At 61.0% G+C, this 225,417-nt stretch carries 226 protein-coding genes, 8 tRNA genes and 1 pseudogene (1 of these 235 only partly in view); 109 read left to right on the top strand and 126 right to left on the bottom strand.

Annotated elements, in window-relative coordinates; all coding sequences use genetic code 11:
* From B0G83_RS38585 to B0G83_RS12345, 3 genes and pseudogenes are all read left to right on the top strand, one after another.
* Positions 1-291 (top strand): annotated as a pseudogene (locus B0G83_RS38585) (hypothetical protein); the annotation flags it as partial.
* 268 nt (positions 292-559) lie between these two features.
* Entirely contained in the window at positions 560-901 is a 342-nt protein-coding gene (locus tag B0G83_RS12340; protein WP_105507718.1) for a GrlR family regulatory protein, read from the top strand.
* A gap of 671 nt (positions 902-1,572) precedes the next feature.
* The gene (locus B0G83_RS12345; RefSeq protein ID WP_105507719.1) at positions 1,573-2,310 is read left to right on the top strand and encodes a hypothetical protein; all 738 of its coding nucleotides are present in this window, start codon (positions 1,573-1,575) and stop codon (positions 2,308-2,310) included.
* A gap of 318 nt (positions 2,311-2,628) precedes the next feature.
* Here the strand turns inward: B0G83_RS12345 and B0G83_RS38100 are convergent, their stop codons facing one another.
* The 3 genes from B0G83_RS38100 to B0G83_RS12350 are packed head-to-tail and all read right to left on the bottom strand — an operon-like array spanning position 2,629 to position 5,061.
* Positions 2,629-3,282 carry a hypothetical protein gene (locus B0G83_RS38100; protein ID WP_146120203.1) on the bottom strand — a complete coding sequence of 218 codons (654 nt, stop codon included), beginning with the start codon at positions 3,280-3,282 and terminating at the stop codon, positions 2,629-2,631.
* Positions 3,283-3,334: 52 nt separating this feature from the next.
* On the bottom strand, positions 3,335-3,562 hold the full coding sequence (locus B0G83_RS38105) for a hypothetical protein (RefSeq protein ID WP_146120204.1): 228 nt from the start codon (positions 3,560-3,562) through the stop codon (positions 3,335-3,337).
* A gap of 41 nt (positions 3,563-3,603) precedes the next feature.
* The gene (locus tag B0G83_RS12350; RefSeq protein ID WP_146120205.1) at positions 3,604-5,061 is read right to left on the bottom strand and encodes a hypothetical protein; all 1,458 of its coding nucleotides are present in this window, start codon (positions 5,059-5,061) and stop codon (positions 3,604-3,606) included.
* A 622-nt stretch (positions 5,062-5,683) separates the two neighbouring features.
* On the opposite strand from B0G83_RS12350, the gene B0G83_RS38110 reads away from it, so the two are divergent.
* From B0G83_RS38110 to B0G83_RS38115, 9 genes are all read left to right on the top strand, one after another.
* Complete coding sequence (locus B0G83_RS38110) at positions 5,684-6,223, top strand: hypothetical protein (RefSeq protein WP_146120206.1); 540 nt, start codon at positions 5,684-5,686, stop codon at positions 6,221-6,223.
* 82 nt (positions 6,224-6,305) lie between these two features.
* Positions 6,306-6,506: an AlpA family transcriptional regulator gene (locus B0G83_RS12360; RefSeq protein WP_105507722.1), complete on the top strand. Its 201-nt coding sequence runs from the start codon at positions 6,306-6,308 to the stop codon at positions 6,504-6,506.
* 7 nt (positions 6,507-6,513) lie between these two features.
* Complete coding sequence (locus B0G83_RS12365) at positions 6,514-6,921, top strand: helix-turn-helix domain-containing protein (RefSeq protein WP_105508085.1); 408 nt, start codon at positions 6,514-6,516, stop codon at positions 6,919-6,921.
* A 200-nt stretch (positions 6,922-7,121) separates the two neighbouring features.
* The gene (locus B0G83_RS38590) at positions 7,122-8,084 is read left to right on the top strand and encodes a hypothetical protein (protein ID WP_181156828.1); all 963 of its coding nucleotides are present in this window, start codon (positions 7,122-7,124) and stop codon (positions 8,082-8,084) included.
* 121 nt (positions 8,085-8,205) lie between these two features.
* A complete protein-coding gene (locus B0G83_RS12370; RefSeq protein ID WP_105507723.1) occupies positions 8,206-8,427 on the top strand; it encodes a hypothetical protein in 222 nt (73 codons plus the stop codon).
* A gap of 62 nt (positions 8,428-8,489) precedes the next feature.
* On the top strand, positions 8,490-11,177 hold the full coding sequence (locus B0G83_RS12375) for a hypothetical protein (protein WP_105507724.1): 2,688 nt from the start codon (positions 8,490-8,492) through the stop codon (positions 11,175-11,177).
* Between the two features lie 237 nt (positions 11,178-11,414).
* Entirely contained in the window at positions 11,415-12,218 is an 804-nt protein-coding gene (locus tag B0G83_RS12380) for a hypothetical protein (protein ID WP_105507725.1), read from the top strand.
* Positions 12,219-12,533: 315 nt separating this feature from the next.
* Positions 12,534-13,289: an HNH endonuclease gene (locus B0G83_RS12385; protein ID WP_105507726.1), complete on the top strand. Its 756-nt coding sequence runs from the start codon at positions 12,534-12,536 to the stop codon at positions 13,287-13,289.
* A 173-nt stretch (positions 13,290-13,462) separates the two neighbouring features.
* Positions 13,463-14,125 carry a hypothetical protein gene (locus tag B0G83_RS38115; protein WP_146120207.1) on the top strand — a complete coding sequence of 221 codons (663 nt, stop codon included), beginning with the start codon at positions 13,463-13,465 and terminating at the stop codon, positions 14,123-14,125.
* Positions 14,126-14,781: 656 nt separating this feature from the next.
* Here B0G83_RS38115 and B0G83_RS12400 read toward each other — a convergent pair.
* Positions 14,782-15,024: an Arc family DNA-binding protein gene (locus B0G83_RS12400; RefSeq protein WP_105507729.1), complete on the bottom strand. Its 243-nt coding sequence runs from the start codon at positions 15,022-15,024 to the stop codon at positions 14,782-14,784.
* A gap of 120 nt (positions 15,025-15,144) precedes the next feature.
* On the opposite strand from B0G83_RS12400, the gene B0G83_RS12405 reads away from it, so the two are divergent.
* From B0G83_RS12405 to B0G83_RS12430, 6 genes are all read left to right on the top strand, one after another.
* On the top strand, positions 15,145-15,438 hold the full coding sequence (locus tag B0G83_RS12405; RefSeq protein ID WP_105507730.1) for a hypothetical protein: 294 nt from the start codon (positions 15,145-15,147) through the stop codon (positions 15,436-15,438).
* A gap of 186 nt (positions 15,439-15,624) precedes the next feature.
* Positions 15,625-15,870, top strand: coding sequence for a hypothetical protein (locus tag B0G83_RS38120; protein WP_146120208.1), 246 nt, complete (start codon positions 15,625-15,627; stop codon positions 15,868-15,870).
* Positions 15,867-16,115: a hypothetical protein gene (locus B0G83_RS12415; protein ID WP_105507732.1), complete on the top strand. Its 249-nt coding sequence runs from the start codon at positions 15,867-15,869 to the stop codon at positions 16,113-16,115. The genes B0G83_RS38120 and B0G83_RS12415 overlap by 4 nt, the downstream gene beginning before the upstream one ends.
* A 93-nt stretch (positions 16,116-16,208) precedes the next feature.
* Positions 16,209-16,649 (top strand): hypothetical protein, encoded by a 441-nt coding sequence (locus B0G83_RS12420; protein WP_105507733.1) that lies wholly within the window; start codon positions 16,209-16,211, stop codon positions 16,647-16,649.
* On the top strand, positions 16,642-17,121 hold the full coding sequence (locus B0G83_RS12425) for a hypothetical protein (RefSeq protein WP_105507734.1): 480 nt from the start codon (positions 16,642-16,644) through the stop codon (positions 17,119-17,121). The genes B0G83_RS12420 and B0G83_RS12425 overlap by 8 nt, the downstream gene beginning before the upstream one ends.
* 11 nt (positions 17,122-17,132) lie before the next feature.
* Positions 17,133-17,600, top strand: a complete 468-nt coding sequence (locus B0G83_RS12430) for a hypothetical protein (RefSeq protein ID WP_105507735.1) — start codon at positions 17,133-17,135, stop codon at positions 17,598-17,600.
* A gap of 48 nt (positions 17,601-17,648) precedes the next feature.
* On the opposite strand, the gene B0G83_RS12435 is transcribed toward B0G83_RS12430, so the two are convergent.
* The 4 genes from B0G83_RS12435 to B0G83_RS38125 form a co-directional block, all read right to left on the bottom strand.
* Entirely contained in the window at positions 17,649-18,437 is a 789-nt protein-coding gene (locus B0G83_RS12435) for a hypothetical protein (protein WP_146120209.1), read from the bottom strand.
* A gap of 260 nt (positions 18,438-18,697) precedes the next feature.
* A tRNA-Arg gene (locus B0G83_RS12440) sits at positions 18,698-18,774 on the bottom strand.
* Positions 18,775-19,062: 288 nt separating this feature from the next.
* A complete protein-coding gene (locus B0G83_RS12445) occupies positions 19,063-19,893 on the bottom strand; it encodes an undecaprenyl-diphosphate phosphatase (protein ID WP_105507737.1) in 831 nt (276 codons plus the stop codon).
* A 235-nt stretch (positions 19,894-20,128) separates the two neighbouring features.
* Positions 20,129-20,404 (bottom strand): hypothetical protein, encoded by a 276-nt coding sequence (locus B0G83_RS38125; RefSeq protein ID WP_146120210.1) that lies wholly within the window; start codon positions 20,402-20,404, stop codon positions 20,129-20,131.
* 58 nt (positions 20,405-20,462) lie between these two features.
* Here B0G83_RS38125 and B0G83_RS12450 point away from each other — a divergent pair, with 58 nt between their 5' ends.
* The 3 genes from B0G83_RS12450 to B0G83_RS12460 all read left to right on the top strand — a co-directional run bounded on the left by B0G83_RS12450 (position 20,463) and on the right by B0G83_RS12460 (position 22,686).
* Positions 20,463-21,371 carry an aldose epimerase gene (locus B0G83_RS12450; RefSeq protein ID WP_105507738.1) on the top strand — a complete coding sequence of 303 codons (909 nt, stop codon included), beginning with the start codon at positions 20,463-20,465 and terminating at the stop codon, positions 21,369-21,371.
* A 150-nt stretch (positions 21,372-21,521) separates the two neighbouring features.
* On the top strand, positions 21,522-22,235 hold the full coding sequence (locus tag B0G83_RS12455; protein ID WP_105507739.1) for a peptidoglycan DD-metalloendopeptidase family protein: 714 nt from the start codon (positions 21,522-21,524) through the stop codon (positions 22,233-22,235).
* 124 nt (positions 22,236-22,359) lie between these two features.
* Complete coding sequence (locus tag B0G83_RS12460; RefSeq protein WP_105507740.1) at positions 22,360-22,686, top strand: hypothetical protein; 327 nt, start codon at positions 22,360-22,362, stop codon at positions 22,684-22,686.
* A gap of 669 nt (positions 22,687-23,355) precedes the next feature.
* On the opposite strand, the gene B0G83_RS12465 is transcribed toward B0G83_RS12460, so the two are convergent.
* Complete coding sequence (locus B0G83_RS12465; RefSeq protein ID WP_105507741.1) at positions 23,356-24,102, bottom strand: pentapeptide repeat-containing protein; 747 nt, start codon at positions 24,100-24,102, stop codon at positions 23,356-23,358.
* Positions 24,103-24,211: 109 nt separating this feature from the next.
* Between B0G83_RS12465 and B0G83_RS12470 the strand changes: the two genes are divergently transcribed.
* Positions 24,212-24,520: a DUF2288 domain-containing protein gene (locus tag B0G83_RS12470; RefSeq protein WP_105507742.1), complete on the top strand. Its 309-nt coding sequence runs from the start codon at positions 24,212-24,214 to the stop codon at positions 24,518-24,520.
* A 104-nt stretch (positions 24,521-24,624) separates the two neighbouring features.
* A complete protein-coding gene (locus B0G83_RS12475) occupies positions 24,625-25,980 on the top strand; it encodes an MATE family efflux transporter (protein ID WP_105508086.1) in 1,356 nt (451 codons plus the stop codon).
* A 181-nt stretch (positions 25,981-26,161) separates the two neighbouring features.
* Here the strand turns inward: B0G83_RS12475 and B0G83_RS38595 are convergent, their stop codons facing one another.
* Positions 26,162-26,392, bottom strand: a complete 231-nt coding sequence (locus B0G83_RS38595; RefSeq protein WP_219849020.1) for a hypothetical protein — start codon at positions 26,390-26,392, stop codon at positions 26,162-26,164.
* A 134-nt stretch (positions 26,393-26,526) separates the two neighbouring features.
* Here B0G83_RS38595 and B0G83_RS38600 point away from each other — a divergent pair, with 134 nt between their 5' ends.
* From B0G83_RS38600 to B0G83_RS12485, 3 genes are all read left to right on the top strand, one after another.
* Entirely contained in the window at positions 26,527-26,703 is a 177-nt protein-coding gene (locus B0G83_RS38600; protein WP_181156834.1) for a hypothetical protein, read from the top strand.
* A 242-nt stretch (positions 26,704-26,945) separates the two neighbouring features.
* A complete protein-coding gene (locus B0G83_RS12480; RefSeq protein WP_035547187.1) occupies positions 26,946-27,104 on the top strand; it encodes a DUF3309 family protein in 159 nt (52 codons plus the stop codon).
* A 94-nt stretch (positions 27,105-27,198) separates the two neighbouring features.
* A tRNA-Pro gene (locus B0G83_RS12485) sits at positions 27,199-27,275 on the top strand.
* A 116-nt stretch (positions 27,276-27,391) separates the two neighbouring features.
* On the opposite strand, the gene B0G83_RS12490 is transcribed toward B0G83_RS12485, so the two are convergent.
* Genes B0G83_RS12490 through B0G83_RS12500 form a run of 4 tightly spaced genes read right to left on the bottom strand, consistent with a single transcriptional unit; the run spans position 27,392 to position 29,056 of the window.
* Positions 27,392-28,483: a tyrosine-type recombinase/integrase gene (locus B0G83_RS12490; RefSeq protein WP_105507743.1), complete on the bottom strand. Its 1,092-nt coding sequence runs from the start codon at positions 28,481-28,483 to the stop codon at positions 27,392-27,394.
* A gap of 8 nt (positions 28,484-28,491) precedes the next feature.
* Positions 28,492-28,722, bottom strand: a complete 231-nt coding sequence (locus B0G83_RS12495; RefSeq protein ID WP_105507744.1) for a DUF4224 domain-containing protein — start codon at positions 28,720-28,722, stop codon at positions 28,492-28,494.
* Positions 28,719-28,841: a hypothetical protein gene (locus tag B0G83_RS39100; RefSeq protein ID WP_258167875.1), complete on the bottom strand. Its 123-nt coding sequence runs from the start codon at positions 28,839-28,841 to the stop codon at positions 28,719-28,721. Before B0G83_RS39100 ends, B0G83_RS12495 begins: the two co-directional genes overlap by 4 nt.
* Positions 28,838-29,056 (bottom strand): VRR-NUC domain-containing protein, encoded by a 219-nt coding sequence (locus tag B0G83_RS12500; protein WP_258167876.1) that lies wholly within the window; start codon positions 29,054-29,056, stop codon positions 28,838-28,840. The genes B0G83_RS39100 and B0G83_RS12500 overlap by 4 nt, the downstream gene beginning before the upstream one ends.
* Here B0G83_RS12500 and B0G83_RS12505 point away from each other — a divergent pair.
* Positions 29,049-29,315 (top strand): hypothetical protein, encoded by a 267-nt coding sequence (locus B0G83_RS12505; protein WP_181156870.1) that lies wholly within the window; start codon positions 29,049-29,051, stop codon positions 29,313-29,315. The two genes, B0G83_RS12500 and B0G83_RS12505, sit on opposite strands and share 8 nt — an antisense overlap.
* A 43-nt stretch (positions 29,316-29,358) precedes the next feature.
* Here B0G83_RS12505 and B0G83_RS12510 read toward each other — a convergent pair whose 3' ends face one another.
* From B0G83_RS12510 to B0G83_RS12565, 13 genes are all read right to left on the bottom strand, one after another.
* Complete coding sequence (locus tag B0G83_RS12510) at positions 29,359-31,512, bottom strand: DNA polymerase I (RefSeq protein WP_105507747.1); 2,154 nt, start codon at positions 31,510-31,512, stop codon at positions 29,359-29,361.
* A complete protein-coding gene (locus B0G83_RS12515; protein ID WP_105507748.1) occupies positions 31,509-31,724 on the bottom strand; it encodes a hypothetical protein in 216 nt (71 codons plus the stop codon). The genes B0G83_RS12510 and B0G83_RS12515 overlap by 4 nt, the downstream gene beginning before the upstream one ends.
* Positions 31,721-32,209 carry an HNH endonuclease signature motif containing protein gene (locus tag B0G83_RS12520; RefSeq protein WP_219849016.1) on the bottom strand — a complete coding sequence of 163 codons (489 nt, stop codon included), beginning with the start codon at positions 32,207-32,209 and terminating at the stop codon, positions 31,721-31,723. The genes B0G83_RS12515 and B0G83_RS12520 overlap by 4 nt, the downstream gene beginning before the upstream one ends.
* Positions 32,210-32,365: 156 nt before the next feature.
* A complete protein-coding gene (locus B0G83_RS38605; protein ID WP_181156836.1) occupies positions 32,366-32,521 on the bottom strand; it encodes a hypothetical protein in 156 nt (51 codons plus the stop codon).
* Between the two features lie 310 nt (positions 32,522-32,831).
* Positions 32,832-33,806, bottom strand: a complete 975-nt coding sequence (locus B0G83_RS12525) for a hypothetical protein (RefSeq protein ID WP_105507749.1) — start codon at positions 33,804-33,806, stop codon at positions 32,832-32,834.
* Between the two features lie 64 nt (positions 33,807-33,870).
* The gene (locus B0G83_RS12530; RefSeq protein WP_105507750.1) at positions 33,871-34,485 is read right to left on the bottom strand and encodes an ssDNA-binding protein; all 615 of its coding nucleotides are present in this window, start codon (positions 34,483-34,485) and stop codon (positions 33,871-33,873) included.
* Between the two features lie 5 nt (positions 34,486-34,490).
* Positions 34,491-34,679: a hypothetical protein gene (locus tag B0G83_RS12535; RefSeq protein ID WP_105507751.1), complete on the bottom strand. Its 189-nt coding sequence runs from the start codon at positions 34,677-34,679 to the stop codon at positions 34,491-34,493.
* The gene (locus B0G83_RS12540) at positions 34,676-34,876 is read right to left on the bottom strand and encodes a hypothetical protein (protein ID WP_105507752.1); all 201 of its coding nucleotides are present in this window, start codon (positions 34,874-34,876) and stop codon (positions 34,676-34,678) included. Before B0G83_RS12540 ends, B0G83_RS12535 begins: the two co-directional genes overlap by 4 nt.
* Positions 34,873-35,124 carry a hypothetical protein gene (locus B0G83_RS12545; RefSeq protein ID WP_105507753.1) on the bottom strand — a complete coding sequence of 84 codons (252 nt, stop codon included), beginning with the start codon at positions 35,122-35,124 and terminating at the stop codon, positions 34,873-34,875. Before B0G83_RS12545 ends, B0G83_RS12540 begins: the two co-directional genes overlap by 4 nt.
* Positions 35,121-36,428, bottom strand: a complete 1,308-nt coding sequence (locus B0G83_RS12550) for a DUF2800 domain-containing protein (protein WP_105507754.1) — start codon at positions 36,426-36,428, stop codon at positions 35,121-35,123. Before B0G83_RS12550 ends, B0G83_RS12545 begins: the two co-directional genes overlap by 4 nt.
* On the bottom strand, positions 36,425-37,381 hold the full coding sequence (locus B0G83_RS12555; protein ID WP_146120211.1) for a polymer-forming cytoskeletal protein: 957 nt from the start codon (positions 37,379-37,381) through the stop codon (positions 36,425-36,427). The genes B0G83_RS12550 and B0G83_RS12555 overlap by 4 nt, the downstream gene beginning before the upstream one ends.
* A gap of 6 nt (positions 37,382-37,387) precedes the next feature.
* On the bottom strand, positions 37,388-38,011 hold the full coding sequence (locus tag B0G83_RS12560) for a hypothetical protein (protein WP_105507755.1): 624 nt from the start codon (positions 38,009-38,011) through the stop codon (positions 37,388-37,390).
* 272 nt (positions 38,012-38,283) lie between these two features.
* A complete protein-coding gene (locus tag B0G83_RS12565) occupies positions 38,284-38,967 on the bottom strand; it encodes a LexA family transcriptional regulator (protein WP_105507756.1) in 684 nt (227 codons plus the stop codon).
* An 86-nt stretch (positions 38,968-39,053) separates the two neighbouring features.
* On the opposite strand from B0G83_RS12565, the gene B0G83_RS12570 reads away from it, so the two are divergent.
* The 28 genes from B0G83_RS12570 (at position 39,054) to B0G83_RS12710 (ending at position 68,757) form a co-directional block, all read left to right on the top strand.
* Positions 39,054-39,290 (top strand): YdaS family helix-turn-helix protein, encoded by a 237-nt coding sequence (locus tag B0G83_RS12570; protein ID WP_105507757.1) that lies wholly within the window; start codon positions 39,054-39,056, stop codon positions 39,288-39,290.
* A 104-nt stretch (positions 39,291-39,394) separates the two neighbouring features.
* Positions 39,395-40,168 (top strand): DNA cytosine methyltransferase, encoded by a 774-nt coding sequence (locus B0G83_RS12575; protein ID WP_105507758.1) that lies wholly within the window; start codon positions 39,395-39,397, stop codon positions 40,166-40,168.
* An 18-nt stretch (positions 40,169-40,186) separates the two neighbouring features.
* On the top strand, positions 40,187-42,628 hold the full coding sequence (locus tag B0G83_RS12580) for a phage/plasmid primase, P4 family (protein WP_105507759.1): 2,442 nt from the start codon (positions 40,187-40,189) through the stop codon (positions 42,626-42,628).
* 182 nt (positions 42,629-42,810) lie between these two features.
* Positions 42,811-43,038 (top strand): hypothetical protein, encoded by a 228-nt coding sequence (locus B0G83_RS12585; protein WP_105507760.1) that lies wholly within the window; start codon positions 42,811-42,813, stop codon positions 43,036-43,038.
* Positions 43,039-43,079: 41 nt separating this feature from the next.
* Complete coding sequence (locus tag B0G83_RS12590) at positions 43,080-43,559, top strand: terminase (protein ID WP_105507761.1); 480 nt, start codon at positions 43,080-43,082, stop codon at positions 43,557-43,559.
* Positions 43,556-45,112 carry a terminase family protein gene (locus B0G83_RS12595; RefSeq protein WP_105507762.1) on the top strand — a complete coding sequence of 519 codons (1,557 nt, stop codon included), beginning with the start codon at positions 43,556-43,558 and terminating at the stop codon, positions 45,110-45,112. Before B0G83_RS12590 ends, B0G83_RS12595 begins: the two co-directional genes overlap by 4 nt.
* A 6-nt stretch (positions 45,113-45,118) precedes the next feature.
* The gene (locus tag B0G83_RS12600; protein ID WP_105507763.1) at positions 45,119-45,577 is read left to right on the top strand and encodes a GNAT family N-acetyltransferase; all 459 of its coding nucleotides are present in this window, start codon (positions 45,119-45,121) and stop codon (positions 45,575-45,577) included.
* A complete protein-coding gene (locus B0G83_RS12605) occupies positions 45,574-46,029 on the top strand; it encodes a hypothetical protein (RefSeq protein WP_258167877.1) in 456 nt (151 codons plus the stop codon). Before B0G83_RS12600 ends, B0G83_RS12605 begins: the two co-directional genes overlap by 4 nt.
* Positions 46,026-46,340 carry a hypothetical protein gene (locus tag B0G83_RS12610; protein ID WP_105507764.1) on the top strand — a complete coding sequence of 105 codons (315 nt, stop codon included), beginning with the start codon at positions 46,026-46,028 and terminating at the stop codon, positions 46,338-46,340. Before B0G83_RS12605 ends, B0G83_RS12610 begins: the two co-directional genes overlap by 4 nt.
* A 184-nt stretch (positions 46,341-46,524) precedes the next feature.
* Positions 46,525-48,351, top strand: a complete 1,827-nt coding sequence (locus tag B0G83_RS12615; RefSeq protein WP_105507765.1) for a portal protein — start codon at positions 46,525-46,527, stop codon at positions 48,349-48,351.
* 98 nt (positions 48,352-48,449) lie between these two features.
* Positions 48,450-48,767, top strand: coding sequence for a capsid staple protein (gene gp10 / locus B0G83_RS12620; RefSeq protein WP_258167878.1), 318 nt, complete (start codon positions 48,450-48,452; stop codon positions 48,765-48,767).
* 42 nt (positions 48,768-48,809) lie between these two features.
* Positions 48,810-49,145: an endopeptidase gene (locus tag B0G83_RS12625; RefSeq protein ID WP_105507767.1), complete on the top strand. Its 336-nt coding sequence runs from the start codon at positions 48,810-48,812 to the stop codon at positions 49,143-49,145.
* Entirely contained in the window at positions 49,138-49,812 is a 675-nt protein-coding gene (locus B0G83_RS12630) for a peptidase (protein WP_105507768.1), read from the top strand. Before B0G83_RS12625 ends, B0G83_RS12630 begins: the two co-directional genes overlap by 8 nt.
* 12 nt (positions 49,813-49,824) lie before the next feature.
* Positions 49,825-50,844, top strand: coding sequence for a major capsid protein (locus tag B0G83_RS12635; protein WP_105507769.1), 1,020 nt, complete (start codon positions 49,825-49,827; stop codon positions 50,842-50,844).
* Between the two features lie 63 nt (positions 50,845-50,907).
* Positions 50,908-51,357, top strand: a complete 450-nt coding sequence (locus tag B0G83_RS12640; protein ID WP_146120212.1) for a Bbp16 family capsid cement protein — start codon at positions 50,908-50,910, stop codon at positions 51,355-51,357.
* 51 nt (positions 51,358-51,408) lie between these two features.
* Positions 51,409-51,633 carry a hypothetical protein gene (locus B0G83_RS12645; protein WP_105507771.1) on the top strand — a complete coding sequence of 75 codons (225 nt, stop codon included), beginning with the start codon at positions 51,409-51,411 and terminating at the stop codon, positions 51,631-51,633.
* 67 nt (positions 51,634-51,700) lie between these two features.
* Positions 51,701-52,366, top strand: a complete 666-nt coding sequence (locus tag B0G83_RS12650) for a hypothetical protein (RefSeq protein ID WP_105507772.1) — start codon at positions 51,701-51,703, stop codon at positions 52,364-52,366.
* A complete protein-coding gene (locus B0G83_RS12655; protein ID WP_105507773.1) occupies positions 52,366-54,432 on the top strand; it encodes a hypothetical protein in 2,067 nt (688 codons plus the stop codon). The genes B0G83_RS12650 and B0G83_RS12655 overlap by 1 nt, the downstream gene beginning before the upstream one ends.
* Positions 54,433-54,448: 16 nt before the next feature.
* A complete protein-coding gene (locus B0G83_RS12660) occupies positions 54,449-54,892 on the top strand; it encodes a hypothetical protein (RefSeq protein ID WP_146120213.1) in 444 nt (147 codons plus the stop codon).
* Complete coding sequence (locus B0G83_RS12665) at positions 54,892-55,515, top strand: hypothetical protein (RefSeq protein WP_105507775.1); 624 nt, start codon at positions 54,892-54,894, stop codon at positions 55,513-55,515. Before B0G83_RS12660 ends, B0G83_RS12665 begins: the two co-directional genes overlap by 1 nt.
* Positions 55,516-57,708 (top strand): hypothetical protein, encoded by a 2,193-nt coding sequence (locus tag B0G83_RS12670; RefSeq protein WP_105507776.1) that lies wholly within the window; start codon positions 55,516-55,518, stop codon positions 57,706-57,708. It begins immediately after the preceding gene.
* Positions 57,708-63,347 carry a hypothetical protein gene (locus tag B0G83_RS12675; protein ID WP_105507777.1) on the top strand — a complete coding sequence of 1,880 codons (5,640 nt, stop codon included), beginning with the start codon at positions 57,708-57,710 and terminating at the stop codon, positions 63,345-63,347. The genes B0G83_RS12670 and B0G83_RS12675 overlap by 1 nt, the downstream gene beginning before the upstream one ends.
* Before the next feature lie 208 nt (positions 63,348-63,555).
* The gene (locus B0G83_RS12680; protein ID WP_146120214.1) at positions 63,556-65,835 is read left to right on the top strand and encodes a hypothetical protein; all 2,280 of its coding nucleotides are present in this window, start codon (positions 63,556-63,558) and stop codon (positions 65,833-65,835) included.
* 3 nt (positions 65,836-65,838) lie between these two features.
* A complete protein-coding gene (locus tag B0G83_RS12685) occupies positions 65,839-66,171 on the top strand; it encodes a hypothetical protein (protein WP_105507779.1) in 333 nt (110 codons plus the stop codon).
* A complete protein-coding gene (locus tag B0G83_RS12690; protein WP_105507780.1) occupies positions 66,168-66,407 on the top strand; it encodes a hypothetical protein in 240 nt (79 codons plus the stop codon). The genes B0G83_RS12685 and B0G83_RS12690 overlap by 4 nt, the downstream gene beginning before the upstream one ends.
* Positions 66,407-66,853 (top strand): glycoside hydrolase family protein, encoded by a 447-nt coding sequence (locus B0G83_RS12695; protein ID WP_105507781.1) that lies wholly within the window; start codon positions 66,407-66,409, stop codon positions 66,851-66,853. The genes B0G83_RS12690 and B0G83_RS12695 overlap by 1 nt, the downstream gene beginning before the upstream one ends.
* A gap of 2 nt (positions 66,854-66,855) precedes the next feature.
* Positions 66,856-67,158: a hypothetical protein gene (locus B0G83_RS12700; protein WP_105507782.1), complete on the top strand. Its 303-nt coding sequence runs from the start codon at positions 66,856-66,858 to the stop codon at positions 67,156-67,158.
* Positions 67,159-67,368: 210 nt separating this feature from the next.
* Positions 67,369-68,757 (top strand): hypothetical protein, encoded by a 1,389-nt coding sequence (locus B0G83_RS12710; RefSeq protein ID WP_105507784.1) that lies wholly within the window; start codon positions 67,369-67,371, stop codon positions 68,755-68,757.
* Here the strand turns inward: B0G83_RS12710 and B0G83_RS12715 are convergent.
* The 5 genes from B0G83_RS12715 to B0G83_RS12735 form a co-directional block, all read right to left on the bottom strand.
* Positions 68,750-69,997, bottom strand: a complete 1,248-nt coding sequence (locus tag B0G83_RS12715) for an acyltransferase (protein WP_105507785.1) — start codon at positions 69,995-69,997, stop codon at positions 68,750-68,752. The two genes, B0G83_RS12710 and B0G83_RS12715, sit on opposite strands and share 8 nt — an antisense overlap.
* 30 nt (positions 69,998-70,027) lie before the next feature.
* A complete protein-coding gene (locus B0G83_RS12720) occupies positions 70,028-71,470 on the bottom strand; it encodes a DEAD/DEAH box helicase (RefSeq protein ID WP_258167879.1) in 1,443 nt (480 codons plus the stop codon).
* 533 nt (positions 71,471-72,003) lie between these two features.
* Positions 72,004-72,903, bottom strand: a complete 900-nt coding sequence (locus tag B0G83_RS12725) for a plasmid partitioning protein RepB C-terminal domain-containing protein (RefSeq protein WP_105507787.1) — start codon at positions 72,901-72,903, stop codon at positions 72,004-72,006.
* A complete protein-coding gene (locus B0G83_RS12730; RefSeq protein WP_105507788.1) occupies positions 72,900-73,814 on the bottom strand; it encodes a ParB/RepB/Spo0J family partition protein in 915 nt (304 codons plus the stop codon). Before B0G83_RS12730 ends, B0G83_RS12725 begins: the two co-directional genes overlap by 4 nt.
* Positions 73,807-75,306 carry a recombinase family protein gene (locus B0G83_RS12735; protein WP_105508089.1) on the bottom strand — a complete coding sequence of 500 codons (1,500 nt, stop codon included), beginning with the start codon at positions 75,304-75,306 and terminating at the stop codon, positions 73,807-73,809. Before B0G83_RS12735 ends, B0G83_RS12730 begins: the two co-directional genes overlap by 8 nt.
* A 189-nt stretch (positions 75,307-75,495) precedes the next feature.
* On the opposite strand from B0G83_RS12735, the gene B0G83_RS12740 reads away from it, so the two are divergent.
* Positions 75,496-75,843: a hypothetical protein gene (locus B0G83_RS12740; protein WP_181156839.1), complete on the top strand. Its 348-nt coding sequence runs from the start codon at positions 75,496-75,498 to the stop codon at positions 75,841-75,843.
* A 453-nt stretch (positions 75,844-76,296) separates the two neighbouring features.
* On the opposite strand, the gene B0G83_RS12745 is transcribed toward B0G83_RS12740, so the two are convergent.
* The 4 genes from B0G83_RS12745 to B0G83_RS39105 all read right to left on the bottom strand — a co-directional run bounded on the left by B0G83_RS12745 (position 76,297) and on the right by B0G83_RS39105 (position 80,756).
* On the bottom strand, positions 76,297-77,088 hold the full coding sequence (locus tag B0G83_RS12745) for a hypothetical protein (protein ID WP_105507789.1): 792 nt from the start codon (positions 77,086-77,088) through the stop codon (positions 76,297-76,299).
* A 440-nt stretch (positions 77,089-77,528) separates the two neighbouring features.
* On the bottom strand, positions 77,529-78,176 hold the full coding sequence (locus B0G83_RS12750; RefSeq protein WP_105507790.1) for a hypothetical protein: 648 nt from the start codon (positions 78,174-78,176) through the stop codon (positions 77,529-77,531).
* A gap of 173 nt (positions 78,177-78,349) precedes the next feature.
* Positions 78,350-78,949 (bottom strand): recombinase family protein, encoded by a 600-nt coding sequence (locus B0G83_RS12755; protein ID WP_105507791.1) that lies wholly within the window; start codon positions 78,947-78,949, stop codon positions 78,350-78,352.
* A gap of 331 nt (positions 78,950-79,280) precedes the next feature.
* Entirely contained in the window at positions 79,281-80,756 is a 1,476-nt protein-coding gene (locus B0G83_RS39105; RefSeq protein WP_258167881.1) for a hypothetical protein, read from the bottom strand.
* Positions 80,757-81,003: 247 nt separating this feature from the next.
* Between B0G83_RS39105 and B0G83_RS12765 the strand changes: the two genes are divergently transcribed.
* From B0G83_RS12765 to B0G83_RS12815, 11 genes are all read left to right on the top strand, one after another.
* Complete coding sequence (locus B0G83_RS12765) at positions 81,004-83,514, top strand: type VI secretion system Vgr family protein (RefSeq protein ID WP_105507792.1); 2,511 nt, start codon at positions 81,004-81,006, stop codon at positions 83,512-83,514.
* A 52-nt stretch (positions 83,515-83,566) separates the two neighbouring features.
* Positions 83,567-86,407 (top strand): EF-hand domain-containing protein, encoded by a 2,841-nt coding sequence (locus B0G83_RS12770; protein ID WP_258167882.1) that lies wholly within the window; start codon positions 83,567-83,569, stop codon positions 86,405-86,407.
* Positions 86,408-86,414: 7 nt separating this feature from the next.
* Positions 86,415-87,104: a hypothetical protein gene (locus B0G83_RS12775; protein ID WP_258167883.1), complete on the top strand. Its 690-nt coding sequence runs from the start codon at positions 86,415-86,417 to the stop codon at positions 87,102-87,104.
* Positions 87,105-87,132: 28 nt separating this feature from the next.
* A complete protein-coding gene (locus B0G83_RS12780) occupies positions 87,133-87,384 on the top strand; it encodes a PAAR domain-containing protein (protein ID WP_105507793.1) in 252 nt (83 codons plus the stop codon).
* A gap of 236 nt (positions 87,385-87,620) precedes the next feature.
* Positions 87,621-87,998 carry a DUF4087 domain-containing protein gene (locus B0G83_RS39570; protein ID WP_105507794.1) on the top strand — a complete coding sequence of 126 codons (378 nt, stop codon included), beginning with the start codon at positions 87,621-87,623 and terminating at the stop codon, positions 87,996-87,998.
* 124 nt (positions 87,999-88,122) lie between these two features.
* The gene (locus tag B0G83_RS12790; protein WP_181156842.1) at positions 88,123-88,566 is read left to right on the top strand and encodes a hypothetical protein; all 444 of its coding nucleotides are present in this window, start codon (positions 88,123-88,125) and stop codon (positions 88,564-88,566) included.
* A 429-nt stretch (positions 88,567-88,995) separates the two neighbouring features.
* Positions 88,996-90,372, top strand: coding sequence for an ATP-binding protein (locus tag B0G83_RS12795; RefSeq protein WP_258167884.1), 1,377 nt, complete (start codon positions 88,996-88,998; stop codon positions 90,370-90,372).
* A 16-nt stretch (positions 90,373-90,388) separates the two neighbouring features.
* Complete coding sequence (locus B0G83_RS12800) at positions 90,389-91,516, top strand: YaaC family protein (protein WP_181156844.1); 1,128 nt, start codon at positions 90,389-90,391, stop codon at positions 91,514-91,516.
* Positions 91,517-91,588: 72 nt separating this feature from the next.
* The gene (locus tag B0G83_RS12805) at positions 91,589-92,320 is read left to right on the top strand and encodes an FRG domain-containing protein (RefSeq protein WP_105507797.1); all 732 of its coding nucleotides are present in this window, start codon (positions 91,589-91,591) and stop codon (positions 92,318-92,320) included.
* A gap of 432 nt (positions 92,321-92,752) precedes the next feature.
* Positions 92,753-93,475: a hypothetical protein gene (locus tag B0G83_RS12810; RefSeq protein ID WP_105507798.1), complete on the top strand. Its 723-nt coding sequence runs from the start codon at positions 92,753-92,755 to the stop codon at positions 93,473-93,475.
* Positions 93,476-93,609: 134 nt separating this feature from the next.
* On the top strand, positions 93,610-94,362 hold the full coding sequence (locus B0G83_RS12815) for an HNH endonuclease (RefSeq protein ID WP_105507799.1): 753 nt from the start codon (positions 93,610-93,612) through the stop codon (positions 94,360-94,362).
* A 410-nt stretch (positions 94,363-94,772) separates the two neighbouring features.
* On the opposite strand, the gene B0G83_RS12820 is transcribed toward B0G83_RS12815, so the two are convergent.
* From B0G83_RS12820 to B0G83_RS12830, 3 genes are all read right to left on the bottom strand, one after another.
* Complete coding sequence (locus B0G83_RS12820; RefSeq protein ID WP_105507800.1) at positions 94,773-95,354, bottom strand: acyltransferase; 582 nt, start codon at positions 95,352-95,354, stop codon at positions 94,773-94,775.
* 144 nt (positions 95,355-95,498) lie between these two features.
* A complete protein-coding gene (locus tag B0G83_RS12825; RefSeq protein WP_146120215.1) occupies positions 95,499-96,182 on the bottom strand; it encodes a hypothetical protein in 684 nt (227 codons plus the stop codon).
* 14 nt (positions 96,183-96,196) lie between these two features.
* Positions 96,197-97,069, bottom strand: coding sequence for a hypothetical protein (locus B0G83_RS12830; RefSeq protein ID WP_181156845.1), 873 nt, complete (start codon positions 97,067-97,069; stop codon positions 96,197-96,199).
* A gap of 227 nt (positions 97,070-97,296) precedes the next feature.
* On the opposite strand from B0G83_RS12830, the gene B0G83_RS12835 reads away from it, so the two are divergent.
* A complete protein-coding gene (locus tag B0G83_RS12835; protein WP_374954909.1) occupies positions 97,297-97,617 on the top strand; it encodes a helix-turn-helix transcriptional regulator in 321 nt (106 codons plus the stop codon).
* A gap of 75 nt (positions 97,618-97,692) precedes the next feature.
* Here B0G83_RS12835 and B0G83_RS12840 read toward each other — a convergent pair whose 3' ends face one another.
* The 6 genes from B0G83_RS12840 to B0G83_RS12860 all read right to left on the bottom strand — a co-directional run bounded on the left by B0G83_RS12840 (position 97,693) and on the right by B0G83_RS12860 (position 101,445).
* Positions 97,693-98,331, bottom strand: coding sequence for a hypothetical protein (locus B0G83_RS12840; RefSeq protein WP_105507804.1), 639 nt, complete (start codon positions 98,329-98,331; stop codon positions 97,693-97,695).
* Between the two features lies 1 nt (position 98,332).
* Positions 98,333-98,641 (bottom strand): hypothetical protein, encoded by a 309-nt coding sequence (locus B0G83_RS12845; RefSeq protein WP_105507805.1) that lies wholly within the window; start codon positions 98,639-98,641, stop codon positions 98,333-98,335.
* 721 nt (positions 98,642-99,362) lie between these two features.
* Positions 99,363-99,671, bottom strand: coding sequence for a hypothetical protein (locus tag B0G83_RS12850; protein WP_105507806.1), 309 nt, complete (start codon positions 99,669-99,671; stop codon positions 99,363-99,365).
* A gap of 36 nt (positions 99,672-99,707) precedes the next feature.
* A complete protein-coding gene (locus B0G83_RS39110) occupies positions 99,708-99,842 on the bottom strand; it encodes a hypothetical protein (protein ID WP_258167885.1) in 135 nt (44 codons plus the stop codon).
* Between the two features lie 664 nt (positions 99,843-100,506).
* Positions 100,507-100,599 carry an alpha/beta hydrolase gene (locus B0G83_RS12855; RefSeq protein WP_105508092.1) on the bottom strand — a complete coding sequence of 31 codons (93 nt, stop codon included), beginning with the start codon at positions 100,597-100,599 and terminating at the stop codon, positions 100,507-100,509.
* A gap of 18 nt (positions 100,600-100,617) precedes the next feature.
* Entirely contained in the window at positions 100,618-101,445 is an 828-nt protein-coding gene (locus tag B0G83_RS12860) for an SDR family oxidoreductase (protein ID WP_105507807.1), read from the bottom strand.
* A gap of 99 nt (positions 101,446-101,544) precedes the next feature.
* Between B0G83_RS12860 and B0G83_RS12865 the strand changes: the two genes are divergently transcribed.
* Complete coding sequence (locus B0G83_RS12865; protein WP_105507808.1) at positions 101,545-101,922, top strand: heavy metal-responsive transcriptional regulator; 378 nt, start codon at positions 101,545-101,547, stop codon at positions 101,920-101,922.
* Between the two features lie 188 nt (positions 101,923-102,110).
* Here B0G83_RS12865 and B0G83_RS12870 read toward each other — a convergent pair whose 3' ends face one another.
* The 3 genes from B0G83_RS12870 to B0G83_RS12880 all read right to left on the bottom strand — a co-directional run bounded on the left by B0G83_RS12870 (position 102,111) and on the right by B0G83_RS12880 (position 105,531).
* The gene (locus B0G83_RS12870; RefSeq protein ID WP_146120216.1) at positions 102,111-103,421 is read right to left on the bottom strand and encodes an IS630 family transposase; all 1,311 of its coding nucleotides are present in this window, start codon (positions 103,419-103,421) and stop codon (positions 102,111-102,113) included.
* A 161-nt stretch (positions 103,422-103,582) separates the two neighbouring features.
* Positions 103,583-104,536, bottom strand: a complete 954-nt coding sequence (locus B0G83_RS38130) for a hypothetical protein (RefSeq protein ID WP_146120217.1) — start codon at positions 104,534-104,536, stop codon at positions 103,583-103,585.
* A gap of 248 nt (positions 104,537-104,784) precedes the next feature.
* A complete protein-coding gene (locus B0G83_RS12880) occupies positions 104,785-105,531 on the bottom strand; it encodes a hypothetical protein (protein WP_105507810.1) in 747 nt (248 codons plus the stop codon).
* A 212-nt stretch (positions 105,532-105,743) separates the two neighbouring features.
* On the opposite strand from B0G83_RS12880, the gene B0G83_RS38135 reads away from it, so the two are divergent.
* A complete protein-coding gene (locus tag B0G83_RS38135; protein ID WP_146120218.1) occupies positions 105,744-106,172 on the top strand; it encodes a hypothetical protein in 429 nt (142 codons plus the stop codon).
* 23 nt (positions 106,173-106,195) lie between these two features.
* Here the strand turns inward: B0G83_RS38135 and B0G83_RS38140 are convergent, their stop codons facing one another.
* Both B0G83_RS38140 and B0G83_RS12885 read right to left on the bottom strand, forming a co-directional pair.
* Positions 106,196-106,384 (bottom strand): 3'-5' exonuclease, encoded by a 189-nt coding sequence (locus B0G83_RS38140; protein WP_146120219.1) that lies wholly within the window; start codon positions 106,382-106,384, stop codon positions 106,196-106,198.
* Positions 106,385-106,387: 3 nt separating this feature from the next.
* On the bottom strand, positions 106,388-107,596 hold the full coding sequence (locus B0G83_RS12885) for a hypothetical protein (protein ID WP_146120220.1): 1,209 nt from the start codon (positions 107,594-107,596) through the stop codon (positions 106,388-106,390).
* A 2-nt stretch (positions 107,597-107,598) separates the two neighbouring features.
* Here B0G83_RS12885 and B0G83_RS38145 point away from each other — a divergent pair, with 2 nt between their 5' ends.
* On the top strand, positions 107,599-107,985 hold the full coding sequence (locus B0G83_RS38145) for a hypothetical protein (protein ID WP_146120221.1): 387 nt from the start codon (positions 107,599-107,601) through the stop codon (positions 107,983-107,985).
* Positions 107,986-108,148: 163 nt separating this feature from the next.
* Here B0G83_RS38145 and B0G83_RS12890 read toward each other — a convergent pair whose 3' ends face one another.
* Together B0G83_RS12890 and B0G83_RS12895 are read right to left on the bottom strand one after the other, a co-directional pair.
* Positions 108,149-109,237 (bottom strand): hypothetical protein, encoded by a 1,089-nt coding sequence (locus tag B0G83_RS12890; RefSeq protein WP_146120222.1) that lies wholly within the window; start codon positions 109,235-109,237, stop codon positions 108,149-108,151.
* A 61-nt stretch (positions 109,238-109,298) separates the two neighbouring features.
* Entirely contained in the window at positions 109,299-109,559 is a 261-nt protein-coding gene (locus B0G83_RS12895) for an AlpA family transcriptional regulator (RefSeq protein WP_105507813.1), read from the bottom strand.
* A gap of 178 nt (positions 109,560-109,737) precedes the next feature.
* Here B0G83_RS12895 and B0G83_RS12900 point away from each other — a divergent pair, with 178 nt between their 5' ends.
* On the top strand, positions 109,738-110,502 hold the full coding sequence (locus tag B0G83_RS12900) for a hypothetical protein (RefSeq protein WP_105507814.1): 765 nt from the start codon (positions 109,738-109,740) through the stop codon (positions 110,500-110,502).
* Positions 110,503-110,556: 54 nt separating this feature from the next.
* Here the strand turns inward: B0G83_RS12900 and B0G83_RS12905 are convergent, their stop codons facing one another.
* Positions 110,557-111,930, bottom strand: coding sequence for a site-specific integrase (locus tag B0G83_RS12905; RefSeq protein ID WP_105507815.1), 1,374 nt, complete (start codon positions 111,928-111,930; stop codon positions 110,557-110,559).
* A gap of 112 nt (positions 111,931-112,042) precedes the next feature.
* Positions 112,043-112,300, bottom strand: coding sequence for a hypothetical protein (locus tag B0G83_RS38150; RefSeq protein WP_146120223.1), 258 nt, complete (start codon positions 112,298-112,300; stop codon positions 112,043-112,045).
* 143 nt (positions 112,301-112,443) lie between these two features.
* Between B0G83_RS38150 and sixA the strand changes: the two genes are divergently transcribed.
* Positions 112,444-112,902 (top strand): phosphohistidine phosphatase SixA, encoded by a 459-nt coding sequence (gene sixA / locus B0G83_RS12910; protein WP_105507816.1) that lies wholly within the window; start codon positions 112,444-112,446, stop codon positions 112,900-112,902.
* A 348-nt stretch (positions 112,903-113,250) separates the two neighbouring features.
* A complete protein-coding gene (locus B0G83_RS12915) occupies positions 113,251-114,063 on the top strand; it encodes a GNAT family N-acetyltransferase (RefSeq protein WP_105507817.1) in 813 nt (270 codons plus the stop codon).
* A 93-nt stretch (positions 114,064-114,156) separates the two neighbouring features.
* On the opposite strand, the gene ppx is transcribed toward B0G83_RS12915, so the two are convergent.
* Entirely contained in the window at positions 114,157-115,782 is a 1,626-nt protein-coding gene (ppx, locus tag B0G83_RS12920) for an exopolyphosphatase (RefSeq protein WP_105507818.1), read from the bottom strand.
* Between the two features lie 202 nt (positions 115,783-115,984).
* Here ppx and ppk1 point away from each other — a divergent pair, with 202 nt between their 5' ends.
* Positions 115,985-118,048: a polyphosphate kinase 1 gene (gene ppk1 / locus B0G83_RS12925; protein WP_105507819.1), complete on the top strand. Its 2,064-nt coding sequence runs from the start codon at positions 115,985-115,987 to the stop codon at positions 118,046-118,048.
* 89 nt (positions 118,049-118,137) lie between these two features.
* Here the strand turns inward: ppk1 and phoR are convergent, their stop codons facing one another.
* From phoR to B0G83_RS12985, 11 genes are all read right to left on the bottom strand, one after another.
* Complete coding sequence (gene phoR / locus B0G83_RS12930) at positions 118,138-119,451, bottom strand: phosphate regulon sensor histidine kinase PhoR (protein WP_105507820.1); 1,314 nt, start codon at positions 119,449-119,451, stop codon at positions 118,138-118,140.
* A 157-nt stretch (positions 119,452-119,608) separates the two neighbouring features.
* A complete protein-coding gene (phoB, locus tag B0G83_RS12935; protein ID WP_028199153.1) occupies positions 119,609-120,310 on the bottom strand; it encodes a phosphate regulon transcriptional regulator PhoB in 702 nt (233 codons plus the stop codon).
* A 26-nt stretch (positions 120,311-120,336) separates the two neighbouring features.
* Complete coding sequence (phoU, locus tag B0G83_RS12940; RefSeq protein WP_105507821.1) at positions 120,337-121,041, bottom strand: phosphate signaling complex protein PhoU; 705 nt, start codon at positions 121,039-121,041, stop codon at positions 120,337-120,339.
* A gap of 29 nt (positions 121,042-121,070) precedes the next feature.
* Positions 121,071-121,919: a phosphate ABC transporter ATP-binding protein PstB gene (gene pstB, locus B0G83_RS12945; protein WP_105507822.1), complete on the bottom strand. Its 849-nt coding sequence runs from the start codon at positions 121,917-121,919 to the stop codon at positions 121,071-121,073.
* Between the two features lie 17 nt (positions 121,920-121,936).
* A complete protein-coding gene (gene pstA / locus B0G83_RS12950; protein WP_105507823.1) occupies positions 121,937-122,833 on the bottom strand; it encodes a phosphate ABC transporter permease PstA in 897 nt (298 codons plus the stop codon).
* Positions 122,830-123,831 (bottom strand): phosphate ABC transporter permease PstC, encoded by a 1,002-nt coding sequence (gene pstC / locus B0G83_RS12955; protein WP_105508094.1) that lies wholly within the window; start codon positions 123,829-123,831, stop codon positions 122,830-122,832. Before pstC ends, pstA begins: the two co-directional genes overlap by 4 nt.
* A gap of 151 nt (positions 123,832-123,982) precedes the next feature.
* Positions 123,983-125,014: a phosphate ABC transporter substrate-binding protein PstS gene (pstS, locus tag B0G83_RS12960; RefSeq protein WP_105507824.1), complete on the bottom strand. Its 1,032-nt coding sequence runs from the start codon at positions 125,012-125,014 to the stop codon at positions 123,983-123,985.
* A gap of 323 nt (positions 125,015-125,337) precedes the next feature.
* A complete protein-coding gene (gene glmM / locus B0G83_RS12970) occupies positions 125,338-126,696 on the bottom strand; it encodes a phosphoglucosamine mutase (RefSeq protein ID WP_105507825.1) in 1,359 nt (452 codons plus the stop codon).
* 24 nt (positions 126,697-126,720) lie between these two features.
* Positions 126,721-127,536: a dihydropteroate synthase gene (gene folP / locus B0G83_RS12975; RefSeq protein ID WP_374954912.1), complete on the bottom strand. Its 816-nt coding sequence runs from the start codon at positions 127,534-127,536 to the stop codon at positions 126,721-126,723.
* Between the two features lie 181 nt (positions 127,537-127,717).
* On the bottom strand, positions 127,718-129,607 hold the full coding sequence (gene ftsH / locus B0G83_RS12980) for an ATP-dependent zinc metalloprotease FtsH (protein WP_105507826.1): 1,890 nt from the start codon (positions 129,605-129,607) through the stop codon (positions 127,718-127,720).
* A gap of 188 nt (positions 129,608-129,795) precedes the next feature.
* Positions 129,796-130,458 (bottom strand): RlmE family RNA methyltransferase, encoded by a 663-nt coding sequence (locus B0G83_RS12985; RefSeq protein WP_105507827.1) that lies wholly within the window; start codon positions 130,456-130,458, stop codon positions 129,796-129,798.
* Positions 130,459-130,657: 199 nt separating this feature from the next.
* On the opposite strand from B0G83_RS12985, the gene B0G83_RS12990 reads away from it, so the two are divergent.
* The gene (locus B0G83_RS12990) at positions 130,658-131,188 is read left to right on the top strand and encodes a YhbY family RNA-binding protein (RefSeq protein ID WP_105507828.1); all 531 of its coding nucleotides are present in this window, start codon (positions 130,658-130,660) and stop codon (positions 131,186-131,188) included.
* Positions 131,189-131,434: 246 nt separating this feature from the next.
* Here B0G83_RS12990 and B0G83_RS12995 read toward each other — a convergent pair whose 3' ends face one another.
* From B0G83_RS12995 to gloB, 7 genes are all read right to left on the bottom strand, one after another.
* Positions 131,435-131,950 carry a DUF4149 domain-containing protein gene (locus B0G83_RS12995; protein WP_105507829.1) on the bottom strand — a complete coding sequence of 172 codons (516 nt, stop codon included), beginning with the start codon at positions 131,948-131,950 and terminating at the stop codon, positions 131,435-131,437.
* Positions 131,951-131,970: 20 nt separating this feature from the next.
* A complete protein-coding gene (gene greA / locus B0G83_RS13000) occupies positions 131,971-132,447 on the bottom strand; it encodes a transcription elongation factor GreA (RefSeq protein WP_105507830.1) in 477 nt (158 codons plus the stop codon).
* Positions 132,448-132,598: 151 nt separating this feature from the next.
* Positions 132,599-135,853, bottom strand: a complete 3,255-nt coding sequence (gene carB, locus B0G83_RS13005) for a carbamoyl-phosphate synthase large subunit (RefSeq protein ID WP_105508096.1) — start codon at positions 135,851-135,853, stop codon at positions 132,599-132,601.
* A gap of 148 nt (positions 135,854-136,001) precedes the next feature.
* A complete protein-coding gene (gene carA / locus B0G83_RS13010) occupies positions 136,002-137,156 on the bottom strand; it encodes a glutamine-hydrolyzing carbamoyl-phosphate synthase small subunit (protein ID WP_105507831.1) in 1,155 nt (384 codons plus the stop codon).
* 440 nt (positions 137,157-137,596) lie between these two features.
* Positions 137,597-138,838, bottom strand: a complete 1,242-nt coding sequence (locus tag B0G83_RS13015) for a nitrate/nitrite transporter (RefSeq protein WP_105507832.1) — start codon at positions 138,836-138,838, stop codon at positions 137,597-137,599.
* Positions 138,839-139,040: 202 nt separating this feature from the next.
* Positions 139,041-140,735 carry a transglycosylase SLT domain-containing protein gene (locus tag B0G83_RS13020; RefSeq protein WP_105508097.1) on the bottom strand — a complete coding sequence of 565 codons (1,695 nt, stop codon included), beginning with the start codon at positions 140,733-140,735 and terminating at the stop codon, positions 139,041-139,043.
* A gap of 156 nt (positions 140,736-140,891) precedes the next feature.
* Positions 140,892-141,683: a hydroxyacylglutathione hydrolase gene (gloB, locus tag B0G83_RS13025; RefSeq protein ID WP_105507833.1), complete on the bottom strand. Its 792-nt coding sequence runs from the start codon at positions 141,681-141,683 to the stop codon at positions 140,892-140,894.
* Positions 141,684-141,702: 19 nt separating this feature from the next.
* Between gloB and B0G83_RS13030 the strand changes: the two genes are divergently transcribed.
* The 5 genes from B0G83_RS13030 (at position 141,703) to B0G83_RS13050 (ending at position 146,343) form a co-directional block, all read left to right on the top strand.
* Positions 141,703-142,584: a class I SAM-dependent methyltransferase gene (locus tag B0G83_RS13030; RefSeq protein WP_105507834.1), complete on the top strand. Its 882-nt coding sequence runs from the start codon at positions 141,703-141,705 to the stop codon at positions 142,582-142,584.
* Positions 142,581-143,027, top strand: coding sequence for a ribonuclease HI (gene rnhA, locus B0G83_RS13035; RefSeq protein ID WP_105507835.1), 447 nt, complete (start codon positions 142,581-142,583; stop codon positions 143,025-143,027). Before B0G83_RS13030 ends, rnhA begins: the two co-directional genes overlap by 4 nt.
* Before the next feature lie 99 nt (positions 143,028-143,126).
* Positions 143,127-143,861: a DNA polymerase III subunit epsilon gene (gene dnaQ / locus B0G83_RS13040; RefSeq protein WP_105507836.1), complete on the top strand. Its 735-nt coding sequence runs from the start codon at positions 143,127-143,129 to the stop codon at positions 143,859-143,861.
* Between the two features lie 48 nt (positions 143,862-143,909).
* Positions 143,910-143,984 (top strand) — tRNA-Val (locus B0G83_RS13045).
* Between the two features lie 481 nt (positions 143,985-144,465).
* Positions 144,466-146,343 (top strand): ABC transporter ATP-binding protein, encoded by a 1,878-nt coding sequence (locus B0G83_RS13050; protein WP_105507837.1) that lies wholly within the window; start codon positions 144,466-144,468, stop codon positions 146,341-146,343.
* 102 nt (positions 146,344-146,445) lie between these two features.
* Here B0G83_RS13050 and B0G83_RS13055 read toward each other — a convergent pair whose 3' ends face one another.
* The 3 genes from B0G83_RS13055 to B0G83_RS13065 form a co-directional block, all read right to left on the bottom strand.
* A complete protein-coding gene (locus B0G83_RS13055; RefSeq protein ID WP_105507838.1) occupies positions 146,446-146,910 on the bottom strand; it encodes a DUF2214 family protein in 465 nt (154 codons plus the stop codon).
* Positions 146,911-147,061: 151 nt separating this feature from the next.
* On the bottom strand, positions 147,062-147,913 hold the full coding sequence (locus tag B0G83_RS13060; protein ID WP_105508098.1) for a hypothetical protein: 852 nt from the start codon (positions 147,911-147,913) through the stop codon (positions 147,062-147,064).
* Between the two features lie 224 nt (positions 147,914-148,137).
* Positions 148,138-149,202: a glycosyltransferase family 4 protein gene (locus B0G83_RS13065; protein ID WP_105507839.1), complete on the bottom strand. Its 1,065-nt coding sequence runs from the start codon at positions 149,200-149,202 to the stop codon at positions 148,138-148,140.
* Positions 149,203-149,894: 692 nt separating this feature from the next.
* Here B0G83_RS13065 and B0G83_RS13070 point away from each other — a divergent pair.
* Entirely contained in the window at positions 149,895-151,730 is a 1,836-nt protein-coding gene (locus tag B0G83_RS13070; RefSeq protein ID WP_105507840.1) for an ABC transporter ATP-binding protein, read from the top strand.
* Positions 151,731-151,874: 144 nt separating this feature from the next.
* Here the strand turns inward: B0G83_RS13070 and otsA are convergent, their stop codons facing one another.
* Both otsA and otsB read right to left on the bottom strand, forming a co-directional pair.
* Entirely contained in the window at positions 151,875-153,332 is a 1,458-nt protein-coding gene (gene otsA, locus B0G83_RS13075) for an alpha,alpha-trehalose-phosphate synthase (UDP-forming) (RefSeq protein WP_105507841.1), read from the bottom strand.
* Between the two features lie 55 nt (positions 153,333-153,387).
* Entirely contained in the window at positions 153,388-154,137 is a 750-nt protein-coding gene (otsB, locus tag B0G83_RS13080; RefSeq protein WP_105508099.1) for a trehalose-phosphatase, read from the bottom strand.
* A 408-nt stretch (positions 154,138-154,545) separates the two neighbouring features.
* Here otsB and B0G83_RS13085 point away from each other — a divergent pair, with 408 nt between their 5' ends.
* The 3 genes from B0G83_RS13085 to B0G83_RS13095 are packed head-to-tail and all read left to right on the top strand — an operon-like array spanning position 154,546 to position 156,630.
* Entirely contained in the window at positions 154,546-155,247 is a 702-nt protein-coding gene (locus B0G83_RS13085) for an SCO family protein (protein WP_374954910.1), read from the top strand.
* A gap of 18 nt (positions 155,248-155,265) precedes the next feature.
* Positions 155,266-155,733, top strand: coding sequence for a copper chaperone PCu(A)C (locus tag B0G83_RS13090; RefSeq protein ID WP_105507842.1), 468 nt, complete (start codon positions 155,266-155,268; stop codon positions 155,731-155,733).
* A gap of 9 nt (positions 155,734-155,742) precedes the next feature.
* A complete protein-coding gene (locus B0G83_RS13095) occupies positions 155,743-156,630 on the top strand; it encodes a cytochrome c oxidase assembly protein (RefSeq protein WP_105507843.1) in 888 nt (295 codons plus the stop codon).
* Between the two features lie 102 nt (positions 156,631-156,732).
* On the opposite strand, the gene B0G83_RS13100 is transcribed toward B0G83_RS13095, so the two are convergent.
* From B0G83_RS13100 to uvrC, 13 genes are all read right to left on the bottom strand, one after another.
* Positions 156,733-157,230 (bottom strand): GNAT family N-acetyltransferase, encoded by a 498-nt coding sequence (locus tag B0G83_RS13100; protein ID WP_105507844.1) that lies wholly within the window; start codon positions 157,228-157,230, stop codon positions 156,733-156,735.
* Between the two features lie 86 nt (positions 157,231-157,316).
* Complete coding sequence (locus tag B0G83_RS13105) at positions 157,317-158,300, bottom strand: sensor domain-containing diguanylate cyclase (protein WP_105507845.1); 984 nt, start codon at positions 158,298-158,300, stop codon at positions 157,317-157,319.
* A gap of 195 nt (positions 158,301-158,495) precedes the next feature.
* Positions 158,496-159,254 (bottom strand): TraB/GumN family protein, encoded by a 759-nt coding sequence (locus tag B0G83_RS13110; RefSeq protein WP_105507846.1) that lies wholly within the window; start codon positions 159,252-159,254, stop codon positions 158,496-158,498.
* Positions 159,255-159,301: 47 nt separating this feature from the next.
* The gene (locus B0G83_RS13115) at positions 159,302-159,700 is read right to left on the bottom strand and encodes a hypothetical protein (protein ID WP_105507847.1); all 399 of its coding nucleotides are present in this window, start codon (positions 159,698-159,700) and stop codon (positions 159,302-159,304) included.
* A gap of 87 nt (positions 159,701-159,787) precedes the next feature.
* Complete coding sequence (locus B0G83_RS13120; RefSeq protein ID WP_105507848.1) at positions 159,788-160,894, bottom strand: hypothetical protein; 1,107 nt, start codon at positions 160,892-160,894, stop codon at positions 159,788-159,790.
* A complete protein-coding gene (locus B0G83_RS13125; RefSeq protein WP_181156846.1) occupies positions 160,891-162,141 on the bottom strand; it encodes an AAA family ATPase in 1,251 nt (416 codons plus the stop codon). The genes B0G83_RS13120 and B0G83_RS13125 overlap by 4 nt, the downstream gene beginning before the upstream one ends.
* Entirely contained in the window at positions 162,141-162,923 is a 783-nt protein-coding gene (locus tag B0G83_RS13130; protein ID WP_105507849.1) for a hypothetical protein, read from the bottom strand. Before B0G83_RS13130 ends, B0G83_RS13125 begins: the two co-directional genes overlap by 1 nt.
* A 323-nt stretch (positions 162,924-163,246) precedes the next feature.
* The gene (locus B0G83_RS13135) at positions 163,247-163,825 is read right to left on the bottom strand and encodes a hypothetical protein (protein WP_146120224.1); all 579 of its coding nucleotides are present in this window, start codon (positions 163,823-163,825) and stop codon (positions 163,247-163,249) included.
* 307 nt (positions 163,826-164,132) lie between these two features.
* A tRNA-Cys gene (locus B0G83_RS13140) sits at positions 164,133-164,206 on the bottom strand.
* A gap of 121 nt (positions 164,207-164,327) precedes the next feature.
* Positions 164,328-164,403 (bottom strand) — tRNA-Gly (locus tag B0G83_RS13145).
* Positions 164,404-164,467: 64 nt separating this feature from the next.
* Positions 164,468-164,543 (bottom strand) — tRNA-Gly (locus tag B0G83_RS13150).
* Between the two features lie 162 nt (positions 164,544-164,705).
* Positions 164,706-165,299, bottom strand: coding sequence for a CDP-diacylglycerol--glycerol-3-phosphate 3-phosphatidyltransferase (gene pgsA, locus B0G83_RS13155; protein WP_105507851.1), 594 nt, complete (start codon positions 165,297-165,299; stop codon positions 164,706-164,708).
* Positions 165,300-165,452: 153 nt separating this feature from the next.
* Positions 165,453-167,690, bottom strand: a complete 2,238-nt coding sequence (gene uvrC, locus B0G83_RS13160; RefSeq protein ID WP_105507852.1) for an excinuclease ABC subunit UvrC — start codon at positions 167,688-167,690, stop codon at positions 165,453-165,455.
* 195 nt (positions 167,691-167,885) lie between these two features.
* Here uvrC and earP point away from each other — a divergent pair, with 195 nt between their 5' ends.
* Positions 167,886-169,079: an elongation factor P maturation arginine rhamnosyltransferase EarP gene (gene earP / locus B0G83_RS13165; RefSeq protein ID WP_105507853.1), complete on the top strand. Its 1,194-nt coding sequence runs from the start codon at positions 167,886-167,888 to the stop codon at positions 169,077-169,079.
* Between the two features lie 326 nt (positions 169,080-169,405).
* Positions 169,406-169,963, top strand: coding sequence for an elongation factor P (gene efp, locus B0G83_RS13170; protein ID WP_105507854.1), 558 nt, complete (start codon positions 169,406-169,408; stop codon positions 169,961-169,963).
* Between the two features lie 100 nt (positions 169,964-170,063).
* Here efp and B0G83_RS13175 read toward each other — a convergent pair whose 3' ends face one another.
* Positions 170,064-171,422, bottom strand: coding sequence for an SGNH/GDSL hydrolase family protein (locus B0G83_RS13175; RefSeq protein WP_105507855.1), 1,359 nt, complete (start codon positions 171,420-171,422; stop codon positions 170,064-170,066).
* 357 nt (positions 171,423-171,779) lie between these two features.
* Between B0G83_RS13175 and B0G83_RS13180 the strand changes: the two genes are divergently transcribed.
* Together B0G83_RS13180 and B0G83_RS13185 are read left to right on the top strand one after the other, a co-directional pair.
* Entirely contained in the window at positions 171,780-171,986 is a 207-nt protein-coding gene (locus tag B0G83_RS13180; protein WP_035547320.1) for a CsbD family protein, read from the top strand.
* 376 nt (positions 171,987-172,362) lie between these two features.
* Positions 172,363-173,745: a sigma-54 dependent transcriptional regulator gene (locus B0G83_RS13185; RefSeq protein WP_105507856.1), complete on the top strand. Its 1,383-nt coding sequence runs from the start codon at positions 172,363-172,365 to the stop codon at positions 173,743-173,745.
* Between the two features lie 150 nt (positions 173,746-173,895).
* On the opposite strand, the gene nagZ is transcribed toward B0G83_RS13185, so the two are convergent.
* The 22 genes from nagZ to B0G83_RS13300 all read right to left on the bottom strand — a co-directional run bounded on the left by nagZ (position 173,896) and on the right by B0G83_RS13300 (position 194,189).
* Positions 173,896-174,933 (bottom strand): beta-N-acetylhexosaminidase, encoded by a 1,038-nt coding sequence (nagZ, locus tag B0G83_RS13190; protein WP_105507857.1) that lies wholly within the window; start codon positions 174,931-174,933, stop codon positions 173,896-173,898.
* 71 nt (positions 174,934-175,004) lie between these two features.
* Positions 175,005-175,475: a holo-ACP synthase gene (gene acpS / locus B0G83_RS13195; protein WP_258167886.1), complete on the bottom strand. Its 471-nt coding sequence runs from the start codon at positions 175,473-175,475 to the stop codon at positions 175,005-175,007.
* 28 nt (positions 175,476-175,503) lie between these two features.
* Positions 175,504-176,268: a pyridoxine 5'-phosphate synthase gene (pdxJ, locus tag B0G83_RS13200; RefSeq protein ID WP_105507858.1), complete on the bottom strand. Its 765-nt coding sequence runs from the start codon at positions 176,266-176,268 to the stop codon at positions 175,504-175,506.
* The gene (recO, locus tag B0G83_RS13205; protein ID WP_105507859.1) at positions 176,265-177,167 is read right to left on the bottom strand and encodes a DNA repair protein RecO; all 903 of its coding nucleotides are present in this window, start codon (positions 177,165-177,167) and stop codon (positions 176,265-176,267) included. The genes pdxJ and recO overlap by 4 nt, the downstream gene beginning before the upstream one ends.
* Positions 177,154-178,053 (bottom strand): GTPase Era, encoded by a 900-nt coding sequence (gene era, locus B0G83_RS13210; RefSeq protein ID WP_105507860.1) that lies wholly within the window; start codon positions 178,051-178,053, stop codon positions 177,154-177,156. The genes recO and era overlap by 14 nt, the downstream gene beginning before the upstream one ends.
* Positions 178,054-178,107: 54 nt before the next feature.
* Entirely contained in the window at positions 178,108-179,235 is a 1,128-nt protein-coding gene (gene rnc, locus B0G83_RS13215) for a ribonuclease III (RefSeq protein ID WP_105507861.1), read from the bottom strand.
* Between the two features lie 175 nt (positions 179,236-179,410).
* The gene (lepB, locus tag B0G83_RS13220) at positions 179,411-180,304 is read right to left on the bottom strand and encodes a signal peptidase I (protein WP_105507862.1); all 894 of its coding nucleotides are present in this window, start codon (positions 180,302-180,304) and stop codon (positions 179,411-179,413) included.
* Between the two features lie 18 nt (positions 180,305-180,322).
* Positions 180,323-182,116, bottom strand: coding sequence for a translation elongation factor 4 (lepA, locus tag B0G83_RS13225; RefSeq protein WP_105507863.1), 1,794 nt, complete (start codon positions 182,114-182,116; stop codon positions 180,323-180,325).
* A 258-nt stretch (positions 182,117-182,374) separates the two neighbouring features.
* On the bottom strand, positions 182,375-182,647 hold the full coding sequence (locus B0G83_RS13230; protein ID WP_105507864.1) for a glutaredoxin family protein: 273 nt from the start codon (positions 182,645-182,647) through the stop codon (positions 182,375-182,377).
* Positions 182,644-184,164: a DegQ family serine endoprotease gene (locus B0G83_RS13235; protein WP_105507865.1), complete on the bottom strand. Its 1,521-nt coding sequence runs from the start codon at positions 184,162-184,164 to the stop codon at positions 182,644-182,646. The genes B0G83_RS13230 and B0G83_RS13235 overlap by 4 nt, the downstream gene beginning before the upstream one ends.
* A 35-nt stretch (positions 184,165-184,199) precedes the next feature.
* The gene (locus B0G83_RS13240; protein ID WP_105508102.1) at positions 184,200-185,243 is read right to left on the bottom strand and encodes a MucB/RseB C-terminal domain-containing protein; all 1,044 of its coding nucleotides are present in this window, start codon (positions 185,241-185,243) and stop codon (positions 184,200-184,202) included.
* A gap of 4 nt (positions 185,244-185,247) precedes the next feature.
* Complete coding sequence (locus B0G83_RS13245) at positions 185,248-185,880, bottom strand: sigma-E factor negative regulatory protein (protein WP_105507866.1); 633 nt, start codon at positions 185,878-185,880, stop codon at positions 185,248-185,250.
* Between the two features lie 82 nt (positions 185,881-185,962).
* On the bottom strand, positions 185,963-186,562 hold the full coding sequence (rpoE, locus tag B0G83_RS13250) for an RNA polymerase sigma factor RpoE (protein ID WP_006051939.1): 600 nt from the start codon (positions 186,560-186,562) through the stop codon (positions 185,963-185,965).
* Between the two features lie 102 nt (positions 186,563-186,664).
* A complete protein-coding gene (locus B0G83_RS13255) occupies positions 186,665-187,066 on the bottom strand; it encodes a protein YgfX (RefSeq protein ID WP_308701422.1) in 402 nt (133 codons plus the stop codon).
* A gap of 99 nt (positions 187,067-187,165) precedes the next feature.
* Positions 187,166-188,404 carry a beta-ketoacyl-ACP synthase II gene (gene fabF, locus B0G83_RS13260; protein WP_035547354.1) on the bottom strand — a complete coding sequence of 413 codons (1,239 nt, stop codon included), beginning with the start codon at positions 188,402-188,404 and terminating at the stop codon, positions 187,166-187,168.
* 299 nt (positions 188,405-188,703) lie between these two features.
* Positions 188,704-188,943 (bottom strand): acyl carrier protein, encoded by a 240-nt coding sequence (gene acpP / locus B0G83_RS13265; RefSeq protein WP_004197638.1) that lies wholly within the window; start codon positions 188,941-188,943, stop codon positions 188,704-188,706.
* Positions 188,944-189,094: 151 nt separating this feature from the next.
* Entirely contained in the window at positions 189,095-189,844 is a 750-nt protein-coding gene (gene fabG, locus B0G83_RS13270; protein ID WP_105507868.1) for a 3-oxoacyl-ACP reductase FabG, read from the bottom strand.
* Positions 189,845-189,946: 102 nt separating this feature from the next.
* Complete coding sequence (gene fabD / locus B0G83_RS13275; RefSeq protein WP_105507869.1) at positions 189,947-190,882, bottom strand: ACP S-malonyltransferase; 936 nt, start codon at positions 190,880-190,882, stop codon at positions 189,947-189,949.
* Between the two features lie 113 nt (positions 190,883-190,995).
* Positions 190,996-191,985, bottom strand: a complete 990-nt coding sequence (locus B0G83_RS13280) for a beta-ketoacyl-ACP synthase III (protein WP_035547362.1) — start codon at positions 191,983-191,985, stop codon at positions 190,996-190,998.
* On the bottom strand, positions 191,985-193,091 hold the full coding sequence (plsX, locus tag B0G83_RS13285; protein ID WP_035547365.1) for a phosphate acyltransferase PlsX: 1,107 nt from the start codon (positions 193,089-193,091) through the stop codon (positions 191,985-191,987). The genes B0G83_RS13280 and plsX overlap by 1 nt, the downstream gene beginning before the upstream one ends.
* Positions 193,092-193,263: 172 nt before the next feature.
* A complete protein-coding gene (gene rpmF, locus B0G83_RS13295; protein WP_006051932.1) occupies positions 193,264-193,443 on the bottom strand; it encodes a 50S ribosomal protein L32 in 180 nt (59 codons plus the stop codon).
* A gap of 101 nt (positions 193,444-193,544) precedes the next feature.
* Entirely contained in the window at positions 193,545-194,189 is a 645-nt protein-coding gene (locus B0G83_RS13300) for a DUF177 domain-containing protein (protein ID WP_105507870.1), read from the bottom strand.
* A 235-nt stretch (positions 194,190-194,424) separates the two neighbouring features.
* Here B0G83_RS13300 and B0G83_RS13305 point away from each other — a divergent pair, with 235 nt between their 5' ends.
* The gene (locus tag B0G83_RS13305; protein ID WP_105507871.1) at positions 194,425-195,039 is read left to right on the top strand and encodes a Maf-like protein; all 615 of its coding nucleotides are present in this window, start codon (positions 194,425-194,427) and stop codon (positions 195,037-195,039) included.
* Positions 195,040-195,759, top strand: a complete 720-nt coding sequence (locus B0G83_RS13310; protein ID WP_105507872.1) for an SAM-dependent methyltransferase — start codon at positions 195,040-195,042, stop codon at positions 195,757-195,759.
* Positions 195,760-195,902: 143 nt separating this feature from the next.
* On the opposite strand, the gene B0G83_RS13315 is transcribed toward B0G83_RS13310, so the two are convergent.
* The 4 genes from B0G83_RS13315 to B0G83_RS13330 are packed head-to-tail and all read right to left on the bottom strand — an operon-like array spanning position 195,903 to position 199,019.
* Complete coding sequence (locus B0G83_RS13315; protein ID WP_105507873.1) at positions 195,903-196,907, bottom strand: S49 family peptidase; 1,005 nt, start codon at positions 196,905-196,907, stop codon at positions 195,903-195,905.
* A 30-nt stretch (positions 196,908-196,937) separates the two neighbouring features.
* Positions 196,938-197,345, bottom strand: coding sequence for a Rieske 2Fe-2S domain-containing protein (locus B0G83_RS13320; RefSeq protein WP_105507874.1), 408 nt, complete (start codon positions 197,343-197,345; stop codon positions 196,938-196,940).
* Positions 197,342-198,001: an HAD-IIIA family hydrolase gene (locus B0G83_RS13325; RefSeq protein ID WP_105507875.1), complete on the bottom strand. Its 660-nt coding sequence runs from the start codon at positions 197,999-198,001 to the stop codon at positions 197,342-197,344. The genes B0G83_RS13320 and B0G83_RS13325 overlap by 4 nt, the downstream gene beginning before the upstream one ends.
* Positions 197,994-199,019 carry an RluA family pseudouridine synthase gene (locus B0G83_RS13330; protein ID WP_105507876.1) on the bottom strand — a complete coding sequence of 342 codons (1,026 nt, stop codon included), beginning with the start codon at positions 199,017-199,019 and terminating at the stop codon, positions 197,994-197,996. The genes B0G83_RS13325 and B0G83_RS13330 overlap by 8 nt, the downstream gene beginning before the upstream one ends.
* A 732-nt stretch (positions 199,020-199,751) precedes the next feature.
* On the opposite strand from B0G83_RS13330, the gene B0G83_RS13335 reads away from it, so the two are divergent.
* The 6 genes from B0G83_RS13335 to B0G83_RS13360 all read left to right on the top strand — a co-directional run bounded on the left by B0G83_RS13335 (position 199,752) and on the right by B0G83_RS13360 (position 207,243).
* Positions 199,752-203,063 carry an Rne/Rng family ribonuclease gene (locus B0G83_RS13335; RefSeq protein ID WP_105507877.1) on the top strand — a complete coding sequence of 1,104 codons (3,312 nt, stop codon included), beginning with the start codon at positions 199,752-199,754 and terminating at the stop codon, positions 203,061-203,063.
* 199 nt (positions 203,064-203,262) lie between these two features.
* Positions 203,263-204,372 (top strand): GTP 3',8-cyclase MoaA, encoded by a 1,110-nt coding sequence (gene moaA, locus B0G83_RS13340; RefSeq protein ID WP_105507878.1) that lies wholly within the window; start codon positions 203,263-203,265, stop codon positions 204,370-204,372.
* 19 nt (positions 204,373-204,391) lie between these two features.
* Positions 204,392-205,015 carry a molybdenum cofactor guanylyltransferase MobA gene (gene mobA, locus B0G83_RS13345; RefSeq protein WP_105507879.1) on the top strand — a complete coding sequence of 208 codons (624 nt, stop codon included), beginning with the start codon at positions 204,392-204,394 and terminating at the stop codon, positions 205,013-205,015.
* An 83-nt stretch (positions 205,016-205,098) separates the two neighbouring features.
* On the top strand, positions 205,099-206,400 hold the full coding sequence (glp, locus tag B0G83_RS13350; protein ID WP_105507880.1) for a gephyrin-like molybdotransferase Glp: 1,302 nt from the start codon (positions 205,099-205,101) through the stop codon (positions 206,398-206,400).
* A gap of 79 nt (positions 206,401-206,479) precedes the next feature.
* Positions 206,480-206,755 (top strand): hypothetical protein, encoded by a 276-nt coding sequence (locus B0G83_RS13355; protein WP_105507881.1) that lies wholly within the window; start codon positions 206,480-206,482, stop codon positions 206,753-206,755.
* On the top strand, positions 206,755-207,243 hold the full coding sequence (locus B0G83_RS13360) for a GNAT family N-acetyltransferase (protein ID WP_105507882.1): 489 nt from the start codon (positions 206,755-206,757) through the stop codon (positions 207,241-207,243). Before B0G83_RS13355 ends, B0G83_RS13360 begins: the two co-directional genes overlap by 1 nt.
* 17 nt (positions 207,244-207,260) lie before the next feature.
* On the opposite strand, the gene B0G83_RS13365 is transcribed toward B0G83_RS13360, so the two are convergent.
* From B0G83_RS13365 to pncB, 5 genes are all read right to left on the bottom strand, one after another.
* Positions 207,261-208,718: a DNA recombination protein RmuC gene (locus B0G83_RS13365; RefSeq protein ID WP_105507883.1), complete on the bottom strand. Its 1,458-nt coding sequence runs from the start codon at positions 208,716-208,718 to the stop codon at positions 207,261-207,263.
* On the bottom strand, positions 208,715-209,704 hold the full coding sequence (locus B0G83_RS13370) for a D-glycerate dehydrogenase (RefSeq protein WP_105508104.1): 990 nt from the start codon (positions 209,702-209,704) through the stop codon (positions 208,715-208,717). The genes B0G83_RS13365 and B0G83_RS13370 overlap by 4 nt, the downstream gene beginning before the upstream one ends.
* Before the next feature lie 74 nt (positions 209,705-209,778).
* A complete protein-coding gene (locus B0G83_RS13375) occupies positions 209,779-211,212 on the bottom strand; it encodes a sodium:proton antiporter (protein WP_105507884.1) in 1,434 nt (477 codons plus the stop codon).
* 62 nt (positions 211,213-211,274) lie between these two features.
* Positions 211,275-211,937 (bottom strand): lactate utilization protein C, encoded by a 663-nt coding sequence (locus B0G83_RS13380; RefSeq protein ID WP_105507885.1) that lies wholly within the window; start codon positions 211,935-211,937, stop codon positions 211,275-211,277.
* Between the two features lie 161 nt (positions 211,938-212,098).
* Positions 212,099-213,295, bottom strand: coding sequence for a nicotinate phosphoribosyltransferase (gene pncB, locus B0G83_RS13385; RefSeq protein WP_105507886.1), 1,197 nt, complete (start codon positions 213,293-213,295; stop codon positions 212,099-212,101).
* A gap of 267 nt (positions 213,296-213,562) precedes the next feature.
* Between pncB and fdxA the strand changes: the two genes are divergently transcribed.
* The 8 genes from fdxA (at position 213,563) to B0G83_RS13425 (ending at position 218,322) form a co-directional block, all read left to right on the top strand.
* Positions 213,563-213,886: a ferredoxin FdxA gene (gene fdxA, locus B0G83_RS13390; RefSeq protein WP_035547417.1), complete on the top strand. Its 324-nt coding sequence runs from the start codon at positions 213,563-213,565 to the stop codon at positions 213,884-213,886.
* 126 nt (positions 213,887-214,012) lie between these two features.
* Positions 214,013-214,088, top strand: a tRNA-Asn gene (locus B0G83_RS13395).
* A 62-nt stretch (positions 214,089-214,150) separates the two neighbouring features.
* Positions 214,151-214,226, top strand: a tRNA-Asn gene (locus B0G83_RS13400).
* Positions 214,227-214,468: 242 nt separating this feature from the next.
* Positions 214,469-214,945 (top strand): CreA family protein, encoded by a 477-nt coding sequence (locus B0G83_RS13405; RefSeq protein WP_105507887.1) that lies wholly within the window; start codon positions 214,469-214,471, stop codon positions 214,943-214,945.
* A gap of 100 nt (positions 214,946-215,045) precedes the next feature.
* Entirely contained in the window at positions 215,046-215,876 is an 831-nt protein-coding gene (locus B0G83_RS13410; protein WP_105507888.1) for an AraC family transcriptional regulator, read from the top strand.
* A gap of 193 nt (positions 215,877-216,069) precedes the next feature.
* Positions 216,070-216,822, top strand: a complete 753-nt coding sequence (locus B0G83_RS13415; protein WP_105507889.1) for an AzlC family ABC transporter permease — start codon at positions 216,070-216,072, stop codon at positions 216,820-216,822.
* Positions 216,819-217,142 carry an AzlD domain-containing protein gene (locus tag B0G83_RS13420; protein ID WP_035547428.1) on the top strand — a complete coding sequence of 108 codons (324 nt, stop codon included), beginning with the start codon at positions 216,819-216,821 and terminating at the stop codon, positions 217,140-217,142. The genes B0G83_RS13415 and B0G83_RS13420 overlap by 4 nt, the downstream gene beginning before the upstream one ends.
* 412 nt (positions 217,143-217,554) lie before the next feature.
* A complete protein-coding gene (locus B0G83_RS13425; RefSeq protein WP_105507890.1) occupies positions 217,555-218,322 on the top strand; it encodes a DUF4088 family protein in 768 nt (255 codons plus the stop codon).
* A 69-nt stretch (positions 218,323-218,391) separates the two neighbouring features.
* Here the strand turns inward: B0G83_RS13425 and B0G83_RS13430 are convergent, their stop codons facing one another.
* The 3 genes from B0G83_RS13430 to B0G83_RS13440 form a co-directional block, all read right to left on the bottom strand.
* Entirely contained in the window at positions 218,392-220,611 is a 2,220-nt protein-coding gene (locus B0G83_RS13430) for an ATP-dependent helicase (RefSeq protein WP_105507891.1), read from the bottom strand.
* A 63-nt stretch (positions 220,612-220,674) separates the two neighbouring features.
* A complete protein-coding gene (locus B0G83_RS13435) occupies positions 220,675-220,947 on the bottom strand; it encodes a hypothetical protein (protein ID WP_105507892.1) in 273 nt (90 codons plus the stop codon).
* Positions 220,948-220,962: 15 nt separating this feature from the next.
* A complete protein-coding gene (locus B0G83_RS13440; RefSeq protein WP_105507893.1) occupies positions 220,963-221,397 on the bottom strand; it encodes a hypothetical protein in 435 nt (144 codons plus the stop codon).
* 327 nt (positions 221,398-221,724) lie between these two features.
* Here B0G83_RS13440 and B0G83_RS13445 point away from each other — a divergent pair, with 327 nt between their 5' ends.
* The 4 genes from B0G83_RS13445 to B0G83_RS13460 all read left to right on the top strand — a co-directional run.
* The gene (locus B0G83_RS13445; RefSeq protein WP_035547440.1) at positions 221,725-221,943 is read left to right on the top strand and encodes an RNA-binding S4 domain-containing protein; all 219 of its coding nucleotides are present in this window, start codon (positions 221,725-221,727) and stop codon (positions 221,941-221,943) included.
* A gap of 250 nt (positions 221,944-222,193) precedes the next feature.
* On the top strand, positions 222,194-223,603 hold the full coding sequence (locus tag B0G83_RS13450) for an MATE family efflux transporter (protein WP_105507894.1): 1,410 nt from the start codon (positions 222,194-222,196) through the stop codon (positions 223,601-223,603).
* A gap of 110 nt (positions 223,604-223,713) precedes the next feature.
* On the top strand, positions 223,714-224,673 hold the full coding sequence (locus B0G83_RS13455; RefSeq protein WP_105507895.1) for a bile acid:sodium symporter family protein: 960 nt from the start codon (positions 223,714-223,716) through the stop codon (positions 224,671-224,673).
* A gap of 190 nt (positions 224,674-224,863) precedes the next feature.
* Positions 224,864-225,417, top strand: the start of a protein-coding gene (locus B0G83_RS13460) for a phospholipase D family protein (RefSeq protein ID WP_258167887.1). Its footprint extends 1,072 nt past the window's final position; only the first 554 of its 1,626 coding nucleotides appear in the window; it begins with the start codon at positions 224,864-224,866; the stop codon falls past the right edge of the window.

Raw genomic sequence — 225,417 nt, forward strand, 5'->3', positions numbered from 1 at the left:
GTTTCGATCCTGCTGCCTTTGACCTCCAGAGCGTCAACGAACGCCTCTTCGAGATCAAATTCTGATCGTCAAGACGGCCGTCAAATGTCGCTTACGAACAACGCGCATCAGCAGCAGGTGAATAACGGTACCGCGCCGCCCTCTCGCACACGTGAAGAAGACGGCAAGCAGACGAACGAACTTTTGGAGCATAAGGATGGCGAACGGTTGGACTACGGAGCGCAAAGCGAAGCAGGCCGAGGCAATCAGGCGGTGGAAGCCTTGGGAGCGGTCAACCGGTCCGACGACTGAGGAGGGCAAAGCTGGCGCGTCGCAGAATGCGCTGAAGCACGGGTTGCGCTCGGCGGAATGGCTGGAATATCGGAGGCGTTTTAACGGACTGCTGCGAGAGTGCCGGGAGCGACTGAAGAGGGCTTGACTTAAACAATTTGCCGATCCACTCGAAGCCCAAACAATCCTTCAATTTGCGCCATTCCGCCCCTGCTTTTTTTCTTGCCGCGAAGCTTTCAACTGTATAACACCGTGTCGCCGCAATTCATGCGGGATATGAGGAGGCTAGATGGCTGCAGACGGGTTTTACAGCGTCGATTTCAGTGCGCTAACTAAAGGGGCTCGCGGTGTCGTAATCCTCGAGGACGGCAGGATTCATGGTGGGGACGATCAGTATCTTTATTCTGGTCAAGTCAGCGGGCCGGACGACCGTTTAGAGGTGATGCTTATGGTCAAGGCGTACGTACAAGGCGCTATCAGTGCCTTTGGTTCGCATGGCGGCAAATTCGCCTTGAGCCTAACAGGTAACGTGATTGGGAAGGATATGCAGTTTTCCGGCCCCTCGCCAGTCCCTGGATCCCCCGGCATTACAGTGCGGGCGACTTATCTGTCCGACCTTGATCTTTCCTGAGAATAGCTATCAACAACGGAGGCTCCAGAGCTATTTCGCCTGTGGGGCTTTCCGTTTTAGATACTTCTATACGGAGGGCGACGCCGAAGTACAGTGAGTCTGGCCCCTCACGTTTGTCGCTCTTTACGGTCGCAACTTATGGTGAGGAACGCGCCAGTCAGTTAGATGCGGTTGCGTCGCTCGCCCTGATCCTCCCACATGCTAAACGAATAACCATTATCGGATGTCCCACTCCTCCACGTGACTTTGACTTTGCAATGTAGTCGATAATGGCCGTCGCCATCCCTCACCTCGTCAAAATCTCAATTTACATTTTCTTGCCCTTTACCAAACAACGGCCGTGATGGTTCGGAGCGGGTCAGCCTGCGGTATCATCGGCTCAATAAAAAGTTACGCCAGCCACGCAGCATGCTGGAATAAAACGAGTTCATAAATGACCAGAAGGGGAACCCATGAAAAGCATAATGGGCGGGGCGAGTTGTATTTTCGCGGCTGTCTTGATTCTGTCGGGATGCGGAAAGGATAACGGAAGCCAGTCTCAAACGACGTCCCAGTCAGCGTCCGCGGCTCTGGCCGCTACGCCTCCGGCCGTGGCTTCCAACCCAGCGCCGCCACCGGAGCCAGTTACGCCACCGCCACCGCCACCGCCACCGCCGAGCCATAACTATGCGATGGTCGACAACGGCACCTATGGGTATGAGCCTGCCCTGAGCGAAAACGATGTTCGCAACGGAACGGCGACAAAACCTCTCATCATGGTGCGCTACGTCGGCATCAAGAATGGCGCGTACATCATCATCATTTTGGGGCAAGACGCTAACGACACTACCGTAACGAACCGTGTGAGCTGCCAGACGTCCTGCGAGTTTGCGAAGTCTGAGACCATGGCTGGCGATACGGTCGTCAAAACAGAGACAATTCACGTCAAGCCTGGTTCTTTAATCGGAGCGATGCTCGAAGATGCAATATCAGGCCAACTCACTCCATACGGGCAGATCGTCTCCAACCGAACGATGCCAACGCCGGCTGCCACTACTGCCACTGCGCAATTTCCCGCGGTTGTCTCAGCGGCAACGTCTGATACTTCGACAACGACACCTCAGCAGTCGCAAGACACGAACACTCAGTTGCAGCAAACTAGCTTTGACTGCAATCAGGCAGGGTCAATCCCACAGTATTTGATTTGCCACGATGCGGATCTGGCCGCCTCTGACCGTTCGCTTGAGCAACTAGTGCAACAAGCTCGCACCGCGGTCCAGGATCAGAGTGCTTTCTCGGAGAGAATAAAAAAACAGTGGAATTTTCGAGAGAGAAATTGCAAGGACAAGGCTTGCTTGGCATCTTGGTATGCGTATGAGGCAGGTGTTCTTACCAAGATTGCGCAGTCGGGGAATGCATCAGCAAACTGAGCGGCACCGCGCGGATATCCGCGCGGCTAAATCCGAAGGGGGCGGGCAATATTAAGGCGCATCTTTCGAATAACTCGTGTGGGGTCGCACTCCGGTTCACCGGGGATGTGCTGGTTGCAAAATGCGAGGTGTCCACAGAAAGGAGGGTTGCCGGCTGCACATTACTTTGTATTCGATCACTCTCAACGCAACCAAAACAATAGTGGTATCAAAGATGAGCGCCCAGAGCTATTGAATCCATTAACGAGTGCCGGGGTGTTACCGCGGTGCCCGTGGTGAACTGGGCAGCCTCGGAAATATTGTTGCAAGCATCGCCTTTTATTTCACGGGCAAGCCGACTAAGCATGTGCCTCGACTACTGGACACCTGTAATGGAATCGCTTCTGCCATCGCCGTGGGTGTTTGCACGTCGTGGCATGAATTGCCGTCCCAGTTGCGCTGAGCTGTGATTGTCGTGATCGCACCCGGTGCACACGTCAACGAAGAAGGTGAAAATGTATCTGTGTGGACACCGCATGCATCTTGCGCGGCGATGAATTGCACCGTGTTGCCTGCGGGGGCGTCTGCGGCACATCGGATCTCAAACGATAGTTTCACGTGGACACCCGCCGCCGCTGGTGCTGGAGCAACTGGAAGCGGCAGCTGAGTGATCGGGGACGGGGCGCCAATATTTTGTATGACGGCCACGGACGTAATTTTTGGTATTGGATAAATGGCTGCAGTTGTTGTCACTGAGCCGTCCTGGAACGGGTCTTCGAGTTGGACATGCGCAACTCTATTTGCGAAGGTGACGGCCGCATTGACGGTGTGGGTAACTTGCCCGGAACTGTAAAACGTGTTGTCTTCAATAGTCGTTGCACCATTGCATTGCGTGGGAAGTGCCGCATTAACGACCGATGGCGGGGCAGAAGTTGTGCAACCTTCGACCGTTAGAGTCGCTAGAGTCGCGACGATATGGATGATGTGCTTCATGGATACACCTCCATCGGCAAAGCCTGAGACAGCAAAAATGCGATGACTGCGATTACTGTGGATCGCAATTGATGACGTAACCGCCGCTTGGGAGCTGTTGTGCGTGACAGAGATTCGTCACGTCCGGCGCAGCGGCAGCGATGTCGCGCGCAGCAAGCGCGCCGGGTGCCGCCGCGGTAGTTGGCTCAAGATGCAGGGAAACAATTCTATAACCGTTCAACCCAGCTTTTGCTAATCCCGAGTAAACGGCCTTCAGCTGAACATCGGTCAGTGCATTCATGTTGGTCTCCAGGTCTAAATGAACGAAATGCTCGCGTTGCGTTATGGGACGTTAGTCACCTGCAAGGTAGTAGGCGAATTTGAAGGTGCTGTCATCAACTGTTGTAGGGAATGCAACAATGCGAAGAGCTTCTTTGTGTGGGTGGCGTCTCCAGGGACGCAATACGTTTGGCTACGGTAGAGCACTGATGCAAAACAGTCAGCAGGGCTGTCACCCGACTGGGAGAACTTATGGACGTTGATTATTCCGCCGTATCCGGAATGGTCTGGTTTGACTAGATTCTTAATGTCTCCGTTTCGAATCAGGCCACCGATAAAGTCGTAAACACCATAGGTGGAGCGCATAAAAACTTGAAAATGCCTGTCGGCGGGTGCACTCTTGAGCGTCAACAAATATGCGATTGTCGGCTGTTCGGGCTTTGGCTTCGCGGCATTAGCTTCCAATGGCTGGGAGCTCGGTTTCCCGAGACTACCCGTCTTGTCTAATGGCACTCGCGTAATTCTGTTCGCGTTAGCGTTGAATATCCAAAGAGCGCCATCGGGAGCGACAATGAGCGCCGTCGACTGTGGGTTACTGACAGCCAGACCGGTTCCCTGGTTTGATCCTTGGCCCTGCCCCGCACCTCCTTGCATCGAACCCGTGTTCGTCGAAATCTTAGTCTGAACCCAGCCCTCGTTCACGTTGCAGTTGTCCAGACTTGCAAGCGCTTTCTCCGTCGTTGCTTCAGCGGCGGACGCGGCTTCCGGGGCAGCGGTTTCACGTGGAAGTTTGACTCCACTCAACGCGACCATGCCTCTTTTTGCACCACCGAGGATATCGGCTGCAAACGCAGGTTTGGCTATATGCGCATCGAAGCATAGCTTGCTCGGGGGAAACGTTTTGCCAGCGGCAATGGATGTGATGTCGGTTTGGGCGGTCAACCCTCCGACTAGCAACGAAGCCATGAAGCCCACAAACTTGGCGAATGCCTTGGGGTCGTCCGGATCATTTCTCCATTCATCGACGACTGATTCAACTACGGTAGAGTCCTTTACTAACTTAACCTCACGTACCCTGCTCACGGTCAGGAAGAACATCAACTCGCGTGAATAATCTTGATCTATGAACAGTGCCACCAGTCCCGGATTCAGTGGCGTGAGAAGAGCTTCGAAAGACTGCGGGTCGTCGACCACGCTCACGTGGAAAGTGTTCGAGTTAGTGCGTGATGTGGAGTTTGGTCCGACGACATAGTTCTTGGGGGATGTTGCAGCATGGGGCCCGAAAATGATCGAAGGAATGCCCAACGTTCCCGTGGCCGACTCTGTACCGTCGAGACCCGTAATGGTTATGAAAGTTAACGGCTCCGATAGTTCGGATCTGGCAACATTCAGCAACAGGGCGTTGTTGGAGTATTGCGTCGCATTCCGATTGACCTCTTCACCCGTTTGATTGTAGGGGCTGAATGCAGTGCATGCCGAACAAGAAATTATCGTAAGGAAAACTGAATATTTGTTTCGCATTCGCCTGCTCCTTGAGAGTCTGGCTAGACCAAGGGGGCTTCCTAATTTCGCGAAGTCTGCCTCACACGGGATCGACGTTTTTCTGGTCGGAGTGTGGGGGAAATACAATTGCGACGAGCACTTGCTGGAAATATTCTTTGTCGATTACGTCCCATATTTCAAGGGGTAGGGCCTCGTCTAGGCATACACGTAAACCCATCCGTCAGTAGCATGTAGCAGGGGCGGCGGGATGTTCACTGTTAGGGGCTAATACGCCCCGCGCCTACATGCTGTCCCTCCCGATGGCGGCAACTATCATTTGCAAAGTCGACGACCAAAATAATTTAGAATTTACTCTCTAAAATTGATCCGTGTTAATCAACATATATCTACTTTATAGAATTCCAATCCATCGTTAATCGTTTTATTTGTCCATTCCCCACCATTCGCAGATTATCCGAAGAATCCCTATAATGGGTTCCAGCAATAACAAATGACCTAAGCCCGATCCGGAAGGCTCTGCTCGAAACAACGAGCAACCCCGGGGGCAATCAGCGAAGGTACTAGCCCATAAATGCCAATTTCTCTGCGGGGAAGTTGCGCGTCGAAAATCACTGCGTATCCGCATTTCACAAGGATTGGCATGAACAGACTCTATGGCTCGCGCCGCCGAGAGGCACGCGCTATTAATTCCCGAAACCTGTCATGGAGCGAAACTGATTGTTCAGATGTCGATTATCTGGCGGCGCGTGCAATGTCGGGTTCGCCATTGGGTTCAATTCTCGAACGGCTTAAATTTGGCGGGGACGCGAGCGTCTACGGCGCATGTGCAGACTTGCTTTCGGAGAAGTTCTCAAGACGCACAAAACGCTCGGCGCGCAAGAGCTTGGTCCATGCCGCCCTGCATGAATACCTCGACGATCGATGTGTCGTGTGTACAGGTCGGTCTGCGGAACCGGAAGCAATCGACGCGGTGAGTGGGTGCGTGATTTGTAAAGGAACTGGCTTCCGCCCGTATGGAACTGCGGAACGCGCTCACATGGCGAGCATCGCAGTCGACTCATGGCGCAGATATGAGGCCGATTATCTGACCTTGCTGGATTGCCTGCGTAGCGCCGCCGACAGTCACCGGCGAGGAATGGATGCGGCGCTGGCCGATCCTGCTGATAGCAAGGCCTCTTAAGCGTATCACCCGAGCAGCATTACCCAATAGCCCGACTGGCTTCCCCGCCGTCGGGCTTTTTTATTTTTTAAGGAGCAAAGCGATGAGCGTTCAACGTTTTTTTACGACCAAAGAAGTAGCCGGACTGATGCGGGTCGCGGCTACGACTGTGCACAAGCGGCACTGTGCCGTTGGCAATTTTTGGGGCGTGCTTCCGGTGAAGACGCCTAACGGCAAGCTTCTGTGGCCGGCGGATGCCATCGAGGCGCTGCTTGAAAAACACGAAGCGGGACAGACGGTGTGAGGTGACCATGACGAGAAAAAGAAACGCCCGCGGCCAGGCGGGCGTCCCCACGACTCCAATGATCAGCGGCAGGGAATCGCCGGCTACCATTAAGCGAAAGATCGAAGCGCATTTTAAGGCATTGCGTCTTTATTGGAAACGCCTCGGTATCGAAGTCGATACCACGGAAAGCGAAGCTCAATTGATCCGGCTCGGTGCAATTCTTCGTGCTCAGGGCAGTCATGGTCTCGGCTCGATCGAGGGCCGCGCGTCTGGGGGTTTTGTTCAGTTACCTACCCGCATCTTCGATCTTAAAGAGCGCGGCTGGGATATCGCATCCGTGCGTGAAGGTGCGTGGGGTGGCGATGGCCTTTGGCACGTGGGCACGGTTCGGTATTTCCTGATCAAAGAACCATCTGCCGGCAACGAGTCCTAGGTCCCTCATCTTCATTTCGGCATCCAATCAACCTCGTTCCCACCAAGCTTGTCTTCCACGGCTGTTCACGCTAACCCCCATCCAGAAATCAGCGATCTTCTTCGCCTCGATTTCGTTTCGGTATTGCGGACATCCGAAATACACGGCCTATCTCTGAACAACTCGGCCGTCGGGTTCCGCTGACTTCTTGAAGAAAAAACATGCCAAAGTTCATCTTTACGAACAACGTTGATACGACGTTGGCGGGGGCAATCTCGCCCTCTGCAACTTCGCTCGCGCTGTCTAGCGCAACGCACTTACCAAATTCGATCCCCGCCGGCCAGGTGCTGGTCATCACACTGAATGATCAGGCAACGCGACAGAATTTCGAAATCATCTACGCGACCGAAGTATCCGGTGCAACGCTAAGCGGTTTGAGTCGCGGGCAGGAAGGAACGGCGGCGCTTGCGTGGTCGGTCGGCGACTTCGCCTGGTCGGGACCGACGGCGGGTCAGATGGCCAATTTCCAGCCCGGGCGGCTTCTGAACGTTCAGTACATCACAGCTACGAGCACTTATACGCCGACGCCAGGCACGGCAAACGCTATTGTCGAGGGCGCGGGAGGCGGAGGCGCAGGCGCAGGTTTCCCCAATCCGGGAAGTGGTTCAGCTGCCGCTGGTGGAGGCGGGGCAGCGGGTGCATTTGGGAAAATGGTGCTCAGCAATCCGGTCGCTACAAGCGTCGTCATAGGTGCAGGCGGCAACGGCGTATCCGGCACGGCCGGAACCAACGGCGGCACGACGTCTTTCGGCTCTCTGCTTGTCCTTCCAGGTGGCGGAGGCGCTCCACTGGCAAACATCGCATCCATCGCTTCATTTACTGGGGTCGATGGACAACCATCCGCACCGCCGACTGTAGTTGGTGGGATTGGATCGGTAGGCTATCAGGGCCAGCAAGGGATGATTCTTTCTGCCAGTTCCGGTCAAGGTGGCGCGGGGGGAAATTCCCCTTACGGATCTGGTGGTCTGATTGCGTCAACGAACACTATCGGCTCTGCATTCCCGGGAAATTCAGCCAATGGATTTGGCGCCGGTGGCGGCGGAGCTGTGGGTCTGGGAAATTCCGCTACCGAAGCTGGCGGCAATGGCACACCCGGAATCATCATTGTCTGGGAGTACACCTGACTGAGCTACCGCCTCCATGCAATTCGCCCCTCTTCCGAGGGACAAACGGCTAGCACCGATCGCTTCGTCACCCGAACCCGCATTCTGCGGGTTTTTTCATTTCTGGCACCGGAAAAAACCAATGCAATTGACTGACCTCCCCAACCCGTTGAGCGGGTCCGAACACGTTTCGATCCAGCAGACGCAGAACGGGCATACGACCACTTGCACCATTGCTCTCTCCGATCTGTTGAACCAGATCAATGCCGCCGCGCCAGCGTGGTGGGTGGCGAGTCTGCCTACTACCCTGCCATCGAGAGTGGGCGTGCTCTGGAACAACAACGGAAGTCTCGCCATCTCGTAACCGCTATTCAGCCCCACGAACGCAAGCCGCCATTGAGCGGCTTTTTTTATGGAAATTCCAGAATGAAAAAACTTGCACTTGTGGCGCTTCTTGCGCCCGCGATCGCATTCGGGCAAATCTATCCATCCCCTACATTCCAGAATCTCACAGTTCTTGGAACGTCAACGGTCCCGTATTCACTCACCGTCAATAACCCAAGCGCAACGACTGTCGCAGGCAAGCTCAATCAGATCGTCAATCTGACCGACTTCAACCCGGCCTGCAACGGCACGACGAACGATGACGCCGCAGTCAGCAATGCCGTCACGGCTATCGGCTCGACGCCAACCACTTTGATTGTTTCGTGCCCCGTCAAAATCGCGGCGAATCATACGTTTGCACAGGGCACACAACTCGACTTTGAGGCGAACGGACGCATCATCGGCACCACCGGTGCCGAAAACGTTCAGGTGCAACAGCAGATACTGGCTGGTCGCACGCAGATTTTCAGCAACGTTGCGGCACAGGCCGACGTCGGCATGACCGTCGAACCCGAATGGTTTGGCGCCCAGCTAAACAATTCGGGCATTGATAGCGGTCCCGCATTTAATACGGCGTTCTCGTTTCTGAGAAACACCGGCGGCACCATCGAGATGGCTGCTGGCACCTACACGACCGCCACCACGATCACCAACAACTGGAGTCATATTCGCCTGGTCGGGCAGGGGTTGAACATCACCACGATTGCCATGACCTCGGCCACGCTGGACGGGATCGACAACTTCGGCGCGTCTGGTACGCCGCTCGCAAACGACACGTTCGAGGACTTCTCGATCATCTGCTCTGCGGCCGGATCATCGACCGGATCGTTTGGCATCAACCTTCAATACAACGCGTTCACCCATCTGCGCAACATGCAGGTGCAGGAGTTTCTGTATGGCGTGAATCTGTTGAGGGCGACGAACACCGAAATTGATTTTGTCGGTGCCAGCTATGTCAACGGCTCTACGAACGGCTTCACCGGCTTCAACTTTAATGGCGGTGGCACAGGCACTGCGGGGAATGCATCAACCAATCTCCGCGATACCTTCGTCAGCGGCAACAACACCCTGACGGGATCTGTTGGTTACAAGTTTGGCGGTGCCTACATGTCGGATCTGTACTTCGACAATGCATCCACCGCCGGGACGAACTACGGCTACTACTTCGATTACTCGACCGCCTCCTACGTCGAGGACGTGATAATCAACCAGCCAATCGTCGACCAGTTCACGGCGCAGGGCATATTCGTCAACAACATGCCGAGCGGCGGCCAACTGACGATTTCCGGCGGTTGGATCAACCCGAAGGCAGGATCGAATAACAATACATCGGACGTCTACATCAGCGGAAGCTCTGGGGTCATCACGCTGATCGGATCGCAGATCGTGTCTGACAACGATACCGTGAACGATACCGGGTTGAACATCATCAACTCGAAGTACGTGAATGCTATCGGCAATCAGTTCAAGAATAACAACGTCTCAGTCCTGATGTCGGGAAGTGGGTACAACACTATCTCCGGGAACATCTTTAAGAACGATGCAATCACCGCGCTTGCTTACGTAAAGGCAACCGGCGACACCGGTTCGACGGTCGCTAACAACGTTTTTTCGGGGTACGCCACCACTGCGATCAGCTTCGATGCAACGTCGTCAGGCTCCAGTGCAATCAATAACACGATCAACACCGCCAACATCACGACACCAGTCCAGAACAGTGGATCGAATCCGATTGGTGGTGGGTGGACGGGAACGGGGTTGGGAGTGTTGGCGAACTCGCCGACGATCAACGGGGCGAACTTTACAGGGGCGACGGGACTTGCCTATTCGGGAGCGACATTCTTTCTCAACGATACGTCCGGTAGCGGGCAGTCCGCGATCAATTTTGATGCGAGCGGGACCGTACGGTGGCAGCTGTTTGGGCAGAGCACGACTGGAGCAAATTTCGGTGTAAGTCGATTTGTCAGCGGCACTTTCACCGATATTCCGTTTTCGATTTCCAACTCAACTGGCGCCGTCACGATGGTGGACGGCATCACCAGCACTCCGATCAGTGGTAGCTCGGGCTCGTTCACCACCCTCTCCGCAAGCAGCACAGTAAGCGGTATTCCAGGGCGTCTGCTCAACATTCAGGTCTTCTCGTCGAGTGGCACATATACGCCTACGACTGGAACCGCGAAGGTCATCGTTGAGGTACAGGCGCCAGGCGGTGGCGGCGGGGGTGTAGCGGCGACGTCGGCGTCCCAGAATGCGATTGCTCAGGCCGGCAGCGGAGGGAGTTACGCAAGCTCGCTAATTACATCGGGGTTTAGTGGAGCGACGGTGACAATCGGCAGCGTGGGGACTGGCGGAGCAGCTGGGGCAAATGCGGGCACCTCGGGCGGCACCACTAGCTTCGGCTCTATCATCTCGTGTCCGGGTGGCGTAGGCGGGGTCGGCGCAGCCGGTCAGGCAACCGGCTTTACCCAAAGCGGGGCAGCCGCTCCCTCTGGTTGTACCGTGTCGGGAGCTACTACGCTTTATAGCGTCTCGGGGACCTCCGCAGCGCCCGTTTCCAACCTGTCATCCACGGCGGCTTATTTTGTCCCTGGCGGTGCGTCGCACATGGGTTCCAATTCAAACAGCGGAAATGGAGTTGGCGGGAATGGTGCCGCCATTCCGGCAAGTACGTCTGCCACTGCGGGTTCAAACGGTACAGGCGGCAAGGTGATCGTGTACGAATACGATTGACGTTCCTCGAGGTCGTGGCGTTCGTCAAAGAGAATAGAAGCTCCGCAATTTTCGATTCCAGGCAGACGTTGCATTGGCGGGGCTGTCATTTTGCGCCGCTGATGCATTTTCTGGTCTGCTATTTCGGCAAAGGCTCGAATTGCGGATGCAATTGATAGTGGTCGGATGTCCTTGGCAACGCCAAGCAACGCGTTTCTCTAGTAGCCTTCCTCTTATCGCACCCAAGGGGAATGAGCAATGACGCTGTCGTACGTAACGGTCTATCCCGCATCGTTCGATCTGCCAGACGAACAGTGGCAGTCCGTCAATCTTTTGGTTAAATACATGCAAGACGGCCTTGCCGATATGGCCATCGCGCTCAAGTGCTATCAACAGGCGCGAGAAAGCATTGCCCACGATCGCGATCGAGATGTTGCGAGGTCTAAAGAGGAGGCACTAGCGCAAGGCCAGCGACAAAGCGATTTCGAGCGTGAAGTCGCAGCAAAGCATGGCATCCTCCGCCGCGACGAAATGGATGCCCTGGAGCGCGACGAACGCCGCAAAGCAGCGGTCGCGCTCGATATTGCGGTGGTTCAAGAGCGGGCAGCCCTCGGGCACGTACCGATTGAGTTCATACACAGGGCACCGCACGCCCACGCACTGTCATTTCTAGGTGCTGCAGATCGATTCCGAAAATGCCTGAAGGCCTTGGCGGCACTACGCGCCGAAATCAAACCGGTTTATGATGCCTTCGCTACGGAGTTTCGTGGTTTAAAGGGCGTGCGGGATAGCGCACAACATATCGACGACCGCGCCCAGTGGTTGGGGCGCGACAACCGAGGGCGTAAAAAACCTCTCGACATAGGGGCTTTGTCGCTCGAGAACCTTGATGGCGACGAACTGATATCGACCGACGAGCGCGGGAAACTTGCCTCGTTTTCCGTGTCCTCAGACGTCATTCGCCGATTCGGCGAAATCTTACAAGCAGCGATCGATGCGCTGCCAGCACGCGGAGGGCGACGTACGGTTCGACCTATGTTCGGCCCGTTTCCTTGGCGGTAGCGACAGCTGCTTCAATGCCAAGCCGCCGGCAACTACTTCGGGACACGTCTTGAACACTGGATGGCAAGCCCCCCATGTGACCAATTATTTGGTTGCGTTGGCAGAGGCCCTTAGATATCCGGGATTTCGGTGATTTAATCCGAGCCAGTCGCGGCGATGTTGTCTGGTAGTGTGCAATCGCATCATCGCGATACAGTAGCGGACGAAGCGTGCTCCAGCCTTGGAGCCTTCACGACGTTCCTGCTATAGATGTAAGGCGTTAGGCCCATCCGGAAATGCGATTTGCATAATTTCTTTCAGGTCCTCGGGGGTAGTATGGACTTCGTCACCGTCTCAGCAACTGAGCTTCTTGAGATCTTGCGGTCTCTAGGCGGACCGGCCGTCATAACAAAGAACAAACATCCTGAATCAGAGGAGAATTTCCGAGAACACCTAGACCATCCGGGGCAAATGCTGGACGGGTACTGGCCTGGCAAACCGACGCGCGTCACGGCTGATAACGGTTTTGCAATTCACTTTGTCGAACGGCACAAACGAATCTGGTTGGGTGACTATCTGGGCGCGGAAGGATGGGACGGTCGTGCAGGCTTCTATTCACTCATCCTCGGCGATGTGCAATGTTTGGAAGTTCCGGACATGAACCTTGTCGATGAGCGTCAGCGTGAACTATCCGAGATCCTCAAACAGCCTGGGGCCGTGATTTATTCCTATTTCGAACCTGATGTGGCAACCGAAGTGGATGATCGCACGGATGGCGGCCCGACATTCCGGCTCGCACAAATCAAGCAGCGACTTCAGCAAAAAGCATTCAGGAAAGCTGTCTTCGGATTTCTGGGAGCGCGATGTGTGGTCACAGGCTGCACTGCTGAGGCTCTTCTCGAAGCGGCGCATCTAAAAGGACGGCGCTGGGAAACTGGCGACAATTCCGAACGTGACGGAATCCCGTTACGCGCAGACGTCCACCGGGCATATGACGCAGGATTGATTGGCCTAGACAGGAACCACAGGTTGATCAAGATCGATCCTAGCCTCATGGCTGAATATGGGCAGTATCTGCAACCGCGGGGGTGAGTATCAGCTTCCGCAAGCAATTGGTCGCCTATGGGGTAGTGGGTCGTCGTACGGAGCAATACACACCGTTTCATTAAGAGATCAAATCACTCCGCTGTGCGTCTGTGGTCGGTTTGGTTTGTTGTCCAATGCGTGATCCACGTCACAAGGTGCCAGCAAATACTGGTTGAAAGTTGGAACTACCGGACACGTACATTTACCCGTTGTATTTTTTTGGTGCTGGCAATATAACGCTAGGCGAAGCGTGCGCCAGCGCGCACAACAACAACGATACTGAGTACAAGATGGCTGAAAGCGGTCGTGCTGCAGGTCGCAATGCGGGGAAGATCGTCCGCCGGTGGACCTACGGCGTGGCGTGTTTGTTGTTCATCGGAACAACCTTGGTATTTCGCGCGTTGCATTGTGATCCATCCAATGATTTTCGACCATGGATCGAGCTTTTAAACGGGGCCACATGGCCGGAAGGCGCTCCTTTATTGTGCCGGAACAGTGAATGGTGGTTTAGTTTGGCGGTTGCAGCCCGAACGACACTTAACTTGGGCGCGGTCCTTGCTTTAATTATTGTGCCGATAGAGATCTATGCGTTCCGGAGGAAGAAGATCATGGATGTTCAATATTTGCTGAAGAGCCGGGAACTTGCGGCCTTGCAGGCATTAGAAATGATGTTTCAGTCGGAACCTGAGACGGTCGCTGCAATAAAAAAGGCTGTGGCTGCGGCAGGCAAGCACTGGGACAATGAATATTTGCCTGGCATTTTGGGCGAGGATGACGCGATCAGTGTCCTAACAATGCCCGTCCACGAAGATAGACGCGTAACGAAGGGTATGAGGCCATGAAGGGCCTGCCTGGCGGGACTGCGACCTGTGCTACCGACAAGTTTCTCCAAGATATTCTGTCCGATGCGAGAGGGATGAGCGATTGCTATCATCGCCGTGTCGAGGCCATTTACGGGCGATGGAAATTTTTACGCGATCTTTTTGGTTCTCCACCAGCGCCAGCGGAGCGGGAAGTGAAAGAGTTCATTGATCGATACTTAAATAAAAAAGACTGCGAATGTCACGGTGTGTGTCCAGGCATATCTCTGAGCCGTGGCTGATGTTGCGCATCAAACATCTCTTCCCCAGTTTTGCGCGAGTTGCGTGGTTCATCGACCGGGCTACGTAGCGGCAAAGTACAAATTTTATTTAACGGAAGTCATCGACCGCCTGGAACCAGCGCTGCTCCCGGATGGACAGTCTGTCCTTTTTCAAATGTCGCCGCGGATTGCCGCACATCCAGCAACTGCAAGGCGTCGGAGTGTCGATCAAACGTCCAAGCTGGACATCCGATTTCTGCTCGTTGCTGAGCCACCAGAACACCCTTCTCTTTATTAATCGCGCCCGGTTCGCCCGGCGCTGCGCTGTACCTGCCATTTCACACCTCGATTTCAAATGTCGAATGTGCGAAAGCCCGCTCACGGCGGGCTGATGGCAAAACTGGCTTACGGGGAAGTCTAGACCTTCTTTCGCCGCTTGTCTCGCTCGTCCAGCACCTGGCCGACCTTCTCGGCGAACAGGTCGAGCGTGTGCTCGTCTAGCGGCGGCGCACTGGCACCTTTCTCTGAGTCGAAGCTTTCCTCCAGACGAGCCACTACCTCGGCGGTCAGGGAGCGCTTGTTTCGGGCGGAAGCCTCGTCCAGCAGATCCTTAAGATTCGCTGGGATTCGTAAATTCACTTGGGGTTCGTCGCGGGCCATAACGAATATTAATGCAGCACGGTGCTTGCAATCAATAAAGCACGGTGCTACATTTCAATCAAGGTCAACGCGCAACCATGTCGATGAGCGTTGCCGACTTCCCCTCTCAAGGAGCGAATCATGATCAGCCAAGCCAGCACTACCAAGACCGCCGCCGGCGCTCGCCGTCAGAATCTGCGTTGCCAACGCGACAACCTTGCAATTTTGACGAACCGGTTTGGCACGCGGGTGGTGCGCATCGTGGGACGCGCTGCCGATCTCTACTACGACTGGAAGGTCGAGGTGCTTGGCTCGCCGATCTGGTGTATCGACGCTCGCAGTGACGCGCCGGCCTTCACCAACCTCGGCTACGCAATGGACGGGCAACTGTTCCCGCTCGCGGAAACCGACGAAGTCGAACTGGCAATTGCGTGAGCGCATCATGTCCAGACATATCCAAAGGCAACCAGTCGCAGACCCGATCCACAGCATGGTCCAGGATGCGTTACGCGCCGCCGTGCACGCTCGTAGCGAACGGGAGGGCTTCGATCTGCTAGCAGATGCTCTGCGCAAGGTGTCCGATCTTGCCGGCACGATTTCGGCGGCGCGGAGGATACGGCAATGAGCCCACAAGCTGAAGGAGCGTCTACGCCTAACGCTCACGACGGCGAAATGGCTGCCGTAGATGCATTGCTGATCGTCAGCGCGCTACGTTGGTTGCACAACAACTTCGATGTCAGTGCTGATCGTGAAGACATAGACGGCGATCAACCGCTGGTCGAACTGGGTCTCAACGCGCTAGGAAAGCAGATCGAGACGACTCAAAGAGCACTATCGATTTGCCGATCAGAACAGGCCGCGGCATGAATACTTCACCCCTGATTCGTGAGACAACCACCGCCGTGCATGCCGATCTGACCGTCGAGGACGTCGACCGACTGCATTACCTGCTCGGCGCGCTCCGAGCATCATTGATGCTTTGCGAAGACGGCGACGTTGGCGCGTTCACTAGCAACCTACGTGCTGCCTTTTTCGCGAACCTCGCGACTATGGCGACGTCGGCACATGCAATCGTGTCGCATATCACGGTGTCGGGCGGAGCGGGGGAATGATCGACAACGCAAATCCGAAATGCATGCCTCGCTAAGGCGTACTGTGGGAGTCGCGCCGATATTGGCGCATATCGAAACTTACAGGAGTCCGAAATGTCTATCAAAGCCCTCGCTCTCCCTGAGCCACCCAGCGACAACACCTCGGCACCCATCGATACTGTCGAATCGCTGCTCGCGGGCGAGCGCCGCATCGCATTGTCCCTGTGGACCATTCTGCATGAAATGCGTCTGCACAAGCAGCTTCCCGATTGGGTCATGAAGATGGACGGCCCGGTCGGCTCGCACGCGCAGTGGGATATTCTCGACAATATCCGCCGCAAAACCGACGTGGCGCTCTCCGGGCTGCAGCCCGAATATGAATACCTTGTGTGGGACGAAAAGCGCAACACGCTTGCCGGCGGCTTCCCATCAATTCGCGAGGCCAACAAGGCGGCGGATAATCTGCGGTCCGAGTACCCCACTGCGCGCGTGGTCCGGTTGCACCGCCTCGACGAAGGTCAATTCACGATCTCGAGGAGAACGTACCATGTCTAATCTCCGCTTCCAAATCGGTGACCGCGTCAGGACACCCAAAGGCGACCGCGGCCGCATTGTGGCACCGGCCGGTTTCAACGGTCCGGACTGGTGGGAAATTGAGCCGATCGACAAGTTCTGGCTTGCACCTGACGGGAAGCGCCATGGAAGCCGCATCAGGGTAGCCCAGATTTTTGCCACGGATTCCTCGCTTGCACCATGCGATGACTTCTCGCCGCCCAAGGCCGCTACTGGCGAATACTACGCCGTTGCACCGAGCGGGCTCGTCTACGGGCCGGCGATGAGCATGGATGAAGCGAAGAGCCTCATCGCCCGGCGCTCTAACGAACGCGACGAACTTGTCTGGCACATCTTCACCGAAGACGAACTTCCCGAGGCGCTCGCCCGATTCGACGCCGAGCTGGAGGAGCGTTATCAGCAGCGTATCGAGCAGAACGACCGGGAGCCGGTAGAAAAACTCGGCGTCAGTTAAGGGGCTTCAACGTGCAAGAAGAACAACATCTCATCCGCGACCGTGCCTATGGTGTCTGGCACCGGTCGCGATCGATCGGGCGTTTTATCGGCCATCGTAAAGCTCAATCACTGACGATGGCTGACCTCGATAGCGTGTTGTTCGTCGAGTACGGCTATGACGGCAAGCTACCGCTTGCGCTGGTCGAGGTGGCACAGGACATAGGACAGGAGAAGCCGACGGGGGTTATCCGTGAGCTTGCGAAGATGGCCAACCTGCCCGCATTCGTCGCTCTCTATACGCCCGCAACTCGTGCCAATCCAGCAAGCCGCGCGTGGCACGACATCGACCGGTTTCGGATCAAGCGCGTGTGGCCGACCCCGGAGCCCGATTGGCGAACGTTGTCGCCCGGTGAGTGGGCCAACGCCCTGCTGCAGATCCGGGATTGGCAGTTGCGGCGCTTCGTATCCCGGCCGGCTAGCAACGACGCCAGCTATTGAAGAGTTCCAAGATCTGCGGCACATCTGGGAGGCAGTCGCTCGTTCTTTTCACGACGACCATTTCGGCGCCAGCTTCAGTTCGGGCCTCAGAGCCTCAATTTCGGTCCATGACACACCATCGCGGATTTCAACGAACTTACGGATGTCCTGTGGGCTCGGCTGATGGCCACCGATGAGGCGGGGCTTGATTGAGCGGTAAAAGTCGAGCTTTCTCTGCAGATGGTGCAGCGTCGTATCTTGTGCGCCCATCATGTCGCGATCGACAAAACGCGGGAAGTAGCCGATAGAACGCGTCAGAAACTCGGCAAGTTCACCAAATTTCTGTTCACGCGCCGCGTAGAAGCCCGCGAATTTAACTTCGCGCGAGGGCGGCTCAGCGCCTGCCTCTTTCAGGCGCAAATCGCGCTCGCTGGGCGCGAGAACACTCGCACGCCCCTCTTCGTCCAAGGCGTCGAAAGCTCTTTCGAAAATGTCCCAAGCTTCGAGCGCCTCAAGCACAAAATCCCCGTCCGCCTTGACGCTTTGTTTTGGCGCATACAGGGATCCCATGCGCTGATCTGCGATCCACGTATGTCCCGATTTAAAGCCCGCAACAATCGCATTGATGTCCGAAATTGGCGCGCCGATCTTCTCGAACAAGGGTTGCATCAGAGCGATTATCGTACGCTCGCCATCGGTGAACACCCTTTCACTGGGATCGCCGCCACCGAGGCTGCGCTCGATCAAGGTTCTGATTGCCATTGCGCGAGATGCGCCCGACATGTGACGATCTCGCCAAGCGTCAATCCTTCCGGCGAAATCTTCTTCGAGACGCATCTCAAAACGATCCGTTTTCATTTTACCCTCTGTCCGTAATTTGTACGTATGAGTACGTCAAAAACCGTACATCATCAAATTATCACGTAGAGGGGGTCGTGTCCAATCAGCGTATGGCGAGCGCGAGCGATGGGCGAACGGCAAAAAAGGAAGGCTGGCTAGACGCAGTCATGGGCAATCGCGACAGTCATGATTCCGCCTAAAAACCTACACAGCGCCTACATAGACGCAGGAACGCAAAAAGCCCACTTACATCAGTCGGGCCAAGTGTTTGATTTGATTGGTACGGCAGGAGGGACTCGAACCCCCCACCCTCGGCTTAGAAGGCCGATGCTCTATCCAGCTGAGCTACTGCCGTAATGAAGAGAGGCGATGCTACATCAACATACCGCTGGCATCGCCTGCAATGACAACCCGTTGTCGGGTTCTGGAACCTGCGCTGAACTTCGCCGCAGGGTTCGTGGACAACCGAAATTCTAACTGACGGGACCAAAGACCGGAAATCTCACGCCGCGCGCCGGAATGAGCCGGAAAGCGCCCTCACGCCATAAAAACCAACGAGCCCGGCAGCAAGCGCGACCGGGCCCGGATTATAACCGATCGGTCCCCACTCGCCAGCACGCGGCGGCAGGCACCACGAACACCATCAAACCGGTTGCGGATGCAACAGGAACCAGCCAAGGAACAGCGCGCCGGCAATCACGCAATACACGCCGAACGAAGCCAGACGTCCGCGACCTTCGAAATAGCGCATCAGGAAACGCACGCTCAGATACGCGGCGATCGCGGTCAGCACGCCGCCCAGCAGCGCGTCCGCGAGTTGATCCGGTGCATGGAACAGCTTCGGCAATTCGAGCACGCCGGCCGCGAAGATGATTGGCGTGCCGAGCAGGAACGAGAACTCGGCGGATTTCTCGGCGGTCAAGCCAGCCGCGTTGCCGGCAATCATCGTCAGGCCGCTGCGCGAGAAGCCCGGAATCAACGCGCCGATCTGCGCAAGGCCGACAAAAAACGCCTGGCGGAACGTCAGCTTCTCTGGCGCGAGATGCGCACGCGAACGCTGCAGACGGTCGCCGAACCACAGCAGCACGCCGTTGACCATCAATGCGATCGCCACGATCCGCAGGTCGTGAAAAATCCGCTCAAGGTGTTTTTCCAGCAGCAGCCCGACCAGACCCGCCGGAATCGTGCCGATGATAAGCGCCCACATCATGTGCGCGTCGTCGTTGCGGCGCCCGCCGAACGAGGCGAAGAAACCGCGCACCAGCGCGCACCAGCGCTTACGGAAATACCACAGGAGCGCGAACGCCGTCCCGAGGTGCAACGCGACGAGGAACGGCAGCAACTGCGGCGCGTGCTTGTCGATATGCATACCGAACAATGCAGGCACGAGCAGCGTATGGCCGAGGCTGCTCACCGGAAACAGTTCGGTGACGCCTTGCAGCACGCTCAGGAAAATCAGAAACGACAGGTTCACGCGGCGGTCCTTGTAAGGAAAAAGTCAGGGACAGCGCGCCGCTCAACGAGAAAAGCCGGCGCGTCAGAAGCGCACCGATTATGCCTGGCTGCAATGGCAGCGCCAAGCGTTTGCACCGCTTTCGGGGAAAGATTGACGCACCGCGTCACAACTGGAAACCGTTGTTACGCGACGGCAAAAGAAACGGGCAACGCGCAGCGGCGGCCCGGTGAATCGGGAATCGTGTGACGCCAGCCTAGCGCTCGATCTTATAGAAGAAATAGACCGTGCTCGCCGCGAACATGCCGAACAGCGCCACACCCATTGCCATTGCGAGATCCATCGTGCCTCCTGAGCAGGTCGGGTCCGGCGGACAAAAGTGACCGGACAGTTCGGCGATTATCGGCAAGGATGGCCCTTGCGCGACACCCGCAATTTCCCGAGAAGGGTTTCCCCGTAGCGCAAAGCAGCGCAAAATCATCCTCTCGCGTGGCGCCGCAAAGCGATTTCCATGCTTATCGCGTACGAGCACGGCGCAATTCCGCCGCGCTCGGTCTGCCCTCAACCTTTTACCGAACCTGCCATCGACCATGCCTCTTTCCCCACAGCAGGACATTCTCGAGATCGCTCAGGACGCCTCCGTGCTCCGCTTCGCGCCGCAAGCCGGCGGCCGTCTGATGTCGTGGACCGTCGACGGTGAAGCCGTGATTCACTGGCCCGAGCACGCCGACTGGGGCCAGCCGGCGAGAATTCGCGGCGGCAATCCGCTGCTGTTTCCGTTCCTCGGACGGCATCGGGTGGACGGCAAGATCGGTTATTGGCGCGACGCGGAAGGCACGGTCCGCGAACTGCCCATGCACGGCTTCGCCCGCGACCTGCCGTTCGAGGCACATGCCGACGTACATGGCGCCGGCCTGCGCATGATCCTCGCCGACAGCGCGGCGACGCGCGGCGGCTATCCGTTCGGCTTCCGTTTCGAAGCCGCGTATACCCTCGTGGACGCGCACACGCTAGAGGTGACGTTCACCACCACCAATACCGGCGACGCCCGTCTGCCCTACTACGCCGGTCATCACTTCTATTTCACGCTGCCGCACACGCAACGCGGCGAGACCTCGCTGGAATTGCCGCGCACCCAACGCTGCCATCAGCAGGACGATGGCTCGATCAGCGCGTTCGAGCCGGGCGACGCCCGCTACACGCTCGACGAAGCGCGCATTCTCGACCGCTTCCATTGTCTGGACGGCACGCCGGATCGACCGGTGCGACTCGTCGCGCCGGGCCTGAACCGCGTCGTTACGATCGACCTGAAGCGGCCGGGTTCGGTGCCCTGGTACGCGGTGACCACGTGGACCGAAGCCGCGGACTCGGATTTCTACTGCGTCGAACCGTGGCTCGGGCTGCCGGACGCGATTCACAACGGCATGGGTTTGCGCTGGCTTGAGCCCGCTCAGACCGAAGTTGCGACGCTGCGCATCAGCGTCGGCAAGCTGCGCTGATCGGCTCGGCCACTGTCTCGTGTCGCGCTGCCCATGCCGTCGCGCCAGCCGTTTTTCGGATGGTGCAGCGCAGAACCGTTAGAATCGGACGCTTTGTATCCACCTGCCACGTGATCGGGATCGGCGCGCGGCAGCGCTTTGCGAGGTCCAATGCTGGGAACAACAAGAATGATGAAACGACTCGCCTGCGCGTCGTTGCTGGCGCTAGTCACCGCCTGCGGGTCGGCGCCGGTGGCGCCGGGCTTTTACCGGGTCGAACGGGGCGATACGCTGTCGAAAATCGCGCGCAGTAACCGGCAATCGGTGCAAAGCATCGTGCGCTGGAACAACCTGAATAACCCGGACAGCATCGAAGTCGGCCAGGTGCTGCGCGTCGTGCCGCCAGGCGGCGCGTCCACGAGCGGCGCCATCCGCAGCGGCGGCGGTGCGTCGGCCACGCCGCGCTCCGCGCCGGCTGCGGCCGCGACGGATAGCGTGCCCTCGGCGGCGCCGGCCTCGAACATCTCGCTCATCTGGCCGGCCGACGGCACGGTGATCCGGCGCTTCGACGGCAATAACTCGAAGGGCATCGATATTTCGGCGGCGGCGGGCACGCCGGTGGTGGCCGCGGCGGCCGGCACTGTGGTCTATGCCGGCAACGGCTTGCGCGGTTACGGCAACCTGCTGATCCTCAAACACAACGCCGAATACCTGACCGCCTACGCGCACAATCGGGCGCTAATGGTGAAGGAAGGTCAGTCGGTTACGCGCGGCGAGAAGATCGCCGAGATGGGCGACACCGACACCGACCGCGTGATGCTGCACTTCGAACTGCGCTACCAGGGTCGATCGATCGACCCGTCGCGCTCGTTGCCGCCTCGCTAGACGCGCGATCAGGCACGTTATCTGCAACCGGGTTCAGGGAACCCGGCGCGCTTTAAGGCGCCCAATTCCACACACGACGTGGCCTTGCGCCACGTCCTCCTCCGCTATCTGTAAGGAATTTGCCATGAAGAGCGCATTGGCGTCCGTCACGACGGCCGCGGCGATCGGTCTCGGCCTGCTGACCCTCGGTGGCCTCGGCGGCTGCTCGAGCACCACCACCATGACCTATCTGCCGAGCGGCGAGACCGGCTTCGCAATCAACTGCAGCGGCAGCGACGCAAGCTCCAGCTGGGCCGAGTGCTACAAGCGCGCGGGTGAAGTCTGCGGCAACTATGGCTACGACGTGGTCTCGAAAGATGTCGACAACGGCGCCACCTCGGGTGGCACGGTCGGCGGGATTTTCGGCGCCAATGTAAAAAACCGGTCGATGGTGGTTCGCTGCAAGCAGTAAGCTATTTGAATGGCGGCGCGTTTAAATCCGCTCGGGTTCGAATGAATCCGGTTAAAAAAAAGCCCGGCACGAGGCCGGGCTAACGGGGGTTCGGCGCATATCGGCAAAGGACCGGTTCACCATGCGCCAGAACGAAATCTAACAACCCGTCTTTACTAGTGCAATCTATTAATTTCGTCGTCAATGTGACACGACGCACGGATTCCGCATTACGTGAAGCCTAAATGTCGGAAATAAACAGGATCATTTCGCCTTCAACCACGGCGCAAAATGACTTGAAGATTACGCATCTAAATCCGCGAACTGGCCGCCCGGCAACGCGCGACAGGATTCTGCCTGAATCGCGCGAAAAAGCCTGAGGAAAGGCGGCTGTCCGATTCCAGCTAATGCACCGGGTCCAATGCCGCCATGCCGCGCGCCGTTTGGCTTTAGTGCGCCAGCGCACCATTCCAACGTATTAACCGATATTTAACCCGTTCGAATAAAGCGAATTTAATTCATCACAGGAAAATTCGCGAATAGCGAAATCATTAAATAACTTTAAATCCCCCGACGAATTGCAACTTGAAAATCGGCTGACATTACCGGTTGATTCAGTGCAATGATATGCAGAGATACGCAATCCTTCAAGCTGGCCGAATGGCTAATCCGACCGGCTTGAAAGCGCGCTCACAACACCCGCAAACCGAGCTCCGTGATCAGCACGGCAGCCTGGCGATGCGAAATCGTCGCGCCTTTGAACAGCGCCGCGTCGACCAGACGCACGCCGCTCAGGTCCGCCTCGCGCAGATCCGCGCCGTCAAAACGCGCGCCCTTCAGATTCGCGTCCCGCAAACTGCCGCCGTCGAAAATCGCCTCGCGGAAATCGACGCCGGCCAGATCGGCGTCGGAAAAGTCCAGCTGCTGCAACGTGGCCTTGCGAAACGACAGGCCACGCAAGTGTGCGCCGACCAGCAAGGTTTCGACGAAGCTCAAACCCAGCGCCGCGCACGCCTCGAAATTGGCGCCGGTCAGCTTGCAGCCGCGAAACGACGCGGACGCGAGCTTCGCGCGCCGCCAACTGGTGTTGTTCAGATCACTCGACTGGAACGTGGCGTCGACCAGATCGGTGGATCCGAAATCGGCCTGGCGGCCGCGGCAACGGATCCAGCGGGTATGCGACAGCGCAGCGCCGAAGAACGACGTCTCGACGATCGTGCAGCGCTCGAATTCGGCGCCGCGCAGATCGAGTCGCGAGAGATCGGCACCTTCGAAATCGCAGTCGGCGAAACGCAGCGGCGCGCGGCTTCCGGCGGCGTCGGCGGCTTGATGGGACGCGATTAGTCGTGCCACTTCGGCACGCGTCAGCGTGGCGTCGCTCACTGTTTGCGCTTGCGTTTGCGCGCCCATTGCCGGCGCCGTTGAGTCCAGTGACATGAATGTTCAGAATCGGTTTCGAGAAACCCAAAGCGTACCGGAACGCGTGCCGCCCTGGCGGCCAACGCCGATGGTTTATAGTGACGACCCCGTCAAACCCCGCCTGACCATGACTTCCAACGACGCCACCCACAGCCCGCTCTACGCCACGCTGCTCGCCGAAACCGCCAAAATCGGCTGGTCCGAACTCGAACGCTTTTTTGCGCGCGGCATCCTGCTGCGCGTCGCGCGCGACCTCGATCTGGTGAGCGTCGCCGAGGCGATTGCGAGCGACGACACCAAGCAGGTCACGCAATGGTTGTCCGCCGGGCTCGTCGAGCGCGTGCAGGCGGAAACCGCCGCCGATTTCGCCTCGCGCGACCCGGATCTGTGGGCTGTGGTTGTCTCGCCCTGGGTGTGCGTGCAGGAACGCAGTTGAGCGACCGCGCGAAGCAGGAGCCCGCGGCGCGCGGCGCGGCGACAGCCTCCTTGGGACCTGATCCGGCGGCGCCCTGCGTCGCGGCTACGTCGCACGAAATCCCCCTGCCGCCTTCCGCAAGCGCCCCGACGGCCGCCGTGCCGGTCCACTGGCATCGTCGCGTGCTGACCCTGGCGTTTCCGATCGCGCTCGCCAATCTGACGCAACCGATACTCGGCGCGGTCGACACCGCTGTCGCCGGCCACCTCGACGGCGCCTCCTACCTGGGCGGCGTCGCGCTCGGCGGGCTGTTTTTCAGCTTCGTGTTCTGGGGCTTCGGCTTTTTGCGGATGGGCACCACCGGCCTCGTCGCGCAAGCGCACGGCGCGGGCGATCCGGCCGCGCTGCGCAACGACGTGGTCCGCGCGCTGTTGCTGGCGGCCGCGATCGGCGCCCTAGTGCTGCTGCAAGCGCCGCTGATCGACTACGCGTTGCGCGCGCTCGGCGGCAGCGACGCCGTGCAGCGCCACGCGCGAATCTACTGCCACGCGCGCATCTGGGCCGCGCCGCTCGCGCTCGGCAACTATGTGGTGCTCGGCTGGCTGCTCGGTACGCAACGGGTGCGGCTTGCGTTGCTGTCGCAGGTGTTTATCAATAGCGTGAACATCGGCGCGGTGCTGTTGTATGTGTACGGATTCGGCTGGGGTGTGGCCGGGATCGGCGCAGCCACCGCGACCGCGGACGCGCTCGGTTTCGTCCTCGGCGCGGCGCTGCTGTGGCACGGCAGGCCGCGCGGCCTGCCCGCGTTGAACCGCATCGCGCTGTTCGATGCGGCGGCAATCAAACGGCTGGTGGTGCTCAATCGCGATATTTTCGTGCGCACACTGTGCCTGTTGTCGTCATTCGGCTGGTTCGCGCATCTGGGCGCGGCTCAAGGCGACGCCACGCTTGCCGCCAACGCGCTGCTGCTCAATTTTCAGACCTTCATGGCGTATGGACTCGACGGCTTTGCGCATGCGGCAGAAGCGCTGGTCGGCGCGGCGATCGGTGCGCGCGACCGGCAGGCTGTCGCACAGGCGATCAAGGTGACGGCGCTCTGGTCGGCGCTCGGTGCGCTCGGTTTTTCGCTGGTGTACTGGGGCGCTGGGACGTGGATCGTCGAACGTCTGACCGATCAGGCCTCGGTGCGCGCGGCCGCGGAAACGTATCTGCCGTGGGCCGCGCTCATGCCGGTGATTTCGGTGTGGGGCTTTCTGCTCGACGGCGTGTTCATCGGCGCGACCCGCACGCGGGCGCTGATGATGTCGATGGTGGTGTCGTTCACGGTGTTCGTGGCCGCTTCCTGGGCGCTGCTGGCCTGGCACGGCAACCACGGCTTGTGGGCCGCGATGTCGATCTTCATGGCGGCACGCGGTATCACGCTGGCGCGGTATCTGCCTGAGATGCTGCGAAGCGTACAGTCGCATCACGTTACGGCTTGAAACAAGCGCACACCTATCCCGCGCCGGGCTCGGCCTGGCATCATCGCAGCCCGCGCGCTTCGCGCGAACAGTCTGCGCGGGTCAGAAGCGCCGGCGTGCCCGCGCCGGTGCTTCGTCTTTCCTTTACTGACCGATCACATCTGAAGAACAGGACGCACCAGGAGGCGCGCCTGAATGCCGCTCAAGGCGCGAGCATCGCGGGCGGCCGGTTGTCGGTCGGCACGCCGTGATAGTCCGCCGGATCCTGCGGCGGCGGGCCGCCGTGATGGCCGGACGGATCGTTCGCGCAGCCGGCGAGGCCCGCTATCAGTAGCAATGCAATCATCGGAACGCGGATCATGGGGGCGGTAGTCTCTCGAATCGGAATGAAGTAACGGCAACGGGCAACCCGGCCAGCGACGACGACGACCATGAGGCCGCCATCCGGCGCGCCGAGAGTCTACCCGCAAAGCGGCTTCGACGACGCCGCAACGCGCGCGCCAGCCCTCCCATTTTGCGATGCGTGACCTACTATAAAGACACGGCCGCATGTCATAGGAGACTGCCATGGACGCTGAATCGATCGCGGGTCTGGTCGGACTCGCAATAGGCCTGCTCGTGCTGCTCGCCCTGTCCATTTTCGAATCGAGAACCTATCGGCGCGAACACGACGGCGAAGGCATGGTGCATCACTGGGCTCATGCGCACGCGCATAGACCGCACTGGATGCGGCGCCGGCATTGAGATGCTGGTTGCGCTGTCTGACTGCCGCGTTGACGCACTGACGGCCGCGACTGTGTCGCGGCGGGTGCGCCGCGTCCCTCTTTGTCCGCCCTGCTGGAACATCAGACGCATTGGGCACATGCCTTGCTGAGTTGCTCCCTGCAAGAGACGCGCACGACGCGTCGATTGTCCCGGCGCAGATGCGCCGAACCATCCGGACTATACGGCCCAGCCATCCCACGGGCCCGACAGGGAGAACTCGAATGACCATCGGAACCATCCTGCTTATCGTGCTCATCCTGCTGCTGATCGGTGCGTTGCCGAGCTGGCCGTACAGCAGTGGCTGGGGCTATCGGCCAACCGGCCTGCTCGGCGTCGTGCTGATCATCGTGATCGTCTTGCTGTTGATGGGACGCATATAAGGCCGGGGCTTTGGCTCCTTTGCACGTTCGTTTCAGCCCGGCGCAATTGGGCATTGACTCTGACACCCAATGCCACTTAGAATCCTGCCTTCGTCGGAGCGTAGCGCAGCCTGGTAGCGCATCTGATTTGGGATCAGAGGGTCGAAGGTTCGAATCCTTTCGCTCCGACCAACGAACACAAGGCTTTCAGCGGGGTAGAAAAACTGCTGTCTAATGCCAAGTCTAACTACTGTCTAATAAATTGCTGACTTCTAAAGCGCCAACGGTAACCCGCTGGCGCTTTTTCTTTATGCCGACTTCGCCACCGGCACGCGCAGCCGAACGTCCGCGACCGGCACGTTGCGCTGCTTGATGTAGTCTTCCGTCATTTCCTTCGTGGTGTGCGCGCCGGCGATCTGCAGCGCCTCAATGCTGTAGCCGTCACGCACGCCGTCGGTCAGCGCCTTCGCGCGGATATCCTTCACCGTGTACTTCAGCTCGAGCAGGTTCGCGCGTTCGGCCGCAACCTTCCACGCTTTCAGCACCGTGTTGGCGGCGTAGGCTTTACCCTTCTGCGTGTGGATGACCGGCTTATCACCGATGCTCGGGCGCCCGTCGATCGCCTGGATGCGCGCGAGCACGGCTTCGATCTCGGGCGTGATCCTGAAGTCGACGCGCACGCCGCTGCTATCTTCCGTCTTCGACGGCACGAAGTGGATCACACCGGCCTTGCGGTCAATGTCCGACCACTTCAGTTCGCGGATCTCAGTCGAGCGCTGCGCCGTCAGGTAGCACAGATCAACCATGCACTGCATCATCGGGCCGGTGGGCACTTCGGCGGTGACCAGCTTGCCGGCGCGCTCGTACGTCGTTTCGAGCATCGCCGCACGGATCGCGGCGAAGTGCTCGTCGGTAATGTAGACCGTGCGAACCTTGGCTTTTGCGAGCCAGCCCTTCAGTTCAAGACACGGGTTCCGAGTTATGTGGCGTTCTTCTATGCACCATTTGAAAAAGCCGGACAGAAACGCGCGCATGACGCGTTGCATCGCCAGTTTGCCTTTCCAATGCTTCAGGACATCCATCACGTCGGCCGCGTCCACATCCGCGATATCGTGGTTACGAAGTGCGTTGCCGGCGTACTTGCCGTAAGACGGCCACGCCTTTTCCTTGTGCTCGGCTTTCTTTTCCGTGACGTATTTGTCGATCAACGGGCGCACGTTACCGGAACCGTCGGGCCGCTCGAATCGCTTACGTTCCTGCGCGAGGCGCTCCAGCAATTTCGATTCAGGTTCGGTCTGAGCACACAACCAGGTCCATTTGCCAGTGCGCGGCTCGACCCAATACCATGCGCCGTGCTTCGGATAGACGCGTGAATATTTCGCTTTTTTCCTCGGGGGCATCGGCTCGCCTACGCGAAAGGTGAACACACCGTCGCACGAACCCGGGCGCCGTCACCGGCCACGCCCGCTTTCTTCGCGGCCAGTGCTTCGTACGTTGCCCAGGTCATGACCAGTTTGCCGTCGGCGTTGCGCGTGACGCTGATACCGAACTCGGCCTTGAACCAGTCGGCCTGCTTCGAGTAGCGCTTCTTGCCAGTGACATGCACCAGGTCTTCGTCGGACATCAGTCGGGCGTTCATAGCAACCCCATCAGGTGGCCCGCGACCAGCAAGCCAAGGATAACGCAACCCAGCGCCGTGCGAACGTACAGCACGAAGCGGTCGGCGTTGAGGATCAGGTCGATCGACTCGGTGTTCACGGTGCGACCTCATTAAAAAAAGCGTCAACGGCTTCGAGCGTATCGAGCACGCGCACGTCGGCGCCGATCCGGCGCAGCCGCGTATGCTCGCGCAGTTGGTGCGGTTCGGCTTCGCCGCCCGGTCGCTTCAGTTCAATAAAGAACACGCGGCCGTACGGCAGTACGAGCAACCGGTCGGGCGCGCCCTTCCGGCCGATGTAGGTGAGCTTGCGCACTTCGCCGCCGCGCGCGCTGGCGCAGTCGACGAAGTGCTGCTCGACCTTTGCCTCAAGCATGGCGGCGTGCCGCGATGTCGAGGTTCAGCAGTTCGAGCCGAAGGTTATTCGACTGGCGGACGCAGAACGTTTCGGTGCGGTCGAGCATGGCGCGCTCGCGCTGAATGGCTTCGAGGTGCGCCGCTGTGCGCGCAAGGCGGCCTTTGATGACCAGACGACGGAAAAGCGTTTCATGACCAGTCTCGCAAAGAGTTGTTAGGTGTTACTGTACACAACAAATCAATGTCAGGCAAGACCGAACATCAGTCTTTGCGGTAGCGGTAACCCTGAAAACCCCCGGCACTGAGGGGCAGGCCTTCCGCCCAATCGGGGACGGTCGAGATCAGCGCCGACAGCTGGTCGTCGTTATAGTCTTCCGTGTCGGGCGCTTCGGTCAGCAACTCGTCGTGAATCGAAAGCACGATCTCGTAGCCCGCAGCCTCGACCCTTGGCATGTTGGCGAACAGAATGTCGCGCGCGCTCGCCTGGCACAGGTTCTCGAAGATCTTTCCGCCGTACGTTTTCACGCGCTGCCATTTGCGTGTGTACTGGTTCACGCCCATGTAGGAAATCTGGCCGTTGTCGTCGACGCGCGGCGCGATGTAGCAGAGCTGCCGACCGCTGGGCATCTGGACGCGCAGCCAGTTACCATCGCGGCGCATGATGATCCGCCGCGCACGCACGGTCGTGCCGGGCGAACATATCGCCTGCGTGGCCGCGTCTTTCAGTTCCGGCCAGTAGCACGACGTTTTCGGGTGTGCGCGGCGCCACAGACGTTTCAGGATGTCGCATGCGATATAGACGTCCTTCTCAAGCCCCAGCGTGCGTTTCTGTTTGGTCGCCCACTCCCACGCGTTACGTGCCTCGCGCACGACTTCGGGATCGATCACGTCGAGTGTCGCGAACACCGCCGCGCGAATGTCGTCCAGGTCCATCTTGTAGGTCATCGTGAACGTGACGAACGCGCCGACGCCGCCTTCGTACCCGAGTGCCAGTTCCTGCACCTTGCCGAGCTGGCGACGGTCCTTCGTGACGTCGGCCGGTGGCACGCCGAACGAGCGCGCGTACGCGAGGACGTACAGGTCGTCGCCCTTGCGGATCTCCTTGCCCTTCTCGTCAACACCGAGAATCGTGTCGTAGTCCCGGAATGCCTGCAGCTTCCATTCTTCACCGGATAGCCACGCGGCTTTGCGGCCTTCAATGTTGGACAGGTCGGACACCACCAGCTTCTTACCTTCCGGCACGATGATTGAGCCGCGCACGACGTTGGCCGTGAGCCCCATCACGTTCGAGAAAATCAGGTCCGCGCTATCGGTCTTCAGCGCATCGATGCCGAGTTCGGTGTAGCGCTCGGTGGTGTCGTCACCGAGCTTCGCGACGCCCATCTCTTTCGCGATCAGGCCGACATCGGGCCGCGGCATGTTGCCCGGCTGGAAAAGGCGGTGCGCGACGCGGCCGGTGCGGTTCGCGCCGCAGAACTGCATCAGCCCGCGCAGCCGGCCGTCGCTCGATACGCCGCGCAACAGCGTTTTGTATTTCGACGAGCTGGTCATCGTGGCTTCCAGCCGGATCGCCAGCAGCTCGCGCAATGGGTCGGGGAGATCCGGGTCGTTGATGCGGCGCTCAAGCGTGGACTTCTTCAGGTCCGGCAGATCGATATCGTACTCGGCGAGCAGGTGTTTCAGCAGCCTGTCGCGCTGCGTGGCCTTCTGGACTTCGCCGTCGGTGAGTTCCTGCGTGCGTGCGGCGTGGCCCTTCTGAGCACGGTCGATCGCGCGCACCGCGGCGCGTGCGAGTTCGGTGTCCATCTGCATGCCGCGCTGGTTAATGCGCATATCCAGATGCGACAGCGCCATTTCCGACCGGTTATTCGGGTAGTTCCACTTCGGCATTTTCGCGTGTACCGCGCGCATCGCCGTAATGTCTCCACCCGCGTACGCGAGAAAGCGCGCCCACTCGGCCGGGTGCGTCTCGCGCGTCGCTCGCGTACCGTCGCGGCGCGGTTTGCAGAACAGTTGAATCAGCGCGCTACCGTCCTTGTGCTTGGCCTGTTCTTGCGGCACGTGGAATATCTGGCACAGCAGGTCGAGCGCGCCCGGCAGGCTGTGTTCGTACGCCTGCACCATCGTATCGCGCCACTTCGTCAGCGGCATGCGCGCGAGCGTTTCGGGCATCGCGTGGCGCATGACGGTGTAATCGAACATCTTCCCGTTCTGCCACCAGTACTCGTCGGCCTCGTCGATCGCGAAGTCGAGGTCATCAGGCATGCGCGTGCCGGCCGTACGGTCCCACGTGCCGACCGGACCATCGTCGACCGCGTACGTCCAGATCATGATCTCGGCCGGCTCGGCGTAGATGTGCGTGCCCGACTTGAGCGGCGTCGGGCTGTAGGTTTCGGTGTCAAGCCAGAGTTTCATAGCAGGTCTAGCCCCGCGTCGAATGCGACGTCGGTTTCAAACTCTGCTTCACGCTCTGCCGTGACAAAACGCCCCCGCTTTTCGACGCGCCAAATCTCAAACTTGCCGCCACCAAAGGCCGTCGCGTTCTGCAGGAGCCATTTAGCGGCCTGATAGAAGTCGCGCGCGCGCGTCAAAGGCAAATCACTGCCGGGTTTTTGGACGTGGATCACAAAAGCTCCAGTTGTTCAAACGGCATATCAGGCCAAGTACCCCAGCCCTTCTTCGAGTTCTCCAGCCAGTGCAGCACGCGCATATTCCAGGGCACGTGAAGGCCGCACACGAGCTTCCCGTCCAGTGGCACGATGTGGTCAACGACCCATAACTCGCCGCGGGCTTCGGTCAGCGCTTCAGCAAGCAGGTACAGCTTCCGTATCTCCAGCTTCTGCGCAGGTGTCAGCCATCGCGGCGTCGCGCGCTTCTCGCGTCGCCTGCGTCGCTTGCCACCCAAAGTGCCACCATGAATCACGGGGGCGCGTCGCTTCTGAACAATAAAGAGCGGGCCAACGTGGTAGCCCATCGTGAGGGCAAGCGTAAATTGCACGGGGTGAGCCGTTACGGTTGAAATAGCACTCGGGCGACCCACGACGGTGTTTGAGGCATTCGAAACGCCCGGTGCTGCCGGGCCATAACAGACCGCCGCACGTACAGTCGACATGACCGGAATCCTTGATGATGTTCCTGATGACCCTGAATCGCGTGCCGCCGCAACCTTTGCATTTGCGTGACCGCGCGTACTCGTCGGGGTGTTTGGTGAAGACGTCACGCAGCTTGCATTTCTCTTTGCTGCAGCGCACGTGCCAGCGTTTCATGCTCAGGCAAACACCAGCACCGCGACCAGCGAAACGGCCATGCCGGTGATCGCGCCGAGCGCGGCTGTCAGCACATTGGGGTTTTCAGCGAGAAATACGAACAGCAGGCAACCGGCGATCGGTGCGAGAAGGGCAAGGATAAGCAGATACAGCAACATGGCAATCTCCTGTTAGGACAACTAAACCGGCAATTCCCTGGCTTTCCGCTGTCTGGTTTAAGCGTTCACGGTTTGCGCATGCTGGTCCCGTGAGTCGTCATCCGCGCGGGCGAAACCAGTTAGCGAGCCAGGGCGTAGCGCTACGGTGCCGGCCGCAGCTTGGAGGAACGAACGCCCCGCTTTACTCTTTGCGATGAACGGTTGGATTTGAACCAACGACCTCGACGAGATTGCCCGGGATCCGCCGCGCGGTGACCTGACTCCGCTACGTTCATCGCAAAGAGCCCCGCCCGAAGGCGGGACGTGCTGCTTAGGCCGCAGCTTCGACGTCGATCTGCGAACGCACCTGATCGAAGAACGCGTCGGCCGCGTGCTTCAGGCTGTCGGTCAGCTTCACGATCATCATGATTTGATACAGCGTGTCGCTTTCGAGCTGGTCGGCCACGATGTGCTTGCTGCGTGCATCGAGCGTCGCGCCGTTACCGGCCGTCGGACCGCCCGTCGGGTTTCCGGTTACCGAATCGGTGACGGGCGGCGTGATCGGGTTGAGCGTGGTGGGGTCAGCCGTTGTCGTAGCTTCGGTAGCCGCAGCGCTCGCAACGCCATCCGGTTCGGCCGAAGTCGTCACGGAAGAAACGCCAGCGATGGCTGCACTCTCGACGTTTCCCACGTCAGCGCTCGATTCGGATGCTTGCGGGTTCGATGCGCCTGCGCCGGATGCGTCCGTGCTCGTCGAGCCATTGGTACTCGACTGCGCATCCGTAGATTGCGAGGTCGAGAGCGAGGCGTTTCCCACGTCAGTGCCATCCGACGACGTGCTCGTCGAAGACGGTGAACTGCTTGCATCCACAGTCGCAGCAGTCGTATTGATAACCGACGTAGCGGCAGGCGTCAGGCCCAGCGACGTACCAGAATCCGTGCCGGTCTGAGAAACGTTTCCCGCTTCACCTTGGGCCGACGCTGCGGTGCCATCCGTCGTACTGGCCGCGTCGGTGGTGTTCGGGGTCGACGTGGGCGCCGAACTCGTTGCCGGGTCCGCGCTGGTTTGGGTCGACGTCAGATCCGAAGACGGGGTACCGGAGAGTGTGCCGGTCGTACCAGATGCAGCCGGTTGGACAGGGGCCGATGCAGACGTACCGGACTCCCCCGCTGCACCCGCCGCGACGGGCGGCTCGGCGGTAATCGGCGTCGAATCGTCGACGACGGTGAAGTCGGCTTCGTTCGCGAAGTCACGGGCCGGTGCTTCAAACACGTCGCCGGTGAGGTTGTTCTTGATGCGTGCCATGATGGTGTTACCTCAAAGAGTTACGAAGATAGAGCGTCCGGCGCAGCGCGCCGGGTATGCGTACTTACGACAGGTCGTCCATCGCTTCTTCGGGCGCTTCAACTGCCTCGAAGTCGTCTTCCTTGCCGCGGCTCGCGCCACTGAAGCTGTCACCGTCGCGATAAAACTGGACGCCCATCAAACCGCAACGCATCCCCCCGTTCGCACCAGCTTGCGCATAGATTTCAATGGTCGCGTTGACGTAGCAACCGGCGTAGATGCGGCCCTCCTTGCCCGGTACCCACTTACCCGCAGCGTCCAGCAAGCGGGCCGGTTTGCCGGTTTCCGGGTCAGCGATCGAATCCAACAGCAACGCGCGCCCATCGTTTTGCTTGCGGTGCGCCGCGACGTACATCATCCCTTCGAAGCCGTCGTAGTCCTTCAGATCGCCTTTCTGGTAGCAGAACTTGTTCGTGTTGCCGCGAATCGATTCCAACGTTGCCACGGCCTTCTTTTGCCACACAGTTGCAGCTTCGGCCTGAATCGCCGCCTCGATCTTTTTATGGTTTTCGCTGGCAGGGTCGATAAGAAAGGTCGCGCTGTAGCGGAACTTGCCGTCGCCCGGCTCGTATTCTTTGGCCGTGATCAGGGCGTCGAGGAAGGCCGCGCGGACGTTGGTCAATTTAACTTTGGTGCCCATGATGTTTAGTCCTTGAAGTAATTTGGGTACTGGAGCTTCACGCGAGCGATTGCGGCTTCCATGTGCATCTCGCGTGCAAACTGGTCGTTGATGCTGGCTGCTTCGCTTGCCGCCCGTGCAAGTGCGGTTCGCGCGTCGGGCGGCAATAACGCGCTGAGCACATGTGGAAACTTGGACGCGGGATTGGTTGTCATTTCGCCTGTTCCTTTTCGATTGCTTTCGCAACACGAGCGAGGAGCTTTTCGTAGTCCGCCTTGTCGATTTCCAGAATTGCGATGTCTTCCGCGTATTCCTCGACATCGGGACAAGTCGCAATCCGGTTGTGAACTTCCGCGAGTGCGTCTATGAGCCCGGCTTGTACCAAGCGCAGGTTTTTTCCGGTGAATATCATTTGTCGATCTCCGCGATCAGGATGTCGGCGTGTTGAAGCGCCTGGCGCACGATCTCTTCGGGCGTTACGAGACGGCCGTTGCAGAGAATTCCTTGCAAGGCGTGCTTGGCGATGTCTTCGCGGCGCCCCGTTTCCTCGCGCAGTTGGGCGCGCACCGATTCGTCGTGCTCCCGCAGCGCCTTGATCGCAGCCATCTGACTGATTCCGGCGCCACCCATGATTGCGCGAATGATGTCGAGGCGGGTCATAGCAGGTCGTCCCCGTCTTCGGTTACCACTTCGAAGTCATCAGCGGGCGGCGCGATGACCAGCGCCGGGCGTTTGTCGCTCTCGGGCGCCACCGACGGCGAGCCGTCGCGCTGGGTAATGAGCGCTTCGGCTTTCTTCCAGCGCCGCGGCGATTCGGTCTTGAGCAGCTTCTCGGCCTGGGTCGGGCTAATGACCTTGAAGTTGTACATCTGCTCCTGCTTGAGCCGCATCGACTTAAGCAGTGTTTCGGCTTCTTCCGTGCTGGACCACTGGCGTGCACCGCGACGACCCTGCACGAGCTTCACGCCCGGTACCGCGTTGCCGTTCAGCAGCTCGTACTCGATGCGCCCGCGCACCGCCTTGGCCCACGAGTCGATCAGGTCGAGCGATTCGTAAATGACGCCGAGTCGATCGTTGTCGAGCAGTTCGACGCCGGTCAGATAGCCGTCGAAATCGGGCTGCGCCGCGACATCCGCAAGCATCTCGAAGTCCGCGCCGAGCGTTTCCTCGACGTGCATCGCCAACGCCGGGCACACGGCTTTCGCCTTGCAGAACTTGCACTGCTTCTCGCCGGGCGCGAAGTCGGTCACCGACAGCGGCACGAAGTCGACCGACTCGACGTACAGCATTCCCTGCTCGGCTGCGGGCTTTGCGACCGTGGCGATCCATTCCTGCAGTGCGGCCGGCGTGATCTCCCATTCGCTGGGCTTCTCGCTGACGCGTGGCTGGTGGATCACGATACGCACGCTGGTGAAGTCATAGAAGTCGGCGTGTTCGTTGCGCGCGCCTTCGGCGTAGATCATTCCCTGATAGTTCTCGACCGCCGAGACTTCAACACCACGGCCGTACTTCAGGTCGATTACGCAGATCTCGGCGCGGCCGTCTTCCCATACGGCGATCAGCACGCAGTCGCTGGTGCCCTTCGCGCCCTTCTCGCCCGTGATGTGCTCGATCGACAGGCGCTGTTCGATGAACACCTCGACGCGAGCGCCGGTGAGCTTGTACGCTTCGATGCGCTCGCGCACACCGTCGACATACATCTGCACGTAGTCGGCGCGTTCCTCGTCGACTTCGAACTCGCGTTCACCGACCTTGATGACGCGGCCCATGTACGCGACAGCGTCGGTACCGGCGTCGAGACACCACTTCGCGAGTTCGTGACTCGCGGTACCGTCGTCGGCGTACTCGCTGCTCTCGTCGGGCTGACCGAGTTGCGCGGCCGTGGATGCCTTGCAAGCTATCCACGTGTATGCAGAGGAAGGTGAGAACAGCGCGTGGGCGCGTTCTTCGGTGGGTGCGTTCATGACGACACCTGTTCCCCGGCGCGTGCAGCGGCCAGGAGCGCCAGCAACTGCGGATAGAAACGCAGCGCCGACTTACCATCCATATCGGCGATTTCTTTTTGCGTGAACGTCGGCCACTTGCTAACAGGATGGCACTGGCATCCGGCGCGCAAATGGTCGTCCGTGATGGTGATCGTGTACGCCAACCCCATAATCAGAATCGGGGTTTTGGTGCATTTTTCGGAGACCTGCGCGTCGCCGTAGACCCACGCGTCGCCGGAGACCTGCGCGTTGCCGGAGACCCGCGCGTCGCCGTAGACCTGCGCGTCGCCGTAGACCCGCGCGTCGCCGTAGACCTGCGCGTCGCCGTAGACCCACGCGTCGCCGGAGACCTGCGCGTTGCCGGAGACCCGCGCGTTGCCGTAGACCTGCGCGTTGCCGGAGACCCGCGCGTCGCCGTAGACCCGCGCGTCGCCGTAGACCCGCGCGTCGCCGTAGACCTGCGCGTCGCCGTAGACCCGCGCGTCGCCGGAGACCCACGCGTTGCCGTAGACCCACGCGTTGCCGTAGACCCACGCGTTGCCGGAGACCTGCGCGTCGCCGTAGACCCGCGCGTCGCCGGAGACCCACGCGTTGCCGGAGACCCGCGCGTCGCCGTAGACCTGCGCGTTGCCGGAGACCCGCGCGTTGCCGGAGACCCGCGCGTCGCCGTAGACCTGCGCGTCGCCGTAGACCCGCGCGTCGCCGGAGACCTGCGCGTCGCCGTAGACCTGCGCGTTGCCGTAGACCCACGCGTTGCCGGAGACCTGCGCGAGGTTGTTCGACTCAGCAACGTAGCCGCCGAGTTCGCCCGGTTGGACTGCCGGCGCCCACAACAAAGCCGGAATTGCGACGAGTGCGCGGATGCGGCGCGCAACCAGGCCTGGGGCGATTACTTTTTCGTCGCCCTCAACAAATTCATATTTTTGGGTCATGGCGTCTTACTCCGAAACCATCGAAGCGGTTGCGTCGACGCGGCCCGACAGCACGTCGAGGCACAGCGCGAATGCGTCGGGGTACTGCGCTTCGTCGAGGCCCTTCTTCGTGTCCTTGGGGGTGATCGCCTGTGCGCCGAAACGCTGCAGGATGCCTTCAGCCTGGTCGCGACCGATCATGCCGTTAATGCCGAGCACGGCCTTACGCAGGTTGTCGAGTGTCGGCTTGCCGTCTTTCAGCTCACCGTACAGCGTGGCCGTCTTCTCGTGCCACGGCTGCAGCTCGCCGGTCGGCTCGTTCGAAGATGACTCGCCAGTCGGTGCAGACGGTTCGCCAGACGCAGAGCGCGCAGCTTCCGCAGCTTCTTGCGCAGCGTGCTTTTTTGCTGCCGCCAGTGCCGACGCGGTGCGAGATTGTTCCTGCGCTGCTGCGTCGCTCGATTCGTGCTCGCCGCCCTTCGGGTTGGCTTTGCGATTCGCTTCGTCCGCTGCCTTCTGCGCTTTCACGACGGCCTGCACTGCGGGCGTCGTCATCGCCTGGGCGTTTTGCAATACGCCGCCCGCGAGCAGCGCGGCGGTCAGTTCTTTCAGCGCGGCCGTGTTGGCGGCCAGTTGTTCTTCGAGGCTCATTTCGCAGATCTCCCGACGGGTGGTGTGGAAGGCGTTGTACGGTAACGCCGTACACGTAATGTAGGGAGACGCAGAACACTTGTCAAGCAATACCGTACACAACAGGCGAAAAAATACCCGCAGTCAGCGGGTAGCGGTTAGAAGCGGGGAGTTAGGTCAGTGCCCGCGGCGCATCCCGCGCAGGCCGACGGCAACAGCAGACACGGCAAAGAGCGCCGCAAAGCCCAGCGCGGCGAAGAACACATGTGTGCCAATCTCGATAACAGCGTGCATCATAACGGCCTCCATTGTCCGGTCACCACGCCGATGATCTCGACGTCGCGGTCCACCTTTATATAGCGTTCCGGCCATGACGTGTTCAGCGTCTGCAGCATAAGCACGCCGTCGTTCTCGATCAGCAGTTGCCGGAAGGTAGCCGACGCTTCGTTTTTGCGTTTCGCGATCACGAGTCCTTTATGTCGCGGTTCAACACCAGTGCTTACCGAGATCCGGTCGCCGTCGCGAAACGACAGATCACCACCCGGATTGAACATGCTTTCGCCCACCACTGGCAATACGAAATCGCCTTGAAACGGACAAACGACCCACTCTTCGATGGCTTCATCTCTCAGATTATTCACTATTTCGCCCCATTGGCCGGCCTGCACCCAGGAGATGACCGGCAACCTCCCGGCCGGCGCATCGGTCGCGGCCACGTGGTGAGGATTCAGAGTAGACGAAATATGCGTTTTCGATTGGGTGATTACAGGCTGTTTACCACCGCTATCTGAGAGAAGCTCTTCGACAGAGGTCGACAGGACTTCTGCAAGGCGCACGAGCTTGTCATTGGCGGGCGCCGAGCGATCTGACTCCCACTCGGATACCGAAGACCGGGAAATCCCGAACACGTCGCCCAGCTGCTGAAGGGTCAGCCCTTTGGCCTTGCGCTTTGCGCGGATGCGCGAGCCGAGTGACATGAAAAATGCTCCATACATTTAGTTGACTGTACGGCGTTGCCTCACTATGATGTTCGGAAACGCCTAACATCATACAAGGACCGCACGTGACAGTTATCAAGGCAGCAATCGAGCGAGCTGGCGGCGCGGCTTCTGTGGCGCGCGCGCTGAACATCTCGCGCATCTCGGTTTATGAATGGATCGCCGACAACAAATTGCCCGAACGGGGCAGTCGGGCGCTCGCACTGGCCGAACTGACCGATTGGGAATACACGCCGCACATGCTGGCGCCGACCCTCTATCCGAACCCGACTGACGGCCTTCCGTCCCTTATGTCAGGTTAAGCCTAACACGCACCGAACAGTAGCCGAAAAAGAACCGCATAGGTGAATACCCCTACGCGGCGTATGGGTATTCGTCTGAAGAAAATGTCTAATTAGGGGCTCGCGTGGCTGCGTATTACAACGAAAACAAACCCTACGCTGCGCAGTGGCTGCGCAATCTGATCGCAGCGGGGCTGATCGCGCCGGGCGATGTCGACGAACGGAGCATCGAGGATGTACGACCCGACGACCTCAAGCAGTACACACAGTGCCACTTCTTCGCCGGAATCGGTGTCTGGTCCTACTCTCTGCGGCTTGCCGGATGGCCCGACGACCGCGCCGTCTGGACTGGCTCTTGCCCCTGTCAACCCTTCAGCATTGCTGCGGTCGCATGGGAGCGAAAAGGCTTCGATGACCACCGGCACCTGTGGCCCGTCTGGTTCGATCTTATCCGCAAGTGCGTGCCTGTCGGAGTGTTTGGGGAACAGGTTGGAAGCAAAGATGGAATCGCTTGGCTCGACACTGTATTCGATAACCTGGAAAGCGAAGACTACGCCTGCGCGGCGCGGGTTATCAGTGCAGCTGGTGCGGGCGCTGACCACATCCGGAAACGCCTTTACTTCTTTGCCGACTCCCTGCGCGCGGGACGGCCGCGACATCGGCCGGTCGAACGCATTTCTATCGCAGCGCAAACGGCATTCACCGAGTCTCGCAACGCGGCTGCTCGACTTAGGTCTGCCATGGCAGGTGATTACTCCGATTTACTGCCTGGCGATGAACCTCTCATTGCAGTGGAACGCCTGCGCGCCCACGGTTACGGAAACGCAATTAATGCGGCGTCTGCCTGCGCTTTCATCGAAGCCGCGAGCGAAGCGCTCGACGAGTACGACCTCATTTGACGACGGCAGCGATCTCCTATGAATAACGAAACCCTGGTCGCCGCGCTCGCGCCGATCGTATCGCGCGTCGTCACATCCCACTGCTGGGTCAAGCGCGACGGCAAGATGTCTCACACCAATCGCCCACTGACCGACGCGAAGCTCGCGCACCACGTGAACGGTGGCCCGGCTTACGGCGCCGCGCAGATCCAGCCGGGCGCATCCACCACTCTGATTGCGTGTCTCGATCTCGACTCGCACGGCGGTGAAACGTCGTGGGCCGAGATGCAGGCCGCGGCGTTGCGTGTCATGTCTGCATGCGAGGGGTTTGGCTTCCGGCCTATTCCGTTCCGCTCGTCGGGTGGCCGCGGCATGCACATCTATTTCCTGTGGGACTCGCCGCAGGACGCGTACAGCGTGCGTTACGGCCTGCGCGCCGTGCTTGAGTCGTGCGGCTTGCGGGCTGGCGTCGGTGGCGTGTCGCGCGGTGAGATCGAGATATTCCCCAAGCAGAACAGCGTGCCTGTCGACGGCTTCGGCAATATGTTCGTGCTGCCGCTGGCCGGCGCGTCCGTGCCGCTAGACACGTTTGAGCTGGACGACATGCCGAAGGAGTGGACCGCCGAAATGGACTGGCCGGTGTCGCTGCCTGTGGCCGTCGTCGAGCGCGAAATCCCGCAAACCCGCGCCGCGCTTGATCCGGACACGTTGCCGGTCGAGCTTGAGCAGCTGCGCAGTGCGCTCGACATGATCCCGAACAGCGGTGAGCAGGAACTGGATTACGACGAGTGGCGCAACATCATGTTCGCGCTACACCACGCGACGGCTGGTAGTGACGACGGGCTCGCGCTCGCACACGAGTTCTCGGCGCGCTCCAGTAAATACACGCCCGACTTTCTGAACGAGCGCGTATGGCCGCACATCAAGCAGTCACACGACGGCGAGCGCGGCGCGATCACCGCGCGCACCATCCTGAAAATGGCGCGCGATCACGGGTGGCAGGAACCGATCGATGCGGATTTCGAAGTCATCGTGGCCGAGTCAGCGGCGGTAGGCGGCAAAAAGAAAGACTCGAGGAAGGAATACCGTGCGCGCACCGAGTTCGGCAATGCTGAGCGCATGCTTGACCGCTACGGTGCGGGGCTGATGTATGTGCCCGAACTGGAAGCCTGGTTCAAATGGACTGGCGTGTACTGGCAGCGCGCGGTGCACGTCGAGCTGGAAAACATGGCGAAGGAAACGATCCGCAACCTGCCTGATGAGGTGGCCGAGTTGCAGACAGCCGAAGAACGACTCGAATTTTTCAAATTCTGCGCCGCATGCCAGAAAGCGTCGATGGTGGGCAACATGATCCGACTTGCCGCATCGGACCCGCGCGTGATGGTACCGCTCGCGCAGCTTGACAGGCACACGTATCTGCTCGGCGTGGGCAATGGTGCCGTCGATCTGCGCACGGGCGAACTGCTTTTGCCGAACAAGGACCACCGTATTACCGTCACCACCACAGTTGAATACCAACCTGGAGCCCCTGCGGCGCTATTCGAACAGACCGTCGACGACGTGTTCTTCGATGAGCACGATCAAACCGAATTCTTTCAGCGCCTCGTTGGTTACGCGCTACTCGCGCGGCCGAAAGAAGACGTGCTGGTGATCCCGTACGGTTCCGGCTCGAATGGCAAGTCGACTGTGCTCGGTGCGATCCGCGATGCGCTCGGTCAGCACGCCAAGTCGGCCAGTTCCGAAACGTTTCTGTCCAGTGGGCAGCACGGCGGTGCGGCTGGCGGCCCGCGCGAAGACATCCTACGCCTGCGCGGTGCACGTTTCGTGTACATCAGCGAGCCTGACGAAGGCAGTGAGTTGCGCGAGGGTTTGATAAAGAGCATGACGGGCGGCGATCCGATGCCCGCGCGCGGCGTTCACGGCAAGACCACTGTCGAAGTTACGCCGACGTGGGTCGCGTTCATGCCGACCAATCACCGGCCAATCGTCAAGGGCGACGATCACGCCATCTGGCGTCGCCTGATGCCTGTGCCGTTCACCCGCAACTTTGATAAAGACGACAACGTGAAGAAGGACACGAGCCGGGCTGAGCGTCTTGCGGCCGAGGCGAGCGGCATTCTGACCTGGTGCGTGCGCGGCGCGATCGCCTATCAACACAACGGACTCAAACCGACCGCGGCGGTATCGGCGGCGCGCGACTCGTACCGAAGCGACATGGATCTGCTGGCCGACTGGCTCGACGAGCGATGCACCACAGGCAGCGACAAGGTCGCGTCCAATGAGGAGTTGTGGAACTCGTGGAAGGCATACGCCGAGTCACGCGGCGAATTGCGATTAATTCCGAATTCGCGTGCGTTGGCGCGTCGGCTTACTTCGCGCAGTTTTTTACCTGTTCGGAATGTGACAGGTGTTCGCGGTCGTGGATTTGCAGGAATTAGCGTGCAGGCAGACAGCGATTTTGAGTCTAGTGACTTGATGTAGCCGTAGGTGCAAATTTTTTCACGTTGGCTGGTGTCTGGTTAGTGACGATGTGACGATAAAACGTGTTTTTCCTTAATCTTTCTTGTGTATAGGGATTAGGAAAATACCCCAAAAACGCCTTTTATCGTCACATCGTCACTAAAGATGAAAACGCAAAAAATTACGCGCTAAGGGGTGACCAAATGGCAAAGCGGATAGTGGGGATAAATGATCGCGGTTTGCGTGTTGGTCAGGATCACCAGCGCGCCAAGCTGACGGATGCGGCCGTGGAGATGATCCGCCGGTTGCACGAAGACGGGGTTTCGTATCGCGTGATCGCGATCAAGTTCGAGATCAGCAAGACGCAGGTCTGCTACATCTGCACGTACATGCGCCGGGCGCAGACCGCCGCACGATTTCGCGCCGTCTGACCGTTCACATACGACGCGTCACGCCTTGCACGATTCGGTGCATGGCACAGGAAAGCACCTACACCCCCGAACTGGCAGACGAGATTTGCGAGCGCATCGCGAATGGCGAGACTTTGCGCGAAATAACGCGCGAGCCGCACATGCCGTCTTACCGCTCGGTCTATCGTTGGCGCGAAGCGTATCCACAGTTTGCGTCACGCTTCGCGCATGCGCGTGATTGCGGCTTCGATGTCATCGCCGAAGAAACGGTCGAAATCCTCGACACACCGCCTGAGCGCTGCGCGACGGAGCACGGCGACAAGGTCGACGCCGGCTATGTTCAGTGGCAAAGGAACCGCGCCGATCAGCGCCTGAAGCTGCTCGCGAAGTGGTCGCCGCGCTACAGCGAACGAATCGACGTCACGTCGAATGGGCAAACGCTCGCGCTCACTCCTGAAGAGCGCGCCGCCAAGCTGGCGTCAATCGCCGAGCAGGCAGCGCGCCGCAAAGCCGAACAGGAAGACGGCTCCGACCTGCTATGAACGCCGCCGAGCTGGAAGCCCTGCGGCCGTACATGACGCTCGAAGAACGGGCCGAAGTCGACATGTTGCTGGCGACATATACGCCGCCCATCTGGAGCCCGCTACGTGGCCCACAAACGCGTGCGTACGAGTCGGATGCCGACATCATCGGATACGGCGGCGCGGCGGGCGGCGGTAAGACCGATCTCGCTATCGGCAAGGCGCTCACGCAGCACCAGAAGTGCATCGTGGTGCGCAAGAACGGTACCGAACACGTCGGCATGGTCGACCGCATGGGCGAACTGCTCGGCACACGTGACGGCTGGAATTCGAAGGATTCGATATGGCGTCTACCCGACGTGCAGGTCGAATTCGGCTCAGTACCGAACATGGGTGACGAAGCCAAGTACCGCGGCCGGCCGCACGACCTGATCGTGTACGACGAAGCTGCCGAGATCCCCGAGTTCCAGATCCGTTTCCTCATGGCGTGGAACCGCACGACCGATGTGAAGCAGAAGTGCCAGACGCTGATGACGTTCAATCCGCCGTCGTCCGCTGAAGGCCGCTGGCTGATCGAGTTCTTCGCGCCGTGGATCGATCGCAAGTACGCAGGCAAACGCGCACTGCCGGGCGAATTGCGCTGGTTCGCCACCATCGACGGCCACGACGTGGAAGTCGCAGATGGCACGCCATTCGAGCACGGCGGCGAACTGGTGCTGCCGAAAACGCGCACGTTCATTCCCTCGCGCGTCACCGACAACCCGCATCTGGTCGGCACGAACTACGTGTCGACGCTGCAGGCACTCCCCGAGCCGTTGCGCTCGCAAATGCTCTACGGCTCATTCGAGGCAGGCATGGAAGACGATGCAATGCAGCTGATCCCAACCGAGTGGGTCGATATCGCCATGGCGCGGTGGGTCGCGAAACAGGCCAAACCACCGATGGATTCTGTTGGCGTCGATGTCGCGCGCGGCGGCCGCGACAACACGATCATCGCGCGCCGCCACGGCATGTGGTTCGATGAACCGATCGTCAAGCCCGGCACGGCAACACCGGACGGGCCAACCGTTGCCGGCTACACGATCGCCGCGTTGCGCGACAGCGCGCCGATCCACCTCGACGTGATTGGTGTGGGTTCGTCACCGTACGACTTCCTGAACCAGATGGGCGTCCAGGTGTACGGCGTGAACGTGTCCGAGGCCGCACGAGGCATGGACAAGTCAGGTCGACTCAGGTTCTTCAATCTGCGCACCGAACTGTACTGGCGCATGCGTGAAGCGCTCGACCCACTCGCCAACAACGGTATCGCGTTGCCGCCCGACAAGCGTCTCGCGGCTGACCTTTGCGCGCCCAAATGGCGCGTGCAGGGCAAAACGGTTCAGGTCGAGTCGCGCGAAGACATTGAGAAGCGCATCAAACGTTCCCCCGATTGGGCATCCGCCTACGTGCTGGCGCTGATCGACACACCGAAGATGGACGACCTGCAGCGTTCACATACCGAACGCCACGCCGAATACGATCCCTACGCCTATTCGATGCCCCGTAATCGCGGCGAGCACAACCCATACGCGTAAGCAGCCATGATCACAGCTATCCGCCCTTGTGCGTTCGATGACCTCGCCAATGCGGCGAGCTTCGACGCTCTGTGCGCGGAATACGCCGCTGAGTCGGGGCGCATTCCGGGGCTCGGCCAAGCGAACGTTGACGCCACCGCATACCGGACGATGGAAGCTGCAGGCGTAGGCCAATGCATCGGCGCGTGGCACGGCGACGACCTGGTCGGTTTCGGCGTGGTGACGCTGTCCGTGTTGCCGCATTACTCGAAGCTGATCGGTTGCCTGATCTCGTTCTTCGTTGCCGCTGACGCGCGCAAGGGCGGCGTCGGCACCTACATCCGTGAAGTAGCCGAGCAGATTGCGCAGGAGCGCGGCGCCATCGGCCTGATGATTAGCGCGCCGGACGAAAGCCGTCTCGACGTAATCCTGCCGCGTAGCGGGTATCACGCAACGAATCGCCTGTACTTCAAGGCGCTCCCATGAACGAGATCACGACGCCCGAACCGACGCTGTCCGCAGCGGGGCCGCGTACTCTCGCGATGCTGCGTGAACTGGACACGGCCATGCTCACGTTGCCGCAGACCTGTATCTCGATCGATCACCTGATCCACGGCGGCATGTATGCGCGAACCGCGCACGTGCCCGCTGAAACGATCGTCTCAGGCGCACTGCTGCGCCGTGCGACCGTGCTGGTGCTGCAGGGCGACGTGTCGGTCTTCACGGGTGTGGATTGCGTGCGTCTCACCGGCTATCACGTGCTGCCAGGCAGCGCCGGGCGCAAGCAACTGTTTCGGACCCACGCCGATACGCACATGACGATGGTGCTGCTGAGCACCGCGCAATCGGTTGCCGAAGCCGAGGCCGAATTTACTGACGAACCGGAACTGCTCATGGAGTGCGTGGGCCGCGTCACGATCACAGGGGAAACACCATGAGCGGAATCATTGCCGGTATCGGCGTAGGCATCAGCGCGGCCGCCGCAATCGCGGCGCACGTGCAGTCCAACCAGCAGGCAGCGGATCAGCGCGGCGACGCAGCGAAAGCCGCAGCCGCTGCGGGCACTGCGCAGAAAGGCACTGCAGCGGACACGTCGAACGTCGCCGCTGGCGGCACGCCCGCTGCGGCCGGCGTGAACAGCGGGCCGGCGTCCACTTTGCTGACCGGTTCGGGGGGCGTGGCGAATTCCGCCCTGAACCTCGGCGGTCCCGGCGCAGGTTTGGGTGGCAACACGTTGCTGGGGTCATAATGTACGACTACGAAAAAGTGTTTCAGAGCGCCGGGATGCAAGTGATTGCGCAAGGGAGTGGCAATCAACCGTGCAACTGCATCGGTCCACAGAACGGGCAACCCGTCTGCCCTTGCGCCATGCGAGGCGTAAAAGTCGTTGATGGGCGTTATGTTCGTGTGGAAGACCTCGGGCCTGTTCGCTAATGGCCACGCTTCTCACGAACGACCAGAGCGCGCAGCCGGACGCGACAGCCGACAAGCCGACGCAGTCGGGCGGCAACGCGAAGGTGGTGCACACGCGCAAGGAACTCATCCTGCAGCGCTGGTATGCGTTGAAGAATGAGCGCTCGTCGTGGATTCGTGAGTACAAGGACATCAGCAACGTCCTGCTGCCGCGCGCGGGCCGCTTCTTTGTGGAAGACCGCAACCGCGGCAATCGGCGTAACCAGAACATCTTCGACAGCACCGCAACGAAATCGCTGCGCGTGCTCGGCGCCGGGCTGATGGCTGGCGCTACGTCGCCCGCCCGGCCGTGGATCGCGCTCAAGACACCGTACGACGACCTGAACAAGAAAAAGCCCGTCAAGACGTGGTGCGCCGACGTCACGAAGCTGATTCTCGACGTGTTCAACCGCTCGAACGTGTACCGGTCGCTGCATTCGATGTACGAAGAAATTGGCGCGTTCGGCACGGCCGTGTCGATCATCATGACCGACTATCAGGACGTCATGCGCATGTACCCGCTGACGGCCGGCGAATACTGCATCTCGACCAGTGATCGTGGCGAAGTGGACACGCTCTATCGCGAGTTCCAGAAGACGGTCGCGCAACTCGTGAAGCAGTTCGGTTACGAGAACGTGAGCGACAACACGCGCAACATGTACGACCGTGGCAATCTCGACGTGTGGCGCACGATCATTCACTGCATCGAGCCGAACGAAGACCGCGACCCGTCGAAATCCGACGCGCGCAATATGGCGTGGACGTCAACCTATCTCGAAGTCGGCGGCTCGTCGGACTCGCAACAGACATCGAACCAGGGCACGACGGGCGGCGACAACGCGCTCCTGTCCGTGTCAGGCTTCAAGAAATTCCGCGTGGTCGCGCCGCGGTGGTCGACATACGGCGGTGACATCTACGGCAACGGGCCGGCGATGGACGCGCTGGGCGACATTCGCCAGTTGCAGCACGAGCAGCTGCGCAAGGGTCAGGCGATCGACTACATGACAAAGCCGCCGATCCAGGTACCGACATCGCTGAAGAATCACGATATCGACACGCTGCCGGGCGGCATCTCCTACGCCGACGCGGCCACGCCGGGCGCCGGCATCCGCAGTGCGTTCGAAGTCAATCTGCGGCTTGACTACCTGCTCGAAGACATCACCGACGTGCGCACGCGCATCAAGAGCGCGTTCTACGAAGACCTGTTCCTCATGCTCGCGAACAACACGAACGCGAACATGACCGCGACCGAGGTTGCCGAACTGCATGAAGAAAAGATGCTCATGCTCGGCCCGGTGATCGAGCGCCTGCACGATGAACTGCTCAAGCCGCTGGTCGACGCAGCGTTCGACATCATCACCGAAGCGGGTCTGTTGCCACCACCACCGCCTGAACTCGGCGGCGTGCCGCTGCAGGTCGAATTCGTGTCGATTCTCGCGCAGGCGCAAAAACAGATCGGCACCAACAGCATCGACAAGCTGACCATGGCGCTCGGCACCGTCGCGATGATGCAGGTCAACGCGCAGCAACCGCCGACCGTGCTCGACAACTTCGATCCCGACGGCTGGTACGAGCAGTACACCGACGCGCTCGGCACCGATCCGTCTATCGACGTCGATCCCGATCAGCGCGACGCGCAGCGCGCAGCACGTGCGAAAGCGCAACAGCAGGCGCAACAGCAGGCCGCCATGCAGCAGGCCGCAGAAACGGCGAAGACCGCCGCGCAGGCACCGACACAAGGCGGCGCCAGCAATGTGCTGTCCGACACGATGTCAAACCTCACCGGATACACGGGCGGCCCGCAATGATCATCGCCATCCTGATCGCTACGCACATCGCCGCTTTCGTGCTCGGCGGCTTCGCCACGCTCAAGTGGCTCAACCGCGTTTTCAGCTAGGGGATCGCGATGATCTCGATGAAGCTAACAGCCGCCGAAGCCAAGTCGGAAACGATGCTCGGCGATGCCGACAGCGATCTGCCGCAGTACCCGTACGGGCTGACCATCAATCTGTGCGACGACGAACTGGCGAAGCTCGGCATTACTGATCTGCCCGCCGTCGGCACGGTCATGCAACTCACCGCGCTCGTCGAGGTTTGCAGCATCTCGCAGTACGAGAACCAGGACGGCGCGGACAAGAGCATGAACCTGCAGATCACCGACATGGAACTCGCGGCCGGCAACGGTGCGGCGAAGCCTATCGCCAATCGCATTTACGGCGATTAACCGTTCACATACCCCGCAGTCGCGCACTTATTCTCCGCATCCATGAGTAGCGACTTCAACCCGACCGACCTTGCCGCGCTGGATGAACAGCGCGCCGCCGCGAAAGAACAATCGCGGTTCGAGAATGCGGTCGAGTTGGACGATATCCGCTGGCTCATGAGCGGCAAAAAGGGCCGTCGATTTGTGTGGCGCCTGCTCGGCGACGCGCGGCTGTACCAGCAGTCGTTCGACGGTAACGCGAACTGGTCGATCTTCAACGAAGGCAAACGCAGCATTGCACTGAAGCTCATGGCGCAGATCCATTCGATCGAAGGCGGCGCCGAGCTTTACGCGCAGATGGCGAACGAAGCGAAAATAAAGGAAAAACCAAATGGCTGACCCCACCACTGATAGCCAGGCGGCACCGGCAGACGCGACCAGCACGACGGCAAGCCCCGCCGTTGCATCGCCGAGCCCAGCAGCAACGCCCGCAGCGAACCCCGCGCCGACACCTACGCCGACCGAGCCCGCAGCGAGCACCGAAGCCGATGCGACGAAAACAGGCGACGCGAACACCAAGCCTGCCGAACCCGCAAAGGAAGTCGTCTACGAATTCAAGCTCCCCGACGGCGTTGAAATGAAGGGCGAGTTGCTGGATGAATTGAAGACGACCGCCAAGGAACTCGGCTTGACGCAGGAACAGGCACAGCGTGTTGCGGATCTCGGCGCCAAGCAGGCGCAAGGGTTTGCGGCGCAGCTGGTCGCGCAGCAAAAAACGATGACGGACGAGTGGGCGCAGCAAACCACGACGGACAAGGAAATCGGTGGCGACGCGCTATCCGAAAACCTCGGCGTCGCGAAGAAAGCGCTCGATTCGTTCGGCTCGCCTGCGCTCAAAACGCTGCTGAACCAGAGCGGCCTTGGCAATCACCCGGAAGTTGTCCGGTTCATGGTCAAGGCAGGCAAGGCAATCAGTGAAGACGGCAAGCTCGTGACGGGCAGCGCAGCGCAGGCGGATCGCGCCAACGTCCCGATCGAGAACCGCCTTTATCCGAACCAGAAATAAGGGGCATAAATCATGGCCGTGCTCGGTACCAAGAATCCCACGCTGCTCGATGTAGCGAAGTCGCTCGACCCGAATGGCTCGACCGCCGACGTGGTCGAGTTGCTGAACCAGACGAACGAAATCCTGCTCGACGCGACGTGGGCCGAAGGCAATCTGCCGACCGGTCACCGCACCACCGTACGTACCGGTTTGCCGTCCGTCGTGTGGCGTCGCATGTATGGCGGCGTGCCGGCGAGCAAATCGACCCGCGCGCAGGTTGACGAAGCGTGCGGCATGCTCGAAGCGCGCAACGAAATCGACGTCAAGGCCGCAAACCTGAACGGCAACAGCGCCGCATTCCGCCTCTCGGAAGCTAACGCTTTCCTCGAAGCGATGAACGAAACGATGGCGCAGACGCTGTTCTACGGCGACACGACTGTCTATGCCGAGCGTTTCAACGGCCTCGCCACGCGCTATAGCACGATCTCGGGCGCGCCGAACGGTAACAACATCGTCGACTGCGGCGGCACGGGCTCAAACAACTGCTCGATCTGGCTCGTGAGCTGGGGCGATCAGACGCTGACCGGCATTTTCCCGAAGGGCACGAAGGCCGGCATCATCCACCAGGATCTCGGCGAGATCGATGCATTCGACGCGAACAACAACCGCTTCCGCGCCCTGGCCGACCGCTGGGAATGGAACTGCGGCGTGGCGCTGAAGGACTGGCGCTATACGGTGCGCGCGGCAAACATCAACGTCGCCGATCTGGTCACCTCGACCACGCCGACGTTCCCCGGCGTGAACGGTACGTCGCCGGTGGCATTGCCGGATCTGCTGATCGAAATGACCGCCCGTCTGCCGCGTCAGGGCGTCGGCCGTCCCGTGTTCTACGTGAACCGCACCGTGGGCAAGATGCTGCGCCGGCAAGCCATGAACAAGTCGCAGAACGCGTTGAGCATCGAAGTCGCTCAAGGCCAGATCACGACGATGTTCCTCGGCATCCCGATCCGCATCTGCGATCAGTTGCTGTCGACCGAAGCCCGCGTCGTCTAAGCAAAGCGCAAAGGCGCAGGCCGCTTCGGTGGCTTGCTCTTAAACGAAACAGGAGTAAGCACCATGATTATGGATCAACAAAACCTGTTCTCGGATGCGCAGGCCGTTACGGTTACCGCGAATTCGAGCAACGTCATCGACACCATCCCGTCGGGTGGCCCGAACACCAAGACGGGTATCGGCGACGGTCAGGACATCACCCTGTTCGCGCAGGTAGGCACCACGTTCGCGGGCGGCACCTCGCTGGCGATCTCGCTGGTCTCGGCTGACACGGCCGATCTGGCGACGAACCCGATCGTGCATTACGCGACGGCGGCGATCGTCACCGCGTCGCTAACCGCCAAGTCGCGTCTCGTTGGCCTCGATCTGCCGTACGGCAAGTATCGCCGGTACGTCGGGCTGGTCTATACGGTGGTGGGCACGATGACCGCAGGCACGGTTACGGCCGGCCTCGTCGAAGACCTGCAAACGCTCAACGGCACGGTCGATTACGCGAAGGGCTTCACGGCCTAAGCGGATGCCGGGCTTCGGCCCGGCTCTTTCGATTGAACTGGAGCATACGACATGGGTATCAAGGTTATCGCCATTGCGCGGGGCTATTACGGCCACTACCGCGAAACGGGCGACGAGTTCGAAGTCGCGGACGAACAGGCGCTTCACCAATCATGGATGGAGCGCTCGGACGGCAAGCAGATCAAGCGGCCGAAGGTCGCACAGCCGCAGACCACGGGCAACAACCCCGCAGGTGCGCTACCGCGCGACCCGACGCTCGAAGCTGATCTGGCCTGAACGGCTCCCGTATAGGTGAGCAAATACGGGAGCCCTTGCGGTTCCCGTTTTCATTTGAGGTTCGCCAATGGCAAGCGAAGTCGATATTTGCAATCTGGCACTCGGCCATCTCGGCGACCGCGCCACGGTGTCGAGCATCAGCCCACCCGAAGGCAGCGCGCAGGCTGAGCATTGCGCGCGCTTCTATCCGCTCGCGCGCGACCTGGTGCTCGAAAAGCATGAGTGGGGTTTCGCCACGAAGCGCGCGAATCTCGCGCTGCTGACCGATACGCCGCCGCCCGGTTTCCAGTTCGTCTATCAGATGCCGAGCGATTGCCGCAACATCATCGACCTGATCGACCCGAACGCGCCGACGTTCTACCCGATCGACGAGTCGTGCGGACACTGGCAGGACGACGCATTCACGATGCCGGCTATCCCGTACGAACTCGAAGCGCGGAGCGACGGTTCGGGGGTCATCTACACGAGCCTTGAGAGCGCGGTTATCCGCTACGTCGCGAGCGTCACCGACACGACGAAATTCAGCGCCCAGGTCGTCGACACAATCGCGTGGCTGCTGGCCGCGTACCTCGCCGGACCGGTCGTTAAGGGTGACGCGGGCGCGCAGATGGCTTCCATGTGCATGAAGGCCTACCAGATGAGTCTGGCGCAGGCCACGACCAACGACGCCAACAACCGCCGACGCTCGATTGCGCAGTCCCAGCGTCCGGCACCGTGGATCCAGAACCGATAATGGCGAACATCAAAAATCTGCTTCGCTCGTTCGCGGCCGGCGAGATCACGCCGGAACTGTTCGGCCGCGTCGATCTGGACCAGTTCCAGACCGGGCTCGCGACGTGCCGCAACTTCATCACGTTGCCACACGGCCCCGCGGTGAACCGCGCGGGCCTTGCGTTCGTGCTCGGCGCGAAATACAACGCGACACGCTCGCGCATGATCCCGTTCACGTACAGCATCACGCAGACGATGGCACTGGAGTTCGGGCTAAATTACATCCGCTTCCACACCAACGGGCAGACGCTGTTGACCGCCGACGGCAGCGCGATCTACGAGGTAGCCACGCCATACGCCGAAGCTGACCTGTTCGACCTGCACTATGTGCAGTCGGCTGATGTCATGACGATCGTGCACCCGAATTACCCGCCGATGGAATTGCGTCGCCTCGGCGCGTCAAACTGGACGCTGACCACGATCAGCTTTGTTTCGTCGATGGCTACACCGCCCGCGGCGCCGACGGCGGTTGCAACGCGCGGCACGACCGGCACGCCGTTTATCGTCGAGTACGACTATGTGTTCACCTCCCTGTCGGCGACGGGCGAAGAGTCGCTGCCTTCGCCCGTCGCGTCGTGCGACAACGATCTGACGCTCACAGGGTACACAAACACGGTCAGCTGGACGGAGCAGCCCGGCGCATCGCGGTACAACGTCTATCGGTACTATCAGGGTATTTTTGCGTATATCGCTCAGACCGAGAGCCTGAGCATCCTCGATAACAACATCGTGCCGGACACGGCCACGACACCGCCCGAACTTGCGAACCCTTTCAACGGTCCGGGCAATTATCCTGGCGCCGTCAGTTACGAGCAACAGCGCCGCGTCTTCGCGAGCACGATCACGCTGCCGCAAACGCTGTGGATGACGCGCACAGGCACTGAATCGAACCTGTCGGCCAGCAAGCCGTCGCGCGATACCGATTCACTGGTGTTCCGTATCGCCGCGCGCGAAGCGAACACGATCCGCCATATCGTGCCCCTGTCGGAACTGGTGCTGCTGACGTCCAGTGCCGAATGGGCGGTCACGGCGAACGGATCGGCCACGCAGGCGCTGACGCCGAACACGTTGTCGGTACAACCTCAAGGCTACACAGGTGCATCGAACGTCGTGCCGGTGACAGTCAGCAACTCGTTGCTCTATGCGATGGCGCTTGGCGGCCACGTGGGCGAGATGACGTACAACTACTACGCCGGTGGCTACATCACGCAGGACATCAGCCTCATGGCGCCGCACCTGTTCGACTTCTTCACCATCGTCGATATGGCGTACGCGAAAGCGCCCTACCCGATCATGTGGTGTGTGTCGTCTAACGGCACGCTGCTGGGGCTCACCTATTCGCCTGCGAACAAGGTGTCGGCGTGGCACCACCACGACACCGACGGCATTTTCGAATCGGTGTGCGTCGTGACCGAAGGCAGCGAGTCGGTGCTCTATGTGATCGTCAACCGGACGATCAACAACGCACAGGTTCGCTACGTCGAGCGCATGCATTCGCGGCAGGTCGAAGTGCTCACCGACAGTTTCTTCGTCGATGCGGGCATTCTCGCAACAGGCAACCAGATGACGGCGGTGAGCGGCCTGAATCACCTTGAGGGCAAAACCGTAAGCATTCTCGCCGACGGCGCCGTGCAGCCGCAGCAGATCGTTGACAACGGAACGGTGGCGCTTCAGCACCCCGCGAATATCGTGGCTGTCGGCTTGCCCATTACCGCCGATCTTCAGACACTGCCGTTTTCGTTCGCCGCGCAGGGCTACGGCCAGGGCGCGGTAAAGAATGTCAATCGCGTGTGGCTGCGTGTCCACAACTCGTCGGGCATCTTCGCCGGGCCGACGCTCGACGAACTCGTGCAGTACAAGCAGCGAACCACCGAGCCGTATGGCACGCCGCCCGCCATGATTACTGGCGTGATCGAGCTGGATATGTCGCCGGGCTGGGACGCCGACGGCTCGGTCTATATCCGGCAATCCGACCCGCTTCCGCTGATCGTCGCGTCCATGACGATCGAAGCCGCAATCGGGGGTTGAGATGGCGAAACTTACCGTGCGCGACCCGCGCGACGGCGATATCGAAGCCATTGCCGCTGACTTGCGCAGCGCCGATATCGAAGAGATCCACGGCGCGACCGGACACCGCGATTGCCTTGCGGTCATGCGGCAAGGCGCACAACTCTCGACGCTGCTCTGGACGATCGAGGTCGATGGAAAGCCCGCAGGCCTGTTCGGCGTGACGGCCGCGCCGGGTATCGGCGTGCCGTGGATGCTTGGCACGCCCGCGCTTGAGCGCGCGCCCAAGCAACTGACCCGGCTCGGCCGTGAGTACGTTCACTTAATGAGCGACAAATACGCGACCCTGCTGAACTACGTCGATGCGCGCAGCCTGAAGTCGGTGCAATGGCTGGACCGCCTCGGCTTTACCGTTCAGAAAGAAACCGAACCCTATGGCGTTTTCGGCTTGCCGTTCCACCGCTTCGGGATGAAACGATAATGTGTCTGCCTAATCTCGCGTCAGCCGCCACGAGCGCCACCACCGGCAGCGGCGCGCCGTACGCATTCGGCGGCTCGTCGCCGGCCGACACGTCGAGCATCTTCACGCCGGGCAACACGAACCTCGCGCTCGGCACGGCCGGAGGCGCGCTCAGCCTCTTCGGCGCAATCACGAAAGCGAATAACACGGTCACAGCCGACAACGCGCAGGCTAACCAGCTGCAAACCAACGCGATCAATTCCGAACAGGCTGCGGCAAGCGCGGTCACGTCGGGCATTGGGCAGGCGACCAACGCCGAAACGCGAGGCGCGCAGACCGTTGCGTCGCAGCGCGCCGCGATGGCCGCCAATGGTGTCGATGTCGACGCGCCGGGGACCGCGGCCAACGTGCAGGCCAGCACCCAATACATCACGAACCAGAACGTGCAGACGATCACGGCCAACGCCGCGCGCGCAGCGATGGGCTATACGCAGCAGAGCCAGCAGGACGCGCTCAATGCGGGCGTGTATCGCGCCGCGGCGAGTTCGGTCAGCCCGGCGATGGCCGGCGCAACATCGCTGCTCACGAGCGCGACCGGGGTCGCTTCCAGCTGGTATCGCAATCAACGCGCAGGGGTTAGCTAAATGCCGGTCGTTCCGTCACTCGATCCCTCGCAGCAGGTAACGCCGAGCCAGGCACCCGACTTTCAGGGCTCGACCGCTGTTACAGCCGGGCTGCTCGATCAGGGCTCGCAGCAATACAGCCAGGCCGGCGACGCGCTCGGGCAGGCCGCGAACGCGCAATCGCAGATGGCGATCGACGCGCAGAATCTGGCGAACCAGACGCGTGTCAATGACGCGGTGAACCAGCTCAAGACCACGCAACAGGATCTGATGTACAACCCGCAAGGCGGCGTCATGTCGCAAACGGGTATCAACGCTATCCAGCGGCCGAGCGGCATGAGCCTTGCCGACGAGATGACGGGCAAGCTGACCGATAGCGCGTCACAGATCAGTTCGCAGTTGTCGAACCCGATGCAGCTGCGCATGTTCAACGAGCAGGCGCGGGACATCGCCACGCAGTTCCATGGGCAAACGACACAATGGGAAGGCCAGCAGTTCAAGGAGTACGCGCTGTCGACGCAGCAGGGCACCGTCAAGCTGGCGACGAATCAGGTCGGCTTGAGCTACGACAACCCTGACCAGATCGACGCCGGGCTCGACGCGATCAAGGCCGCAACGTATCAGGCCGGCGTAATCAACGGCAGCGCCGCGACCGAGATCGAAGCGAACCAGCTGACGATGACGAGCAACGCGCTCACCGGCGCGATCGACACGGCACTCCAGCACGGCCAGACGACCTACGCCAACCAGTTGCTCGCGAAGTACTCACCGCAGATGACGGCCGATGACATTCTCAAGGTCAGCGGCAAGCTCAACAGCTACATTGGCACGCAGGTCGCGACGAGCGTAGTGAACAACGTCATGACCGCTGCCGGGCCACAACTTTCGAACAGCCCGCTTTCCCGTATGCAGGTCATTACCGCGCAGGACGAATCCGGGAATAAAGATTTCAACGGCGACGGTACGCCGGTTACGTCCGCGACGGGCGCTAAATACAAGATGCAAGCGTTGCCGTCGACGGCGCAGCAACCTGGCTTCGGCATCCAGCCAGCGCAGAGCGACACACCGGCCGAATACAACCGTGTCGGCACGCAGTTGCTTACAGCGATGGTGCAGCGCTACGGTGACCCGGCAAAGGCGTGGGCGGCGTACCACGATGGAAGCGGCGCGATGGACACGGCCTTGCAGAAAGCGCAGGCCGCAGGTACACCGAACGCGTGGATGCAGTTCATTTCACCGGAAGGGCAAGCGTACGTGCAGAAGAACGTCGCGGCCTACCAGTCCGGCGCTGTGAACACGACGCGGCCCGCACTCGCCGACGTGATCGCGCAGGTCCGCGCGAATCCGACCCTGCAACAGAAACCCGAATGGATGCAGCAGGCCGTCACACTCGCAACGCAGCAATACAACGAGCAGACGCAGGCAATCGACCAGCGCGACACCGCGGCGGTGGCGCAGGTACAGCGCACGCTTTCGGCGAATCGCGGGAACTGGTCATCGATCAATCCCGCCGATCTTGCCGCCGTCAACCCGAAAGATTTGCCGGGTCTGCAGACGTTCGCGAAGAGCATGTCGGAAGGCACGAACACCACGAACACGGCGCTTTACCAGACGCTCGTAACGACGCCGCAGATCATGGCGAACATGACGAACGACCAGTGGCAGGTACAGGCGCAAAACCTCTCTGTCGACGACTTCAAGACGCTGTCAAAGCAGCGCGCTGACCTGATTAATAACACCGGCTCGAACGCGCCCGGCAGTCTGAACCTGCGCGCCGTAAACGAAACGCTGTCGCAGCGTCTGCAGTCGATGGGCATGAACCCCTACCCGAAATCGACCGGGTTCAACGCAGACCCTGACGCCGTGTCGCAGGTCGGCAGCATTCGCCAGTTCGTGAACCAAAGCATTCTCGACGCGCAGCAGCAGGCAGGCAAGAAGTTCACCGAGGTCGATATCGAGAAGCACATCGACGGCCTGTTCACGAAATCGGTCACCTTCCAGAATCATCTCGACCTGGGTTTTATGTCGATCCCCCGTCCGGACACGACGGTGAACATGATGTCGATGACGCCCGACCAGATCCCCGATGATGTGCGGCCGAAGCTCGTTGCGGACTTCAAGTCGAACGGCGTGCCGAATCCGTCACCCGGTCAGTTGCTCGGCGCGTACTGGCATTTCAAAACCGCACAATCCCGCAACGCGAGCACACCCTGATGCCCGATCTGATCGTTCCGAATTCCGATACCTCGTTCTCCGGCCCGGTCACGCCGCAAGCACCGGCAGCACCGACGCCGTCACCCGCATCGGCCTATCTCGCCAGCACCGCGCAAACCGCACAGAGCAATATCGCGCTCGCGGTCGGCGCGAACCCCGATTACGAAGCCGAGATGCAGCGCCTCGCGCAGCAGACCGGCACGCCGGTCGACAGCGTCAAAGCGTTCCCCGACGCCGTGAAACAGAGGGCCGCAGTCTCGAGTATCGATTTTCAGAACCTCGCGAAGCAATTCCCCACCACCGCGGCGTTCTACCAGTCGCAGAACAACGCGAAGATCGCGCACGACGACGTGCCGGGCATGCAGGCCGTTGAGCAGGCTACGGCGAACCTCGGCCCCGCCGGCAATACTGTGCCGCTCGCACCGGGCACCACGGGCTATTTCCAGCCGGACAACAGCCCGTTGCCGTTGCGCGAACGCCTGCTGAATTGGGGCCGCAATCTGCTCGGCATGGGTGACGCCGTGCCGACGGGCAATGCACAGGATGCCGGCAGCGCTCAGGCGTTTATCCAGAATTACGCGAGGCAGAACGGCATGACCGTCGGGCAAGAGCGCGACGCGGTAGGCGGCGCATCCGAGATCCCGACGCAGTTCGCGCAAGGCTTTGAAAACGCGTTCACTGCCGGCCTCGCGCCGGACGCGAGCGGCCCGGCTCAAACGACAGCCGGTCAGGTCGCAAGCGGCGCGGGCAACCTGGCGGGTTTCGTTGCGGGTGCGCCGCTGAAACTCGCTGCGGGCGCAGTCGAGAAAATCGGCGGTTCGTTGCTGGAACACGTAGCGGGCGAATCGTTCGTGAAAGCTGCGGCAAAAGACGTCGTTGGTCAGGCGTCGACGCTGGGGCTTGCCAGCGCGATCACCGCGACGGGTGACGCGCTCAACCAGAATAGCCCTGAAGCGGCGCTGACGACACTCGGCATGCAGGGCTTGCACGGCGCCGAAATGGGCGCTGTGTTCGGCGCGGCCGGGCGTGTGCTGCCCGACGCGACGATCGCGCAGACACTCGCGCGCGTGGCCGGCGTGAACGTCGCGATGGACGCCATTCAGGGGACGACGCCGTGGGATGATCGGAGCACCGCGCAGAAGGTCATGGACTACGGCCTCAATTCCGTGTTCTCGCTGCACGGCGCGGGCCGCGCCACAGGCGCGTGGATGACGGACGCCGCCAAGGCTGACGTGGCAATGGGCGATGCGCAAACGCTTTCAGATCTGGCGACGTCGGCTGCGAACTCGAAGCTGCGCCCGCGCGACCCGCAGGCGTTCAAGGACTTCGTTGCCACGGCAAACGCCGACGGCCCGGTGCAGAATATTTATGTGGACGGCGCCACACTCGCGAACGCGCTCAACCAGTCGGGCGTAAAGATCGGCGATGTCGAATCGACCATGCCGCGCGTCGCGCAGCAGTTGCCCGAAGCGCTTGCCACGGGTGGCGACGTGTCGATCCCGGTAGAGGATTTCGCCACACACATCGCTGGCGGCCCGCTGGGCGACTCGCTCATGCCGCACCTGAAGACCGATCCCGACGGCATGACACAACAGCAGGCGCAGGAGTTCTACCAGTCGAGCCGTGACACGTTCCAGCAGGCGTCGGACGCCTCTGCGGCAGACAAGGCAAACGACGACACGGTCGCGCAATCCGCGCAGGCGGTGCATGACAATATTCTCGGCCAACTCACCGAGGCGAACCGCTTCCGCCCCGACGTGAACAAGGTGTACGCCGCACTCGTGCGCGACAGCTACACCGCAGCCGGCGCACGCGCGGGCCTGTCGCCCGAATCGATGTTCGAGCGCTACCCGCTGCAGATCACTGCCGAAGATGCGTCGGGCGCGAACGCCCTGACGCAGGAAGCGCGCGGCAAACTGTCGTTCGCCGACGACATCACCAGCGCGCCGAGCACGATCACGCTGAACAAGGACGCCGACCTGTCGACGTTCGTGCACGAACTCGGGCACTTCCATCTGGAAATGCTCAGCCACATGGCGAAAGACAGCTCGCTGCCGGAAGTGTCGAAAGACTTCGAGACGGCCACGAACTGGATGGGCACGACGCCCGATGCGTGGCGCACGATGCCGCTCGAAGAAAAACGACCGATGCATGAGCAGTTCGCGCGCGGCTTCGAAGCGTACCTGATGGAAGGGAAAGCGCCGACGCCGGAACTGCAGGGCGTTTTCCAGCGCGTGCGCGCGTGGATGGTGAACGTCTACAAGTCGCTGCAGAACCTGCACGTGCAGCTGTCTCCCGAAGTGCGCGGCGTGTTCGACCGCATGCTCGCTTCGAATGACGCGATCCGCGCCGCCGAAGCCGAGCGCGCCTATGCGCCGATGTTCCATAGCGCCGAAGAAGCCGGCATGACGCCGGAAGAGTTTCAGGCGTACCACGCGCTGGGTAACGAAGCAACGCTCGAAGCATCGGACGAACTGACCGCGCGCACGCTGCGCGACATGCGTTTCACCGAGATCGCGAAAGATCGTGCGAGCAAGGAAGTGCGTGACGACGTGGCCGCCAAGCGTGCGGCGGTTCGCGAACAGGTAAAGACGGACGTCGCCACCGAACCGGTGTACGCCGCGCAGGACTTCATGCTCGGGCAGGCCAATAAGGAAAACCAGATCCCCGCCGATCTCGTGGCCGAGCGCTTCGGCTTCGCGAACGCCGACGAAATGACGAAGGCGATCGCCGACGCCGAGCCGCGCAAGCAGGTTATCGAGGCGCTGACCGATCAGCGCATGCTTGAGAAGTACGGCGATATCACGTCCCCGCAGGCGATGAACACCGCGGCGAATCAGGCCATCCACAACGAAGTGCGAACACGCTTTATCGCGACCGAGTACAAGGCGCTGACGAAAGCGACGGGCGGCGTGCGCGTGCTCGAAAAAGCTGCGAAGGCCGTGGCCGAAACGACGATCGCCAAGGCGCGCGTGCGCGATATCAACGCGTCGAAATACGGCGCGGCCGAAGCGCGTGCGGCAAAAGCCGCCGACGCGGCGCGCGTGAAAGGCGACCTTACCGAAGCCGCGCAGCAGAAGCGCAACCAGCTGCTCAACAACCAGCTCGAAAAGACCGCGCGCGCCGCCGCTACCGAAGTCCTGAAGTCGCTCGACTATCTGAAGAAATTCAATAAGGACAGCGTTCGCGGCAAGATCGACGTGGATGTGCGCGACCAGATCGACGACATGCTGTCGCGCTTCGACCTGCGCAAGAACCCGACCGATGCGCCGACGCGCCAGCAAATCAACCTAGAGAAGTGGGTCGAATCACAGACCGCGCTCGGCATGGCGCCGAACGTCTCGCCGGACATGCTCAATCCGACGTTCCGCACGCCGTACCGCGATATGACGATGGAACAGTTTCGCGGGCTGACGGACGCCGTAAAGTCGCTGGAGAAGATCGGTCGTGATCGCAAGACGGTGACGATCAACGGTGAAAAAGTTGAAATCGCGTCCTACGTCATGGAGCATCTGATCCCGAAAATGCAGGCTCGCGGCGAACAGTTCAGCGACGCGGAGATTTTCGACAAGCCTGCCGATCGTAGCAACAACCCGTTCAAAATCGCGCTCGACCATATGACGTCGCAGTTGCGTTCGATCAAGGCGCAACTCAAGCCGCAGGAATACAAACGCAACCAGTACGACATGCACGAGCTGCTGGGACCGTTCGGCGAGTCTATCTACGAACCGGTGTTTCGCGCCAATTACCACGAAGTCGATATGCTCAAAGGCATGTCGGACGACTTCCAGAAGATGGCCGATCACCTGGGCCGCGAGTGGCAGGACAGTCTGAAAGACGGCGTGCCGAACACGCGCCTCGGCGACGTGAACAGCACGACCGGAGAACCGTTGCGCATCAATCGCGGTCGTATGCTCGGTATCGCTTTGCACGTTGGCAATGAATCGAATTTCGACAAACTCACGTCAGGCTGGAAATGGAACCCGCAGGATGTGTGGCGTTTCCTGCACGACAACATGAGCGAAAAAGACTGGAAAGCGGTTCAGTCGGTGTGGGACCAGTACGACAAGCACTGGCCGGATATGGTCGCGATGAACCAGCGACTTGGCAACACGTCGCCGGAACGCATCGAGCCGCGCGCCTTCCAGACGAAGTTCGGCGAGCAGCGTGGCGGCTATGCCGCGATCAAGTACGACCCCCTGCGTTCACGTCGCGGCCAGATCGAATCGGCCGGTCGCGCGATCGATCCCGGCGAAGGCCTGTTTGGCAAATCGTACTATCGGCCCGACACGACGACCAACGGTTCGCTCAACGCGCGTAGCCACGGCTATACCGATGTGGTGGACCTCGACTTCCACACGATTCCGCAGGCGATGACCGAATCGATTCACGATCTCGCATATCGCGAGACGCTGATCGACGTGCACAAGATCATCACCGACGGCAGTTTCCGGCGACAGTTCCAGAAGACCTACGGGCCTGAAGCGTACCGGTCGTTGCAGGAGTGGCTGGGCAAGACGGCCAACGCCGACAACCAGGATCGCGAGATCGGCGCGCTCGGCAAGATTCTGCAATACACGCGCACAGGTCTGGTAATCAACGGCATCGCGTTTCGCATCTCGACCGTGCTCAAGCACGGCGGTTCAGCGGCCATCAAGACGGGGGGCTATTTCACGGGCGGCGGTGAGAAGTTCCTCGCTTCGCGCTTCGCCGCGATGGGCACGAACTACGCTGCCGAGATCCGCGGCGCGCAGGAGAAATTCCCCGAGATCCGCGCGCGGCTGCTACAGCAGGATCGCGATTTTCGCGCGATGTCGGCGAACCTGTTCGAGCCCGAGAGCAAGATCAGCAAGGCCGAACGCTTCGGCCACGCCGCTGTTGCGTGGTCGGACATGATGACGGCCGTGCCTACGGCGTGGGCCGCGTATGACCGCGCGGTCACCGTCGGCGTGCCGAAGAACATGGGTGGTACCGGCGCACCGATGACCGAAGAGCAGGCCGTCGCATACGCGAACAAGGTGGTACGGGAAGCCCACGGCAGCAATATCACGACCGCGCGCTCGATGGTCATCAACAACTCAAGCGAAGCGGTGAAGATGTTCACGACGCTTTACGGCTTCATGAACAACAGCTACGGGCAGGCGGCCGACATCGCCGACAAGCTGAAAACGGCCGGCATCAGCAACCCGCAGACCCTCGCGCGCGGTTTCATGGCGCTGATCGTGCCGGCCATTTGGGCCGGATACCTGACCGAAGGACCGCCGAGCGATAAGGACGGCTGGGCGCACTGGATCGCTAAGTCGATCGGCACGGAAGTGGCCGGCATGGTTCCGTTCGTGCGCGACGCTGCGGCGATGGTCGAAGGCTACAGCCACGCGGGCCAGGTCGGCGTCGAGTCGTTCCTCAATACGATGGTCGGCGCGGGTAAGGACGTCTACCATATGGCGACCGGGCAGCACGCCAACGCCCCGATCAAGGACATTGCCAATGCGGCCGGTATGGGGCTGCACATTCCGGGGCTCGGTCAGCTTGGCGGATCGGCGCAGTACCTCGCTGACGTGGCGAACGGCAAACAACGACCGCAAGGCCCGCTTGACGTGGCCGAAGGCGTTGCACTGGGGCGCGCGCCCAAGCACTAGCGCGTTCACATACCGCGTTGTTTAGCCTCGAAAATCCGTGCAACTTTAAGGGGTTGCACGGATGACGGTTTCCAGCACAACACGTAAGGCAGGCCCGTTCGCCGGGAATGGCGTCACGACCGGGTTTCCTTTCGGCTTCAAGGTTTTCGCGCGCAGCGACGTGAAGCTCGTCCGCGTTGACGCAAACGGGGGTGACACTACCCTTATATTGGACTCGGATTATTCCGTCCTGCTGAACGCCGACCAGAACAACGCGCCTGGTGGCACGATCACCTATCCGATTACCGGCACGCCGTTGCCGACGGGTTACCAGCTGGTTGTGCTGGGCGATCTGCCGATCGATCAGGAAACCGACATCACGAACAGCGGCGGCTTTTATCCCGAAGTCATCGAGGATATGGTCGACCGCGCGACGATCCAGATCCAGCAGGTTGCTGAAGTTGCGAGCCGTGCGATCGTCTATACCGAAGCGGAAAGCACATCGCCCGTTCTGCCGCCCGCCGCCGTGCGTGCAAATACGGTGCTTGGTTTCGACGCCAGCGGAAACGTTGAATTGATGTCGCTGCCGGCGTCTGTCGGCGCGGGCGATCTGAAAAACGAATCGTGGACCGACGGCGTGGATTACACGTCCGGCACGTCGACGTCGGTAACTCTGTCGCGCGCCTACGGCAACAAGGCCAATCTCGGCCAGGTCGTCATGCAGGGTGTATCGCAAGACCCGAACAGCTATTCGCTGAACAACCTAACACTCACGTTCACGGACGGCAACGGAAACCCTGTCGTGATCCCGGCCGGGACGCCGCGCATCTGGTGTATCGGCGGCACGTCGCTGTCGGTGTTCACGCCACCCGATGGATCGGTTACCGACGCCAAGGTCGCGGCCGGCAGTGCGCTCAGCAGCGCCCGCAATCGGGTATCGGATTTCGTCAGTCTGAGCGACTTCGGTTGTCTCTATGACGGCTCGGACGAAACCGCCAAGGTGCTGGCCGCTGTTGCCGCGATCGGCGCCAGTGCGCGAACGCTCGTCGTGCCGCAGGCCGTCAGGATCTCGGCGAACGTGACATTTGGTTTCTCGACGGAACTGCACTTCGAGCAGGGCGGCATGATCGTCGGCACGGCGGGCACTGAGGTCGTGCAGATCCAGAAGTCGATTATGGCCGGGCCGCGCCAGATCTTCAGCAACTGCAAACCGATCGCCACTGTTGCGATGGTAGTCGCACCGGAATGGTACGGCGCGAAGCGCGTAGGCGTTGCGAACGACGATCTTCCGGCTTTCAAGCTCGCGCTCGCATTTCTCGCCAACACCGGCGGCATGGTGTACGGCCAGCCGGGCGACTACGGATGGAACGGCACCCTGACCGGTTTCCCCTCGAAAGTCATTCTTAAAGGATGTGGCGAGACTATCACGCGCTTCCTGACATTCGGCACGACCAGCAACGGCATTCAGGCGTACGGCGTGCCGGGTGCACTGCTGAGCAATATCGGTTTCAAGGAATTTTCGCTGCGGTCCTCGGCGCCCGCGACCACGAACACGTTCGGGCTGGATATCCAGTACACGTCGTTCACGCTCGTCGAAAACGTCGAGGTCGCCGACTTCCTGTACGGCTTCAAGCAATACCAGTCGCCGAACATGTACCTGCGCCGAACGTTGTCCACCTATCAGGGACAGGTGGCGGGCTGCATCAGCTACGTTATCGACGGTGGTGGCGGCGCGCCGGGCAACGAATCGAGCGTGTACGACCATGCGTGGTATCAGGGCAACGGCAACCTCGGCACGAACTCCCAATACGCGGCAGGTTCCATCGGATTCCGTTTCACCGGCACGTACATGTCGGACATGGAATTCATCAATCCGCAGGGTACGCAGACACAGTTCGGCATGGTCGGCGATGCCAGCGCGGCCGGCGCGTTCTGTGAAGACATCACGATCATCAACCCCGTGTTCGATCAGTGGACGACGCAGGGGCTTTCGCTGAATGGCTTCGGCCAGTACGGTGGCGTTTCCGTGATCGGCGGATGGATTAACCCGAAGGCAGGCACAGGCGCTGAAACGGATTGTGTGCTAATCACCAACTGCCGAGGTGTGATGTTGACCGGTGCGCTGCAACTGGTTGGCACCGGCAACGTGCTGAATGCCGTCGGGGTGAACGTATCGAACTCGCAAAACATCATCGTAGAGAAGAGCGTGCGATTTCGCGATATGCACTACGGCATCAAGGGCAACGGCACGGCGCTGTGCCAGTTCAAAGGCAACTTCTATAACCAGTCGAGCGCCGCGCAGGCGTTTATCTATCTGACCGGCGATGCGCGTTCGCTCGTGGGCGGCGTCTGCGACGGGTACGCGACGAACGCGATCGTGGTGGACGCCACGTCGTCGGGAACGCTCGACGACGACTGGCAGATTTCTACGGCTGGCAACATCGGCGCGCCGCACGTATCGAATAGCGCCGTAGGCGCCGTTCATGGCGTCTGCACAACGGGTGTCTAGGAAATGAGCGATATCACGAAACCGCGCTGGATCGACACGACGATCAATCTGCAAACGTTGCTCGTCGGCATCATCGGCGTGTGCACCGCAACGGCAATCGCCTACTTCTCGCTCGTTGGCCGGGTATCGACCCTCGAAGACCACGACAGGCAGCAGGAACAGCACTTCGCGCGAATTGAGAACGACATGCAGCAGCAGCGCGCCGACGTGAAAGAGCAGCTGCGCAGCATCAGTTCCGACGTAAAAGACACGAACACGAAGATCGACCAGCTACGTGATCAGCTTCTGCAGAACAGCGTCGACAACCGGCCATCGATAAAGAGGTGGGCACGATGAAACATATCCTGATTGAAGACTGGCGTAAGGCGTGGAAGTACGCCTCGGTCCAACTGGCGGCGTTGCTTGCGATGCTTTATTCGGTGATACCGCTCGCCGCCGACCAGTGGCCGAACGTCATGCCGTCGTTCATTTTCTGGTTCCCCGCGCATGGGCAACAGTGGGCGCCGGTCATCGGCAGTGTGCTGTTCATCGTTGCCCGTGTCGTGCAGCGCCCGCATCGAGAGCAGCCGTAATGGACGAGGACAACGAAGCCCAGCTCGTGGTGGAACTGCGCGTCGATGAAGGTGTGCGCTACACCCCTTACCGCGACACTAAAGGTTTTCTGACGGTGGGGGCTGGGCACAACCTCGACGCTTCACCACTGCCTGATGGCTGGACCTACCCGCTCACCGACGATCTGGTCAACGTGCTGTTGGAGTCCGATTTGCAGAACGTGTTCGACGACCTCGACAACGCACTGCCTTGGTGGCGCGGTATGGACGACGTTCGTCAACGTGTCATCTGCAACATGTGCTTCAACTTGGGCCTGACCAAACTGCTTGGCTTCAGGAACACGCTGACGGCGATGCGTCAGGGGCGTTATGCCGATGCGGCGACGGGGATGCTCGCGTCGGCGTGGGCGTCGCAAGTCGGCGCACGGGCCGCGCGACTCGCGAACATGATGAAAAACGGAGTTTGACCATGCTTGCACTACTCGCACCTTTCCTGCCGTACATCCTCGCCGCGCTTGGCATCATTGGCGGCGCGTTCGGCATCGCGTGGGGCCGCAAGACCACGCAGACCGCAGCAGCTCAAGCAGATGCCGCAAAGGCGCAGGCGGGGCAACAGGTAGCCGTGCAGCAGACCGCAGAGGCACAAGCCAACGCGGACGCACAGAAAGCGGCTGGCGACGCCGCAGCCGAACGCACGGCCATCGACAACGCGGTCGCCGCAAAACCCGCCGACGAGGTGCGCAATGAACTTTCGAATTGGACTAGGCCTTAGCCTGCTCGTGGCACTCGCCGGCTGTTCTGCGACGTGCCCCTCGCCGCCCACGCAAGAGGTTATCCCGAAAACGCGCGTGGTCGACACGTCGTGTGATTGGGCAAAACCGATCTACCTCGATAAGGCCGACGTACTGTCGGACGCAACCGCCAACGCAATCCTTGCCCACGACAAGGCTGGCGCGGCCCACTGCAACTGGAAGCCACTAAAATGAAGAAGCTATTTGCCGCCGCGCTACTCGCGCTTTCGTCACTGGCGTTCGGCGCTACGCTGACGCCGATCCAGTTCATCAGCGCGGCCGGTTCTACGTCCGGCCAGGTTATCACCTCGACCGGTCCGACAACGCCGCTCGCGTGGTCGAACGTCAGCGCAACCGCGCTTGCCGCACAGGCAGCGAATACGGTCGTCGCGAACGTCACCGGCTCGAGCGCGCCGCCGACAGCGGTCGCGATCCCGAGCTGCAACACCTCGACGAGCGCGCTGCAATACACGAGTGGCACGGGGTTCAGTTGTTTCACTGGATCGGCGCCGAGCGCATCCCCGGTGTTCACTGGCACGGCGGCGCTCCCGATCACGAACACCGTATCGGGCGCTGCCGGGACGTCGCGGCAATTCATTTTCCAGACGGGCGGCGCGGCGCGTTGGGTCGTGCAAACTTCCGGCGAAGCCGAAAGCGGCTCTAACGCGGGCTCGAATTTCTACATCCAGAACTATTCGGATGCCGGGTCGCTGCTCGGCAATGCCATCCAGATCACTCGCTCGACCGGTGTCGTAGCGTTCTCGCAGCGCCCCACGTTCAACGGCGCGACGCCGTGGGATAGCGGCAACCTGAATCTCGCTTCGCCGCCGTCGATCGGCAACGCGACGCCCGCACAGGTCAATTCGGCGAGTGGCGCGCTGAATGGGTCTATCGGCGCGTCCACACCGAGCAGCGGAGCATTCACGACGCTCTCCGCGAGCGGTGCGGTTACTGGCATCCCCGGCCGTCTGCTCAACGTCCAGGTGTTTTCGTCGAGCGGCACGTATACACCGACGACAGGTACCGCGAAGGTAATCGTCGAGGTTCAGGCGCCGGGCGGTGGCGGTGGCGGCGTGGCCGCGACATCGACAGCGCAGAACGCGATTGCGCAGTCCGGCAGCGGCGGGAGCTACGCGAAAACGCTGGTAACGTCAGGGTTCAGTGGCGTTACGGTCACGCTGGGCGCGGTCGGCTCGGCGGGATCTGCGGGTAACAATGCCGGCGGCACAGGCGGCGCGTCGAGTTTCGGCTCGATCGTGTCGTGCCCCGGTGGTGTGGGTGGTGCGGGTAGCGCGGGACAGGCAACCGGCTTCACGCAGAACGGCGCCGCAGCGCCGGCAAACTGCACGGTCAGCGGCGCCACCGTTCTTTTGAATTTCGCTGGAGCGACAGGGCAACCGGTGACGAACATGTCGTCGGCTGCGGCGTACGCCGTGCTCGGCGGCCTCGCCGCACTCGGCTATAACTCCAACGGCGGTAATGGATCGGGCGGCAACGGCGCGGCAATTCCAGCAAGCACTGCGGCAACGGCCGGACAAGCCGGCGTCGTCGGCAAGGTTATTGTCTACGAATTCAACTGACTGGCATAGCCGCAGCAAGCTTGGGCGAAGGCATCAGTTTGTCGCGCAACCAGTTTTTCGCTGGCACCTCAAAGCACCGGTGTACCCCGAGCGACAGCACACCGATAGCACAAAGAATAACGGCCGTGCGGCCCAGCAATATGCCGATGTTCACCAACGTCGGATCAACAAGCGATGTCGGCGCCGACTTCTCGATCACGATCAGGTGAAGCAGGTACATCGAGTAGCTCGCTTCGCCGAGCGCAACGATCCGCACGCCGGAGAGCGCGGTCACGGCCGGCAACTCGTAGCGTGCGCAGCAGAAAATCAGCACGCAGATTGCCGGCAGAAGTCCGACTCCACCAACGGCCGCAGCGAAAATTGGTGAGCCGAACTCCCCGCGTAGAACGAACGCTGCAATATCCAGCACCGCGAGCCCAAATACGACACCAGCGATCCTTTGTTCGCGCGTCGAGGATGCGATTCCAGCGAGTCGGCGGTGCACCTGTGCAAGCGCGCAACCAGCAGCGAATTCCAGAACCCGTGAATACGGCGCGATGTAGTTAAACCAGTCCGAGAATTGTGTTCCGGGATCTGCGGCCGGATTTTCGACAACGCCGAACCATGCGGCCACGCGGTCAATCATCACCGTGTGGCTTTTCAGCAACGAGAGAATAACGGCCCCCGCCAGCACTGTGCCGAGCGCGGTCACGATAGCCCGCCACTCGTCGCGCGCACGAAGCACCAGAACGCACAGGAATGGGTACGTCAGGTAAAGGAAAAATTCCGTGCTGATCGACCACGTTACGTGCGCGAAGTGAAACGGAAACGCGATCGGGTGGTTGCCAATGAAACCATAGAACCAGCTCTGCGTCGCCGTCAGCGTGTACGGTAACGCGTTGATGAAGTTCATCTGCTCGTTGGGCTGGAACAGGAAGAAGTTGCCGCACACCACATCGTAGGTAACGAGCGCGAGAAACAGCGGATACAGACGGCTAAAGCGCGCTACGGCGAAGCCGTACAGGCCGCGCATAGAAAGCGAGCCGACGCTTCCTGCGTAGTTGTAATGGATGATGAATCCGCTCAGCACGAAAAACAACGACATGCCAAGAAAAGAAAGTTGATGGAACGCGTCGGCCAGTGGCACGCCAGAACTCAGTTTGAAGATCACCGGCCACAGATGATCCAGCACGATCGCAGCAGCGGCGACGAACCGCAGACCGGTAAGCGCCGGTAACGCGTCTCTCATATTATCTTTCATTTGTAATTACCTGTAAGGTTTAACCTTATTTTACATCAGACCTTTCCGCTTCATGGCGTCGAGCAGGATGTCCTGCACTTCCCGTTTCGACTCGCGCCGCAGCATCACGTCTTCGTCGATCGTGTCGCGCGCGATGATGTGGTAAATGAAGACGGGACGCTTGTACCCGGCCTGAATCTGGCGGGTCGGCCCGATGCGTTCGATAATCTGCTGGAACTCTTCGAGGTTCCACCAGTGACCGAAAAACGCGATGATGTTGCCACCATCCTGCAGGTTCAGGCCATGGCCGGCGCTGGCCGGGTGCGCGAATAGTACGGGGATCTTGCCGGCGTTCCAGTCGCGGATCGTCTGCGGGTTCTGGTCGAGCTGGCGCCCCTTCGGGAATGCCCGTGTAAGGCGCGCGAGATCCGACTTGAAGTGGTACGCGACGAGCACCGGCATGCCCGCGGCTTCTTCGACGATATCCTCGAGCGCGTGCAGCTTCTCGTCGTGAACGTCCTTCCAGTTGCCGGCGTCGTCGACGTATGCCGCGCCGTTCGCGAGCTGCAGGCATTTGATTGTGCGGCTCGCGGCGTTCACGGCCTCGATCTCGTGCTCGCCGATCTCCATGAACATCTTGCGTTCCATGTCCTGATACAGGCGCCGTGCGCCGCTTGGCAGGTCGACGTACACCGGGCGCACGATCGGCTGCTCGATATCGAACCAGTCGGCCGCGTCCAGCGAGATCGTGCAGTCGCGCAGCGCGGCGTGAATCTGTTCCTGGGCGTGCTCCAGCGGCTTTATCTGCCGGTAGCCCTGACCACCCGGCATGGACTGGAACCAACGCCCCTCGAAGGCCGTGAAGCTGCGCCCAAGCCGCTGACCACCGTCGACGAACCACTGCTGGCCCCACAGATCCTTCAGGCCGTTTGGCGCGGGTGTGCCGGTGAGGTTCACCCAGCGCCGCACCTTCGTGTGCGCAACCTGCGCGAGCGCGCGCCCGCGCACGCTGCCGCCCGTGCCCTTCTGGAATTCCTTGCCCTTACTGCTTTTCTGCGTCGAGATCCGCGTCGACTTCAGCTTCGTCGACTCGTCGGCAACGACCGAGCCGAACGGCCACGGGCGTGGGTTGTGCTTGAACCAGTCGACGAGCCACGGCAGGTTCTCATAGTTGATCGTCATGATCGGCGCGTCCTGCCGCAGCGCCATCGCGCGCCGGTTCGCGTCACCGATGATCGGCACGACCTCAAGCCCCGACAGGTGCTCCCACTTCGCTGCCTCGTCCGGCCAGGTGGATTGCGCCACGCGCAGCGGCGCGATCACCAGCGTCGGCTGCGTCTCGATGCCAAGGCCATATGCCGATTCGAGCACGGTCAGGGTGCTCACGGTCTTGCCGAGGCCCATGCCTGCCCACACGTTCGAACGCTCGTGCGTTGACTGGTGCTCAATAATCAGACCCTGATACTCCCACGGGGTGAAAGCGCGGCGGGTCACACTTCAATCCGCCGTGTCTGGTCGTGGAGCACGCAACGGAAGTACAGTCGCAATGCGTCGGCCAGTGTTGCGCCGAAAACGGCGCCGAAGTGGCCCATCACTATCCACCCACCACGATACGGGCGGCCGCGAGGTTTCACTGTTTGCATAGAATTTCCTGTCTAATAAGTGCTCTGCAATTGGCCGCAAACCCGCGTGGTTTGTTGCCCGTTTCTTAAGCATTGGATTAGACAGCTATGCCCGCTACGCTTTTACTGGCTTGCCTTTGGCGTTCGTTAAGCTTTCTGATTTGGGATCAGAGGGTCGAAGGTTCGAATCCTTTCGCTCCGACCACAAAAAACGCAGCAAAGACAAGGACTTACGGAATACCGCCGTAAGTCCTTTTTCTTTCCCCCTACGCATATGCCCGTCCGTTACCGTGTGGCTACCGGAAAATGGCTCGCACAAAGCCGCACGTCAGCGATCTTGACCGAACTCTAACGAAGCTGGCACTTTGTATATCGAGTGCTGGGGCGCCTGTGGCACAAGCCATTTCATTCTCGCGCGGTGATGCGGTTATCTGCTGCGATCGCGTCCATTGTGGTCATTAAACTGGCGAGGAGGTCCCCGTGATGCCGTTTCAAGTGCCCTTGGATGTTTTCGTTGCGAAGCAGGCGCGCCATAAAGCTTTTGGCGACGACGAGCGACAGCATCGTATCGCCAATCTCGTCTTCGACAGCTTGGCAGTCTTGCCGTAGCCGCTCCATTTCTCCCTCCATTTTCGCGAGGTCTTCGGTCGAGATTTCATCTTTCTTCTTCGGCTTCGCCCCGTCGACCAACGCCTCAGCCCGCGTGGCGACCAGAATCATTTCGGCGTAGGTCGCCGTGAATTTGTTTGCAGCGGCCATGATTTCAGCTGCCTCGATTTGCCGGAATGGTTTCATCTTCTTCAAGATCGAAAAGACCTTTGGGGCGGCTTGCCGGTTTTTGAGGAGTGAGACCGCCTCAGGCGCTACACCATCCAGCAAACTGGCTCGCACGCGGATACTCCGTACGTCCATGCGAAGCACTTCGGCGATCCGCTTCTCCGATGAGCCTTTTGCCAGCGCAGCCCGGATCATCTTGTGCTCTTGTACTGCCGACAGGCGGGTGATATGCCGGTTGAACGTGAAGCCTTCATCGTCGGTCGAAACCATGCAGGGCGCGGTCTCCCGACCGAGTTCTTTAAGCGCCTCAAGCCGCAACCTCCCGTCGAGCAACTCGTAGTCTCCAAGCCGACGAGGCGAGCGGAACACAGCGAGTGGCTCTATCACGCCCAACTCCGCGACGGAACCGCGGATGGTTTTGTATTTTGAGGTCGCCAAAGCACCTTTGGTCAGTTGAGAGTCCGCGATGATCCGCTCAAGGGGAATCTCGACAACCTTTGTCTCAAATCCGTGTTTGACGTTACTCATGGCATAAGCTCCGGCGGAATGCGAGAGGCGACCGCCTCGGGAATGTCCTTGATACCTTCGGCGCGCAAGAGCGTTCGGAAATGCTCATCGGCAAGAAAGCGTCTCAAAGCCGAAGTGATCAGCAGTAGCCTCTGCCCTTGCAGATTGGCGTTCTGCACGATCATCTGTTGGCGACGAACCTCATTCTTGTAGGTCCGCAGCAGTTTTTGCGGTGATGGCTTTTCTCGAGGCGCCGGGCGTCCATGCATCTTTTTGCCCGACGCTTCCCGTTTGCTCAGGATTCTCCGCACGCGCAGCAATTGCTCTCCGGTCAGCGTCTTGGACTCGTAGGCGGCAACCATTGCGGCTTGGACTTCCTCGGTCGGCGCTCGGGCGACTTCAACCGCCAGCCACAGCGGCATGACGCACTTTTCAACCGCCTGTATCAGCCGTTGCTCGCCTCTCTCCAACAATTGCAGAATCCCGTTGATGTAGCTGTCGTCCAGATTGGTTTTCTTCGCAATCTCACCGGTTGTGTAACCCTTCGCGCGAAGAACCTGCAGGCCGCTCAAAAGCTCGACGGTTGAATGCCGCCGCCGCGCGATGTTCTCAGTCAGCGTGATCAGGTAGCGGTCGATCTCATTAGCTTCGACAATGGAACAAGGGATCATCGTCTCGCCCAACGCCTTGAGCGCCTCGAGCCGCCCCTGCCCGCACAACACCTCATGCCAGTCACCCTCGGAGTCGCGGCCGCCGTGCGCGACCGTAATGGGCCGTTTGAGCCCAACCGACCCGATGTTCTCGACGAGCTGTGAGAAGAAATAGGGGTTGCGCGTCCGAGGGTTTAGCACGCGAAACCGATCAATCGGAATCAGGATAATCTGCTCGCTGCGCGAAAGTGCGGAAACGACCTTGTCGACGCGGTCATTCATAGCTGACTCCTTTGAGAGGTACCCGCCGCGCCAGATGACAAAGCACGCTCAGGTCGTCATAGCGATAGGCCTCGAATCCGAAATCGTTGTGATCGCCCAATCGGACCATGTCGGATGAGACATCGATGCTTGGCAAGAAGTAGTAGTCGCGGATCGACTTTGCGTCGAGCTCCATGCGAACCGCGATTGTGATATCGGGGCGCAGCGCGTTATCAAAGCGAATGATCCAGCGATTCGAGCCAGCCGCGGTCGATCGGCAACGGGACAGGGCGAGTGACACCTTGAATTCTTCGTTGACCCACAGCAGGCCCGACACGGCGTCTCTCTCGACCCGGGCACCTGTGTCGGTCATCGCTCGCTCGGCAAGCGAGACGACCTCGGGGTGAAGCTCCCGTAAGCGGCGGTTGATCTCGACGTAGCGATAGTCACGAGCGGGCGCGTAGCCGATCAGGTCGTAGGTTCGAAGCAAGCTCCCGAAACGGCTAGTGTAGGCGCTGCTCGAAGGACAACCCAGAGCTTCGTCGATGACGATGCCTGAAAGATAGCCGTTGCGCAGCAGCAGCTTGCGCAGCGCATTCAACATGTCGGTGTCGGTCAAGCGGTAGGAGCGAGCGAGGATAATTTGGCGAGCAGCCTCGAAAATGATTCGATCGACGATCGGCTCGAACGCGTTGTCCGCACGAATCCAAGAAGCCGGAGGATTGCGGACGCGCTCTTGTTTAAGCTTGAACGACACTCGGTTCCAAACGTTGTCGCCGACGTATTTGTCGTTGATGAGGATTTGATGGACGGTTCCCCGAGTCCACTGGGTGCCGCGGTCCGTGCGGATGGCGGCCTCGTTCAGGGCCGCAGCGATCTCGGATTCGGATCGCCCTTCCTCGACAAACTGACGATAGATGGCTCGCACGGTCGCCAGTTCGTCGGGCGGCCCCGGAACAAGGATGACCCGGTCCGTCTGGATTGCCTTTTGCTCTCCGCGTTTCAACTCGTCTTTGCGAACTCCCGATTGGTCGACGCGAACGCGGCGCAAACCATACCCGGCGGGGCCGCCTTGACGGAATCCGTTGCGGACCTGGCGGCATTGTCCGGCGTGGACTTTCACACTGAGTTCACGACTGTATTCGCCAGCCATCGTCCGCTTCACGCTCTTGATAATGCTTGAAACAGGACTACCGTCGTTCTCGAATTGCTCTGCGCAGTAGAGCACTCTCACGCCCGCGTGCTTGCAGCGGATTTCGTAGCTCGCGCTCTCGTCTGGGTCTTGGAAACGCCCCCAGCGGCTCACGTCGTAGACCAGAATCACCGAGAAATCCGCAGCTCCCGATTCTGCGTCCCTCAGCAAGGCTTTCAAGGAATCCCGACCGTCGAGGCGCAGGCCGCTTTTCCCCTCGTCGGCATAGACTCGCACGACGTCAAGGTTCCGGGTTTCTGCGAATGCCAGAATGACATCTTTCTGATTTTCGGTTGAGTATTGTTGATGCTCCGTTGACATTCGCACGTATGCCGCCGCGCGGCCTCGGCCGCCAGTGTCTTGCGGGGTTTTGTTGCGCGATGTCCGTTCCACCCTGCCTCCCGTGAAACGCGAGGGGACAGTTCCCGTCGCTGGATGCTCCCTCAGGCAGACGGGCAGGCCCCGTCTCGTTGCCTGTGTTCAGGGAATATAGTTTCGGAGGCGCGAAAAATGTTGCCGACAACACGCAAGAACTTGCATAAGGAAAAGGCAGAAATCGGCGCAGAGTATCCTCTGGCGATCGCCATTGCACTCAAAGAAGAACTCGGGGGCTCGCGTCAAACGATCAAGAAGCTCGCTCGGTGGACCGGAGCGAGCGAACGAACGGTTCAGAATTGGCTTGGCGGCGTTCGCGGTCCCAGCGGCCCTCACCTGCTGGCCTTGGCGAAGCACTCCTCGGCCGTTCACTTCGCCTACCTGTCGATGACCGGCAGAGCGGGCGACCACGCGCCCGATGTCAACGCATCAGTCAACTTGCTCAGACAGGCACTCGTCCTGCTGACCGCCCATTGCCGCTGATCTAAGCCCGCGCACTCGGTCCTGTTTCGCTCGACGCCAAAGCGTCGAAATGTGGTTGGCTCGTCCGATTAAGCATGACTTAATACGGCATAACCGACACGGTCAACAAACGTCCGATTTCTTACCTCCTGAACATCGTGCTGCACTCCGCGATGGGTCCGTGGCAGGCGGGGTCGGCGCGAATCTGTTGGGATCGGCCGGTCGCTACACCACAAGTCGACACAAACAAGGATGATCTACGGCGCCTATGGCTCGAGTCAGTGCGCAACTCCATGGAGACTGCGACAGTTGCAATGCTTCGAGCCGCGGGCCTTGAGCGCGCGTCGGCCGAATCGCGGGTGGGATGAGGACACTCCGAATAACAAATAGGGCCGAGTACGGATGCGGCTCGCGTTTGAATAGTGGGCCGCATCGGACATCACACGTTGACGGCACGTCATGTCAACGGGTTACTTACTTTTTTCCGTCCGGGTTAGTGTTCCTAGGGGGCACCTTATCGACGAGTTCCTCCAAGACCATGTGACTCTTAGGGAATGGCGGTCTCGGCGCGGAAGTAGGCGCAACTTGAGACGCATTTGTGCCCTGCTGTTGGGGCTGCTGCCGTTGGTTCGGAGAAGGAGTGCTGGTGTTGGGCTGCAAATTCGGCGTTCCCTTGTTTGACACGTTCTTTTCCTCAGCGATTTGGACTGGTTCGATGATCCGGACTGACTGTGGCTCTGCCTTCGTATGAACCGTCGAATATACAAAGCGAGGCAACGATAAAGCAAGCGGGATGAGCGACAAAACGGCGAGCCTCTGCGCTATACGAAGCTTTCGCGCTCGCCCCTGATTGACCTCGAAATTATGCTCGATGTTATTAGCGTACGCTTCTATCAAGTTAATTTTTGCCTCTTCGAGGGCCTTATCTGGTTCAGGATGCGCGCTTAGGTATGGAAGAAGCTCTGCCGGTCTCGGAATATTCGAATAGCGATGGACGCCAACAAGCGCATGTGCGACCAACCCCGCGGACGCTATCAGCAGTACGATGGCAGCAAACATCGGCAGCGAGAAGAATAGAAAATCGCCACCAAGCAAAAAGCTGCCCTTGAATTTCGTGATCAGATAGGTGGCTATACCGGCGTAAGGGGTCACCGCAACACCAAGAATGAAGCTAATTCGATCCCTGAGTTGCCCGGTAGCTTTAAACTCTGTCTCATAGGCTGAAGCAGAGTGCTCTAGGAGCCAATCGATAGTTTCCGAATTCATCGAGATGCGGATGAAGATGTGCTTCAGTTTATGCGATCACTGTCGCGTAATCGGGAACCCCGACACGTTGCTAAAAATGCCGAAACGCCTCTTTCTAGCCAACCGATAGCATTATTTTTTTCTCTCGTTGAGAGTGTTCTTCCCGGAAGACCCGGGGTCTGCGTGATCGAACGTCATGTGACTTTGAGGAAACGGCGGTCGCGCCGTGGCAGAACCAGTCTCGGTTGCTCCGTCAGCGCGCGGCTGCTGATCCTGCTTGTTGGCTGGAGTCGAGCTAGGTTGCGTTTTGTTGTTTGCGTCGTTGCTCATGGATTGTCCTAAATGGTATCGATTCGCTGTCGCGCTATCGCCAACGGCGCGCAGACGATCACCCGACGACGTCGCCAAGGCACCCCCGCGATCGGTTCCAGTCTGCTCGCAGGCTAATGTATCCGTGACCGCTAATGTTCTGATGGAGGAGGTATCTTATTTTCCAATTCAAACAGCATTCGTCGGGCAAGCAAAGCGTATCTGTCAACGGCTTCTTTCGATAACGCTGCATCCGGCTCGTGCGCGGCCTTGTTCCTAAGACGCTGCAAATGCTTCAGGACCTCGACCTGATTGCTGTCCAGCACCTCCTTTTGATGCAACTCGTTGACGATGGAAATTACAGTGCGCCGACTTTTCGAGCCGGTTGGACCAAGCGTTGTCGAGTCGTAAGATAGACGCCTGAGTTCGAGTTCAATGTCACGCCACGCTACCATGATTACCCCTGCGGGATTTGCATGGACTGCGCCGTTGTCAATCGCGACGCCAAGGTTACCAGCCAAGCCTTGAGCAGCATTTCCCACCAAGTCGACTTGAACGTCCGAGCCAAACGTGGCCTCAACTTCCGCAAGCTCTTCAGTGAAACTCGCTTCGAATCCCCCCGGAGCCTTAAACGAACGTATGTCCTTCAGCTTTGCCCGGATTTCCGACTTGAACAAATAAGCGCAGAAACCCACAGCCAGCGGCCAAGACCAAGCCGAGGCAAGCTCAGCGATGCTTTTGAACAGCGATGCTATAAATGTGAGCCAATCCACGAGGCGTGTAGAAAGAACGATTTTCACGATAATAGCGTCACATCGGTCAAAAATACAATATCGCCGCGAGTCGAGGACAGATTGCTGTGGAAATCAATCTCCCGATAAGTAACCGCCTTTATTGCACCCCAATCGTGGTAGACAACTGCGACCGTGCTCGTTGGTTGCCAGCGCCATTGATTTTCACGATTGGCGACTAATCAAGACGGTATGCACTCGGCGCACGCACGCTTCACCGTTGCCGTTCCGACACCGAACTCCTCGGCGGTCTCCTTGATACTCGCGCCGTTTTCAGCACGCCATGCCCTGATAGCTGTGTAATCGTGGGATCGTGCGCGCCCTTTGTATTTTCCTTCGGCCTTGGCGATCGCCACGCCGCGACGCTGCATCTCTGCTCGGTTGCGATAATCCGCTTCGCCCTGCGCCGCCATGAATGCCAGCACAGCATCACGCGTCGCTTTCTCGATGGGGTCCTTTGCTTTCCCATCAAAGGCCATCCCGTTCAGGGTGCATTCGACACGCACACCCAGTTCCATCAACCGGCGCATCGTGCGGTGTAGTTCGTCGTAGCGGCGGCTGATGCGGTCGAGCCAGCGCACGATGAGAACACCGCCATGCCGCAAATCGTGTTCGGCCCTACGCCACTGTTCCCGTTCGGCGGGAGCTACGTGGTAGCCGCTCACGCCCTCGTCAATGAAGACGTCCTTGTCCTGCACGCCGTGGGCTCTGGCGTCGTCGTACTGGCTCGCAGGCGACTGGCCGTCCGTGGTCGAAATCCGACCGTAATAGAGTTTGCGCATGGGTTGGGTGGATCATTTGAGTTATTGGCTCAATAATAACACAGATCAAATACACGGTTAATTCTATTGAGCCAAGCTCTGACGCTCTGGCGCATGGCTCTTTACGGTGTACCCTGTTGATCTATAGCCGAACCCGTGATTTGTTGGGTAACGCCCATTCGACTATTCCTGGCGTTCAGCGCACCGGGCACAGCGTGGTCTGGGTACGAGAACCAGCGTAGTTGTTAGCGACAGCGCCCGTGGTAGGCCGAGTTAAAGCGTGGTGCATTTCCGCTGGGATGCTGCTAGTGAGCCGCGCAAGGTTTAGAACCGGCTCCGACGGATATGCCCTCTATTCCGCAAATGCCTTCACCGCCTCATAGCGGCGCTTGCGGCGCGTCTTCTCGCGGGTAATCTGCGACAGGAAACTGCATTGCGCGCACCAGTTGCCGGACGTTATCTGCCGGGGCCGCGCCCACCATTGATGACCTCGTGCGCACTCCCATTCGAGCTTTGTCTGGTTATCAATGTAGGTATCGGACAGACACCGCCCGCCACGCTCCTCCGCAACCGCATGCATTGTTTCGATGCCGCGCCGCTGCCGGTCTTCGGTGCGACATGTCGGGCACCAGCTTCCTTTGAGAATCTCTGAGCCCCACGCCATCCATTCATGCCCTCGCTCGCACTGGAACGGATAGCGGGTCTTTATACGTTGATAACCTGACGCCTGGCATTTGCCGCCCCAACGTTCGGCGGCTTGCTGAAGTTCCGTCAACCCATCCGGTCGGCGCAACCGGTCTGCGAAGCATTGCGGGCACCATGCCTTGCGCATCACCTCCATACCGCACGTCTCCCATTCATGCCCCTGAGCGCATCGGAACTGGTATTGCGCCATCTTTCCGCTGTACATCGTGGACAGACATTCCCCGCCGCGCTCGCGGGCACGCTCCTGTATCGGGAGAAGCCCGCCTTCGGCCCATAGCTGGCGTTCGGCCCTTCTTATGTTTGAGCACGCGGGACACCAACTGCCCCCCAACGTGATAGCTGCGGTCGTCTGAAACTCATGTCCGATTGCACAAACGAACCGGTATCGGCCATTCAACCCAAGATACGACCGGGTCAGGCACTCACCGCCCGACTGAGTGGCAATATCCTGCATCCGCTTCATGACACCTTCGACCCGGCAATGTTCGCACGCGATGCGGGCAACGCGTAGCAGTTGCTGGCCGCCGCGCTCCCATTCGTGCCCTTGTGCGCATCGCAATCGATAGCGGGCGTTCTGTCCGCGCCAATCCGTGTCAAGCAAAGCTGTTCCGGCATCGACAAACTTGCGGCGAATCAAGTCCAACTGTTCGTCGCGGGAACGTTGGGCTGACAGAGCGGACGATTTCCGTTTTCGATAGTGGAGCAAAAGCAGAACGGCCTGGTAAGCGGTTGAAACGAGCCCTTCCTGCGCACGCGCGGCCTGCGTATAAGTCAATCCGCCAATCAACACAGATCGCGCCATTGCCGCGCTGCGATCAGATATCGGCCTGCCCAGTTTGCCGGGCCGTCTTGCCGCAGTGACCAGCATCTCGAATTCTTCGCGCATCAGGCTCGGCAGGTGAGCAGACCGGCGTGGCATGCTGTTTTCTCTTCTGAAATTGATCGGATTATGCGTTATGGGATAGTTCTCACCTTTCTTCGCGACAGGGGCGCTGGCTTTGAAAGGATTCGTTAAGGTTTCATTGAAGCGTACAAACATGCTTCCGGAATTGTTAATAAAAATGTCGTGTTTTATCTGTCCAGTAGAGTCGGCCAGTTTGTTTCCATTTACAAATTTTGACACGACCTCGATATGGCGTTCGCTATTGATTCCGGTAGAATCGCGCGCAGAAACAGGTAATCGATGATGCTGGGCGATTGCCTTTCATGCAATATGGATAAACGAATTTGAATTGTATGTCGCAACAGGTTTGATAACAGACCCATTGCCCGAAGACTCCGTCTTCCAGAGGCAATGATAGACGAAGTAAAAGAGGCTGCGCCACTCTGTATAGCGGCCAGGTTGTGTTTCCTGAACACGGGGTTTCCGCATGGCTTCCGAAGTGCTGGACAAAGCGCTGCGCGCCGGCTACACGCAGCTCGGCCGACTCATCAAACTCGATACGCCGCTTGGCGACGACTGGCTCGTACCGATGTACGTAAAAGGCTCGGGCCGCCTCGGGGGGAATTTCGAATTCACCGTTGATGCTGTGTCGACATATGGTGACAAGATCAAGCTCGGCGCGCTGGTGCTCAAGCCGGTCACCCTCTGGATTCAGCAGACTGACGGCAGCTATATGCCGATCCATGGTTACGTGCAGCATGCGCGTCGTCTCGGAAGTGACGGACCGCTGACTTCTTACCAGATTCAGTTTTCGTCATGGCTGAGTCTCCTCAAGCTCGGCAGCGACTGCCGTGATTGGCAGGAAATCGACGGTAGGCAGATTCTCTCCGACGTGTTCGCTAAAACCCCGCAGGCTCAGGGACAGTATCGCTTTGACCTGCGCTCACCGATCCGTTCGTATTCTCAGCGTGTCCAGTGGGAAGACGACTGGAACTTTGTCTACCGGAGCATGGAAGAGGTCGGCGTCTTTCCGCGCTTTGAGTTTGCCAAAGACGGTAAATCCCACACGGTTGTCATTACGGACGATCTGTATTTCGTGCCGCCACTGCCGCAACAGATCGTGACATTCAGTCGTTCGGCGACAAACGAGGAGTTCGACGGCCTGACTCAGTGGAGCGAGCAGCAGGATTCACAAAGCGAATCCATTACGACGAACACGTTTGACTATATGCGGCCGGATCTGCCAAAGGAAGTCAGCTCTCCCGCGTTCAATCAGGACGAACTGCCCGCGCAGGGTGAGAAATTCATTTATACCGGCGGGTACTCGTGGTCGGACAGCGACATGGGCGAACAGCAGGCGCGCATTCGCACGGAGGAAATGGCAAGCCGCTCGAAACGTTACTTCGGCGTGGGTAGCCTGCGGTGTGCGCTGCCGGGCTATTGGTATCAACTTGACGGTCACCCGGTTCACGACAGCGAGCCGGCAAATGACCGCGAAATGGCGATCATCGCCGTCGACTGGCTGATCCAGAATAACGTGCCGGGTATTGAAGCACTCGCGCAATTCCCGCGGAGCCTGCGTGCCGAAGTCGAGCAGGTGCGCACAGCGGGCGCAGGATCGACGGTTCGCCACACGGACGGCAGTACGGGATTTTTTCAGGTCGAGATCGAGGCGCAACGACGGCGCGTGCCATTCCGCAGTCCGCTCATCCATCACAAGCCCGAGATGCATCTGCAGACGGGCATCGTCGGCACGCCGGACAACGAAGAAATCTTTATCGACTCACTGAACCGCTCGAAGGTCTGGCTTTCGTGGAGTCGCAAGGGCCGCAACGAACGTGCATCGGCGTGGATACGCGCGGCGATGCCGGATGCGGGCAGCCAGCGCGGCGGACACTTCGCCTTGAGGAAGGGTGACGAAGTGCTGGTCGGCTTCGTGAATGGCGATTGCGATCGACCCGTGATCATCTCGAGGCTGCATGGGGGCGCGACGAAACCGGTGTTCCACTCGCACGGGCTGTTTTCTGGGCACCGTTCGAAGGAGTACGGGGGCGACGGGTTTAACGAATTCCTGATGGATGACGCAAGCGGACAGAACCGCATGAGCCTGTCCTCGACGAGCTATGCGACAGGTCTGCAGATGGGCTATCTGATCCAGCATACGGACAACACGCGTGGCGCATTCATCGGCACGGGCTTTGATCTGAAGTCGGGCGCTTACGGGGCGATCCGCGCCGCGCAGGGCATGGTCATTTCGACGCAGCCCGTCGCCGCACAGCCGCTGAACGTAGCGGCAACGACCGGGCAGTTGGCCGGTGCCGAGGCGGTCCTTGACACCGTCTCCAAGGCGAGCGAGACGAATCGGGGCGAGAGTCTGCAGGACGGGCATGACGCACTCAAGACCTTTACCGATTCGACCCAGCACAGCGTGGCGGCTTCGGTCGGCAAAGGTGGCCGCACGGCGGGCGGCGGCACGGGCAACGCAAACGGATTTTCGAAGCCGGTCATGGTGCTGTCGAGCCCCGAGGGCATCGCGGCGACGACACAGCAGTCCGTGCATATCACGGCCGACGAGCACGTCAACACCGTTGCCCGGAAGAACGTCATTCTTGCGGCGGGTAAGTCACTGCTCGCGAGTGTGATGGACGGCATCAGCCTGTTCGCGCAGAACCTCGGCATCAAGCTCATCGCAGGCAAAGGGAAGATCGACATCCAGGCGCTCAGCGATGCGATGAACCTGCTTGCGCAACTGGACGTGAAAGTTGAGAGCGCGACGGGACGGCTGGTCCTGACCGCAAAAGAGGAAGTGTGGCTCGGCGCAGGCGGTTCGTATATCAGCATCAAGGGCGGAGGCATCGAGAACGTCACGACCGGGCACATCCTGGAGCGCTGCGCGTCGTGGGACAAGCCGGGCGGTGCAAGTGCGACGAACCTCGATCCGTTGCAGGCAACGCCCGTCGCGACGAAGGGCGGACGCGGTCTGTCGTTTTCCGGCTGACCTCCGCCACTTGTAGACCATCTGTCATGAATCACAACGGGAACTGAATCCCATGAGCAATTCGCACCACGGCGCGCATCACCCTCACCCCGCGCATCCGCAGCAGGCTGCGACGACTCCGGCCACGCCCGCCGCACCGCCCTACAAGCCGCTGGGTTTCAGCTTTCCGTTCGCGCCAGCCGGTAAGGACGACGCAGGCGACCCGATGACGTACATGAAGGCACTCGGCAATGCGCAAAACGGCTTCTACCCACTCGGCGCAAACGGCTTGTGGCACGGCGGAGTTCACTTCGATGGAAAAACCGGCAACGCGCTGAAGCAGGACGTGGGCATCCGCGCGATTGCGGACGGTGAGGTGGTCGCGTACCGGCTCGATTCGAAATACCCCGAACTTGAATATAAGGACAAGCGTTCGGCACTGTATTCGACGGGCTTTGTGCTGGTCCGCCACAAGCTGCAGCTTCCGCCGCAACCGAAACAGGACTCGACCTCGCCGAACGCGGCCAGTGCGCCTGGCGCATCCAGCGCGGCAGCAGCCCCCGCCTCTGCAGCCAGCACGGCAAGCGCCCCGGCTGCTGCAAGCACGCCAGCTACCCCCGCGCAACCCCCAAAAGCTCCCGCCGCCGACACGCTGGTATTTTTCAGCCTGTATATGCACCTGCTGGATTGGGTCGGGTATGAACTGGCGATGGAAGCTGCCAAGGAAGCTCCCGTTGACCCAAACGCGCCGCAAATTCAGCCGATGCCGTTCTGGGAAGGCGACCGGTACTACCGGGTCGGCGCGAAGGCGAAGGACAAACAGGAGGTGCCGAAGCCGAAGCCCCTCGCGTCGGCCGCGCCCCTGACGCAACAGACGGGCAGCGACGATAGCGATCCGATCGGCGCCCTTATCCGGAATGATTTCAAATTGCCGCCGGCCGCTGGCGACACCAGCGATGCCACCGACGGATCGCCCCCACCTTCGCCCGTGTCCGGCATCCGCGTGCGCGATTCAGCCAACGGCAAGATTATCGGGCTGCTGCCGACAGGTTCGGAACTGATCGTCTCCACAACGGAAACGTCGGACAAGCCCGGTTGGGCGAAGATTGCGTCGATCAGGAGCGGCGCGCCAGTCGGGCCGGTAGCGGGTCAACCAGCGTCACCACACGTGCCGTATGGCTGGGTGTATGTCAAGGAGCTCGATGTCGTGATCGATCCGAAGCCGCTCGATCAGGTGGTGGTACTCAAGACGCCGTTTGCTGTGGCGGCGGGCACCGTAATCGGATATCTCGGCCAGTATCAGGACTACACCGATTCAAGTTCGCTGCCCCCGGGGCGCACGCATCCTATGCTGCATCTGGAAACGTTTGCCGGGCCGGACCTTCAGGGTTTCATCAGCAGGAGCCGGGAACGGGCCAGACAGTTGCCACCAGCACAGGCGTTTCTGGAAATCTCGACGGGCGCGCTGCTGGTAACGGACTTGCCCGAGCGCGACCAGACGCTGACGCAGATCGGCCTGCATCTGGTGCCGCTCGGCGATGCGCAAGGCTCATGCTGGGTTAAGGTGCAGCCGAAGACTGCGCCCGCTGCCCCGCCCGCAGCTTCGAATCATCCTCACCCCGGCAGTCATCCTGGGCATCCTCATCCTCAAACACAGCATCTCACTAACTTTGGATCACCACTATGGGTTGACGCCAGTCAGGCGAACCACGTGACAACCGGGGTCGTGAAAGGCTGGAAAGACTTTCCTTTGGCGGTCGCTAACGCAAAGGGCCCAGGCGCGGATTTTCGCGACGTGTTCCGTCGTGTCGATCTCGACAAGCTCGGCGCAGAGAACGTTGCCAAGGATGACAAAGGTCAGCACTGGTGGAACATCACGATTGGCACGAAAGACGGCGCCACTCGTCGGGGCTGGGTGTGTGAAAAGAGCCATCCGCTTACGCGTATGTGTGGTCCGTGGGACTGGCCCGGTTTTGATCTGATCGACCATAGCAGCATCAAGCCGGTCGACATGCTCAAGCGTTACCTGTATGTCACGCAGCAGTTAATCGAGGGCGAGGACAAATCGGAATTCGAGTCGAGTACGTCGCTCGTGAACGGTGGTGAACTCATCACGAGACTGGAAAAGGCCGTCGACACGAATCACGACGGCAAGATAACGGCGCAGGAATTGAGGCAGGCGCAGCAGACGCCGTGGCTCGCGGAAGCGCTTTCGCATCTGGTGGTCCGCTGCGAGAGCGAATGGGGCGGCGGCCTGGGTAAGTGGGACACTCTGTCTCCGTTGATGAAACAGTTGCTATGGCTCTGGAAAAGCGAGCTTGAGCGGATCAACAAACTGCAATGGTGGGAGCAGGTAGCGGGCGTCGAGGGCTTTCCGAAGGAGCCCACGCCGTGGCATTTCCACCCGATCGGGTTGATCGGAAATTTCAGCGCAAAACCTGTCAATCAGGTCAATGACTTTAATGAAGAAGATGCCCGAGACGCACTGCGATACATCTTCGACAAGTACGGCAGGACCATCGCGGAAACGGTCGAGCGCATGTATCGGACAGAGACGCGACATTTTCAATCGATGCAATATCGACGTTGCGGTACGGGCGGTATGGAGGTCCACGGTGATGCACCGTACTATGGCTGGTCACCGGATTTCTATGCTGAGTTACCTACCGGGACGTGGAGCGCATTCGAGGGAGCAGGGTTAAGTGGGGTCGGCGGAAACGCGCAGGTCACCGACAGGCCGAAGGTATTCGTTGTCGTGTCTTCAGTTCGAGTCGGCATGGAATTTAAGGCAAAATACATCGTTCACTACAACGGAAATTATGCAAGATGGTTTTCGACCGATGCACACGCGCAGGAAGTTTACCGGTCGACGCTGCAATCGATTTCCCCTCGAATCGTCAATTCGTTTCAATGATCAATCCATGAACATGAAATTCAGGTCATATTGGCTTGTCGCGCTGATTGCTTTGATGTTTTCGCAGAGCAGTTATGCTTTGTCCGGGGCATGCCAAAACGAATTGAGGGAATTGATAGTCCCTCCGCTTCAGCACGTCTTTATGAAGAAGAAAGATATCCGCGTCGAAATGGAAGACCATGCCCGTGGCGTCTACAGTGTGAGGTTATTCGTTCCAGCCGATAGCCCAGACAATCTTAATAAACAGGTTTCCATTGGCTGGGTCAATCTAGATACGAACACAATGCAGGCGCTGGACGTGACGAGAGACCCTGATCATCCTGATGTATTGAAGGTGGATGGAGATAAATATAAGAACTTCGTCTCGATGTGCATCTCCGATGTGCCAAAAACTGGCGCGGGCTGCCAACAACTCGATGCTACTGCCTCAAAAAATGGAAACCAGATTCCCGGCAATGGGTCCGGAAGAACTGTGGTTGGGAAAGGACGGCTTCAGTTTTACTCCGCCCCCGATCTGTCTTGCAAAATGAGCGGTGTATTCATTGTAGAAGCTGACTCAGTTGACGCCTACGCGGACTATGGAAAATTCACCTCGGTTACCTATTTGAATCCGAAGTCAAAAAACGTAGTAAATGGATGGGTCGAAACTGACCGATTGAAACCCAACGGCTTGGGTATCGCGCCACGACAGCCGTAATCTCAACACAAAGAACCACTGCCTGATAATGATGAATCTCATCCGCGTTGACGATGACACCGATCACGGTGGCAAGGTAGTGACCGGCTCGACGACAATGCGTTACGACGGCCGCTTCGTTGCGCGCAAGGGAGATCATTTATCGTGCCCGAAGCATCCGGATGTGTCGCCGAACGTGATCGAGGAAGGCGACACATCAATGACGGACGGCGGCATCCCGATTGCGCGACACGGCCATCGCGGCACGTGTGGCTGTCATTTGATTTCGAGCTTGACCTGAGGCGAGGTTGTTGGATCGGCGATCGCGATTGACCAAATGGGCCGTGCTAGATTTTCCTCCGCGTTCGTCGTGGAAAGGTCGAAGTCTTTCTGACGAAAGGCTCTCGGCAGTGCGCAGCGGATGACCGCTGACGGCAGAGCCGGGACGTTATGCGTTTGTCTCAGTTCGGCCAGGAGTGATCCCCCGACTTCGAGCGGTAGATCGTCAACAATCCGTCAGTCGGGACTTTCTCTGTTATGAATTTTCGTCACTTAGTACGTGCATTTTTAGTTTGCATCTCGATTGCATCGTGGGGTACCCATGCGGCTGCGGGTACCCGGGAAAATCGCTGTGGTTGGTTGCAGAACCCGACGCCCGCCAACTGGTGGCTCGACGATAAGGATGGAAGCTGGACTCTTTCTGTTATGGGAGACAGGCCGGTCCCGGGGCTCGACGATCTCCCCGACATGACATCTGGTGATTGGGTCGTCACCAATGCGGGCGGGCATGGCTACGGATGCGCTTGCATCGATATGGATGTCGACAGAGGCGCCCGTAAAGTTATACGGCTTTATTCGGCAAAGGTGCTTCCGCTCAAGCGTTGCAAGACTGATCGGTCGCTGCCGTCGCCGTGAGGATACGGTGAAGGTGAGCGTCCGCCCCGGATAGGTGGTCGCCGAGCGGCCAAGAGCGGTCAATCGACACAGGCTCCTCAATCGTCGACAATGCCGTCAAATTAAGCCGATTCCGCACACGAACATGAACCTACTTGGACATCGCATACTCCATCGACCAGGGACCGTGTCGGGGGCTGCCACCTGCACTGAGAGAATCTCTGCGGACTTCCTGATAGACGGGCAGTCTTTGCTGGAAATGCTGGTGAAAAATGCTGGAGGACACTCCGATTTCATGGGTTGCTTTGTGAGTGGGTATGCAGAGGCATGCGAGCGTATTCGCGCGACGCTGCTCGACGCTCCGCCTGAGAACGGAAAGCGTGTGCTGCTTTACATCTGCCCAGAGTGCGGCGATGTTGGCTGCGGCGCATATTCGGCCCTCGTGCGGCGCGATAGCGAATCCTACGTCTGGGAAAATTTTGCCTACCAGGTTGGCGAATATGATTCGACGTCACTTGAGGCAGTTGGACCGTTTGTTTTCGAATCAAGTCTATATAAAGCCGGTTTGCTCGCTGCGTCAGGATTTTGACGGACCCGAATAGGTGTGAGGCCCCAGTCGGCCGAGGCCGTGTCAAAACACGTGGCCGCCAACGGCTTCGTGAAAAGTGGCCTTCGAGAACGCGCTATACGGGCTTCGGAGCACTTCGGCAAGGGTAAAGTCACCCCCCAAAACCGTCACATTTTGCGTTTTGACACGGCCTCGGCCACGAGCCGCCGGTCGAGGTCGCCATCCAATTTGAATGCCAAGGTCTTGTCCGCCCCCGCCCGATGGCCGGTTTCCGGCGAGCAAATTGCCGGTGGCACTGCCTCAACCCGGCCATGAGCGGCCTCTCCACAGCAACGGCTAGATTGCTGACAATTCCAGCCGGATGGATCTCCCACTCGGGCGACACATGCGGCGTCAGATCGTCGAAACGTGGCTATATAATCCACACACGACAACGCCCCGGGGATGGGTATGGCTATATACGGCTACGACGATTCAACCGCATTCGGCTTGAAACTGAACAGCGTGGTTTCCCCAGCTCAGCCAATACAATCTATAGAGCATCTGTTTGGGCGGTCGGCCGAATTGGAGCGCATTCGGCAGGCGCTGTTTGCCCCTGGTCGACACTCGTTCATTTACGGTGATAGAGGCGTTGGAAAGTCCTCTCTCGCAGCTACCGCCGCGAACCTGTATCAAAGCGCTGACGCTGCGTTTATTGATGTCTCAGGCGGGCCCGACGCGACGCTTCGGAGCATCGTTTGCAATATTGCTATCCAAGCTACGAAAAGCAGCCGACTCACAAAGAAAAAGACGACGACGTCGCTCGGAGCAGAATGGCGATTCTTCAAAGTTGGCAAGACAGTCGAGACAAGCTCCGCCGACTTGCGATCTGAAATAGAGACGTTGGCCGATGCAGTCGAGCTGCTGCGAGAGGTGGCGGCCATCCATTCGGAACTCCCGGTAGTTGTACTCGACGAATTCGATCGCATCCAGTCGGCGCAGGAGCGCGCTTTGTTCGGCGATCTTCTGAAACAACTTGGCGATAAGAAGGTGACGCTTAAGTTTATTTTCACCGGTGTTGGTGATTCGATTGAGGAGCTACTCGGCGCACATCCGTCGGCCATTCGGCAACTCGATACGTTAGAGCTTCCGAAACTGAGTTGGGACGCCAGATGGGACATTCCCCGGAAGGTTGCCGAAACGTTTGGCATAACGCTTGACCGTGAAATCTACATTCGAATCGCAGCCGTGAGCGATGGTTATCCATACTATGCCCACCTGATAACCGAGAAGATGATGTGGGATGTATTCAACGACTCCCAAGTGATACATGCGATTGAGCAGAGGCACTATCTTGGTGGATTAAATAGTGCGATTGCGGGTATTTCTGCCGAGCTGCAGCGACCGTACATGATGGCGCTCAACCAAAGAAGTGGGGATTATGAAGAGATACTTTGGTCGACAGCTGACTCCGAATATCTTGATCGGTACCTCCTTCAGATGTTCTCATCGTACGAGCATATAATGAGACAACGTCCGCAGGAAGTAGCCATTGATTACAAGAAATACACCGCTCGCATTCGCAAGTTGAAAAGCCCTTCGTGTGGGGAAATTCTCGTTTCGCATCCTTCTAAAGCTGGCTTGTATACCTACCGGGAGAAGATGCTCAGAGGTTATGTGCGCATGCAGGCCGAAGCGCACGGGGTCGAACTAGCTGGTGAAAAAATCCCGCAGTCGGAGAAGCCAACGATGCATGTTAGATCAAGTGCCGGGCGCGGCTACTACGGTCCTTCGGTCCCTGCTGGCATTCATCTTGGCAGGCAGCGACGTAAAGAATCTGGCGATTAGGCCAAAGGTTCACAGAATGATCGAAATCCAGTACCTCGAGAGTACCGAGAATCTAAAAAAGAACATCTTGGCGAGCCAGAGATGGACACCAAATAGTGGACAGACCGAAGCGATTGCCGCGTGCCTTCGTCAAGGCCGTCTATTCTTTGATGCAGCAAAACGCGCGCCTCTTGAGATTAGGCCGCTTGAACTCTATTACGGTACGTCGGCATACGCGAAAGCACTGGTACTCGCAGTGGATCGAAATCGTAGGATCGACAATCTACAACAAGCGCACGGAGTTTCGGATAAGTCGTCGCATAACGCGCGCCTCGAACAATTATCCATAGTGGTGAACGAACGCGGCACATTCCAAGAATTTAACGACTGCGTGCGAACATTGAACCGAATCCGCCCGATCGCGGTAGACGGCTCCCATCCAGAATTTGCTTTCCCCGCCGCTGATTCCGCAAGCGTCGTCGGCCTGAAACTTTCCCTTAAAGACATTTTTGGCAGACTTCCGGGCCTTGAAACGCTGTATCGCGCTACGTTTGATGAGCGAGAGAATATCGATTATGTACAAGTCAATGGCCCCGAAGAGGGGTTCGGTTGGTGCGTGAGCGTAAATTCTATATCGTGGAACGGCAGCTTCGGTAACTTCGTGACTAGCATTGAAGATGCTAGAAGCCGCATGCCATTTCTTCGTCGGTGGACATTTCAAGAGGCAAACGCTCTGTCCGGCAGTTCTTTGATGTTTCGAAACGCTGAGCCACTTGCAAACGAGCTTGATCCGAATGAGATCCAGACTGAAAAATGGGGTTTTACAGGGCAGCATCCAGCCTTTTCTCGATATTTTCGCGATATCAAGTCATCACTAGGCCATTTAATGGCTGCGCCGGGAATGGCTGGAGGCGGCTATTACATGCAACCGATTAATGACCAATACATCGCTTTTCAGTCCCTTCAGTTTCTCGCATTGCATCTACTGAGTAGCTTGGTAAGATACCGCCCGGCTACCTGGATGCACGCTTTGTCGCGTTCGGCGAATAACGGGCGCGCGGCGGACGACGCCATGCTCGCTTTGATTGAAGGGTTCATGGAACGTGTTCAGGCGACCATTCCCACCTTCGTTGCTGACGTGATTAGGCCCGGTCTTGCAATCTAGGAAAAACTCGCCCGAAATACAACGGGTCCGAAAGCCGGATTGATCCGTACGATCACCATATATAGGAGCACTATGCCCGTCACTTTTGAGAAACCGAACGAGATCAAGTCGGTAGCAGATTTGGCGAAACGCACGAGTAAAATCAACGAAGCACGATTGCTATTTCGTGGCCAAAACACCGATAAACCTCTAAAGCCGAAAATTGCGCGTCAGCGAGATTTCGATGCAGGTGTCGAGCGAGATATGCTTGAGCGCTTCAAAAAGGAAAGCGGGCCGTTTCTTGGCGGCGTTTCTCCCCAGACAGACTGGGATTGGCTTTCAGTCGCGCAGCATCAAGGTATGTCAACTCGGCTACTCGATTGGTCTTCGAATGCGCTGGCTGCTTTATGGTTTGCGGTGTCTGTGGACCCCCCACAGGACGAGGACCATGGTGTTGTATGGATGTTAAGAGTAGAAAAAGACGATCTGAAGTCACCTGACAACCAAGAGGAACTATGGAACCTACGTAGAACGTATGTTTTTCAGCCGTTCCATATTGACCGGAGAATAGCAGCGCAGTCTGGATGGTTTTCAGTCCATAAATATGTCGAGGAAAGAGGACGCTTCGTGTCACTCGACACCAACATCGCATTCAAACAGAAATTGAAGAAATTTGTGGTCCCGCGTGATTCGTTCGTAAGAATTCGCAAAGAGTTGCGTCGTATGGGAGTCACCCGATCTTCGCTGTTTCCAGACCTTGGCGGTCTTTGCGCTGATATCGATGAGGAATATTTAGGCGAAAAACGTAGCCCAGCCGATATCTGAATTTTTTGTAACTAGGCTTGGTCGACGCTACTATCCCTTCGCTGTCGAACGTCTGCTTTCGAACAAGCCAATCGGCAGCTCCGGGTCGCGTGCTGCCAGTGGCTGTCAGGCAGTGACCGGCCATCAGCCGCCGTTCACGCGCGGGATCGCTCGGACGTTCAAGGATCGGTTACACTCCGCGAGCGGCCATCCACTCGTAAAGGATGAATGCTCATTCGTCGGCCCAACTTCGCCGCAAAGTGTAATTAGAAGGATGAATGAGAGCCCGTTGAGTTTGAGGCCTCTGTGTTTGCTAGGACCGCCGCGCAGCGAACGGTACCGCGTGATCTTCTGAACTGGTCAGGACTAAAATTCCCTATGAGTGTAAATAGACCTTTTAGGCGGATGTGTCGTCAATTCGTTGACGGTCAATATTCAGAGGGCGGCAGATGGATGTATCTCTTGCACCCAAGATATGCGACAGACCCACGCCACTACGTTCGCGCATTCCTGCTGCTTCAGGAGGATATTCTTGACCTTTTTTCGTATGTCGAGCCGAGCGACATAAACCTCAATACCTACTCTCACCGAATCCAGCAGTTGCTGATCAGAGCATGTATTGAGGTGGAGGCGAACTTTACCGCGATCTTCTTGGACAATGGATTCGGCGATAATGACACACGGTTCAATATCAACGACTACAAGCTTATTAATACGTCACATAGACTATCTTCATTCCAGGTTCGGATTCCAGGCTGGACGGGTGATCGTGGAATACGCCGACCGTTTCTTCCGTGGGCGGCGGAAGACGGTCGCCTTGATTGGTATCGCGCATACAACAAAGCTAAGCACAACCGACATGAAAACTTTCACTTGGCAACCTTTGACGCGTTACTCGACGCTTATTGCGGGCTGAATGTCCTATTGTCCGCACAATTCATGGACGAGGATTATGGGCCGGGTTCTAAGAGCATCGGCGTGATGGGTGCTGACTACTACTATGAGGGAAACGATGGCATGGATCCCTCAATTGGTGGCTCGTTACGAATAAGATTTCCGGACGATTGGCCAGCAGATGATCGATATGAGTTCGACTGGCAGGGGTTAAGGAATCTCGATGACCCTTTCGTGAATTTTGACTACGCGGCGCTTCCCCAGCCTGAGCGACGCCGTTGATCTGCGTGATTGCGCCGCAGGAGATGTTCACGTCAATCACCATCCCGGTTTTTCGTTGGCTGCAAATCGTCCGCAGGGTGGCGAGATCGGCCGATTAAAGCCACAACGACCCAGCCGAGTCCTTCAATATTCAGATGGCTCAAAAAATCACACGTGACCAAATCGCGGCTGCATTCGATGTGGCAAGCGACGTTTTTGATCAGAAACTCTCAAAAGCGCGAGGAGTGCAAACGCTGTATGAAAACCACGGTGTCAACGAGGTGTCGGCAGGCGACTTAATCGAGATTTTTCGTTCCATGATGGCTGGCAAAGTGTTCCAGCGCACTTTGAGCATTGACGGCACTCGCTACTTTCTTCAACGGATTGAAGAGGAAAGACCCACCCATCTAGCCAACGCCGTGGTATCGAACGTTAAGCACCTTGACTACTACCAGCGGCTATCAACCGGCCACCCACAACCATCGAAGCGCAAGCTGGTCAACGAATGGGTCGTGCGGCTTTCCGAGCCACGTAATTTGAACGAGCTGGAGGCAGCGTTTTGGCAAGCGGTAGATAGTGCACTGACAGATTCACCCGATGTTCGCCGAGGTCGTCTGCAACGCTCAAGGAAACTACCCGAAAAGATTAAGGTGGTGACTGAGGCCTATGTCCGCAACCCTGATGTTGTTGCTGAAGCTTTGCATCGGGCTCGCGGGCAGTGCGGGCGATGCAAGCAACCGGCTCCGTTTTCTCGTAAAAAAGATGGATTTCCCTATCTTGAAGTTCATCATATCCAACTGTTGAAAGATGGTGGTGAGGATACGGTTGAGAACGCTATTGCGCTATGCCCAAATTGCCACCGAGAACTGCACTTTGGCGCAGCGGGGCGCGTCTCCTCCTCGGAATAATGGTCGTATTAAATTGCCCTAGGTGTTCTGCCAAGAATTCCTTGATTCCCTGCGGTTCTCGGTTTCGCGTGGAACCGATCACCGAAAACGCAAACGTGGTCGCGTGAGTGCGTGAGTGCGTGAGTGCGTGAGTGCGTGAGTGCGTGAGTGCGTGAGTGTCGGTTCTAGACACAGTAGCTGCCGTCGAGGTGCCGTTGGCCATTGGGTCGAATGTCGGTTGAGGGTCGACAAGGGAAACTCGCGCCGAGGTTGGGTAGGTTACTAGCTTGGGGTGACCGAATTTCTGGGTTCAGTCTATTTCGGCCGAACGACGGCGAGTCGCTGAGAGGGGGCAATTATCAACGGGCGGGCAGTTTGCACTTGCGTACCGACGCCCGTCATGACCAGACTCTCAGAGCGCAACAGCACCGCTAGGGCTTTTGCTTAAGCTCTTCTTCGAGCTTGAGCAGTCGTTTTGAGCGCGCGCGAAGGTGTCGGGCGGGAGTTCCGAAATAAACGCCCCACTGCTCCAGACTTTTCGTTACGAGCGACATCGCCCCGACCGATGAACCTTCACCGATTGTGCATCCCGGCAATACCACGGTCCCCGATCCGATGATGACGTGACGACCAAGATGGACCGGCGCAATCTTGACGTTGAGATATTCTTTCGGCACGGTTGGATTCGTCAGTGCGCTTCCCGAGTAGTCGTCCGACGTGCTGTATATACGGACACCTTGCGATAGTCCGGAAAAATCCTCCAGATCGATGCCGCCGCCGCCCGCCAGAAATGCCATGCCGCCGATGTGAACGTGAGAGCCGATCCTTATGTAACCGCTCGACGCGGACATCACGGTCGGGCCATCTATCCGCACGTTGTCGCCGAACGAAATGTTTGGCATGCCGATGATGGTGCAGTTTTTGGCGACCCTGACGTTCGTGCCGACTTCGCAGAATCCAAACGTCATTAATTCTTCTTCGGTCCAATATCCGGGGTTGAATGGATTTTCCATGATTGATTCGCTTTGACTTGAATTTGTCTTTGTGCCTGCGTGCTAAAGGCGGGTCTGTTCATTAGCTACGCAGCCGGGTTCAAATTGATCGGGTTCGCCGTTGCCAGTGAGTAAAAGCGGGGTGAAACATGCGCAGCCGAAGTGTCACCAGGCTATCCGCTGGCAGTTGTTTTGCGCTGTGCACCGGGTATCGTACGCAGCGATGGCATTGCCCTTCTTAATGTCAGTTACGTTATTTTCATAGATATCCTGAATGATGTCGGTGTATAGCGCCTGCTGCATCATCGGAAGAGCGCCGAGACGGGCAAGCATTTGTGGTTCGGTCGCTCCCTTGTTCTTGCAAGCCACGAAAAAGCCGCCAATCCCGAGCTTGTGGATATCCAGACCCGGACACAGAGGCGGCATCGATTGGGCTTCCGCCGTCGCCCGCTGTTGACGTTCTGCATCCCGCCGGATGCTCGCGTTCTCCACTGCTAGCGCTTCTGCATCATCTTCGTCGGACGCCCGCTTAGCTGCTGCCTGTTCGCGTTGGCGCTGCATTTGATACTGAGCTTGATCAGCCGCCGATATTCTTGCGCTGTCTTGCTGAGCTTGTTGGCGCGCTTGCTCGTCTGCCACTTTTCTAGAGTTGTATATCTGCGTTTCCTGTTCATTCACGACTTGTTGCGAACCCTGTGCACTGCTTGCGGGCGTCGGCGGTAGCAACTGCTTGGTTTGCGTGATCACACTTTGCGCTGACTGCAGGGCACCAAAAATCTGGTTCATTTGTGCGTGCACGGCAGAAGCCGCAAACAGCATGGCAAGTGGAAATAAAGGCGAGAGTTTCATAACGATTCCCCGGGTTACAAGTTATTGCTTGATAGGGATGACACCACGTGCAGCCAAGAAACATCTGGATTGGAAGGACTAAGTGGCACCTGCACACGGGCATGTTCTGCGACGATCAACGTGACTTGCACCGTTTCGCCGAGGCGTTCGTCGCAATGCACCCCCAGCGTCACTGTCGTGTTGGGGGATGCCACTTCACGAACTGCACAGACTGCGGTCTCAACCTCCCGAAGGCGCAACGAACAGCCACCGGCGACGAGAATTGCCACGCCTGCTGCCGTATCGATGGGAGAAGACTCCGCATCGACGATTGCCATTTCGGCCGCGTGGCGTGCACGGTCTCGACCGGTTGCCGACCCGATGCCGATGGATGCCTCACCCGCGTCAATGAACGTGCGTCTTACATCAAGAAAGTCGGCGCCGACCGGCGCCCGTGGCCGGGAACTGTTGGATACCCCTGCGAACGCAGCCGCGATATGAGCGTCAAGTAGGTGTTGCAGTAAGGAAACGTGCGGTTGGGACGGCACGAAGATAAGCGCGTCGGTGCAGTCCGCAATCTCCGCGACGACTCCCTTGACGCTTCCACCCGTTGGAGAAGACGGCTGGGCAAGCATGGCGAATACCAGCGCGCCCGCAGCTCGGGCGACCCGAGCTACATCTCCGGATATGCGCAGTGATCGGAGTTCATCGGTGCTGCCGAGAATTACGACGAAGTCCACACCGGTGAAATGACCCAATGCTGGAACGACTGTTGACACCTGGCAGTAGCGATCAGTCGCTGCGTCGCTGACGGCAGAAGACGCGACTCGCGTGAAGACGCCGTTGGTCCCGATGCCGATTTGTTCGAACGACTCATCCAGCATCCCGCCGATCGCGCCGATGCCCATGATTCGGACTGCCGGGTGGCGCTGTTCTTGGGCGGGTCGTCGGTATCTGATTATTCCGAGTCCCCGACCTGTCGTCTTGATCGAGTCCCATGTGGCGTTTGCTGACATTGCGCTTCCTTTCGAAGGAACTGCGGTCGGATGGTGAATCGAATTGTATGATAAACCATTCAAATAATGATCGGTTTAGGCGATGGTGTTTGCGGCTTTAGAAAGGCATGCTGGGACTCATGAAATCGACCCCGAAGCAGCCCGCCGGGCGCAATCCCATCACCGCTGCCGTGGGACGGCGGCTAAAAGAGGTAAGACGGAACGCAGGCAAGAGTCAGGAGGATTTGGCTCACGAGGCGTCGGTCGGTCGCGCCGCGATAAGTTCCATCGAATCGGGCGTAACGAATCCAACCGTCCTGACCCTCGCGGCCCTCTGCGCGGCGTTGGGACTGTCACTCTCGGACCTGTTTGCGCCACTCACCATGACGCTGGAGTCTGCGGAGACACGGCGGGCCAATGTCGCGAACCCTCCGAAAATAGAACGGTCCCGCCTTCGATAGCACCGCGCGTTACAGCAACCCTTGAGGGCACCGCAGCGCGGCGAATAGTCGCCCGCCAACGTTGCCATCGCGCAGTCACGGCGACTTCCCGTCCGACCGTTTTGATCCCACAGGACGCAAGGACATGGCGGCAGCCAGCGTGACCCGGTAGCTCGCCCATGCTGTGATGTACAGTCCGTTGCGCTCGCGCTTGGCACTTGGCGAGAATTCGAGGCGAGCATTGTGCGGCCCGATTCCTGGGTGGGATTCCGAAGAGTCCGTGATGAGAATCGCCGAAGGAACGAACCGGCGCGCTATCGTCGTCCCGGCGGTTCCCGTCGCGAGGACGGCGTGAAGCTGCCGGGGACAACCGACCGGAGCAAAGCTCAGTATCACGGGCTGGCCTTTCTGCAAGGCCGTTCGGGTGAAGTTAAGTATCCGATAATGAGCCCCTGCCACGTGGGCAAGAGTCAGCTCGAAATCCAGTTCATCAAGTCGACGCGCAAACTCCGGAAGGCTGATCCCGTCCACATACGCGTCCTTCATCTTTTGCCAGAAGAGTCGTGCCCGAGGCTCACCGCGCTGTTCCGTTATGCTGCGGGGATTTCGGATGATGCCAAGTACCGATAGCGCGGAAGCCGCAGCGTGGGTCACGCAGCCCCCTGAAATTTCGCCCTGTGAGCAATAAATTTTCGAGTCCGTCGAGAGAAGCTTTTGAACAATAAAATCAGGCATCCTAATATTCACTCGGCAAAAGAATTGTTGTTGCGTCACGATCGGCTTCCGTAATGACCCAGACCTTCTCCTGCCGTGCACCAATTCTGTAACAGGAAAGGATGCGCGCGCCGGTCAGAATGGCGTCTCGATTGGCCTGAACATCGGATGCACAGAGGTCTCCGAAATCGCCGCACTGATGACGATGCAGCAGGCTGGTCGCGTTCGTGCCGGTCCGGTCGAGCAGATCAATCGCGCCGGGAGTCGCCAGGAGGCGGCCGAGAGGAAATAACGGGTGTGACAGGACACCCTGCGAGGCTTCTAAATTCATGGTCGGTCTCCGAAAAGTGCAGGCGAGCTTGTGCTTCCGGATGGACTCGGATGGACAGGCGTTAGCCCGGCGAAAACAAGGGAACCAAAGGGATGCGGCGAGGCTAGAGAAATCTAGTGCAGCGAGACGATGCGAAACGTCGCTTTGTCGACCGCGACAGCATGGCGATCAGGCTCATCCGGGAAAGGACAGATGTCGCTCCGAGGTCATGTCTGACGGTGAAGCCAAAACAGCTGGAAATCCGGGTGGCGAGGCGTAAATTTCAGCGCTGCTTGTGACATAGGCGACCATCGATCAGGTGCTCGTCTCATCAGCACAAAATCGCAGCACTCTGTCAAAAATCGACTAAAAATCGCGAAATTTTCGTCATCCTAGCACGAAAATCCTGCTCCGCAAGCTCCGCGCAGTCCATAAAAGGAGATGATCAAACATCGAATTCTTACAAAAATAACGACTTTTCTTGCTGGTGCTGCGTTTGGACGGTGAATTGCCCTCTCCCACGGCGCAGCAAACAGGGTAAATCGGGCCGGAATGGCCCTCTGAAGCCCTCCACAGGGCCGTGGGCAGGGGAATGTGGCCCGCATCGCCCCAGCCGCCCTAACGGGGCGGGCTCTATGAGCGTAGATGAAGGGTTTTTGTAATATATTGTCGCGCGCCACTCGACAGTCCGCTCAAATCCCCGCTGGTACCATCCGAAATAGCGGCACGGAGGGACGCGGCATCAGACTTTTGTGGTGTAGGGAAACGGTGACCCGACAGCTTGCCGCTTCACGACAGCCTGTGCGACGCGCCCGCTTGTTATCAACGATTCAAAGCTCTCGACGTCGTTATTGATGAGGTAGTGATGCCAATCATGGTCCATGCCTTCGACTGATAAAGGAAGGACGCATTCCGTCATGCGTTGCATGACCGTCGTAGCAATGCTTTTGAAATTCGGACGTGTCGTTTCTATTACGACAACGCCGTCGTTCGCGAGATCAGCGCAGATCAGTTCGAGGCCGACCGGGTCCGTGTGGAAGTTGACAATCATGGGAGTTGGATAATTGCGTTCGATAGCAGACCAAATTCAGGTGGCATGAAGCGCCGACAGACTTAATGCGTTGCGGTCCGGATGATCAGACATAGGTTGCGTGGCGAACCGGCGGTCGATGATGGTGCGGCGGCGGTACGTGCCGGCAGCGGCGAACCAGATGGCCGCCATGCCAGACGCGTTTGCAGACGATACGAGAATGCGCCCCTGCCGTTGCTGGGACAAATAACGTTGCCGACGCAACCAGCAAAATTAACGAAATGAGTTTCCGCACTTGCCCCCCCGTTCAATGCGCGCCATTCTACCGGGGCTTCACCGGTATGGTCAGTCGTCGGCCATCACCTGCTAGTGTGATAGTGGAGACATTATCCGGGCGACAATTGCGCAAGCCCGGTCACACCGCAACCAAACCGAGGTAAGGCCCATTTTGGACTATCAAGTTTTCTACGAGCGCAGTTTCGTGAGCGCGCCGAGCGATTTCATGGTTCAGGTATCGTCCCAACTGATCACACCGATGTTCCGGTGACTGGGCCGGGTGCCCTGCTACCTGAATTCCTCACTGATCTCATCCGCGACCGATCGCCTACGATCGGTCGAATCGCAATCTGCGCATCCTTAGGCCGGGGGCGGCATAGTCTACAGACGGCAGCACGCGGCCAGGAGCGGTCAGTCGACGTCGCTTCCCGAAGCGTTGACAATCTCATCGTCCAGGCATCGTATCACCGCGGCGGCGAATGCCGCGGGTTGTTCGAGCATCATAAAATGGCCAGTCCGGAGGAACGCTGAGCTCGGGAAATGAACAGTGGCTGTCGCGGATGGACTCCGGATAACGCCGTTAGTCGAACGTTTCAAGTAGTTTGAATCCTTCACGCCAATTGCCGAGGCCGCTATCTCCATTGAGATGCCCCTGCGCTCCAACTTCGATCAGTTCGCTATTGGCCGCGCCCTACGCGTTGGCATCTCCTGTCACCAGGTCCTGAACGTCTATCGGCCGAAGGATTTTCTCAACCAGGCGTGCCGACATCTCGCGGCTCAACAGCCTTTGCAAATTGGCAAGCAGCTGATTCCGCGTTCCAACAATCCGATAGCTCCGATTGCGATCCAGCGCCCACAATGCATCCTGCACCACGCTCGCAACAGGCATCGGCGTGCCGACAGCCGCCTCCTTTGCGCCAACGACATCAAAAAAGGCGGTTTGCGTCGCGCCGGGACATAGCGCGACGACCCGAATGCCGCGATGCCGGTTCTCAGCCCAAACGGCTTCTGAAAATGACAAAAGAAAGGCCTTGGTTGCGCCGTAGACGGCCATATATGGATCGGGCTGGAATGCGGCCGTTGACGCGACGTTGATGACCGCGCCATCGGATCGCGCCTGCATCCCAGGCAGCAGAAGATGAGTCAGCTCGATTGCGACCATGCAGTTCACCAGCACTTCATCGCGTTGGCGCGTCCACGGAATCGTTTCGAAGCGCCCGTAAGCCGCAAAGCCCGCGTTGTTGATGAGTACATCGACGACCGTGCCGGTAGCCTTCAGGTGATGAGCGATCGTGTGTACGGCGTCAGTTGCGCTCAGGTCAACCGTCAGGAAATCGGCGTCGCACGCATAGTCGCGTCGCAATTCTGCGGCCAGATCGCGCAGCTTGTCGTGAGAGCGTGCGACCAGCAGAAGTTTCGCGCCACGTTTGGCCAACGCATAGGAAAACGCGCGCCCGATACCCGACGATGCACCTGTGACGAGTGCTGTTTTTCCGCGAAAATCAAAACGATTTCTCATAGCCTGCTGATGGAGTGGAAGGTGAATTGGACTGTAAACCATTGACTAAAGGCAACGGTCAAGCCTTAATGACGGTCCAAAACATTCAATGGAGGCAGCATGCGCATCGGCGAACTATGCAAGCGGGCGGGCGTTTCGCGCGACACCGTGCGGTACTACGAGCGGATGGGTCTGCTGGACAAGGCAACACAACCTCACGCGACAAATACGTACAAGCGTTATTCCGAACTCTCGTTACGGCGGATACGGTTGATCATCCACGCGAAGGCGTTGGGCTTCACCCTCGCGGAAATTGGCGACGTCATTCGTGTATGGGACAGTCCGACGTTCGGTGTTGCACAAAAGGTCGCGTGCCTGCAAGCAAAGCTCACAGAACTCGACGAAAAGAGCCACGCGCTGACCACGCTGCGCGCAGGGCTGCTGAATGCGCTGGCCAAAGTAGGCAGCGATTGTGTCGAAGGACAAATCGCGTGGTGAGGCGCTGTTGGCGAAAGCGACAAGCCGCCTCAAACAGGAGCGTCAATGGCTGCTTCGGTTGCAAGCGAGAGTCCCTTCCGGGTCGAACTGAGGCAGTCGGACCAAGGGAGGTGCGCCGTCCCAAGCTTCGTACTGTCTTGCTATAGGTACGCTGGGTCTTTGCAGTTGTTGCCCGGATCGAACGTGGCTCAGGTTCTCTCCTTTCCCCAAATCTTGTTTCCCGCCCGTTTCGGATTATTGGCATAGTGCCGGTTGCGTTCCTCAAAATATCGGTCGATGGCGTCGCTTGCCGCCTCCACTGATGGATGGTTACTATTGTGGATGATCGCTCGGGCCATTCCACTGAAGACCGACTCGATGACATTGAGGAACTGTGCGGATGCAGGTAGCGGCACCAGTTCGATGAGCGGCGAGCCGTCGTTCTTGGCGTTGTTTTTTTCGACGAACGCCAGCAACTCCTTGGACATGTGCCAAGACGCTGCATCCCATGAGAGGTAGAGCGTCCTCGCATCGCTGTATTCATGCAAAAGTATCTCGGCCATCCTGATCATCTCGGCAGTATTTTTTGCGAGAGAGTAGAAGTGCGTCACCCTATTGCGGGAAAGCTCCAGCGCTGCGGTGGCTATCAGCGGTCCCTTTGATTTTTGCCATTGGGGCACGCTAGGGTTCTCGCCGGGTCCTGCGAGAACGCGTCCGGGCTTCGCCTTAACGGCGAACGGCCCGTACTCGTCGATCGAGAAAAAGCGTTCATCGTCGCCGAGATGCGAAAGGACCATTTCGACGTGTTGGACCTTCTCGCGATATTCCGGATCGGTACTGGTGAGGACGACCTTCGCCGATTTCCAACGAAATCCTGCTTTGCGGATTGCCTCGCGTATCACGCTATCACTCGCGGGGAAACCGCGCGTGGCGAGGGTTCTTTGAAGATCGGTAAGTTTCCACGTCGTCCGGTTATAGCCTGAAAGTGACGGCGGCTCGTGCAACAGGCTGAACAGAGCCGTCTTCAGGGATTCGTCGTCCGCTTTACGCGGTCTTTGCTTTCTGCAGAGCAAGGCGTCGAGTCCGACAGACTCAAACAATGCAGTGCAAGTCCTGATCGTCTTTCTGGACATGCCGAGATGCTGCGCGATTGCTCTGATGGTGAAGCCATGCCTGAGCGCAATGACCGAGAGCAACCTCTTGCGCATCTGGTGGCTGTGGCCGGACAGGGCCGACACCAACTGGTCGCCTTGCGAAGGTGTTCGCTCAAGGTCGTATAGCCACTCCATCCATCGCTGCCGTACTATTTCAGTGCGGCTTACGCGGTTGGTGGATGGCGGGTGGCTTGGCTTTGGCTCATGAATGCCCCGGCCACCGTAGCCGGGCGGTGATTCGAAGGCGAGGATTTTCCTGAGAGTCACTCTGCTCATTCCTTCCGTCTTTGCGACGGAGCGGATCGACCCGCCTGGCAGAAGCAGTTTCTGGCGGATACGTCGCCACTGCGATGGATTCGAATACACGCCCGCATCCTTCGGATAGTCCAGTCCACCACAATACGCCGAAGCCTGTTTTCGCGTCGCCGGAGTTTGATATCGGCGTTCATTCGATGCGGGTCACGCTTATGACTCGGGATATATCTTGTACACCACCGCGAAGCAACACGGTCTCGCTGCACGCGCTTTCAACTACGGTTGCCGTGTGTGCTTGGAATATTTTCGCTCTCGGAGCCGCGCAAGAATGCGTCGATGCTGAACAGTCGTTTTTCATCATCCCCCTTTCGCTGCCATGGAGCACCAAGAACGAAAGTGTGAGACGTGCCGTACTTCTGTTTGGCCGACAGGCTGCTATCCGGTTGCAGTTCCCACTCCGGCTTTATCTCGAGAAGCGAGGCGCCTACCACCGAAACGTCAAGAGCCCACGAGAATTCGTTTCGACGGTACCAGTCTTCCTTCACCATAGCCAGGTACGCTTCGCGCTCGTCGTCCGACAGGCGGTACAACGCCGCAACACGCTCCATGGCGATATTCAGCCGCCCCCTAATCCCGGCTAGGCCAAGATGAAATGTTTCGTGGCAATCGGCGCATACTGGAATGAGTTTGACGAGGCGCTGGACACCGCACAACGCGCCCCGATGAATCCGTCCGTCTTTGCCGGGTTCGTAGTACTTCCAGATTTCATGGCAATCCAGTTTTCCTGCGGTACCGCAAAGCAGGCATCGATGTCCCGTTTCCATAAACGCAGATTGGCGGAGTCGATTCCAGCACGGCCACGTCAAAAGGTTCGAGAGACTTGATCCCCATGACGTTTCTGGAATCGAATCGGCAAGAAAAGGACGCACACGCCTCTTGGCAGCATATGGCAAAAAATCGTCTATGGACGGTAGATCGACATCGGACTCTCTGGAGAGGAATGCGTCATCGCTCTCCACAAAGACGCCCGCAGTTGCCTTCGCATATCGTCGAGCTTCCTGCTGCTTGAGGAGAAACAGTCGGTTGTGACTGTCGAACAGCACATTGCTAAGTTCGGAGATCGTGCTGATTTCGCGCGGTTGCCAAAGAAATGTGCTGGTGTCAGCTCGAACCCTGAAGTCGCATCCGGCAATAACCACCGTTCGGAATGTACGAGTGAGTGTCATCGTTTTTATAGAAGCAATGCCTACGAATCGGGGCGACGCTGCCCTCAGCCGCTGACCCCGCCCTATACATCTGTGGCGGACTGGAGGTCGTAGCACAAGCGATGTGTGGCCCCCTTGTTAACAGGCAGCCACGGCATCGCCCGCGAATACCTGGCATTCTCTGTGGGCCAAAGCGGGGACCGGCGATTAGGCGAGCTAGTGCATCCGCCAAATATTGAATGAATTGCCAATCGAGTTCGCTACCAACATTACACATTCACTTGCCGCTTCGCCACAGAACGCCCACCTTCATCGACGAGTTTCTTTTCCGCGATCTTGAAGACAAGGTGTAGGATCGACCACATCAACCCAAAAATGAGAGCCGCTACCGCAAGACCGACCCACTCTCGAGCGGGGTGTGTCGTAGCAGGATCATTGAAGTTCATCAAAAGCTCGCTAAAGGGCTTCGATAACCCGGCAGCAAGAAAGAAGATCACACCCGCCGCTGCGATCATAGTTGCGAGCCAGCCGACTGCGGTCAAGAAGGGCATATTGCGCCCCGCCGACACCTCTCTCCCGACGACAGTGGCAGGAACGTACGCGACCCGCTGCGGTGCCTTGCCTCGCGTGATCAAAAATCGCGTCTCGTACTTTGCCCGTTCCCAGTCATGCTTCAACAACAGAGCGACTCGCGCCGTTACGTCATCAAGAGCGACCAATCGTTGTGTGGCAGGTGCGGTCACTATACGATCGATGTTACTGAGAATCGAGCGATCAGCTTCGTCCTGAGGGTTCAGACGAAGCTGAAACTGAAGACGCAGACGCTGAACCTCTTGAAGCTGTCCATTTCTCGTAGCCATCGTGAGCTTGTCCGCAAGTTCGCGGATATGTTCACGCCATTTTGTCCGTTCTTTCGTAACGCTGTCGACGTGGATATTGCGCGTAGCAACCCGCATGGTCGCGAATGCGCTGATAATAGCGCCGGTCGCAGCAGCCCCTAGAATCTCGGTAAGCATTTTCTGGTTTCGATATATGTGGTAAGCAAATCGATTACGTACACTATATCGACATGACGACAGTGAAACTTGAGAACCACCGATGAAGGGAGTTCGCTGGCCTCAAAAAATGCGGAGCGCATACAGCCATATTGGCGCTCTGCGTCTTTGGACGTGCGCGTTGATTGATAACGCGCCCAACGAAGGAGATTCTGGAATATCGGGGTTGCCAAATGGCAAATGCAAAAGCGAGCTTCACGGGTGAGTCCTCACGGACCCCGGATCAAAAGAGGCGCTTGGCGGCAACACTGGCATTGCTCGCCGTAACGGCACGTCGGGTACTCCGCTTTGCCGACAAGTTCGACGGATGGACTCCTACGCTTGGCGGTTGCCATCAGAACGTCGACCGCTGGGTTGAGTCGCATCCCGGTCACAAGGCTGTGCGCGGCTGGCTTGACGTGTCGTTTTTGGCGACTCCAGCCGCCAGACGATTCACCGCCCATTCCGTTGTCGCCGACGAGAACGGCGATCTCTTTGACGTGACTCTAGGTTCGTCCGACCTAGAGTGCAGTTTTATTCTGCACCCCGGCAGTGACGATGACTTCCGTTACTACGCCCTCACACCCGGAGAACACAGTTTGGAACACGCGCCGTCAGCGTAGGCCATTCACCGGCGGTTTGCTGTCTACGCCAAGGTGTGCTTAACCGCCTCTGTCAGAAAGCGCGACGGCTCGACAAATCTCTCCCCAGTCGGCGCATGGTGGTGCGGCCCGTTGAACAGATACACACGCTTGCGGGCGCGCGTCACCGCAACATAGAACAGCCGCCGCTCTTCGGCGATCCTGCCCGAACGGATCGCATGGCGCGGCGGCAACTGCTACTTACGGGCTGCCGAGCTACGACGCGCGGGCATCTCGGACTCGGCACGATTGCGCGGCGTGCCGGACCTCGCGGGATTCGCGGCAGTGCGCCGGAATACCACGCCGCCTGTTGCGGTCGCGGCGTTGCGCTGATGTTGACCATTATCCGCCACTTTCAGACGAGATGGCGGCGGTGGAGCGAACAGCGGCGCGAGCTTTGCAATGACCTGCCCGATGGCTTCGTGCAACAAGTCCGCATTGAACCAGTCAGCGTCCGGCAACTGATTGAGCTTGCGGTCAAACCGGCGGCGCTCATTCGGATCAAGCGCCCGCAACGCACGGGGAATGCCATCGTTGCGCGCATTGGCAATAAACAGGCGACCGAGCAAATCGTTAAACGGCTCGGCATCGACCGGCAGATGCAGGATACGCACATCCTTGAAGCACGACGCGAATTCGGCAATGCGCAAAACAGGAATGGCATCCTTGGGCTTGCACTTGTTACGCACTTCGAGCCGCCAGCGCTCCGGCATCTCCATTTCTTGCTTCAGCTTGCTGACCTCGATGTCCCACTTGTCGTCCGAAGCAAGCGCCGCGAGAATCCGGTTGGCACGCGGCCCCAGCTCGCGGTGCAGCACTTCGGCTGCCTTGTTGTAGATCGCAAGCCGACGGTCCGAGTTGAGCACGCCGATATAGAGCGAGCCGAGAATACCCTCACCATCGAAGTCATACATGACCTTCGCACCGCTGCGCTTGCCCTTCACGTCAACCAGAGTGCCTTGCAACGGGTTGATGTCGGTATCGATGTTGACGTGCAGCTCCGAGACGAATGCGTGCGACAGGATGCGGTGCGCGTCGTAGCCGAACAGGAAGCGGAGGAAACCAGTAAGGTTATTGATGGCTGCCTCCCCCTTGCGCAGGTACGGATTGGGGTTGAATTCGAAAGTCGCCGCCCACGGATAAGTAGCCATATTCGGCTGGCATTCGATTAGCACATACTCACCGCCGACCCGCACAGACATGCGCTGCCGAAATGCCTGGCGCTGCGACGAGCGACGATGAGTGCCACGCCGGTGCGCGAGCAACTCGAACTTTTCCTGCAAGAGGGCCGTAAAAGAATCGTCAACATTCTCAGACCGGATGCAGCACTTCAATTTGTCGATGCCGATTTCGACGATGTGGTCGAGAGGGCAAAGGGTGGATTCTTTCAGTGTGTCATTAGCCATACATGGAAACGTCCAATAGGTTGATCGGGATGACCTGGATGAAGGCGGGTTGGGAACAGGAAACCGGGCTGGCTCGATCATTTACAACATTTCGAAAATCGATCGTGCTGGCTGGTGACTACGTGCCTGTGCAGTCCGCTGTGCATTACTTCATGGAGTACATCTCTCTATGTTTAGTATTAGTTATAATAATCGCGCAATTCTCGGGGTCCGGACATGCAAAATCCCCTTGGAAACAGGGCTATTCGCTAAATGAAGGCGCATGTTCGATCCGAAACGATGCCATTTCTGGTCGACTTTCTCCGCTAGCCCATGCCGCTGCTTCTATCAGGCTGATTCGTGCTGGCACCCCTGTTTTTAAGGGTATTTTGGCGAATTCAGCGAGTTGACAGAGACTTGCACGTGGTCGACTTTCTTCGCGAGGGTGTCCGTCAACCGAAGCTAGTCGCAGAGGTGAAAAATCGATCGTTAAGGCTGCTCGCGCTGTGAAAGCGCGGCTGTTGCGTCGGAATCGGTACGCCCGGATTCTTGCGCAACAACCGCACCACTAAATTACGGCAAGGTCTTCGACGAGAGAGAGTTGGTGCAGTTAGTCATCGGCGGTGCTTTCGCAGCATGACCCGAGTCGCCAGTCTTCGGCGAGTGCGGCGTGTTTGTCGCCTCGCCCGCAACGCCAGCATCCGGAGACTTAAGCGGCCAGACTTCGTCGAGGTTGTACAAAGTCGCCCAGCGATTGCGCGAACCTTTCGGCGGTTTCATGCCCACCTCATTGTTGGGCGGAACCAGCAGATCGTCGAGCCCACGCGACACGTTCGACTTGTTGCGGCCGACGAGCGCTGCGATCTGTTCGATCTTCGCCTCCTTGTTACGCGCGCACCACGCAAAACGGATGATCGCGCGGTCCGCGATGAACGGCTCGGAGCGGTAGGTATAAGTGCCACCCGAATCGACGAACGCTTCGATCATCACGCGGCCGATGCCCAGTGCGTGATGGTCTACGAGAGACACGTTCGTGAACACGATCGCTGTCTGTGCACCCGGGCCGGGCTCGCACTTGGTGATCTCCACGAACTCTCCGGCGTACGCACGCAGCCAGCTCGTGTCCTGCTTTTTAGTGCATACCACGAAGATGACGACGAACGCGTCTGCCTGTTCCACCGCCGCGTTGAGGTGAGCAAGCACGCCGGTCGCCTCGTCGCGCTTCAAGTTTTTATATTCGACGTAAGCGACGACGCACGTCCCCGGCTTCAGGTATTCCTTCAGGATGTGTGCGCCCTCGGGACAGAACGGATCGAAACTGTTGCAGTGGCCGATCCGCGCTGTTTGGAGTTGCGCTTGGACGTCCTTGGGAGTGAAAGTCTTCACTGCCTCTGAAACGCGCGAGCCGGACGGCGACAGGATCGTGATCGCGGACACAGGAGTGACCGACAAGTCTGCGATGATGCGGTCACGAACGATGCCGTCAGCTGTGGCGGCGATCGACATCGCCAGCAAAGCCGGATCGTTCATGGTCGCGACGACCACACGCTTTGCCGACTTCATGCTCGTGCGAATCTTCGTTGCAGGTAGTTCGGCTGCCTGCACGACAACGGCGACGCCAGGTTCGCGTGCGCGGTTGGGTGCGTTCGAGTCCGAGCCCATTGCTTTCGGCGTGCTACTGGCGTGTATCGTGTCGGTTTTTTTCTGCGACGGATCGTTATAATTAGCCATGATTGGCCTCGGTCTTCAATTTCGTAATGCATTCCTCAATTTCGGCGAGAACCCAGCCACGCGCACGCTTGGAAAGCGCGACGGGACGCGGCAGCTTCCCCGCCTTGATCAATTCATAGATGGTCGTGCGACCGACAGGGTAAATGCGCTGGAGATCGGGCATACGGATGACGCGCGGAAGCGACGCTGTAGCCGTGTCCACTGGCGCAGCAGCGTCAGACGACACCGCTTCGGGGGGAAAGCTCTTCTTCATCGAAAACTCCAAGTCGTTTAACGGAACATCGTGGGACGCCTATGAACATCCAGCGTCTGAACGCAGTTTCGTTGGGCGCGTAGACTCGTAACGGAAAATTCTGGTCGCAATATAATTTTCCGATTGCGCGGAGTTATCCGAACTCACCGCAAGCCCACTTCACGATGGAGAAGGCAGCATGCCCATGAAAGACAATGTGACTACCTGGGTCGGTTCTTGGCACGAACAAAACTTCGATCTGCTGGCTCCGGATTTGCAACAGAAAATTCTCTCAGAACACGAGCGACTACGACTAGCAAGTGAAGCGGAGCAACGCGCACGCGAGGCGTCGCTGGACAGGCTGGTAGCATCGGTTGACGTCGTCACGTCAACTGCCATACCCGTCCAACACTTCTACACACTTGACCGGGCGGTCGACATCACGGCTCGATCGATTATCCATGCGCTGCACGATATACCGCCGAGTGAAGCGCACACCTCCGAATACTGGGCTGACACTCTTGCAAAACACCAAGTCCGTCTTCGCGCGTTGGTCGAGCTTGGTCGATTGGCTGTGTTCGACGTCCGTACAGCGGGTACCTGCGTGTTCGAGCACGGTCTACCCGATTGGGCAAAGTGCTCCAATCTCGGTCTCACGCGGTCCGGGGTGGTCGACTTCGCACGCTGTCAAGGTGTAGAAATCTGCGAAGTTGAGAGACCCGAGCGGGTCAGCACAAAAAAGCAAAGGACAATGCTTAAGGTGATCGCGGCGTTGATCCACTTGCGCAATCAACCCAAGAGTCATCTGGCGATTGCTAAGGAAATAGAGAATTGGACGGAGTCGATTGAGGATGGGGCAGTTACCGCAAGAACTGTGACCAGCTACATCAAGGAAATTGAAGATGCTCTCGGCCTCACGCGGCAGAAACTTGGTCTGTCCGGGCGAGAAGACGCATCGGACTGAAAGCGACACAGGCCTAGAGCTTCTAGTGATAACCGTTTCTTTGCGTGGACTGTATTAGAGGTTCTCCGCTGGAGCACTATCGTGAGCTTCGCCACTGGACAAGATGGCAAGCCGTTCGCCCAGCAATCGCCATGCGTCTTCCATTTCGTTCGCATAGTCATGTTGCAAATAGACCCGATCGAGCTTGTCGCTGCGAGCGTGATTCAGGCAGCGGTGCACGATACTTTCGGGAACGCCAAGGCTTTGCATCAGGGTTCCGCATGTGCGTCGCAAGTCATGGCACTTCCACTGCCCTCCGTCCAACGCGAGCGCATCGACACGTTCTGTCCGCCCGGGCAGCGCCTTGCCGTCAACTCGCTGACGATCGGCGATTGCCTTTCCAACGGTCTGGTTGTTAAGGGGCGCGGTGCGATCCCGATTTGACGGAAAAACCCAGTCGCCGCGCAAGTCTTCCGATAGTTTTTCGCGCCATGCCCAAAGCGCCGCAAAATGCGTTTGCGCAAAGTCCGACATTTGCACACTAAGTGCAACCCCTGACTTTGTGTTTTCCGCAGGGATGTACCAAGACTTATTATCCAGATCAACTTGCGACCACCTGGTCGCAACCGTCTCGCCTACGCGCGTTCCGATTGAAAGCATGATCCAAATCGCCGAACGGATCACAAGCGAAAGATCGGCTTTCGGCAGCAATCCAGCAAGTGCACGGATTTCATCCTCGCTCAACACTCTGTCACGCTCGTTGTCGCGAACGGGATCATAGCCGCCGCTCACGATATCTTCCGCTCGAATTGCCAAGATATCGCTACTCGCAAGCAGACGTTTCCACGGTTGGTTCTGGTCACCCCACCGAAACATCTGCTTTAGGTCGACTAACAGCGCCGTTGCCTGCCGGTTTGCGCCACCATCCGCGATTTCAGTAAGGATCGGCCTCACATCCACAGCGTACAACTGCGCAAGAAGTTTGCCGCCGATTTTGCTCTTTACGAACTTCGAGAATGTCCTAGCGACTTCCGCCCCACCGTCTTTTCGGCCACGCTTGCCCCGCTTCGTTGCGATGGTTGGGAACCACGCGTCATACAAGTCCTGCACAGTCATGGCATCAGCTCGTTGCTGCTCGCGCTGACGGCGATGCCCTTCCAATTCATCTCTAACTTTCTGCTGGTGGTCCACGCCACTTCGCGCGAGCGCGCGAATAGCGGCGGCCTCATGCCGAGCATCAGCAAGCGACAAATGAGCGGCGTTGGTGTTGGAGCCGTATCGACGTGGCAGCGTCACTGTAGTCTCCTTGCCGTCGGCCGTGTACTTGACCTGCCACGTTTTCGCCCCATCTGTCGCAACCCGCAGGCGGAGCCCGTCACCGTCCGACAAGAAGTAAGCCTTATCCTTACTTTTTGCCAACTCAATTGCCCTGACTGTAAGATTTCCCATCGCTCTATCGGTAACGGCTGTTTCGTTACCGCCATGTTACCGGATATATTCAGAATTCCGGCGAACAGCGTTGGACTCTTACGAATATAAAATTCAAACATCTTATTTAATATCAATTACTTGAGAAACTTCCCCGTATCTTGCCGAACTCTGATCGATACTGCAGAAATTGATTTGGGATCAGAGGGTCGAAGGTTCGAATCCTTTCGCTCCGACCACGAAAAAGCAACACGAAACCCGCGTAGCCTTCGGCTTCGCGGGTTTTTGCTTTTTGGGCCGCAGCTTTGCATTCGGCACATCGTCGCGCATTAAACGCGACGTTTGTTGGCGGGATGCGCGATTTCGCCGCTTCAGGTGCGTACGCCTTCATCTGAAGCGCCTACGCTCGGAACATACCTCGGCGCTTATGCAATCCACCCGGGCCATCGCCTTGCGGCCTCACCAGCCCACGTGCGACAGTGATCGACATTTGGCGCCCCCCCACGCGCCGCAACCAGAGTCAAGGAGACACTCATGGACCTGATCCTCTGGCGTCACGCCGAAGCCGAAGAATTCGCCGCCAGCGACCTCGCACGCGCGCTCACTACACGCGGCCGCAAGCAGGCGCAAAACGTCGCCAAATGGCTGCGCACCCGCCTACCCGACGACGCCTTAGTCCTCGCCAGCCCAGCCACCCGCACGATCCAAACCGCCGAGACCTTGAGCGACCAATACCGCGTAGTGCGCAAACTCGCGCCCAACTCGAGCGCCGACGACGTGCTCGACGCAGCCGGCTGGCCCAAGGGTATAGCGCAAACGGTGGTGATCGTCGGCCATCAACCGACGCTTGGCCATGTGGCCGCGCGGCTGCTCGGCAATAGCGAAGCGAGCTGGCCGCTGAAGAAAGCCGGCGTGTGGTGGATCGCGAGCCGTGAACGCGACGGCGACGATCAGGCGGTGTTGCGCGCGGCGATCACGCCCGATCTGATCTGACTCGAGCCGAGCCGAGCCGAGCCGAGCCGAGCGGAAGCGCAGCAGATGGACAGCACCTGCGGCGCGCACCGCACTACCAGCAAGAACGCACACGACAGGAGGCGGCATCGCTCGCCTCACATGCACCGCATGAAGTTCATGCACCGCGCAAACCGCCTCACCCATCTCGCATCACCCTCACAGTTCGCACGAAAACAACACTCCCCGCTCCGTCCCCGACATTACAACCCCCGCCCACACAGCTTACGGGCCGTCATCCAATCGTCATGGCATTGCCATGCGAGCGTCACCAGGCGTTACTACATTGGCGAAAAAAGAAATCTCCCTTTTTTCGACCAGGACGCCCCAATGCGAGAACTGCCGACGCCCACCCCGCCCCTGGCTTCGCTCTTCGAAACGCGCCGTCTGCCGCGCGCCGAGGAAACGGTCACCGCCCAGCATCGCCTGCAAGTCACGTGGGCCCGTAGCGACGACGAACTGCGCGAAGCGCAGCGTCTGCGCTACCGCGTGTTCGCCGAGGAAATGGGCGCACGCCTGACGGGCCCCGCCGGTCTCGACGTCGATTCGTTCGATTCGTACTGCGACCATCTGCTGGTGCGCGACCTAGACACGCTGAAAGTAGTCGGCACGTATCGCGCGCTGCCGCCGCACCAGGCGGCGCGTATCGGCCGTCTGTATGCGGAAAGCGAATTCGACGTATCGCGTCTGACCCACCTGCGCCCGAAGATGGTCGAAGTGGGCCGCTCGTGCGTGCATCCCGACTACCGCAGCGGCGCCGTCATCATGTCGCTGTGGGCCGGCCTCGCCGCCTACATGAAGCACAACGGCTACGAAACCATGCTCGGTTGCGCGAGCGTCGCGATGGTCGACGGCGGCCACTATGCGGCGAACCTGTATTGCGCGCTGCGCGACACCGCGATGACCGCACCGGAATATCACGCGTTCCCGCACACCCCGCTGCCGGTCGACGAATTGCGCACTGGCGCCGACGTCGCGCCGCCACCGCTCGTGAAGGGTTATCTGCGCCTCGGCGCGAAAATTTGCGGCGCACCGGCATGGGATCCCGACTTCAACTGCGCGGACTTTTTGACGCTGCTGCGTCTGTCGGAGATCAATGCGCGCTACGCCCGCCACTTCCTCGGCGACGCGGCATCGCGTTGAACGCAAAGGCACCGCGCGGGTAGACAAGAAAAACGATGCACGCAAAAAAGCCCGGTAATTACCGGGCTTTTTTATTCAACGCGAGCGATTGCTTCAATCGCCGGTATAAACCACGCGATACGGAATGCCGACCTTTTCCCACTCGGCGGCTTCCTGAATCAGGCTGTAATCGGTCAACGGATTGTTAGCCACCCACTCGTTCGGCAAACGCACCTCGTAGCCGCTATTGACCTGCGAAACCGCAATGCCGGGCAAACCGACATCCGCACGTCGGCGGCACAACAACGCCGCGAGTCGCAGGCAGAAAAGCAGCGGCCATTCCACTTCGCGAGTTTGCGACAACTTGCCGAGCTTGCCCGCGTGCCCCAGCACGAGTGCGGCAAGCCGCGCCTGATCGGTGCGCGAAAAGCCCGGCATATCGGCGTTGCTGGCGATATAAGCCGAATGCTTGTGATAGGCGCTATGCGAAATCGACAAACCGATTTCATGCAACGCCGCCGCCCAACTGAGGAACATGCGGTTTTCCGCGCGACGCTCTTCATCGGGTTCCACGAACTGATCGTAGAAACGCACCGCGAGTTCGCCGATGCGCCCCGCCTGTGCACGATCCACGCCATAGCGGCGCATGAAGCCTTCCGCCGTCACCGTGCGCATGTCTTCGTGCTGCGAGCGGCCCAGCAGGTCGTACAGCACGCCCAGACGCAATGCGCCGTCGGTCGTATCGACGTAATCGACGCCGAGCTCGTCGAACACCGCGATCATGATCGACAAACCGCCTGCCAGCACCGGAATACGATCGCCCTTCAACGCGACCAGCTTCAGGCGATTGACGTTCTCCGCCTTGATCAACGCGCGCTTGAGCCGTTCGAGACCACCGCGCGTAATACCGTGCGTGACGCCCGGATCGTTGAAGCCGTTCGCCTCGACCAGTTCGGCCAACGCGCGCGCCGTGCCCGACGATCCGATCGCCTGTTCCCAGCCGGTTTTCTTGTACTCGGCGGAAATGATCTGGATTTCGCGGCCCGCGGCGAGTTCGGCCTGGCGCATCGTGTATTCGTCGACGTTGCCGGCCGGGAAAAACGCGCGGCTATGGCTCACGCAGCCGATGTACAGACTCTCCATCTTGATCGGCGTGTAATGCGAGCCGATGATGAATTCCGTCGAGCCGCCGCCGATATCGACCACCAGCCGTTTGCCCGCGCTAGCCGGCACGGAGTGTGCTGCACCGGCATAAATCAGACGTGCTTCTTCACGCCCGGCGATCACTTCGATCGGAAACCCGAGTGCGGCTTGCGCCTCGCCGAGAAATTCGCCGGCGTTCTTGGCGATGCGCAGTGTATTGGTGGCGACCGCGCGAACGTGATCGGGATGAAAGTCGCGCAGGCGTTCGCCAAAGCGCTTGAGCGCGTCCCAGCCCCGCACTTGCGAGGCACGATCGAGCATCTTGTCGCGCGACAGGCCGGCTGCGAGGCGCACCGGTTCGCGCAATGCATCGACCTGATAAATCTGGCTGCCCGCGTCGGTTTCCTCGACCCGGCCCACGATCAGGCGAAAGCTGTTCGAGCCAAGGTCAACGGCGGCGAGGAGTTGGGGCGTTGTGACCATCGAGTAAGCGGACTCCATGCGCGCGAGCGCGGCGGCGGTGGACGCCGAAGTGGGCGTATGTCCACCCGATGCCTTGGGCGTCTTATGGCCGGCCGCGCTGTTCAAAGACGCCATTCTAAGCGTACCGGGCCTCACGATGTCACCTCGCAGCAATGGGGGTGCCGTATGGTCCCATATGGACTGCGTCATATTGACGACACGCGTCGATTACAGCGTAGAATTTATAACATTCAAAATGTCATAACAACGTCATCATACTGTGAGAATTTCCGAGCGTCTTTCCGCCTCTCTTCCTGACATTCCATTCTCGCTGCCGATGTCCATCCGCTACCCCCTCTTGAATCGCGAGCTGGGCATTCTGGGTTTCAACGAGCGTGTGTTGGCACAAGCCGCCGACCCTGCCGTCCCTTTGCTCGAACGCCTGCGCTTCATCTGCATCACCAGTAGCAATCTCGACGAATTTTTCGAAGTCCGCATGGCCGGACTGCAGGAACAGATGCGCGACAATCCCGGCGCACTGTCGCCGGACGGCATGTCGCTGCAACACGTGTACGACCTCGTGGTCGAGCGCGCACAGAAGCTCGTGCATCGTCAGTACACGATGCTGCACGACACGGTGCTGACCGCGCTCGAACAGGAGGGCATCTATTTTCACGGCACCGAAGCGTGGAACGAAGCGCAGACCGAATGGGCGCGCAACTACTTCTTCGACGAATTGCTGCCGGTGCTCACGCCGATCGGTCTCGATCCGGCTCATCCGTTTCCGCGCGTGCTCAACAAGAGCCTGAACTTCGTCGTCGAACTCGAAGGCAAGGACGCGTTCGGTCGTCAGGCAATGATGGGCATCGTGCAAGCACCGCGCGCGCTGCCGCGGCTCGTGCGCATGCCGCAGAATCTGTCGGGCTATCCGCACGGCTTCGTGCTGCTGAGCTCGCTGCTGCAACGTTTTGTCGGCGAGCTGTTTCCGAATCTGGTGGTGCGCAGCTGCAATCAGTTTCGCATCACGCGCAATAGCGAACTGTTCGTCGACGAAGACGAAATCACCAATCTGCGCGTCGCGTTGCAGGGCGAATTGCCGGCGCGCCATCTGGGTAATGCGGTACGGCTCGAAGTGTCGGCGGAAACGCCGTCGCATGTGGTGCGGCGTCTGCTCGACGAAAGCGATCTGTCCGATAAAGACTGCTACTACGCCGACGGCCCCGTCAATCTGGTACGACTGATGCAATTGCCGGAGATGGTGGACCGGCCCGATCTGAAATTCGTCCCGCATATTCCGGCGATTCCAGCGCAGGTCGCCAACAGCGCCAGCCTGTTCGACGTGATCGATCAGGGCGACGTGCTGCTGCATCATCCGTACGAGAGCTTTCAGCCGGTGCTGGAACTGCTGTTGCAGGCCGCCAAAGATCCGAACGTGATGGCGATCAAGCAGACCATTTACCGCACCGGCACCGACTCGCCGCTAATGGACGCGCTGATGCAAGCCGCGCGCAACGGCAAGGAAGTCACGGTGGTGGTCGAATTGCTCGCGCGCTTCGACGAGGAAACCAACATCAACTGGGCGTCGCAGCTCGAAGCGGTGGGCGCGCACGTCGTCTACGGCGTGGTGGGCCACAAGTGCCACGCGAAGATGATGCTGATCGTGCGGCGCGCGTCGTCGGGCGGCAAGACCACGCTGAAGCGTTACGTGCACCTGGGCACGGGCAACTATCATCCGCGCACGGCGCGTCTGTACACCGACTTCGGCCTGATGACCGCCGACCAGAAAATCTGCGAAGACGTGCATCACGTGTTCCAGCAATTGACCGGCATTGGCGGCGAGTTGAAGCTGCACGAGTTGTGGCAATCGCCGTTCACGCTGCATCCGAAACTGGTCGAAGCGATTCGCGCCGAAGCCGAGCATGCGCGGGCCGGCAAGAAAGCGCGCATCGTCGCGAAGATGAACGCGCTGCTCGAACCGACCGTGATCGCCGAGCTATACGAAGCGTCGCAGGCCGGCGTGAAGATCGATCTGATCGTGCGTGGCGTGTGTTCGTTGCAGCCGGGCGTGGCGGGTCTGTCGGAGAACATCACGGTGCGCTCGATCGTCGGGCGCTTTCTCGAACATCACCGCATTTTCTATTTCTACGACGGCGGCAAGGAGCAGGTTTATCTGTCGAGCGCCGACTGGATGGACCGCAACTTCTTCCGGCGCGTGGAAGTGGCGTTCCCGATCAACAATCGTCGGCTGAAGCGGCGTGTGATCGCCGAAGGTCTGTCGGCGTTCCTCGGCGACAACCAGTCCGCGTGGTTGATGCAGAGCGACGGTCACTATCGTCGCCGGCGTCCGGGCAAATCGTCGCGCAACGCGCAGATGAGTCTGCTCGGCAAGTTCTGTTCTTGATACCTGCTTCTCCGGAAATAAAAAAACCGCCTGAATTCACTCAGGCGGTTTTTTTTCGGGCCGACGCGAAACACGCCGCGGCTACACCCTCAAGCCGGTGCCGGATGCCGACGCGCCGTGCGATACACCGGAAAGCGCACAGTGAACGTGCTGCCACGCCCTTCCTCGCTCTTCACGTCCAGTTGCGCATCGTGCCGCTGCAACACATGCTTGACGATCGCGAGACCGAGACCCGTCCCACCCGTGTCGCGCGAGCGGCTGCGATCCACACGATAAAAGCGCTCGGTCAACCGCGGAATGTCGGCCGCCGGAATGCCCAGCCCGCTGTCCGTGACCGAGAACACCGCGCAACCGCCCGCGGCATGCCAGTTCACCTTGATCGCGCCGCCGTCCGGCGTATAACGAATCGCGTTCGTAACGAGATTGCCCAGCGCGCTGAGAATTTCCGTCTCGACGCCGGTGACGGTCAGCCCCTCGTCGGCGTCGAAACTGATCTTGTGATGGTCGCTCGACAGATTTTCGGCGTCGTCCCGCAAGTGGCGAATCACCGCGCGCATGTCGATCATCTGATCGCTCGGCGGCTTGTTGTCGCCTTCGAGTTTGGCGAGCACCAGCAGGTCGTTGACGATATGCCGCATGCGCGACGCCTGCTGTTCCATCAGTTCGAGATAACGGCCACGCTCGGCTTCGCTCAACGGCAATTCACGCATGGTCTCGAGGAAACCGGAAAGCACCGTGAGCGGCGTCTTCAGTTCATGCGAGACATTGGCGACGAAGTCGCGCCGCATCGCGTCGGTCCGCTCCAGCTCGGTAATGTCTTGCGACAGCACCAGCTTGCGGTTCTCGCCGTACGGAAACACCTGCACCGACAGCACGTTCTGCCGCTTCTCACCCATGCCGCGCATGATCAGCATCTGCTCGTAGCGCTGCGAATTCAGGTAGCGGACAAAGTCGGGCTGACGCACCAGATGCGTGATGTGCTGGCGCAGATCGCGCTTCGCGTCGAGACCGAAATGAAGTTCGGAGATCGCATTGCACCACTCGATCTGATCGTGATCGTCGAGCATGGCAACGCCGTTCGGCGATGCCTGAATGGCCTGAATGAACCGTGAATGCTGCTGCTCGACCTGACGCACCTGCGCATGCCAGCGCTTCGCGAGCTTATGCAGACGGTAGTAGATTTCGCCCCAGATGCCGGGGGCGCTCGGCACTTCGCCGTACACCGGCGCGTCGAGCAGGCGCCACAGGCGCTGCTTGTGAAACGTGCTGAAGAAGCTCTGCGCGAGCAGCATGACGATCGCGAGGACGAGCGCTGACTTGACGTTCACGAGTGCGCCGACCGCCGCGCACAGAACAGCCAGCAGCACGATCGACACGATGGAGCGCGCCCAGATGATGTTCATGTTCTAGCGATCGAAGAGAAAAGCGTACGCGCCGGAATGGGAGAATGAATAACGCGGCGACTAGCGTGAAGAAGATGAAATATCCGACGTTGCTGATGCCGGTGGCGCGCCAGAACGCTAACGGACTACGCGTTCCAACCTCACCACCGCCGGAGCATCAGGCGCTCTTCGCAAGCCGGTAGCCGCTGCCGCGAACCGTCTCAATCATAGCATCGCAACCCGCCGGTTTCAGTGCCGCGCGCAGGCGCTTGATATGCACGTCGACCGTGCGTTCCTCGACGAACACGTGGTCACCCCAAACCTGATCGAGCAGCTGCGTGCGGCTATGCACGCGCTCCGGGTGCGTCATGAAGAAGTGCAGCAGGCGGAATTCCGTCGGGCCGAGATCGAGCTTGATCTCACTGCCTTCGGCGTGCGCGGCCACCCGGTGCGTCGCCGGATCGAGCTTCAGGCCGTTGATCGCCACCAGATCTTCGGTGAGCTGCGGCGCGCGGCGGCGCAACACCGCCTTGATCCGCGCCATCAGTTCCTTTGGCGAAAACGGCTTGGTGACGTAATCGTCCGCGCCGATTTCGAGGCCCAGCACTTTGTCCTGCTCATCGCCACGCGCGGTCAGCATGATGATCGGAATATGCTTGGTGCGTTCGTTGTTGCGCAGGTCGCGCGCGAACGCGATGCCGGATTTACCCGGCAACATCCAGTCGAGCAGGACCAGATCGGGCAACACGTCGCTGATCAGGTTCTGCGCCTGCTCCGCGTTGTACGCGCGAATCGGGCAGTGTCCGGCGTGTTGAAGATTGACCGAAATCAATTCGGAAATGGCGGGCTCATCTTCAATGACGAGAATGCTGCTGGGCATCGGCACCTCTGGTCCTTATCTCTGGATTAGCTGAGTGCTTCGCGTTCGAGCGCGTCGCGCGACTTGTGCCGCACGTCGGTGCCCTTGACGATGTAAATGATGAATTCCGCGATGTTCTTCGCGTGGTCGCCGATCCGTTCGATCGCCTTGGCGATGAACAGGAAATCGAGGCCCACGGAAATGGAACGCGGATCTTCCGTCATATACGAGATCAGCTTGCGCACGAAAGCGCGGAATTCCTCGTCGATCGCTTTGTCGTCGCGCACGATCTGTGCGGCGGCAACCGTGTCCAGACGCGCGAACGCGTCCAGTGCGCGGCGCAGGATCGACACCGCCATTTCGCCCGACAGCTTGATCTCGGCGATATTGATGGTGCGCGACGCGCCGTCTTCCATCAGACGCTTGGTGCGCTTGGCGATTTTTTCGGCTTCGTCGCCGGCGCGCTCGAGGTTCGTGATGGTCTTCGAGATCGCGATCAGCAAACGCAGATCACGCGCGGCCGGCTGACGGCGCGCGATGATGTTGCTGCACTCTTCGTCGATATCGACTTCCATCTGGTTCAGGCGAGCTTCGGCGGCGATCACCTGCTCGGCGATATCGAGGTCGAATTCGTTGAGTGCCTGCATGGCATGGACGATCTGCGATTCGACGAGGCCGCCCATTTCGAGCACCTTCGAGGAAACCAGATTCAGATCGGCGTCGAACTGGCTGGACAGGTGTTTGTCGGACATGTCGTACTCCGTTGTTTTGGCTTGGCGGCTTAGCCGAAGCGGCCAGTGATGTAGTCCTCGGTTTCCTTGCGGACCGGCTTGATGAAGATCTTTTCGGTGTCGCCGAATTCGATCAGTTCACCGAGGTACATGTAGGCAGTGTAGTCCGAACAGCGTGCCGCCTGTTGCATGTTATGCGTGACGATCACCACCGTGTAATCGCTCTTCAGTTCGGCGATCAGCTCTTCGATACGACCGGTCGAGATCGGGTCGAGCGCGGAGCACGGTTCGTCGAGCAACAGCACTTCAGGGCGAATCGCGATGCCGCGCGCGATACACAGACGCTGCTGTTGACCGCCGGACAGACCGTAGCCGCTCTGGCCGAGCTTGTCCTTCACTTCGTTCCACAACGCCGCCTTGGTCAGCGCCCACTCGACGCGGTCGTCCATTTCCGAGCGCGGCAGCGTTTCGAACATCTTCACACCGAACGCGATGTTGTCGTAGATCGACATTGGAAATGGCGTCGGCTTCTGGAACACCATGCCGATCCGCGCGCGCAGCAGCGAAATGTCGCGCTTGGAGGTCAGCAGGTTTTCGCCGTCCATCAGGATCTCGCCTTCGGCGCGTTGTTCCGGATACAGCGCATACATCTTGTTCAGCGTGCGCAGCAAGGTCGACTTGCCGCAACCCGACGGGCCGATGAACGCGGTCACCTTGCCTTCGGGAATCGCCAGGTTGATGTTCTTCAGCGCGTGATACTTGCCGTAGAAGAAGTTCAGATCGTTGATCTCGATCTTCGGACGGTTCGACGCCTGATTCTGGCCGCTTTGAGCGGGATCGAAGCCGGCGGGCGCAGTCGGACGCACGGTCGGATTGAGTTGAGTTTCTGCCATATTCATCGGATTACACTCCGCCCTTACTTATTCGTGAAGATCGTGCGCGCGAGGACATTCAATCCCAGCACCGCGAGCGTGATCAGGAAGACGCCGGCCCACGCGAGTGATTGCCACTGCGCGAACGGGCTCATCGCAAACTTGTAGATCGTGACCGGCAGGTTCGCGACCGGTTGGCCCATGTCCCATGAGAAGAACTGGTTGGACAGCGCCGTGAACAGCAGCGGCGCGGTTTCGCCGGCGATCCGTGCGACGCCGAGCAGCACACCGGTGACAATACCTGCAATCGATGCCTTCAGCGTGATCGACAGCACCATCTTCCACTTCGGCGTGCCGAGCGCGAAGGCCGCTTCACGCAGCGCATTCGGCACCAGCTTCAGCATGTTTTCGGTGGTGCGGATCACGATCGGAATCTGCAGCAACGCGAGCGCGAATACGCCGGCCCAGCCGCTGAAGTGACCCATCTTCGCGACGACCAACGCGTAGACGAACAGGCCGACCACGATCGACGGCGCCGACAGCAGAATGTCGTTGATGAAACGCGTGATGCTCGCGAGCCAGCCCTTCTGACCATATTCGGCGAGATAGACGCCGGCCAGAATCCCGATCGGTGTGCCGACGAAAGTTGCCAGTCCAACCAGCATCAAGCTGCCGACGATCGCATTGGCGAGACCACCGCCATCGGTGTTCGGCGGCGGCGTCGATTGCGTGAACAGCTCCACCGACAAACCGCCGATCCCCAGACGCAGCGTCGTATAGAGAATCCACACGAGCCACAGCAGGCCGAAACCCATCGCGGCGAGCGACATGGTCAGCGCAACGGCGTTCTTGAAGCGGCGGCGTCCTTGCAGACGCACGCGCATGGCTTCGAGCGCGACGGCGTCGTGCGAACCCGGCATATTCAGAGTGGGCTGGCTCATTTCGCGCCCTCCCCTTTTTCGAGGCGAAGCAGCATGAACTTGGAGATGGCCAGCACGATGAAAGTGATCACGAACAGAATCAGGCCGAGTTCCATCAGCGCCGACGTATGCAGGCCCGGATCCGCTTCGGCGAATTCGTTGGCGAGCGCCGACGTGATGCTGTTGCCCGGCGAAAACAGCGAGACGTTATCGAGCAGATTGGTGTTGCCGATCACGAACGTGACCGCCATCGTCTCGCCGAGCGCGCGGCCGAGGCCGAGCATCACGCCGCCGATCACGCCGCTCTTGGTGAAGGGCAGCACGATCTTCCACATCACTTCCCACGTCGTGCAGCCGATGCCGTACGCCGATTCCTTCAGCAACACCGGCGTGACTTCGAACACGTCGCGCATGACCGACGCGATGTACGGAATGATCATGATGGCGAGAATCACGCCCGCGCACAGAATGCCGATGCCGATCGGGGCGCCCTGAAACAACGCGCCCACGAACGGAATGCCGCCGAGCACAGCGCCGAGCGGCTTTTCGAACCACTCCGCGAAGATCGGCGCGAACACCAGCAGACCCCACATGCCGTACACGATCGACGGAATCGCGGCGAGCAGTTCGATCGCGATACCGAGCGGACGCCGCAGCCAGGCCGGTGCGAGTTCGGTCAGAAAGAGCGCGATGCCGAAGCTGACGGGCACCGCGATGATGAGAGCAATGAGGGACGTGGCGATCGTGCCGTAGATCGGCACCAGTGCGCCGAACTGCTTGCTGGGTGGATCCCAGTCCGCGGTCCACAGGAAGCTGAGACCGAATTGTTTGATCGACGGCATGGACGCGACGATCAGCGAAACGATGATGCCGCCGAGCAGCAACAGCGTGATGATGGCGGCGAGGCGCGCGAGGCCGCCGAAGATCACGTCGCCGGCACGGCTGGGCGCTTTCTGCTGCGAGGCGCTGCCGGGCGGGGTCGAGCGCGAGGCGCCAGACGCTAATTGGATATCGGACATGAGAGCCTGATGGACCTGTTTCCAGTTGCCGTTCGACACTTGTCGTGCGGCGGTAATGCCGTTATGCGGGGTCAATGCCATTGGCCGTCCTCAACCGGGGACGGCCAATGTGTGGCGAGAAGCTAGTGCCTCTCGCTTGGCTTACTGTCGCTTACTCGGCGATTGCCTTGCCCGAAGCGTCTTTCACTTTCGACTTCCACTGCGAACGGATTTCAGCCGTCACCGAATCCGGCAGCGAGATGTAGTCCAGATCGTTTGCAGCCTGGGTGCCGTTCTTGAACGCCCAGTCGAAGAACTTCAGCGTTTCCGTGCCTTGCGCCGGCTTTTCCTGCGCCGTGTGCAGCAGCACGAACGTTGCGCCGACGACCGGCCATGCGTCCTTGCCCGGCTCGTTCGTCAGGATCTGATAGAACGACTTCGACCAGTCCGCGCCCGCTGCCGCTGCCTTGAACGTTTCCGTCTTCGGCTCGACCACGGCGCCCGACGAGTTCTTCAACGCGGTGTACGTCATGTGGTTCTGCTTGGCGTACGCCCATTCCACATAGCCGATTGCGCCCGGCAGACGTTGCACGAAGGCGGCGACGCCGTCGTTGCCCTTGCCGCCCGTACCCGTCGGCCAGCTGACCGTTGCGCCTTCACCGACCTTAGCCTTCCAGTCTGCGTTGACCTTCGACAGGTAGTTCGTCCAGATGAAGCTGGTGCCCGAACCGTCGGCGCGGCGAACCACGGCGATATCGGTATCCGGCAGCTTGACCTTCGGGTTCAACGCGGCGATCGCCGGGTCATTCCACTTCTTGATCTTGCCCAGGTAGATGTCGCCGAGCACTTCGCCCGACAACGTCAGATCGCCAGCCTTCACGCCCGGCACGTTGACCACCGGCACCACGCCGCCAACCACCGTCGGGAACTGGAACAGACCTGCCTTCGCGAGTTCGTCGTCCTTCAGGGGAGCGTCCGAACCGGCGAAATCGACAGTCTTCGCTTCGATCTGCTTGATACCACCCGACGAACCGATACCCTGGTAGTTGACCTTGCCGCCGCCGGTCTTTTGATAGGCGTCAGCCCACTTCGTATAAATCGGTGCTGCGAAGGTGCTGCCCGCGCCGGTGATGTCTGCGGCTTGCGCTGCGATCGCGAAAAGCGCGCCAGCGACGCCAGCGAACACGGTGTGCATCAATTTCATGAGACTCTCCAAGGTGTGAGCGGTGTGAGCGAATAACACGAACACCGCGAAGCTTAGGGTCTCTTTGTGACAGTAACGTGACTTACCGTGAAACAGATGTGACAGTAGGATTACGAGCGTGAAAGGCGTTTTGACGGAGGAAGTGCCGATTTGACGGAATTGCCGACGCGCTTCTGAAGATTAGGCGAAAAAGATGGGGCGCGAACGTTTGCGTATCGTGCGGATGGGTCTGACGCCGGGTCTTGCTGCTTTGCCGAAGTCGTAAACGGTCAGCGGCGGAGCGACCTTGCGATCGCCCCGCCGCTGCTTGACGCAAGCCGAGTTTAGGCCGTTGCCTGCTTGACCGCGCCGGCAATCGCTTCCGCGTGACGGATTGCGTCGTCGGCGTGTTCGGCTTCCACCATCACGCGCAGCACCGGTTCCGTGCCGGACGCGCGAATCAGCACGCGGCCGCGCCCGTTCAGCGCCTCCTCGGCATGGCCGATCGCGCGACGGATCGAGTCGCTGCCCTTCCAGTCTGCGTCGGGCTTCATCCGCACGTTGATCAGCTTTTGCGGGAACAGCGTGACGCCGTCGAGCAGATCGGCGAGCGTCTGCTCGCTACGCTTCATGGCGGCCAGCACGAGCAGCGCGGAGACGATGCCGTCGCCGGTCGAATGGCGGTCAAGGGAGAGAATATGGCCGGAGCCCTCGGCCCCGAGTTGCCAGCCGTGTTCGCGCAATTGTTCGAGCACGTAGCGGTCGCCCACCGCCGCACGGACGAACTTCACGCCGTCTCGTTGCAGCGCGACTTCGACCGCCATGTTCGTCATCAACGTGCCGACCGCGCCTTCCACCTTGCCGTCGGTCGCAACGCGGTCCTTGACGAGCACGTACAGCAATTCGTCGCCGTTATACAGCCGGCCGGCCGCGTCGACGATCTGCAGGCGGTCAGCGTCGCCGTCGAGCGCGATGCCAAGGTCGGCGTGATTCGCGCGCACCGCGCGCACCAGCGCGTCCGGCGCGGTTGCGCCGACGCCGTCGTTGATGTTGAAACCGTTCGGCGCGACGCCGATCGGGATCACGTCCGCGCCGAGTTCGTGGAACACGTGCGGCGCGATGTCGTAGGCGGCGCCATGTGCACAATCCACCACCAGCTTCAGCCCGCGCAGATCGAACGCGGCCGGGAACGTGCTTTTGCAGAATTCGATGTAGCGGCCGGCGGCGTCGTCGAGACGCCGCGCCTTGCCGAGCTGCTCGGAGGCCGCGCAGGAGAGTGGCAAATCGAGTTGCTCTTCGATTTGCAATTCCACTTCGTCGGGCAGCTTGTTGCCGTCGGCGGAGAAGAATTTGATGCCGTTGTCATAGTACGGATTGTGCGACGCGCTGATCACCACGCCGGCGGCGAGCCGCAACGCGCGCGTCAGATAGGCGACGCCGGGAGTCGGCATCGGGCCGGCCAGCATCACGTCGACGCCTGCCGCCGAGAAACCCGCTTCCAGTGCGGCCTCGAGCATATAACCCGACACCCGCGTGTCTTTGCCGATCAGCACGGTTGGCCGGGCACCGGTTTTGGCCCAACGGTCCGCGCCCGCGAGCACCTTGCCGGCCGCGTAGCCGAGCCGCAATACAAACTCAGGCGTAATCGGGCCTTCGCCGACCTTGCCTCGAATCCCGTCCGTTCCGAAATAACGACGTGCCATGTTTTATCTTCCTCCTCGGCTTTTTCAAGTTCTAGCCTGCGGGCGGCTCATCGCCGCATCGCGCATGGCTGCCCACACTTTCAATGCATCCACTGTTTGCGCGACGTCATGCACGCGCAGAATCGCCGCCCCCCGCTCGGCGGCGCAAACCGCCGCGGCGATGCTGCCGGCGACGCGCTCCGGCGCCGGACGCCCGACCACCGCGCCGACCATCGACTTGCGCGACATGCCCGCGAGAATCGGATACGGCGCATCGGCCCGCGGCGCCGTGTCTCGCAGATGCGCGAGCAAAGTGTAATTGTGTTCAATGACCGCTTTGCCGAAGCCAAAGCCCGGATCCACGCTGATACGGGCGCGCGCGACGCCTTCTTGCGTCAACGCGGCCACACGCTCCTCGAGAAACTGGCGGACTTCGCCGACGACGTCATCATAGACAGGCTCGCCGAGTTGCATGGTTTGCGGCTCGCCGAGCATATGCATTACACATAGACCACAATCGCTGTCGCGTACCGCGTCGATGGCACCGGGCATGCGAAAGCCCCAGATGTCGTTGATCAGATCGGCGCCGGCGTTCAACGCATGGCGCATCACTTCAGGCTTGTAGGTATCGATCGACAACGGCACGTTCGCCGCGCGAAGCTGCTCGACGAGTGGAATCACCCGCTCCAGCTCTTCGTCGAGCGGCACCGGTGGCGCACCGGGCCGAGTGGACTCGCCGCCAATGTCGATGATGTCCGCACCGTCGAGCAGCATACGCTCCGCCTGGCGCAGGGCATCGCCGCGTACGGCAAATTGACCACCGTCGGAAAACGAGTCCGGCGTAATGTTCAGGATGCCCATGACCAATGGGCGCTCAAAGGTCAGCTTGAAGCGTCCGCATTGCAGCGGCTCGGGCAACAGCGGCAACGGAGCGGGAGAAAAATCGACTTTCGACACGTAGCGATGCATTAAATAGAACAAGATAAATGCAAAACGGGCCGGTGTGAAAACACACCGGCCCGCACTTTCTACTATTGGCTCATCAAGCCGGCGCGGTCGCGCTACCCGGCTTCACCTCGGTGCCCGGGCTGCCGCCCGACGAGGCGTCGGTTGCGGACGGCGGCGAGCTCTTCGGCGAGCGCGGCGGACGGCCTGCCATGATGTCGTTGATCTGATCGGCGTCGATCGTTTCCCACTCCATCAATGCGGCGGTCATGGCTTCGACCTTGTCGCGGTTTTCGTCCAGCAGGCGCTTGGCGAGGTTGTACTGCTCGTCCAGCACGCGACGGATTTCCGCGTCGACCTTTTGCTGCGTCGCTTCCGAAATGGTGCGCGTGAACCCGCGGCCAAACGGCGTTGCGTCGTTTTCGTCGTCGACGTAGACCATCGGCCCGAGCGCGTCCGTCATACCGAAGCGAGCGACCATGGCGCGCGCGGTTTGCGTGGCCTTGTTGAAGTCGTCCGATGCGCCGGTGCTGATCAGGTTCAGGAACAACTCTTCCGCTACGCGACCGCCGAACAGGATCGCCAGACGATCCAACAGGTAGTCTTTCGAGTACGTTTCGTTGTCGTGCTCCGGCAACTGCCACGTCACGCCAAGTGCACGGCCGCGCGGAATGATCGTGACCTTGTGCACGGGATCAGCCTTCGGCAACAGCTTGGCGATAACAGCATGACCCGACTCGTGGTACGCCGTGGCGCGCTTCGATTCTTCGCGGATCACGGCCGACTTGCGTTCCGGACCCATGAAAATCTTGTCTTTCGCGTCTTCGAAGTCGTTCATCTCGACAATACGCTTGCCGCGACGCGCCGCGAACAATGCCGCTTCGTTCACGAGGTTCGCGAGGTCCGCGCCCGAGAAGCCCGGCGTGCCGCGGGCGATGACCGCAGCGTCGACGTCGTTCGAAATCGGCACCTTACGCAGGTGAACCTTCATGATGTGCTCACGACCGCGAATGTCCGGCAGCCCCACATAAACCTGACGGTCGAAACGACCCGGCCGCAGCAGCGCCTTATCGAGCACGTCCGAACGGTTCGTTGCAGCGATCACGATCACACCGGAGTTCGCTTCGAAGCCGTCCATCTCGACCAGCATCTGGTTCAAAGTCTGTTCGCGTTCGTCGTTACCGCCGCCCATGCCGGCGCCACGATGACGGCCGACCGCGTCGATTTCGTCGATGAACACGATGCACGGTGCGTGCTTCTTGGCTTGCTCGAACATGTCGCGCACACGCGCCGCGCCGACACCGACGAACATTTCCACGAAGTCCGAACCCGAGATGCTAAAGAACGGCACTTTCGCCTCACCGGCAATAGCGCGCGCCAGCAGCGTCTTACCGGTTCCCGGCGGGCCGACCAGCAGCACGCCGCGCGGAATCCGGCCACCCAGCTTCTGGAACTTTTGCGGATCGCGCAGGAAGTCGACCAGTTCGGAGACTTCTTCTTTCGCTTCGTCGCAACCCGCGACGTCGGTGAAATTGATTGCGTTGTTGTTTTCGTCGATCAGACGCGCACGGGATTTACCGAACGAGAACGCACCGCCTTTCCCGCCTCCCTGCATCTGCCTCATCATGTAGAACCAGAAACCGATAATCAGGATCGTCGGTCCGAGGTAGTACAGCGCCGACACCAGCGCGTTCGGTTCGTCGTCAGCCTTGCCGCTCACCTGAACGCCGTACTTCATCAGATCGCCGACCATCCAGATGTCGCCAGGCGACACGATCTGGTATTTCTGGCCGTCTGCTGGAGTGACCGTGAGGTTACGCCCCTGGACAATGACGTTCTTGACTTTGCCGGCCTTCGCGTCGTCCATGAACTGCGAATAGGAAACGCCTTCCTGGACACGGGGCTTGTCGAACTGCTTGAACACCGTAAACAGCACCAGTGCGATAACCAGCCACACTGCTGCCTTCGAAAACATATTGTTGTTCAAAGCACCACTCCTTCACTTAGACGGGCGCCTACATTTGCCTTGCGGCACCACGAAAGCATTCTAATCCAGTCCGCAGCCCCCTGCCATAAGGTTTCGCTACCACAGAAATAGCGTAGCGGGCATTTACAGCGTCGCTTTCCGACGCCACGAGCCATTATCGGCAGATGCGGATCCGTCTTGCAGCGCCCCTATGCGGGCCGCTTGAGATGCTTACCCAAAATAAACGTTTCTGACGACTTGTCCCGCGACGCTTTCGGCTTGCGGGCCGCCACCACCTTGAACTGGCGCTTGAACTTTTCGACAATCTGGCTATAACCGCTGCCGTGAAAACATTTGACTAAAAGGGCGCCATCCGGCTTCAGGTGATTTTGCGAAAATTCCATCGCGAGATCGCACAGATGCTCGATTCGCGCGGCATCCGCCACCGCCACTCCCGACAGGTTGGGCGCCATATCCGAAATTACAAGGTCGACCTGACGTTCGCCAACCAATTCTTCCAGTTGGAGCACCACCGAGTCTTCACGGAAGTCGCCTTGAATGAAGTGGACGTCGGAGATCGGCTCCATGGGTAGCATGTCCAGCGCGATGATCGTGCCGTCGATGCCGCCCTGGCGTTCGGCGTCGCGCTGCGCCCCCTTCGCCAGTTTGTTGCGCGCGTACTGACTCCAGCTACCCGGCACCGAGCCCAGATCGACAATGACCTGCCCCGGACGGATCAGCTTGTCCTGTTCGTCGATTTCCTTGAGCTTGTAGGCCGCGCGGGCGCGATAGCCCTCCCGCTGCGCCATTTTCACGTACGGATCGTTGATGTGGTCGTGCAGCCACGCGGTATTGAACTTGTTTTTTGCCATTAAACGTTGAACTCTTGCTGCGTCATGTCGCGCTTTAGCGGATAATACGCGGTTAATTCGCGCGGACGCCGCCAAAACTGGCTGCCATCCGCGATTCTGATGTCCTGACGCCGCCCTGCCGAACCGTCCCGATCGAGCCAATCGAACGACTGGATCGGAAACGCAGGTGCCGCCATTTTAGTCGAGTCTCCCACTTTCCATGTCCGCCCTCAAAGTCTCTACCGACCAACGCGCCGAGTTGCGCTCCCAGGCACATGCGCTCAAACCGGTCGTGCTCGTCGGCGCCGAAGGTTTGACCGACGCTGTCCTGACCGAAATCAAGGTTCATCTGGGCGCGCACCAGTTGATCAAAATCCGCGTGTTCGGCGACGAACGCGAAGCACGCATCGCGATCTACGAAGAAATATGCGACAAGCTGAATGCCGCACCGATTCAGCATATCGGCAAGCTGCTCGTGATCTGGAAGCCGGAAGCGGCCGAAAAGCCGGCAGCGAAGACCAAGCGCGGCGCCCTGCCGAGCGCTCGCGAAGCCGCGGTCGAAGCCAAGCCGGGTAAAGGCCGCGCGCCGCGCGTCGTCACCGTGGTGAAGCCCAGCGAAATCCCGATGCGCAAGCCGAAGGCCAAAGCCGTCGTGGTGCGCGGCAATGAGCGCGTCACGCAAGGCGGCAACATCAAACGCGCCAAGAAGCGCCAAACCAGCGCAAAGCGCGCGCATCAGTCGTCGAAATAAACGGGTGATGAGAGGTGCGGGCGAGAGGTCCGCACCTTAACTTCAATCGGCACAGGTTCCGCTTTCATGCGCTTGTGTCGGCAGCAGCAGCCGTCGGGCATTGAACAGCGTGATCGTGTAGCACTACCTCGAACAGATAGCGGTTTGTTCGGCACACATCAGCCAAGCCTACTAACCACAGGCCCACCACGTCACACGCTCAGTGATACGCACGCACCCGGCATGCGTATCACCGCAGAGCCGTGTTCAGCCGGCAACCTTCCCCGCCGTATCGCGAGCAGCACCCTGCTGCTCCGCCGTCACAATGCCTGTACCTGCGGGCAGCTTCCACACCAGCGCAACACCCAGCAGGCTCTCGATCAGATAGAACAGACTCGACACGCCGTGCAGAATGCCGAAGCGAGTCGCGTAAGCCGAATGACCGACATCCGTGCCCGCCTGCAGCGCGGCGATGCGTATTGCATTCATGAACGGCTGCAACGCGAAGTAGCCCACCAGCACACACAGCAGCATGCCAACAATCAACCAGCGCAACTGGCGATAAGTATTGGCGCCACGCCGAACCAGCACGTTGGCGAGCCCCAGCAGCAAAATGCCGCACACGGCGCCCAGCACACCCTCGATGCGAAACAGTTGCGCCGCCACCGCGCCGGCCGTCATACGGTCGAGCGACGTGAACAACACCGGCGCGACCGCATAGCCGATAGTCAACAGACTACCGACCCAGACCACCGTTAATAGGCGGAAGAAACGATGCGGCATCAAGGACACCGGCGCCGCTTTCAAACGTAGCTCACCGTGATGATTTCGTATTCGCGCACGCCGCTCGGCGCCTGCACCGAGGCGACGTCGCCCTCGGACTTACCGATCAGCGCGCGCGCGATCGGCGAGCTGATCGAGATCAGGCCATGGTCGATGTCCGCTTCGTCGTCGCCGACGATCTGATACTTGACCGACGCGCCCGAATCCAGATCTTCGAGCTCGACGGTCGCGCCGAACACCACGCGGCCGTCCGCCTCGACCAATGCCGGATCGATCACCTGCGCACCGGCGAGCTTCGATTCGATCTCGGCAATGCGGCCTTCGATAAAACCCTGCTTTTCTTTCGCCGCGTCGTATTCCGCGTTTTCCGACAGATCGCCCTGGGCACGCGCTTCGGCGATCGAATTGATCACCGACGGACGCTCAACCGATTTCAGGCGCTGCAACTCATCGCGCAACATTTCCGCGCCGCGCTTCGTCAATGGAACAGTGCTCATAAACAACTCTATGCAAAAAACAGCCGTAAAAAAAATCACCGCGGTTAAGTGCATTCCGTGGGACGCGGCGGCCGGGGCAAAACCCGGACCACAGCACCTGCGGAACGCCGCTTAACCGCGGCACTTACATCTTGGACAGGTATTCGAAGCCTTAGTTTAGGCGAGCGTGCAGCCCTTGTAAATCATAGACTTCGAGGTTCTTCAAATAGCGCAAACCCTCTACCGCGGCACGCGCGCCGGACATCGTCGTGTAGTACGTGACCTTGTTCGCCTGTGCGCTCATGCGGATTGAACGCGAGTCGGCGATCGCGGCGCGGGTTTCGTCGACGGTCGTGAAGACCAGCGCGATCTCGCCGTTCTTGATCATGTCGACGATGTGCGGACGGCCGTCCTTCACCTTGTTGACGACCTTCACCGGCACACCCGCCGCTTCGATCGCGGCAGCCGTGCCCTTGGTCGCGACGATCGGATAGCCGAGTTCGTGCAGCATACGCGCGACTTCGACAGCCTTCGGCTTGTCGGCGTCCATCACGGTCAGCAGCACCGTGCCCGTTTCCGGCAGACGCGAACCCGCCGCGAGCTGCGACTTGAACAGCGCTTCACCGAAAGTCTGACCCACGCCCATCACTTCACCGGTGGAGCGCATTTCCGGTCCGAGCACCGGATCGACTGCCGGGAACTTGACGAACGGGAACACGGCTTCTTTCACGCTGAAGTACGGCGGAATGATTTCCTTCGTCACGCCCTGGTCGGCAAGCTTCTGGCCGACCATGGCACGCGCCGCGATCTTCGCGAGCGGCAGGCTGGTTGCCTTCGACACGTACGGCACCGTACGCGACGCACGCGGGTTCACTTCGAGCACGTAGATGACGTCTTCTTTCGAGCCGTCCGCCTGCGGCACCTGTTGAATCGCGAACTGCACGTTCATCAGGCCGATCACGTTCAGCGCCTTCGCCATCGCGGCGGTTTGACGCTTCAGTTCGGTGACGGTTGCCTGCGACAACGAGTACGGCGGCAACGAGCAAGCCGAGTCGCCCGAGTGGACACCCGCCTGTTCGATGTGCTCCATCACGCCGCCGATAAACACGGCTTCGCCGTCCGAAATGCAATCCACGTCGCATTCGATCGCGTCGTTCAGGAAGCGGTCGAGCAGCACCGGCGAATCGTTCGACACCTTCACGGCCTCGCGCATATAGCGCTCGAGGTCGCGCGGCTCGTGAACGATTTCCATCGCGCGGCCGCCGAGCACGTACGACGGACGCACCACCAGCGGGTAACCGATTTCGTCGGCGAGCTTGAGCGCTTCGTCTTCGGCACGCGCGGTGCGATTCGGCGGCTGACGCAGGCCGAGGTCCTGCAGCAGCTTCTGGAAACGCTCGCGGTCTTCCGCGGCGTCGATCATGTCCGGCGACGTGCCGACGATCGGCACACCGTTCGCTTCGAGGTCGAGCGCGAGCTTCAGCGGCGTCTGACCGCCGTATTGCACGATCACGCCGACCGGCTTTTCCTTGTCGACGATTTCGAGCACGTCTTCGAGCGTCAGCGATTCGAAGTACAGACGGTCGGACGTGTCGTAGTCGGTCGACACGGTTTCAGGGTTGCAGTTGACCATGATCGTTTCGTAGCCGTCTTCGCGCATGGCGAGCGCGGCGTGCACGCAGCAGTAGTCGAATTCGATACCCTGGCCGATCCGGTTCGGGCCGCCGCCCAACACCATGATCTTCTTGTTGTTGGTCGGATTCGCTTCGCACTCTTCCTCGTAGGTCGAGTACATGTACGCGGTTTTCGTCGCGAACTCGGCCGCGCAGGTGTCGACGCGCTTGTACACTGGGCGCACGTTCAGCTCGATACGGCGCTGACGCACTTCCGCCGGCTTCGCGCCGACCAGCTTCGCCAGACGGCGATCCGAGAAGCCGCTCTGCTTCAGGTACTTCAGTTCTTCCTTCGAGAGGCTTGCCAGCGACCGGCCGGCTAGCGCCTTTTCCTTCAGGATGATCTGCTCGATCTGCGCGAGGAACCACGGGTCGATCGAGGTTTCCTCGAAGATTTCTTCGGCCGTCATGCCGATACGGAACGCGTCGCCGACGTACCAGATACGATCCGGACCCGCTTCGCCGATCTCGCGGATGATCTCGTCGCGGTTATCGGTCTTTTCGTCCAGACCGTCGACGCCGACTTCCAGACCGCGCAGCGCCTTCTGGAACGATTCCTGGAAGGTACGGCCAATCGCCATCACTTCGCCGACCGACTTCATCTGCGTGGTGAGACGCGAATCGGCTTCGCGGAATTTCTCGAACGCGAAACGCGGGATCTTGGTGACGACGTAGTCGATCGTCGGTTCGAACGACGCCGGGGTCTGCCCGCCGGTGATTTCGTTCTTCAATTCGTCGAGCGAGTAGCCGACCGCGAGCTTCGCCGCGATCTTGGCGATCGGGAAGCCCGTTGCCTTCGACGCCAGGGCCGACGAGCGCGACACGCGCGGATTCATTTCGATCACGACCATGCGGCCGTCTTTCGGATTGATCGAGAACTGCACATTCGAACCGCCCGTGTCGACGCCGATCTCGCGCAGCACCGCGAGCGACGCGTTACGCAGGATCTGGTATTCCTTGTCGGTGAGCGTTTGCGCCGGCGCGACCGTGATCGAGTCGCCGGTGTGGATGCCCATCGGGTCCAGGTTTTCGATCGAGCAGACGATGATGCAGTTGTCCTTCTTGTCGCGGACCACTTCCATCTCGTACTCTTTCCAGCCGAGCAGCGATTCTTCGATCAGCAGTTCGCGCGTGGGCGACAGATCCAGACCGCGCTTGCAGATTTCTTCGAACTCGTCGCGGTTGTACGCGATACCGCCGCCCGACCCGCCCAGCGTGAACGACGGACGGATCACGACCGGATAGCCGCCGCTGCCGGTCAGCGCCGCGATTTCGGCCTGCACGGCCAGCGCTTCTTCCATGGAATGCGCGGTGCCCGACTTGGCCGAACCGAGCCCGATCTTCGTCATCGCGTCCTTGAACTTCTGGCGGTCTTCCGCCTTGTCGATGGCTTCCGGCGACGCGCCGATCAGCTCGACCTTGTACTTTTCCAGCACGCCGTGCGCGTGCAGGTCGAGCGCGCAGTTCAGCGCGGTCTGGCCGCCCATGGTCGGCAGGATCGCGTCGGGGCGCTCCTTGGCGATGATGCGCTCCACCACTTCCCACGTGATCGGCTCGATGTACGTGACGTCGGCCGTGTTCGGGTCGGTCATGATCGTCGCCGGATTGCTGTTGACGAGGATGACCTTGTAGCCTTCCTCACGCAGCGCCTTGCATGCCTGCGCGCCCGAGTAATCGAACTCGCACGCCTGGCCGATGATGATCGGACCCGCGCCGATAATGAGGATGCTCTTGATGTCTGTCCGCTTGGGCATAACGCTCTCGCTAAATATTCCTGTGTTCTTTCCGTTGGCGCGCGTCGTGGCTACGTTGCGCGCGCTCTGCCGTGTGCGGCTCGCTTCGCGTTCTTCCGTCTCGCGCCGCGAACCGCGCGCCGCCAAGGCGGCGCGTCACATGCTCCGCTTAAGCCGCGGCGGTCTTGCCGGCCTTCTTCGTGTCCATCAACGCCGTGAAGCGGTCGAACAGATAGGCGATGTCGTGCGGACCCGGCGACGCTTCCGGGTGACCCTGGAAGCAGAATGCCGGCTTGTCCGTCAACGCGAAACCTTGCAGCGTGCCGTCGAACAGCGACACATGCGTGGCGCGCGCGTTGGCGGGCAGCGTGCCAGCGTCGACCGCGAAACCGTGGTTTTGCGAAGTGATCACCACGCGACCGTCGTCCAGATCTTTCACCGGATGGTTCGCGCCGTGGTGGCCGGTCTTCATCTTCAGGGTCTTGGCGCCGACCGCGAGGCCCATGATCTGATGGCCGAGGCAAATGCCGAAAGTCGGAATGCCGCGCTCAATCAGCTCCTGGGTGGCCGCGATCGCGTAGTCGCACGGTTCCGGGTCGCCGGGGCCGTTCGACAGAAACACGCCGTCCGGGTTGAGCGCGAGCGCGTCAGCGGCGCTGGCTTGCGCCGGCAGCACGGTGACGTGGCAGCCGCGTTCGGCCAGCATGCGCAGAATGTTGTACTTGACGCCGTAGTCGAACGCGACGACGCGGTACTTCGGCGCCTTCTGCGTGCCGTAGCCCTCGCCCAGACGCCATTCGGTCTGGGTCCATTCGTAGGTTTCCTTCGTCGACACGACCTTCGCGAGGTCCATGCCCGACAGGCCCGGGAACGAGCGGGCGAGTTCGATCGCCTTGGCTTCGTCGTCCGAACCGGCGAGGATCGCGCCGTTCTGCGCACCCTTGTCGCGCAGCACGCGGGTCAGCATGCGGGTGTCGAGGCCGGCGATGGCAACCACGCCTTCGTCCTTGAGGTATTGCGGGAGCGTGCGCTCCATGCGGAAGTTCGACGCAAGAACCGGCAGATCACGGATGATCAGGCCGGCGGCATGGACTTTCGTGGCTTCGACGTCTTCGGCATTCACGCCGACGTTGCCGATATGCGGATACGTGAGGGTCACGATCTGGCGCGCGTAGCTCGGGTCAGTCAGGATTTCCTGATAGCCGGTGATAGCGGTGTTGAACACGACTTCGCCGATGGTATGCCCGGGGGCGCCGATCGAGTAACCACGAAAGACCGTGCCGTCGGCGAGCGCGAGCAGAGCGGGAGAAAATGACGGCAACACGGGAAACTCCTTGGAGGAACACCCTGTTGCCGACCTGTCTATCCGACTGCGAGCCGCAGCGGAACGCGTCCATGCGGACGCACGCGCAGACTCGCTCGCGAACTGCCGTTGACGTTGCAAGGGGCGCGATGGGTCCATTGTGTGGACGGATCGGCTGGGTGCGGGACCCTTCTTGCTACGCCAGTGGCGCGCGGCGGATGAACGGTATGGGAGAGGTAGGCGCTAGGGTGCGGGTTGATAAGCTCAAACCTTGAAATTATAGCGTGAAACACCCTTTTCCGCCAAATCCGAGATAGCGGACGCGCCAAGGGAGACGCGCCTAGAAGTCACTCAAAACCTTGCTGCGCTGGGTTTTGAACGCATCGGACAATATTTATGCGAAGTAAATCGGGACAGCGCCGGTCAATATGACCGGCCCGCCAAACGCCCGCCCCGAGGCCTCAGGCGTCTTGCCGCTCGTGAGCGCCAACCGTCTTGACCGGTTTCCTTGCCGGCAGAACGAACCAGATCGCGCTCAAAATCTGCAGCACGATGAGAATGCCCCACGCCGTCAGATGCGCGGACACTGGATAGTGGCCGCCGCTCGCCGGCCAATGCGACAGCACGGCACCGACGCCGATCTGAAAACCGAAAATCAGCAGGAAGATAATCAGATTCAGCGTGGTGTTGACGCGGCCCGTCATCTGCGGCGGAAAGTGCCGCGCCATCACGGCGTAGATCAGAATGCCGGTGCCGCCGAACGCCCCGTACGCCGCCCACAGCAGGCCGGCGGGCAAAGGCGCCTTGAACACGATCAGCAATTGCGTCACGACGAATAGCGCCATGCCGATCCCGCAAAAGGCATACAGCGACACGCCACGGCGCTCGAGACTGCGCGCCGCCGCGCCAAAGCCGATGCAGCCGGCCATCATCGCGAAACCGAGAATCGACACCAGCGCCGCCGCCTCGCGCGGTGCGCAGCCTTGCACGTCGCGCAACCAGGCGCCGACCCACAGCGACTGCATCGCGTAAAAGACGCCCTGCGTGACCACCGAAAAGGACGCGATCTTCCAGAATGCGGCGCTACCGAGAATGTGCAACGTGCCTTTGAACTGCGTGCCGATGCTCGCCTGATGATGAGTTTCCTTCGTATCGGGCGCGAGCGTCCACAGCGCCAACGCCACCAGCACCGTCATCAGACCCAGTCCGACGCAGACCACGCGCCAGCTGGCGAAACCCAGCATCCAGGTGAGCGGCGAGCCGACCATGACGCCGCCCAGGCCGCCGACGGCCATCACGAGCCCGTTCATCAACGGCAAACGCGCGGTGGCGAAGTGCTGCGCCAGCGCCTTGAACGCGCCGCCGAGGCAAACCGAGACGCCCATGCCGATCAGCAGACGCCCCACCATCATCATGCCGACGCTGTGCGCCGCGCCGAACACCCAGATGCCGAGCGCGGCGAATAGCAAGGTGCCCGCCGTGACCCGGCGCGCACCGAAATGATCCAGCAATACGCCGGCCGGAATCTGCGCGCCCGCGAAGCCGAGAAAATACAGGCTCGTCAGCACGCCCAGGTTGGCGGCCGACAAACCGAGGTCGTGCGTAATGAACGGCGCAAAGCCGAGATTGACGCCACGAAACACGTAGGAAACGAAGTAGCCCGCGGAAAACAGGAGAAAAACGCGCAGTTGGGTCGGCGACATAAGCTTTGAGTGAAACAGCGAGGCAGAACGGAGCACGAAAGATAAAGCAAATCGGCCGGGCCTGCCGTCAATCTTCCGATCAATGAAAAACGCCGTCACCACAGGTGACGGCGTTGGAAATAACACGGTGCGTGATCGGAGCGCAATTCATGCGCTGCCCCCGCAACGCATGTGGTCACTACCGTGGCAGCCGCTTATTGGTCTACTTACCCTTCTTCGCGCTGGCCGCGGTCTTCGGGCGGCTATCCGCCGCGGCCTTCGACGCCTTGCTGGACGTGGAAGCCGACACCTTCGTCACTTTGCCCTTGCTGGCGGCGGACGCTGTCGGCTTGCTGACCTTCCCTACCGGCTCGGACACTTTCACCACGGGCGAGCGGCCACGACCTCTCTTCTTATCGTAGCGCGAATCGCCGCGGGTGTCCGCGACGCGGGTGCCGATCTTCTCGACGCCGCCGCCTTGCACGTTAGTCGCGATCGCTTCCGGACCCGGCTCGCTCGGCATGGCCTTGCCGACCGGCACGTGCAGCACGATCACCTGGCCGCGCGACACGCCGTCGCGATGGGTACGATTCCACGCCTTCAACTGACCGACCGAGACGCCGTAACGCACGGCGATGGCCGCCATGGATTGATTGCGGCGCACGCGGATCAACATCTTGCGGGTATCGGGGACATCCGGCTCCATGGCCAGCACCGCGCTTTCGGCGACGTCGGCGCTGATGTCCTCGTCGTCGTCCGAACCGCGCGGCACGACGATCGTGGAGCCCGGCTTCAGGCGCATGCCGGCCGGAATCTTGTTCACTTCCATCAGCGTGTCCGCGTCGACACCGATCTTCTGCGCGATCGCTGCGGGCGCCGCGCGCTCGGTGACCGTGTAGGTGGTCCACGACGACAGCGAACCGGAGTACGCCTTCAGATTGCGTTCGAACGCGCTGGCGTTGTCGAACGGCAGCAGAATCTGCGGCTGCGTGGCGCCGAGAATCACCGGCTTCCGGAACGACGGGTTCAGCGAGCGGAACTCGTCGGGGGAAAGATTCGAGAGCTTGGCGGCCATTTCGACGTCGATGTCGTGCGACGTGGTCACCGTCACGAAATACGGGTGGTTCGGAATGGCCGGCAGCGTGAGCCCGTACATCTGCGGGTTCATGATGATGTTCTTCACCGCCTGCAGTTTCGGCACGTAATTGCGCGTCTCGTTCGGCATGCGCAGGCTGAGGTAGTCAGTGGGCAGACCCGCCGCCTCGTTGCGGGCGATCGCGCGCTGCACGTTGCCCTCACCCCAGTTGTACGCGGCGAGCGCGAGTTGCCAGTCGCCGAACATGTCATGCAGATTCGACAGATAGTCGAGCGCGGCACTGGTCGACGCCAGCACGTCGCGGCGCTCGTCCTGCCACATGTTCTGCTTGAGGTTGTAGGTGCGGCCGGTGCCCGGCATGAACTGCCACATGCCGGCCGCCTTCGCCACCGACAACGCCTGCGGGCTATACGCCGATTCGATGAACGGCAGCAGCGCGAGCTCGGTCGGCATATGGCGCGCCTCGAGCTCTTCGACGATGTGGTACAGGTATTTCTGCGAGCGCTCGGTCATGCGCTGCACGTAGTCGGGACGCTGCACATACCAGTTGACCTGCATGTCGACGAGGTCGGTCTGCAGATCCGGCATCTGGAAACCACGGCGAATACGGCCCCACAGATCGGCGTCCGCGCTCGTCAGCTGAGTGACCGAGCCTTGGTCGACGTTGATCGTCTCTTTGGCGGTGGCTGTCTTGCGAAGGGCGTCGGAAACTGCTTGCTGACTGGCGGGGTTATTGGCGGAGGTGGAACTATTCGTCGCTGGTCCCTGACTCGCGCAGGCGGCGAGTGTTAGGACCAACAACGCACTAAAGATAAATCGCATGAACGTCTCGGCTTCCACAAGGGCTGGAATTTGCAGCCGATAGTACGAAACGGCGACGTTTACGTCAATCTAAAAATACCGAAAAAATCAAGCAAATCTTAGGCTTGGCGAATTTTTCCGATTCTTCGCGTGAGGAATACCCTTATGCGGGTGCGGTCAACGGAAGCGGTTTTTCCATTCACGCATCAACGTGAATGCGGCGAGTCGATCGGGCACTTTTTCATGCAACTGATCTTGCAAGCTCGCCTGGACCGCCGGTTGGTCGGCGCGCAAAAACGGATTCACCGCGCGCTCGTGGGCGATGGTGGTCGGCAGCGTGGGCACGTGACGCGCCCGCAGCTCGGTCGCTTTGTCGCGCCAGGCCTGCAGTTCGACGTTGTCCGGCTCGCACGCGAGCGCGAAGCGGATGTTCGACAGCGTGTACTCGTGCGCGCAATGGACCTCGGTGGCGCCGGGCAATGCGGCGAGCGCGTCCAGCGACGCCAGCATCTGCTTCGGCGTGCCTTCGAACAGCCGGCCGCAGCCGCACGCGAACAGCGTGTCGCCGCAAAACACGTGCGGCGTGCCGCGCGGATCGGCCGCCTGGAAATACGCGATGTGGCCGCTCGTGTGACCGGGCACGTCGAGCACGGTGAGATCGAGCGCGGGCGCCGCGATCGTGACGCGATCGCCATTTTCAAGACGCTGCGTGAGGTGTTCGATCGCTTCACCGGCGGGGCCGTAGACGGGGACGGCCTGGCCATTCAGCAGATCGGCCACTCCGCCGACATGGTCGTGATGATGGTGCGTGAGTAAAATAGCGCTCAGCCGCCAACCCCGTTTCGCCAGATACGCGCGCACGGGGGCGGCCTCACCCGGATCGACGACGACCGCGTGATGTCCGTCGGAAACGACCCAGATGTAATTGTCTTCAAACGCCGGGACCGGTACGTACTCGAGCGCATTCATAGGCGACGCATTCTTTGATATGACTGACCGAGCGATTATAGACTGGCCCGCCTGGACCGATTCGCCACCTGGCCGCTACGTGCTGGACTGGGAGCAAACGCAGCTCGACCGCGTGGTGTCGGACGTGTTCGGCTACCATGCGCTGCAACTCGGCCTGCCGCAACTCGACGCATTGCGCGAGAACCGCATGCCCTGCCGCGGCCTCGTGCTCGACGCCGCGAGCGGCGCGAGCGCGCCGTATTCGTATCCGCGCGGCTTGCGGCATGGCGGCAATGTTAATAGCCACTCGGCAAGCAACGGCGCGGCTTCACGGGTGCAGCCCGCGCAGAACGGGCTCGCCGGCCTGCCCGCGCCGGCCGGACGCAGCGCCGTGTGGTGCGATCTGCTCGACTTGCCGTTCGAAGCCCAAAGCGTCGATCTGATCGTGATGCCGCACACGCTGGAATTCACCAGCGACCCGCACCGGCTGCTGCGCGAAGCCGAGCGCGTGCTGATGCCCGAGGGCCAGCTGATCATTCTCGGCTTCAACTCGCTGTCGCTGTGGGGCGCGCGGCAATCGGTCGGCAAGGTGACCGGGCGGCCGTTCGTGCCCGCCGCCGTCGACCTGATTGCCTTCACCCGGCTCAAAGACTGGATCAAGCTGCTGGGCTTCGACCTTGAACGCGGGCGCTTCGGCTGCTATCGTCCGCCGCTCGGCAGCGATCAATGGCTGTCCCGCTATGGTTTCATGGAAGCCGCCGGCGACCGCTGGTGGCCGATTTTCGGCGCCACCTACATGATCAAGGCAATCAAGCGCGTGCGCGGCATGCGGCTCGTCGGTCCGCTGAAAGTGAAGAAACCTGTCCTTGCCGCGGGCCTCGCGCCCGCCGCCACCCCGAATACACGCAACCACACTCAATGACTCCCGATCTCATCGATATTTATACCGACGGCGCCTGCAAGGGCAATCCCGGCCCCGGCGGCTGGGGCGCGCTGTTGCGCTTCGGCGGCCAGGAAAAAGAACTGTTCGGCGGCGAGCCCAACACCACCAACAACCGCATGGAGCTGATGGGCGTGATCGGCGCGCTCGAAGCGCTGAAGCGTCCCTGCAAAGCAGTCGTGCACACCGACTCGCAATACGTGCAGAAAGGCATCAGCGAGTGGATTCACGGCTGGAAAAAGAAAGGCTGGATCACCGCCGCCAAGCAGCCGGTGAAGAACGCCGATCTGTGGAAACGGCTCGACGCGCTCGTCGCGCAACACGAAATCGAATGGCGCTGGGTGCGCGGGCACAACGGGCATCCGGAAAACGAGCGGGCCGATCAGCTGGCCAATCGCGGCGTCGCGTCGCTTACGCAGTCGTGACCACGGCCGTGATGCCTGCCGCGAGGCGAAGCGCTCATGTACCCTGCGCCTGATTTTTTCGCGGCAATTTTTTTGAATTTTGAAGCAGGCTAATCCGACATGCGTCAACTTATCCTCGATACCGAAACCACCGGCCTGAATGCGCGCACCGGCGACCGGATTCTCGAACTCGGCTGCGTCGAGATGGTGAACCGCCGGTTGACGGGCAACAACCTGCATTTCTACATCAATCCGGAACGCGACAGCGATCCGGGCGCGCTGGCTGTGCACGGACTGACCACCGAATTCCTCAGCGACAAGCCGAAGTTCGCCGAGATCGCCGATCAGATTCGCGACTTCATTCAGGACGCGGAACTGATCATTCACAACGCACCGTTCGACATCGGCTTTCTCGATGCCGAATTCGCGTTGCTCGGTTTGCCGCCGGTCAGAACGTATTGCGGCGAGATTATCGACACCCTGGCGCGCGCCAAGCAGATGTTCCCCGGCAAGCGTAATTCACTCGATGCGCTATGCGACCGCTTCGGCGTCAGCAATGCGCACCGTACGCTGCACGGCGCGCTGCTCGACTCGGAACTGCTCGCGGAAGTCTACCTGGCGATGACGCGCGGCCAGGAGAGCCTCGTCATCGACATGCTCGGCGACTCGCACGGCGGTGGCGACGCGCATGCACCGCGCGTCGCGTTCGAGTCGCTCGATCTGGTCGTGGTCGCCGCCAGCGACGACGAACTCGCCGCGCACCAGGCCGTGCTCGACGGCCTCGACAAAGCAGTCAAAGGCACCAGCGTTTGGCGCCTCGAACCGACGCCCGCCGCGGATGAGCAAACCGCTTAAAAAGTACTAGACGAGCTTTAAAATCCCTGACATAATTCGGCTCTCTTCGGGTGGTTAGCTCAGCGGTAGAGCACTGCCTTCACACGGCAGGGGTCACTGGTTCGATCCCAGTACTACCCACCAGAATTTTGGTGTGTCGATCACCGAAGATAAAAGGGCTTACGCAGCAATGCGTAAGCCCTTTTTCAATTTGTCGCGCGGGTTTGAACGAGAAGCCATTTTCAGTGCATTCGCATTGCAGGGCTTTGCCGTCAACACCGAATCTTCGTACGATTGCAGCGGCCAAATACTGCTGATATAGTTGGTTTTCGGGCAATCGCCCGCTCTTCTTTCTCCACCTCACCAACCTAAGGGAGGCGTCACATGTTCAGCATGCATCTCGCTTTCCTTGGCATGGTTTCGCGAGCGTTCTCGCGACCGTAACGGTCGCCGCTACGTCGCTCACGCGGTTTGACCTGAACAGGTACGCCGCGCAATTTCCAGACAGTCCGTCGTCCCGCTGCCGGTGCGATTCGGTTCTATTCGTTCCGACGCGGATTAACTGTCTCTTCCTTTCGCTTCTGACTGGAACCCCGGTGCGCTCGCGCGCCATCGGGTCGTGGCAATGACCAAAAAGAAACTCGACTTTCGCGGACAAGCCTTCAAGGATGTCCTCGGCTTTACCTTCCTTCACTGGGCGAAGCAGCCTTGGCGCGTCTGCGTCATCACGGTGCTGGTGCTGCTGTCGGCATTGGCCGACGTGCTCACGCCGCTGTTCGCCGGGCGCCTCGTCGACGCGATCGCGTCCGGCTCCGCACGCAACGCACTCGCGTGGCAAGCGGCGGTCACGGCGTTCTGCGTGCTCGCCGCGCTGGGTCTTGGCGCCACGCTGCTGCGGCAAGGCGTGTACTTCAACATCATCCGGCTCTCGCTGAAGATGATGAGCGAGATCGCGGCGAACGCGTTTCATCGCGTGCAGCGCTTTTCGACTGATTGGCATGCGAACAGCTTCGCCGGCTCCACGGTGCGCAAGATCACGCGCGGCATGTGGGCGCTCGACCTGCTCAACGACACGCTGCTGATCGCGCTGTTTCCCTCTATGGTGATGCTCATGGGCGCCACCTTCCTGCTCGGCTGGCGCTGGCCGATGATGGGCGCGGTGGTCGGCATCGGCTCGGTGCTGTACATCGCGGTGACCGTAGCGCTGTCGCTCGGCTTCGTGGCACCGGCCGCGCGTCTCGCGAATGCGTGGGACACGCGCATGGGCGGTGCGCTCGCCGACGCGGTCAGCTGCAACGGTGTGGTGAAAGCGTTCGGCGCGGAAGACCGCGAGGAAGCGCTGCTGGCGCGCGTGATCGACAAGTGGCGTCATCGCACACGCCGCACGTGGATGCGCGGCACGATCAACGGCGGCGTGCAGGGCGGCATGCTGGTGGCGATCCAGGCCGCGATTCTCGGCGCCGCGCTGCTGCTGTGGGCGCGCGGCGAGGCGGGTGTGGGCGACATCACGTTCGCGCTGACCATGTTCTTCATGTTGCAGGGCTATCTGCGCGATGTCGGTATGCACATCCGCAATCTGCAGCGCTCGGTCAACGACATGGAAGAACTGGTCTCGCTAGACAGTCAGCCGCTCGGTATCGAAGACCATCCCGGCGCGGGTTCGATCGCGATCGGCAAGGGCGAGATCCGCTTCGAGCACGTCACCTTCCATTACGGCGCAAGCGGCCGGCCGCTGTACGACAACTTCTCCGTGCGCATCGCGCCGGGCGAACGCATCGGACTGGTCGGGCATTCGGGCTCAGGGAAGACGACCTTCATCAAGCTGATCCAGCGGCTCTATGACATTTCGGGCGGCCGGATCACGATCGACGGTCAGGATATCGCCGAGGTGCGGCAAGCGTCGTTGCGCAGCCAGATTGCGATCGTTCAGCAGGAACCGGTGTTGTTCCACCGGTCGCTGGCTGAGAACATCGCGTATGCACGGCCCGGCGCGAGCCGTGCCGAGATCGAACGGGCCGCGCGGCTCGCGAGCGCGCACGACTTCATCGCCGCGCTGCCGAACGGTTACGACACGCTGGTCGGTGAACGGGGCGTCAAGCTGTCAGGGGGAGAACGTCAGCGGGTGGCGATTGCACGCGCGTTTCTCGCCGACGCGCCGATCCTGATTCTGGACGAAGCGACGTCGAGCCTCGACAGCGAAAGCGAAGTGCTGATCCAACGCGCCATGGAGCGGCTGATGATGGGCCGCACCACGCTGGTGGTCGCGCATCGACTGTCCACCGTGCGGGCGCTCGACCGGTTGCTGGTGCTGGACAAAGGCAAGGTCATCGAGGAAGGCAGTCACGAGACGCTGATCCGGCTCGAGAACGGCCTCTACCGGCGGCTGTTTGAACGTCAGGCGCTGGAGTTGATCAAGGGCCTGGGCGAGTCGGACATCATGCTCGACGTCGCCGGCAGCAGGGCCAGCCGGACGGACGATTCCAGCTTGCTGGTCGGGAAGTAGTCGGGCAGCAAACCGCTGCAAATGGGTGGGATGCCAGCCAAAAAACGTCGCCACGCGGCGCTTTATTCTGGCGTTCCACCCACCCTCGCCCGTCACATCACTTCACACCACGCCCGCCGGCAGACCAACACCACGCGCCATGCCGGTCGCGGCAAACACCATCAACACCAGCAACACCGTCTGAATCACGCTGTAGCGCGCATACGAACGCGCCTTGCTCAGGTCCGGCGGCACGCCGTTCCTGACCGCCGCTCGCCAGCGCAGCAACGCGAGCATGGAAGGCACTTCGAGGATAAGAATCACCACCAGCAGCGTCATCTTCACGTGAAAGAGCGGCTCGTGGAGGTAGTAGTCGGCGCCCTTCTCGTAACCGCCGAAGGCGCGCATCAAGCCGGTCACGATCAACACCAGCGCCGAAAGCCCCCAGCGCGTATCGGCGCGGAACACGGAGCGCAAGGCAGCGGGTACGGAGGCGCGGCGCAGCGCCCAGGTGCGCCGGAGAATCGACGCGAGCGCAAAACCATAAGCGAGCAGATGAAGAGCGGCAAGCAACCAGCGAACCAGCATGGCGACTCCTGGAAAAGACGCGATACGATCGTTGTACCTCTGACTCGCCCGTCGTGACGTGCCGGGCGGCATGACTGCATTATCGACTAATGCCGACTTTACGATGCGCACGCCGGCCACGGGTGTGGCCGACTGCACAAAGCTGACGGGATCAAACCTGGCGCAAGGACGTGTCGAGTGCTCGCGCGGCGACCCGGTCGCCTTCGGTGGTCAAGGCAGTGCGGAATACGGTTTGCCGGTTGTGGCCCGCGGCAGCCGGCGAATCCCACAGCAATTCGATTTTCGGTCGACGGCCGAAAATGCCACGCGTCATTGCAGGCGCGGCCGATCCAAGCGACGCAGCCGATCCGCCCGGTTCGCCGGCCGCGCTGAAGGCCACCACCGGCGTAGGCGTCGGCGTGGCGCGGGCGTCCTGCCCCAGCGCCCAGCGCACGGACAATTCACGCGCGTCGTACTGACCGACCTTGCGACGCTCGGCCCATACGATCACGGTACGCGTGGCCGGATCGAGCGCGACCGCGTAGCGGCCAATCGCGAAACGGCGCGCGGCGATATTGGTTCGCCACAGCGCGCGCGGCCGGCAGATCCAGACCACCGCCGCATACAACGCCGGCGCGACGAGCAGCCAGCCGTTGGTAGCCGCCACCGCTTGCGCCGCACGCCGCCATCCGGCGCTCGCCGCGAACGCGCCGACCGACCAGACCGCGAACAGCAAACCGAGGAAAGCGAACAGACGCACTGCCTGCCGCAGCCATTGCGGCAGCGGATGAAGCGGCCGCTCGGCCACGGCGCGCGCACCGGGCAGGAAGATCAGCAGGAACAGAAACACCAGGTTGATGCACGCCCACGGCGACGACACCATCGCCGACAACGACGCACCCAAATCCATCTGCGCCATCGAAAAAAGCCAGCGAGCCAGCAGCACGAGACCGACGGCGCGCAACGCGAAAATCATTCCGGCGCCAGGCGCCGCGTTCGCACGCGTCTCTTTCGTTCTCGCCAAGGCATCCTCCTGTCGTCGGCGGCGCCGCAGCCAATTTTGCGGCACGGCCATTATAGGGATATTACGGAGAGTGGCTCATTCTTCCCGCCCCGAAAACCCCACTTTCCACCGCTTGTCGCGAAAAACGCGGCGCGCATGCAACAACGCCCCGCGAGCCGTTAGCGCGCGAGGCGTTGTGGGTGGCTTCGGCGTGCGTGTGAAGCACGCTTGCGGCCGGTCAGCCCTTAGCTGGCGTTGACTTCGCGCAGCACCGAACGGTGCTTCTGACGCAGCAGTTCTTCGTACGTGGCGACGTAGTTCTTCGCCATGACCTTCGACGAGAAGCGCGATTCGAACGCCTTGCGCACGTTGGCGCGCGGCAGCGTGTGCAGGCGCTTGAGCGCCGCGACCGCGCTGATTTCGTCTTCGACGACGAAGCCCGACACGCCGTTCTCGATCACTTCCGGCACCGAACCGCGATTGAACGCGATCACCGGCGTGCCGCAGGCCATCGCTTCGATCATGACCAGACCGAAGGGCTCCGGCCAGTCGATCGGGAACACCAATGCATGCGCGTTGCCGAGGAACTCACGCTTTTCGGTCTCGCCGATTTCGCCGATGTACTCGACATGCGGCAGCGCCATCAACGGCTTAATCACTTCTTCGTAGTAGGCGCGGTCAGCCTTGTCGATCTTGGCGGCGACCTTGAGTTTCATGCCTGCCTGGCCGGCGATGCGGATCGCGCGGTCGAGGCCCTTCTCCGGTGAAACGCGACCGAGGAAAGCGAGGTAGCCCGGCTCGACGTTCGGGATCGGCGTGAGCACGTCTTCCGGCAGGCCGTGATAGACGGTTTGCAGCCAGTTCGCTTGCGGCAGCGGAATGCGCTGATTGTCCGAAATCGACACCACCGGCACGTCGTTGAACGTGTTGAAAATCGGTTGCAGTTCCGGTAGGTCCAGACGACCGTGCAGCGTGGTCAGGAACGGCACCGGCTGACGTGCGAACAGCGAGAACGGGTAATAGTCGATGTGGAAATGCAGCACGTCGAATTCGTCCGCGCGGCGGCGCACTTCCTCGAGCAGCAACATGTGCGGCGCCATCACGTCGCGGATCGTCGGGTCGAGGCGCAGCGCCTGCGGCCAGAAGGCTTCGAGCTTTGCCGAGGTGATCGAATCGCCGCTCGCAAAGAGCGTGACGTCGTGGCCCTGCTCGACCAGCGCTTCAGTCAGGTAGGACACCACGCGTTCCGTCCCGCCGTACAGCTTGGGAGGAACCGCCTCGTGCAACGGAGCGATTTGAGCGATTCGCATAATGAAAGTCCTCGTAAAAAATCAGGCAAAGATACTGCGTTTGTTAAAAGCGACTCGCTTGCTCGCCAGGGCAGTCTGGCCGGGATCGCCGGCGCGGGCCTGATTCTTTCGAGAAATCCTGCGATGGATCGCTTGGGTAGTGAGCCCAGACCAGTGGGTCACCGTCTGCGCCTGTGCCGGTAAACGCACACGCACTCGCTACGTTGACAAACTGTCAGATATTTCATGGGCCTACGAAGCATGCATTATCGATGCCGGGCATCTCGCTGCACCACAACATTTCAAAGTCTTTACGTTGTTACAAACGCGAAACACTTTGCAAACCCTTGTTTTCTAAGACAGTTCTACAGTGGCTACTGGTTTGCGGGATGAACCGCCTGAACGGCCCCACAAGCTCCTGCGTCAACTTTGCCGGCAAGCGTTGAAGAAATGCCGCAGCGCGGTTGAATGCAATTTGTAATTATATCTTGAAATTTTCCGCAACCGGCATGAACCACCGAGCCGTTCTCGGGGTCGAGCAACAGTAGGTTGCGGAGGTCTATCGCGAAATCAGTCGCGTCAACGCCCGGATACACAGGGCGCAATCGCTTTTGCATGTTTACAATGCGAAGCATCGGCCTCGCGGCGGAGCTTTTTCCGTCTGGCCCGCGCTTTGCGTGCACAACCCGACTCATCGACCTACTCACGATCAATTGGAACATTTAACCATTGCCCAGCGTAACGCCGAAAACGCAAAGCTCGCGAGCTTTGCGCACCGGCCGCTTGCGTTTCTCTTCCGCTTTATCCGCCGCCATCCGCTCGCGCATGCGATCGTCCTGTGCAGCGTGTTTGCGGCCGTGGGCTGTGCGCTCGCTTCGCAATACGCGATCAAACATCTGATCGACGTGCTCGGCGAAGGCCGGCACCATCCGGGTCCGCTGTGGGGCGCGTTCGCGATCCTGGTCGGCCTGATCGCGGCAGACAACCTATTGTGGCGGGTCGGCGGCTGGGTCGCCGCGCATACGTTCGTCGCCGTGACCGGCGATCTGCGGCGCGATCTGTTCCAGTATCTGAGCGGCCACTCGCCGAGCTATTACTCGGAGAAACAACCGGGGATGCTCGCCAGCCGCATCACGGCCACCTCGAACGCGGTCTACACCGCCGAGAACACCACCGCGTGGAACGTGCTGCCGCCGTGTATCGCGGTGCTGGGCGCGATCGTCATGATTATCGCGGTGAATCCGCTGATGGCCGCCGGCCTGATGCTGTGCTCGGCGATTCTGTCGGTGGTGCTGTACAAGCTGGCTGGGCGCGGCTCGGCGCGGCATCATCATTTCGCGACCAAGGCGGCGTCGGTGGACGGCGAACTGGTCGACGTCATCAGCAACATGGGCCTCGTGCGCGCCTTCGGCATGACGTTTCGCGAACAGCAACGGTTCGGCGCGACGGTCAAGGCGGAGATGGACGCCCGTCAGCAGAGCCTGTTGTATCTGGAAAAGCTGCGCCTGCTGCACGCGGTGATCACCGCGCTGCTGTCGGCGGGTTTGCTGGGCTGGGCGCTGTGGCTCTGGGATCAGGGCAAGGCGACCTCGGGCGACATCGTGCTGGTCAGTTCGCTCGGCTTCACGATTCTGCACGGCACGCGCGATCTGGCCGTGGCGCTGGTGGACGTGACGCAGCACGTGGCGCGTCTGGCGGAAGCCGTGCGCACGCTGCTCGAACCGCACGGCATGCCGGACCGCGACGGCGCGTCCGAACTCGTGCCACAAGGCGGCCGCATTGCGTTCGAAGGCGTGACGTTCGCCTATCCGCGCCGTCGGCCGATTCTCGATCACTTCGATCTGCACATCCAGCCGGGTCAACGCGTCGGTCTGATCGGCAAATCGGGCGCGGGCAAATCCACCGTGCTGGCGCTGCTGCAGCGGTTCTATGAAACCCAGGGCGGCGCGATCAGGATCGACGGCCAGGATATCGCCACGATTACGCAGGACAGCTTGCGTCACGCAATCGCACTGGTGCCGCAGGACATCTCGCTGTTCCATCGTACGGTGTACGAGAACATTGCTTATGGCCGTCCCGAGGCAACTCGCGAGGAAGTGCTGGCGGCCGCGCGCGAGGCGCGTTGCGCCGACTTTATCGAAGCGATGCCGGAGGGCTATGACACGATCGTCGGCGACCGTGGCGTGAAGCTGTCCGGGGGGCAGCGTCAACGGATTGCGATTGCGCGGGCCATCCTGAAGAACGCGCCGATCCTGCTGCTCGACGAAGCGACGTCGGCGCTCGACAGCGCGTCGGAAGAAGCGATCCAGAAGGCGCTCGACCGGCTGATGGTGGGCCGCACCGTGGTCGCGATCGCGCACCGTCTGTCCACGCTGAACAACTTCGACCGGATCATCGTGATGAGCGCCGGCAAGGTGATCGACGACGGTAGTCCGGAAGAACTGCGTCAACGTCCGGGCCTGTATCGCGATCTGCTCGCGAAGCAATATGGCAAGGGCACGACGCTGCATGTCGGCGGCAAGAAAGTCGACGAACAGCACGTGGTTTAAAACCGCGCGCGGTGAAGCGGCCAGGCACCCGACCCGGCCGGGACGTCACCCTTCCCTTCAGCACCGCCAGCCCCAAAAAAGCCGCTCAGTCGAGCGGCTTTTTTACGACACGCGCCTCAGTCAAACCAGGCGCCAAAAAACACCCTACCCGGCCACGGCACTCGCCGCCTTCTTACCCGTCGCGGCGCGCTTCTTCCCCTTTCCGGTGCGCTTCGCACCATCAACACCCTGCAGATCGCGCATGAAGTTATCGCGCCACACCGACACATTGTTCTCGCGCAACTGCACCATCATGTCGCGATGACGCGCCTGACGCTCGGCGAGCGGCATCTCGAGCGCGCTCGCCAGCGCTTCGGCCATGCCGTCGATATCGACCGGATTGACGATCAGCGCGCCGTCCAGCTCCTGCGCGGCGCCAGCGAAACGCGACAGCACCAGCACGCCCGGATTCTCCGGATCCTGCGCCGACACGTATTCCTTGGCGACGAGGTTCATGCCGTCGCGCAGCGGCGTCACATAGCCGACGTGCGCGGTGCGGAACAGCGCGGCCAGGACCGAGCGCTCGTACTGCTTGTGGATGTACAGAATCGGCGTCCAGTCGAGTTCGGCAAAACGCCCGTTGATCCGCCCCGACTCGCCTTCCAGTTGCAGCCGGATGTCCTGATACGCGTGCATATCGGCGCGTGTCGGCGGTGCGATCTGCAGGAACGACACCTTGTTGCGCTGCGCCGTGGCATGTTCGAGCAGCCGCTCGAATGCGCGAAACCGCTCGACCAGCCCCTTCGAATAATCGAGCCGGTCCACGCTCATGATCAGCTTGCGCGAATGCAGCGTCGCTTTCATCGTGCGTACCGGTTTGCCGCGCTCGCCCGCTTTCGCGAGTTCGGCGATCTCGTCCGGATAGACGCCGATCGGATAAGCCGCCGCGCGCAGCGTGCGACCGAACGCGTGAATCGTCGACGGACCACTCGCCGGGAGATCGACCGAGCCGTTCGCCTCATTGACGATGTAATCGCAGAACGCGCGCAGATCCGGCGCCGTCTGGAAGCCGAGCAGGTCGAACGAACACAGCGCCTCGACCAGTTCGCGATGCGGCGGCACCGCCAGCAACACCTGCGAAGCCGGAAACGGAATGTGCAGAAAGAAGCCGATGCGGTTCTTCACACCGGCCGCGCGCAGCGCCTGCGCGAACGGGATCAGGTGATAGTCGTGCACCCAGATCACGTCGTCGTCGCGCAGCAGCGGCACGAGTTGCTGCGCGAGCCACGCGTTGACGCGGCAGTAGCCTTCGAAATCATGCCGGTCGTAGTGAACCAGGTCCGCGCGATAGTGAAACGCCGGCCACAGCGTCGCGTTCGAGAAGCCGCGATAGTACTGATCGTAGTCGCGCCGCATCAGCGCGATGGTCGCGAAGGTCACCGGCCCGCGCTCCTCGACCTTGATCTGCGGCTGGCCCGAACTGAGCACGTCGCCGCTCCAGCCGAACCACATGCCGCCGGTTTCCTTCAGCGCGTCGTACACACCGACCGCCAGACCGCCCGCCGCCGGGCCGCCCTCCGAGATCGGCGCAACCCGGTTCGATACGATGATGAGTCGGCTCATGAAGCGCGATTCCCGAAGCTATACGTTGTGGTTTTCAAACGATGCGGCGCGACTCTCATGCTGCGCGCGCCGCCGTGACGATAGCGCCGAGCCAGTCGAGCAGCGCCGGCACCGAGTCGATGCGCGTATGTGCCAGCGTCTCCCCGGCGCCGACCTTGATCGACAGCCCGGCGCGCTCGTTGACGACGGCGAAGCCTTTTTCGTCGGTCAGGTCGTCGCCGGCGAACACCGGCCGGCGACCGACGAACGGCGGTTCGTCGAGGAACGCGCGCATCGCGCGGCCCTTGTCGACGTCTTTCGGTTTGATTTCGTAGACCATCTTGCCCGGCTGCAGCACGTACGCGGCGGGATAATCGGCCACTAGCCGCTCGGTCGCCTCGCGCGCAACCGGCTCGCGGTCCGGCGCATTGCGGTAGTGCAGCGCGAGCGCCGCGCCTTTGATCTCGAGCAGCATGCCGGGATGCGCGTTGACGACCTGTGCGAGCACCTGCTCCATGCGCAGCAGCCGCTCGTCGTGAAAGCCGATCCGTTGCGTGTCGCCGTTCGCGTCGCGCCGTTCGGCGCCGTGCAGACCGGCAATCGGCAGATCGGGCATGCCGAGAAAGCCGTCGATACTGTCGATGCCGCGCCCCGACACGATCGCGACCGCGCCGTTCGTCAGGCTGCGCAGCTCGGTGAGCAGCGTGATCACGCGAGGTTCCACCAGCACGCCGTCCGGCGTGGGCGCGAGTTCGACCAGCGTGCCGTCGAAATCGAAGAAAAATGCCGTCTCGCTCGGAGACAGAACAGCCGGAAGTGCTTGCATCGGAGTGTTTTGCCTTTCAGCCTTCTGCGGCCGGAAAAGTGTGCGCATCTTACCGCGCATCGGTCAATTTTTCGAGAAAGTAAGCCAGGACACAAGCCCAGCCGGGCGATGCGTTCCTCGGCGTCAGCTATCCGCGTTCAAAAGCCGCACATTCCGGCTTCAGTCAGCTTTCAGCGCGCTGCGTCAAATTGCCTCGCAAACGGCGCGCCCGTGGGCGCCGCGCCGCGTCTGCCGTGATTTTGCGATACAGTCGCTGCCACGCGGATCATGGCCGCCGCTACGCTGTTTGGGGCGCCATGACGGGCCACACGCACCGTGTGTGGATCGAGCGGCGCCGTTCAGAGGCAGCCCGGGAACAACCGGCCTGGCCATTCCGGACCTCGCCGCGCGCCGCGCCACAGGCACATCATGCGCCGCTCTTCAATCGAGTCATTGAACCCTGCTTTGTTCCCGATCCTCTCCTCCCGACCATCGCCAGCGGCTCATACGCCGCGCCGTCAGCCTGGGTTCGCACGACGCTTCCTGCTTAACGCCGTGCTTGCCGTCGGCGCGCTCACGGCGCTGGCGGGTTGCACGCATCGCAACGAAACGTGGCACCTGACCGATGTGACCGGCCATCTGCCGGACCTCGATTTCAAGCTCACCGGCGACGACGGCCGTCCCGTGACCGGCGAGACCTTTCAAGGCCGCACCTCGCTCGTCTACTTCGGCTACACGCATTGCCCGGACGTCTGCCCTGAAACGATGGGCCGCCTGATGCAGGTGCTCGCCAAGCTCGGGCCCGACGCGCAGAAGGTGCGCATTCTGTTCATCACTGTCGATCCCGCGCGCGACACGCCACAGGCCTTGCGCGATTACGTCGGCGCATTCGACGCGCAGCATGCCGAAGGGCTGACCGGCACCGACTGGCAGATCGAGTCGCTCGCCAAGCGCTACCGGGTCGCGTATCAGATGGAAAAGCGCGATCCCAACGGCAACTATGAAGTGACCCACAGCTCAGCCGTCTACGTGTTCGACCAGCAAGGCCATGCGCGCCTGCTTGCCACCGATCACGACACGCCCGATGCGATCGCGCAGGACCTGCGCCGTATCGTCGATGACCGTTCCTGACTTTTCTCGAGATCCTTTATGTCGCTCAAGCTCAAAACATCCGCCTCGTTGGCCGCCGCCCTGACGCTCTCGCTGGGTTTCGCCTTCGCCCCCGCCGCGCAAGCCGCCGGAGCGAAAGCGATCAGCGTGAAGGACGCGTGGGTTCGCTGGCTGCCGAACAACCTGCCCGCCGCCGGCTACGCGACGCTGGTAAACGCGAGCGACAAGCCGGTCGATCTCGTCGACATTTCAAGCACCGATTACGGCGACGCGATGCTGCATCAAACCGTGTCGAACGGTTCGTCGCAGAAAATGGTGATGGTCGACAAACTGACGGTGCCCGCGCACGGCCAGGTCGCGATCTCGCCCGGCGGTTATCACGTGATGCTCGAAAACGCGAAACACAAGGTTGCACCGGGCGACACCGTGCATCTGACGCTGAAGTTCTCCGACGGCGAAACGCTCGACACGCCGTTCGCCGTCAAGTCGCCCGCCCAAACCCAATAACACGCTGCGATGAATCTGCTCTATTGGCTCGATCCGTGGGAGTTTTCGCCGACCGTCGTGATCGCGCTGCTGATTCCGGCGATCCTGTTCGTGCGCGGCGCGCACAAGGCGAAGGTGTCGATCCGCCGGCGTCTGTCGTTCTGGTTCGGGCTGATCGCGTTGTACGTCGCGCTGCATACGCGGCTCGATTATTTCTTCGAGCATGAGTTCTTCATGCATCGCGCCCAGCATCTGGTACTGCATCACCTCGGGCCGTTCTTCATCGCGCTGTCGTATCCGGGCGCCGCGTTGCGCGCGGGGATTCCGTTCCGCTGGCGGCAACGTTTCGTGCGCCCCGCGCTGGCCACGCCCGTGGTGCGTCGGCTGCTCGACGTCGTGATGCATCCGGTGGTCGCGGTCACGCTGTTCGTCGGACTGATCTACTTCTGGCTGATGTCGCCGGTTCATTTCGTGGCGATGCTCGACTGGCGGCTTTATCGCGTGATGAACTGGAGCATGGTGATCGACGGCCTGCTGTTCTGGTGGCTCGTGCTCGATCCGCGTCCGGCGCCGCCGGCGCGGCTGTCGCCGGGCAAGCGCATTCTCGTGGTGATCGCCGCGATTCCGCCGCAGATTCTGCTTGGCGCGTTCATCTTCTTCACGCCGCACGAGCTGTATCCGATCTATTCGATCTGCGGCCGCGCGTTCACCTGGTTGAGCCCCATGCGCGACCAGCAGATCGGCGGGCTGCTGCTGTGGATTCCGGGTTCGATGATGAGTGTGATCGGCGCGCTGATCGCGTTGCGTCACTGGATGCGGCTGTCGGCGCGTGGACGGTTGCGCAACGAACGGCGCGTGCAGGTGACACAGGGGCCGACAACGCCGAGCGCGTCGGCGCCGGCGAGTGGTGGTCGGTAGAGAGACTTGAAGAACCGCCGGGTGTGACGGCGGCGCGGCGCGAGCGAGCTATCTAGCTCGCTAACCCGCGGGCGTAATGCGCCCAACGCGGCCGCCTGCGCTTCACACCGAACGCATCCACACGTGCGGAATGTCGTCTTCGGTGTGAATGTCCGACACCGGCGTAAAGCCGAACGCGCCGTAGAAGCCTTGCAGATGCGCTTGCGCATGCAGGCGGATCGGCGTGCCGGGCCACTGCGCACGGATGTGCTCGAGCGAGCGTTCGAGCATGGCATTGCCCAGTCCGATACCGCGAAATGGCGCCGTGGTCAGCACGCGGCCAATACGGATATCGCGGTCTTCGGCATCGGGTAGCAGCACACGCAGATAACCCGCCAACGGTGGATAACGCTTTTCGCCGGGGCCGAACGCAAACAGGTGCCACGCATCCAGATCGAGCCCGTCGATGTCGCCATAGACGCAATTCTGCTCGACGACGAACACCGCGCTACGCGCCGCCAGCATCGCATAGACTTCGGCGCTGCTGAGCTCGCTGAACGCTTTCCAGCGCCATTCCAGTTGTGCCCGCCGCGTGGCGGCGGTGTCTTGCGGTTCGGTCATGAAAATGCTTCGAAAAAGAACCGGCGGCGAGGCGCCGCGGCGATCCACGATTATGCCGCGCGCGGCGGCGCCATGCCATCGCGCGCTCAGTTGCGCTGCTGCGCGGTGCGTGCCTTCGACGCCTGTTTGTGGCTATACATCGCCGTATCCGCGGCCGCCAGCAATTCGGCAATCGACGCATGCTGCGCAGGCTCGTACTGAATCTGCCCGACGCTGAACCGGATCTGATAACCGCGCTTCTCTTCGGCATTGCGCGCGTCCAGCAGATGCTGGAGACGCTGCGTGACTGCGTGCGTTTCGGCGCTAGTCGAATGGGTCAGCAACGCGACGAATTCATCGCCGCCGAGCCGCCCGATCACGTCGCTCTCACGCAGCGCCGTGCGCAGCACGTCGGCGAACGTGGTCAGTGCGCGGTCACCCTCGGCGTGGCCGTGGGTGTCGTTGATCTGCTTGAAGTCGTTGAGGTCGAAGAACAGCAGCGACGCCGGCTTCTCCAGCCGCTTGCAGACGTTCAACGCATGTTGCGCGAGCGCTTCGAAACCGCGCCGGTTGGACAGCAGCGTCAGGTCGTCGAGCGTGGCCAGCTGCACGGCGGCCAGCTCCTGCTCCGCCATGCGCGCCAGATCGCGCAGCAGTTCACGCTCTTCCTCGTCGAGACCTCGCGGCTTGACGTCGATCAGGCAAAGCGTGCCGAGCTTGCTGCCGTTGGGCACCGTCAGCGGGCAGCCGGCATAGAAACGGATATTCGGGTTGTCGGTGACCAGCGGGTTGTCGTGAAAGCGCGCGTCGGCCAACGCATCGGGCACCAACATGATTTCGTCGCCGAGAATCGCGTGCCCGCAGAACGAGATGTCGCGCGATGTCTCGCTGGCCGTCAGGCCGACGCAGGACTTGAACCACTGACGGTCGGCGTCGACGAGGCTCACCAGCGCGATCGGCACGCCGAACAACCGCTTGGCGAGCCGCGTCAGGCGGTCGAACCGCTCTTCGGGCGACGTGTCGAGGATATGCAGCGCACGCAAGGTGTCGAGACGGGCGCTTTCATTGCTGGGCGTCGGTGGGACATGCATGTCGTGTCTCCTATGGCCGTTAGGTTGGCTGCGGTTGTTGGCACATACGGTATAGCGGCAAACGTCGGGACAAACCTTTGCGGCAAGGTTTCCAGTCGGATTGAAAGCGGCCGGCGGAGTTCCGTCCAGTTGCGCTCGCGGCCGTGTTGCAGGCACCGCAAAGGGCGTCGTGACATGCGCCTGACGCGGATTTGATCAGGCTGTGTCCAGCACCTGATCGACTGGCCGCGCGAGGCATTCGATCAGGTTGCCGGGCCCGCATAGATGCAACGCGCCGACCACTACCAAAGTGCGCTCGGGACGCTCGATCAGCGGTATCAGACGCGCCGCCCACGCGCGATTACGCGCGTCGAGGATCGCCTCGCGGATGCCCGGCAGATTGAACATCGGCGATTCGACGGCGATGCGCTGCACGGCCGGCAGATCGCCGTTGATCCAGGCGGCATACATCTTCTCGAGCGTGCGCTGCGGTTCGGTGAGATCGGCCATCAACAGGTCGAGGGCCGCGCCGATCGCGTCGAGCGGAATCGAATCGAGCGACGCCGCGACTTCCTGCGAAGTCTCCAGATAGCGATACGGTTTGCCCTGGGCGAGCGCCGAGCGCAACAGACGCGGCTCGACGCCTTCGACCACTTGCTGGAACAGCGTCGGCGCGACGATCATCGCGGCCCACGGACGTAGCTCGGCGAGCGGCGCGAGCGGACCTTCGGTAGGCCAGAAGGCGTTGAGCCGCTGCCAGGCGTCGTCGGAAAGCAGCGGTCGCAGACGCTCGGCGCCGGCTAGCGGAGCGGCCTTCAGGAACGGCAGGATCGTCGGCGCGTCGGACTCGAAAACGAGTGTTTCGGCCCAGTCGTAGGCCTCGGCGATCCATGGCGGCGTACGACGGCTCGTCGCGGGAAAAAGATGCATCGAACCGAGCAGACGCAGTTGGGTGCCGGTGAGTTGTAGATACATGCAACCTCGGTGTGGACGGTCGATAACGCGGACGGCGAGCGCGCCGTTCAATCGGCGGCAGACAGCGCCGGACGCGCGCGGACGACGCCGCGCCAGGCGCTCCGGACGGTGGACAGGACGAATAGCAGAAAGACGATCTGCGACAGATACAGGTCCATCCGGATCGGATGATGCAGCGCGAACCACGAATTGTGCGCCACATCCGTCACGATCACGGCGACGCAGAGTATCAGTCCCGCGACGGGCGCGACGAGTAGCAGTAGCGCGGTCAGCGGGTCGATGAACAGCAGCGAGGTCCAGTAGACGCGCGTGAGCGGCGCGGCGCCGCCGTAGTCCCACCAGAGACCGTGAGTCAGCGCCACTTGCAGATGCGTCCAGGTGGCGCCGCACAGGCAGAGCGCGTAGATCACGCGGAGATGGAGGGAGCGGAGGTGGGGGGCTTGCATGGCATGGTTTCGAAGAAGATCTTCGCGTTTCGGCTACTTGCGCCACCGCGCTGGTGCACGGTAGTTAGCCCGGTGGGATGCTGTCGATCAAGGCTCGGCCGGCACCGAAGGTGGTTTGCCAGACTCGAATGCCTGCTGGAACTTGGGCCAGAAAGCTTCGCCCCATTCGCGCATCTTTGCCAGATAGGCGACCTTATCCGGGAATCGCGGGGCGTTCGGCGCGTGCCAATCCGATTCGTGCGCGGAGAGTGCAGTGCCGGAGGATATCCCCTCCAACTCAGGATCGAACAGATACGACACCTCGAGCATCCCCCACGTTTCAGCTCTGGTGAATCGGATGTCGACCAGGTCCTGCGGATAGGTCACGCCTTTTGCCGACAGGTCGCCGGCCGCCGCACGATCAAGACCGCCAATTTTCACTGTGCGGTCCGCCCATTGCTGTAACGGAGGCGTGAAGTAGTTATTGATGAGCCAACAGGCCTGATGACCAGAGGGTGTTACCGATTCAAGGAACAAATAGTTTAGGTCGGGATTGTTGTTCCTGCACCCGTTCGCGGCAGGAAAGCCCGCTCCTGGTTGCTCGCTGCTATGCAGCGCGAACAGCCGAATTGCCCCAACGAGTTTCCTGTTTTCGATCCGCCCCAAAAAATATGCAACGCCCGATGCGCCGCGCAAGTGAATGCTGCTATTGGCGAGTACCGCCCACTGGCCGGGCGGGAGCGGCAGATTAAACCCTTCGACCGCGATCGATTGACGATAGGTGCGGCCGAGAAATGCACGATCGAGACCGGAAGGATCTTTGCTCGGCGCGTCGGGTGTGGCCATCGATATCTGTGCGGTGACAGGGGCCTTGGCCGCTGCGACCGTGGCAGCGCTGCTTTTCCGCGGATTCACCGCCTGCTTCTGAACTTGAACTGCATTGGCCGACGCCTGGACCGGTGCGGTCGCAACGGGTTTCACGGCGGACGCTGGGATGCCGGCCGCAGCGGTGCGCGTCACGGCGGCGTTTTGTTGCGAGTTATAAGCCACCGCCTCCGGCACCGGGGGCAACGGCTTGACGTCTACCACGCGCCACTTCGGCGGGAAGCAAACCACGGCAAGCGACAGCAGAACAGCGGCGGAAAAACACCAACGCCACAACGGGGCACGCCCCCACAGCGACGTGGGTTGTGCGTCAGCGAGATTCGAAGTCATCGTTCCGGCCTCGCAATCACGCCGCCCTCCGCCGCCAGGAGCGCGACCTTGGAGTGCCCGTGTTGCTTGGCGTCGATCAGTGTGTCTGCGAGAGACTCTTCAACGGCGCGCACGAGATCGCGTGATGAAGCCCCGGAGCCCAGTCGCTGCTGACGCCGCATCATATCGAGCAAAATATCCGGATCGATGCCTTCGTCCGCGACATCCAGGCCGTAGCTCTTGATCATCGCTTCGATTTCCAGCGCGGCGACCCGCGCGATATCCAGGCCTGACAGCGACTTGAAGACAAATATCCGGTCGATACGATTTAGCACCTCAGGCGCGAAGCCTGCTTCGCGAAGTGCATTCGTCGATGCACGCCGCAGCTCGTCCGCATCGTTGGCGTATGTGGCGCTCAACGCCTGCAAATCGTCCGTTGCCGCATTCGTGGTCAGAACGAAGATGGCGCGCGTGGTTGAGATTTGCCGGCCGTCGGATGCTTCGGTGACGAATCCGTCGTTCCAGGCGGTGAGAAAGTTCTTGTGAATCTCAGGGTGAGCCTTCTCGATTTCATCAAGCAGCACAACCGCATCGGGCGTATCGCGCAATGCAGCGGTGAGCTTGCCGTACGTATTCGAACCGACGTAGCCTTTGGATGCCCCGAACAGCTGCGTAGCGGCATGAGCCCCGCTCGAAAACTGGGTCATGTCGAAGTGCAACAGACGGCGCTCCAATTCTGCCGCCAGACATTTGGCCAGATAAGTTTTGCCGGTGCCCGGCGGACCCGCCAGAATAAAAACGCCGACCGGCTTGTTACGCTGCCTGAGCGCCAGCCGGCGACGGATCTGCGCCGCCATATCCTCACACACGGCATCCTGACCGATGACTTTGCTCTTGAGCGAATCAGCGAGTTTCTCGGCGTCAATAATCTGCGGCTCCGGCTCCTGAGCGAGTTTCTGTTCTAGCACGCGCCGATTGGTGAGTCTGTCAAGTGCGTCCATTAGCCACCCTTCTTTTTTGACACTCGAATTTTTACTTCGATGCCGATCATGAAAGAAACCCGCAAAGGTTACGAGCCATAACGAGGCTGCAACAGCGAACACGGCCCAAGCGTGGTCATGCAACGACATCGAAACGGCATTTGTATAGCGATCGAGATGAGTACGATCAGGGCTGTGCTGGGACAGGAATTGGGCCGCCGCAACGCAAGCCATGACGACAAAAGCCAACGGCGCAAATTTCGCCGCAAGTGAATTCAACCAGCGCATTATCGGGTCCTGACGTTCAAAGTCAGCACTTGGCCGACACTCATGACGGGCAAGACCGCCTGCGCGGCTCCCGAAGCCAGGCCCACGGTGATGCCGCCGCCGTCGCCATCTCTTAGGCCAGTGATGCGAATCTGTCCGCTTGCCGGGACCGGAACCGCAAACGTCACGCCGTGGTTAGTCAGTGTCACCGTGCGTGAATAGCCAGCGCTTTCAATGCGAACCACGTCTCCGTCCTCGACATCCGTGTCCCACAGACGGACCCACGCGAGCGTCAACCGCGAGCCGTCGCCACTGGCTCCTGCTGCGGCTGGGGCTGGGGCTGCCAACGCGGCGCTGCTAGCTGGTGCAACATGATCTGCGACTTCTTGCACCGGCCTCGCATCCGGTTTAGCCAATTCTCTAGAAGCAGCAGGTGAACTGGCGTGCGAGTCAGCCGATTGCGTGGAGCGTGACGCTTCAACTTCCCTGGTTATTTCTATCCGATTAGCTGGACTCAAATGCATCGCATCGATAGCGGCCGGAATATCGTTGGCTTCTACCTTGGATATCTGCAAAAACTGCATGGAATTGAAAGCTTCAGCGCGTGCGTTTCGATCCGAGTCGCTCACGGAGTCGCCGGAATAGGCCGCGAACAGAGTATTCCCCGACGTATAAAACGCCCCCGCCACGATTAGCCCCGATAACAACGCTGCCGCCAGAAAAGACTTCGCGAAGATCGAACTAAGTTTGGGCTCCGTATCCGCCTTCGAGCCGCGCTGAACGTCTGGTTTTTCCAAGCCCATTGGGACTATCACCCCGAAATATTATTCTGCGCAGAACCAGCAGTTTCCGCCTTACCGCCCTGCGACTTTGACCAGAGGATAGCTTGAATTGGAGATACTGTGAACTTGGATCGGAAACCCAAAGATCAAATTACGAAGTGCCAACAAAAACATCACTTCGCCGGTAATTATCAGTAATCAGGCCCGACGTACCAACCTGAGTTAATGCCGCCTATTTTGACTTTTTTCGTGATACGTGCGGACGACTATGAAACACAGTTCAAAGTGAATTGAAAGCATTTTGCATGCTTGACGGTCTGAACCGACTGCACGCCAGCGGTCGATTAACGAGCGGCCTCAGAGATCACATCCGCGCCGCAGAGCATGCCGCGTAATTGCTCTGGCGTCGGTGATGTCAAGGCAGGGCCAGTGATGGAATAAGTCGACTGGTTCGATGAACTTATCACGTTGTGACTGCCGTTGATGGTGACTGTGGAGTTCTGTTTGCCCCAATTGAAGAACCACCTCATGCCTTCAGTAGCGTTTCGCTTAACCAGAATCCCGAACGTATCGTCATCGCCCGCGATGGTTTGATAGACGGTATCGCCACGCGCCGAAACGCCAAGCGTCAAAGTCCGACCCTGCAGTCCTGCATTCGTTGCCGTTCCCGCCGCCAACACGTAGCAGCCGCTTCCAATCGAGGCAGGGCCTTCGCCTTTTCGCTCGAAGGCCGTGATACGCCCGTCATGGTCAATTTCGACATATCCGTTGGTGAGGAGCTTACCGGTCTTGAAGGTGATTGGATGGGCCGAACTGTAGACGCCAGCCAACGAAGAAACACTGTTTGGAGCGCTGCCTGTTTGTGCGCATCCCGCAACCGCCAGCGCAAGCAACGAAATCATCGACGCCTGTTTTATTTCCATCAATTTCTCCTGCGACAGATCGTTCCGGGGAAGTTAGCGCGGCTATTGTATGGGATGCGGAACCGTTGTTGAGCGCCACGCGTCGACCACGAAATTGATCGTCGTTACGTGAGATATCGCAAACGCTATCCACGGCGGGGCCTGTCTCATCAGCACAGCAGCGTGCATCGCGCTATCGAACATGCGTGACGTGAAAACAATTTGACAAGGACAACAAGGCAAGGCTCGACGAAGAAGCCTTTCACCAGAACGCACGCCGAAAAAAGAAAAGCCCCGACAAGTCGGGGCTTTTCTTTACATCAACTTCTGGAGGCGCGAGCCGGAGTCGAACCGGCCTAAACGGCTTTGCAGGCCGCTGCATAACCGCTTTGCTATCGCGCCGCAAGCGGACTGGAATCTAGCTGCAGATTCGCAGGTTTGTTTGTGGGCCACCGCTACAACCGGTGAGACTGAAACCTTCAGCCCATCAAACAAAAAGGGAAGCCTTGCTTCCCCTTATGTATGGAGCGGGAGACGAGGCTCGAACTCGCGACCTCAACCTTGGCAAGGTTGCGCTCTACCAACTGAGCTACTCCCGCATTGAACTGCTTCACAACGCGCTGCACTTCTCACTTCGCCAAACAACGCATTGCTTCAAAAATTTGGAGCGGGAGACGAGGCTCGAACTCGCGACCTCAACCTTGGCAAGGTTGCGCTCTACCAACTGAGCTACTCCCGCTTTGTGCTGCTATTGCCGTGCTTCTACTTCAATACTACCTTTAACTACTCTGCTACTTCCGCTGCTGCTTCGAACTGCGTGCATCGGAGAAACGAGATTATGGAGAATCGACTGAAACGTGTCAACCCCTTTTGCGAATGTCTTTTACTGAACAGATTTCACTCATGCCGCGCCACCGCGTTCGCGAATCTGAGGCCACGCGAGCTTCATGTAATAGAGCATCGACCAGATGGTCAGGAACGCCGCCAGATAGATCAGCCACAGGCCCCACACGCGCGTGTCCACCGCCGCACCACCGCCGAACGGCAACGGGCCGTAGAACAGCAGCATGGGAATCGCCACCATCTGACACACGGTCTTGAACTTGCCGAGCGAATTCACCGCGACGCTCTTCGACGCGCCGATCTGCGCCATCCATTCGCGCAGCGCCGAGATCGCGATCTCGCGCCCGACGATCACCAGCGCGATCGCCGAATCGATCCGCGTGAGTTGCACCAGCACCAGCAGCGCCGCGGTCACCATCAACTTGTCGGCGACCGGATCGAGAAACGCGCCGAACGCCGAAGTCTGATTCCACTTGCGCGCGAGAAAACCGTCGAACCAGTCGGTCAGCGCGGCCAGAATGAAGATGGTCGCGGCCGCCAGATTGCGGTGCGCGGGGCTCATCATCATGTCGGGCAAATAGAACACGCCGACGACGAGCGGAATCAGGACGATCCGCAGCCAGGTCAGGAAAATCGGAAAGTTAAACGGCATGGGCAGGCGCAGCGTCTGGCAAGGGAGATGCAATTGTGCCGTGTCACAAGGCCTGCCACAAGCAAAGCGGCGCACGGGCCATGGCACGCGCGCCGCCTGGGCTCTGGGTCGCAGCCGGGAAACGGACCGGCCGCCCCACCGCAATCGACGCAATCAGTGCAATTGCCGATAGATCTGCTCGGCGAGCGCCTGCGAAATCCCCTCGACGCTCGCCAGATCCTCGACGCTCGCCGCGACCACGCCGCGCAGTCCACCAAAGCGCGCGAGCAACCGTTGACGCCGTTTAGCGCCGACGCCTTCGAGTTCTTCGAGCCGCGAGGTCTGGCGCGTTTTGGCGCGCTTCGCACGCATGCCGGTGATCGCGAAACGGTGCGCTTCGTCGCGAATCTGCGCGACCAGCATCAGCGCGGCGCTTTCCTTGCCGAGTTCGAGCGGCGCGCGATCGTCGGCGAAAATCAGCGTTTCGAGGCCGACCTTGCGCCCTTCGCCCTTCGCGACGCCGACCAGCATGCCGATGTCCAGGCCCAGCTCGGAAAACACCTGACGGGCGATTTCAACCTGGCCCTTGCCGCCGTCGATCAGCACGATGGTCGGCAGAATACCGCGGGCGGGGGCGGGCTTGGTGGTTTCGGGCGCGAGCGTGGGGTCGGTGGCCGGGTCCGTGGCGACGCCGTTTTCCGCGTCGACGGGCAAATCGACGCCGGCATTCGTGGCGGCTTGCGCGACCATTTTCTCGTAGCGGCGCGTGAGCACCTGGCGCATGGCCGCGTAGTCGTCGCCGGGGGTGATGCCGGTGATGTTGTAGCGGCGGTACTCGGACGACTGCATCTTGTGATGGTGATATACCACGCACGACGCCTGTGTCGCCTCGCCCATCGTATGGCTGATGTCGAAGCATTCGATCCGCAGATGCGCGAGATCGTCGCACTCCATGCCGAGCGTGTCGGTCAGCGCGCGCGTGCGAGCCTGCTGCGAGCCTTGTTCGGAGAGCAGGCGCGCCAGCGCGAGGCGCGCGTTCTGCTCGGCCATCGCGAGCCACGCGCGTCGCTGTCCTTGCGGCTGACGCAGCACCGTCACCTTGTGGCCGGCCTGCTCGATCAACACGTCGACCAGTTCGCGGTTGGCCGGTGCGTGGCTGACCACCAACACCGGCGGCACGCGGTTGCCGAGGTAGTGCTGGGCGATGAACGCCTCGAGAACCTCGGCTTCGATCCCGCCCGACGCGCGGCCTTTGCGCGGTTTCGCGGGGCGTGCGTCGGCGTTCGGTGCATCGTTGTCTGGTTCGGCGTCAGTGTCGGCGTCAGTGTCGGCATCTAACGCCGCTTCATCGTCGTCCTCCGCGGACAGCGCTGCCGCGATCGCGAGCGCGTCGTCGTCCGCGTCGGACGCCTCCGTCTCGCCGCTCACGTTATCCGCCGCGTCCGCGACAGCCGTGTCCATTGCCACGCTCGCGAACGCCGCAGCGCCCTCACCTTCGACTTCGAGGCCGCCCTCATCCACCGTCAACGCGCTTTCCACATGGGTCGGGAAATACGCCTTGTCGCCGAGATGCCGGCCGCCGCGCACCATCGCGAGATTCACGCAGACCCGGCCGCCCAGCGCGACCACCGCGAGAATATCCACGTCGCTATCGCTGCCGACTTCGATCGCCTGCTGATGCAACACCGTCGACAGCGAACTCATCTGGTTGCGCACCGCCGCGGCCTGCTCGAACTTCAGCTCGCTGGCGAATGCATGCATCTTGCCCTCGAGCTCCTTCATCACCTCGCCCTGACGGCCGAGCAGAAAGCGCGACGCGTTGGCGACGTCGTGGGCATAGTCTTCTTCGCTGATCGCCGCGACGCACGGCGCCGTGCAGCGGCCGATCTGATGCAACAGGCACGGTCGCGTGCGATTGTTGAACACCGAGTCTTCGCAGGTGCGCAACTGGAACACGCGCTGCAGGATCTGGATGCTCTCGCGCACCGCCCACGCGCTCGGAAACGGCCCGAAGTACTGGTTCTTGCGATCCACCGAACCACGGTAGTACGCCATGCGCGGAAACTTGTGGCCGGTCAGCTTGAGGTACGGATACGACTTGTCGTCGCGAAACAGAATGTTGTAGCGCGGCGCGAGTGCCTTGATCAGATTGTTTTCGAGCAGCAGCGCCTCGGCCTCGGAACGCGTGACGGTGGTTTCGATCCGCGCGATGCGCGTCACCATCATCGCGATGCGCGGCGACAGCAGCGTCTTCGTGAAGTAGCTCGACACGCGCTTCTTGAGATCGCGCGCCTTGCCCACGTAAAGCACCGCGCCATGCGTATCGTAATAGCGATACACGCCGGGCAGATGCGGCAGTTGGGCGAGCACTTTTTTCGGCTCGAAGACGTCGGTTGCTTCGGGTTCGGTCATGCAGAATCGGTTGGGTGGGACTGTCTCGCGGGGCTCGCCTCGCGCCGTGCGCCGGAGCAATGCCGGCATGCGCAGTCGTGGACGGGTGCTTTAGAATCGCCAGTTTAGAACATTCCGCGCCCGTTCGAACCGGCTGCCGCGATTCCGGCAGCGCGGCGGGAAGGCGCCGCTTTTGCTCCCGCGACCCAGGCCACCATGTCCACCGCTGCGCCCTCTTCCGAACCGGTCGAAGCCACTTCCACGGCGATCGCCTGCGACATCTTCTGCGCTGTCATCGACAATTTCGGCGATATCGGCGTGTGCTGGCGTCTCGCACGACAACTCGCGAGCGAGCACGGCTGGCAGGTGCGCGTGTTCGTCGACGATCTGCACGCGTTCAGGAAACTGTGCCCGTCGCTGGCGCTGGACCGTGCTCGCCAGACTATCGGCGGCATCGTCGTCGAACACTGGCATCAGCCGGCGCATGCGGGCGAGTCGCTCGAGGTCGCCGACGTCGTGATCGAAGCCTTCGCCTGCGAATTGCCGCCGGTCTACGTCGCCGCGATGGCGCGACGCGAACGCGCGCCGGTATGGTTCAACCTCGAATACCTGAGCGCCGAAGACTGGGTCGCGGATTTTCATTTGCGGCCGTCGCCGCATCCACGTTATCCGCTAACCAAGACGTTCTTCTTCCCCGGACTTGGACCCGGCACCGGCGGCGTGCTGAAAGAACGGCATCTCGACGCCGCGCGCACGGCCTTCGAAACCTCGCAGGCAGCACGCGCCGCATGGTGGCAGCAGACTGTCGGCCGCGCGCCGCCCGCCGCCGCAGCCACGGTCGTCTCGCTGTTCGCGTACGAAAACCCGGCCGTCGACAGCCTGCTCGAACAATGGCGCGACGGCGCCGAGCCGGTCGTGCTACTGGTGCCCGAAGGCCGCGTCTCGGGCGCGGTCGCGCACTTTTTCGGCCTGCCCGAATTCACCGCCGGCATGCACGCCGAACGCGGCAACCTCAGCGCGCACGCACTCGCGTTCACTAGCCAGCCGGGCTACGATGCGCTCCTCTGGGTGAGCGACATCAATTTCGTGCGCGGCGAAGATTCGTTCGTGCGGGCTCAATGGGCGGCCAAACCGTTCGTCTGGCATATCTACCCACAAGCCGACGACGCCCATCTGCCCAAGCTCGACGCCGCGCTCGCCCACTACTCGCGCACCCTGCCCGCCGACACCCGCGACACGCTGGCGCGCTTCTGGCACGCATGGAACGGCGCGGGCCGGCCGGACTGGGCGGCGTTCCGGCACCACTACCCGGCGCTGAAGCAGCGCGCGGCCGACTGGGCGGTCGAACTGGCCGAAGTGGGCGACCTCGCCGGAAATCTGGCCTTGTTCGCAAAAACTCAGTTAAAATAAGCGGTTATCCAACGGCCGACGACGCAAGCGCGGCCCGATCGCAGCAAACCAGGTTGCAAAGTAAGTTGTGGATCGGCGCCACTCGTGTACACGCCCGCACAGGGTAAAAGCAAGGTAACGGACGCAAGCAGGACGCAAGCATATCGAGGCGGCAGATCATGCCGCCTTCCGCGAATTCTCGCGGCATACTGGCCACGCTTCATGCACTATGTTCCCGCCGGGCCGCTCCAGGCGGCGCGGCACGCAGTGAGAGAAGCGCCGAAGCCGCTTGCGCCGTATGCCGTTGAGCACAAGTTGAAGCTACTCATTTCGTACAGGACAGTTTTATGAAGACCGCACAGGAACTCCGCACCGGCAACGTCGTGATGATCGGCGCAGACGCAATGGTCGTGCAAAAGGCCGAATACAACAAATCGGGCCGCAACTCCGCCGTCGTCAAGATGAAGTTCAAGAACCTGCTGACCGGCGCAGGCATGGAAAACGTATACAAGGCCGACGACAAGTTCGACGTCGTGGTGCTGGAACGCAAGGAAGTGACCTACTCGTACTTCGCTGACCCGATGTACGTGTTCATGGACGCCGACTACAACCAGTTCGAAGTCGAAGGCGAAATGATGGGCGACGCCCTCCATTACCTCGAAGACGGCATGGCTTGCGAAGTCGTGTTCTACAACGAGAAGGCGATTTCGGTCGATCTGCCGACCACGCTGGTCCGCGAAATCATCTACACGGAACCGGCCGTCAAGGGCGACACGTCGTCGGGCAAGGTGTTGAAGAACGCCAAGCTGACCACGGGTTTCGAACTGCAAGTGCCGCTGTTCTGCAACATCGGCGACAAGATCGAAATCGACACGCGCACGAACGAATACCGCAGCCGCGCGTAAGCGCCCGGCCGCGCATTTGAGTCCCGCGCCGGCGGCCTGCCGGCGTCGTGGGGCAAATGGCAAAAAAACGACCCGATCGCTTCCGCGACCGGGTCGTTTTTTATTGTGCGGCGACTTGACGCCATCCGTCGCTAAACCGCTCCCGCACGAAAGATGCGATGCGTTCCGCCAGCAGCGCGTGCGTCGTGGTCGTCGGGTGCAGCGCGTCCCAGAACAGGAAGCGCGCCGGGTCGTCGCAGCTCGCGCGTGGGGTCTGCGCGCTCAGGTAAGTCGCCGCGGACGGGTTCTGAATATCGAGGCACGAATGCGTCGTATCGTCGAGTCCGTATTGCGCGGGATGGCGCAGCAAGTCGTCGAACATCGCGTTGGCATCGAATATTTCGAGTTGAAGCGTCGCGCCGTAGCGCAGGCGTAGCGCCTCCGCCATATCGACGAGCATCCGGTTGTAATCCCTCACCTCGACGGCCACCCGCGCTGCGTCGCCGCGCGCCGCGACGATCGGCGTGCGGGACACGTCGGGAAGCGTAATCAGCAAAATACGCCTCGCATCCGCCGCGGCGAGCCGCTCCAGGCTGCCGCGCATGGCCGTTGCGGCCTGCTCGGGCGTGCGGCCATAGCTGACCAGATCGTTGCCTCCGGCGAGCACCGCGAACAGCGTGTTGCCCGGTCGATAATCCGGCGCGAACTTCATGTAGTCGCGCCATGACTCGACCTGCTGCACGAGCCCGGGCACAACCAAATGCTGATCGGTCGCGGCGCCGCCGATCGCCCAGCTATACATCGGCAGTTGCAGTGCATTGGCCAGATACTCGGACCAGACGGGTCCGTTGCTGAAACGCCCCGCATGCCAGCTCGCGCGATTCGGTAGCGTCCACTGACTCGCATTGAAGATGTTCTGCGTGTCGGACAGGCTGTCGCCGAATACGATCAGCTTGTTGATCCGCGCCTCCTGCTGCGCACTATCGATGCTCCAGACCGTGAAATTGAAAGACAACGTGTTGTTGGCCGCCACCGCCTGCGTAACGTCGGCCCGGATGCCGCGCGCGCTCAGCGTGTGGCGGCACACGTCGTTGAGTCTGTCTTGCGCCGTCGCGCTGTAGAACATGTTCTGCCATTTCAGCACGCCGTCCGCTCGCCAGAAACCGGATAGCCGGTACCAGTCGCCGTCGTTCGGGTCGAGCGCCCATTCATAGGTCGCTTCGGGCGCAAGCGGGTCCGCACTGAGGCGATACCAGCAGCGCAGGTACGTGTAAGTGTCGTTGCCCCGGGCCACGGCCAACGGGGATTCGGGCGGCATGGCGAGCGGGCCGGACGGCGATAGCGTCATGTCGCCGGTGGGCGTCGAGAACGGCATCGGTTCGGCCACGGCATGGGCACTGGCCGCTGCAAACGGCAATGCAACCCACGCCGCCGTGTTGGTAATCCGGCGACCCAGCGACGCAACACAGGGGTAAGTCATGACGGCTCCTTCGTTTGTGGCGAGTAAATCAATTCAACGCAACGCGTTCCCGTCGCACGCCGCGCGTTGCGAGGAGCTGGCCGGTCACGGGGACGTCCCCCGGGAATCACCCGCCACAGAGAAAAAATAGCGCTGCGATGGCGGCTAAATTTAGGCGCTTTTTCTTTTTTGCGCCGCCGTGTATGGTTAGGAAAACTTTACCGGCAGCCTCCCGAAAATTGCCGGGCGGCACGCGAATTGACCCACCTTGCATCTGACAAATCGTTGATAACGCTAAGCAAAGCTTCTTGGCACAGTCCCTGCTTATTTTCGAGAAAGGCCAGTACGGCTTTATTTTCTTCAACTCGGAGATGCGACATGAATAACGACATCGCTGAAGGCAAGTGGAAGCAGATGCTGGGCAAAGCCAAGACCGCATGGGGCGAATTGACGGACGACGAATTGACCAAGGCCGAAGGCCGAGCAGACAAACTCGCCGGCCTGATCCAGGAACGCTACGGCAAGACGCGTGAACAGGCGGAACTGGAAGTGCGCCGCTTCTTCGACAGTAATCGGCATTTTTGACAGGCCGAGTGAAGTAAGTACAGGCGGTCTATCGACGCGCATCGGCATCGAAACAGGACCGCCCGGATCAAACCAAGGACCAGAACTACGTGAGTCGAATCGCCGCCCCATTTGCCTGGCAGTCTGACTGCCGGGCGCCGCGTTCACGACGGCCAGCCAACCGTGCTTACGGTGCCGGCGTGCATGCGGACCAGCGTTCCGCCCTTGCCTCACCGCTGCGCACTGCAGGTTTTGCGGGCGTGGCAGGTTTCGCGGACGTGGTGAAGGGTGCGGCGGTATTCGACCGGCAGTACCGGCCAGCTATCGCGCCCGTGCCGCGCGCCCGTTTCCCGGCGCGATGCATCGGTATTCCATCCATTTAAAAATTGCGCTCGCCATGCCACACGCCCTGATTGTTGAAGACGATCCCAATAGCCTGTCAGGCCTGTCCGCCATCCTCGCGGCCGACGGCTTTTCCGTCGACACCGCGACCACCATCGCCGAAGCGCGGGCGGCTTTGACACGCTTCATTCCCGACGTCGTGCTGGTCGACCTGAATCTGCCGGACGGCAGCGGGCTCGACGTGTTGCAGCATCTGCCCGCGCATCCGCCCGGCGGCGCGTTGCCCGTGATCGTGATGACGGGCAACGCGACGGTGGAAAGCGCGATCGAAGGATTGCGGCACGGCATCTGGGACTATCTGCTCAAGCCGGTCAACATTCCGCGCCTGCGCAGCCTGCTGGCGCGGATTCCACGGCCCTACGAGCTGACCGAAGAGGTCCAGACGCTGCGTGCTTCGCTGCGGCAGCTCGGCCGTTTCGGCGCCATGCTCGGTCGCAGCGGCGCGATTCAGCACGTGTACGACACGATCGAACATATCGCGCCGACCGAAGCGGCCGTGCTGATTTCCGGCGAAGCCGGCACCGGCAAACAGGTCGCGGCGCGCACGATGCACGACATGAGCCGACGTCGCAAAGGCCCATTCATCACGTTCGATTGCCGGACTGCGGCCAGCGCGGCGGCGCATCGCTCGCTGGATAGCGTGTTGTTCGGTCACGAGCGCGGTGCCTTCAACGGCGCCGATCAACGGGAGCCGGGCCTGTTCGAACAGGCGAGCGGCGGCACGCTGTTCATCGATGAAATTGCCGAATTGCCGCGTGCCCAGCAGGAAGCGCTGCTGCGGGCGCTCGACTCGCAGACCTTCATGCGGGTCGGCGGTACGCATCAGGTGGTGACGGATTTCCGGCTGATCGCCTCGACGCGCAAGGCGCCGCGCGCAGCGGTGGCCGACGGCAGTCTGCACGAAGATTTGGCGCTGCGTCTCGAAGCCGCGGCCGTCACCCTGCCGCCGCTGCGGGAGCGCGGCGAAGATCCGGCACTGATCGCGCAGGCGATCGTCGACGAACTGAATCACGAAGCGGCCGCGCGCGGGACGGCGGAAGGCGCCAAGCAGATCGGGCCGAACTTTATCCGTGAATGTCTCGCGTACGAATGGCCGGGCAACGTGCGTGAATTGCAGGAACGGGCGCGGCGTGCGTATCACGCGTCGGGAGACGTGGTGGAATCGCTGCGTGCCGACGAAGCCGGCTCGGCCAATGGCCGCGATCTGAACGGCAGCCGCGTGCAGGTGACCGTCGGCACGCCGCTCGCGGACGTCGAGGAAATGCTGATTCGCGCCACGCTCGACGCGGTCGGCGGAACGCGGCACCGCGCGGCGTCGCTGTTGGGCATCAGTCCGAAGACGCTGTACAACAAGCTGCAGCGGATGCGGTTGAATTGAGGCCGGGGTCGAGCTGACGCGCGACGCCGTGGTTGCGGCTTGCGCGTTTCACGCTACCGCGAGATTCAAGAAAAAACGGCGCCTTCAATCGAAGGCGCCGTTTCTTTTTCTGCCAATCTTCCTGCGGGCAATCCGCCGCGCGAATCCACCTCAAGCGGACCCGGCAAACGCACTGCGCAACAGCGCCTGCGCTTGCAGATACTGCGGCTCGGCGACCAGCTTGCTCCACTTCAGCGCCTTGCCGCGCGGCCGCATGCGCTTCAGGCGTTGCTGCGATTCCTTCGACGGCGTGAAGCGCAGTGCGTCCAGCACCTTTTCCGCTTCGTCCGGCTGATTGCAGATCAGCACCATGTCGCAACCGGCCTGCAGCGCGGCCGTGGCGCCTTCGGTCAGCGTGCCGCCCTGGCGCGCGGCTTCCATCGACAGGTCGTCGCTGAAAATCGCGCCCTCGAAACGCAGCCTGTTACGCAGAATGTCCTGCAGCCACACGCGAGAAAATCCCGCCGGCTTCGAATCGACCTGCGGATACACCACGTGTGCGGGCAGCACCGATCCCAACGACACGTCGAGCCAGTCGTACGGCGCCACGTCCTCGCGCAGGATCTCGTCGAGCGAACGGTCGTCGACCGGCATCGCGACATGCGAGTCCGCCTGCGCGAAACCATGCCCCGGAAAATGCTTGCCGCAATTGCTCATGCCGGCGAGCGCGAGGCCGTGGTTGAGGCTCTTGGCCAGTAACGTCACCACGCGCGGATCGCGATGAAACGAGCGGTCGCCGATTACCTGCGACTGCCCGTAGTTCAGATCAAGCACCGGCGTGAAACTCATGTCGATGTCGCACGCACGCAGTTCCGCCGCGAGGATGTAGCCGACCGCGGTCGTGACCTTGGTGGCATGCAGCACGTCGCTGTCCCACAACGTGCCGAGCTTGCCCATTGACGGCAACACGGTGAAGCCGTCCGTGCGAAAGCGCTGGACGCGGCCGCCCTCGTGGTCGACGGCGATCAGCAGATCCGGGTCGACGTCGCGGATCGCGGCGGTCAGCGCGAGCAACTGCGCGCGGCTCTCGTAGTGGCGCGCGAACAGGATCACGCCGCCTGTCATCGGATGGGCAAGGCGGCGCCTGTCGTCGTCGTTCAGCGTTTTGCCGACCACGTCGAGCATTACCGGTCCGGGAGTGGTTTTCATCGAATTCCGCTAGAAAAAGCTTGAGACAAAAGAAAGACGCGGCCAGCATGGGCCGCGTTCAAGATATTTTTTTATTCGTCGGCGGCGGGAGCGTGCGGGGCATCCGGCGCTGGGACCGACGAAAGCGGCTGGGTTTGCGTGGGTGTGTGCCCGGTTTCCGCAATCACGAACGACACCGCGTAATCGCGCTCGTCGCTGATCGTCACGCGCGCCGTGATGCCGCGCGCGTCGAGCCATTCGGCCAGCTCGCCGGAGGCGACCACCATCGGCTCGCCGCTCGGCTTATTGAGGGTTTGCAGCGCACGCCATGTCATCGGCCAGCGCATGCCCAGGCCGATCGCTTTCGAGAACGCTTCTTTCGCCGAGAAGCGCGTGGCGAGAAACGCGAGACCGCGCGCCGCCGAGCGGGCCTGCCGCGCGTGATAAACGCGCAATTCGTCCGGCCCGAGCACCTTCTCGGCAAAGCGGCCGTTGGTGCGCGTCATGACCGCGGCCACGCGGCTGACCTGAACGATATCCGTGCCGATGCCGTAGATCGTCATGTGCGGTGCCGTGGTTGAATTCGCCGGACTACGCGCGTGCGCCGAGACGCGCGGCGACCATGATCGCCTTCATCTCGCGCACCGCGTTGTCCCAGCCGGCGAAGATCGCATGGGCCACGATCGCGTGGCCGATATTCAGTTCGTCGATGCCTTCGATCGCCGCGATCTGCTGCACGTTCGTGTAGTGCAGGCCGTGGCCCGCGTTCACCTTGATGCCGAGCGTCGCGCCGAATTCCACCGCGCGAACCACGCGCTCGAATTCGCGCTGCTGTTCGGCGGGATCGTGCGCTTCCGCGTACCGACCGGTGTGCAGTTCGATCACCGGCGCGCCGGCTTCGTGCGCGGCACGAATCTGCGTTTCGTCCGGGTCGATGAAGAGCGACACGCGCGAGTTCGCTTCGGCGAGCTGCCGGCAGGCAGCACGTACCGCTTCGAACTGGCCGGCGACGTCGAGGCCGCCTTCCGTGGTTAGTTCCTGGCGCTTTTCGGGCACCAGGCAGGTGTCGTGCGGCTGCACTTCACAGGCGATGTCGAGCATCTCCTGCGTCACCGCGCATTCGAGATTCATGCGCGTTTTCAGCAGCGGACGCAGCTTGCGCACGTCGGCGTCGACGATATGGCGGCGGTCTTCGCGCAGATGCAGCGTGATGACGTCGGCGCCCGCCTCTTCGGCCATCAACGCGGCACGGATCGGATCGGGATAGGACGTGCCGCGCGCGTTGCGCAGCGTGGCGACGTGATCAATATTCACGCCCAGGTCAATGACGTTCGGCGACGTAAGAAAGAAGCTCATAAGTTCTGCAAGTCGATCAGGATCTGGCGCGTCGCGAGCGGCGTGCCGCCAAGGTAAGTGTTGAGCAGAAAGCGCATCAGCGTCTTGCTTTGCGCCACGGTCTGCGCACGATGGTAATCGTCCTGCTCCATGTCGAGCAAGGTCTGCCCTGAAACCACCGGCCATTGCGCGGGCAGATCGTCGGAGGCTTCGCGCACGCCGCGCTCCGGATCGAACACGTAGCGCCCTTCGGCCACCACCGCTTTACGCGCGACGGTGCGATTCAGCGCCATCGCGTAGCCGGTTTCGCGCAGCAGCACGCGCTCGAACGAACGCAGCACCTGCACGGGCGGTTCGTCGTGCGCGAGACGCGTCATCGTGACGACGTAGTGATGGAACAGTTGCGGATGCGGGTCTTCGCGCGCGCAGAACTTGACCAGCAGTTCGTTGACGTAGAAGCCGCACAGCAGCGCGCCGCCGCACAACGGCAACATGCCGCCGACCCATTCGGCGCCCGTCAGCGTGCGCACTTCGGATTTGCCGGACCACGACAGCGCGAGCGGCTGGAACGTCTGCAAGACGCCGCGCAACGCCGAGTGCGGACGCTTCGCGCCCTTCGCGACCAGCGCGAGACGGCCGTGATCGCGCGACAGGACGTCGATGATCAGACTGGTCTCGCTATACGGATAGCTATGCAGAACGAACGCGGGCTGTTCCGCGATCCGGTAGTCGGAAGCGGCGGTGCGCGGCGCGCGGCGCGCCGGTTTGTGTGGCTCGCCCTCGGCACCCTGCGTGCTTTTACTCGAGGATTTTCTGGTGCTACGTGCGGGCCTGGCGGGCTCGCGTGCGGGTGCGGCCGGTTCCGAATCGTCCGGCTCGCCCGCGGAATTCAGCGTCATCCACGCGTCATTCGTACCCATACGCGCGAAGTCCGGCTTCGTTGTCGGCCCAGCCGCTCTTCACCTTGATGAAGGTTTCCAGATACACCGGGCCATCGAACAGCTTTTCCATGTCGAGGCGCGCTTCGGTGCTGATCTGCTTCAGCTTCGCGCCTTTCTGGCCGATGATCATCGCCTTGTGCGTGTCGCGCTCGACCATGATGGTCGCGAAAATGCGGCGCAGACGGCCTTCGGTTTCGAACTTGTCGATCAGCACGGTGCTGGTGTACGGCAATTCGTCGCCGGTCCAGCGGAACACTTTTTCACGCAGGATTTCGGCCGCGAGAAAGCGCTCGCTGCGATCGGTCAGGTCGTCTTCGCCGTAGATCGGCTCGCCTTCCGGCAGGAACGGCTTGACCGTCGCCATCAGGCGCTTGACGTCGTCGACGTGCTTGGCCGACAGCGGCACGATCTCGGCGAACTTGTGCAGCGCGCTGATTTCCTGCATGAATGGGAACAGCGAGTCTTTATCGGACACGCGATCGAGCTTGTTGGCGATCAGCAGCGTCGGCACCGACGAGGGGATCAGGTCGAGCACTTTCTGGTCGTCGGGACCGAAACGACCGGCTTCGATCACGAACAGGATCGCATCCACCGAGGTCAGCGTGGATGTCACCGCGCGGTTCAACGAACGGTTCAGCGCGCCGCTGTGTTTGGTCTGGAAACCGGGCGTGTCGACGAAAATGTACTGTGCGTCGTCCAGCGTATGAATGCCGGTGATGCGATGGCGCGTGGTTTGCGCCTTGCGCGACGTGATACTGACTTTCTGGCCGACCAGCGCGTTCATCAGCGTGGATTTGCCGACGTTCGGACGGCCGACGATCGCGACCATGCCGCAACGAAAACCAGTGGGTGTGGGAGCGTTCATATTCGGGCTACGGCTAGTTCAGATCGGCGCGCGGGATCGGCGCGCCGACGGCAATCAATGGCCCGCATCGGCGACGCGGGTATGCACCGCGTCGGCTACGCCGGGTTCGTGTTCGGTAGATGCCGGTGCGCTCGGGGTGACGGCGGCTGCACCGGGCGTGGCTGAATGAGCCTGCGGCTGGGCCGGGGCCTTATCCGCCCGTTCCGCCTTATCTGCTTTATCCGCCTTTTCGGCGCGTTCGGTCCGGTCCTGCCCGCTGTACTCGACGTGCGACGCACGAATCACCGCGAGCGGCGCGGCCGCCACGGTTGAAGCCGCCCGTTCCGAGGCGGATTCCGCGGCGAACGCCGCACGAATCTCGCCCCGACCGAGGCCGCGTTCACTCTTGCGGTCCGGACTGCGCAAATCCAGCGCGGCCTGCACGCCGGTCACGCCAGGCACGATCTCCGGCTCGGCGTTTTTCGCCGCGCGAGCGCTCTTCGAGCGCTTGGGCTTAGCGACCACAGCCGGCGCCGCGGCCATCACTTCGTCGAGCGCCTTCTTGGCCGCTGCCTGCTCGGCCGCACGACGGCTTGCGCCGGAACCGGACACTTTCACGTCCAGCTTGGGCACCGTGCATTCGACTTCGAATTGCTGATTGTGCGCCGCACCATGCGTTGCGACCACCGTGTAAGTAGGCAGCGCGATTTTGTGGCCTTGCAGGTACTCCTGCAGCAGCGTCTTGGAATCCTTGCCGAGCGTGCGCGGGTCGATGTGATCCAGAATCGGCACGTAAAGGCGCTTGATGACTGTCTGGGCGGCGTCAAACCCGCCGTCGAGGAACACCGCGCCCAGCACCGCTTCGAGCGTGTCGGCGAGGATCGACGGCCGGCGAAAACCACCGCTGCGCAACTCGCCTTCGCCTAGCCGGAGCCCTTCGGAAATATTCAGGGCCTGAGCGATTTCGTAAAGCGACTGCTGTTTGACCAGATTGGCACGGACGCGCGACAGATCGCCCTCGTCCAGTTTGCTGAAACGTTGGAACAAAAGCGCAGCCACCGCGCAATTTAGGACGGAATCGCCGAGAAACTCGAGCCGTTCGTTATGCGTGGAGCTATGACTGCGGTGCGTTAAAGCCTGGCGCAACAATTCCGCATTGCGAAATTCGTAGCGCAGACGGCTTTCCAACGGAGATAGGGGCATGGGCAGAGTATAACGCGGGCGCCAGACCCGGCGAAAACGCGGGGCGGCTTGCGGAAAAAGCGTGGTGAAGCGACGTTACCGCGTGTTCTTAAAGTAGCGTGATAACACGCCGCGACTAACCTGACCTCTGTGTGGGTCACGCGCGCGGCGTGCTATGCAATCGTTGCAGGCGAACTCAGTGGAATGAGCCGATGCGTTTCAGATTGCTGAAGTTCATCCAAATGAAAAATGCGCGGCCGACGACATTCTTGTCCGGCGCAAAACCCCAGTACCGGCTGTCCGCGCTGTTGTCGCGGTTGTCGCCCATCATGAAGTAGTTGCCCGGTGGTACCTTGCAGATCACGCCGCGTGCGTTGTACGTGCAGTTATCGCGATACGGATAATCTTCCGCGCCGACGATGAACGGCGGCACCGCGGGATTGTTCAGAATGGCGTTCTTGCGGCCGCCCAGATCTTCTTCGAACTGCTTCGCGTAGCCGAGACGTTCTTCGTCCAGGTAATCCGGCAGCGCGGTTTCCGGCACCGGCTGGCCGTTGATCGTCAGTTGCTTGTCCTGATAAGCGACCGTGTCGCCCGGCAGGCCGATCACGCGCTTGATGTAGTCGACCGATTCGTCTTTCGGATAGCGGAACACCACCACGTCGCCGCGTTCGAGCGGACGGCCTTCAGTGATCTTCGTGTTGGTGATCGGCAGGCGAATACCGTACTCGAATTTATTGACGAGGATGAAGTCGCCGACGAGCAGCGTCGGCACCATCGAACCGGACGGAATCTTGAACGGCTCGACCACGAACGAACGCACCACGAACACCACCAGGATCACCGGGAAGAAGCTCGCCGAGTATTCGAGCCACCACGGCTGACGCAGCTTGTCGTCACGCAGACGGGCGCGCGTTTGCGCCGCGTTTTCGTCGGCGAAACGCTCGCCCACGCGTGCCTGCTGGCGGTCGAACTCGGCGACCACGGCTTCCGCCGCGCGGCGCCGTTGCGGCAGGAAAACCAGTTTGTCTGCGACCCATGCGACGCCCGTCAAAATGACGAGCACAAAAAGAATCAGCGCAAAATTCATAGGGTTCCGTTGTTCGTCTTATTTGTCTTCGACACGCAGAATCGCGAGGAAAGCTTCTTGCGGAATCTCGACCGAGCCCACCTGCTTCATTCGCTTCTTGCCTGCCTTTTGCTTTTCCAGCAGCTTCTTCTTACGGGAGATATCGCCGCCGTAGCATTTTGCCAGCACGTTCTTACGCAACGCTTTAATGTTCTCGCGCGCAATAATGTTCGCGCCGATGGTGGCCTGAATCGCCACGTCGTACATTTGCCGCGGAATCAGTTCGCGCATTTTCGCCGCCACTTCACGGCCGCGATACTGGCTTTGCGAACGGTGCACGATGACGGACAGCGCATCTACCTTGTCGCCGTTGATCAGCATGTCGACCTTCACGACGTCCGCCGCGCGGTATTCCTTGAACTCGTAATCCATCGACGCATAGCCGCGCGAAATCGACTTCAGACGATCGAAGAAATCGAGCACGACTTCGCCCATCGGGATTTCGTACGTGAGCTGAACCTGACGGCCGTGGTACTGCATGTTGATCTGATTGCCGCGCTTTTGCGTGCACAGCGTGATCACCGAGCCGACGTAGTCTTGCGGCATGTACAGATTCACGGTGACGATCGGTTCGCGCACTTCTTCGATCTTGGACGGCTCCGGCATCTTGGCCGGATTCTCGACCATCAGGATCGTGTTGTCGCGTTGCAGGACTTCGTACACCACGGTCGGCGCCGTGGTGATCAGGTCCATGTCGAACTCGCGCTCGAGACGTTCCTGCACGATCTCCATATGCAGCAAGCCGAGGAAGCCGCAACGGAAACCGAAACCGAGCGCCTGCGACACTTCCGGCTCGTACTGCAGCGACGCGTCGTTCAGCTTGAGCTTTTCGAGCGAGTCGCGCAGCGCGTCGTACTGGTTCGCTTCGACCGGATAGAGGCCGGCGAACACCTGCGGCTTCACTTCCTTGAAACCGGGCAGCGGTTCGGCGGCCGGACGGTTCACCAGCGTGACGGTGTCACCCACTTTCGCCGCGGCCAATTCCTTGATGCCGGCGATGATGAAGCCCACCTGCCCAGCCGACAACGATTCGAGATTCTTCGACTTCGGCGTGAACACACCAATATGCTCGACCGGATACTGCGCGCCGGTCGCCATCATGCGGATCTTGTCTTTCGGACGCAGCGTGCCGTTGACGATACGCACCAGCATCACGACGCCGACGTAATTGTCGAACCACGAGTCGATGATCAGCGCCTGCAGCGGCGCTTCCGGATCGCCCTTGGGCGGCGGCACTTTCAGGATCAGCGCCTCGAGCACGTCTTCGACGCCGAGACCGGTCTTCGCGCTGCAATGCGTGGCGTCCGTCGCGTCGATACCGATCACGTCTTCGATTTCGGCGATGGCGTTTTCGGGGTTCGCGGCCGGCAAGTCGATCTTGTTCAACACCGGAATCACGTCGACGCCGAGTTCGATCGCCGTGTAGCAGTTGGCGACGGTTTGCGCCTCCACGCCCTGGCTTGCGTCGACGACCAGCAGCGCACCTTCGCAGGCGGACAGCGAGCGGCTGACTTCATACGAGAAGTCGACGTGGCCCGGCGTGTCGATCATGTTCAGGTTGTAGACCTGACCGTCACGAGCCTTGTATGTCAGTGCGGCGGTTTGTGCCTTGATGGTGATGCCGCGCTCGCGTTCGAGGTCCATCGAGTCGAGCACTTGAGATTCCATCTCGCGGTCGGACAAGCCGCCGCAAATCTGGATGATGCGATCGGCGAGCGTCGACTTGCCATGGTCGATGTGCGCAATGATCGAGAAGTTACGAATATGATCCATTCAGTACCGATCAAGCGAAAAAGGCGCGCTCGGACAATAGCGGAGCACGCCTTGTAAGTAGGTGAAAAACCTATCTATTTTAGCCGAAAAGGCTATCGCCCGGCGCATCTTGCGAGGACCGGGCGGAAAAGACGGCTCAACAACTGGGTTGTATCGGACCAGAGTCAGTGCCAAGGCCCCAACGCTGGACGACGTGAGGGACGTGAAACGCAGTAAGAGCGGCGCCCGTTGGCGCCCGGCTCGAAGCTCCGAGCGAACTCAGGGTGTCGCCGCCGTGCGCGCGATTCTTGCTGCCAGTGCCGCGCGAACCCGCATTGCGTCCAAATGATAGTGGCACAGTTCGACGCCGTCGCAGAGCAGAACCGGCACCAGTTCGTTGTAACGCGCCTCCAGCACCGGATCGCTGTCGACGTCGACGACTTCCACCTGCACCCCGAACTCGGCTAACAACGGCTCGAGCGCGGCGCGCATGTCGTCGCACAGGTGGCACCACGCGCGCCCGTAGAGCGTGAGTGGCGCCGCCTTCGTCATTTCTGGGCGCCGCTGCGCGGACGGATCGGCACAAACTGCGTATTCTCGCCGCGACGAACCAGCAGCGCGACCATCTTCGACGCATCGAGATGCGCGCTCAAATCGTCGAACTGCTTCGCGCTCGTGATGTCCGTATCGCCCACCCGCAAAATGATGTCGCCCTTCTGCAAGCCGACGCGTGCGGCCGGACCGTCGGCTGCGTCGATCTGCACGCCGTTGTGCAGCTTCAGCGACTTCAGCTGGTCGGCCGGGATATCGCTGACGGCCAGACCCAGTACGTTGGTGGCGCGCTGCTTCGGCGGCTGCGGCTTCTTCTGATCGGCCTTGGTGGTCTTGTCCGGCTGCATCTCGGCGATCGTAACCGGCAGGTCGCGCGTCTGACCCTTGCGCCAGATCGTGACCGTCGATTTGGTGCCCGGCTTCGTATCGCCGACCATGCGCGGCAGATCCGTTGCCGTGTCCACCGAATGCCCGTTGAACTTCAGGATGATGTCGCCCGGCTGCACGCCGGCCTTGTCCGCCGGGCCGCCCGGTTCGACGCTACTGACCAGCGCGCCTTGCGCCTTCGGCAGGCCGAGCGAATCGGCGACGTCTTTGGTCACTTCGCCGATCGCCACCGCGATCCGGCCGCGCACCACCTTGCCGGACGTTTTCAGCTGGTCGGCCACGCGCATCGCTTCGTCGATCGGAATCGCGAAAGAAATGCCCATGAAACCGCCGGTACGGCTATAGATCTGCGAGTTGATGCCGATCACTTCGCCTTGCATGTTGATCAGCGGACCGCCCGAATTGCCTGGATTGACGGCCACGTCGGTCTGGATGAACGGCAGATAGTCGCCCGTATCGCGGCCCTTGGCGCTGACGATACCGGCCGTCACCGTGTTCTCGAGACCGAACGGCGAGCCGATCGCCACCACCCACTCGCCGACCCGAACCTTGTTCGAATCGCCGATCGTGATGGTCGGCAAATTGGCGGCGCTGATCTTGACGACGGCGACGTCGGTCCGATCGTCCACGCCGATCAGCTTGGCTTTGAATTCGCGTTTGTCGGTGAGCGTGACGTAGATGGTGTCCGCGTCGTCGACGACGTGCGCGTTTGTCATCACATAGCCGTCCGCCGACAGGATGAAGCCCGAGCCGACGCCGCTATTCTGTTCCGGATCGGTGTTATCCGGTGTGTCCTGGCTGCCGCCACTACCACCACCGTTGTCGCCGCCGCGCGGCGAACCCGGCGATTGCGGCGACTGCGGCAACGGAATGCCGAAGAAGCGGCGGAAGAATTCCGACATATCGCCGTCGTCCATACCTGGCGGCAAGCCGCCGCGCGCGCCGCTGCCGTTCGACACGCGCGTGGTCGTGCGAATGTTGACGACCGCGGGGCCGACCTTGTCGACGAGATCAGTGAAGTCGGGCAGATTGGCCGCAGCGGGAGCCGCCGACGCCGTGTGCGGCATGAGCGGCAAACACGCCGCCACTACCGCGGCCGCGAGGAATTTGCGCACCGAGAAAGTCGTCATATCGTAGCAAGCCGAGGGATTCAGGATTCGGAGGATTACTTCGGAGCTTTGTATTCTATGGCAGACGCAAATTGCTGCAATGTGGTCTGGGGCACTTCACCAAGCAGAGTAATCCAGAAGTCGCCACGGCGCTTCACCAGGACATGGGTGGCGCCGGTACTGCCCGCGCCTTCCTTGCGCGTGTTGTTCTCGACCGGCTCGACGAACACCGAAATGGCCGCAAGGCCGTCGGAAAACACCGCCTGGTCCACCGGAATGGTCGGCTGGCCGGCGTCGCGCGCGGCCATGGGGCGACGCAACTCACGAATCTTGTGGAAGCCCGGCACCGTCGGCGTGATCTGCCAGCCTTGCGCGGCCATGTCGACCGGTTCGACTGGCGGACGCACCACGGTCCACCCTGCCAGATTACGAATGCCGTTGACGATCCCGGCCTTGTCCATCGGCACGCCGATACGAATCTGCGAGAACGACAATTGTTCGAGCACCTGGCCGCTCGGGTCGAGGGTCTGCGCGCGCAGCAATAGGCCGGTCTTCTTGTCGGCCCACAACTTGTACGCGAAGCGATAAGCGTCTTTCGGATCAAGCTCGATCACCTGACTGTCGACGCCCGCGACGCGATCATCGCCCAGCAGCTTCGGCTCATAGACCGACAGCACCTGCTCGCCGCTGACTGCCAGCAGCGCCGGAAACGAGTCTTTGTTCTGACGCTTCTCGACCACGCACAAATGCCGCTCCGGCACGAATGTGTAAAGGTCTTCGTTATGGCGCAGCATTTTGCGCGGCTTGCCGTCGAGGCTCTCGAGCTGCTCGAATTCGCCGTCGTTACGGGTTGCGTAATGCGCGATCCGCGACGTCTGCACGAAATTGCCGCGCTGATAGACGAAAGCGCCCTCGTAATTTTGCTGCTGGGCGGCCTGATGGATGCGATCGAGCAGATCCGCGGCCGTGCGACGGGCGACGAGCGAATCGTCGGTTTGTGCAAAGACCCGCGGTGTAGCGGACAACAATACGGCCGCGCAGAACAGAAATGCCGGCAGCCGCCCCCAGATAGTCGTTTTATTCAACCGCGGAGTCTGCATCAAACTATTGGCCTTGCGTAGAAACTGCGGCAGCGCGAATCAGCGGCATCGAGCCCGGCATGACCGGTTGTTGCGCGAATTGCTGGTGAGCTTCCAGATACTGGTCGAGACTGGCGTCGCGAATGATATTGGCGTCTTGCGCGACTGGCTGGACCGTTGCGGCCGGCACCGAGGCCATTGCCACACGTTGCAGCGAGTCGCCATGCGACTGGACCGACGCGAACTGACCCGTGCCCGAACCGCCCGGCACGCCTTGCAGTTGGGGCACGACGATCCACGTCAACGTAGCGGCCGCGGCCGCCACTGCGAAGGCCGGCACCACGCGACGGCGCAGCGCCAGCAAACGACGCGCAACCGGCATGGCAGCGGGCGCGAGCACATGCGGCTCGTTGTCCAGACGCGCGGCGAAACCACTCAGAAACGCGCTGCTCGCCGCCGGACTAACCGCCAGATCGTCGGAACGCAAGGCGTCACCGATCAGGTGATAGCTCGACCAGGCAGTCCGATCCTCGCTATTCAGCCCGGAAAGAAATGCGTTCAGATTCAGATGCTCTTCGCCGAACAACTCACCGTCGACAAAAGCGGACAGACGCTCGCCGCGCGAGCTGGCTTGCGATTGCACCGAGACCGACCCCATGATGCTCCCCATCTTACAAATACCCCGTAGTGACACCACTAATCCAGATATTGCACCCGTGCCCCGTACGGCCCGGCTGGTTTTACCAGCGCTTGCCTTCAGGTGTGTCAAGCAACGGACGCAATTTTGCCGCAATGGCTTCGCGAGCGCGGAAAATTCGTGATCTGACTGTGCCAATTGGGCAACCCATCATCTCAGCGATTTCCTCGTAACTCAAACCTTCAATTTCACGAAGAGTAATGGCGGTGCGCAACTCTTCCGGTAAAACCGCCATCGCAGCATTGACCGTCTCGGCGATCTGCTTGCTCATCAACATCGACTCGGGCGTGTTGATATCCCTTAGTTGGTCCGCGTCCGAGAAAGTTTCAGCTTCTTCAGCATCTGCTTCGGTCGATGTCGGCGCGCGCCGCCCTTGGGTCGCAAGGTAGTTCTTTGCCGTGTTGACCGCAATCCGGTACAACCACGTATAAAAGGCCGATTCTCCGCGAAACTGCGGCAATGCCCGGTACGCCTTGATAAAGGCGTCCTGGGCGACGTCTTCCACTTCGGCGGGGTCCCGCACGAGGCGCGAGATCAGCCGAAGAATCTTGCGGTGGTATTTGGAGACCAGAAGCTCGAACGCGGCCTTGTCGCCCTTCTGGACGCGCTCGACCAGCACCTGATCAATTTCTTTTTCGCTCACCTGATAAATCCGTTAACTATAGGGCGCATGGCGGGGCACCATTGTAGCGTCCCCATCAACGCTGAGACGTTACTCCGGTAACAGCGGTTACAGTCGTTACAGTCAGACGCCCGCGGCACGCCGGCCCAGCACTGTCAGTTCGCGGAAAACGGGACGGGGAAGCGCGTCGGCGGCAAGCAGTACCGTCGCTTCGCGCCCCCGCTCCGGGCTGAGCGCCAGAACCAGCAGGCTGTCACTCCAGTGCGCACAGCCTGTAATGCGCGCCTGCGCGGACACGCGACCCGCGCGGTCCCAGACGGACAGCCCACCCGGCCCGATTTTTATCGCGAAAGGTTGCGCCCGCTCATGCCTGATTGCGTGGAGCATGAGCAGCACGCAGACGGCGAGCGTCAACGGCATCGCCTTCACTGCGCCGAGATGGGGCGCGACGCACGCATAAACCGCCCACGTCGCAGTCAGGATGAACAGCCATAACGCAGCGCGCATAACAAAAGAGCGCCGCAACGTAATCCGTTGCGGCGCTCCGTCTGGCGTAGCCGATTCGGGGGAAACCGCCGGACGAACCGGCGGTGTCGATTGGCCGATCACCAAACGATCAGACGATCACGCGCGCTTGAAAACCAGCGTGCCGTTCGTGCCGCCGAACCCGAACGAGTTCTTCAGCGCGACGTCGATCTTCATTTCCCGCGCGGTGTTGGCGCAGTAGTCCAGATCGCAGGCCGGATCCTGATTGAAGATGTTGATCGTCGGCGGCGACACCTGATGATGCACGGCCAGCACGGTGAACACCGACTCCAGACCGCCTGCACCACCCAACAGGTGACCCGTCATCGACTTGGTCGAGTTCACGACCATGTCTTTGGCGTGATCGCCGAAAGCGCGCTTGATGCCGGTGGTTTCCGCCAGGTCGCCGAGCGGCGTGGACGTGCCGTGCGCGTTCAGGTAATTCACCTGATCGGCATTGATGCCCGCGTTCTTCAACGCGGCCAGCATGCAGCGGCGTGCGCCGTCGCCGTCTTCCAGCGGAGCGGTCATGTGATAGGCGTCGCCGCTCATCCCATAGCCGCTGACTTCGGCGTAAATCTTCGCGCCACGCGCCTTCGCATGTTCGTACTCTTCGAGCACCATCACGCCGGCGCCCTCACCCAGCACGAAACCATCGCGATCCTTATCCCACGGACGGCTCGCCGTTGCCGGATCGTCATTGCGTTGCGACAGCGCGCGCGCCGCCGCAAAGCCGCCGATACCCAGCGGCGACACGGTGGATTCCGCACCGCCCGCGATCATCACGTCGGCGTCGCCGTATTCGATCAGACGCGAAGCCTCGCCGATACAGTGCAGACCGGTGGTACATGCGGTGACGATCGCCAGATTCGGACCTTTGATGCCGAACTTGATCGACAGATGGCCGGAGATCATGTTGATGATGGACGCCGGCACGAAGAACGGCGAAATGCGGCGCGGGCCGCGATTCGCATATTCCGTTTGCGTGGCTTCGATCATCGGCAGACCGCCGATGCCCGAACCGACCACCACACCGATGCGCTCTGAATTCTCGTCGGTCACTTCGAGGCCGCTGTCCTGCATCGCCTGGATGCCTGCAGCCACGCCGTAATGGATGAACGTATCCATATGGCGCGCCTCTTTACCGGGAATGTAGTCCTCGATATTGAAGCCCTTCACCTCGCCGGCGAAACGAGTCGAGAAGTTCGACGCATCGAACTTCGTGATATTGGCAATACCCGACTTGCCGGCGACCAGATTGGCCCAGCCGTCGGCAACATTATTGCCAACAGGCGAAATCAGCCCCAGGCCTGTAACAACAACACGACGGCGGCTCACGGTAACCCCTTTTTCATAGATGACAAAAGCAAAAGCCACAGCGGCCACAGGAACATGCCCTGTAGCCCTGTGGCTGTTAACCGCCCCCGATTCTGGTGCTTCGCACCGGTCCCCCGAAGGAGACGCAAGAAAACTTGGGGCGGCCCGGCGTTTTCTTGAAAGTCGGCAATCGCGCGAAAAGTTGCGCTGTCAACATCGCTGGCTCCTGCACGGCAAAAAGCGCCAACCCTGCTGGCGTCGGTAACCGACACGGCAGGGCGTCATACGCCACCAACGCAGAAACGCAGGCGCGAATGACCTTAGGCCTTGACGTTCGCGCGAGCGTAGTCGATCGCTTGCTGAACGGTAGTGATCTTCTCGGCTTCTTCATCCGGAATTTCCATGCCGAATTCGTCTTCGAGGGCCATCACGAGTTCAACGGTGTCGAGCGAGTCGGCGCCGAGGTCGTTCACGAACGAAGCTTCGTTCTTGATCTCAGCTTCTGCAACGCCCAGTTGTTCTGCGACGATCTTCTTGACGCGCTGTTCGATATTGTCCATTACCCCTCCAAGGGAAAAGAAGTTCAAAAATACAGGTGCGCGCATTTTATCAGGTTTGACCCGGCAAAAAAGCGGCGCATCGGGTTGCTGTCAAGGCATGCGCCTTACGCTTTTGCAAACGCATCAAGGCGCGGATAGTAACCGAATTTGGTTACGACATGTACATTCCGCCGTTCACATGCAACGTCGTGCCGGTGATATACCCCGCTTGCGGCGACGCCAGGAACACGACGGCGTGCGCGATATCTTCCGGACTGCCCAGACGGCCAAGCGGAATTTGCGTCTTCAGCGCCGTTTGCTGCTCTTCCGGCAGGGTCTTGGTCATGTCGGTGTCGATGAAGCCCGGCGCGACGCAATTCACCGTGATGCCGCGGCTGCCGATCTCGCGTGCCAGCGCGCGCGTCATGCCCGCCACGCCCGCTTTCGCGGCCGCGTAGTTGACCTGCCCCGGATTGCCGGCCGAGCCGACCACCGACGTGATGTTGATGATGCGGCCGCCCCGCGCCTTCATCATGGGGCGCAGCACCGCACGCGACAAACGGAAGACCGACTTGAGGTTGGTGTCGACCACCGCGTCCCAATCGTCATCCTTCATACGCATGGCCAGTTGGTCCTGCGTGATGCCAGCGTTGTTCACCAGCACGTGCAGCGCGCCGAACTCCTTCACCGTGCCGTCGATCAACGCTTCGGCCGCGGCCGCGTCGTTGACGTTGAGCACCGCGCCGCGGCCATTCACGCCGGCCGCGTTAAACGCTTCGGTGATCGCGGCCGCGCCGCTTTCGCTGGTCGCCGTGCCGATGACCGTCGCGCCCTGGCGCGCCAGCTCCATCGCGATCGCACGGCCAATGCCGCGCGATGCGCCCGTCACGATTGCGATCTGCTTGTCGAGAGTCTTTTCCATCTGTCAGTCCGAATGCCCTTCGGAGGGCTGATTGATTGCTGATGCTGCGTTCTGATGCCGCGCTTCCGCGCGCCCGTTTCCGGGCGCATTGCGAGGCGGCGTTCAGCCTGCCGTCACGAGCTTGAGCGTTTCTTCGAGCGAAGCCGGATCGAACACCGAAGCGCCGATCAGATTGCCGTCGATACGCCTGGTCAAACCCGCAAGGACCTTGCCAGGACCGCACTCGATCACATGCGTGACGCCCTGCGCCGCGATGGCCTGGACGCTTTCGACCCAGCGCACCGCACCGGCCGCCTGGCGTACCAGTGCGTCTTTGATCTGGGCCGGCTCGTTGACGACCGCGACGTCGACGTTATTGATGACCGGAATCGCCGGCACCTGCAAGTCGACGCTGGCCAGATACTCGCGCAACTGGTCCGACGCCGGCTTGAGCAGCGACGAGTGGAACGGCGCCGACACCGGCAGCGGCAGCGCACGCTTGGCGCCCTTCGCCTTGGCGACTTCGCAGGCCTTTTCGACCGCCGCCTTGTGGCCCGCGATCACGACTTGCGCCGGCGCGTTGAAATTGACCGCTTCGACGACGCCCGCGATCGACGCTTCGGCGCACACCGCGCGCACCGTGTCGTCGTCGAGACCGAGAATCGCGGCCATGCCGCCTTCGCCGACCGGCACCGCTGTTTGCATGGCTTGCGCGCGAAAGCGCACGAGCGGCACAGCGTCACGGAAAGCGAGCGCTCCGGCCGCCACCAGCGCCGTATATTCACCGAGGCTATGACCGGCGACGATGGCCGGCTGCGGGCCGCCCGCCTTCTGCCACGCGCGATAAATCGCGTAAGCGGCGGTCAGCATGACGGGTTGGGTGTTGGTGGTGAGATTCAGATCTTCGACCGGGCCTTCGGCGATCAGCTTGCCGAGGTCCTGATTGAGCGCATCGGAAGCTTCCTGAACCGTCTCGCGCACGATCGCGTGATCGGCGAATGCATTGAGCATGCCGACCGTCTGCGAACCCTGGCCAGGAAAAACGAACGCAAATTTCATAACGTCCCCAAAATCGATTGAGTCGGATGTGGGTGGCGCGCGGCGCGGACATCGAACGATATCGCGCCGGCGGCTTCCGGCGCCACTCGCGGCGCCCTGGCATGTCACCGCTATCAGTAGCGGATAACCGACGCGCCCCACGTGAAGCCGCCGCCGACGCCTTCGATCAGCACGTTCTGGCCGCGCTTGATGCGGCCGTCGCGCACCGCGACGTCGAATGCGAGTGGAATGGACGCAGCCGACGTATTGCCGTGCTCGCCCACCGTGACGACCATGCGCTCCTGCGGCAAGCCGAGCTTGCGGCAAGTGCTTTGCATGATGCGGATATTGGCCTGGTGCGGAATCAGCCAGTCGATCTGCTCAGCCGACAGATTCGCCTTCGCGAGCGCCTCGACCGCGACCTTTTCGAGCACGTTGACGGCGAGCTTGAACACCGCCTGACCGTCCATGTGCAGAAACGCGCTGCCTTCGATCACGCCGCCGTTCACGTTGCCCGGCGTGCAGAGAATGTTCGAGTGGCTGCCGTCCGCGTGCAAGGCGCTAGCCAGCACGCCTGGTTCGTCCGATGCCTGCAGGATCACCGCGCCAGCGCCGTCGCCGAACAGCACGCAGGTGGTGCGGTCCTTGAAGTCGAGAATGCGCGAGAAGGTCTCGGCGCCGATCACGAGCGCCGTACGATGCTGGCCGCTGCGAATAAAGCTGTCCGCCGTGGCAACCGCGTAGGCGAAGCCGGAACAGACCGCTTGCACGTCGAAAGCCGCGCCGTGGTTCTTGATGCCGAGCTTGTTCTGCAACAGACACGCCGTGCTCGGAAACACGAAGTCGGGCGTGGAAGTGGCAACGATGATGAGGTCGATGGATTGCGGATCGACGTCCGCCGCTTCGATCGCGCGCTGTGCGGCGATCAGCGCCAGGTCGCTGGTCGCGACATCGGGCTCGGCGAAATGACGCGCATGGATGCCCGTACGGGCGACGATCCATTCGTCGCTGGTCTCGACGCCTTGGCGGGCGAGACGTTCAGCCAGATCCTGATTGGTGACGCGACCGGGCGGCAGATAGCTGCCGGTGCCCAGCACGCGGGAATAAATTGTCGATTGAGCCATTATGCCTTCGAGGATTGCGCAGCGTAGGGCTCGGCCGGCTGGCCTGCGATCGGGCTTGCGTGACCCGCACCGCTCGCGTCGCGCGCCGCCTGTTCGAGAGAACCCGCGTTCTCTTCCATTGCTCGCGCAAGGCGTTCCAGCACGCCGTTTTTGACGGCATCATACCCGCGTTTGATAGCCCACTCAAACCCGTAGGCGTCCGCCGACCCGTGACTTTTTATCACAAGGCCGCGCAGGCCGAGCAGCGCCGCGCCATTGTATTGCCGGTGATCGACGCGCTTCTTGAAACGCATTAATACCGGCAACGCGAGCACTGCCATCACCTTGGTCAGCCACGAACGGCCGAATTCTTCCTTGATGATGTCGTTGAGCATCTGCGCGAGGCCTTCCGACGTCTTCAACGCGACATTACCCACGAAACCGTCGCAGACGATCACGTCGACCGTACCCTTGAAGATATCGTTGCCTTCAACGTTACCGTGAAAGTTGAGTGTACTCGCGCGCAACAGTTCGCCGGCACGCTTGATGGTGTCGTTGCCCTTGATGACTTCTTCGCCGATGTTGAGCAGCCCGATGGTGGGCCGCTCCTTGCCTTCGAGCGCCGACACGAGCGCGTGCCCCATCTCCGCGAATTGCAGCAGATGCTGCGGCTCGCAGTCGACGTTGGCGCCCAGATCGAGCATTGTCGTATAGCCGTCGGGATTGGGCAGAGCAAACGCGATGGCCGGGCGTTCGATGCCCGACAGCGTTTTCAGCACATAGCGCGAGACCGCCATCAACGCGCCGGTGTTGCCGGCGGAGACGCAGGCTTGCGCCTCGCCTTCCTTGACGCGGTTCAGCGCAACGCGCATGGATGAATCTTTTTTCTTGCGCAGCGCGACTTCAACCGAATCGTCCATGGCGACGATCTCGGAAGCGGGGACGACGGTCAGCGCCGGCAGGTCTTGTGCCTTCAACTTCTTGAGCTGCGCACGAATCGCACCTTCAATGCCGACGAGCAGCAGTTGCGCGTCGGGATGCGAACGAACGAAGTTGACGGCAGCGGGAACGGTCACGGACGGGCCGTGGTCGCCTCCCATGCAATCTATCGTGAGCTTTACTGTCATGGAGTGCGACGAATTTCAGGCGCCCTGCATGGGATCGCAGAAAGCACTAAAGCGCCAGGTGCGACCGACGCAAAAAAGCGGCAGTTGAATGCCGCCTTTTTGCCGAGCCGGGAAAATGTCAAGCGAGCCGATCGCCACGCGAAACGCCGAAGGGCGCAACGCAGTGAAACGATTAGTCGTTCTTCGTCTTGACGACTTTCTTGCCGCGATAGTAGCCGTTCGGGCTAACGTGGTGACGCAGATGCACTTCGCCCGTGCTCGGCTCCACGGCCAGCGGCGCTGCCGTCAGGAAATCGTGCGAACGGTGCATGCCGCGCTTCGACGGCGACTTCTTGTTTTGTTGAACTGCCATGACTAACTCCTAAAAATTTTCCGAATTCTAACACAGCCCGATCGGGTCTCCGCCACTGGCCGAATGGCCAATGCGCCCGCATCGCGCAACCACACAACTGTTTAGTGCTTCTTGTCGTCCGGCTCACCGCGCTTGAGACTTTCGAGCGCCGCGAACGGATTGGGCCGCTCGGGCTCACCGCCCTCTTCAGCTTCGTCCGACTCGGCTTCGTCGCCCTCGCCTTCTGCTCCGGCCACACCAGAGACGAGGCTCTCGTGCACTTCGGGACAGACTTCGTGCTTGGGCACGACCGGCAACGAAAGCAGCAACTCGTCTTCGATCAAGTCGATGAGATCGAACTGGCGCGAGCCCACGATCACTTCGACTTCATCCTCGTCGAGCGGAAACTCTTCGGCTTCCGCCTCAGTGTTGACGATCCGATAAGTTGCGTCGACGTCGAATGCCTGCAGATACGGTGTCATGCACCGCTGACATTCGAGCCACGTGGCGCCGTGAATCGCCAACCTCAAATAAGGCTGCGGACCCTCGGTGCCGTCGTCCTGCAATTCCGGCTGCGTCGTGCCTTCGGCTTGCCAGGTGAACGCGGTGTCGCGGTCTGGCGCTTCTGCCGGGACTTCGTTTAACATGCGCGGCAGTTGCGAGACGCGCACGACACCCGCAGCCTGACGCCCACTCCGCGCAAATTCGAACAGATCGAGATCGTGCGGGTCGGACAGACCAGCAGGGCTGCCAGGATGTTGAGTCATGTGCGCTCCTGCGTCGGCAAGGATTTCGCCGGGGTAAATCGGTCCGCAAACAGCCCGGAAGCTCTGAAGATTCGTACACACAAGTTGTACGCGCCCAGACCCACCTAGCGCAAGCATACCGATGAAAAGCCGGAAATCATATCCGTTTTGTCTTTTCGAGTCAAACACTTAAGCCCGTACCTGCGCACATTTCGCGCAACCCCGTACGCCCCGCCTCCCTAGCCGTTGATTGACCATGTCAAATTCCCTCAATCGCCTGCCACGCCTGATTCTGGCGTCGAGTTCGCCGTACCGTCGGGAGTTGCTCGAACGTCTGCGCGTGCCGTTCGACGTCGTCGTGCCCGCCATCGACGAGACGCCGTTCGCCGGCGAAACGCCCGAAGTCACCGCACTGCGGCTCGCCGAAACCAAAGCGCGCGCCGTGGCCGGCAAACTCGACGCGAATGAAACCGCGCTCGTGATCGGCTCCGACCAGGTCGCCACGTACGATGGCCTACAAATCGGCAAGCCCGGCACGCACGACAGGGCACTCGCCCAATTGCAGGCGATGCGCGGCCGCGAAGTCCTGTTTCATAGCGCGTTATGCCTGTTCGACAACCGCTCAGGCGCGGCGCAAACGCTGGACGTCATCACCCGCGTGCAATTCCGTGACTTGCCGGACGCCTCGCTGGACGCGTATCTGCGCGCCGAAACGCCGTACGACGTCGCCGGCAGCGCCAAATCCGAAGGGCTCGGCATCGCCTTGCTCGAGGCCATTCATTCCGACGACCCCACCGCGCTCGTCGGCTTGCCATTGATTGCACTGTCGCGCATGTTGCTCGCAGCGGGCTATCCACTTCTGGGGGCATAAATGAGCGGCACGCTCTATCTGATTCCGAACACCTTGGGCGAAGGCGACGCCGACGCACTCGACGCCGTCCTGCCCGCGCCCGTCAGGGCTCGCGCGGCAGCGCTTCAGTATTACATCGGCGAAAACGCGAAAACGACTCGCGCTTTTCTGAAGAAGGTCGGCACCGAACGGCCGATCCAGGACATCGAGATTCGCGAACTGAACGTCAACACGCCGGCCGGCGAGATCGACAAGCTGCTTGCGCCGCTGCTGGCCGGCACCGACGCGGGCCTCGTCTCCGAGGCCGGTTGCCCGGCGGTCGCGGATCCCGGCGCGCTGCTGGTGCGGCGCGCACATGAGCGCGGCGTCAAGGTGGTGCCGTTTGTCGGCCCGAGTTCGATTTTGCTGGCGCTGATGGCGTCGGGACTCAATGGTCAGAGTTTTGCGTTTCACGGCTATCTGCCGGTCGACGCCGTCGAGCGCGCCAAACGCCTGCGTGACCTGGAGCAGCAGTCGCGCAAGGCCAGGCAGACGCAGATTTTTATCGAGACGCCGTATCGGAATCGTGCCCTGCTGGACACCTTGCTCGCGACTTGCGCGCCCTCCACGCTGGTGTGCGTGGCGGTGGATCTGACGCTGGAGACGGAAACCATCGCCAGTCGAAGCGTGGCGGATTGGAAGAAAAAACCAGCGCTCGACTTGCACAAGCGACCGGCTATTTTTCTGATTCTGGCCGTTTGATCCGCCACGGATAAAGCGGCAATCCTCGCCGCAAAACCGTCGCACAAAGAAAAAGCCCCGCACGATCGTCATTCGATCGTGCGGGGCTTTTCACATCACATCGCGACGCGTCGCCGCGCGTCACATAAGTCACATACGGCCGATCAGCGCAGACCCATCTTCCCGCCAAGCGCCATGGCATGTACGGCACCGCTACCCACCGCCGCACCGAATTTGCGCGCAACACGATCCGTAATGCTCTCTTTCACGGTGTAGTCGACGATATCCGGCGCTTTGAAGAGATCGCGGGCGACATAATCGGCGTCGCCGAAACCGTCTGCCAGACCTAGCTCAACGCTTTTTTGCCCAGTCCAGAACAGACCCGAGAACATATCCGGCGTCTCATGCAGACGCTTGCCGCGCCCCTGGCGTACCGCGTCGATGAATTGCGCGTGAATCTGATCGAGCATGTCTTGCGCATGTTCGTCCATCTTCGGCGTTTCCGGCGAGAACGGATCGAAAAAACCCTTGTTCTCACCCGATGTGTGCAGACGCCGCTGAATGCCCAGCTTATCCATCAGACCGGTGAAGCCAAAGCTGTCCATCAGCACGCCGATCGAACCGACGATGCTCGCCTTGTCGACGTAAATCTTGTCGGCAGCCGCGGCAGCGTAATAACCACCCGACGCACACATGTCACCAACCACAGCGTACAACGGAATCGACGGATATTTAGCGCGCAACCGTCGAATCTCGTTGTAGATAATGCCCGCCTGCACCGGGCTGCCGCCCGGGCTATTGCAGCGCAGAATCACGCCCGCCGTGCCGGCGTCGTCGAACGCGCTTTCCAGTGCCGTGTTGATATCTTCGGCATTCGCATTGGTATCGGCCGAGATTTCGCCGTCAAGTGCCACCACCGCCGTGTGACGCCCGGTGGTCGCAACCTTGTCGCCTGAGAAGTCGATCGCGCCCCATATCGCCAGCAACAGGATAATCAGAAACACGAACCGGAAAAAGATCTTCCAGCGGCGCGCCGCGCGCTGTTCGTTGATCGCCGCGAGCGCGATGCGCTCGAGCGCCGCGCGTTCCCAGCCGGGTTCATCGGCAGGCGATCTGGGGCGGCCCGTCGGGGACGGTTCCTTCGGCTCAGGAGTCAAATTGTCGGACATGCGGTGCAGTGGAAAGGTCGAAGAGGAAAGTCAGGGTGCGGCCGGACGCAGTTCGCCGTCGGGCAGCCAGAATACGGAGCGCCCCTCCGGCGTATCGCGTTCGTCCACCTGGACGGCGCGCAATCTGCCGCCACGGCACGGACCGCCCATGCATTTGCCGGTATCAGGCGCGTAAATCGCGCCGTGCGTAGCACACATCAAGTATAAACCCGACGATTCGAAGAACTGCCCTTCGGCCCAGTCGAGCTCCATCGGCACGTGCGCGCAGCGGTTCAGGTAGCCGTATGCCCGGCCATCGTAGCGAACAAAAAACACCACTACGTCGCCACCGCCCAGTTTGGCGGCACGCCGCACGCCCATGCCGCCGTCGACCAGTTCCGCGGACGCGCAGACGCGCACCGGCTCCGCCGCGTCCGCTTCGGTGCCAATCGTGCTCATGCGTTCTCTCGCAGCCAGCCAGACAGCGTGCTCACGCTCGACGCGACGAACTTCGGCTCCAGCGCGGTCAACGATGCCGCAGGATGCGCGCCATAGGTGACACCGATACCGGCGACGCCCGCGTTGATCGCCATCTGCAGATCGTGCGTCGTATCGCCGACCATCACCGTGCGCGCCGGATCCTGCCCCAGTTCGCGCGTCAATTCATGCAGCATGGCCGGATGCGGCTTCGAGAACGTCTCGTCGGCACAGCGGGTGCCGTCGAACAGGCTGGTCAGGCGCGACTGATCGAGCGCCCGGTTCAGTCCGACGCGGCTTTTGCCCGTCGCCACGGCCAGCAGATAACCTTGATCGCGCAATTCCTGCAGCATTTCGCGCACACCGACGAACAGCTCGGTGGTCTGATCCTTCACCAGATAGTGGAAGCGATAGCGCTCGGCGAGCCGCGGATAATCCGCCGGATCGAGCGTGGGCGCCGCGATCTGCAGCGCGTCGCGCAGGCCGAGGCCGATCACGTAGCTGGCGGCCTCATCTGCGGGAACCGGCAGGCCGAGGTCGCGGCAGGCCGACTGGATGCTGCGCGTGATGTGCGCGGTCGAATCCATCAGCGTGCCGTCCCAATCGAAGACGATCAGATCAAATTGCTCTCTAGCCATGCGGTGTCGTCTCCGGGTTTGACCCATTTCGTAATTCGTTGAGCTGCGCGACGAAGCTGCGGCACTCGGCCGGCAACGGCGCCTCGAACTGAATCGACGCGCCGGTTGCCGGATGCGTGAGCTTCAGCCGGTAGGCGTGCAGGAACATGCGCTTGAGGCCCGGCTTCGCATTGGCGCGCGCCAGCGCCTTGTTCAGCGCGAAATCGCCGTATTTGGCATCGCCGACGATCGGCAGTTCCAGATGCTGCAAATGGACGCGGATCTGATGCGTGCGGCCGGTCTTGAGTTCCGCTTCGAGCAGCGCGTATTCCGGCCAGCGGTCGATCAGATTGAACACGGTGTGCGACGCCAGGCCGTCCGCCTGCACGCGCACGCGGCGCTCGCCGTCCGCAGTCAGATACTTGTGCAGCGGCTCCTTGACCGCGCGACGACGGCCCCAATCGCTCGCCCACTCGCCGTGAACGCAAGCATAGTAGCGCTTATCCATCTTGTTCTCGCGAATCTGCTCGTGCAGGTTGACGAGCGCGGCGCGCTTCTTGGCAAGCATCAGAATGCCGGACGTCTCACGGTCCAGCCGATGCACCAGTTCGAGGAATTTCGCCTGCGGACGCGCCTCGCGCATCTGCTCGATCACGCCGAAGGCCACGCCGCTGCCACCGTGGACCGCCACGCCGGACGGTTTGTCGATCACGAGCATGTGCTCGTCTTCGAAAATGATCTTGAAGTCCGCGCTCGGCACCGGTGCTTGAGCGGCCGCCTCGTTCGGCTGCGCGACGCGAATGGGCGGCACGCGCACCAGGTCGCCCAGCTCGAGACGGTACTGCGCGTCTATCCGGCCCTTATTCACACGCACTTCCCCGCTGCGCAGGATGCGGTAGATATGGCTTTTGGGCACGCCTTTGCAGACCCGCAACAGGAAGTTGTCGATGCGCTGTCCGGCCGCGCTGTCGTCGATCTCGATCAACGAGACCTGGTCGCTTGCGACCGATTTCTGGGATATTTTGCCTAACTCTTTCATTCTGAATATAATTTGCCCAGCAGTCTGCGGCGGCCGGCGCAGTGTCCGGAATTCGGGCGGATTGCGCAGGTGCAAGCTTGAAACCGTTATTTTACTTGCGCCGGGGTCTGGTTGCTCACCCTGAAAATGAGATGCAACAAGTTGCACGCACGAAGTCAGTACCCGGCAGGGACGGCGCCCACAGGCGCGTTCGGTCAAGGTCGGCTTCGACGGTAACGGAATTTTGGACAAAAAGAATTTAACTTTCAGCTTCGGTATCGGGTGGTAGACGCCCTGTTGTACGAAGCTGCAGGTTGCGAAAATACGGCGTGCGCCCGAGGCGTCTTGTAGAAAGTACAAGACATGGCGACGTCAAAATGAGGCGAGACACCCCCAGCAGGAAAAGACGCGCCGACTGCGCGAACTTCCCGCTGCGGCATGACCGCAGCCTTCGACCCTCCGGTCACGCGCCCACCCGGCGCACCGGCGCGAGTGGACGAAGGCTTATGAAGGTCTGCTGGCAGAACCCGCGGCGTGTCGGGTCGTTATTTGAAGCCGTGTTCGCATGTGCCCTGCGGCACCGTGCCCACTTTTCGATGGGGCCGGGCCCTTCCAGGCAATTCTCCCGCCATTTTTCCCGCTCCAGCGTGCTTGTGAAAACACAATAAGGCGCGGCATGCCTTTGCCCGCTTCGCTTTCGCGACTGACAACCGCGCCAGCGTTGGGGTGGCTAAGCCGCTCTGGAGCCGTTCAATGAAACGAATGTTGTTCAACGCGACGCAGCAGGAAGAACTGCGCGTCGCCATCGTCGATGGGCAAAAACTCATCGATATCGACATCGAAACCGCCGGGCGCGAACAGCGCAAAGGCAATATTTACAAAGGCATCATTACTCGCATCGAGCCGTCGCTCGAAGCCTGTTTCGTCAATTACGGCGAAGACCGCCACGGTTTTCTGCCGTTCAAGGAAGTCGCCCGCCAGTATTTCCGTGACGGCGTCGACATGCGCTCCGCGCGCATTCAGGACGCGCTTCGCGAAGGTCAGGAACTGATCGTTCAGGTCGAAAAAGAAGAGCGCGGCAACAAGGGCGCAGCCCTCACCACGTTCATCTCGCTCGCCGGTCGTTATCTGGTCCTGATGCCGAACAACCCGCGCGGCGGTGGCGTGTCACGCCGGATCGAAGGCGACGACCGTCAGGAACTGCGCGAAACCATGGCGCAACTGCAATTGCCGGAAGGCATGAGCATCATCGCGCGCACGGCCGGCATTGGCCGCAGCGCCGAAGAGCTGCAGTGGGACCTGAACTACCTGATGCAACTGTGGCGCGCGATCGAAGCCGCGTCGCAAAGCGGTTCGAGCGGTCAGCCAATGCTGATTTATCTCGAATCGAGCCTGGTGATCCGCGCGATTCGCGACTACTTCCAGCCGGATATTGGCGAAATTCTGATCGACACCACTGAAATCCATGACCAGGCCCGCGCCTTCATGGACATCGTGATGCCGGACAATGTCAGCAAGGTGAAGCGGTATCACGACGACGTGCCGCTCTTCTCGCGCTTCCAGATCGAACACCAGATCGAAACGGCGTACTCGCGCACGGTGCCGCTGCCCTCGGGCGGCGCGATCGTGATCGACCACACCGAAGCACTGGTCGCGATCGACGTGAACTCGGCCCGTGCCACCAAGGGCGCGGACATCGAGGAAACGGCCGCGCGCACCAACCTCGAAGCCGCCGACGAAGTGGCCCGTCAGTTGCGTCTGCGCGACCTGGGCGGCCTGATCGTGATCGACTTCATCGACATGGAATCGGCCAAAAGCCAGCGCGAAGTCGAGCAACGCCTGAAAGACGCGCTCAAGCACGACCGTGCACGCGTCCAGATGGGCAAGATTTCGCGCTTCGGCCTGATGGAACTGTCGCGTCAGCGTCTGCGTCCGGCATTGTCGGAAGGCAGCCACGTGACCTGCCCGCGCTGTAACGGCACGGGTCACATTCGCGATACCGAATCGTCCGCGCTTCAAGTGCTGCGGATCATTCAGGAAGAAGCGATGAAGGAAAACACCGCGGCGATCCATTGCCAGGTGCCGGTCGAAGTGACCGCCTTCCTGCTGAACGAGAAGCGCGCCGAAATCAACAAGATCGAGTCGCGTTTCAAGGTCAATGTCGTTCTGATCCCGAACAAGCATCTCGATACGCCGCACTACAAGCTGGAGCGTCTGCGTCACGACGATGCGCGCCTGGACGAACCGCGCGCTTCGTGGAAGATGGCCGAAGAAGCGGCCCGCGAAATGGAGTCGGAAACCGGCTACAGCAAGCGCGCCGAAGAAGTGAAGCCGAAGCAGGAAGCGGCGGTCAAGGGCATCACGCCTGAAAAGCCGGCGCCGAGCGCACCGGTTCGTGCGACGGCGGCCCCGGCTCCGGTCGCGGTGACACCGGCGGGCGGTGGTTTCATCGGCTGGTTGAAGAATCTGTTCGGCATGCAACCGGCTGCTCCGGCACCGGTCGTACCGGCTACGACGGAAAAGCAGACCCGTCCGCAACGCGGCGAACGCACGGAGCGCGGTGAGCGCACCGGCGAACGCGGCGGCGATCGCAACCGCAATCGCCGTGGCGGCGCAGGCGGCCGCGACGCAGCAGGCCGTGCCGAAGGGACGAATGGCGCACGCCAAGGTCAGGGTCAAGGCCAGCAGCCGGCGTCGCAGCGTCGCGAGGAACGCGAACCGCGCGAAGGCCGCGAGGGGCGTGAAGCACGCGAAGGCCGTGAACCGCGTGGCACCCGCGAATCGCGCGAGCCGCGTGAAGCACGCGAAGGCCGTGAACCGCGCGAGGCTCGCGAGCCGCGTGAAGGTCGCGAGCCGCGCGAGAACCGCGATCGCGACAACCGTGGCGAGCGCGCTGAAACAGCCGAAGCCGCACCGCGCGGCGAGCGTCAGGAACGCGGCGAGCGCCGTGAACGTGGCGAGCGTGCGGAGCGCGGCGAACGTCGCAAGCCGCAAGCAGAAACCGCGGACGCACTGACGCAAAGCGAAACGCAAACGGCGGAAGAACTGGCGCAAAACCAGGCCGTTTTGGGCGAAAACGGCATGCCGATCGATCAGGAAGCCGTGGCACGTGAGGGCGAAGAGCGTCGTCGTCGCCGTCGTGGCCGTCGTGGTGGCCGTCGTGAGCGTGAAGAAGACGTCAACGGCAATCTGGCTGCTGACGTGGCGGAAGCCGAGGGCGACAGCACCAATGTGAACGACGAAGCACCGGTGCGTACCGCGCATCAGCCGGTCGAGCACAAGGCCGAGGCCAACGAAGCGAACGAAGTGAAACCGGTGGAAGTGGTCGTCGCAGCTGTCGCGACCGAAACCGCCGTGGTCACCGAACTGCACGCCGCAACCGAGACGCCGGCGCTGGCCGTCGAGAAAGCAGTGACGACCGAAGCCATCGTGCCGGCTACGGAAGCACCGGCAGCGGTCGAGTCGGTTGTGGAAGCGCCGGTTGCGCAAGCAGCGGCCGCACCGGTCGAAGCAGCGCAAGCCGCTCCGGCCGCCAGCGAGACGGTTTCGTTGGTTGAACCGGTCGCGCATGTCGAAGCGCCGGTTCACACGCACGTCGAAGCCCCGGCAGTTGCTGCCGCGATCGAAACGGTCGAAACGGCCCACGCCGCTCCGGCTCCGGTCGAACCCGCGGCTCCGGCCGTTGTCGCCGAAGCACCGGTTGTTCAGCCGGCACCGCAAGTCGAGATCGTCGAACCGCAACCCGTCGTGGTAGCCGCCGCGACGGCAGCGGAACCGGCAGTGATCGAGCCGGCGCCTGTCGCCGCTGCACCGCAAGTGCAAGCTCAAGCGCCGCAAGCCGCACAAGCGCCGCGTCACAGCGACGTCTCGGCCGAAGCCCTGAAGCCGGTGCTGGAACAAGCCGGTCTCGTCTGGGTGAACACCGACGCCGACAAGCTGCGTGCCGCGCAGGAAGTTGCTGCGCAGACCGTCAAGCCGACTCGCGTGGTGCGTGAGCGCAAGCAATTGGCGCCGGTCGACAGCGCGCCGATGCAACAGGTGGAAACGGGCAAGCACCCGCAGTAAGCTGCCTCGCCTCCCCCTCGAAAAGCCCGCCTTCACCGGCGGGCTTTTTTTTGCGGCTCAGGGATAAAAACGCGCCCTCCGCTCAGCGTTATGCCGCTCCCCGTATACCCCGAGTGGCACCCAGCCCCGACTGCCGGCATGGGCATTTCCGCTAGAATGAATATCTGGCTTTATTTTCAAGCACTAAACGAAGCATTTCATGTCCCGACGCATCATCCCTGTTGCCGATTTCAGCGCGGCGCCGGTCATTGCCGGCCCCGTGCAGACGCCTACCGGCGTGCTGCACGACACGCTGGCGCGCCCGCTGCGCGACCTGCGCATCTCGGTGACGGATCGTTGCAATTTCCGCTGCGTCTACTGCATGCCCCGCGCGGTGTTCGACAAGGACTACACGTTCCTGCCGCACGGTGCCTTGCTCAGCTTCGAAGAAATTGAACGGCTCGCGCGACTGTTCGTCGCACATGGCGTGGAGAAAATCCGCCTGACGGGCGGCGAGCCGCTGCTGCGCAAAAATCTGGAATTCCTGATCGAACGGCTCGCGCGGCTGAGCACGCCGGCCGGCCATCCGCTCGACCTGACCTTGACCACTAACGGTTCGCTGCTGGAGCGCAAGGCGCGTAGCCTGAAAGACGCGGGCCTGACCCGCGTCACCGTCAGTCTCGACGCGCTCGACGACGCCCTGTTCCGCCGTATGAACGACGCCGACTTCGCGGTCGCCGACGTGCTGGACGGCATCGCCGCGGCGCACGCCGTAGGCTTGGCGCCGGTCAAGGTCAACATGGTCGTCAAGCGCGGCACGAACGACCGTGAAATCGTGCCGATGGCGCGGCACTTCAAAGGCTCGGGCGCGGTGCTGCGCTTCATCGAATATATGGATGTCGGCACCTCGAACGGTTGGAACATGACCGAAGTGCTGCCATCCGCCGACGTCGTCACCCGCATCGCCGAACATTTCCCGTTGGCCCCGCTCGACGCGCACAGCGCCGCCGAGACCGCGCAGCGTTGGGGTCATGTCGACGGCAGCGGCGAGATCGGCGTGATTTCGAGCGTGACGCGCGCGTTTTGCGGCAGTTGCACGCGGGCGCGTCTGTCGACCGAGGGCAAGCTTTACCTGTGCCTGTTCGCGTCGGCCGGTCACGACTTGCGCGCATTGTTGCGCAGCGGTGCGAGCGACGCGGGTATCGCCACTGCCGTCGCCGAAATCTGGCAGGGCCGCGGCGACCGTTATTCGCAATTGCGCGGCAGCAGTACCGCCGAGACGCGTGTGCTAGACAGCCGGCGTGTCGAGATGTCGTACATCGGCGGGTGAGCGACCGGTGCATGAAAGCATGAAGCCGACACGCGAACACATCACCGGTCTGATGCTCGCGGGCGGTCGCGGCATGCGCATGGGCGGTGTCGATAAAGGCCTGCAAACGCTGCACGGCGAACCGCTCGCCGCGCACGTACTGAAGCGCCTCGCACCGCAATGCGGCGCCCTGCTGATCAGCGCCAATCGTCATCCGGACACCTACGCGGCGCTCGGTGCGCCGTTCGGCGCCACGATCGTGGCCGATACGCTGCCCGGCTTCCCAGGTCCGCTAGCCGGCCTGCTCGCGGGGCTGCGCACCGCGCGCACCGCTTACCTGCTCAGCGCACCGTGCGACACGCCCGGCCTGCCCGCCGATCTCGCCGCGCGCCTCGCGCGTGCCATGGATACAATCGACGCGAACCAGGCCGACATTGCCACCGTCACGACCATCGACGCCCAGGGCGAAGTCTCGTTGCACCCTGTTTTCGCGCTGCTGCGCACGACGCTCGCAGACGACCTGGCGGCCTTTCTGGACGCGGGTGAGCGCAAAGTCCGCGCGTGGTACGCACGCCACAAGACGGTGGAAGTCACCTTTACCGACGAGCGCGCGTTTTACAATATCAATTCGTTACAAGAACTCTCCGACCTCGAGCGCGCTTGAGGCCCCGGTGAAATCCCGCTCCGGCCACACGGCACACGCCGCGCGTTTCCACTCCGGCCGCCGGTCGCGACGCCCAGCCCTTCATGACCACGCTTAACGACTTTTCCCGCTGCGTCGCGCAGTACGATCCTCACGCGTTGCCCGTCAAGGCGGCTCAGGCGATTGTTCGTCAATGGGCCGCGCCGGTCGCGGCGGTTGAACGCGTGGCGTTGCGCGATGCGCTCGACCGCGTACTGGCCGTCGACATCGTGTCGCCGATCAATGTGCCGTCGCACGATAACTCGGCCATGGACGGCTACGCATTCCGGCGCGCGGCATTGGCCGACAGTACGGCGAGCGTCGAGTTGACGATCGTCGGCAAGGCGCTGGCCGGGCATCCGTACGAAGGCGGCGTCGAGACGACGCAATGCGTGCGCGTGATGACAGGCGCCTGCATGCCGGCAGACTGCGACACCGTGGTACCGCAGGAACTGGTCGAACGCAATGCCGAATGCACGTCGATCCGCTTTGCCACCCGCGAGGTAGCGCCGGGCGCCAACCGGCGTCTCGCCGGCGAAGACCTCGCTCGCGGCCACGTGGCTTTGCGAGCCGGGCGTGTCATGCGTGCGTCGGACCTGGGCTTGCTGGCTTCGCTCGGTATCGGTGAGGTGAATGTGAGGCGGCGTTTGCGCGTCGCCTTCTTCTCGACCGGCGACGAACTGCGCTCGCTCGGCGAGCCGCTCGACCCAGGCTCGGTGTACGACAGCAACCGCTACACGCTGTTTGCCATGCTGCGGCGCCTGAATGTCGACACGCTCGACCTCGGCGTCGTGCGCGACGAACCGGCCGCGCTCGAAGCCGCGTTGCGCAGCGCCGCGGCCAGCGCCGACGTGGTGCTGACCTCCGGCGGCGTCTCGGTCGGCGAGGCCGATTTCACCAAGCAATTGCTGCAAACGTTCGGCGACGTCGCGTTCTGGAGCCTGGCCATGCGCCCCGGCCGGCCGCTCGCTTTTGGCCGTGTGTGGTCGGGCGAGCGACCGGGTCTCGGACTTCCCGCGCTATTCTTCGGGTTGCCGGGCAACCCGGTGGCCGTAATGGTGACGTTCTACCAGATCGTGCGCGAGGCGCTGCTGCTCATGTCGGGCGCAACGCCACAGCCGCTGGCGGTAATTCGCGCCACAAGCCGCCAGGCTATCCGCAAACGCGCCGGCCGTACGGAATTCCAGCGTGGCGTGGCGGTTCAGGGCGAGCAAGGAGAATGGCACGTCACGCCGACCGGTTCGCAAAGCTCCGGCGTGCTGAGTTCGATGAGCGAAGCCAATTGTTTCATCGTGCTCGACCACGACGAAGGCGAGATCGCCGAGGGGCAGCAAGTGGCTATCATGCCGTTCGACGGCCTCATCTGACGCTCCGGCGCCCTGCGCGTTCCATGGCGACTGGTTGCAGCTTTACCCATTACCACTACGACTCACGGGTTTGACTTACATGAAAAAACAGATCTCGTTCATCGCACCGGGACAGACGGCCAAAGCACTGATCCTCGTGTATCTGACGTTCTCGGTGCCGCTCGTGCTGCTTGGCGTGCTGGTCGCGTTTATCCGTTATGGCTCGGTGGAATTGAGCACCGTGTTCAGCGCGCTGCTGCTGAACGCGATTCTCGGTTTCATCCTGCTGTGGATCGCCTGTCACGCATACAACTGGGTGGCGTCACGCTTCGGCGGTATTGAAATCCAGCTGAGCGACGCGCCGGAAGAAGCCTGATGCCGGCCGCGATCCGCGCCGCCACGCCCGCGGACACCAGCGCGATTTTCGCGCTGACGTACGAACTGGCGGAGTTCGAAAGCCTCACGCACGTGTTCGTCGCGACCGAAGACGGTTTGCGCGACGCGCTGTTCGGCACGCGGCCGTCGATTGAAGCGCTGGTCGCGGAACAGGACGGGCGCATCGTCGGCTATGCGCTGTTCTTCCACAATTATTCGAGTTTTGTCGGCAAGCGCGGGCTGTATCTGGAAGACGTCTACGTGCAGCCGAGCCAGCGCGGCAGCGGGCTGGGCAGTGCATTGCTGCAGCGCCTCGCGGCTTTGGCGGTGGAGCGTCAATGCGGACGCTTCGAGTGGACCGTGCTGGACTGGAATCAGCCAGCCATCAGCTTCTATGAAAAGCTGGGCGCAACCGTGCTCCCGGATTGGCGCGTAGTGCGTCTGACGGGCGACGCGCTAGTCAAGCTCGCAGCAGGCGGCGGCGCCTGAGCGCCGCGCTTGCCACGCTATTCCTCCAAGGGCTCGTCGGGCTCCACGCCCGATAGCGCGTCGCCGAGCAAGCCGCTCGCCGCCTCGCCCGGCAACGCCTCGACATCGCGCAGCTTGCGGTTCATCACCCGTGTGCGCGTTTCGGCGGCTTCGATTGAACGCGTGACGGTTTCCAGTTGCGCCTTGGTCTTGGCCAATACGTCGCCGAATTTGCCGAACTCCGTTTTCACCGCGCCCAGCACCTGCCACACCTCGCTCGAGCGCTTCTCGATCGCGAGCGTGCGGAAACCCATCTGCAAACTATTGAGCAACGCGGTCAGCGTAGTCGGACCGGCAATGGTCACGCGATAGTCGCGTTGCAGCATGTCGGTCAGCCCCGGCCGACGCAAAACTTCCGCGTAAAGCCCTTCGGTCGGCAGGAACAGCAGCGCGAAGTCGGTGGTGTGCGGCGGCGCCACGTATTTCTCCGCGATCGTGCGAGCCTCGGCGCGAATTCGCGCTTCCAGCGCGCGCGATGCGTCCTCTACCGCGATCGGATCGGCGCGCTCCTGTGCTTCGATCAAACGCTCGTAATCCTCGCGCGGGAATTTGGCGTCGATCGGCAGCCACACCGGGGTAGCCGGGCCGCCATGCTCCGCGCGACCCGGTAGCTTGATCGCGAATTCGACGCGCTCGGTGCTCTTCGGCACGGTCGCGACGTTCTTCGCGTATTGGTCGGTGGTGAGCAATTGTTCGAGCAACGCTTCCAGTTGCACTTCGCCCCATGTGCCGCGCGTCTTGACGTTAGTGAGCACTTTCTTCAGGTCGCCGACACCCGCCGCCAGCGTCTGCATTTCGCCCAATCCGCGATGCACCTGTTCGAGCCGGTCGGACACCAGCTTGAACGATTCGCCGAGACGTTGTTCGAGCGTGGCGTGAAGCTTTTCGTCGACGGTGCGGCGCATTTCCTCGAGCTTGGCCGAGTTATTCGCCTCGATGTCCTTGAGCCGCTGTTCGATGGTGGCGCGCACCTCGGTGAAGCGACGATCGTTCGCCTCGGTCAGTTGCCCCAATTGCAGGCTCAGCGTGTCGCCGAACTGTTTGAGCGAACGGCCCTGTTCGTCGCGTGCCTGCTGCGCCTGCTGCTGCAGGCTGTGACGCACGGCGTCGAGTTGCTGCGCGAAACCGTCGATTTTGCCGCCCTGCACCGTGGTCATGCTGCCGAACTGCGCCGCGAGCGTCTGCTGAAAATGCGCGAAGCCGCTGCTCTGCTCGGTGCGCGACACACGCGCCGTCTCGGCAATGTCGTTGCGCAGTTGCCGCTCGAGACGCTCATACGCATGTGCTTGCGCGTCGGCCGCCGCGTCGATGCGTTCGTTGACCAGTTCGAACTGTTCGCTGTCCTCCGCACGGCCGGCACCGCGCAGCAACATGGCCAACGCAATAACCAATGCGACCGCCAGCACCGCGACGGCGGCCACGAGAATCAGGGTCATGAACGCGCCTTGCCGATGACATCGGGATTGATCGGATTCGGCGGACGACCGGCGCGCGGCCCTTCGCCCAAAGCGGCGATCAGGTTATCCGCGGCGAGGTTCGCCATGGCGCGACGCGTGGCTTCGGTTGCGCTGGCAATGTGCGGCGTCAGCACGATATTCGGCACGGTGAGCAGATCCGGATTCAGCTTCGGCTCGCCTTCGAACACATCCAGGCCAGCGGCGGCAATCCGCTTCGAGCGCAGTGCTTCGACCAGCGCGGCGTCGTCGACAATGCCGCCGCGCGCGATATTGGTCAGCGTCGCGCTCGGTTTCATCAGCGCGAGTTCGGCGGCGCCGATCGTGTGGTGGTTTTCCTTGGTGTACGGCAAGACCAGCACGACGTGATCCGCACGCCGCAACAGGTCCTGCTTCGACACGTACTCGGCGTTCAGCTCGGCTTCGATCTCCAGCGCGACACGCGAGCGATTGTGATAAATCACCTGCATGTTGAAACCCTTCGCGCGACGCGCCAGCGCCTGGCCGATGCGACCCATGCCGACCACGCCGAGAGTCGAGCCATACAGGTCGCTGCCGAGAAAACCGTCGTACGCCCACTTCTGCCATTTGCCCGCGCGCAGCCAATGCTCCGATTCGGCAAGACGACGCGCGGCCGCCATCATCAGCGCCCAGCCGAAATCCGCGGTCGATTCGTTCAGCACGTCCGGCGTATTGGTGCCGAGCACGTTCGATGCATTGAATGCGGCCATGTCGAAGTTGTTGTAGCCCACGGCCATGTTCGACACCACGCGCAAACGCGGCGCCGCGGCGAGAGCGGCCGCGCCGACCGGATCGCCCGCGGTCAGCGCACCGTCTTTGTCCGCCAGACGACGCGTCAGTTCGTCTGCGGGCATGACCTCGCCCTGATTCCAGTCGACGTCGAAATACTGTTTGAGCCGTTCGATCACATCGGGAAAAATCGGACGGGCGACGAGGATCTTTTGCATTGCCATTCTCCGTATAGCGCGTCGAGTTCGCTTGCCTCGGCGTTAAAGGTCGGTTCGGTTCGAAAAACCTTGAGTTAAAAGAACAGCCAGCCGGTCACGAGAAACAGCGGCAGCAGCACCGCGCCAGACCAGCCGAGATACGCAAAGAAACTCGGCATACGCACGCCGCGCGATTCCGCGATCGCTTTCACCATGAAGTTCGGCGCATTGCCGATATACGTATTCGCGCCCATGAACACCGCACCCGCCGAGATAGCGGCGAGCGTGGTGGCGCCAGTGGTCATCAGTGTCTGCGCGTCGCCGCCGGCCAGGTTGAAGAACACGAGGTAGGTCGGTGCATTGTCGAGAAACGACGAGAGCACACCCGTGGCCCAGAAATACATTGCGTCGTGCGGCCGGCCCGCGGAGTCGTTGACCAGATGAACGATGCCGGCGAACGCACCCGCCTCACCCGCGCGCAGGATCGTGATGACCGGCGCGATCGTCACGAAGATGCCGGCGAACAGCTTGGCCACCTCTTCGATCGGCGCCCAGTTGAAATCGTTGCCGGCGCGTGCCGCGCGCGGCGTCAACATCAGCGAGAGCAACGTCACGCCGATCAGCGCGAGATCGCGCACGGCGTTCTGCAACGCCACGTGCGTGCCGAACACGCTGAACTCGACGCCCGGCTTCCACAAGCCGCTCATCAGCACCAATGCGATCACCGCGACGAGCAGCAGAAAGTTGATCTTGCCGTCGATACCGAGCGGCGGCGAGTCGGGCGTCGGATCGAGAAAGCGCGAACGCTCCTCCTCCCGGCGATGAAAATAATACGAGTCCAGCGCGTAAAACCCGCCGAGCAACACCGCACAGACGAACAGCATGGGCAGCGCGAGATGCGTGGTGGTCCAGAAGAAACCGACGCCTTGCAGGAAACCGAGGAACAGCGGCGGATCGCCTAACGGCGACAGCGAGCCGCCCGCGTTCGCCACCAGAAAAATGAAGAACACGACCACGTGGACCACGTGCTTGCGGTTGTCGTTGGCGCGCAGCAACGGACGGATCAACAGCATGGCCGCGCCGGTCGTGCCCATGATGCTCGCCAGTAAGGTGCCGAGCGCGAGGATCCCGGTGTTCAGACGCGGCGTGCCGTGCAGATTGCCGCGCACGCAGATGCCGCCCGCCACGGTGTAGAGCGCCGTGAGCAGCACGATGAACGGAATGTATTCCTCGAGCAACGCATGCACGAGCGCACCGAACGCAACACCGGTACCGAACGTGAGCGCGAATGGTACGAGAAACAGCAGCGCCCACGCTGCCGCGATCTTGCCGAAATGGTGATGCCAGAACGCCGGCGCCACCAGCGGAAACACTGCGATAGATAGCAGCACGCCGGCGAACGGCAAGCCCCACAGCGCGGACAAGGTCGCGCCGTCCAGCGTCGCGGCGGCGGCCGGTTGAGACCACCCCGCCAACGTCGATACAACAATGGCGAACGCCATGCTCGCCCAACCGGCGTGCCCTTTCATATTCTTGAAGTCCTTGTTACTGCGGTGGCCGCGATGGCCAAAGATACCGGTGCACGCGCGGCTCAGGCGCCTTGTACGACGATCACATGCACCCGGTAAGGCCCATGCGCGCCGAGCACGATGGTCTGTTCGATGTCGCCGGTGCGCGATGGCCCGGAGACGAAATTGACCGCACGCGGCAATTCGCCGCGCTCACTGCGAATCAGGCCGAACGCCTCTTCATGACCCGCGACGATGCGCGAAGCCGGCACGATCGCGATGTGCGTTTCCGGTAACAGGCCGGCCGACGCATAAGTCTCCGGTCCGGACAGCAAAACCAGCGTGCCGGTTTCCGCCGTTGCGCAGAAACAGCCGGTGAGCCCCACTACGTCGCCGTCTCGCGGCTTGCGGAATTCGACGCTCAGGCCGGCTTCGGCCCAGTGCAGTTCCCGCAGCGTTTGCCAGGCAATGGCCTGCAACGGCAAAGCATGTTGCGTGAGATAGCGATGCGCGGCGGCCGGCACCTCGCTCATGGCCTGAACTGTCTCCACCGTGGTCGCCATTTTTTGGGCTTCTTCGATGAAGCGCGCACTCAGGTCGGCCGGCATTTCCGGCCGCGGACCCGACGGATGGCGCGCCACATAATCAGCGGCAGCCTCACGTTCGGCAGCGGACGGCTCGGGCTCACGCCCTTGCGCTGCGCGGATGCGCGCCAGGATGTTGCGGCGAGCAATCGATGTGTCCATATGCGAAATCCTCGTGTCGACAGCCGTGCAATATGACGAGGATTATACCGGCCGCCCTGCGTGCGAACACCCTGGCCGAACGGCCTATTGCGGGCCGCCGGACGCACGGGCAAAGTAACGGCAACGCAAGACCGGCGGCGAACCGCGGCAAACCGGAGGGCTTACTTCGACACCTCTTCCTCAGGCTGCGCGATGCCGAACACCTGCCGCAAATACGCGAGATAGGCCTTGTCTTCGCACATGTTCTTACCCGGCGAATCCGACAGTTTGGCCACCGGCTGGCCATTGCAGCGAACCATCTTGATGACGATCTGCAACGGGTTGTAGCCGAGGTCGTTGGTCAGGTTGGTGCCCACGCCGAACGCCAGTTTGCAACGGCCGCGGAATCGTTCGTACAACTGCAACACCTTGGGAATATCGAGGGCGTCGGAGAACACGAGGATCTTCGTGCGCGGGTCGCAACGATTCTCTTCGTAGTGTTTGAGCAGGCGCTCGCCCCAGTCGAACGGATCGCCGGAATCGTGGCGCGCGCCGTCGAACAGCTTGCAGAAGTACATGTCGAAGTCGCGCAGGAAAGCCTGCATGCCGTACACGTCGGAAAGCGCGATGCCCAGGTCGCCGCGATATTCCTTGGCCCACATTTCGAAGCCGAAGATCTGCGAGTCACGCAACCGCGGCCCCAACGCCTGACAAGCCTGCAGGTATTCGTGCGCCATCGTGCCGAGCGGCGTGAGGCTGTGCTTCATCGCGTAGAAAACGTTGCTGGTGCCGGCGAACTGCTCGCCGAGACCGTCCTTGAGCGTGAGGATCACCTCCTCGTGCCATTGCTTCGAGAAGCGGCGGCGAGTGCCGTAGTCGGCGATCTTGCAATCGGCGAATTCCGGGCGCGCGCCCAGCAACTGGATCTTCTCGACGAGACGGCCGCGCCCTTCGCTGTAGTCGGGCTTCTGCTGCGTGTTGCGGAAATAGACTTCGTTGACGATGGCGAGCATCGGGATCTCGAACAGGATCGTATGCAGCCACGGCCCCTTGATCTCGATGTCGATTTCGCCATTGCCTTTCGGCGACGGCAGGATCGAAATGTATTTCTCGTTGAGATGAAACAGCGCAAGAAACTCGATGAAGTCGCCCTTGATGAAGCGCATGCGCCGCAGGTAATCGAGCTCGTCGTCGGTAAAGCGCAGATCGCAGAGCTTGCGCACTTCGTCGCGAATCTCTGCGATATACGGCACGAGATCGACATTCGGCGTACGGCAGCGGAAGCGATATTCCACATTCGCCGCGGGAAAGTGATGCAACACCACTTGCATCATCGTGAACTTGTACAGATCGGTGTCGAGCAGCGAAGTAATAATCATGATGGTGCGAACTGGACCGCGGAAAAAACGGAAGGCCTGACTCAACCCATGCGCATGCGGCGTGCCCCGTGGGCGCCGACCTGACGCATGTTACCCGAATGCATGCGGATTCCGCGTGCCGAAGGACGGCGGCTCCGCCCGCCATAAACTAATCACGAAAACGTATAAAAGCCGTAGTCCGATGCCACATACGCCTCTTGACGTTACGTTACAATAGCGCTTTTGGCGTATTCGCCTTCCCTGATTCTGCATGCAGGAGCTGCCTGAATGACTCACGTTGTGACCGAAAGCTGCATTAAGTGCCGCTATACCGACTGCGTCGATGTGTGTCCAGTGGACTGCTTTCGCGAAGGTCCCAACTTCCTCGCGATCGACCCCGACGAATGCATCGACTGCGCCGTGTGCGTGGCCGAGTGCCCGGTGAATGCCATTTATGCCGAAGAAGACGTGCCGGGCGACCAGCAGAACTTCATCGAACTGAACGCCGACCTGGCGAAAAACTGGCCGAGCATCACCAAGACCAAGGCTCCGCTGCCGGAAGCCGACGAGTTCAAGGACATAAAGGAAAAGCTGGAGCTGCTCGCTCGCTGAGCGTGGCGGCCTGTCCCCTCGGCTCGAATCTCATTGATCGATTGAAATGAAAACGAGCGGCGCAGGGTATTGACAGGCGCTTAAGCTACTCCTACAATTTCGTTTCTCTGCTGTTTGTTGTTCTGTTCCTCGATAGCTCAGTCGGTAGAGCGCCGGACTGTTAATCCGTAGGTCCCTGGTTCGAGCCCAGGTCGAGGAGCCAAGAATTGCAAAAGCCCGTTAACCAAGACGGGCTTTTTTATGTAGATCAAGTTGCACTGCTGTTCCTCGATAGCTCAGTCGGTAGAGCGCCGGACTGTTAATCCGTAGGTCCCTGGTTCGAGCCCAGGTCGAGGAGCCAAAAAATTTGAAAGGCCCGCATTCGTGCGGGCCTTTTTGTTTTTGCTCACCGGTTTTACACGAGCCACGCTTCGTTCATCGATCTCCGGATCGCAACCTCCGGCGCCCCATCACGCCAGCCCATTTGCACCAGCCCTTTCACCGGCACGCCGTTATACGATGGCGACTTCCTCGCGCGCACGTTGTTGCATCTAAGTCTCACGCCCCGTCGCGCTCCACTCACGTGCTCACTTCCGGCAATCCATGAAACCCACCTCGTTGCGCATCGCACTTGCCACTGCCGTCGCCCTGCTGCTGCCTTCGGCGCACAGCGAAGAAGTCGGCAGCGTCAATACCAATTTCCGCATCACCGGTTCCGACCGTGTCGTGGTCGAGGCCTATGACGATCCGATCGTCCAGGGCGTGACCTGTTATGTATCGCGAGCGCGCACCGGCGGCGTCAAAGGCACGCTCGGTATCGCCGAAGATCCGACCGAGGCGTCCATCGCCTGCCGTCAGGTCGGCGCGATCCATTTCACCGGACCGGTCAAGCAACAGGCCGACGTGTTCTCGGTGAGCATGTCGCTGATCTTCAAATCGCTGCACGTGGTGCGGGTGGTCGACGCGAAGCGCAATTCGCTGGTGTATCTCACGTACAGCGACCGGGTCGTCAGCGGCAGCGCGAAAAATAGCGTGAGCGCCGTGCCGATGCCGGCCGGCACGACGATTCCGCTCAAGTAACCCGTCGTCCTACGGCAAAACGCGACTAGCCCATATGCTGTCGGACGGAGCGGCAGCGCTCACGTCGCGCTACACTGAGTCGTTCCGCTGAACCCTCATCATGACCGCCGCCCATCGCTTCCAGAATTCCGCCCGCTACTGGCGCACGCCGCTGTTGCCCGGCGCGGATCTGGTCACCGCCGAATATCACGACCACGAGTTCGCGCCGCATTGGCACGACGCGTACACGATCCCGGTGATCGTCGCAGGCGCGGAGGGCTATCGGTATCGCGGCGCCGATTATGTGGCCGAGGCCGGCACCATCCCGATCATCAATCCCGGTGAACTGCATACCGGCTCGAAAGCGATCGAGGCCGGCTGGCGCTATCGCGTGATCTATGCACCGGTGGATTTCATTCACGACATCGCCAACGAAGTCACCGGCAAGCCGCAGGCGTTGCCGTGGTTCGAGCCGGGCGTGATCCGCGATCCCGATCTGGCGAGGCGGCTCGCGCGAGCGCATCGTCTGCTCGAAGCGGGCAGCGACCCGCTCGCCGCCGAGGCCGCCCTGCTCGACGCCATGTCCATGCTGCTGGTCCGCTACTCGCAAACGCAAGCGGGGCCCGCACGCCTCGCTACCGACGACGCCCGCGTCGCGCTCATGAAAGAGCGCCTGACAGGCGACCTCGTCGAGCCGGTAGCGCTCGCCGACGTGGCCCGCGCGGCGGGGCTTTCGCCGTTTCACGCGGCGCGCCTGTTCACGCAGACCACGGGCCTGCCGCCGCATGCGTGGCGCAATCAGGTGCGCTTACAGCGCGCGCTGGCGCCGTTGCGCGCGGGAGTGTCGGTCACGGATGTCGCCGCGGCCAGCGGCTTCACCGATCAGAGCCATTTCACACGGCACTTCCGGCGCATGTTCGGCGTGCCGCCCGGACGCTGGCAAGGGATTTGACCGAAACGGCGGCGGCAATGACAACGGCACACCGCCCGGGCCTACCGCTTCACCGCCGCAGCGTTCGTCACGCCGCTTCATCTTTTTGCACAACGCGTCGACGCCACGAGCGTCCGTTGCCGCCATCGCCGCAAGAACGTACAAGCCCCACCCGCCTGCCTCCCGCTATGCTTCCCGCACCAAGGAGGCAAGATTGACCCATTCCACCCCGGCCCAGCCCACCCGCCCAGGCCACCTCAAAGCATTCACCGCCGGCGCGCGCGACATCATTCCGATGATGGTCGGCGCCGCGCCCTTCGGCGTCATTTTCGGCACGCTCGTCGCCTCCGGCCCACTGCATCTATGGCACGGTCAGTTGATGTCGCTCGTCGTGTTCGCCGGCTCCGCGCAGTTCATCGCGCTCGGCCTGATCGCCGGTCATGCGAGTTTCGCGGTGATCCTGGCGACTACGCTGGTGGTCAATCTGCGTCACGTGCTGTATAGCGCGACGCTCGCGCCGCACGTCGCGCATCTGTCGGCCCGCTGGCGCTGGGCGCTCGGCGCGCTGCTCACGGACGAAGTTTTCGCGGTCGCGTGGGAGCACTACCGGCATAAGGAACCCGGCACCGTCGCTCCGCACTACTTCTTCGGCGCGGGCCTCGCGATGTACCTGAACTGGCAGCTTTGGACCGCCGTCGGCCTGCTGTTCGGCGCGGCGTTCCCCGGCCTGCAATCGCTCGGACTCGATTTCGCGATGGTCGCCACGTTCATCGCGATCGTCGTGCCGCAACTGATCGCGCTGCGCTACATCGCCGCGGCCGTCACGGCGGGCACGCTAGCCTTCTTCTGGCAGGCGTGGCCGTACAAGCTCGGCCTGCTCGGCGCCGTGTTCGCGGGCGTGGCGGTCGGCGTGCTGCTGTCGACGGCGCGTCCCACCCCGCGCGGCACCGCGGAGGCGTCGCGATGAACTACGTCGCCCTGATCCTCGGCATGGCGCTCATCACGTGGGTGATCCGCGCCGCCGTCTTCGTGCTCGGCGACCGGCTGGTATTTCCACCGCTCGTGCGCACCGCCCTCGGTTTCGTGCCGGTGACGGTGCTGACCGCGATCATCGTGCCGATGGCGGTCTCGCCGCACGGCACCCAGGCCGAACTGAGCTGGCGCAATCCGCAACTGGTCGGCGCACTCGCCGCCGTACTGGTCAGCGCGCTGACGCGGCGCCCGCTCCTGACCATCGCGGTCGGGCTGGCGGTCTTTTTTGTCTGGCAATTGGTCGTGCTTAAATAGCGGGCAGCCGCCGTCGAGCCCTCATTGACGGCGGCGATCCGCCTGTCGAACGATTCAATGGCCAGCGCCGTGACGTTTTTTGCCGCGAAGGGCGCTGGCCAGGAGTTCGGCAACCAGGCGTAAGCCAAGCGCAGCAACCAGGCGCAACAAACCAGGCACGGCAAACATCAGGCACGAACCCATTGGGCGATGCTTCCTTCTAATGCCGGCTCCCATCCGCCGCATGCCCTTAAGTTTTCCCTGAATCCGCCGATATGAAGTCGAGGTCCGCTCATCGGGATATGACGTCCCGCTGGTGACGCGGCAACAGGCAGGAAGCAATCGCGCCGGCATCACGGGTCGCGTCTCACCAGGTCCATGCGCGGCCGGACGACGCGACGAAGCCGCGCGGCAGGACCAAACGGGATAACACATGGGTCAAATTACCCTCACGCTCAAAGACGAGACCATTGCGACGCTGCGCAAGGATTTCGACGCTTTTCTGCGGGTTTCGCTGAAGCTCGATCCGCAGTTCGCGACGCCGTCTTTCGAGGATTTCTTGCGCGCCAAGTTGCTCGACAACATGGTGCCGTTGACCGAACACGCCGTGCAGCGAATGCTGCAAGGCGGCCAGTACGCCTGGGCCAAACGTACGCTGGACAAGGAATTCCCGGACGTCGTCGCGATTCTGATGCGGCAGGCGGGCGAATTCGGTTTCGGCTTCGCGGCGCGTTCTGAATGGACGCCGGAAGAGCTCGCCAAGCAGTGCCGCGACTGGGCGGCGGCGATCGTCAAGGAAGCCGAAGGCGACGCCGCGCTGATCGATCCGCTGGCGGCGCAGATCAAAAGCGCCGCGCAGGACATCCAGGCGCTCGAGGAAGTCATGCAGACGCCGGCCTGGCGGCTGGTGGAATCGCTGCGCCAGCGGGTGTATGAGGCGAAGGTGGGATGCGAAACGGGCGTGGGCAGCACGGCGCGGGAGAAGCTCGGCGAACTGCGCGGGCTGCTGCGGCTGGGCATTTCGCACGGCTCGTTCCAGAAGCAGGAAGCGCAACAGATCATGGAATATTTGCGCCTGCTCAAACCGGAGATTTTCGTCGAAGAGCCGTACGACGTGTTTTCGCGCCTGGCGGCCTGGCTGCGTAATTTCTTCGTACCGCCGCGCCCGGCGCCGCAACAGCAGCAGCGGCAGTCGCGGTAACGCGTTAGGTGTCCGGCGGCGGCTTGCATGCCGCCGGGGCCGTCCCACCAGGAGCGCGTCAGCGCGCCCCTAATCCCACATCTTCCTCAGCTTCGCCCCAATCTCGATCTTCGCCCGCGCGGCGGCGGCGAGCCCCGTCGCCGTGGGTGCGCTCGGGATCGCCACCCGCGGCCACGCGTAAGCGTCGAACAGCGGCATCAAATGCGCGGGAATGAAGCGCGTGCGCGACGCCCACACGTGGCGGTCGCCCATATGCGTCTGGTTGTGCACGTAGAAGCGCTGCGGCACGACGATATGCAGGTCCTCTTTCGCCCGCGTCATCGCTACGTAAAGCAGGCGGCGCTCCTCGTCGATGTCCTCTTCGCTGCCGGTGCCGAGGTCGGACGGAATGCAGCCGTCGACGCCGTTCAGCACGAACACATTGCGCCATTCCTGCCCCTTCGCCGAATGAATCGTGGACAGGATCAGATAGTCCTCGTCGAGCAGCGGGACGCCGGATTCGCCGCTGGTGGCGTCGGGCGGGTCGAGCGTCAGTTCGGTCAGGAAGCGTTCGCGCGACGGATACGTGCCCGCGATGCTCTCCATCTGCAACACATCGGCGTGACGGATCGCCGCGTCCTCGTGGTTGCGCTCCAGATGCGGCTCGTACCAGCGCCGCACCATTTCGAATTCAGACGGCCACGGAGTCTGACGGCCGTACACGCTCGACATCAGCTTGACGAACGGATGCCAGTCTTCCTGCGCGCGAGCCGGCGCGGTGAACGCGGCCAGCGCGCCGCCGGCCGTGTCGGCGGGATTGCCGGCGCCCGCGCGCGCGGCGATTTCGTCCAGCACCTTCGCGGCGGTGGCCGGCCCGACGCCGGGCAGCAATTGCACGACGCGGAACCCGGCGACGCGGTCGCGCGGATTCTCCGCCCAGCGCAACACGGCGAGCACGTCTTTCACGTGGACCGAATCCAGAAACTTCAGGCCGCCGAACTTCACGAAGGGAATGTTGCGCCGGGTCAGTTCGATCTCCAGCGCGGCGCTATGGTGCGCGGCGCGAAACAGCACCGCCTGCGACTTGAGCGTCATACCCTCCTCGCGCGCTTCGAGCACCTGTTCGACGATGTAGCGCGCCTGATCGGCTTCGTCGGCGACCGTCACGAGGCGCGGGCGTTGCGCCGAGGCCTTGTCGGTCCACAGATTCTTCGTGTAGCGCTCGCTGGCCAGTTCGATCACCGCGTTCGATGCCGCGAGAATCGGCGCGGTCGACCGGTAGTTGCGTTCGAGCGTGATCTGGCGCGCCGGTGGATCGAATTGCGCCGGAAAGTCGAGAATATTGCGCACGGTCGCGCCGCGAAACGAATAGATCGACTGGGCGTCGTCTCCGACCACGGTCAGGCCGCGGCCGTCCGGCTTCAGCGCGAGCAGGATCGACGCCTGCAAGCGGTTGGTGTCCTGATATTCATCGACCAGCACATGATCGAAGCGCGCCGACAGATCCGCCGCGATCGCCGGCTCGACCGCCATATGCGACCAGTAGAGCAACAGATCGTCGTAATCGAGCACGCTTTGCTTCTGTTTCGCGTCGACGTAACTGGCGAACAGCCGGCGCAGATCGTTTTCCCATTCACGGCACCACGGAAACGCGGTGTCGAGCACATGGGTCAGCGATGCGCCGGTGTTCACCACGCGCGAATAAATGGCGAAACAGGTGCCTTTAGCCGGAAAACGACGCTCTTTCGCGGACAAACCGAGCTCGTGGCGCACGAGATTCATCAGGTCGGCGGAGTCTTCGCGGTCGTTGATCGTGAAGGCCGGCGCGAGGCCGATCAGATCCGCGTATTCGCGCAGTAGCCGCGCGCCGACGCTATGGAAGGTGCCCGACCATGTCAGCCCCTGCGCAAGCGCGGCGCGCGCGCCGAGCGCCGCGCCTGCAATACGCGTAACCCGGCGCGTCATTTCGAGCGCCGCACGGCGGGAAAAGGTCAGCAGGAGGATGCGGCGCGGATCGGCGCCCTTCACGACGAGATTGGCGACCCGGTGCGCGAGTGTGTTGGTCTTGCCGGAGCCCGCGCCCGCAATGACCAGCAGCGCGCCTAGCGGCGCGTTCGGCGTATCGGCACCGTATTCGACCGCTTCGCGCTGCGCGTCGTTGAGCTTGGCCAGCCAACTGGCGGAGTCCGCCGAGTCGGGTGAACCGGACGCGGCGGACGTATCGGACGGCGGCGGAGAGTCGGCGACGGAAAGCACGTGGTTTCGGACACTGAGGTGAAGGGAGGATGGCGACGCATACTGTATATCCATACAACCCTTGCAGACAAGCGACCCTTATTTCGGGTCGTCCTCCCTCAGCGGCAAAGCGTGCCTTTACTGCTTCTTCGCATCCTTCACGTTGGCGTCGGCATTCGCCTTATCGGCGTCGGCCTGCGCGTCCGTCTTCTTCTTGTCCGCCTTGGCCTGGGCGACGGACGATTTCTTGTCCGCCTTCGCCTGCTCCTTCGCGGCCTTCTTGTCGGCATGCGTCACCGGCGCGGCGGCCGGATCGCTCGCCTGCGCGAACGCCACGGTCGCCATGGACGACAGGCACCCCGCGATCAACGCGGCGTAAATCTGCTTTCTGGTGGACTGGGCAATGCTCATTCGATACCTCCGTGCTTAGTGCTTCACGTCGCTGCCATCGGACTGATCGCCCGTCTGGCCTTGCATGTTCATCTTCATTTCGTTGTTGGCGGTTTGCTTATCCGCCTTCTGGTTGATCTTGGCGTCGCGCACCTGATCCTTGTACTGCGCCTTGGCGGCCTTCTGCTGGTCCTTCAGCTCCGTCTTCGACGCCTTCTTCGACGCACGGTATTCCGCATTGGCCTTGGCGTTGGCGTCGCGCTTCTGCACCAGCGGATCGGTCGAGCCCGGCGCGGTCAGCCGGGTCGGCGCCGGCGTCACCGGCTGCACGCCGGCGGCGGCGGGCGCTTGCATCTGCATCTGAGCCTGGCCGTCCGCACCCGCGGCCGGTTGCGCGGTCTGCGCGACAGCGGCGGTCGCGGCAAAGGCAGTCAGGGCGGTACCGATCAGAAGTGTACGAATCTGGGTCATGGCTAAATCCTCTCTAAAGTTGTTGTGACCGGACGTCTTATCTGGCTTCACACGGTGCCGACCCGCCGTGACGGATCTTTCGCGCAAACACCTATGCTTCGCCCGGCCTTCTCGTTGCGGGATAAATCCAGCAAGCTTCGCTACTGAGACTCACTTTACGAGTGAAATTCGTAATTCGCGAACGCTGTTACGGAACGTTTCACTTTCCGACAATTACATAACATCTGCTTGCAAAAGCCTACACAATGCCCGCTGCACAGTGCGCGCTTCATCCAGGGCAAGCTTGTGGCTTATGATGCGAACCCTTTACCTGAAGGTGCAAACGCCATGCCCAACCTCGATTTCACGCTCACCGGCGACTACGTCGAATTGCACAATCTCCTGAAGATAACGGGCCTCGCGGAAAGCGGCGGGCAGGCCAAAATGATGGTTGGCGACGGCGCGGTGACCGTCGACGGTCGGGTCGAAACGCGTAAAACGTGCAAAATCCGCGCAGGCCAGGTGGTGCTGTTCGGCGACACGCGCATCGCCGTCCACGAAGCCTGACGACACCCTCCGCGTCATGTGCGGCCCGCGCTCCGGAAATTCGGAGGACCGCACGCACCAAATTCGTGCTTCTTTGATCGACAGCGCCACGCCCAGGCAATAAGCTGTCAGTTTCGACAGACAACATACGGCCGGCTGACCGAGCCGCCGAGCTACCGCTCCTCGCCGTTTGGTCACCACTCGCCCACGCGCGACCGCTCAACGCGCGCCGGCCGTGACCCGGTCGCCACTTTCGCCGCCAGGCGCTTTCATGACTCAGTCCAGCTTCACCCGGGTGGCCTCCCGGCCGCCGACGCTTTCCCGCCATGCCGCCGACACCGCGCGGCTCGCCGCGCCGCTCGCAATCTCCCAGCTTGCGCAAATGGCCATGGCCGTCACCGACACGATCCTGCTCGGCTCGCTCGGTCCCGATGCGCTCGCCGCCGGCGGCCTCGGCGCGAACCTGTTTTTTGTCGTGGTTACGCTGTTGCAGGGCGTGCTGACCTCCGTCAGCGTGAGCGTGTCGCATGCACGCGGCGCGCAGGACGAAAGCCGCGTGCCGCATATCTACTGGACCGGCCTGGTGCTGTCCGTGCTGCTGTCGGTGCCGGCGTTCTTTCTGCTGTCGTTCGCCACGCCGATCCTGCTGGCGTTCGGCGAACCCACGCTGCTCGCGCACAACGTCGGCGAATATGCGTCCGTATTGCGCTGGGGCTCGCTCGGAAGCCTGATCGGCGTCGGCCTGATGCGCTCGTTCCTGACGGCGATCGGCGCGGCGAAACGACTGCTGTGGGTGTCGCTCGTGAGCGTCTTCGTCAACGGCTTTCTCAACTACGGGCTGATTCACGGCGCCTACGGCTTGCCACGGCTCGGCTTTCTCGGCTCGGCGGCCGCGACCTCGATCACCGTCTGGCTGAGCGCGCTGGTGTTGATGGCGCTGTTGCACCTGCGGCCGCGCTACCGCCATTTCGTCGTCGCGACGCGGCCGAACGTACCGCTGATGGGCGAATTGTTCGGCATCGGCTGGCCGGTGGCGATCACCTACGGCGTCGAGTCGACGCTGTTTCTCGCCACGGGTCTGATGGTCGGCTTGCTGGGCGAATCGCAACTGGCCGCGCATCAGATCGCGCTGAACGTTGCCTCGGTGGCCTTCATGGTGCCGCTCGCGATCGGCCAGGCGGGGAATGTGCGGGTCGGCTTCTGGTCCGGCGCCGGGCAGCCGCTCGCCGCGCGCCATGCCGGCTTCGTCGCGCTGGCGCTGGGCGTCGGCTTCATGACGCTGTCGGGCATCGTGCTGATCGCGGCGCCGCATTGGATCGTCGGTCTGTATCTGCATCTCGACGATCCGGCCAACGCGGCCACCGTCAAACTGGCGAGTTCGCTGCTCGGCGTGGCGGCGATCTTCCAGATCGTCGACGGCATGCAGACGGTCGGCTCCGGCTGTCTGCGCGGTCTGAAAGACACCCGCGTGCCGATGATTGCCGCTGCGTTCGGTTACTGGGTGATCGGCTTTCCGACCGGCTACACGCTGGCGTTTCATTTCGGCCTCGGCGCGCTCGGCCTGTGGTGGGGACTGGCCGCAGGGCTCGCGAGCGTCGCCTTGCTGATGACGCTGCGCTTTCACAAGCTGAGCTTGCGGCAGGTGCCGGTCGAAGCGGGGACAGCGGGTCCATCCGTTTAAATCGATGCGGCGGGCGGCCAGTTATACTGCCGCGCGCCGCTCATTCGACCTCGCTTTCCACAATAAAACTCGCGAAGAAACTCGCGACAAAACATCAAGGACCACCCATCATGCTCGCCCGCGTCACCCGCCTCTTTCCGCTCTGGGCCGTGCTCGTGTCGATCGCCGCGTACAGCTCGCCCGCCTCGTTCGCCGGCATCGCGCCGCATGTCACCACGCTGCTCACCATCATCATGCTGGCCATGGGCGTCACGCTTTCCGTGGCCGATTTTCAGCGTGTTTTCACGCGGCCCGCGCCGGTGGTGGCCGGCATCGTGCTGCACTATCTCGTGATGCCGCTGGCCGCCTGGGTGATCGCCAAGGCCTTGCGCATGCCGCCCGATCTGACCGCCGGCATGGTGCTGGTGGGCAGCGTGGCGAGCGGCACGGCGTCGAACGTGATGATTTACCTGGCGCGCGGCGACGTCGCGTTGTCGGTGACGATCAGCGCGCTGTCGACCCTCGTCGGTGTGTTCGCGACGCCGCTGCTCACGCGTCTGTACGTGGACGCCTCGATTGTCGTCGACGTGCACGGCATGCTGATGAGCATCCTGCAGATCGTCGCGCTGCCGATCGTGATCGGCCTCGTCGTCAATCATCTGTTCGGCAAGGTCGTGCGCAAGATCGAACCGGTCCTGCCGCTGATTTCGATGGTCGCCATCATCCTTATCATCGGCGCGCTGGTGGGCGGCACGCAGAAGAGCATCGCGTCGGTCGGTCTCGTGGTGATGCTGGGCGTGGTACTGCATAACGGCATCGGCCTGCTCGGCGGCTATTGGGGCGGCCGTCTGCTGGGCTTCGACGAAGCCGTCTGCCGCACTCTCGCGATCGAAATCGGCATGCAGAATTCCGGCCTCGCGGCCACGCTCGGCAAGCTGTATTTCACACCGATCGCCGCGCTGCCCGGCGCGCTGTTTTCGGTGTGGCACAACCTCTCCGGCTCATTGCTCGCGGGCTATTGGGCAGGACGTCCAGCGAAGGGCTCGACGCATCAGGAAGCCGAACGCGTGCTGAACGTCGAACGCGGCTAATCCCCTCGCCGTCATACGGGCGAACCCGGCTCGGCTCCGCGATTCCCCTTAGAATGCATTTCTCGACAGCGCAGGCGAGTGCCTGCGCTCTCGCCATGAGAAGCCTGCGTTCAAGGGAGAAGCCCGCGTGCCGTGGCATCAGAAGCAGAACCAAAACTCAAGCCAGACCGCACTGCAACGCCAGCACGCGTTGAGCACGTCCCACGGAAAATCGGCGTGGGCGGCAAGCGGACATTTCTTCCTGCTGTGCGTCGCAGCGGCATTCCTGACCGCCTGCGCCACCAAGCCCCCCGCCACCGCGTTCGACCGTCAGGTCACCCACGCGCTTCCCGTCAGCGAGACCACGCCGCTGCATACCGCGCTTGCGCCGCTCGAAGCCGCGCATCCGAACGAGTCCGGTTTTCGCGTGCTGTCGAGCGGCACCGACGCCCTGCAGATGCGCATCGCGCTCGCGCGCGCGGCGACGAAAACGCTCGACATGCAGTACTACATTGCCAACGAAGACACCACCGGCAAGCTGCTGCTCGGCGCCGCGCTGTACGCGGCGGACCACGGCGTGCGCGTGCGCATGCTGGTCGACGATCTGAACTTCAAAGACATCGACCAGGTCATGGCGGGTCTGAACTCGCACGACAACATCGAGATTCGCGTGTTCAATCCGTTCGGCAGCGCGCAGCAAGGCGTGTTCGAACGCACTACGAACCTGTTCACGCAGATCGGCCACTTCACGCGCCGCATGCATAA

It is taken from the genome of Paraburkholderia sp. BL21I4N1 (assembly GCF_002973525.1).
Lineage (GTDB): Bacteria > Pseudomonadota > Gammaproteobacteria > Burkholderiales > Burkholderiaceae > Paraburkholderia.

What these genes read in the sequence shown, in the direction of transcription:
- B0G83_RS13310 (WP_105507872.1), top strand. Translation starts at nt 195,040, where the DNA reads ATGAGCGGCACGCTCTATCTGATTCCGAACACCTTGGGCGAAGGCGAC.
- pstA (WP_105507823.1), bottom strand. Translation starts at nt 122,833, where the DNA reads ATGAGCCAGCCCACTCTGAATATGCCGGGTTCGCACGACGCCGTCGCG.
- B0G83_RS12555 (WP_146120211.1), bottom strand. Translation starts at nt 37,381, where the DNA reads ATGACCCAAAAATATGAATTTGTTGAGGGCGACGAAAAAGTAATCGCC.
- B0G83_RS12480 (WP_035547187.1), top strand. Translation starts at nt 26,946, where the DNA reads ATGACCATCGGAACCATCCTGCTTATCGTGCTCATCCTGCTGCTGATC.
- B0G83_RS13055 (WP_105507838.1), bottom strand. Translation starts at nt 146,910, where the DNA reads ATGCTGGTTCGCTGGTTGCTTGCCGCTCTTCATCTGCTCGCTTATGGT.
- B0G83_RS13115 (WP_105507847.1), bottom strand. Translation starts at nt 159,700, where the DNA reads ATGCAAGCCCCCCACCTCCGCTCCCTCCATCTCCGCGTGATCTACGCG.
- B0G83_RS13050 (WP_105507837.1), top strand. Translation starts at nt 144,466, where the DNA reads ATGACCAAAAAGAAACTCGACTTTCGCGGACAAGCCTTCAAGGATGTC.
- B0G83_RS12365 (WP_105508085.1), top strand. Translation starts at nt 6,514, where the DNA reads ATGACGAGAAAAAGAAACGCCCGCGGCCAGGCGGGCGTCCCCACGACT.
- B0G83_RS13365 (WP_105507883.1), bottom strand. Translation starts at nt 208,718, where the DNA reads ATGACCCTGATTCTCGTGGCCGCCGTCGCGGTGCTGGCGGTCGCATTG.
- rnc (WP_105507861.1), bottom strand. Translation starts at nt 179,235, where the DNA reads ATGCCCCTATCTCCGTTGGAAAGCCGTCTGCGCTACGAATTTCGCAAT.
- B0G83_RS12815 (WP_105507799.1), top strand. Translation starts at nt 93,610, where the DNA reads ATGGCTCAAAAAATCACACGTGACCAAATCGCGGCTGCATTCGATGTG.
- B0G83_RS13380 (WP_105507885.1), bottom strand. Translation starts at nt 211,937, where the DNA reads ATGGACACATCGATTGCTCGCCGCAACATCCTGGCGCGCATCCGCGCA.
- B0G83_RS38110 (WP_146120206.1), top strand. Translation starts at nt 5,684, where the DNA reads ATGAACAGACTCTATGGCTCGCGCCGCCGAGAGGCACGCGCTATTAAT.
- pstB (WP_105507822.1), bottom strand. Translation starts at nt 121,919, where the DNA reads ATGAATATGGCAGAAACTCAACTCAATCCGACCGTGCGTCCGACTGCG.
- B0G83_RS13375 (WP_105507884.1), bottom strand. Translation starts at nt 211,212, where the DNA reads ATGAAAGGGCACGCCGGTTGGGCGAGCATGGCGTTCGCCATTGTTGTA.
- B0G83_RS39110 (WP_258167885.1), bottom strand. Translation starts at nt 99,842, where the DNA reads ATGGCGGCCATCTGGTTCGCCGCTGCCGGCACGTACCGCCGCCGCACC.
- phoU (WP_105507821.1), bottom strand. Translation starts at nt 121,041, where the DNA reads ATGTCCGACAAACACCTGTCCAGCCAGTTCGACGCCGATCTGAATCTG.
- carB (WP_105508096.1), bottom strand. Translation starts at nt 135,853, where the DNA reads ATGCCCAAGCGGACAGACATCAAGAGCATCCTCATTATCGGCGCGGGT.
- moaA (WP_105507878.1), top strand. Translation starts at nt 203,263, where the DNA reads ATGTCCCGACGCATCATCCCTGTTGCCGATTTCAGCGCGGCGCCGGTC.
- greA (WP_105507830.1), bottom strand. Translation starts at nt 132,447, where the DNA reads ATGAGCACTGTTCCATTGACGAAGCGCGGCGCGGAAATGTTGCGCGAT.
- B0G83_RS12995 (WP_105507829.1), bottom strand. Translation starts at nt 131,950, where the DNA reads ATGCCGCATCGTTTCTTCCGCCTATTAACGGTGGTCTGGGTCGGTAGT.
- B0G83_RS12590 (WP_105507761.1), top strand. Translation starts at nt 43,080, where the DNA reads ATGGCACAGGAAAGCACCTACACCCCCGAACTGGCAGACGAGATTTGC.
- B0G83_RS13450 (WP_105507894.1), top strand. Translation starts at nt 222,194, where the DNA reads ATGACTCAGTCCAGCTTCACCCGGGTGGCCTCCCGGCCGCCGACGCTT.
- B0G83_RS12635 (WP_105507769.1), top strand. Translation starts at nt 49,825, where the DNA reads ATGGCCGTGCTCGGTACCAAGAATCCCACGCTGCTCGATGTAGCGAAG.
- B0G83_RS12770 (WP_258167882.1), top strand. Translation starts at nt 83,567, where the DNA reads ATGAGCAATTCGCACCACGGCGCGCATCACCCTCACCCCGCGCATCCG.
- B0G83_RS12385 (WP_105507726.1), top strand. Translation starts at nt 12,534, where the DNA reads ATGGACTTCGTCACCGTCTCAGCAACTGAGCTTCTTGAGATCTTGCGG.
- era (WP_105507860.1), bottom strand. Translation starts at nt 178,053, where the DNA reads ATGAACGCTCCCACACCCACTGGTTTTCGTTGCGGCATGGTCGCGATC.
- B0G83_RS12550 (WP_105507754.1), bottom strand. Translation starts at nt 36,428, where the DNA reads ATGAACGCACCCACCGAAGAACGCGCCCACGCGCTGTTCTCACCTTCC.
- B0G83_RS12495 (WP_105507744.1), bottom strand. Translation starts at nt 28,722, where the DNA reads ATGAACGCCCGACTGATGTCCGACGAAGACCTGGTGCATGTCACTGGC.
- B0G83_RS13445 (WP_035547440.1), top strand. Translation starts at nt 221,725, where the DNA reads ATGCCCAACCTCGATTTCACGCTCACCGGCGACTACGTCGAATTGCAC.
- B0G83_RS12655 (WP_105507773.1), top strand. Translation starts at nt 52,366, where the DNA reads ATGGCGAACATCAAAAATCTGCTTCGCTCGTTCGCGGCCGGCGAGATC.
- B0G83_RS13315 (WP_105507873.1), bottom strand. Translation starts at nt 196,907, where the DNA reads ATGTCCGACAATTTGACTCCTGAGCCGAAGGAACCGTCCCCGACGGGC.
- B0G83_RS12650 (WP_105507772.1), top strand. Translation starts at nt 51,701, where the DNA reads ATGGCAAGCGAAGTCGATATTTGCAATCTGGCACTCGGCCATCTCGGC.
- efp (WP_105507854.1), top strand. Translation starts at nt 169,406, where the DNA reads ATGAAGACCGCACAGGAACTCCGCACCGGCAACGTCGTGATGATCGGC.
- B0G83_RS38130 (WP_146120217.1), bottom strand. Translation starts at nt 104,536, where the DNA reads ATGACACTCACTCGTACATTCCGAACGGTGGTTATTGCCGGATGCGAC.
- B0G83_RS12645 (WP_105507771.1), top strand. Translation starts at nt 51,409, where the DNA reads ATGGGTATCAAGGTTATCGCCATTGCGCGGGGCTATTACGGCCACTAC.
- B0G83_RS13085 (WP_374954910.1), top strand. Translation starts at nt 154,546, where the DNA reads ATGCGCCGCTCTTCAATCGAGTCATTGAACCCTGCTTTGTTCCCGATC.
- B0G83_RS13105 (WP_105507845.1), bottom strand. Translation starts at nt 158,300, where the DNA reads ATGCATGTCCCACCGACGCCCAGCAATGAAAGCGCCCGTCTCGACACC.
- B0G83_RS12895 (WP_105507813.1), bottom strand. Translation starts at nt 109,559, where the DNA reads ATGAAGAAGAGCTTTCCCCCCGAAGCGGTGTCGTCTGACGCTGCTGCG.
- B0G83_RS38120 (WP_146120208.1), top strand. Translation starts at nt 15,625, where the DNA reads ATGAGCCCACAAGCTGAAGGAGCGTCTACGCCTAACGCTCACGACGGC.
- B0G83_RS12835 (WP_374954909.1), top strand. Translation starts at nt 97,297, where the DNA reads ATGAAATCGACCCCGAAGCAGCCCGCCGGGCGCAATCCCATCACCGCT.
- B0G83_RS12380 (WP_105507725.1), top strand. Translation starts at nt 11,415, where the DNA reads ATGACGCTGTCGTACGTAACGGTCTATCCCGCATCGTTCGATCTGCCA.
- B0G83_RS12460 (WP_105507740.1), top strand. Translation starts at nt 22,360, where the DNA reads ATGAAGAGCGCATTGGCGTCCGTCACGACGGCCGCGGCGATCGGTCTC.
- B0G83_RS12830 (WP_181156845.1), bottom strand. Translation starts at nt 97,069, where the DNA reads ATGGGCATCGGCGCGATCGGCGGGATGCTGGATGAGTCGTTCGAACAA.
- B0G83_RS38595 (WP_219849020.1), bottom strand. Translation starts at nt 26,392, where the DNA reads ATGGTCGTCGTCGTCGCTGGCCGGGTTGCCCGTTGCCGTTACTTCATT.
- B0G83_RS12690 (WP_105507780.1), top strand. Translation starts at nt 66,168, where the DNA reads ATGAAACATATCCTGATTGAAGACTGGCGTAAGGCGTGGAAGTACGCC.
- otsA (WP_105507841.1), bottom strand. Translation starts at nt 153,332, where the DNA reads ATGAGCCGACTCATCATCGTATCGAACCGGGTTGCGCCGATCTCGGAG.
- B0G83_RS12735 (WP_105508089.1), bottom strand. Translation starts at nt 75,306, where the DNA reads ATGTCAACGGAGCATCAACAATACTCAACCGAAAATCAGAAAGATGTC.
- fabD (WP_105507869.1), bottom strand. Translation starts at nt 190,882, where the DNA reads ATGAAATTTGCGTTCGTTTTTCCTGGCCAGGGTTCGCAGACGGTCGGC.
- B0G83_RS12715 (WP_105507785.1), bottom strand. Translation starts at nt 69,997, where the DNA reads ATGAAAGATAATATGAGAGACGCGTTACCGGCGCTTACCGGTCTGCGG.
- B0G83_RS12625 (WP_105507767.1), top strand. Translation starts at nt 48,810, where the DNA reads ATGAGTAGCGACTTCAACCCGACCGACCTTGCCGCGCTGGATGAACAG.
- B0G83_RS12740 (WP_181156839.1), top strand. Translation starts at nt 75,496, where the DNA reads ATGTTGCCGACAACACGCAAGAACTTGCATAAGGAAAAGGCAGAAATC.
- B0G83_RS12795 (WP_258167884.1), top strand. Translation starts at nt 88,996, where the DNA reads ATGGCTATATACGGCTACGACGATTCAACCGCATTCGGCTTGAAACTG.
- B0G83_RS13335 (WP_105507877.1), top strand. Translation starts at nt 199,752, where the DNA reads ATGAAACGAATGTTGTTCAACGCGACGCAGCAGGAAGAACTGCGCGTC.
- plsX (WP_035547365.1), bottom strand. Translation starts at nt 193,091, where the DNA reads ATGACAGTAAAGCTCACGATAGATTGCATGGGAGGCGACCACGGCCCG.
- B0G83_RS12415 (WP_105507732.1), top strand. Translation starts at nt 15,867, where the DNA reads ATGAATACTTCACCCCTGATTCGTGAGACAACCACCGCCGTGCATGCC.
- phoB (WP_028199153.1), bottom strand. Translation starts at nt 120,310, where the DNA reads ATGCCCAGCAGCATTCTCGTCATTGAAGATGAGCCCGCCATTTCCGAA.
- glp (WP_105507880.1), top strand. Translation starts at nt 205,099, where the DNA reads ATGACCACGCTTAACGACTTTTCCCGCTGCGTCGCGCAGTACGATCCT.
- B0G83_RS13330 (WP_105507876.1), bottom strand. Translation starts at nt 199,019, where the DNA reads ATGAAAGAGTTAGGCAAAATATCCCAGAAATCGGTCGCAAGCGACCAG.
- B0G83_RS12865 (WP_105507808.1), top strand. Translation starts at nt 101,545, where the DNA reads ATGCGCATCGGCGAACTATGCAAGCGGGCGGGCGTTTCGCGCGACACC.
- B0G83_RS12850 (WP_105507806.1), bottom strand. Translation starts at nt 99,671, where the DNA reads ATGATTGTCAACTTCCACACGGACCCGGTCGGCCTCGAACTGATCTGC.
- B0G83_RS12860 (WP_105507807.1), bottom strand. Translation starts at nt 101,445, where the DNA reads ATGAGAAATCGTTTTGATTTTCGCGGAAAAACAGCACTCGTCACAGGT.
- B0G83_RS12425 (WP_105507734.1), top strand. Translation starts at nt 16,642, where the DNA reads ATGTCTAATCTCCGCTTCCAAATCGGTGACCGCGTCAGGACACCCAAA.
- B0G83_RS13175 (WP_105507855.1), bottom strand. Translation starts at nt 171,422, where the DNA reads ATGACTTACCCCTGTGTTGCGTCGCTGGGTCGCCGGATTACCAACACG.
- sixA (WP_105507816.1), top strand. Translation starts at nt 112,444, where the DNA reads ATGGACCTGATCCTCTGGCGTCACGCCGAAGCCGAAGAATTCGCCGCC.
- B0G83_RS13370 (WP_105508104.1), bottom strand. Translation starts at nt 209,704, where the DNA reads ATGCAAAAGATCCTCGTCGCCCGTCCGATTTTTCCCGATGTGATCGAA.
- B0G83_RS12585 (WP_105507760.1), top strand. Translation starts at nt 42,811, where the DNA reads ATGGCAAAGCGGATAGTGGGGATAAATGATCGCGGTTTGCGTGTTGGT.
- B0G83_RS12805 (WP_105507797.1), top strand. Translation starts at nt 91,589, where the DNA reads ATGCCCGTCACTTTTGAGAAACCGAACGAGATCAAGTCGGTAGCAGAT.
- B0G83_RS13230 (WP_105507864.1), bottom strand. Translation starts at nt 182,647, where the DNA reads ATGACGAAGGCGGCGCCACTCACGCTCTACGGGCGCGCGTGGTGCCAC.
- B0G83_RS12905 (WP_105507815.1), bottom strand. Translation starts at nt 111,930, where the DNA reads ATGGGAAATCTTACAGTCAGGGCAATTGAGTTGGCAAAAAGTAAGGAT.
- phoR (WP_105507820.1), bottom strand. Translation starts at nt 119,451, where the DNA reads ATGAACATCATCTGGGCGCGCTCCATCGTGTCGATCGTGCTGCTGGCT.
- B0G83_RS12790 (WP_181156842.1), top strand. Translation starts at nt 88,123, where the DNA reads ATGAACCTACTTGGACATCGCATACTCCATCGACCAGGGACCGTGTCG.
- B0G83_RS12340 (WP_105507718.1), top strand. Translation starts at nt 560, where the DNA reads ATGGCTGCAGACGGGTTTTACAGCGTCGATTTCAGTGCGCTAACTAAA.
- B0G83_RS13125 (WP_181156846.1), bottom strand. Translation starts at nt 162,141, where the DNA reads ATGCGCTGGTTGAATTCACTTGCGGCGAAATTTGCGCCGTTGGCTTTT.
- fabG (WP_105507868.1), bottom strand. Translation starts at nt 189,844, where the DNA reads ATGGAAAAGACTCTCGACAAGCAGATCGCAATCGTGACGGGCGCATCG.
- B0G83_RS12455 (WP_105507739.1), top strand. Translation starts at nt 21,522, where the DNA reads ATGCTGGGAACAACAAGAATGATGAAACGACTCGCCTGCGCGTCGTTG.
- B0G83_RS12885 (WP_146120220.1), bottom strand. Translation starts at nt 107,596, where the DNA reads ATGGCTAATGACACACTGAAAGAATCCACCCTTTGCCCTCTCGACCAC.
- recO (WP_105507859.1), bottom strand. Translation starts at nt 177,167, where the DNA reads ATGGGTACGAATGACGCGTGGATGACGCTGAATTCCGCGGGCGAGCCG.
- B0G83_RS12360 (WP_105507722.1), top strand. Translation starts at nt 6,306, where the DNA reads ATGAGCGTTCAACGTTTTTTTACGACCAAAGAAGTAGCCGGACTGATG.
- B0G83_RS12780 (WP_105507793.1), top strand. Translation starts at nt 87,133, where the DNA reads ATGATGAATCTCATCCGCGTTGACGATGACACCGATCACGGTGGCAAG.
- B0G83_RS13430 (WP_105507891.1), bottom strand. Translation starts at nt 220,611, where the DNA reads ATGGATATACAGTATGCGTCGCCATCCTCCCTTCACCTCAGTGTCCGA.
- pdxJ (WP_105507858.1), bottom strand. Translation starts at nt 176,268, where the DNA reads ATGAGCTTCTTTCTTACGTCGCCGAACGTCATTGACCTGGGCGTGAAT.
- B0G83_RS38100 (WP_146120203.1), bottom strand. Translation starts at nt 3,282, where the DNA reads ATGAAGCACATCATCCATATCGTCGCGACTCTAGCGACTCTAACGGTC.
- B0G83_RS12800 (WP_181156844.1), top strand. Translation starts at nt 90,389, where the DNA reads ATGATCGAAATCCAGTACCTCGAGAGTACCGAGAATCTAAAAAAGAAC.
- mobA (WP_105507879.1), top strand. Translation starts at nt 204,392, where the DNA reads ATGAAGCCGACACGCGAACACATCACCGGTCTGATGCTCGCGGGCGGT.
- B0G83_RS12525 (WP_105507749.1), bottom strand. Translation starts at nt 33,806, where the DNA reads ATGGCACGCATCAAGAACAACCTCACCGGCGACGTGTTTGAAGCACCG.
- folP (WP_374954912.1), bottom strand. Translation starts at nt 127,536, where the DNA reads ATGGGCATCCTGAACATTACGCCGGACTCGTTTTCCGACGGTGGTCAA.
- B0G83_RS12825 (WP_146120215.1), bottom strand. Translation starts at nt 96,182, where the DNA reads ATGAAACTCTCGCCTTTATTTCCACTTGCCATGCTGTTTGCGGCTTCT.
- B0G83_RS12700 (WP_105507782.1), top strand. Translation starts at nt 66,856, where the DNA reads ATGCTTGCACTACTCGCACCTTTCCTGCCGTACATCCTCGCCGCGCTT.
- B0G83_RS12420 (WP_105507733.1), top strand. Translation starts at nt 16,209, where the DNA reads ATGTCTATCAAAGCCCTCGCTCTCCCTGAGCCACCCAGCGACAACACC.
- rpmF (WP_006051932.1), bottom strand. Translation starts at nt 193,443, where the DNA reads ATGGCAGTTCAACAAAACAAGAAGTCGCCGTCGAAGCGCGGCATGCAC.
- pgsA (WP_105507851.1), bottom strand. Translation starts at nt 165,299, where the DNA reads ATGCCGTTTAACTTTCCGATTTTCCTGACCTGGCTGCGGATCGTCCTG.
- B0G83_RS12915 (WP_105507817.1), top strand. Translation starts at nt 113,251, where the DNA reads ATGCGAGAACTGCCGACGCCCACCCCGCCCCTGGCTTCGCTCTTCGAA.
- B0G83_RS13180 (WP_035547320.1), top strand. Translation starts at nt 171,780, where the DNA reads ATGAATAACGACATCGCTGAAGGCAAGTGGAAGCAGATGCTGGGCAAA.
- B0G83_RS12675 (WP_105507777.1), top strand. Translation starts at nt 57,708, where the DNA reads ATGCCCGATCTGATCGTTCCGAATTCCGATACCTCGTTCTCCGGCCCG.
- B0G83_RS13420 (WP_035547428.1), top strand. Translation starts at nt 216,819, where the DNA reads ATGAACTACGTCGCCCTGATCCTCGGCATGGCGCTCATCACGTGGGTG.
- earP (WP_105507853.1), top strand. Translation starts at nt 167,886, where the DNA reads ATGTCCACCGCTGCGCCCTCTTCCGAACCGGTCGAAGCCACTTCCACG.
- pncB (WP_105507886.1), bottom strand. Translation starts at nt 213,295, where the DNA reads ATGATTATTACTTCGCTGCTCGACACCGATCTGTACAAGTTCACGATG.
- B0G83_RS12890 (WP_146120222.1), bottom strand. Translation starts at nt 109,237, where the DNA reads ATGGGCTCGGACTCGAACGCACCCAACCGCGCACGCGAACCTGGCGTC.
- B0G83_RS13240 (WP_105508102.1), bottom strand. Translation starts at nt 185,243, where the DNA reads ATGCAGACTCCGCGGTTGAATAAAACGACTATCTGGGGGCGGCTGCCG.
- B0G83_RS13090 (WP_105507842.1), top strand. Translation starts at nt 155,266, where the DNA reads ATGTCGCTCAAGCTCAAAACATCCGCCTCGTTGGCCGCCGCCCTGACG.
- B0G83_RS12845 (WP_105507805.1), bottom strand. Translation starts at nt 98,641, where the DNA reads ATGAATTTAGAAGCCTCGCAGGGTGTCCTGTCACACCCGTTATTTCCT.
- otsB (WP_105508099.1), bottom strand. Translation starts at nt 154,137, where the DNA reads ATGCAAGCACTTCCGGCTGTTCTGTCTCCGAGCGAGACGGCATTTTTC.
- B0G83_RS13030 (WP_105507834.1), top strand. Translation starts at nt 141,703, where the DNA reads ATGACTGACCGAGCGATTATAGACTGGCCCGCCTGGACCGATTCGCCA.
- B0G83_RS13360 (WP_105507882.1), top strand. Translation starts at nt 206,755, where the DNA reads ATGCCGGCCGCGATCCGCGCCGCCACGCCCGCGGACACCAGCGCGATT.
- B0G83_RS12640 (WP_146120212.1), top strand. Translation starts at nt 50,908, where the DNA reads ATGATTATGGATCAACAAAACCTGTTCTCGGATGCGCAGGCCGTTACG.
- B0G83_RS12400 (WP_105507729.1), bottom strand. Translation starts at nt 15,024, where the DNA reads ATGGCCCGCGACGAACCCCAAGTGAATTTACGAATCCCAGCGAATCTT.
- B0G83_RS13355 (WP_105507881.1), top strand. Translation starts at nt 206,480, where the DNA reads ATGAAAAAACAGATCTCGTTCATCGCACCGGGACAGACGGCCAAAGCA.
- B0G83_RS13305 (WP_105507871.1), top strand. Translation starts at nt 194,425, where the DNA reads ATGTCAAATTCCCTCAATCGCCTGCCACGCCTGATTCTGGCGTCGAGT.
- B0G83_RS13440 (WP_105507893.1), bottom strand. Translation starts at nt 221,397, where the DNA reads ATGACCCAGATTCGTACACTTCTGATCGGTACCGCCCTGACTGCCTTT.
- B0G83_RS12670 (WP_105507776.1), top strand. Translation starts at nt 55,516, where the DNA reads ATGCCGGTCGTTCCGTCACTCGATCCCTCGCAGCAGGTAACGCCGAGC.
- B0G83_RS38150 (WP_146120223.1), bottom strand. Translation starts at nt 112,300, where the DNA reads ATGAAGGCGTACGCACCTGAAGCGGCGAAATCGCGCATCCCGCCAACA.
- acpS (WP_258167886.1), bottom strand. Translation starts at nt 175,475, where the DNA reads ATGACGATCTACGGCATCGGCACGGATATCGTTCAGGTCAGCCGCGTG.
- B0G83_RS13280 (WP_035547362.1), bottom strand. Translation starts at nt 191,985, where the DNA reads ATGGCTCAATCGACAATTTATTCCCGCGTGCTGGGCACCGGCAGCTAT.
- uvrC (WP_105507852.1), bottom strand. Translation starts at nt 167,690, where the DNA reads ATGACCGAACCCGAAGCAACCGACGTCTTCGAGCCGAAAAAAGTGCTC.
- B0G83_RS12535 (WP_105507751.1), bottom strand. Translation starts at nt 34,679, where the DNA reads ATGACAACCAATCCCGCGTCCAAGTTTCCACATGTGCTCAGCGCGTTA.
- B0G83_RS13455 (WP_105507895.1), top strand. Translation starts at nt 223,714, where the DNA reads ATGCTCGCCCGCGTCACCCGCCTCTTTCCGCTCTGGGCCGTGCTCGTG.
- B0G83_RS12615 (WP_105507765.1), top strand. Translation starts at nt 46,525, where the DNA reads ATGGCCACGCTTCTCACGAACGACCAGAGCGCGCAGCCGGACGCGACA.
- B0G83_RS12450 (WP_105507738.1), top strand. Translation starts at nt 20,463, where the DNA reads ATGCCTCTTTCCCCACAGCAGGACATTCTCGAGATCGCTCAGGACGCC.
- B0G83_RS12610 (WP_105507764.1), top strand. Translation starts at nt 46,026, where the DNA reads ATGAGCGGAATCATTGCCGGTATCGGCGTAGGCATCAGCGCGGCCGCC.
- B0G83_RS12595 (WP_105507762.1), top strand. Translation starts at nt 43,556, where the DNA reads ATGAACGCCGCCGAGCTGGAAGCCCTGCGGCCGTACATGACGCTCGAA.
- B0G83_RS13320 (WP_105507874.1), bottom strand. Translation starts at nt 197,345, where the DNA reads ATGAGCACGATTGGCACCGAAGCGGACGCGGCGGAGCCGGTGCGCGTC.
- B0G83_RS13245 (WP_105507866.1), bottom strand. Translation starts at nt 185,880, where the DNA reads ATGGGGTCGGTCTCGGTGCAATCGCAAGCCAGCTCGCGCGGCGAGCGT.
- B0G83_RS13435 (WP_105507892.1), bottom strand. Translation starts at nt 220,947, where the DNA reads ATGAGCATTGCCCAGTCCACCAGAAAGCAGATTTACGCCGCGTTGATC.
- B0G83_RS38590 (WP_181156828.1), top strand. Translation starts at nt 7,122, where the DNA reads ATGCCAAAGTTCATCTTTACGAACAACGTTGATACGACGTTGGCGGGG.
- B0G83_RS12520 (WP_219849016.1), bottom strand. Translation starts at nt 32,209, where the DNA reads ATGTCGACTGTACGTGCGGCGGTCTGTTATGGCCCGGCAGCACCGGGC.
- dnaQ (WP_105507836.1), top strand. Translation starts at nt 143,127, where the DNA reads ATGCGTCAACTTATCCTCGATACCGAAACCACCGGCCTGAATGCGCGC.
- B0G83_RS13185 (WP_105507856.1), top strand. Translation starts at nt 172,363, where the DNA reads ATGCCACACGCCCTGATTGTTGAAGACGATCCCAATAGCCTGTCAGGC.
- B0G83_RS12350 (WP_146120205.1), bottom strand. Translation starts at nt 5,061, where the DNA reads ATGCGAAACAAATATTCAGTTTTCCTTACGATAATTTCTTGTTCGGCA.
- B0G83_RS13015 (WP_105507832.1), bottom strand. Translation starts at nt 138,838, where the DNA reads ATGTCGCCGACCCAACTGCGCGTTTTTCTCCTGTTTTCCGCGGGCTAC.
- B0G83_RS12375 (WP_105507724.1), top strand. Translation starts at nt 8,490, where the DNA reads ATGAAAAAACTTGCACTTGTGGCGCTTCTTGCGCCCGCGATCGCATTC.
- B0G83_RS13325 (WP_105507875.1), bottom strand. Translation starts at nt 198,001, where the DNA reads ATGGCTAGAGAGCAATTTGATCTGATCGTCTTCGATTGGGACGGCACG.
- B0G83_RS38135 (WP_146120218.1), top strand. Translation starts at nt 105,744, where the DNA reads ATGGCAAATGCAAAAGCGAGCTTCACGGGTGAGTCCTCACGGACCCCG.
- B0G83_RS12565 (WP_105507756.1), bottom strand. Translation starts at nt 38,967, where the DNA reads ATGTCACTCGGCTCGCGCATCCGCGCAAAGCGCAAGGCCAAAGGGCTG.
- B0G83_RS12810 (WP_105507798.1), top strand. Translation starts at nt 92,753, where the DNA reads ATGTATCTCTTGCACCCAAGATATGCGACAGACCCACGCCACTACGTT.
- B0G83_RS12630 (WP_105507768.1), top strand. Translation starts at nt 49,138, where the DNA reads ATGGCTGACCCCACCACTGATAGCCAGGCGGCACCGGCAGACGCGACC.
- gp10 (WP_258167878.1), top strand. Translation starts at nt 48,450, where the DNA reads ATGATCTCGATGAAGCTAACAGCCGCCGAAGCCAAGTCGGAAACGATG.
- B0G83_RS12990 (WP_105507828.1), top strand. Translation starts at nt 130,658, where the DNA reads ATGTCCGCCCTCAAAGTCTCTACCGACCAACGCGCCGAGTTGCGCTCC.
- B0G83_RS12470 (WP_105507742.1), top strand. Translation starts at nt 24,212, where the DNA reads ATGACTTCCAACGACGCCACCCACAGCCCGCTCTACGCCACGCTGCTC.
- B0G83_RS13130 (WP_105507849.1), bottom strand. Translation starts at nt 162,923, where the DNA reads ATGGGCTTGGAAAAACCAGACGTTCAGCGCGGCTCGAAGGCGGATACG.
- B0G83_RS12405 (WP_105507730.1), top strand. Translation starts at nt 15,145, where the DNA reads ATGATCAGCCAAGCCAGCACTACCAAGACCGCCGCCGGCGCTCGCCGT.
- B0G83_RS13100 (WP_105507844.1), bottom strand. Translation starts at nt 157,230, where the DNA reads ATGACCGAACCGCAAGACACCGCCGCCACGCGGCGGGCACAACTGGAA.
- B0G83_RS13020 (WP_105508097.1), bottom strand. Translation starts at nt 140,735, where the DNA reads ATGCGATTTATCTTTAGTGCGTTGTTGGTCCTAACACTCGCCGCCTGC.
- glmM (WP_105507825.1), bottom strand. Translation starts at nt 126,696, where the DNA reads ATGGCACGTCGTTATTTCGGAACGGACGGGATTCGAGGCAAGGTCGGC.
- B0G83_RS12665 (WP_105507775.1), top strand. Translation starts at nt 54,892, where the DNA reads ATGTGTCTGCCTAATCTCGCGTCAGCCGCCACGAGCGCCACCACCGGC.
- B0G83_RS12745 (WP_105507789.1), bottom strand. Translation starts at nt 77,088, where the DNA reads ATGAATTCGGAAACTATCGATTGGCTCCTAGAGCACTCTGCTTCAGCC.
- B0G83_RS39570 (WP_105507794.1), top strand. Translation starts at nt 87,621, where the DNA reads ATGAATTTTCGTCACTTAGTACGTGCATTTTTAGTTTGCATCTCGATT.
- B0G83_RS12580 (WP_105507759.1), top strand. Translation starts at nt 40,187, where the DNA reads ATGAATAACGAAACCCTGGTCGCCGCGCTCGCGCCGATCGTATCGCGC.
- ppk1 (WP_105507819.1), top strand. Translation starts at nt 115,985, where the DNA reads ATGTCCATCCGCTACCCCCTCTTGAATCGCGAGCTGGGCATTCTGGGT.
- B0G83_RS12840 (WP_105507804.1), bottom strand. Translation starts at nt 98,331, where the DNA reads ATGCCTGATTTTATTGTTCAAAAGCTTCTCTCGACGGACTCGAAAATT.
- B0G83_RS12560 (WP_105507755.1), bottom strand. Translation starts at nt 38,011, where the DNA reads ATGAGCCTCGAAGAACAACTGGCCGCCAACACGGCCGCGCTGAAAGAA.
- B0G83_RS12465 (WP_105507741.1), bottom strand. Translation starts at nt 24,102, where the DNA reads ATGTCACTGGACTCAACGGCGCCGGCAATGGGCGCGCAAACGCAAGCG.
- B0G83_RS12730 (WP_105507788.1), bottom strand. Translation starts at nt 73,814, where the DNA reads ATGAATGACCGCGTCGACAAGGTCGTTTCCGCACTTTCGCGCAGCGAG.
- B0G83_RS13135 (WP_146120224.1), bottom strand. Translation starts at nt 163,825, where the DNA reads ATGGAAATAAAACAGGCGTCGATGATTTCGTTGCTTGCGCTGGCGGTT.
- B0G83_RS12725 (WP_105507787.1), bottom strand. Translation starts at nt 72,903, where the DNA reads ATGAGTAACGTCAAACACGGATTTGAGACAAAGGTTGTCGAGATTCCC.
- B0G83_RS12710 (WP_105507784.1), top strand. Translation starts at nt 67,369, where the DNA reads ATGAAGAAGCTATTTGCCGCCGCGCTACTCGCGCTTTCGTCACTGGCG.
- B0G83_RS12985 (WP_105507827.1), bottom strand. Translation starts at nt 130,458, where the DNA reads ATGGCAAAAAACAAGTTCAATACCGCGTGGCTGCACGACCACATCAAC.
- B0G83_RS38600 (WP_181156834.1), top strand. Translation starts at nt 26,527, where the DNA reads ATGGACGCTGAATCGATCGCGGGTCTGGTCGGACTCGCAATAGGCCTG.
- B0G83_RS12370 (WP_105507723.1), top strand. Translation starts at nt 8,206, where the DNA reads ATGCAATTGACTGACCTCCCCAACCCGTTGAGCGGGTCCGAACACGTT.
- B0G83_RS12490 (WP_105507743.1), bottom strand. Translation starts at nt 28,483, where the DNA reads ATGCCCCCGAGGAAAAAAGCGAAATATTCACGCGTCTATCCGAAGCAC.
- B0G83_RS13095 (WP_105507843.1), top strand. Translation starts at nt 155,743, where the DNA reads ATGAATCTGCTCTATTGGCTCGATCCGTGGGAGTTTTCGCCGACCGTC.
- B0G83_RS12600 (WP_105507763.1), top strand. Translation starts at nt 45,119, where the DNA reads ATGATCACAGCTATCCGCCCTTGTGCGTTCGATGACCTCGCCAATGCG.
- B0G83_RS38605 (WP_181156836.1), bottom strand. Translation starts at nt 32,521, where the DNA reads ATGTTGCTGTATCTGCTTATCCTTGCCCTTCTCGCACCGATCGCCGGT.
- B0G83_RS12900 (WP_105507814.1), top strand. Translation starts at nt 109,738, where the DNA reads ATGCCCATGAAAGACAATGTGACTACCTGGGTCGGTTCTTGGCACGAA.
- B0G83_RS13425 (WP_105507890.1), top strand. Translation starts at nt 217,555, where the DNA reads ATGGGTCAAATTACCCTCACGCTCAAAGACGAGACCATTGCGACGCTG.
- B0G83_RS12880 (WP_105507810.1), bottom strand. Translation starts at nt 105,531, where the DNA reads ATGCTTACCGAGATTCTAGGGGCTGCTGCGACCGGCGCTATTATCAGC.
- B0G83_RS13300 (WP_105507870.1), bottom strand. Translation starts at nt 194,189, where the DNA reads ATGACTCAACATCCTGGCAGCCCTGCTGGTCTGTCCGACCCGCACGAT.
- B0G83_RS12510 (WP_105507747.1), bottom strand. Translation starts at nt 31,512, where the DNA reads ATGAAACTCTGGCTTGACACCGAAACCTACAGCCCGACGCCGCTCAAG.
- B0G83_RS13235 (WP_105507865.1), bottom strand. Translation starts at nt 184,164, where the DNA reads ATGACGACTTTCTCGGTGCGCAAATTCCTCGCGGCCGCGGTAGTGGCG.
- acpP (WP_004197638.1), bottom strand. Translation starts at nt 188,943, where the DNA reads ATGGACAATATCGAACAGCGCGTCAAGAAGATCGTCGCAGAACAACTG.
- lepA (WP_105507863.1), bottom strand. Translation starts at nt 182,116, where the DNA reads ATGGATCATATTCGTAACTTCTCGATCATTGCGCACATCGACCATGGC.
- B0G83_RS13110 (WP_105507846.1), bottom strand. Translation starts at nt 159,254, where the DNA reads ATGTATCTACAACTCACCGGCACCCAACTGCGTCTGCTCGGTTCGATG.
- rnhA (WP_105507835.1), top strand. Translation starts at nt 142,581, where the DNA reads ATGACTCCCGATCTCATCGATATTTATACCGACGGCGCCTGCAAGGGC.
- gloB (WP_105507833.1), bottom strand. Translation starts at nt 141,683, where the DNA reads ATGAATGCGCTCGAGTACGTACCGGTCCCGGCGTTTGAAGACAATTAC.
- B0G83_RS12775 (WP_258167883.1), top strand. Translation starts at nt 86,415, where the DNA reads ATGAACATGAAATTCAGGTCATATTGGCTTGTCGCGCTGATTGCTTTG.
- B0G83_RS12755 (WP_105507791.1), bottom strand. Translation starts at nt 78,949, where the DNA reads ATGCGCAAACTCTATTACGGTCGGATTTCGACCACGGACGGCCAGTCG.
- B0G83_RS12695 (WP_105507781.1), top strand. Translation starts at nt 66,407, where the DNA reads ATGGACGAGGACAACGAAGCCCAGCTCGTGGTGGAACTGCGCGTCGAT.
- pstS (WP_105507824.1), bottom strand. Translation starts at nt 125,014, where the DNA reads ATGAAATTGATGCACACCGTGTTCGCTGGCGTCGCTGGCGCGCTTTTC.
- B0G83_RS13065 (WP_105507839.1), bottom strand. Translation starts at nt 149,202, where the DNA reads ATGCGAATCGCTCAAATCGCTCCGTTGCACGAGGCGGTTCCTCCCAAG.
- B0G83_RS12540 (WP_105507752.1), bottom strand. Translation starts at nt 34,876, where the DNA reads ATGATATTCACCGGAAAAAACCTGCGCTTGGTACAAGCCGGGCTCATA.
- B0G83_RS12530 (WP_105507750.1), bottom strand. Translation starts at nt 34,485, where the DNA reads ATGGGCACCAAAGTTAAATTGACCAACGTCCGCGCGGCCTTCCTCGAC.
- nagZ (WP_105507857.1), bottom strand. Translation starts at nt 174,933, where the DNA reads ATGAAAACCACTCCCGGACCGGTAATGCTCGACGTGGTCGGCAAAACG.
- B0G83_RS12545 (WP_105507753.1), bottom strand. Translation starts at nt 35,124, where the DNA reads ATGACCCGCCTCGACATCATTCGCGCAATCATGGGTGGCGCCGGAATC.
- lepB (WP_105507862.1), bottom strand. Translation starts at nt 180,304, where the DNA reads ATGAATTTTGCGCTGATTCTTTTTGTGCTCGTCATTTTGACGGGCGTC.
- B0G83_RS13120 (WP_105507848.1), bottom strand. Translation starts at nt 160,894, where the DNA reads ATGACTTCGAATCTCGCTGACGCACAACCCACGTCGCTGTGGGGGCGT.
- B0G83_RS38105 (WP_146120204.1), bottom strand. Translation starts at nt 3,562, where the DNA reads ATGAATGCACTGACCGATGTTCAGCTGAAGGCCGTTTACTCGGGATTA.
- fdxA (WP_035547417.1), top strand. Translation starts at nt 213,563, where the DNA reads ATGACTCACGTTGTGACCGAAAGCTGCATTAAGTGCCGCTATACCGAC.
- B0G83_RS12345 (WP_105507719.1), top strand. Translation starts at nt 1,573, where the DNA reads ATGGTCGACAACGGCACCTATGGGTATGAGCCTGCCCTGAGCGAAAAC.
- B0G83_RS12685 (WP_105507779.1), top strand. Translation starts at nt 65,839, where the DNA reads ATGAGCGATATCACGAAACCGCGCTGGATCGACACGACGATCAATCTG.
- pstC (WP_105508094.1), bottom strand. Translation starts at nt 123,831, where the DNA reads ATGTCCGATATCCAATTAGCGTCTGGCGCCTCGCGCTCGACCCCGCCC.
- B0G83_RS12820 (WP_105507800.1), bottom strand. Translation starts at nt 95,354, where the DNA reads ATGGAAAATCCATTCAACCCCGGATATTGGACCGAAGAAGAATTAATG.
- B0G83_RS12605 (WP_258167877.1), top strand. Translation starts at nt 45,574, where the DNA reads ATGAACGAGATCACGACGCCCGAACCGACGCTGTCCGCAGCGGGGCCG.
- B0G83_RS13405 (WP_105507887.1), top strand. Translation starts at nt 214,469, where the DNA reads ATGAAACCCACCTCGTTGCGCATCGCACTTGCCACTGCCGTCGCCCTG.
- B0G83_RS13410 (WP_105507888.1), top strand. Translation starts at nt 215,046, where the DNA reads ATGACCGCCGCCCATCGCTTCCAGAATTCCGCCCGCTACTGGCGCACG.
- B0G83_RS12435 (WP_146120209.1), bottom strand. Translation starts at nt 18,437, where the DNA reads ATGAAAACGGATCGTTTTGAGATGCGTCTCGAAGAAGATTTCGCCGGA.
- ppx (WP_105507818.1), bottom strand. Translation starts at nt 115,782, where the DNA reads ATGGCGTCTTTGAACAGCGCGGCCGGCCATAAGACGCCCAAGGCATCG.
- B0G83_RS38145 (WP_146120221.1), top strand. Translation starts at nt 107,599, where the DNA reads ATGGAAACGTCCAATAGGTTGATCGGGATGACCTGGATGAAGGCGGGT.
- B0G83_RS12765 (WP_105507792.1), top strand. Translation starts at nt 81,004, where the DNA reads ATGGCTTCCGAAGTGCTGGACAAAGCGCTGCGCGCCGGCTACACGCAG.